Raw genomic sequence first — 230,686 nt, forward strand, 5'->3', positions numbered from 1 at the left:
GGCGGCGGCGGGCGCCGGGCGGGCTGCAACCGGCTTCGCCGCCGGACGCACCAGCGGCTTCGCGCTGGCCTTGGCGGGGGCGGCCGAGGCCGTCGGTGCGAACGTCATGGCCGACGCGCCATGGTCGTCCAGGTTGAACACCGCCACCGCGGCGCGCAGACGGCCCGCCTGATCTTCCAGCGACTGGGCCGCGGCCGCAGCCTCTTCCACCAGCGCCGCATTCTGCTGCGTGACTTCGTCCATCTGCGTGACGGCGCGCGCGACTTGATCGATGCCGCTCGATTGTTCCTGCGAAGCGGCAGCGATCTCGCCCATGATGTCGGTCACGCGCTGCACCGCGCCGATGATCTCCGTCATCGTGCGGCCCGCTTCGTCGACCAGCGCCGAGCCCGCCTGCACGCGCTCGACCGACGTATCGATCAACGCCTTGATTTCCTTGGCCGCCGCCGAGGAACGCTGTGCGAGGCTGCGCACCTCGCCCGCCACCACCGCGAAGCCGCGGCCTTCTTCACCCGCGCGGGCCGCTTCCACGGCCGCGTTGAGCGCCAGGATGTTGGTCTGGAACGCGATGCCTTCGATGATCGTGATGATGTCCGAGATCTTCGCCGAGCTCTGGTTGATGTCGCCCATCGTGCCGACGACCTGGCTCACCACACTGCTGCCCTTGTTGGCGATTTCCGATGCATTGGCCGCAAGCTGGCTCGCCTGACGCGCGTTTTCGGCGTTCTGCTTCACGGTGCCGGTCAGCTCTTCCATGCTCGACGCGGTTTCCTGGAGCGCCGACGCCTGCTCTTCCGTGCGCGAGGACAGGTCGATATTGCCGGCCGCGATCTGGCGCGTGGCCGTGGCGATCGATTCAGCGCCTTCGCGCACCGAGCGAACCGTATCGGTCAGGCTGCGCTGCATGCGCGAGACGCCGCCGAGCAGTTCGCCCATTTCGTCACGCGTACGCACCACAACGGGGCGGCGCAGATCGCCTGCGGCAATCGCCGTGAACGCACCCAGCGCCTCGCCGAGCGGTTCCGAAATCGCGCGGCGCAGGGCGAGGAACGAGAACACCGAAGCGCCGATGCCGATCAGCAGCGCCGCGAATACCGCGATGCGCAGTTCGCTAAATGCCGATTGCGCCGAATCGAAGCCATCCTGCGCCAGCGACGTCTGCAGTTTGTCGAGCGCGAGATCGGCCTTCGAGAGCTGGTCGTAGGCGGCCTGCAGCGCCTTGGCGCCGTCGAGCACCTTGCTCTGGTCGGCTGCCGTGATGATGGCGGCGAAGTTGTCGGCGACCTGATGCAGCGCGTCGCGACGGGCCGCGACGTCCTGCGCAAGACGGTCCTCTTCCTGGCCGCGCGGCAGGTCGCTGTACTTCTTCCAGTAGCCGTCGGAGATGCCGCGCATTTCGCGCGCACGGCCGATCGTGGTGGCCGCGTCGGGCGTGCCGATCTGGAAAGCCGCGCGGTCGAGCGCGAGGCGCTCGCGTGCGGCGTAGATTTCGGCCATGTTCACGGCATGGCTGCTAGGCATCTGGTTGGTGTAGGTATCGCGGTACGCGTCGTTGGAGCGCGTGAGGCCCAGCAGCCCCACCACGCTGATGACGACGATCAACGCCGCCAGAAAACCCATCGTGAGGCCGATGCGCGCCTTGATGCTGATGCCCTTGTTCATGACTCTCCCGTACTTGCCGAAAGCGGTGGCTGCCGCTTCTGAAAAACGAATAACTGCGCTTAACCTGCTCTGAATTCGTTTACGGCAAACGTTTGAGAGACTTGAAATTGTTATATGGTATGACGAAATAATCGAAACGCATGACGCAATAATTACAAATTGCTGTCTGTTACTTTCGAATGATCGATAACGCGGCGAACGCTTAACTGCGCAGATCGGCAAGCGTTGGAATGGAGGGCTGCGCGCCTGCCCGCGTGACGGAAATCGACGCCGCGCGCAACGCAAACGGGATCGCGGTTTCGGACGTGGCGCCTGCGGCCAGTTGCGCGGCCAGCGCGCCCACGAAGGTGTCGCCTGCTGCTGTCGTGTCGATCGCGGCGACTTTGGGCGCGGGCCAATGGCGCGGCGCGTCCGTTTTCCGGTCGAGCAACGCGCACACGCCCTGTGCCCCCAGAGTAATCAACACGTTGCGCGCGCCCGCATCGCGCAGCGCATGCGCGGCGCGCGCGGCTTCGTCGGGTGTCGTCACGGGCAAGCCGGTAAGCGCCGCCGCTTCGAGTTCGTTCGGCACGAGGTAATCGACGAGCGGCAACCACGCTTCGGGCAAGGGCCCGGTTGCCGGTGCGGGATTGAGGATCGTGATCTTGCCCAGCTTGCGCGCCGCGGCGAGCGCGGCATGCACGGCGTCGGGCGGCGTCTCCAGCTGGCAGACGACCACTTGCGCCGCCGCGAATACCGCTTCGTGACGCGCCAGCGAGGCGGGCGTCACGCCGCCATTGCTGCCTGCGACGATGACGATCGCGTTCTGGCTCGCATCGTCTACTACGATCAGTGCTACGCCGGTGGGCGCGGCGGCCGAGGTGTCGAGTGCGTCACAGTCGATGCCTTCGGCTAGCAATCCGGCGCGCAAACGTTCGCCATTGGCATCGTTGCCGACGCAGCCGATCATCGCCACCTGCGCTCCCAGCCGCGCTGCCGCCACGGCCTGGTTGCCGCCCTTGCCACCGGCCACCTGTACGAACGCGCTGCCCGCGAGCGTTTCGCCCGCGCGCGGCAGACGCGGCGCGCGAGCCACCAGATCCATGTTGAGACTGCCGACTACGGCAACGCGAGCAGGCGTCGCCGGGTCTGGGCCATGAACCGGCGCCTGAGCGCCGCCACGCTTTGCCTGATTCGTCGCCACCACGTGATCTCCTCTACGGTGTTGCGTCGACAAGCCGTGCGGCGGGCGCTGGCGTCCTCTGATGTCGGGCCTGAAATCGGGCCCGAGGTCAGGCCTGACTTCAGTCCTGGATTCAGGCCGCTAGCGAGGCAGGCTCGGGTTCGGGTTCCTGCTCGGACTCCGCTTCCGTGTTGCCACTCCACGGCGCAGTCGATTCGCGTTGCAGAAGCTGCGGCGTCATCACACGCCGTTGCACCTTGGCACCGGTGCGCTCGCGTTCCGCCGCGCCGATACGCTCGATCAGCGTAAGCGCCGCCATCTCGCCAAGCGCCCGCGCCGGCTGGCCGACGGTCGAAAGCGCGGGCCACGTGAAGTGACCCAGCTCGATATCGTCGAAACCGATGATCGAAACATCGGCCGGCACGCGCAAGCCGCGTTCGGCAGCGGCACGCAGCGCGCCGATGCCCATCATGTCGTTGCCCGCGAAAATCGCGCTTGGGCGCACGGTGTCGAATAGCTGCGCCGCCGCGCGGTAACCGCCCGCGCCCGAAAAATCCGCTTCGACGATCGCGCCCGGCGCGATCTCGATGCCGCGTTCGGCCATCGCGCGCAGGAAACCGTGCATGCGCATGGCGCTCACCGCCGTCGCGACCGGCCCGGTGATGCAGCCGATATTCGAATGGCCCAGTTCGATCAGGTGGCGCGTCGCGAGCCACGCGCCGCGCTCGTGGTCGATCTGCACGAGATCGGCGTCGAGGCCTTCAATGTTGCGGTCTACCACCACGATCGGCTCGCGCGTGTCGCCCAGCGTCGCGGCCAGCACGGCGTCGTCGCCGGCCGAGGCCACGATCAGCCCGTCGATCCGCTTTTCCTGCAGCACGCGCAGATAGTTGCGCTGCTTGACGGGATCGTCGTCCGAATTGCAGAAGAACACGCAGTAGCCTTTCTGCGCGCAGCCGTCCTCGACGCCGCGCGCGAGTTCGGCGAAATACGGATTCGTGCCATTGGGCACCACCAGCCCGATGGTCGCGGTCGAGCGTGCCTTGAGCGAGCGCGCCACGGCCGAAGGCACGTAGTTGAGGTCGCGGATCGCCTGCTCGACCTTGGCCCTCACCTCCGCGGATACGGGCCGCGAATTGTTCACCACATGCGACACCGTCGTGAATGACACCCCCGCCACGGCGGCCACATCTTTGATCGTCGCCATTTTTCTGTTGCTCCTGCTTCGTCCTGCACGTTTTCTACTGCTGCCGCCGTACACACGGCGATTGCTCTCGGCGTCCACGCTGGTGCTGCTGGTCTGCTCCGCGGACGCGCCCTCGTTACGTTCTTATTGCTGTGATTCCCGCGATGTTCGCGGCGATGTGCGCGCTGCCGGTCCGCAGCCTGCCATCTCCTGCTTCAACGCGTTTGCCGCTTTTTAATGCTCTTTTTCCTGCGCTTTCATCATTTGCTTCGGCGCTTGTTGCGCCGGTTGCTGCGATACGTGTCGAGCACCACCGCCACCACGATCACCGCGCCGGTGATGATGCGTTTGGTCGGCTCGTTCGCGCCGATCTGCGCGAGCCCCGCCGCCAACACCGAAATGATCAACACGCCGAAGAACGTGCTGATCACCGATCCTCTGCCGCCCATCAAACTCGTGCCGCCGATCACCACGGCCGCGATCACCTGCAACTCCAGACCGACGCCCGCGTTCGGATCGGCGGCTTCGAGACGCGACACCTGGAACAGCGCCGCAAGGCCCGACAAGGCGCCCATCAGCGCGAACACCAGAATCTTGTACGGCCGCGGATCGACGCCCGCGAGCCGCACGGCTTCCTCGTTGGTACCGATACCAATCAGGTAGCGGCCGAACACCGTGCGCGTGAGCACCAGCTGCGCGATCACCATGACCGCCACGGCGATCAGGAACGCAGGCGAGATGCCGAACGCGATCGGATTCGAGAGGAAGTCGAACGCATCGCCGATATACGCGGTGCGCGAATTCGTCATCTGGTACGCGAGGCCGCGCGCGGCCTCCAGCACACCAAGCGAAACGATGAACGACGGAATGCGCCAGCCCACCGTCACCGCGCCCGTGAGCGTACCCGTTAGCGCCGCGGCCAGCAGGCCGAGCAGCGCCGAAGGCAGCGGCCCTAGCCCCCACTTGAGCGCGGCCACGCTCACCACCGAAGCACCGAGCGCCAGCACCGATCCCACCGACAGATCGATACCCGCGATGATCAGCACGAACGTCATGCCCACCGACATCACCACGAGATCGGGAATCTGGTTCGCGATCGTGCTGAACGTATCGTAGGTCAGAAAGTGCGAACTCAGCAGCGAAAACAGGACGATCATCGCCACCAGCGCGAGCGCCAGCCCAAGATAATTCGACAGGCCGAAACGCGTGCCGACGGGCTTGCCGCTCGCGACCCGCGCCGCACCTTGCGCTTCGTTGCCCGGCGTTGGCGGCGTTGGTTGTTCGCGCAACGGTTGATTCGTCATGAAGCGCTTCCTCCTGGTCCTGCTTGTGATCCTGCCTGGGGTCCTTGATCGCCCGCCACCGTGGTTTCCGGATCGGGCAGATCGGCGGCATCGGCCAGCAGCGCCTCTTCGGCGCGATAGCCCGCGAACGCCGCACCGAGCAGCTTGTCCTGGGTCCACTCGCCGCGCGCGAATACCGCCGTCATCTTCCCCGCCGACATCACGCCGATGCGGTCGCAGATCAGCATCAGCTCGCGCAGGTCGCTCGACACCACCACCAGCGCGCGGCCTTCGCGTGCGAGCGCGCCCATCAGCGCGTAGATGTCGAACTTCGCCCCCACGTCGATGCCGCGCGTGGGCTCGTCGAACAACAGCACGCGCACGTCGTTCGACTCGCGCCGCGCCAGCCAGCGCCCAATCACCACCTTCTGCTGGTTGCCGCCCGACAGCTCGCCCACCGCTTGCCCGGGACCCGCCGTGCGAATCCGCATCGCATCGATCTGCGCGGAAGCCAGCGCGTTCTCCCGCGTCGAATCCACCACGCCGTAGCGCGACACCGCGCCGATATTACCGAGCGACACATTCGCGGCGATCGGCTGCGGCAGCAGCAAGCCTTCGCCCTTGCGGTCCTCGGTGATCAGCGCAATGCCCAGCCGCACAGCATCCACCGGCGAGCCGATCTGCACCGGCTCCGGCGTTTGACCCGGCGCGCCCGCAAGCGCGACCGTGCCGCGATCCTTCACATCGGCGCCGTAAATCAGGCGCATCAACTCCGTACGTCCCGCGCCAATCAGGCCTGAGACGCCAAAAATCTCGCCCGCGCGCACTTCGAACGACACGTCGCGCACGACATTCGCGCGCCCGAGTCCTTCGACTTTCAGCAGCGGCGCGCCGATGCGCCGTTCGCCCAGGTCGATCTGCTCGCCAAGCTCCCGTCCCACCATCAGCGCGACGATGCGATCGGGCGTGAGGTTCGCCATTGCGTCCTCGCGCACCAGGCGCCCGTCGCGCAGCACGGCCACACGCTGCGAAATCCGCTCCAGCTCTTCGAGCCGGTGCGAGATGTAGACCAGCGCCACGCCGCGCGCCTTGAGTCGGGCGATCTGCTCGAACAGCAGCTCGACTTCGCGGCCCGTGAGCATCGCGGTCGGCTCGTCGAGGATCAGCACGCGCAGCGGCGCGCCCTCAGTGCCGATCAGGTTGCGGGCGATCTCCACCAGTTGCTGATGACCGATGCCAAGCTCCCCGACCGGCGTGTCCGGGTCGATCGCGTCGAGGCCCACCTGCGCCATCGCTGCGCGCGCATCTTCGCGCAGACGCGTGCGATCGATCCAGCCGGTCCAGCCGAGCGCCTTCGCGCGCGGCAGGTGATTCAGATACAGGTTCTCGGCGACCGAAAGCGTAGGCAGGAGGTTGAGCTCCTGCATCACCATGCGCACGCCAAGCGCTTCCGCTTCCTTGCGGCTCGCAGGCGCGTAAGGCCGCCCCATCAGCGTCATGCTGCCGTGCGTGGGCGTCACCAGCCCGCCGACGATCTTCGACAGCGTGCTCTTGCCCGCACCGTTCTCGCCCGTGAGCGCAAGCACTTCCCCCGCGCGCAGCGCGAGGCTGACGTCGGCGAGCACCGGCTGCTCGTAGGTCTTGCCGACGCCCGTCACCGTGAGCACCACGCCTTCGGCGGATGCGGGAGACTGTGCATCGGGGGCAATTGCTTCCATCACGATCCTGTAGTCGCGCTGCCAGGGCCGCCTTCGGCGCTGTTGTACGATCCGCACAAAAAGGGCGCTGCCGGCGCGCGGTACGCGCTGGCCCGCCCTCTCCACAAGCCGGCGCACGCCGTTCGGGCGGTCCGCCGTTGGCGGCGCGATCCTTCAACCTTGCTCACGCAGCCATCACGCTACGAATAACGGCGGCGCATCGCTTTTCTTGAGCGGTTTATTACACAAGTCTCACACGAGACCGGTGCGACTAACCTGCGCAGCCCCGCCCGCAAGGCGCCGGGCCGGGCTGCGCGGTTTAACCATCCAGTGAAAACGAAGGCCGGAAGGCGCGCCGAACGATTCGGCATGCATACTTTGTGCCTTCCCGGCCTTCGCCACGCCCATGAGGCGGCTTACTTCGTGACCAGCACGACCGGCGTTTCGACCACACCGGAGAGATCGGCCTGCTTCTTGTGCTCCTTGAGCGCCTTGAGCGCCGTGTCGATGCCGAACACGGCCTGCTTGGCGGCGTACTGGTCGGCGGTGGCGAGCACGCGGCCGTCCTTGAGCATCGGCTTGATGGCGTCGATGTTGTCGTAGCCGACCACGTAGACCTTGCCCTGCTTGCCCGCCGCGCGCACGGCCGACACGGCGCCGATCGCCATGTTGTCGTTGCCGCACAGCAGCGCCTTCAGGTCAGGGTACTCGTTGAGCATGGCCGAGGCCACGGCATTGCCCTTGTCGATTTCCCATTCGCCCGACTGCGTGGAGACGATCTTCGCGCCAAGCGCGTCCATCGCGTCCTTGAAGCCGGCCGTGCGCTGCTGCGCATTGGTGGTGGTGGACACGCCTTCGACGATGCCGACCTGATCGCCCGACTTCAGCTTCTTCGCCAGGTAATCGCCGACCAGACGCGCGCCTTTCTTGTTGTCCGGGCCGACGAATGGCACGTTCAGGTTCTTCGACTTCAGCACGTCGGGGTCGAGCCGGTTGTCGATATTGACGACGATGATGCCCGCATCCACGGCCTTCTTCACGACCGGCACGAGCGCCTTGGAATCGGCCGGCGCGAGCACGATGGCGTCCACCTTCGAGACGATCATCTGCTCGACGATCTGGATCTGCGCGGCCGTATCGGTTTCGTTCTTGATGCCGTTGGTGATGAGATCGAACTCAGCGGGATTGTGCTTCTGGTAGTCCTTCGCGCCGTTCTCCATGGTGAGGAAGAACTCGTTGGCGAGCGACTTCATGACGAGGGCGACCTTGGGCTTGTGGCCGGCGGCCTGGGCATGCGCCGAAAGCGGCAATGCCGAAACAGCGAGAAATGCAGCAGCGGTACAAAGAAAGCGACGGCGAATGCGGGAGTTCATCTTTGGAGTCTCCAGTTGTCTGGCCCGGCTGGGCCGTATTTCTGCTTATGCGCAAACGTTTGCAGGCGGCCCATTCCCGCCGGGCCGCTGCACGCGGTGTCAATTTACCGCGAGTTGCTGCATCGTGCTCAGCGCGTTGCGTCTGGGAATCGCTTTTGTCGCGCTGCGATGCAGCATGTGAAGCACGTGATGAAGCACCTGCGGAGCCGCAGACTATCAGAGCCAGCCGCCGCGGCGGAACAGGATGTACAGCACGATGTCGATGATCGCCATCACGGCGAGACAGACTTCGTAGCCATACTTGAAATGTAGCTCCGGAATGTGCTCGAAGTTCATCCCGTAGATACCCGCAATCATGGTCGGGACGGCGAACAAAGCCGCGAAGGAGCCGAGCCGCTTGGTCACCTCGTTCTCGGCCAGCGAGATCATGCCGAGGTTGACCTGAATGGCCGTGACAATCATTTCGCGGCGCGCGTCGATCATGTTGGAGATGCGCACCAGGTGGTCGTACACGTCGCGATAGTAGGCCTGCATGCCCAGGCACACTTGCGGGATGCGGCCGCCCACCAGCTTGCCGACTGCATCGACGAGCGGCGTGATGTGGTGCTGCAGGATCACGAGACGGCGCTTGAGGGAGTACAGATCCTCGATGATGGCGCGCGACTGCGCGAGCGTGTGTTTCTCGAAGATGCGGTCTTCCAGCTCTTCGATCTCGCTAGAGAGCGCCTCAAGCACCGGCGCATAGCGGTCGACCACGCTGTCCATCAGCGCGTACAGCACGAAACCGGAGCCTTCCTTGAGCAGATCCGGTTCGCGTTCGCAGCGCGCGCGCACCTCCTGGAAACCCTGCTGCGCGCGATGGCGTACGGAGAGCACGAAATTCGGCCCGGCAAATACATTGACCTGGCCGGTGATGATCTCCCCATCGCCGTCGATCTCGATCGTATGGAACACCGCGAACAGCGTGTCGCCGTATTCCTCGATCTTGGGGCGCTGCCGGCCGTTCATGACGTCTTCGATCGCCAGCGAGTGCAGATCGAATTCTTCCTTCATCGCGGCCATTTCGCCCGCGTCCGGGTCCTTGAGTGCGACCCAGACGAAGCATTCGGGCTTTTGCAGATAGTCGCTGATGGCCTCGATCTGAATATCGGCCAGTTTCTTGCCGCTCTGATACGCGGCGCAATTGATAAGCATGTTCGGATTCGTCCCGGCGGCGCGCGGCAATGCCGGCGCGCCGCCTGTCCTGAGTTGATTCGCTGAAGTTGATTCGCTTAAAGCGGTTGCCAAGTGTAAGCGTTGCATCGACCTTCGCGCGCCGAGGCAGTTCCGCAAGGCGCATAGCAAGCGCAGTGCCGGGACGTCCGGGCACTGCGGCTGAAAGCAAGGTGAAAGTCGCGGGCCCGTGAAACGCCGCTGGCTTGGGGCCGGCAAGCGCTGGCGCTTACTGGGCGACCCGCCGGATGCCGATCCGATGATCCTTGTCGAACGTGACGCTCGCACGATTCGTGTAGCGCGGATCGACGAGGAAACGCAATTCAATCACCGGATCGAACTGCGTCGTCACGCCGATGCGGTGGACGCCCGGCTTCAGGTAAAACGTGACGTGCTCGCCGTCCATGACGTCGGTGACTTCTTCGCCGTCGATGTAAATACGCGCGTCGCGAAATTTAACGATGACGTCGCGGATGCGCTCGCGCCGTACATCCACGGCGACGAGGCCCTCGCCTGGCTCGGTGTAGCCGGGTTTCTGGATGCGGGACTGGGGTACGGGTTTGAACGGCATGGGCGGCGCGCGCTCTTCGGCGCAACCGCCCAGCGCCAATGCCAGCGCCAGGGCGGCGACTGCCGCAACGGGCGCGACGCCCCACGAACGGTGACGCTCTTTGCATACGCGCAGCGGCATGGGCGCTCTCCCCTTTGTCGGCTCTCCGACGGCTTTTGTCTGGATGCGTGGTGCGGCGGACCTGCGAGCGTCCATCATAACCGCACGCGTGCTGCCCGCCGCGCCGGGCGGCGCACATTACGGGCGCGGCGGCGGCGATGGTATATGCTGCCGGAATTGGCGCAGGATCGGGACGCTGTTCCTGAAGCACTTGCGCCGCTTCATCCCGTCAAACCAGGGAGGACGCAAGCGATGTGGTATTTCACGTGGATACTCGGCATCGGCGTGGCGCTGGGCTTCGGCATCATCAACGTGATGTGGCTCGACGCCAACGGCAAGCTCCTCAACGGCGACAACGGCGCTCAACCTCCTGAATAATCCCTGGATCGGCGTACGTGACACGGCTGGTTTTCTTCTGCGGACACGCCGGCACCGGCAAGACTTCGCTTGCCAAACATCTGCTTGGCCCGCTTGCCCGCGCGACGGGCGAGCCGTTCTGCCTGCTCGATAAAGACACGCTCTACGGCCGCACCAGTGCCGCGACGCTCGCCGCGCTCGGTCAGGATCCGCATGATCGCGACAGTCCGCTCTTTCTCCATCATCTGCGCGATCCCGAATATCAAGGCATGCTCGACACCGCACGCGAAAACCTCGCGCTGGGCGTGAGCGTGCTCGCGGTCGGGCCGCTCTCTCGCGAAGTGCGCGAACGGCGTCTGCTGGATCGGGACTGGCTGGGCGTGGGTGAGGATGTGGCGCTCGCCGCCGTGTGGGTGCGAGCCGCCGAGGAGACGGCGCAACAGCGCATCGTCGCACGTGCGCATCCCGGCGACGACTGGAAACTGGCGCATTGGGACGAATATCGGCAACGGCGCTTCGAACCCGCAGGCGCGCAACGGGACGATCTGATCGTGTTCGATACAACCGCGCCCGCGCAAGCCGATTACGACGCGCTGCTGGATCGGCTTGTGCGGACCGGTTGAATCGAAGACTCGCTTTTACGCCACGCTTTTAGACCACGGCTACCGGCGCGAACGAATCGAGCGTGGCGCCTTCGTACACCTGACCGAAGCGGTTGGCAAGAAAGTCCGACAGCGCCACCTGCTCCTGACGCACGAACCCCGCCTGCGGCAGCTTCTTTTCGCGGAACAGGTCGAGCACCGCGCACATCGCGCCCGCCGTGGTGATCTGGATCGCGCTCATCGGTACGCCGCAGACGGTCTTCGCGAAAATCTTGCGCGTGAAGACCTCCTGGACGAGTTGCCCGTTGCGCATACCCGTGACCGTCATGAAGATCAGCACGACGTCCTGCTCCGTCGCGGGAATCGCGCGGCGCATGATCGACTTGAGCACATCGCGGTCGCCAGACAGGCGCAGATCTTCGAGCAGGAACTGCATCAGCGCGCGGTGGCCCGGATAGCGCACCGACTTGTAGTCGAGCGACTCCACACGGCCCGACAGCGTCTCGCACAAGGTGCCCAGACCGCCCGACGTATTGAATGCTTCGTACTCCACGCCATCGAGCGAAAAGTGCTCCAGGCCTTCGAGCGGCTGGACCCACTGCGTGCGACCGTCGCGGATTGCTTCGCAAGGCTGGCAGTATTCGTTGATGAGGCCGTCCACGCTCCACGTGAGGTTGTATTTGAGCGCGTTGGTGGGGAATTGCGGCAGCGCGCCCACGCGCATCTTCACTTCGCGGATCTCCGTGAAGCGGCTCGCGAGCGCATGCGCGGCGAGTCCGATAAAGCCAGGCGCGAGACCGCACTGCGGCATGAAGGCGTGGTCCGCGCCGTCGGCGAGCGCGCGGATCGCGTGCGTGGCGCGCACGTCCTCGGTCAGGTCGAAGTAATGGACGCCCGCGCCCTTCGCCGCCGATGCCACGTTCACCGCGAGGTAATACGGCAGCGCGTTGATGAGCACGTCGTAGCCTTCGAGCGCGCCGCGTAGCGCAGCGGCGTCGCCGGAATCGACGCGCACGGTGGGGATGCCCTGCGCGGCGAGTGCTTCGAGCGCGCGCGCATCACGATCGAGTGCGGCGACTTCGTAGTCCCCGGTTTCGCGCAGCATGTGTGCAATGGTGTGGCCGATCAGGCCGGCGCCTGCGATAGCGACTTTCATCTTGCATCTCCTTGTTGGTGTTCTGTGGTCGGGGGCCATGCCGCGCCCGCTCGGCTACAGTCTAGGGAGGTGCAAAATCAGATCATAGGCGCAAAATGATGCGCTTCGACGTTGCCTTTCGTCATATCGACAAAGGTTTTGGTCGAAATGACGAAAAACTATAAAAATCGTGTTAACGGTGCCGATTTCAAGGCGCGGTTCAGGGTGTCACCGTGCCGCGATCGATCTTGCGCGCCAGCACGATCGAGGTCGTCGTGCGCTCCACGCCCTGCATGCCGCCAATCTGGTCGAGTAGCTCGTTCAGGCGCTCGGGCGAAGCGGCGCGTAACCACGCGACATAGTCATATTCGCCGCTCACCGCGCAGAGCAATTGCACTTCGGGCATCTTGCCCAGCCGCTTCTGTACATCCGGACCGTGGCGCGGCGCGATGATGAGCCCGACCCATGCCTGAAGGCTCGCATCGAGCACATCCTGTCCGAGCCGCACGCCATAGCCAGCGATGACCTGCGATCGTTCGAGCCGCGCGATGCGCGCCAGCACCGTGGTGCGCGCGACGTCCAGCTGGCGCGCGAGATTCGCCACGCTTTCACGCGCGTTTTCCTGCAGCAGCGCAACGAGGCTGCGATCGAGGTCGTCGAGTTGGTCGAGGCGCGGCGGTCTCATCGTTTGGACGGCTCCTGAAGCATCAAGGCATTAAATGTGTGATGCCATTATCGCTCGCTTATCCATCGCCTATGCAGCATGCAAAGCGAGGTGTTTCAGCTTATTTCCGAGCGTTTCGTTTGTAAGCAGTTGTCGCATCGCAGTCGATTTGTCGCGATAACGTGGTACTAATAACGCCTGCAACGCTTTGCACCGACGGGTTCTGCACCTGCTCGATACGAACTAGCCACAAACTCGCTACGAAATGAAGATTCAAGGAGCAACAATGAAGAAAGCTTTCGTCATCCTTGCCGCCACGCTCACGATGAGCGCCGCCTTTGCACAAGGCGCTGTCGCGCAGACCGCAGCTTCGTCCACGCCGGCCGCCGCAGCCGCATCGAGCGCCGATGTGCGCGCCGCGCAGCATCAGCAGCGTGTGGAAGAGCGCATCACGTATCTGCATTCGGCGCTGAAGATCACCGCCGATCAGGAGCCGCAATGGAAGACGTTCGCCGACGTCATGCGCAGCAACGGCCAGACCATGGCCGATCTGTACAAGCAGCGCGTGGAAGGCGAAGCGCAACGTAACGCGCTCGACGACATGAAGCAGTACGCCCAGATCACCCAGGCGCACGCTGACGACATGCAGAAGCTCGTGACGGCCTTCGAGCCGCTGTACACCAGCTTCTCGCCGGAACAGAAGAAGCTGGCCGATACGACCTTCCGTCACCCGGATCACGGTCCGAAGGGCCCGGCGCAACATCCGAAGCACAAGCTGAAGCCGAAGGCCAAGGCTCCGGCCGCCGCAGCCAGCGGCGCCGACGCGGCTAGCGCACCGGCAGCACAGTAAAGCACCGGGAAAATCGCGCGCCGCTCGCGTAGTGCGCGATTTCAAGGTACGCTTGCGGACCGCACGACGGCCGGGCAGATTGCCCGGCCGTCGTGCTTTTTGTCGCGCGTTTATCGCGTCGCTTTGCCTGGTTTCTGGTATCAGCTCGACTTAGAGCCTATATTTCAGGCAGTTTTCCCGCATCGACACGAGTCGATGCACATCAAAGCCTTTTGCGGCAGGTCCGCCACTACCACCATGATCGAACTGACCCAACTCGACCTCGCCGCCGATTCCGCCGCACAACGTGTCGTCAAGGACGAAACCGTCACCGTCGAATTCGCCGCTGCCCCGGGCGAGCTGATGAGCCTCGAAGGCCCGAACCGCTACGCCCCGGGCGACGCCATCATCACCGGCGCCACCGGCGAGCGCTGGGTCGTGTCGCGCGAGCGCTTCGATCCGAAGTATCTGCCTGCCGATGCTGCGCTCGCGCACGGCGCGCCTGGCGCCTATCGCAACCGCCCGAGCGTGGTGCTCGCCAAACGCATGGACGAGCCGTTCACGATCGTGCGCTCGGCGGGCGGCGACCGCCTGCACGGAGAAGCCGGCGACTGGGTCATGCAGTACGCGCCCGGCGATTACGGTGTCGTAAAAGCCGCGCGGTTCGCGAAGGTGTATCGCGTAGCCGATTAACGCCTTACGCGAATTCCTCATCGAGATCGAGCGTGACGTCGCGCGGCGTTTCCTCGCCTTTCGCGTGCTGCTCTTCGAGCGAGCCGATCGTCGCCTCCACATAGGCGTGCAGAACAGCAAAACTGCGCGAGCGCATACGCGCAGGCAAGGCCCGATAACGCGCCAGCGCGGCGGGCGCGATGGCCACCGTCAGCGTCATGCGGCGCGCGGCCGTGCCCATGCGCATCGCCACCCAATGCACGACCAGTTGCGGCGTGCCGTTTTCGGCGGCCTGCTCGGCAAAACGCGTCTGCTCGGGGAAAATATCGGCGATCACGCGCGCGAGCTGCTCGATATCGGCGCTCGCGCATTCAAACAGATAGTCTTCCATCGCTCGCTTGTGCCCGGAATCTGGGCTCTCAGGATAGGGTTTCGAGATAGCGCCGAAGCGTACCCGAGGCGGCGTCGCCGCGCCAGTGCAACGCTGGCGCGGGCGTTGTCTTCAGGCCGCGTGTGCTTCGCTGCGGCGCGGTGCGCAGCTCTTGAACAGCACGATGGCGGCGACGATCGCCAGCGAGACATAGAGCGCATCCACGGCGACGAGCGGCACGAGGCGCGCCTGGAACATCGCGGCGGGCACGTCGATCAGCGCGTGCACGAGAATCGCGATCGGCAGGATGGCTTTGCGGCCCGCCTGCACGCCGCGCCACATCAGCACTGAAAGCCCGATCTGGAACACGAAAGCCGCCGTGCGTTCGAGCGCGAACACACCCGCATGCAGCGGCGAAAGCGTGGCGAGGATCAGGTGCACGCGAAGCACCGAATCCATCGTCAGGTTGGTCAGATGCGTGTCGAGGTCGCCGCGATTGGCGAGCACCGCGAAGAAGATCCACTGCAGTTGCACCAGCACGCCGACAAACCACGCCTCCGCCCCGCCGTGGCCGATGCCGTAGGCAAGGCCCGTGCTGTCCTGCGGCGTGTTCGGAAGCCGCCCGCCGCGCCGCGCCAGCATGCGCATGGCGATGTAGCGCCCGACTTCCTCGCACACGCCCGCAACGAGCGCGCCGTAGGCCACGAAAGCGATGGGATGGGTCAGCAGTTCGGCCGTCTGCGGGTTTTCGTTCAGCAGAAACCCGTTGAGCGCGCGCTCGATCACCGTGGCGAACAGCGCAAAAATGGCGATCCCGGCGATGGTGTCGCGCCAGTCAAACTGGAAGGGCCGGCGCAGCCGGCGATAAAGCGAAATCGGCAAAAAGGCGACGAAAAGCGTCGCGAGCGAAAGGCAGACTAGCGTGACCGGATCTACGTGCATGGGGTTCCTTGTGACGTCCGGCGCGCGCACAAAATCATCCATGTTCATTCATGTCGCACGCCGCAGCCCGCATCATCGCAGAAAATGGGCCGATCGCGCAGCGGCGGCTGCGCGCGGCCCGGCGCTACGTCGATCTCAACCCAGGGTGGAAGCCCGCACGACCAGCTCGCCCGGAAATGCCGCGGCGCGCGCGGCGGGCGCGGCGCCTTCGATGCGCTCGTGCAGGAATTCGACGGCGCGATAGCCGATTTCGCGCGTCGGCTGGCGGATCGTGGTGATGCCGGCCAGCTCGGCCCATTCGGGATCGTCGATGGCGATCAGCGCGACCTGCTGCTGCCACTGCGCGCCCAATTGAGCCTTCAGATGCAGCGCAAGACGCAGCGCCACCGGTGCATTGGCGGCGAACAGCGCACAGCGCGCGCCGCGCCTGGCCGCGTCGGCGAGATAGGTATCGAGCGCGGCAAGCGATGCTTCGATGCCCTCTTCCTCGCGCAGATCGAGCACATGCGTGCGGTGCGCGGCCGCTTCGCCTTGGGTCGAAGCGCGAAACGCCGCTTCGCGCTCGCGGCGCGAACTCACGTGCTCGAACGGCTGGACCACGAACACGAGGTCGTCGTAACCGCGCTCGATCAGATGCCGCACGCCTTGCCGCACGGCCGCCGCGTTGTCGAGACCGACCATATCGGCGTCGAGACCATCGACGGTGCGGTCGACCAGCACGGCGGGAATGCCGCCGCTGCCTACCGGTTTGAGCATCGATTCGCGCACGCCCAGCGCATTGACGATCACGCCTTCCACCCGATACGTGGTGAGCAGTTGCAGATAGCGCCGCTCCATATCGACTTCATTGGCCGCGTGGCAGATCAGCGGCATATAGCCGAGGGCGTGGCAAGCCTCTTCCACGCCTTGCAGCACTTCGACCGAATACGGATTCGCCAGGTCCGCGAGCAGCAGACCGAGCAGCCGGTTGCGCCCGCGCTTGAGGCCGCGCGCCATCTGGTTGGGCCGATAGTCGAGCCGTTGGATGGCCGCTTCGATACGCGCGCGCAGATCCGGCGACAGCACCGACAGTTCGCCGTTCAGATAGCGCGAAATGCTGGTCTTGCCGGTGCCCGCTTCGCGCGCGACATCGCTGATAGTCGCGCGGCGCGGGCCTTCTGCGCTCGGGCTGCTCGACTCCATCGTCATTTCGCCAGCACCTCGCGGTTGACGATGTTGGTGCGCAGCGTGCCCGCGAGCGCCGCCACGAGGTTTTCCGCGGCGTTACGCGCCATCGCGTGACGCGTTTCATGCGTGGCCGAGCCGATATGCGGCAGCGCCACCACGTTCGGCATGCGCAGCAGCGGCGAGGCTGGATCGATCGGTTCCTGCTCGAATACGTCGAGGCCCGCGCCGTGGATCGTGCCCGCTTCCAGCGCGGCGATCAGCGCTTTTTCGTCGACGGTCGCGCCGCGCGAAGCGTTGATGAGGATCGCGCTCTTCTTCATTTTCCCGAATTGCTCCGCGCCGATCATATGACGCGTGGCGTCGGTGAGCGGCACCTGCAGGCAGACGAAATCCGACACCGCGAGCAGTTCGTCGAGTTCGACGCGGCGTGCGCCGTATTCGCGCTCGGCGGTCTCGTTCGGGCTGCGGTTGGTGTAGAGCACCTGCATGTTGAAGCCGAGCGCCGCGCGACGTGCGACCGCGCCGCCGATGCGACCCAGCCCGACGATGCCCAGCGTTTTACCCTGCACATCCACGCCGAAATGCGCCGGGCCGATGCTCGCCTTCCACTCACCGGCCTTGACCCACTCGGCCAGTTCGACCACGCGGCGGGCGCTGGCGAGGATCAGCGAGAACACCGTATCCGCCGTCGATTCCGTGAGCACGTCGGGCGTGTGCGCGAGCACGATGCCGCGCTGCGTGAGATCGGCCACGTCGAACTGGTCGAAGCCCACGGAGATGGTCGAGAGCGCCTTGATGCGCGAGCCGTCGAGCATCGCCGGCGTGACCTTGACGCTTGAGCCGATGGCGCCGTCGGCATCCTTGAGCGCGGCGCTCAGCGCCTGCGCATCGCTTCCGTCGACGAACACGACTTCAGCATGTTCGCGCAGATAGTCCGCGACATCGGCAGGCAAGGTCTTGTAGGCAACGATCTTCTGTTTCATAGGTGCACGTTTTTCCGTGGGTTCGAATGCGTTCTCGTTTGCGTTCGCGCTTGCGTTATTTACCATGCGCAGGCGCGACATAGCCAGGGGCGTCGTCGCGGCGCGGCTTCACGGCGAGCGTGAGGCCTACCGACACAAGCAGCGCCGCGCTCATGAATGCGTAGGATGCCGCAGGCGAGCCGGTTGCGCCATTCAGATAGCCGACCACGTACGAGCCCACGAACGAGCCGAGCGCGCCCATGCTGTTGATCAAGGCCATCGCGCCGCCGGAGACGTTCTTCGGCAGCAGTTCCGGCACGATCGCGAAGAACGGGCCATACGGCGCATACATCGCCGCGCCCGCGATCACCAGCAGCGCGTACGAGGTCCAGAAGTGCGTCGCGCCGAGCGCATACGAACCCGCGAAAGCCATGGCGCCGATCAGCAGGAACGGCCACACGAAAGCGCGGCGATTATTGAGCTTGTCCGACGCCCACGACGCGCCGAGCATCGCGATGGTAGCAGCGAGATACGGCATTGCCGAGAGCCAGCCCGTCTCGACCATGCCCAGCGACGAGCCGTTCTTGACGATCGACGGCAGCCACAGCACGAAGCCATACACGCCGATGCTCCAGCAGAAATACTGCGCGCACAGCAGCACCACGGCGGGCGAGCGGAACGCTTCGGCGTAGTTTTTCACCGGCTTGATGGCGGCCTGTTCGGCGCGCATGGCGGCGTCCAGCGCGCGCTTTTCGTCGTTCGAGAGCCACTGGACCTGCGCCGGTTTGTCGCGCACCAGCAGCCACCAGCACACGGCCCACACCACGGCGGGCACACCCTCGGCGATGAACATATGACGCCAGCCGTAGCTGTGCACGAGATAGCCCGAGACCACCGACATCCACAACACCGTCACCGGATTGCCGAGGATCAGAAAGGTGTTGGCGCGCGAACGCTCGGATTTGGTGAACCAGTTGCTGATGTAGATGAGCATGGCGGGCATCACCGCCGCTTCCACCACGCCCAGCACAAAGCGGATCACCATCAGCGAAGGAATATTGGTGACGACGCCCGTGAGCGACGCGCAGCCGCCCCACAGCAGCAGGCTTACGAACACCAGCTTGCGCACGCTGCGACGTTCCGCGTAGACCGCACCCGGCAACTGGAAGAAAAAGTAACCGAGGAAAAACAGCGCGCCGATCAGCGAAGACAGCCCGGGGCTGATGCCCAGATCGCGATTGATGCCCGCTGCCGAAGCGAAACCGTAGTTCGCGCGGTCGAGATAGGCGAGGCTGTACGTGATGAACACGATCGGCATGATCGCCCACCAGCGGCGTGGGGCAAGCGAGGTTGAGGTCATCGGTGTCTCCTGTCGGCGGCATGTTGGGCGTTTGAGCCTGGTGCCGTTCCTTGCTGCTTGAATAGGGGGCTGCGGCGCGGTCTGCTGCGCGCGATGCGTTATGCGGCGGCGTGCGCGTCGTGCGCCTGGTGGGCTTCGAGCGCATCGAGTTGCGCACGCGTCGGCAAGCCTTCCGAATCGCCGATCACCTGCACCGCAAGCGCGCCGATGCGATTGCCACGCGCGACGGCCTCATGCAGCGCACGGCCTTCGAGCAGCGCGCTCACCACGCCCACCGCGAAGCCATCGCCCGCACCGACCGTATCCACCACCTTCTCCACGCGCTGCGCCTGCACATGGCCGCGCTCGCCGGTGTTCGTCTCGAAGTACGCGCCTTGCGCGCCGAGCTTCACGATCACGCCGCGCGCGCCGCGTTCGAGATAGAAACGCGCGATCAGTTCGGGATCGTCGGAGCCCGTGAGAATGCGGCCTTCGTTGACGCCGGGCAAAACCCAGTCGGCGAAACGGGCGAGTTCATTGAGCGTCGCGACCATTTCCGCTTCGGAGCCCCAGAGTGTCGGGCGCAGGTTCGGATCGAAACTGATCGTGCGGCCCGCTTCGCGCATCTCGCGCGCCAGCATGAAGGCGAGTTCGCGCGAGGTCGCGGAAATCGCCGGCGCGACGCCGCTCAGATGCAGATGACGCGCGCCCAGCACATAGCCGCGCTGGTAATCGCTGATCGACAGATGGCTGGCGGCCGAGCCGCGGCGGAAATATTCGACAGCGGGATCGCTGCCGTCGTCGGTCTTCGACTTGAGCTGGAAGCCGGTGGGATAGCGCGGATCGGTTTCGACGCACTGTGCGTCGATGCCTTCCTGGGCGAGCACGGCGCGCACGAAGCGGCCGAACGAATCGTCGCCTACGCGGCTCATCCAGCCCACCTTGAAGCCCAGTCGCGCGAGGCCGGTCGCCACGTTCAGTTCGGCGCCCGCCGCACGTTTCGTAAATTGTGCGACGTCGTGCAGCGCGCCGGTATCGGCGGCCACGAACATCGCCATGGCCTCGCCGTAGGTGATGACATCGAGTGAGTGCGTCATGGAATGCGTTCCTGCAAAAGATGAATTCGAGTGCGTGCTTATGCCGACGTTATGCCGATGCCAGCCACGTCACGTAGCGCGCGGCGTCTTCCTGCACGCGCTGCTCGTCGAACGGAAATTCGATACCGCGCGGCACGTTCGACGGCAGGCGCGCGAGCGCGGCGCGGCACAGGGGATCGTCGGCGGCGGGCGCGCAGGCGAAGCGTCGCGCGCCCTCGCCTTCGACCGCTTTGCAGTGGATGTATTCGACGTAGGGCGCGAGCGCGACGGCGGCCATCAGCGGCGCTTCGCCCGTCCACTGCCAGTTGCCGATGTCGAAGGTCATGCCGATCAGGCTGGCTTCATCGCCCGCACGCAGCGCGCGGAACAGCGCCGTGAATTGCGCGAGCTTGCCGCCTTGTTCGAGCTGGCCGTTTTCGACGACGACACGCGGCGCGTTTGGTTCGGCCTGTTTCGCGCCTTTCACGCCGATCTCTTCGAGAATTGCCGCGAGCCGCGCAACATGCGCTTCGCCCGCAAAGCTGCCGAGTTGCAATTTGACGAAGCGCGCGCCCAGCGCACGGCCGCATTCGACGGCAAGGCGCAGTTCGGCTTCGTTGAGCGCGCCATCGTCGGCGTACAGCGTGTCGGGCGTCGACCACACGGACCACAGGCCCGCACCCGCAAGCGCTGTGCCGAGCGCCCGCAGCGCTTCGGGTTGCGCATCGGCGTCGTGCATCAGTTCGCGCCGCACCTCGAACGCAAACGCGCCCGCCGCTTTCGTCGCGCCGAACCACGCTGCATGACCGTCACGCCAGATCGATCCCGCGCCGAACGCGCTCGCCACAATTGCTACTTCCGCCATCGTCGTCTTCCTGTTGCTGCCGGTTCCCGTTTCACACAACGCATCCGATCTTGCTTGGAACCGGTTCCAAATCACGGTCGAAAAAAAGCGCCTAAGCGCCTGTTCCGTTCCGTCGGATTGATGGCGGGATGTTGCGCCGACCCGGCAAGCCGCGCCATTGTGGAAATCCCCTAATTTATGGCGGGAACCTTGTGCCGCCTGTTGGGTTGTCGGCGGTGGGGTGCGCGCCGTTGCCGTTTTCGTGCGGCGCGTCCAGCAGGCAGAGTTCGAGAAAGCGCTGGGCGACGCGCGAGGCTGCGCCCGCGTGCGGCACCACAATCGAAAAGCGCCGCGCGAGCGGTTCCGGGCCGATGCGGATCTGCGCGAGCGCGCCGTCCTCGTGCCGCATCGACATCGCCGAGACGAAGCCGATGCCCATGCCCGCGCGCACGGCTTCCTTGACGCCCTCCACGCCCGCGATTTCAAGCGCGACGCGCATCGGCACCGCCGCGCGCGCGAAAGCGCGCTCGACCACCTGACGCACGCCCGAGCCGTCCTCGCGCGTGACCAGCGGCACGTTGCCGAACGCGGCCAGATCGCAGCGCCCGCCCGCCGCCGCAGCCGCTTCGACGAGCGCATGACCGCGCGGGGCGATGGCCACGATCTCGTCCTCGTGCCATGGATGCACGGCGCAATCGGCGGGCAGTTGCGCGCCCACCGGCCCTTCGACCAGCGCGATATCCAGCTCGCCCAGCATGGCGACGACATCGGCGGTATTGCCGCTGGCGGTCTCCAGCTTCACGTCCGGATAGCGCCGATGGAACGCCGCGACCAGATACGGCAAACGGTAGCTCGCGGGCGTCGTACTCGCGCCGATGCGCAGCGTGCCGCGCTCCAGACCGCGCAGCGCATCGCGAAACGCTAGCGCGTCGCGCCAGTTCTCGCGCAGGCGCGCGGCGTAGGCGGCGAGTTGTTCGCCTGTAGGCGTCAGGCGCACGCCGCGCCCATCGCGCAGATAAAGCGGCTCGCCGAATTCTTCCTGCAAGAGCCGTAATTGCCCCGAGACGGCAGGCTGCGACAGATGCAGCGCCAGCGCCGCGCGACTGATGTTGCGGTGCTCGGCGACTGCGGCGAAAGTTATCAGTTGTTCCGGGGTCATCGCGGTGAATTATCGGGTTGACTTATATATTACTTCGTAAATGACGATTTTTCATATCGTTATATGTAATTTAGGATTAGCGCATTCGTAGCGAGATTGCTGCTAACACGGAACAAAAGCGGAATAACCCTGCCATGTCCACATCGTCGACCACACTTTCGCATTCATCGCCGGATTCGGCCCTTTCGACGCGCGGCCAGATCAACGGCGTCCTGTTCGTCGCGCTGTTCGCCTTTGCCGTTACCCGACTCGCGGCCCTGCCCGCTATCGCCAACCTGGGCTTGAGCCCGCTGATCGTCGGCATCGTCGCTGGCGCGGTCTACGGCAATCTGCTGCCCGACGCCATGCCGGCAAGCTGGGCGGCGGGCGTCAACTTTTCGGCGCGCAAGCTGCTGCGCATCGCCGTCGCCTTCTTCGGTCTGCGCGTGAGCCTGCAGGAAATCGCCCAGGTCGGCGTGCCCGGCCTCGTCGAGTCGGTGACGATCGTGGTGAGCACACTCGTAATCGGCACCTGGGCGGGCATGAAGATCATGAAGCTCGACCGCGACACGGCCATTCTCACGGCCGCCGGCAGCGCGATCTGCGGCGCGGCCGCGGTGCTCGCCTTCGAATCGACGCTGCAGTCGAAGCCGCACAAAAGCGCGATGGCCGTAGGCAGCGTGGTGCTGTTCGGCACGCTTTCGATGTTCCTGTATCCGCTGCTCTATCGCGCTGGCTGGCTGCATCTGGATACCGTCGGCGCGGGTCTGTTCTTCGGCGGCACGATTCACGAAGTCGCGCAGGTCGTGGGCGCGGCCAGCAACGTGAGCCCGGAAGCCACGCATATCGCCACCATCGTCAAGATGACCCGCGTGATGCTGCTCGTGCCGGTGCTGCTGGTGCTCGGCGTGTGGCTCAATCGTTCGGCGCGTAAGGCGGTGGGTGCGGATGGCGTGAAGCAAGGTGCGCGCAAGCTGGCGGTGCCCTGGTTTGCGCTCGGCTTCCTCGCGCTGGTGGTGGTGAACTCGCTGCATGTGCTGCCCGAAGCGGCGACCTCGTCGCTCAACCTGCTCGACACTTTTGCGCTGACCATGGCCATGACCGCGCTCGGCATCGAAACGCGCGTCTCGCAGATCCGTCAGGCCGGTCCGCGGGCGCTGACCACGGGTTTCATTCTTTACGTGTGGCTCGTGCTGGGTGGTCTGGCGATCACCTGGGGTGTGGAGAGACTGTTCGGTTGATGACAGCAACCTATTTCGGGCCCCGCCTGAGAGATCGCGCACCGGTTGGTCCGGTCGCTTGCCCCGCCGATGGCGGGGCTTTTTGCGCTTCTGCGTGGGCTTGTACATGCGCTTGTGCACGCATCCGTGCGCCCGGTCATGCCCGCGCGCCACGCAGCGCCCAGGCGCAACAGTTGCGGCCCATACTGTCCCATCCGACGAAGGGGGCGAGCAATGGCATACGAACTGTATTACTGGGACGGCTTGCAAGGGCGCGGCGAATTCGTGCGGCTCGCGCTGGAGGAAGCTGGTGCGCCCTATGTGGACGTCGCGCGCGGCGAGAAAGAGGATGGTCACGGGATCGGCGCGCTAATGGCCGGACTGGAAAGCGACGCGCCGTATCCGCCCTATGCGCCGCCCTTTCTCAAGGACGGCGATCTGATCGTGCCGCACGTGGCGAACATCCTGTTCTATCTCGGGCCCAAGCTCAATCTCGCGCCGCGCGACGAGGGCTTGCGCATCATCGCCAACGGCTTGCAGCTGACGATCGCGGATCTCGTCACCGAGGTGCACGACACCCATCATCCGATTGCCAGCGCCCTCTATTACGAAGACCAGAAGGACGCCGCGAAGGCGCGTTCGAAGGACTTCATTCAGCATCGGATTCCGAAGTTCATGAGCTATTTCGAGCGCGTGCTAACGCAGAATCCGGACGGCCCGCAACATATGGTGGGCAAGGCGCTCAGCTATGTCGATCTGTCGATGTTCCAGATCGTCGAGGGCTTGCGCTACGCATTCCCGAAAGCGACGAAGCATCTCGCCGACCATTATCCGAACGTGATCGCGTTGCACGACGCCGTGGCCGCGCGCCCGAATATCGCCGCTTATGTGCAGTCCGAGCGTCGGCTTGCGTTCAACGAAACGGGCATCTTCCGCCACTATCCGGAACTCGATCGGGCGTTGCGCTAAACGCCCGCGCGCAGATACGCATCCTGATTCACGCGGCCGGCCTGCGCGCCGCCGCTTTTTCTTTGCCGCAGACGTCTCGCCCGACGAGCGTCGCGCTTTTCTCAACCGCCCAACCTGCCCGCCTGCCGTGCTGTCATTCCTGCTGAAACTGCGCACCCGCGCCCGCGACCTCTTTCGTCTCTCCGACGCCCACACGATGCTGATCTGGTCGGTGATCGTCGGCGTGGCCGGGGCGTTCGCCACTGTTCTCTTCCGCGAAGGCATCGCGCATCTGCAGATCCTGTTCACGGGCAGCGAAGGCAGTTTCGTCGAGATGGCGCGGCGGCTGCCTTGGCACACGCGCATCTGGCTGCCTGCGGCAGGTGGTTTTATCGCCGGTTGCCTGCTGCTGATCGCAAAACGCAATGCGCGCGCTGGCACCTCCACGGGCAACAAGCCGATCCACACCGACTATGTCGAAGCGGTGGCCATTGGCGATGGCGTGATGCCGGTGGGCACGAGCCTGTGGCGCAGCGCGTCGTCGCTGTTCACGATTGCCAGCGGCGGCTCGATCGGCCGCGAAGGGCCGATGGTGCAGTTGGCGGCGCTCGCCGCCTCGCTGATCGGGCGCTGGGTGCACTTCGATCCGCAGCGGCTGCGTCTGTTAGTGGCGTGCGGCGCGGCGGCCGGTATCACCTCGGCATATAACGCGCCGATCGCCGGCGCGTTCTTCGTGACGGAGATCGTGCTGGGTGCGATCGTCATGGAGAGTTTCGGTCCGATCGTGGTTGCATCCGTGGTGGCCAACATCACGATGCGCGAATTCGCGGGCTACAAGCCGCCGTACGAGATGCCGGTGTTCCCGCCCGTCACGGGCGTCGAAGTGCTGCTGTTCGTCGCACTCGGCATGCTGTGCGGGGTGCTCGCGCCGCGCTTTCTCGCCATGCTCGACGTGACGAAAGCCGGTTTCGGCCGCCTCAAGCTGCCGCTGCCTGCCAAGCTCGCGCTCGGCGGCTTCGTGTGCGGCGTGCTTTCCGTGTGGACGCCCGAAGTCTGGGGCAACGGCTATAGCGTCGTGAATTCGATCCTGCATTCGCCCTGGACGTGGACGGCGCTCGCGACCGTGCTGGTGTTCAAGCTCGTCGCCACGGCCGCGACGGTGGGTTCGGGCGCGGTCGGCGGCGTGTTCACGCCGACGCTCTTCATGGGCGCGGTGATCGGTTGCCTGTTTGGCCACGGCATGAACGCGCTGTGGCCGCACGGCACGTCGGCGCCCTTCGCTTACGCGATGGTCGGCATGGGCGCGTTCCTCGCGGGCGCCACCCAGGCGCCGCTGATGGCGATCCTGATGATCTTCGAGATGACGCTCAGCTACCAGGTCGTGCTGCCGCTGATGCTCTCGTGCGTAGTGGCGTATTTCGTGGCGCGCGCCACGGGTACGAAGTCGATGTACGAAATCACGCTGCACCGCAACCGCGAGGAAGCCGAACGCCTGCGCCTGCGCGCCACCCAGATGCGCGAACTGGTGCGCCCCGCCGACACCGTCGTACGCGCCGATGCGACCGTGCAGGACATGACGCGCGTGTTCCTCGAATATCCGGTGAAGTACCTCTACGTGACGGACGACACAGGTCGCTTCCTGGGCGCGGTCGCGCTGGCGGACATCACCAACGATCTGCTGCAAAAGCGCGACACCTCGAACAAGCACGCCTGCGATTACCTCAAGGCTTCGTTCGATGTGCTCACGCCCGATATGCCGCTCGCGGTGGCGTTGCAGCACTTTATGTCGTTCCAGGGCGAACGCCTGCCCGTGATCGAAAGCGCGCAACAGCCGCGACTGGCGGGGGTCGTCTATAAGACGTCACTGCTGGATGCCTACCAGCGCATGAATCCGGATCGATAACAATCGAGAACCACCAGTGTTTCAGGATTAAGTCGCTGATTTCATGTGACAAATCAAAAAAGCACACGCGTTCGAGACGTAGCGCATCATTTGCTGCCATTATGGGATTTCCGCTCGCGCGTGTGCACTGACAGACGTTCCTCCGGCGTATCCCGGGTCATCTGTCACCGCTTTCCTCGCACAGCCGGCGGTGTGCCGCGTGGCTCGCGCCGCTTCCATTGCCTTCTTGCGCGCGGCCGCCCTGCCTCGTCCGGTCAGCCTGACCGCCACGGCACGGCACTTGCTGCGACCTTCGGGCCGCATGAGGAAAGGAGGTCGAGCGATGAAAACCTCGACGCTGTTGACTACCGTGCTGCTGTCGGCCTCGTGCTTTGCCGCACCTGTCCGCACGCAGGACGCCCAGATCGACCGAGCCAGCGCCCCTGCGCCAGAGATGCGTTCGCCCATGGCGGACGTCCCGGTCGCGCCGCCTGCGCCTGACGTGCCAAGCGCCACCGGTGTGCAGCACTGGGAGTATCTGAGCCTGCCGAAGTCGCACCGTCTGGACCGTACGCTGAGCCCGGTTCTCCATCAGCAGACCTGAGGCCTGCGCGGGTCCGCTTCGCATCGCTGTGCACCTACAAGGGAAGCAGCGTGGGCTTTGTGTATGCTTGATTGCGCGACGTCACATGCCCCGCCTGCCTTCGTTTCGGGGCGTTTATCTATCCGGTTCGAGCTGATTGACCATGAGCGCGCCCGCCGCGCCGAGGATTTCGCGCATGTCCGCTTCATCCATCCCCGAAGAACCCATCGACCTGCAGTTCTCCGATGTTCTGCGCGAAGTGCGCTGGCCCGCCAACAAGGACGATCTCGTGGAAGCCGCCCGTAACGCCGGCGCGAGCAACGAGGTGCTGGCGATCCTCGACGGGATGCCCGAGCAGGATTATCGCGATGTCGCGTCCGTCACGAGTCTGATCGGCAGCAACTACGGTCCTGGCCTCGGTATTTAAGGTTTTTCGTGCGCGCGGTTCAGGCGTCGCGTCCGTACACCACGCGCGCGAAGAAGCGGCCGAGCACCGCTTCCACCACCGGCGGCGTCACATGCTGCGGATCGGCGGTGGCGAGAAATTGCACGCCGTCGCACAAGCCCATCAGCCCCAGCGCCATCAGATCCGGCGCGATCGGCAACGGCGTGCCGACGCGCGCGGAAAACTCTTCGATATAGGCCGCGAGACGCTCGCGCTTTTCTTTCATGAAGGCGTTGAAACGCGTGCGGAAGCGCGCGTCGCGGGCCGCAAGCAGCTTGGCTTCCACCCACAGCAGGAACATCTTGTTGTCCTGCGGCAGACGACTGTAGAACGTCATCACCCGCGCTTCCATGACTTCGCGCGAGGCATTGGCTTCGAAGATCGCGCGCAGATCGACTTCCATCGCTTCATGATCGCGCCGCAGCAATTCGACCAGCAGTTCAGCCTTGCTGTCGAAATTCGAATAGAACGCGCCGCGCGTATAGCCCGCCTCCTGCGCGATGTCCTCGACGCTCGCGCCGACAAACCCCTTGGTCATGAACAGACTCCGCGCGGCGTCGAGCAGGCACTCGCGCGTCTGGTCGCGGCTCTGTTCGCGGGTGAGTCGGGTGCGCGGAGTGGCTTGGCGCGTCATGGTGTTGGGGTGACTGTCTAGTGGGGGGGAGAACGCCATCGAGGCATGCGCCCGGCATCCCGATGGTAGCGCGAGTCTATCACTGAATCTTTCTTCGGATTCATTTCCGCATTCAGATACAGCGCTGTATTAGAATTCGTAAAATCATCTGAGACCGGACGGTGTGCGACGGAGGAGACATCCATGCGCCCCATCGCCTGTGCGCTGTGCTTGCGCGGGCGAACGGACTCAGCGGCGGCGCGACAGGCCCAGCGTGAGCGACAAGCGCGCATGGGCCGGGCGCGCGTGCGTTCCAGGCATGTCGAGGTCCATGTGAATCGTCGCGGTCGTGGCGCATCGAACAGGATGCGCAGTCAGTGTCAGTCCCAGGCTATCGTCGTCAATCCGTCCGTGCGGTGGACTTCGCATCCCGGTGTGTCGAGGTTATCGCGCTTTGCGAGCGCGTGCGCGTTGAGCGCCCTCGTCAGCCTTGCCGCGTGCGGCAAACATGAAGCAGCCTCGCCCGGACCGCGTCCGGTCGTGTCGATGACCGTGCACGCCGATCAAAGCGCGCCCTCCACCACGTATCCCGGCGGCGTACAGGCGCGCAACAGCACGCCGCTGTCGTTTCGCGTGAATGGCAAGATCATCGAGCGCAGCGTGCGTCTTGGCGATGCGGTCAAGCCCGGCCAGGTGCTCGCGCGACTCGATCCCGCCGATTACGACAAAAACGCCGCAAGCGCCCAGGCGCAGTACGACGCCGCGCAGCACCGTCTGGTTTTCGCAAAGCAGCAGCTCGACCGCGATACCGCCCAGGCGCAAGCCAACCTGATTGCGCGCGCCCAGTTCGAACAGACGCAGGACGCTTATGCGTCGGCCGTGGCGCAGCGCGACCAGGCAAAGCAGCAACTCGCGCTGTCGCAGGATCAGCGCCGCTACACCCAGCTCGTGGCCGATCACGCGGGCGTCATCACCGCCGAAAACGCCGACACCGGCCAGAACGTCCAGGCAGGCCAGGCCGTCTATCAGCTCGCGTGGACCGGCGAAGTGGACGTAGTGAGCGACCTGCCTGAAAACGCCATTGCCGGATTGCACACGGGCGACTCGGCCCAGGTGACGCTGCCCGCCCTGCCGGGCCGTACGTATGCGGCCAAAGTGCGTGAACTGAGCGCGGCCGCCGATCCGCAAAGCCGCACATGGCGCATCAAGCTCACACTGGAACATCCGGATGCGGACGTGCGGCTGGGCATGACCGCCAACATCGCCCTGTCGCCAAACCCGGCCGGCAATGGGCAGCCGCGCTCCTTCACGATTCCCGCCACGGCGCTCTTTCACGATGGCAACGCGCCCGCCCTGTGGATCGTGCAAGGCGCCGACAATGTGCTGCAACTGCGGCGTGTGAGCGTGTCGCGCTATGACGCGCGCACCATCACCGTGACCGACGGCCTCAAGGACGGTGACCGCATCGTCCTGCAAGGCGTCCATACCGTCAGCGTCGGCGAGAAAGTGCACCCGATTGCGCCGCTGCATCCGGAGGACTTCGCGTCATGAGCGAACGCGAAGCGCCGCAAAACATGGAGCCGACGCCCGATCAGGGCCCCGGCCACGATCACGACGAAGGCCGTTTCAATCTTTCCGCCTGGGCGCTGCGCCATCGCTCGCTGGTCACCTTCCTGATCGCGCTGGCGACGATCTTCGGCGCGTTGTCGTACACCCGCCTTTCGCAGTCCGAAGATCCGCCCTTCACGTTTCGCGTGATGGTGATCCAGACCTTCTGGCCTGGCGCGAGCGCGCGCCAGGTCGAGGACGAAGTCACCAGCCGCATCGGCCGCAAGCTGCAGGAAACGCCGTATATCGACTTTCTGCGCAGCTACTCGCGGCCCGGCGAGTCGCTGGTGTTCTTCACGATGAAGGATTCCGCGCCAGTCAGCGAAGTTCGCGAAACCTGGTATCAGGTGCGCAAGAAAGTCGGCGATATTGGGCCGATGCTCCCGCAAGGCGTGCAAGGCCCGTTCTTCAACGACGAGTTCGGCGACGTCTATACCAACATCTACACGCTCGAAGGCGACGGCTTTTCGCCCGCGCAACTGCACGACTACGCCGATAACCTGCGCGAAGAACTGCTGCGCGTGAAGGACGTTGGCAAGGTCGATTACTTTGGCGATCCGAATCAGCGCGTCTATATCGAGATCGCCAATGCGCAACTCACGCGTCTGGGCATCTCGCCGACGCAGATCGGTCAGGCGATCGGTGCGCAGAACAGCGTCGCGGCGTCTGGCACGCTCACCACGCCCGACGATCGCGTATTCGTGCGCCCGAGCGGCCAGTTCACGGATCTGAAGGCGCTCGCGGATACGCTCATCAGCGTGAACGGCCGCAGCTTCCGGCTGGGCGACATCGCCACGATCCGGCGCGGTTACGACGAGCCGCTTGCCACGCAGATGCGCTTCCAGGGCAAGGCGGTGTTGGGCATCGGCATCACCATGCAGCCGGGCGGCGACGTGATTCGTCTGGGCAAGGCGCTCGATGCGCGCGTCGATCAGTTGCGCCGCGAACTGCCCGCGGGCCTCAAGCTCGTGGAAGTGTCGAGCATGCCGGACGCGGTCTCGCATTCGGTCGACGATTTCGTCGAAGCGGTGGCCGAGGCGGTTGGCATCGTGCTGATCGTGAGCCTCGTCTCGCTGGGCGTGCGCACGGGCATGGTGGTCGTCATCACGATTCCGATCGTGCTGGCCGTCACCTCGCTTGTGATGTACCTGTTCGACATTGGCCTGCATAAAGTCTCGCTTGGCACGCTGGTGCTCGCGCTCGGCCTGCTGGTGGACGACGCCATCATCTCGGTCGAAATGATGGCCGTGAAGCTCGCGCAGGGCTGGAATCGCACGCGCGCAGCGGCGTATGCGTACACCAGCACCGCGTTCCCGATGCTCACCGGCACGCTCGTCACGGTCTCCGGTTTCCTGCCGATCGTGCTGGCGAAATCGAGCACGGGCGAATACACGCGCTCGATTTTCCAGGTCTCGGCGATTGCGTTGATCGCTTCATGGTTCGCGGCGGTCGTGCTGATTCCCCTGCTCGGCTATCGCCTGCTGCCCGAACGCAAGCCCGACCCGAACGCCGCGCACACGAATGGCGCGCATCACGAAGAAGACATCTACGACACGCGCTTCTACCATCGCCTGCGGGGCTGGGTGGGCTGGTGCATCGAGCGGCACATCGTCGTGCTGGCGCTCACCATTGTGCTGTTCGTGGTGGCGCTGGCGGGATTCACGCTGATTCCCCAGCAGTTCTTCCCAAGCTCCGACCGCCCTGAACTGCTGGTGGACGTGCGCCTGCCCGAAGGCGCATCGTTCGACGCTACGCTGCGGCAGACGACGCGGCTTGAAGAAGCGCTCAAGGGCCGCCCGGAGATCGATCATTCGATCGATTTCGTCGGCACCGGCGCGCCGCGCTTCTATCTGCCGCTCGACCAGCAGTTGCAGCAGCCGAACTTCGCGCAGTTCGTCATCACGGCGAAATCGGTCGAGGATCGCGAAAAACTTGCGGACTGGCTCGAAACGAAGCTGCGTAACGACTTCCCGGCGATCCGCACGCGTCTCTCGCGGCTCGAAAACGGGCCGCCGGTGGGCTACCCCGTGCAATTCCGCGTGAGCGGCGACGACATCGCCACCGTGCGCGCCATTGCCGATCGCGTGGCAAAGCAGATGCGCGCCGATTCGCGCACCGAGAACGTCAGCTTCGACTGGGACGAACCCGCCGAGCGTTCCCTGCACTTCGCCATTGACCAGCAGAAAGCGCGCGCGCTCAACATTTCGTCGCAGGACGTGGCGAACTTCCTGCAGATGACCTACTCCGGCTACACGGTCACGCAGTACCGCGAGCGCGACAAGCTCATTAGCGTCGATCTGCGCGCGCCCGCCAACGAACGCGTCGATCCCGCTCATATGCTCGCGCTCGCCATGCCGACGTCCAACGGGCCGGTGCCGCTGGGCGCCATCGGCCACCTCGAAAACACGCTTGAATACGGCGTGATCTGGTCGCGCGACCGGCAGCCGACCATCACCGTGCAGGCCGACGTGCGGCGCGGCGCGCAAGGCATCGACGTGACGCATGCGCTGCAGAAGTCGCTCGCCTCGATGCAAGGCACGCTGCCGACCGGTTATCGCATCGCGGTGGGCGGTTCGGTCGAGGAAAGCGCCAAGGGTCAGGCGTCGATCTTCGTGCAATTGCCGGTGCTGATGATCGCCGTCCTGACGCTGCTGATGATCCAGTTGCAGAGCCTCTCGCGCGTGATGATGGTCGTGCTGACCGCGCCGCTCGGCCTGATCGGCGTGGCCGTTGCGCTGCTGCTGTTTCACGAGCCGTTCGGCTTCGTGGCGATGCTCGGCGTGATTGCGATGTTCGGCATCATCATGCGCAATTCGGTGATTCTGGTCGATCAGATCGAGAGCGATATCCGCGACGGACACAAGCGCTTCGACGCCATCGTGGGCGCGACCGTACGGCGCTTCCGGCCGATCATGCTGACCGCTGCCGCCGCCGTGCTCGCGCTGATCCCGCTGGTGCGCTCGAACTTCTTCGGGCCAATGGCCACGGCGCTGATGGGCGGCATCACCAGCGCGACCGTGCTCACGCTGTTCTTCCTGCCCGCGCTCTATGCGGCGGCGTTCCGCGTGCGCAGCAGCGAAAGCGACGCCGCGCGTCCGAATGCGGAGAACGCATCATGAAATGGTCCGCGCCGATGAAAACGTCTGCCTCGCCGCGCCTGCCGGTGCGCGCGAGCGCGGCCGCGCTTGCGGCCTTGTTCGCGAGCGCCTGCTCGTTTGGTCCGAGCGGTACGCCGCCTGAAATTCCCAGCCCTGCGCACTATGGCGTCGATGCGCAAGCTACCCAGACGGTGGCAGCGCAAGGCGTTGCGCAGCAGTTCGTGGTGGGCGCGCAGCCGGTGCCGCAGTGGTGGACGCAGTTCGATTCGCCAGCGCTCGATGCGTTGGTCGAAGAAGGCCTGGCGAACAGCCCGAACCTCGCTTCCGCCGATCACAGCCTGCAAGCGGCGCGCGAGCAATTGCGCGGCCAGATCGGCAGCACGCTATTGCCGACCGTCGATGCGATCGGCACCGCACAGCGCCAGCGCGCGCCAGGCATCCCGCAACTGGGCGTCGACAAGCTCGAATACAACCTGTTTGCGGGCCTCGTCGAGGTGCGCTACTCGTTCGATATTTTTGGCGCGACGCGGCTGAACAACGCCGCCCTCGCCTCGCGTGTGAATTTGCAGGCGTTTCAGTTCGAGGCGGCGCGCCGTGCCTTGACTGCGAATATCGTCGCGAGTGCACTGGGCATTGCCACGCTGCACGCGCAGATCGACACGACGCAGCAACTGATAGCCATCGCCAACGCACAGGCCGACGATCTGCAAAAGCGCTATGCGCTGGGCGCGATTTCGCATACGGATGTGCTCAACGCGCAGCAGAGCGCGGCGGCGCTCGCCACCAATCTGCCGGGGCTGCAGCAACAGGCGGCCGCGATGCGGCATGCGCTGGCCGTGCTGCTCGGACGCACGCCCGATCAGGCGCCGGCCGATCTCGATCTCGCAAGTTTTCATCTGCCGCAGCAAGTGCCGGTGGTGGTGCCGTCGGACCTCTTGAAGACGCGTCCCGATATCGAGGCCGCGGGCGCGGCGCTGATCGCCGCTTCCGCCGATGTGGGCGCGGCGACGGCGCAGATGTTCCCGAGCATCACGCTTTCGGCGGGGATCGGCCAGGGCGGTTTTAGCTGGCCAATGGCGACGTCGGGTGTGGGCGCGCTGTGGGCGATCGGCGCTTCGCTCACGCAGCCGATCTTTCATGGCGGCGCGTTGCTCGCGCAGCGGCGCGCGGCCTTGCAGTCGTATGACGCCGCCAACGCGTCGTACAAACAGACCGTCCTCGCGGCCTTCCAGGACGTGGCCGACCGGCTCGCGGCGCTGGAGCACGATGCGCAGGCGCTCGATTCCGCCGGCACGTCGGCGCAAACGGCGCAAGGCGTCTACGACGATACCCACGCGCGCTACAAGCTGGGCGCAGTGCCCTACTACGCCGTGCGCCAGAGCGAGCAGCAATGGCGCAACGCCAGCCTCGACGCGATCCGCTATCGCGGCGCGCGTCTTTCGGACACCGCAGCGCTTTTCCAGGCGATGGGCAATCCGCCGGTTGACGGCAGCACGAAGGCGGCCCACGCAACGACATCGACGACATCGACGCCTTGAACACGCGTCGCCGTGCGCATGCAAGGTGCGCACGGCTTTTCACCGGACGATCGACGGGGCGCGCGACAGTCTGCGCAAATCCATCGGAGTGCGATACGACGATGCTTTCTGATGCGCGCTGCCTCGCCACTGCTTCACGCTAACAAGCGCTTGCGGATCAGGCAGTTAGCTTCGCTCTCCCAAGGTTACCCACAGGGCTGCCAACAAAAACTGTGGACAACAGAAGATTGAATGCGCATCGGACTTATCAACAGATTCTGTTGAAGGTCCTGTGGAAAAGCCCTGGGCAACCCACCCAAGTGCTTGTCGCAAAAGGAAATCGTCGACGCAAAACAAAACACGGCACATCGTTGCCGATGTGCCGTGTTCAAGATGGCGTTTACCGCATTAGTACGGGCTGCCTGGCAACCCGTACTGTCGATCAAGGCTTGTTCGTTTCGAACAGATCCATGATCTGCTGCTTCTCGCTCGACGTGACGCTCGGCGGCGTCATGCCGCCCGGACCCATGCTGCCGGTCGCGCCGCTGGCGTCGCTCGCTGCGCCCGCGGGCACGCCCGAATCCATGCCGATCGCCGAAACGAAGCCCGCACCCGGCGTCACATCCGAGTAGTAAAGCTCGCCGCCGATCGTGGTGATGCCGGCCGGCATCGGCGGCTCTTCCTGCGGGATGTTGCGCAGCGCCTGGCTCATGTAGTTCACCCAGATCGGCAATGCAAGCTGCGCACCGAACTCGCGGCTACCCAGGCTCTTCGGCTGGTCGTAACCCATCCACGCCACCGCAACCAGATTGCGCTGATAGCCCGCAAACCAGCCGTCGTGCGCATCGTTGGTCGTACCGGTCTTGCCCTGCAGGTCGTCGCGATGCAGCACGTTGGTGCCTGCGCCCGTACCCGCCGTCGCCACCGAATGCAGCAGGCTGTTCATGATGTACGCGTTGCGCGGCGTGAGCGTCTGCGGCGCATTCTGGCCCGCGACCAGCGGCTGTGCGCGCGACACCGGCTGACCGTGCGCATCGTCCACTTCGGCGATGAGGTACGGGTTGATGCGATAGCCGCCGTTGGCGAACACGCTATACGCGCCCGCCGACTGCAGCGGCGTCACCAGACCCGCGCCCAGCGCCATCGGCAGATACGGCGGCGTCTTGTCCGCGTCGAAGCCGAAACGCTGCGTCACGTAGTCCTGTGCGTACTTGGTGCCGATGTACGACAGAATGCGGATCGACACGAGGTTCTTTGACTTCTGCAGCGCGAGGCGCATCGGCATCGGACCGTCGGGCTGGTCGTCGTCCTTCGGCTCCCACGCGTCGCCGCCCGGCGAGCTGGGCGGGAAATACAGCGGCGCATCGTTGATGATGGTCGCCGGTCCCAGACCCTTTTCGAGCGACGCCGAGTAGATGAACGGCTTGAAGCTCGAACCCGGCTGACGCCAGGCCTGCGTGACGTGGTTGAACTTGTTCTTGTTGAAGTCAAAACCGCCGATCAGTGCGCGGATCGCGCCGTCCTGCGGCGTGAGCGACACCAGCGCGCCTTCCACCTGCGGCAACTGCGTGATCTGCCAGTTGTTTTTCTCGTCGGCGATCAGGCGCACGATCGAACCCGGACGGATCTTCAGCGCCTGCGAAGCACGCGTCGACAGACCCGACGCCGCGAAGCGCAGGCCCTCGCCCGTGATGTTGACCGAGGTGCCGTCGAGCAACTGCGCCGTCACGGACTTCGGACCCGCCTCGGTCACCACGGCCGAGACGATGTCGCCGTTGTCGGGGTGATCGGTGAGCGCGTCGTCGATCGCCTGGTCGCGGTCGTCGCCGGCGGCCGGCAGTTGCACGAAGCCTTCCGGACCGCGATAGCCGTGACGGCGCTCGTAGTCCATCACGCCCTTGCGCACGGCCGCGTAGGCGGCGTTCTGATCGGCCGAATCGATGGTCGTGGTGACCGTGAGGCCGCGCGTATAGGTTTCGTCCTTGTACTGCGCGTACATCATCTGACGCACCATTTCCGCGACGTACTCGGCGTGCACGCTGTATTCGGTGCCGGCGGTGCGTGTGCGCAGCGGCTCCTTCACGGCTTCGGCGTACTGGTCCTGGGTGATGTAGCCCAGATCGAGCATGCGCTTGAGGATGTACTGCTGGCGAATCTTCGCGCGCTTCGGATTGACGATCGGGTTATACGCGGACGGCGCTTTCGGCAGGCCCGCGAGCATCGCCGCTTCGGCCAGCGTGATGTCCTTCAGATCCTTGCCGAAGTACACACGCGCCGCCGCCGAAAAGCCGTAGGCGCGCTGACCCAGATAAATCTGGTTCATGTAAAGCTCAAGGATCTGGTCCTTCGTGAGCGCGCGCTCGATCTTGTAGGCGAGCAGCATTTCGTAGATCTTGCGCGTGTAGGTCTTCTCGCTCGAGAGGAAGAAGTTACGCGCGACCTGCATCGTGATCGTACTCGCGCCCTGCGACGCGCCGCCGTGCATCAGGTCGGCCACGCCTGCGCGCAGGATGCCGACGAAATCCACGCCGCCGTGTTCGTAGAAGCGGTAGTCCTCGATGGCGAGGACGGCCTTCTTCTGCACGTCGGGGATATCCTGGAAGCGCACCAGCTGGCGTCGCTCGTCGCCGAACTCGCCGATCATCACGTGATCGGCCGTGTAGATGCGCAGCGGCACCTTCGGCTGATAGTTGGTGAGCGCGTCGAGCGAGGGCAACTGCGGCCCCATCACGACGAGCGCATAGCCGACGATCAGCGCGCCGACCACGGCAAGCGTGGCGAACAGGCCGAAGAAGCCCAGTGCGATCGACGAGAAGATGGAGCGCTTGCGCGGGCGCTCGTTGCGCGAACCGGAACCCGGATTCGAGCGCGGGTCGGAACGTGACTCGTCGCTACGCTGCTGGCGTCCGTTGTTGAAGGAGGGTTCCCGATCGTCGTTCGGGTATTGCGGTGAAGGCGGTCGTTTGATGATAGGCATGACTGGAATGATTGGCGCGTCTCAAGCTGCGCCCCGGCTGCGCGCAATAAAGCACGCATAGATCTGATCATGGCGTCATGGCGCCAATGCGGCGTAGACGACATCGCACCCCGAGTGCAATGCCGCGGCGTGACCGGCAACGCCCCCGTCCGGTCACGCGGCGCGCGGGTAAGACGCGCCGTCGCGTGGTCACTCTTTCAGCAACCTTTCGCGCAAAGCCTCTGAAGAATGCATCCGCGCGAAATGTAACAGCGCATTCTAAATAAATCGCGCGCCGACGGTCGCGCTTTTTTTGTAAGAGTTTCCTGGACTCGGCTCAGAGCGCGCGATGGCTTCGGCTTCGTGACGGCACCTTGCGCCATCTGCGCGGTTCTGCGGAGAAAATATCGAATCGATGCGCGACTCGATATCGTAATGCGCGTTCATTATCCTTATGCGCGATACATTGTTGCGTGCGTTGACGGGCCCGCACGCGCATCTTTGCGTTGCACCGCGCGCGTCTCGTCTTATGATGGAAAGATTGCTGCACGCCTGCCCGTCTGCCATGAGCCGATCATGAACAAGCCCAGCGAACGCATCGTCGTCTTCGTCACGCCCGCCCAGAAACGTGCGATCTCCGCCACGGCCGACGAACTCGGCATCAGCGTCAGCGAACTGATGCGGCGCGCCGTGATCGCCTTCAGCGCAACCAGCGATCAGGTGAAGGCCGCGAGCATCGTCGACCGGCTGAACGCCCCGCGCGAACCGGATGCGCTTGCTCAGGTACTGCGCAAAGCGGCAAAGCCGCTGCGTGTGGGACGCGGCGCGGGATTCCGGCCCTCTGCGCAAGCGCAGCCGCAGGCGCAGGAAGAACCCGCCGCCGACGACGACGCCCCGCAAGAGGCCCCCGCCCAGAATCACGCCGAACGCGAACTGGCCCAGACCGTTGCGCGCCTCGCCGCCGAAGCGCATGCAGCCGAATCCGCGGAATCCGAAGCCGATGTAGAGAATTCACATTCCGATACCGTACATTTGCGTGAAGTCCCACCCGTGCAGTCGCTCAGTAACGCGCCATTCGCGCGCACGCAGCGCGTGCACGACGAGGCAGACGATCCCGACAGCGACGCTGCCCCCGAAGGCGGAAGATTCGCCTGAGTTTCGCAGCCAGACGGGGCTATCGTCATCATGGGCGGCAACAGTCTATGCGGACCTTTAAGTCCCTTTTAAGAGACCCCGTGGTGTAATATCCGCGAGCATTGCGGGCTGGCCAGACGATCGAAACGTTGACGTAAGGTTTTGTCCGCACGGGCAATGCAGCTGATGCAATCGCACACCGTGAGTATTTTTCGATCACGCACCGCTTGTCTCTATTGCAATTGCCCGAAGCGCCCCGATTTTCGCGCTGCATGCGCAGCCCGCACAAAGCGGCGTAAGCTGAATGCGAAATGAATCGCACACGGCAAACGCAGCGCGGCATGTACGCACGTACTGCGGCCTCAATTGAAACTGGCCGATCTCATTACACCGGAGGAATTCCATGTCGCTTTTCGACTCCATCTCCCGCACGGTCAAGGGTCTCCTGAACGACGCGGCCGATTCCGTGCAGGACCCGTCGCGCGACGCGCGCCAGATCGTGCGCGAACTCGACGACAGCATCGGGAAAGCCGAGAACTCGCTCGTCGAGATCCAGGCACAGGTCGCGATGCAGCAAAGCAAGCGCGACGTGGCCGCCGACAAGGCGAAGAAGTACGAGGACGGCGCGAAGCGCGCGCTGCAATCGGGCGACGAAGCACTCGCCCGTGAAGCACTCGGCGCGCAGTCGACCGCCGAAGCCGAACGCGATGCGCTCGCCGCTGAACTCGCCAAGCTCGAACCGTCGGTCGATCAGCTCAAACAGCAGATCGACGACATGCGCTCGCGTCGCAACGACCTGAACGCACGCTCGAACATCCTGCAAGCCAAGCAGCAGATCGCCCAGGCCAAGGACACCGCGGCCACGGCGCTCGGCGGTATCGGCGGCAAGAATCTTGCGCAGGACTTCCAGAAGCTCGAAGACAAGGTGAACCTGTCGAACGCCCGCTCGGACGCCCGCCTGAATTCGGCGGACACCTCCAGCGGCAAGGCGCTCGAAGACAAGCTCGCCGCGCTCAACAAGGGCCCGTCGGTGGATGACCGCCTCGAAGCCCTGAAAAGGCAGCTCAATACGCCGGCGCAGTAACGCGCCGCGCGTGACGGATGCGGCGCGGCGCTTAGGTGTTTCGAGCGCCGTACCGCATCCACGTAACGTATGTCATGGAGACGGGCGACAAGCCGCCCGGCCTGCAACATGAAAAAGTTTCTTGTCGCTGTTTTCGCATCGCTCGCCTTCGTGAGCGGTCTGGCGTTCGCCGTGCCGAGCGTGCAGCAGATCGAATCCGCGATGTCGCAAGGCGACTGGCAGCGCGCGGACTCGGGTCTCACCGAAGTTCTGCAGGCGCACCCGGACAATGCCCGCGCGCACTATCTGTACGCGCAGGTGCTCAATCGTGAGGGCCGCTACGCCGACGCCCTCACGCAGGTCGAGCAGGCGAAATCGCTCGATCCGCAGATCCGCTTTACGCAGCCGCAGCGTTTTGCGCAGGTCGAAGCGAAGATCCGCTCCGACGCTACGCGCGCAGGCGCCACATCGACGAGCCGCACGAGCAATCCGTTCGCGCAGCAATCGGCCGCTCCCGCCGCGATGGCCGCCGCCGCAGCGCCGCAGCATCACGGCCCCGGCATGGGCATGTGGATCGGCATTGCGATTGTCGTGATCGGCATTGCGCTGGTGCTGCGCTGGACGCTGCGCCGCGCGAAGTCGAATGACGACGCCAAGGCCGGCGACGACCGCCGCGACCAGCTCAAGCGCGCCACCGACCTGCTCACCGCCGTGCGCTCGCTCAAGCTCGACGTAAAGCTCTCGACCGCTACCGGTCACGAAGCGCTCGAAAAGGACGTGGAAGCGTTCGAGGCGCAACTGCGCAGCGTGGTCGAAAAGCTGTCGGGCAGCACGAGCCCGGTCGCGCCCTACGAGATCGAAGATCTGGAGCGCCAGTTCGCAAGCCTCAAGGCGCGCGCCGAAGGCCGTCCCGATCCGAACGCACAGGCCGCCGCGCCGGGTTCGTATGGCGGCGATTCGCCCTACGCCCGTGAAGCCGATGCGGCGTTCGGTCGTCAGCCGCAATATCCGCCCCAGTACCCGCCGCAACAGCAACCGCAGGTCATCGTCCAGCAAGGCGGTGGCGGCATGGGTGGCATGGGCGGCCTGCTGACCGGCGTGCTGCTGGGCGAGGCGCTCAATTCGGGCCGCGATCGCGTGGTTGAACGCGACGTGATCGTCGATCGCGACGACGACCGCCGTCGTGGCGGCAACAACGATGGCGGCGTCGACTACGGCCAGGGCTCCAACGACTGGAACGACAACTCGGGTGGCGGCGTCGACATGGGCAGCAACGACTCCTCCGACGACTGGAATTCCTGAGCGTCGCCTGATTGCCGATCTGTCCAGACGGGCTCCTTCGCGGAGCCCGTTTTGTTTGATCGGCGCAGAAAATTTCAAAGCAGAGAGATATGGCCACTCACAGGGGCGCACCGGCAGCCACGCCGCGCATCGCAATCGTCGGCAGCGGCTTTTCCGGCATCGGCATGGCGATCCAGTTGCGGCGCATGGGGATCGAAACGTTCACCGTCTATGAAGCAGCCGCAAGCCTCGGCGGCACCTGGCGCGATAACGCCTATCCCGGCGCGGCCTGCGACGTTCCTTCGCACCTCTATTCATTTTCCTTCGAGCCGAACCCCGACTGGACACGCACCTACGCGCCGCAGCGCGAAATTCTTGCTTATCTGGAAGGTTGCGCGCGCAAGTATGACGTCGAGCGCTTTATCTCGTGGCGTTCGCGCGTGAGCGCCGCGCGCTTCGACGCGGCGCGCGGCGTGTGGAGCATCGAAATCGAGCGTGACGGTGCGATGCAGACTGTCGAGGCCGATCTGTTGATCGCCGCCAACGGACCGCTCTCGCGCCCCGCTCTCCCCGCCATCGCCGGGCTCGAACGCTTCGAGGGCAAGCTGTTTCATTCGGCGCGCTGGGACCATGATTACGCGCTCGAAGGCAAGCGCGTGGCCGTGATCGGCACGGGCGCAAGCGCCATTCAGTTTGTGCCGCGCATTCAGCCGCGCGTGGCGCAGCTCACGGTGTTCCAGCGCACGCCGCCGTGGATCATGCCGCGCCGCGACCGCGCCATCGATGCGCGCCGCCGCTGGATGTATCGGCATGTGCCCTTCGCGCAGCGTCTGGCGCGCGCGGCGATCTACTGTCAACTCGAATCGCGCGCCTTGGGTTTCGTGGTGAATCAGCGCCTGCTCAATGCGCCGATGAAATTCGCGCGCAACTATCTCGCGCACAAGGTCAAGGATGCCGCGCTGCGCGCCAAGCTCGCGCCCGACTACGCGCTGGGCTGCAAGCGCGTCCTGCTGTCGAGCGACTATTTGCCGGCGCTTACGCAGTCGAATGTCGCACTGCTGACCGATCCGATTCGGGAAGTCGTCGCCGATGGCATCGTGACCGCCGACGGCGTTCATCGCGCGTTCGACGCGATCGTCTGCGGCACGGGCTTTCAGGTCAACGATGTGGATGCGCCGTTTCACGTCAGCGGCCTGAATGGCGCGGATCTGGGCGAAGCGTGGCGGCGCGATGGTCCGCAGGCCTATCTGGGCGCCAGCGTCGCGGGCTTCCCGAATCTCTTTTTCGTGATCGGGCCGAACACGGGCCTCGGCCACAACTCGATGATCTACATGATCGAGTCGCAGATCCGCTATATCGCCGATTGCATCCGCGAACTGCAGCGCCGCGGCGCACGCACGATGACTGTGCGTCCGGACGTGCAGCGCGCCTACAACGACGACTTGCAGGCGCAACTGCAACGCACGGTCTGGACCTCGGGTTGCCACAGCTGGTATCAGACGAGCAGCGGCAAGGTCACGTCGCTCTGGCCGGGATTTACCTTTACGTTCCGGCGCAAGACGAAACGCGTGCGCGCGAGCGATTACGAGTTTTCGCGCTAGCGTAGCGGTTTGCCCGCAAACACCCGCGTTTCGTAGGCGAAGTTCACGCGGCCGTCCTGCTGGGTTGCGTCGAACAACTCGCGTAGCGCGGCGAGCATCGGCTCGTGGCGCGGATCGCCGGGCTTGGGCGCGTAGGAAGAAGACGCCAGGCGCCCGCTCAGCCCGTCGAAATCGAGCAACTGCGCGTTCGGGAACACGGTCTTCTGCTCGAAGCCGTCGCCGAACCAGTCGGCCATGGCGTCGTCGGTGGGATAGCTTTCGGCGACGCTCGCGTAGTCTTCGGAAAAGCGCTGAAGCAAGGCCTCATAGCCCTCCAGGAACGCCGATCCTTTGAGCTTGCGGCTATTCCAGAACAGCACGATCTTGCCGCGCGGTTTGAGGATGCGCGCGAATTCGCGGCGCGTTCCCGCCTTGTCGAACCAGTGGAAGGCTTGCGCAGCGGTCACGAGATCCACGCTTGCATCGGGCAAGGTGGTGGCTTCCGCTGTGCCGGCCACGCTGCGGTACGCCGGATAATCCGCGAGGAAGCGGTCAGCCGCTTCGCGCATCGCGGCGTTCGGCTCGACCGCCACGACCGGATGACCCGCGTCCAGAAAGAGCTTCGAGGAAATACCCGTGCCCGCGCCGATGTCCGCGACGCTTGCGGCAGGCGCCACGCCACATTCGACATGCACGAAGGTCGCGACTTCGCGCGGATAGGTGGGACGGTACTTCACGTAGTCTGCGACCCGGTCGGTGAAACGCCGGGTGGAATCGTCGATCATCCTGTGCCCTTGTGTCGTGTCCGCGTGCGCCGCCGCTGTCACTCGAACGCACGCAGTACGTCAAACCGTCGCGGCGCGCCCTCGCGAGCCCACCGCACCCCGTTATCCGCCGCAGGCGCCGTCAGGTGCCGCTCAGCAGCTTGAGCAGTCCTAGCAGGAAGCGGCAGACCATGACGATCAGCTCCCAGAGCTGGATCAGTTGCTGCCAGAGCGTACTAATTGCGCCCTCTTTAAAAATCGTTTCAATCATCGTGTTCCGCTTTGAATCCTGGCCTGACGCGCCAGAGCCGCGAGCCACATTTGTTCACGATCATAGCGCCTCGTCGCCTGGTCACGCTAAAACGCCCTGCCAGCCATCGTGCCCTGAAAGCCGCCGAAAAAAGCAAAACGGCGCGTGGACCGAAGCCCACGCGCCGTTTTCGTACCGCAGCCCAGAGGCCTGAGCGTCAGACCGCCATCGCCATGCGTTTGCGCTCGGCGCGCTGCATGAAGTAGTTGCCAACGATGACGCCCACCGTCACCACGGCGATAAAGAGCGTCGCGAGCGCGTTCATTTCCGGGTTCAGGCCCAGACGCACGCGCGAGAACACCACCAGCGGCAGCGTCGTCGAACCGGGGCCCGAGAGGAACGCCGACAGCACCAGATCGTCGATCGACAGCGTGAACGACAGCAGCCAGCCCGCCGCGAGCGCTTGCGAGATCAGCGGCAGCGTGATCTGGAAGAACACCTTGAACGGCGTCGCGCCCAGATCGAGCGCCGCTTCTTCAAGCGAGGGGTTCAGCTCGCGCACGCGCGACTGCACGATGATGGCGACGTACGAGATACACAGCATCACGTGGCCGATCCAGATCGTGAACACGCCGCGCCCAGCCGGCCAGCCGAGCAGCTTGCCCATTTCCACGAACAGCAGCAGCAGCGAGATGCCCTGGATCACCTCGGGAATCACCAGCGGCGCGTTGATCATCCCCGTGTAGAGCGTGAAGCCGCGGAAATTGCCCATGCGGGCGAGCACGAAACCCGCCCAGGTGCCGATGATCACCGAGGCGAACGCCGTCATCAGCGCGATGCGCAGCGACAGCCACGCGGCGGTGATGAGTTCGTCGTCGGTGGCGAGCGCCTGATACCAGCGCGTCGAGAAGCGCGTCCACACCGTCACCAGTTGCGACTCGTTGAACGAGTAGACGATCAGGCTGATGATCGGGATATAAAGAAACGCAAAGCCGATGCCGAGCGCGATGAATTGCAGTACGCGATTCGGTTTCATTTGCCGCGGCCCTCCAGTTCCTTCGCCTGGAAGTGCTGGAACAGCGCCATCGGCACGAGCAGCAGCAGGACCATCGCGCAGGTGACGGCGGAAGCCATCGGCCAGTCGGCGTTATCGAAGAACTCATTCCACATGACGCGGCCGATCATCAGCGTATTCGCGCCGCCCAGCAGTTCCGGAATCACGTACTCGCCCACCGCCGGGATGAACACCAGCAGACAGCCCGCGATGATGCCGTTCTTCGACAGCGGCAGCGTGATTTCCAGGAATGCGCGCCACGGCTTCGCGCCCAGATCGTAGGCGGCTTCGAGCAGCGTCAGATCCATCTTCACGAGGTGCGCGTAAAGCGGCATCACGAGGAACGGCAGATACGAATAGACCATGCCGATATAAACGGCCGTATTGGTGTGATACAGCTCGATCGGCGAATGGATAATGCCGGTCCACATCAGGAAATTATTCAGCAGTCCGTTGTTCTTCAGAATGCCGATCCATGCGTAGACGCGGATCAGGAACGAGGTCCAGAACGGCAGCATCACGGCCATCATCAGCACGTTGCGCGTGGCCGGATTCGAGCGTGCGATGTAGTACGCCATCGGATAGCCGATCAGCAGACACAGCAGCGTCGAAATCGCCGCCACGACCACCGAATTCACATACGTGGCGAAATACAGGCTGTCCTGGAACAGAAACGCGTAATGCGAGAGGTCGAGCGCGACATGCCAGACGCCCTCGCTGAACGACGTGAGTTCCGTGTAGGGCGGAATGCCAAGCTGCTGGTCGGCGAAGCTGATCTTCACCACCAGGATGAACGGCACGAGGAAGAACAGCAGCAGCCAGAAGAACGGCCCCGCCACCACGGCGGTGCGGCCGGTCAGGTTGAAGCGCTTCGCCGGCCAGTTCAGGATCTTTCTGAACGTGCCGGGGTTGCTGGAGGTGCTGGAAATCGTCGTGCTCATGACGTCAGCACCACGCCGGCCGAGGCGCTCCAGCGCACGTAGACTTCGTCTTCCCAGGTGGGGGAATCGATTTCGGAAAGCGCGAGGCTCGACATGTTCGCGATCACCGTCTTGCCCGAGTCGAGCTTGACGTGATAAAGCGAGTAGCCGCCCATATAGGCGATATTCTTGACCACGCCACGGCCCCAGTTGAAGACGCCTTCGGGCGGTTTGCGCGTGAGCGAAATGCGCTCCGGGCGCACCGAGATCGTCACGGGCATGCCCAACGGCCCGGTGATGCCGTGGTTCACGTAGAGATGCACGGGCAGATCCGGCGATTCCACGTAGACGTGATCCGGCTCGTCTTCCACCACATTGCCTTCGAACAGATTGGTCGAGCCGATGAATTCCGCCGAGAAACGGCTGTTCGGATATTCGTAGACTTCATTGGGCGTGCCGAGCTGGACGATCTGCCCTTCGCTCATGACGGCCAGACGCCCCGCCATCGTCATCGCCTCTTCCTGGTCGTGCGTGACCATGATGCAGGTGACGCCCACCTTGTCGAGAATATTGACCAGTTCGATCTGGGTGCGCTGGCGAATCTGCTTGTCGAGCGCCGACATCGGCTCGTCGAGCAGCAGCAGCTTGGGGCGCTTCACCAGCGAGCGCGCCAGTGCCACGCGCTGCTGCTGGCCGCCAGAGAGCTGATGCGGCTTGCGCTTCGCAAAGCGCGACATCTGCACCAGTTCGAGCGCATTGGCCACGCGCTCCTTAAGTTCGGCCTTCTTCACGCCTTCCTGGCGCAGCCCAAAGCCGACGTTCGATTCCACCGTCATATGCGGAAAGAGCGCATACGACTGGAACATCATGTTGACCGGGCGGCGGTACGGCGGCAACGAAGCGAGGTCTTCGCCATCGATCAGGATCTTGCCCGACGTGATCGTTTCCAGACCGGCGAGCATGCGCAGCAAAGTGGACTTGCCGCAGCCCGAGCTGCCAAGCAGCGCGAACAGCTCGCCCTTCTTCACCGACAGGTTGACGCCCTTGACGGCCGTCGTGTCGCCGAACTTCTTGACGACATCGACGACCTGCACGAAGTTGTCCGCGGCTGGATCGCTCGCGGCGAAGCCCGTAGGCAGCGCGACGGCTGCGGCCGGCACACTCGACTGGTCACTCATGATTCTCTCTGCCCTGCCTTTCTGACTTGATACCTTGACGGGGTTGACGAACAAAGCCCCCGGTAGGTGCCGAGGGCTTGGGGTAAAACGCGAAACGTAGTCGTGGCTACGCGGGCGACCGCGTCAGCGGCCCGACTTGAACTCGGTCCACAGACGCGTCTGCAGGCGCTGGATTTCCGGCGGCAGCGGCTTGAGCAGGAACAGCGTCTTGAGCGTTTCCGGCGACGGATACACCGCCGGATCGTTCGCGATGTCCTTGTTCACGTACTTGCGCGCTTCCGCATTGGCGCTCGGGTAGTACACGGCGTTGGTGATCGCGGCGTGGACCTGCGGCGTCTCGATGTAGTTGATCCACTGGTACGCGGCATCCTTGTGCTGCGCATCCTTCGGGATCGTCATCACGTCAAACCAGATCGGCGCGCCGCCCTTCGGAATGTAGTACTCGATGTGATACGGCTTCTTCGCCTCGATCGCGCGATGCTTGGCGATCACGACGTCGCCCGACCAGCCGTACGCGAAGCAGACATCGCCGCCGACCATATCGTTGATATAGCCCGACGAGTTGAACTGCGTGATGTACGGACGGATCTTCTTCATCATCGCCAGCGCGGCGCGATAGTCTTCCGGATTCGTCGAAAGCGGGTCCTTGCCGATGTAGTGCAGCGCGGCGGCAAAGAACTGGTCCGGCGCGTCGAGCACGGACACGCCGCAGGCCTTCAGCTTCGAGAGGTTCTCGGGCTTGAAGAGGATGTCCCAGTTGTCGAGCGGCACGTTCTTGCCGAGGATCTGCTGCGCCTTTTCGACGTTATAGGCGAGACCCGTCGTGCCGTAGGCCCAGGGCACCGCGAACTTGTTGCCCGGATCCGCGCCGGCGACCAGCGCCATCAGCTGCGGATCGAGATACTTGAGATTGGGGATCTTCGACTTGTCGAGCGGCGAGAAGATGCCGGCGGCGATCTGCTTGCCTGCGTAGTTGGTGGTCGGCACGACGATGTCGTAGCCCGAATTGCCCGCGAGCAGCTTGGCCTGCAGGGTGTCGTCGCTATCGTAGTTGTCGTACTTGACCGTGACGCCGGTCTGCTTCTGGAAGTTCGGAATCGTGTCTTTGGCGATGTAATCGGACCAGTTGTAGACGTTCAGTTGCGTATCTTTCGCGACCGATGCCACCCACGGCGACGCACACAGTGCGAGCACAGCCAGTTTCGCCAAAACCCGTTTCTTCATCCCGTTCTCCGTTCTTAGACCTTTGTTTGCCGCGTACCCGTGCCGGCGCCGCATGTGCGCCGCACAAGGCGGCCCCCAGAATTTACCGAACCTACCATCAATCGCGCCAGGCGACAAAAAAGAACGTCAGCATGTCGCGCAAACGGAACAGGACCCGCGCGGTTGGACTCGCAGGCGCGTGGCAGGCGGTAAATCGCGCGCAATTTTAGCCGTTTGAGCGCCCCTGTCTACAAAAAAAACGTCCGTGCGACATTCGCGCGACGCCGGCTGCCCAGCCCGGCACGCGGCTGATCCGGATTGCATCGGCTGCACCCGGGCGCAGGCTGCGCCCGGGCTTGCGGCCACCCTTCCCGATGGTAAGAAAATCCTTGCCATTTCAACTGGATGGGCAAGAAAAGCCCCTCGCCGCGAATCGGTTAACATAGCGGGGTTTTCCGCACGGCCGGCGCACCATTTTCGCCCCGGCCATCCCGCCCCAAGATATATCGATGGCTTCCAATCTCCACGACCTTCCCGACAGCCCCTGCATCGGCGTGTGCTCCACGCTGTTCGACGACATCTGTAAAGGCTGCGGCCGCACTGCGATCGAAGTCTCCAACTGGGTCTTTCTGAGCGACGAAGAAAAGCGCGCCATCTGGACCCGCATTGAGCGCGAAGGCACCGCCATGCGCTTCCAGCCGAAAAACGCCTGACGCTTCAGCGGCATAAAAAAACGCCGGACTTTGCCGGCGTTCAAGTTCGCTCGCACTAATATGCGCGGGCCTCAGAACTTCATGCCGACGCCGATACCCACGATGATCGGATCGATATAGAGCGTGCCGAGCGACGAGCCGTTGAGCGATGCGCCCGTGCGCATCCAGATCTTCTTGACGTCCGCGTTCACGAACACATTCTTCGCCACCTGATAGTCGACGCCAAATTGCAGCGCCGGCCCGAAGCTATGGTTGTCGATCGAAATGGGTTGACCGCCCGCATGCAGACCGTTGTTGTAGAACAGCGTGTAGTTGATGCCCGCGCCGACGTATGGCCGGAACACACCGGCGTTGTTGAAGTGGTACTGCAGCAGCAGCGTGGGCGGCAGCACGCCGACACCGCCCAGCGCGCCGAGGCTCGACGTGACCTGATGGCGTGAAGTGCCGAGAATCAGCTCTGCGCCGATGTTGTTCGTCACCATATAGGTGAAGTCCAGCTCGGGGACGATGGCGTTGTTGACGTTGGTGTTGAGCGTGGTGAGCGCGCCGCTCGTGCCCACCTGCGGCATGATGCTGATCGCGCGCAGACGCACGAGCCAGTCGCCGGCGTAGATGCCCGTGTCGGGCGTGGCGGCTTGTGCTGCCGAAGCGGCGAAAGCCGCGCCAAGTGCGAGTACGGCAGCGGCCGCGATGGTCTTGATGTGGTTTTTCATGGTGATTGCCCCTGTTGTTCCCGCGGTCATTCGCAAGACACTGCGAATTTTCCGAGGCAGAGGCGATCACATTCTTGATGCGAATCAGTTGAGCGCAAACGCCGCGCGATGTGCGACCGCAGGTCGCGCAGAACCCGTCAAAAGCAGCTCCAAAAGATCCCTCACCGAGCGGATCGCGTTGCCAAAAGGCAACGTTTCGCGCCCGCGGAAAAAGAGTCCGTTCGACACATCGCCACGCAAGGCAGCGGCAAGACGCGTATCGATACAGAAGTGCCCGAACTTCTCGATGCCGTCGCGCAAACCGCACACGGAGAGACATTCGAGCCCCGTTGGGCAAGCATTCTTGACCTGACCGATCTTGGTGCGGATACGCGATTCGTTGCGCAGGTAACGATCGAGCCACGGCGTTTTCACGGCGCGCGCGGGCAGTCCCGTCACGCTCACGAATTCGACGATGTCTTCGGGCTTCGCGTCGACGAGCACACGCTTGAAATTGGGATGCGCATCGCCCTCTTCCGTCACGGCGAACGGCGTGCCCACCTGCACGCCGTTCGCGCCGGCTTGCAGCCAGCGGCGCACGGCTTCATGGCTGTTGATGCCGCCGCCCACGATCAGCGGCACGTCGGCGCGCGTGATGCCGAGCGTCGCGTACACGCCGTCCAGTTCCTCGAAAATGCGCTCGAAGCCGAAGCGCTCGTTGCCCATGTCGGCGAGATCGGTCACGCCAAGATGACCGCCCGCATGCGCCGGATGCTCGATCACCACGGCATCGGGCAGACGGCCCTTCTTCATCCACTTTTTGAGGATGAGCGACACGCCGCGCGCGTCGGACAGGATCGGGATCAACGCGATATCTACGCCTGCGGTGAGGTCGGGCAGATCGAGCGGCAGGCCCGCGCCCATGACGATGGCGTGGGCGCCGTGCTCGCAGGCCGCGCGCACGTAATCGGCGTGCGCGTTGACGGCCTTCATGACGTTCACGGCAATCATGCCGCTGCCCGCGGCGAGCTTGCGCGCGGCTTCAATCTCGCGGCCCAGCGCGACGAGATTGGCTTGCGCGAGCGTTTCGTGGCGCGGATCGGCGCGGCATTGCTCGATGAGATCGGCGTGATGATGGCGCAGGTCGATGCTGGCGATGGTGCCGACCGCACCCTCGCGGGCGACGCTGCCCGCGAGCCGATGCGCGGAAATGCCGACGCCCATGCCACCTTGCACGATGGGCAGCAGTTGACGGCCACGAAGTTGGAGCGGCGCGAATGAATGATCAGGAAACATGATGACCCGCTTAGCGTTGTCGATGACAAAACGCTTATGGTCGCGCGCACCCTTTTGGCAGCATTGATAAAAATCAAAAACAAATGCGGGAGCCACGCATGACTCCCGCATCAATGACTTAAATCAATATGTCGCACCGGGACATTTGCCAGGCGCGACAGTTTGACCGGCTCAGTGACCGTCTCAGTGACCGTCTCAGGCCTTCGGCACCTTGAACTGCATCGACTTGTATTCGAGATATTCCTCGAGGCCATAGACGCCGTTCTCGCGGCCGTGGCCCGACTGCTTGTAGCCGCCGAACGGCGCGGCCATGTTCCAGGCGCCGCCGTTGATGTCGATCTGGCCCGTGCGGATGCGGCGCGCCACGCGCATCGCGCGCTCGTCGCTACCGGCCCAGACTGCGCCGCCCAGACCGTAGAGCGAATCGTTGGCGATCGCCACGGCATCGTCTTCGTCTTTCGCCGTGAGAATCGTCAGCACCGGGCCGAAGATCTCTTCCTGCGCGATGGCGGCGTCGCGCGGCACGCGGCCAAACACCGTCGGCTTGACGAAGAAGCCCTTCGTCAGGCCTTCGGGCATGCCAGCGCCGCCGGTGACGAGTTCCGCGCCATCGGCGATGCCGCGCTCGATAAAGTGCTGCACGCGCTCCTGCTGCACCTTCGAAGCGAGCGGGCCGAGCTTCGCTTTCTCGTCGCGCGGATCGGCGACCGTGTAGGCTTCGGCGGCGGCCTTGGCCAGCTCGCGCGCTTCCTCGTAGCGCGATTCCGGCACGATCATGCGCGTGTGCGCCGAGCAGGTCTGCCCCGAGTTCAGGAAGCACGCGCCCACCGTGCCCTTCACCGCGGCGGCAAAGTCCGCATCGTCGAGCACGACCGAAGCCGATTTGCCGCCCAGTTCCAGCGACACGCGCTTGACGCTCGCCGACGCCACTTCCGAGACGCGCTTGCCCGCACGCGTCGAGCCCGTGAACGAGACCATATCCACTTGCGGATGGCGCGCCATCAGTTCGCCGACGACCGGGCCGTAACCGCTCACGAGATTGAAGACGCCAGCGGGCAAGCCCGCTTCGTGGATCGCCTCGGCCAGCACGAAGGCGTTGAGCGGCGCGATCTCGGAAGGCTTGAGCACGACGGTGCAGCCCGCAGCCAGCGCGGCGGCGACCTTCAGCGTGATCTGGTTGAGCGGATAGTTCCACGGCGTGATGGCCGCGACGACGCCAACCGCCTCGCGCACCACCAGCGAATTGCCGACGCGCTCCTCGTACTGGAATTCGTTCGCAAGCTTCGCGTACGCGGCCCAGTTGTAGACCGGACCGCCCACCTGGATCGCGCGCGCGAGCTTGAGCGGCATGCCGACTTCGCCCGCGATCAATTGCGCGAGTTCGTCGGTGCGGGCCTTGAGGTTGTCGGCGATCTTTTGCAGATACGCGCCGCGTTCGGCGGCGGGCGTCGTGGACCAGGCGTCGAAGGCCGCGCGAGCGGCGGCGATGGCGGCTTCGGCGTCGGCTTCGTTGCCTTCGGGGATGCGGCCCATGACGGCCTCGCTGCCCGAGTCGATCACGTCGATCGTGCCTTTGCCGTGCGGCGCGACCCACTGGCCGTTGATGTAGAGCTGGTCGAACTGTTTCATGCGCGGTGCTCCTGTCTCCGAGTGTGTTCTTGCAGTGTCCTGCATTCTAGCGTGCTTGACGCTTACGGAAGGTAGTGCGCACGTTCAGGCGGCGGTTTTGGTCGCACCCTTATACTGCGCGCTCCTTTACTCGGGTTCGCGCTACATGAAACGCACGCTGCTTTCTCTCGCCATCGGTTTTGCGCCGCTGCTCGCTCACGCGGGCTGCGAAGACAACTTCCAGAAATGGACGTCGCAACTGCATCCGGGCCGCACGCTCGATACTGAACATGCGGTCTGCAAGGTCTGGCCGGCCAACGAGGCGCTGACGATTGCAGCCTTGCCCCTGCCGCAAAAGAACAATAGCGACGACGAAGGCACCGACGATCTGGAGGTACTGGTCGCGGATACGGCTTCGGGAACAGTGATCGCGCATCAGTTCCAGAAAGGCGCGATTTCCTACGATGCGATCCGCTTTTCCGGCCTGACGCTCGATACCGCGCGCTATCAACTCACGCCGCAAAACCGCGCGTTCGGCGTGCGCGTGGTGCATGAGGGCTCGTCGCGCGTGAACCCGTTCTCGCAAACGGCGTTGAGCCTCTATGTCGTCGATGGCCAGAGCCTGCGCACGGTCGTCGACAGACTGCTCGTGGAGGATTCGGGCGGCGAATGGGACGGCAACTGCGCCGGCACCTTCAACAATACGACGCGTACGCTCGATCTCGGCCCGGCGGGCAAGGAAGGCTATGTGACGCTCAAGGTCACGGAAAAGTCATCGGACACGGTCAACGTCGTCAAGAATGGCGAGTGCCAGTACGACGTGTCGAAATCGGCAAAGCGGGCGGCCTTCACGCTCGAATACCGCAACGGCAAGTACGGTGTGCCGAAGAGCATGCAATACAGCGATTGATCCGTAAGCGCGCACAAGAAAAAACGGGCGACGCATGACGCGTCGCCCGTTTTTATTTCAAGCTGCGATCAGCAACAGCAGCCGGATCTCAATGCAGACCCTGGCTCGCCAGGAAGTCCTCATAGTTGCCGCTGTAGTCGTTGATCGTGCCATCGGTTTTCACTTCGATGATGCGATTGGCCAGACCGTTCACGAATTCACGGTCGTGCGAAACGAACACGAGCGTACCGTCGAACTTCTCCAGCGCGATCTGCAGCGACTCGATCGATTCCATGTCCATGTGGTTGGTCGGCTCGTCCATCATCAGCACGTTGTGGCGGCCCAGCATCAGCTTGCCCCAGATCATGCGGCCCTTCTCGCCACCCGACAGCACCTTGACCGACTTGCGGATGTCGTCCGCATTGAACAGCAGACGGCCGAGCGTACCGCGCACGGATTGCTCGTCGTCGCCTTCCTGACGGTACTGGTCGATCCACTCCATCAGCGTGACGTCAGCCGGGAATTCTTCGTACGTGTCCTGCGGCATGTAGCCGATGCTGGCGTTTTCCGCCCACTTCACCGAGCCGTTATCGACCGCGACATTGCCCAGCAGCGAACGCAGCAGCGTGGTCTTGCCCGCGCCGTTTTCGCCGATGATCGCGATGCGCTCGCCCGGCTGCACGCTGATGGTGAACTTGTTGAAGATGCGGCGCTCGTAGGTCTTCGTGATTTCTTCCGCGACCACGACGATGTTGTGCAGCTTCTTCTCGAATTCGAAGCGGATGAACGGGTTCTGACGCGACGACGGCTTGAAGTCCTCGATCTTGATCTTGTCGATCATCTTCAGACGGCTGGTGGCCTGACGCGCCTTCGACTTGTTCGCCGAGAAGCGGCGCACGAAGTCCTGCAGGTCGGCCACGCGTTCCTTGGCCTTCTGGTTGGCGGCCTGCTGACGCTCGCGCGCCTGCGTGGACGCCAGCATGTAGTCGTCGTAGTTGCCCGGCCAGACCTTCAGCGTGCCGTAGTCCATGTCCGCCATGTGCGTGCAGACCTGGTTCAGGAAGTGTCGATCGTGGGAAATGATGATCATGGTCGAGTTGTACTCGTTCAGAACATCTTCCAGCCAACGGATCGAGTTGATGTCGAGGTTGTTGGTCGGTTCGTCGAGCAGGAGCACGTCCGGCTTCGAGAACAGCGCCTGCGCGAGCAGCACGCGCAGCTTCCAGCCCGGCGCCACGCCGCTCATCGGGCCGTTGTGGAATTCCGTGTCGATGCCGATGCCCAGCAGCAGTTCGCCCGCGCGCGCTTCAGCCGTATAGCCGTCGTACTCGGCGAATTTCGCTTCGAGTTCGGCGGCGTGCATGTAGTCGTCGTCGGTGGCTTCGGGGTTCGCGTAGATCGCGTCGCGCTCGCTCATGGCGGCCCACATTTCCGTGTGGCCCATCATGACGACGTCCAGCACGCGTACGTCTTCGTAGGCGAACTGATCCTGGCGCAGCTTGCCCAGGCGCACGTTCGGTTCGAGGATGACGTTGCCCGAGCTTTGCTCGAGGTCGCCGCCCAGGATCTTCATGAACGTGGATTTGCCGCAACCGTTCGCGCCGATCAGGCCATAGCGGTTGCCTTCGCCGAATTTGACCGAGATATTCTCGAACAAGGGCTTCGGCCCGAATTGCATGGTGATGTTGGCGGTAGAGAGCACAGCGCGTCCCGGTAAGTAGATCGACGAAAAACCTGTAATTTTAGCAGGTTATGCCAGTTCGCGCGCGCCTGCCAGTGTGGAGGCCTGGCAGGCGCGCGCTGTCGAAGTTACCGGAAATTCGTGGCAGATTCGTGCAAGGCGCCTGTACGTCAGCCGCGCCGCGGCGTTTGCAGGACGTCGACGAAGCCGGAAAGGTCGGCCTGATCGAGCCCCATCGCCGCTCCCAGCCGCAGGATCTGCTGGACCGTCCCGGCCACCGGCATGGGCGTGCCGGTTTGCTGCGCGGCGGCGGCAACCGTGTCGACGTCCTTCTGAAACGTTTTCAGCGCGCCGATCGGTGCGAGGCCGTCCTGCGTCATGCGCGGCACGAAAGTGCGCAGGAGCGTCGAATCGGCCCAGCCGCCCGAGAGCGCTTCGGGCAGCTTCGCGGCGTCGATGCCGCTGCGGCGCGCAAGGCCCACCGCCTCGGCGATTGCCGCCACCGTGGCCGTGACGATGGCCTGATTGCAGAGCTTGGTGGTCTGCCCCGCGCCCGCTGCGCCCATGTGGGTCACGCGCGCCGAATACGCCGCGAGGATCGGCGCGACGGCTTCGACGTCCCGGGCCTCGCCGCCCGCCATCACCGCGAGCGTGCCCGCCTGCGCCCCACCCACGCCGCCCGACACCGGCGCGTCGACCCAACCGACGCCCAGCGCCGCCGCGCGCGCGGCCAGCGCACGCGTGAGTTCCGGCGGAATGCTCGAATGATCGACGATGCGGCGCACGCGCTTCGCTCCGTTGACTGAGCCGCTCAACAAACCGTTCTCGCCGAACACCGTCTGCTCGACGGCGGCGCCATCGGCGACGCACAACAGCACCACGTCGGCGCATTGCGCCAGCGCTGCGGGCGTATCCACCACCTGCGCGCCATCGGACACAAGCGCATCCGCCTTCGCACGCGAGCGATTCCACACGTGGACGGCTTGACCCGCGCCCAGCAAATGGCGAATCATCGGCGCGCCCATCAAACCCGGCCCGCAAAATCCCAGTTCCTGCTTCTGCATTGTCCTTGTCTCCTGCTACATGCTTCGACGGCATCGTCCGCAGCGCGCCCGCTTACGGGCACGTGCAATGCGAATCGCACTGCACCGCTTGCGCGAGGCGCCATGATACCCGCCGACGCCTTTCGCGCAGCGCACCCACACACGCGCTGGCGCACAACGACCGGTTATCTATACTCGATTGACGTGCCTGTGGAACGTCCTGCGCGCGCCGCCCCCATCGAGGAGACTTTTGTCATGAGCGACCACGTCTACAAACAAATCGAACTCACCGGTTCATCCACGGTTTCGAGCGACGAAGCGATCCGTTGCGCCATCGCGCGCGCATCGAAAACGCTGCGCAATCTGCATTGGTTCGAAGTAATCGAAACACGCGGGCTGATCGAAGGCGACAAGGTCATGCACTGGCAGGTGACGATCAAGGTCGGCCTGCGAATCGACGAATAAGCGACGCGACGAGTAGAAAAGGCTGCGCGCGCCGGGAAGGCATCGCGCAGCCGCATCGTGCTGCATTGATCCTACGAAAGCGCTGCTTACTTCGGCAGCGAACCGTCCACGCCTTCGACGTACCAGTTCAGGCGCTGCAGTTCGGGATCGGTCAGCGTCTTGCCGGCGGGGATCTTCACCGCGCCCGTCTGATCCTTGATCGGGCCGGTGAACACGTCCCACTTGCCGCCCGCGATCGCTTCGCGCTTTGCGGCCACGGCCTTCTGCGCATCGGCGGACAGCGCAGCCGTATTCACGTCGCCGAGATCGACGGCCTTTTGCGGAATGCCCCACCAGACCGGATCGTTCTTCCATTTGCCGTCGAGCACCTGCTGGATCGCGGCCGTGTAATACACGCCCCAGTTCGCTTCAACCGAACCCAGATGCGCGTCCGGGCCAAACTTCTTCATGTTGGAATCCCAGCCGAACGCGTGCACGTGCTTCTCTTCTGCCGTGGCGAGCGTCGCGCTCGAATCGGTGTTCTGCAGCAGTACATCCGCGCCCTGCCCGATCAGCGTTTCGGCGGCCTGCTTTTCCTTGCCCGGATCGAACCAGCTGTTGATCCAGATGACCTTGGTATGCACCTTCGGATTTACCGAACGCGCGCCCAGCGTGTACGCGTTGATGTTGCGCACGACTTCGGGAATCGGCACGGAAGCCACGAAGCCGAGCGTATTCGTCTTCGTCGCATAACCCGCCGCCACGCCCGCGAGATACGCGCCCTGATACATGCGCACGTCATAGGTGCCGAAGTTAGCCGCTTTCTTGTAACCGGTGGCGTGCAGGAACACCGTATCCGGGAAGTCCTTCGCGACCTTTAGTTCGAAATCCTGATAACCGAAGCTCGAACCGAAGATGATCTTGTTGCCCTTGCTGGCGAGATCGCGGAACACACGTTCCGAATCCGCCGATTCCGGCACGTTCTCCACGCGCGTGATCTTGATCTTGTTGCCGAACTTCTGTTCGGCCGCCTTCGAACCCTGATCGTGCGCGTAAGTCCAGCCGGCGTCGCCCGGATTGCCAAGGTAGACGAACGCCACGCCCGGCGCGTCAGCGGCCTGCGCTGCGGGCGCGAGCGCGAGCGCCGCCGCGCCGCAGGTGGCGGCCACGGCGAAAGCGCTCAGGATGGTTTTTTTCATTGTGATCTCCGAGGGGGTTTGAGAACTGCGAGCAACGTGAATCGTCAGAGCGGAATTCAGGCCGCCCCAAAAAACGGCTTGCCGAGCGATGCGGGCGCGTTCAGGCGGATCGTGTTCGGGTTACGCGAAATCAGCACCAGCACGACGACGGTCGCCACGTATGGCAGCATGGCGAGGAACTGCGTCGGCACCGGCACGCCAATCGCCTGCGCGTAGAACTGCGCGCCCGTCACCGCGCCAAACAGCAGCGCGCCGATCAACAGACGGCCCGGCCGCCACGTCGCGAACACCACCAGCGCCAGCGCGATCCAGCCGCGCCCCGCCGTGATCTGTTCCTGCCACAGATGCAGTTGCACGACCGAGTAGTACGCGCCCGCAAGACCCGCCATCGCGCCGCCAAACGCCGTTGCACCGTAACGCACGCCAATCACCGGAAAGCCCACCGAATGCGCAACCTGCGGCGACTCGCCGACTGAACGCAGCACGAGCCCGGCGCGCGTGCGATAGAGAAACCACGCGACCACCGCGAACATGACGAACGCGAGGTAATCGACGGGCGTGAGGTTGAAGAACGCCGGACCCACCACGGGCAGATGCGACAGACCGGGAATCGGCCAGGCGTTGATGGTCGCGGACGTCGCCGCCGAGGTGTACGGCTTGCCCACATAGGCCGATAAACCCACGCCGAAGATCGTCAGCGAAAGCCCCGTGGCGACCTGGTTGGCGAGCATCGTCAGCACGAGAAAGCCGAACAGCAGCGCCATCGCCACGCCCGCCGCCATGCCCGCGGCGAGGCCGAGCCATGGATTGCCGCTGATCGTCGTGACCGCGTAGCCGGTCACCGCGCCCATCAGCATCATTCCTTCGACGCCCAGATTGAGCACGCCCGACTTTTCCGTAACGAGTTCGCCCACGCCCGCGAACATCAGCGGAATCGCGGCGGTGACGGCGCTCGAAGCGAGCGAGCTGGCTTGCTGGATATCCATATCGTGTTGCCTTGTTTCGTATGATCGGTTGACGCGTTCAATGCGCGGCGGCAACGGTGGGACGGCGGCGCACCCGGTAATTCACGAACAGATCGGCGCCCAGCAGGCAGAACAGCAGCAAGCCCTGGAACACGCCCGACAGCGCCTGCGGCAATTGCAGCGAGGTCTGCACCGCTTCGCCGCCCAGATACAGCAGCGCCATCAGGAGACTCGCGAGCACGATGCCGACCGGATGCAGCCGCCCGACGAACACCACGATGATTGCCGTGAAGCCGTAGCCCGGCGACCACGTCGCCTGCAACTGGCCGATCGGCCCGGCGATTTCGCCCATGCCCGCCAGGCCCGCGAGACCGCCCGATAGCAGCAGCGAAGTCCAGATCGTTTTCTTCTCCGAGAAGCCCGCATAGCGCGCGGCGAGCGGCGCGAGACCGCCCACGCTCATGCGATAGCCCGCGAAGCTGCGGCGCATGAACAGCCACACCAGCGGAATCGCCGCGAGCGTGAGGAAGATCGACGCGTTCAGACGCGTGCCGCGCAGCCAGTGAATGCGCCAGTCGCCGCCAAAGGTCGGATAGAGCGCGTCGCCACTGAACATTTCGGAGAGCGGAAAATTCATGCCGTTGGGGTCGCGCCACGGGCCGCTCACCAGCCAGATCAGCAATTGAGTGGCCACATAGGTGAGCATCAGGCTCGTGAGGATTTCATTGGTGTTGAAGCGGCTCTTGAGCCAAGCGGGAATCGCCGCCCACGCCATGCCGCCGAGCACGCCGGCGATCATCATCAGAAACAGGATCCACCAGCCGCTGGCCTGATCGAAATAGATCGCCACACCGCTCGCCGCGATGCCGCCCAGCACCATCTGCCCTTCCGCGCCGATGTTCCAGACGTTGGCGCGATAGCCCGCCGCCAGACCCAGCGCGATCAGACACAAGGGCGACGCCTTGAGCAGCAGCTCCGACCAGCCGTTCACGCTCGACAGCGGTTCGATGAAGAACGCGTGCATGGCCTGCACGGGATCGCGGCCCACGAGGCCGAAGATCAGGAAGCCGATCGCCAGCGTGAGCAGCGCGGCAATCAGCGGCACGGCAACGCGCACCGTGCGGGACGGCGTCGTGCGGGCTTCGAGTCGGTAGGGAAAAATCATGTCGATGAGATCGTTGTCGCGATTTGTCGTTATGTGGTGCTTGCTGCGCTTACGCGTGCGCAGCGGGTGCGGCCGGTTCCGCGGGCGGCGGCCCACCGTTTGCCTGCGAAGCGCGATCGCCGAACAGCCCCGCCATCCAGCGGCCAATTTCCTCGGCATTGGTTTCGCCGGTCAGTCGCGCGGGCGAGAGCCGTCCGCCCGCGAGCACGGCGATGCGGTCGCAGATATCGAATAGTTCTTCGAGTTCTTCGGAGATCACGAGAATCGCCACGCCGCGCGCGGAGAGATCGAGCAACTGCTGACGGATAAACGCCGCCGCGCCCACATCGACGCCCCACGTCGGCTGCGCGACCACGAGCACCTTCGGCGCTTGAAGAATTTCGCGCCCGACGATGTACTTCTGCAGATTGCCGCCCGAGAGGCTTTGCGCAAGCGCATCGGGACCGCCGCAACGCACGTCGAACGCGCCGATGCAACGCTCGGCAAACGCGCGCATCGCGCCGGTCTTGAGCCATCCCGAGCGCACCATGCCTTCGCGATGCGCCGTGAGCAATGCGTTTTCCGCAAGCGACATCGCGGGCACAGCACCGCGCCCGAGCCGCTCTTCCGGCACGAACGCGAAACCCAGCCGCCTGCGCGCGCCCGCCGAAAGCTTTCCGGCGGGCTTGCCGCAGATCGTCACCGAATCGGCCGCGCCGTGACGCCCCGCAGGCGTCTGGCGCGCCTCGCCCGAGAGCGCCGCAAGCAGTTCGGCCTGCCCGTTGCCCGACACACCGGCGATCCCCAGAATCTCGCCCGCGTGCACGCCGAAGCTCACATCGTCGAGCGAGGTGCCGAACGGATCATCGCTGGGCATCGACAGATGCTTCACATCGAGCAGCACATCGCCAGGCGTATGTGCGCGCCGCTCGTATGCGGGCAATTCGCGGCCCACCATGAGACGCGCGAGCGACGCCTGCGTTTCCTCACGCGGCGTCACATTGCCGGTCACCTTGCCGCCACGCAGCACCGTGGCCGTATCGCACAGCTCCTGGATTTCGTCGAGCTTGTGGCTGATGTAGAGAATGCTGCAACCTTCCGAAGCGAGCCGCCGCAAGGTGCCGAACAGCTTGCGCACGGCCTGCGGCGTGAGCACGGAAGTCGGCTCGTCCATGATGAGCAGACGCGGGTTCTGCAACAGGCAGCGCACGATTTCCACGCGCTGGCGCTCGCCCACGGTGAGGCTGTGCACATGACGCTGCGGATCGACATCGAGCCCGTATTGCCCCGAGACCTCGCGAATGCGCGCGGCCAGCGCCTTGAGATCGAATTTTTCGTCGAGCGAAAGCGCGATGTTCTCGCCGACGGTCAGCGTTTCGAACAACGAAAAATGCTGGAACACCATACCAATGCCGAGCTTGCGCGCCGCCGCCGGGCTCGCGATCTCAACCGGCTCGCCTTCCCAGCGGATCTCGCCCGCGTCCGGGCGCACCGCGCCATAGACGATCTTCATGAGCGTGCTCTTGCCCGCGCCGTTCTCGCCGAGCAGCGCATGGATTTCGCCGGGCGCGACGGTGAGCGTGACGTTGTCGTTGGCGCGTACGGCCGGGTACTGCTTCGTGATGCCGGAAAGCGCGAGGCGCGGCACGCGCTGCGCTGAAGAATCGCCCATGAATATTCCGCCGTAGTACGTTATGGCTAGTTCGTTGTCCGTTGTGATGCGCGAGCGCTGAGTGCGCCGCAAGACCGCTTGTTTCCGCTGATTTGGAGGACGCGTCATGCGTCCCCAGACTCACTGACGATACCTTGCCGCCCGTGCCAGCGTCGAGCCGACAAAAATCCTCGTGACACGCCGTTGTGCCGCGCGCAACAGGGACTTGTCAGGATGGCTCAGTAGAACCCACCCTTGACGCATCTTTTTGGACATATTAAAAAACATATATACCCAAAGCCCCTCGATCAGCCAAAACATATAATTCGGAGATTTCATGAGCCAGCAACGCGAGGCGATCGACACGTACCTTTTGCGCGTCTTGCACACCCTCTTGATGGAACGCAGCGTGACGCGCGCGGCCGTCAAGCTCAATCAGTCGCAACCCGCTATCAGCGCGGCGCTACGGCGTCTGCGCGACATCACCGGCGACCCGCTGCTGGTGCGCGGCAAGTCCGGCATGGTGCCGACCGAGTACGGTCTGCGCCTGCTCGAACCCGTGCAGAACGCCCTGCGCGAGATCGAGCGCATCCGCTTCCAGCAGCATAATTTCGATCCGGCGACCTCGATCCGCTGTTACCGCATCGGCTGTCCGGACTATCTGAACGTGCTGTTCGTGCCCACCGTGGTCGAGCGATTCCGCCAGGCCGCGCCCAATGCCACGCTGGAGTTTCATTCGCTCGGTCCCGCGTTCGATTACGAACTCGCGCTCGAAGAAGGCAAGCTCGATATCGTGATCGGCAACTGGCCGGAACCACCGGAACAGCTGCACCTTTCGAATCTGTTCGTTGACCAGATCGTCTGCCTGATGAGCAATACGCACCCGTTCGCCAAGCGCGGCGGGCTCACGCTCGATCAGTACCTCAATGCGCCGCATCTCGCGCCCACGCCGTATTCGGTGGGCCAGCGCGGCGCCATCGACGTGCATCTGGCGCGCGAGCGTCTCAAGCGCCACGTCGTCGTCACGCTGCCGTACTTCAATCTGGCGCCGTACGTGCTCATCAAGTCGGATCTGGTGTTCACGACCACGCGTCTCTTTGCCGATCATTACGCGCGCTTCCTGCCGCTCACGGTCGTGCCCGCGCCGCTCGACTTCCCGCCGATGCAGTACTACCAGTTGTGGCACGAGCGCTGTCACTATTCGGATGAAGTCCGCTGGTTGCGCAGCCTCGTCGCCGAAGCCACCAAGACGTTGATCGACAAACCCTGACGTCACTTCACGCGTCGAAGCCGTTTTGCCGAACGGCCTCGACGTTCCGCCAGTTCCGATAATCGGGCGGCCCGCTTTTGCGCGCCGCCCGTTTTCGTTTTTTTGCCTCTTTTGCGTTCTTTATCGCGCCGCTTGCGCGAGCTGCCCGGCGAGCCGGTTATGGCGCTCGATCACCGGACCGAGATCGACGGTCTGCAGCACGCCCTCCTTCACCACCACGCGCCCGTCGATCACGGAAAGCGAAACCTGCGACGGCGCACAGAACGCCAGCGCCGCGACCGGATCGTGGAGCGCGCCCGCGAACAGGGGCTGACGCAGATCGAAAGCGATAAAGTCGGCGGCCATGCCAGGCGCCAGCGCGCCGATATCGTCGCGTCCCAGCACCTGCGCGCCGCCCAGCGTGGCAATCTCCAGCGCTTCACGCGCGGTCATCGCATCCGGCCCGAAGCCCACGCGCGCAAGCAGCATCGCCTGACGCATTTCGGCCACCATCTGCGCGCCGTCGTTCGAGGCGGAACCATCCACGCCCAGCCCCACCGGCACGCCCGCGAGCCGCATTTTCTTGATCGGCGCAATGCCGGATGCCAGCCGCATGTTCGAGCACGGACAATGCGCGACGCCCGTGCCGGTGCGCCCAAACAGGCCAATGCCGTGTTCGTCGAGCTGTACGCAGTGCGCATGCCAGACGTCGCGGCCAACCCAGCCCAGATCCTCGGCGTATTCGGCGGGCGTCATGCCGAACTTTTCGCGGCTGTAGGCGATGTCGTTGACGTTCTCCGCGAGGTGCGTATGCATCGACACGCCGTAATGGCGCGCCATCGTCGCCGATTCGCGCATCAGATCGCGGCTCACCGAAAACGGCGAGCACGGCGCCACCACCACGCGCAGCATCGCGTAACGGCCTTCGTCGTGATACGTCTCAATCAGGCGCTGGGTATCGGCGAGGATCGCGTCCTCGTTTTCGACCACCGAATCGGGCGGCAAGCCGCCATCCTTTTGCCCCACGCTCATGCTGCCGCGCGCCGCATGAAAACGCATGCCGATGTTTTGCGCCGCGCGGATGCTGTCGTCCAGACGGCTGCCGTTCGGGTAGATGTAGAGGTGATCGCTCGACGTCGTGCAGCCCGAGAGCAACAGCTCGGCCATCGCTGTGAGCGTCGACACTTCGATCATTTCCGGCGTCAGATTCGCCCAGACCTTGTACAGATTCGTGAGCCAGCCGAACAGCTCGGCATCCTGCGCGGCGGGCACGGCGCGCGTGAGGCTCTGGTACATGTGGTGGTGCGTGTTGACGAGGCCAGGCGTAACGATATGGCCGGTCGCGTCGATGATTTCATCGGCGGTCTGCGGCAGCTCTGCCGTCGGGCCGACCGCGACGATGCGGTTGTTCTCGACATAAATGCCGCCGCCGCGAATCTCGCGGCGCGCGCCGTCCATCGTCACCAGCATGTCGGCGTTCTTGAGCAGCAAGGTTTTCGTGCGTTCCATCGTGTCTGTTCGCTCCGTTGTCCGTGTATCGACAATGAATGTCGACGGTGAATGTGAAGCAGACGTCCTTGCCGCCACGCCGATCCACCGGAAACCGGTGCCGACGCATCCTGACGAGGACGCCGCTGGCCCGGTTACCCGGCGCCCAGCGCCGTCTTCGGGTTGCGCGAGCGGCGGTGTCACCGTGCCGCAGCGCGCATGACCGCAACCTTGCGCAACCAAAATTCCGCTGACAATGCGCGCAGCCGGGATACCGGAATTCAGTCCCCGCATATAAAGGTCGATTTTTGGTGCGATTACGATGTGAACATGGGTGAAAACCCGAGGTTTGGAACACCGCAAGAGCCGCATGCAGCAAGGCTCCGCGGTCAGGCTCATGCTGCGGGGATTATCTTTCCTATCGCTCGCGCGATTACGGCCCGAACGTTCTTAAAATGCGTTCACGGCGCTCGCTTCGATCCGCCGACGGGTATGTAGCCACTGACGTGGAGCCTCGATCCGCCGCTGATGCACGCTTGTGCATCACAGGATCGAGACGCCGCCGAAACCTCGCAATGACACCAGGAAAAGACAAGGAAAACTGCGAATGGGCAAGCTGACTACCCACGTGCTCGACACCGCGAACGGCCGTCCGGGCGCGGGCATCAAGGTCGAACTCCATGCGCTCGACGGCGACGCCCGCCGCGCGCTGAAGACCGTCACGACCAACCACGACGGCCGCTGCGACGAACCGCTGCTAGAAGGCGCGGCGCTCACCCCGGGCGAATACGAACTCGTGTTCCATGCGGGCGATTACTTTGCCTCGATCGGTACGAAAGTGCCGGAACCGCGCTTTGTCGATCGCGTCGTGCTGCGCTTTGGCGTGGCCGATGCGGGCGCGCACTATCACGTGCCGCTGCTCGTCTCGCCGTGGTCGTACAGCACGTATCGCGGTAGCTGAGTCTTCAGGCAGCTAGCGCGATTCGCGTTGCGCATCACGCACGCAGACAACAACACAACGAAGAAAAGAGACAGGCGGCGCGCCGGGGCGAACCCGGACGTGTCCCCGCTTTGCGGCGCTGCATTTTTGCCGCACCCGCAGTCCCGCGCGAGACGCCTTAACGTCTTGAATGTCCTGGACGTCCGCGCGCAACGAATCAGGAGTGGAGGAGTTTCATGGAAGGCTTTATTACCGACTGGCTGAACCTCGCATTGCGCTGGTTCCACGTCATCGCGGCGATCGCCTGGATCGGCGAATCGTTCTACTTCGTCGCGCTCGACAACAGCCTCAAACCGCCGACGGATCCGAACCAGAAACGTCGCGGCGTGTTCGGCGAACTGTGGCACGTGCACGGCGGCGGCTTCTACAACATGCAGAAGTACACCGTCGCGCCGCCCGAAATGCCCGACGATCTGCACTGGTCGAAGTGGCCGTCGTACACGACGTGGCTCTCGGGCGCGTCGCTATTCACGGTGCTCTACCTGTTCGCGCCGAACACGTATCTGATCGACAAGAACGTGCTGGATATGGGCCCGGTCGTGGCCGTCGCTTCGGCGCTGGGCTTCCTGGCTGCGGGCTGGATCGTCTATGACTCGCTGTGCCGCCTGCTGGGCACCAAGGACAAGCTGCTGGGCGTGTGCGTGGGCATCTACGTGGTGATCGCCGCTTACCTCGCCTGCCACATTTTCTCGGGCCGCGCCGCGTACCTGATCATGGGCGCGATGCTGGCGACGATCATGTCGGCGAACGTGTTCTTCGTGATCATTCCGGGCCAGCGCAAGATGGTCAACGCGATGCTCAAGGGCGAAGTGCCGAACCCGATCTACGGCAAGCGCGGCAAGCAGCGTTCGGTGCACAACACGTATTTCACGCTGCCGGTGGTGTTCGCGATGCTGTCGAACCACTACGCGATGACCTACGCGCACGAATACAACTGGGCCGTGCTCGTGGTCATCATGCTGGCTGGCGCGCTGATCCGTCAGTTCTTCGTGATGCGCCATCGTGGCCAGCAGCTCTGGTATCTGCCGATCGGCGGTGTGGCGCTGATGTTCGTCGCGCTGGTGTGGACGCTGCCGCGCCCGGTCGTGCCGCAGGCCGAAGCCGCCAACGCACCGACCATCAAGATCGGCGATATCCAGCCGATCCTGCAACAACGTTGCGCAGGCTGCCACTCGGCTCACCCGACGATGATGGGCGCCGCGCCCGCCGGCGTGATGTTCGATACGCCCGATGAAATCTCGCAGAACGCGCAGCGTCTGTATCAACAGGCGGTGACGCTCAAGGCGATGCCGCTGGGGAACGTCACGCATATGACGGACGACGAGCGGATGAAGATTGCCGCCTGGTTCCAGGGTGGTGCGAAGTAACGTTCTTTAGATCGCCCAGCCGATCAAGAACACGTGAAGCCCGGAGCGTAGATGCTCCGGGCTTTTTTAATTAAAAATACAACCAGATTTTGGATTTATTTATCACGACTTTCGAGATAAATTCAAAATACCACCAATTAAAAAGACAAATTCTTCCAAATCAATTTGTAAATCCATTAAATTAAATTAAAAATTTCACACTAATTTACAATGATTTAAGAATTTTCTGATAAAAATAATTGTTCGAATTAATAAAATTGAAAGGATTTTCTGGATTCACCATCCAGAAAAACACCACACATGGATTACTCAATCCATATGTGGCTCCTTACACAATTAAATCGAATAATTATGAAAAAGACCGATCGATCAAGTCAAAAGAAAAAATCCGGGCCAAGAGACGATATTTCGCAGACTGTCATGATGCGCGGAATCCTGAAGGACGCGCGGCGCAACTCATTGACAATAAAGCTTGCACTGGGATTCGGCTCGCTAGCAGCTGCGATGCCGGGCATAACCCAGGCAAGTCAACTGTGTACCACTGATATTAACGGTGGCACGCAAACCGCGGTTAGCGCAGCATCGAAATCGCTCATTAGCGGCTGCATGTATCTGCCCGTTACTGGGCACGATATCGGTATGCTTGAAGCACAACAGAGTATGGTCTATGTCGATGGTACGACAGGCACAGTCAATTTTCGCGCCACGGCAAGCGGACAGACACTCACAATTAATTCGGCTGGAAAACTGTTAAACGTCACGGCCGGCACACTCAGTTCGACCAGTAAAGACGCCGTCAACGGCTCGCAGTTGTACGCAGTCGCGCAGCAAATCACCAATATGGCAGGATCCGTCGATGCCGTGCAGTATGACTCCGCAGCGCACAGCGCTGTCACGCTGGGTGGTCTAAGCGCCAAGAAGGGCGTCGCGTTGCATAACGTGGCCAACGGCACACTAAACGCTGCCAGTCTTGACGCAGTGAACGGTTCACAACTGTTCGCCACGAACCAGACCGTTTCGACGCTCAGCGGCAACGTGACCGACATCTACGGCAAGATCGGCAACGCCGTGCAATACGACTCCTCAGCGCACACTGCGGTCACGCTGGGCGGCTCAGGTACCAAGAAGGGCGTCGCGCTGCTCAATGTGGCCAACGGCACGCTAAGCGCTGCCAGTCTCGACGCAGTGAACGGTTCACAACTGTTTGCCACCAATCAGAACGTTTCGACGCTCAGTGGCAATGTGACCGACATCTACGGCAAGATCGGCAACGCCGTGCAGTACGACTCCTCGGCGCACACTGCTGTCACGCTGGGCGGCTCAGGCACCAAGAAGGGCGTCGCGCTGCTCAATGTGGCCAACGGCACGCTAAGCGCTGCCAGTCTGGACGCAGTGAACGGTTCACAACTGTTTGCCACCAACCAGACCGTTTCGACGCTCAGCGGCAATGTGACCGACATCTACGGCAAGATCGGCAACGCTGTGCAGTACGACTCCTCAGCGCACACTGCGGTCACGCTGGGCGGCTCAGGCACCAAGAAGGGTGTCGCGCTGCTCAATGTGGCCAACGGCACGCTAAACGCGGCCAGTCTGGATGCAGTGAACGGTTCGCAACTGTTTGCCACCAACCAGAACGTTTCGACGCTGACCGGCAACGTAACCGACATCTACGGCAAGCTCGGCGACGCCGTGATGTACGACTCCTCGGCGCACACTGCGGTCACGCTGGGCGGATCAGGCGCCAAGAAAGGCGTCGCGTTGCATAACGTGGCCAACGGCACGCTAGGCGCAGCCAGCCTGGACGCAGTGAACGGCTCACAACTGTTCGCCGCCAACCAGAACATTTCGACGCTCAGTGGCAACGTGACCGACATCTACGGCAAGCTCGGCAACGCCGTGATGTACGACTCAGCAGCGCACAATGCCGTGACGCTTGGTGGCGTAGGGACAACCTCGCCCGTCGCGCTGCACAACGTTGCGGAAGGTTCGGCAGATACCGATGCGGTCAACGTCGCCCAGATGAAGCAGGCGGTGATCAATCCGTATATCGCGGGCTCGGGCACGGGCAATCCCGCGCAATCTTCTGCTCCAGGCGCGGTCGCACTCGGTCTGGATTCCGTCGCGAGCGTCCCCTACACCATCTCGGTCGGTAACGATGCAAGCGGTCTCACTCGTCGCATCACCAATGTCGCCAGCGGGTTCGCGGACACCGACGCGGTCAACGTGAGCCAGTTGAACAGCAAGGTCGGCGCCACGCAGGCAAACATGCTTCAATCCATCGACCAGGTTTCGGCAGACACGAAGACGGCCCTTTCGTCCGTCAACAACACGCTCGCCGCGATCAATACCCAGACTCAGCAGAATGCCCTGAATATTGCGGCGCTCGAAGACGGTCTAAGTAACGCAAGCACCGGCTCCAACGCCACAGCCGCGTCTGGCGCACGCATGGTCGCTGCTACGCGCACGCTGGTCGGTGTAAGCGCCGTGAGCGACGCCGCCACGCCGTCATCCACCAGCACCGACCCCGACGCCCTGCACTACGATTCCGCCGATCATTCGAGCGTCACGCTCAGCAGCACGAGCGGCGCGAACGTGAGCCTGAGCGGTCTGCAAAACGGCGCGCTGTCTGCCAATAGCACTGACGCCGTCACCGGTCAGCAGCTCTACGCCACGAACCAGCAGGTCGCCAGCATCAACCAGGCAGTGCAGAACATCAGCCTGACGGGTTCGACGGCCGTTTCGGCGAATACGACGAGCGGCGTCGCAGCAGCTTCCGGCGCGCAATCGCTCGCGGTTGGCGGCGGCGCGGTCGTAACGGGCGCGAACTCGACAGCGCTGGGCGACAAGGCCAATGCGTCGGCGAACAACGCCGTCGCGATTGGCGCGAACTCCGTCGCCAACCGCGACAATGCCGTGTCGGTCGGCCAGGAAGGCGCGGAGCGTCAGATCGTCAACGTCGCCGCCGGCACCTCGGGCACCGACGCCGTCAACCTGAACCAGTTGAACAACGCGATGGCACAGCAGTCGACGGCATTCGGCCAACAGATCGCCAGTCTGCAAGGCCAGGTCAACACGGTATCGAAGAACGCGTATGCGGGTGTCGCGGCGGCCATGGCAATGCCCAACCTCACGCCATCGGGTCCGGGCCGCACCGTTGTGGCGGCGGGCGGTGGCTACTACATGGGCGGCAGCGCGGGCGCAGTCGGCGTCACCTATCGCTCGACCAATATGCGCTGGCTGGTCAACGGCGCCGTGTCCGTCACGAGCACCGGCACCGCTGCAGTGCGAACCCAGGTGGGCTACGAGTTCTGATCGTTTGAACTAACCGCAAACACACCATGAAAAAAGCCACGGCGCGAGCCGTGGCTTTTCATTTTCAGCATGTGCGAGCGGTTCAACCCTGAGCTTCGCGCATCGCCTCTTCCGTCAGCCAGAGCGATTCCGGCAGATCCTGTTCATTGAGGTTCAGCCCCTCGCCGCCGCGATCGACGACGATGAAATCGCTCACCTCGCCAAGCGCGATCAGCGGATGGTGCCACACCCCCTTCGCGTAATTCACGCCCTGCCAGCCGCTCGACACGAACGCGCGAATCTTCGCTACGTCCAGATCGCCAGCTGGCGCCACCACGACGAGGTACGGCTTGTCGTTGAGCGGCACGAAGGCCTGGCTGCCGAGCGGATGACGTTCGAGCATCTTCACCTCGAACGGCAGCACGCGCGGCTGGCCGCGAAAGAGATTGACGAGCGTGCGCCCGCCCTCTTCCGTGATGTCCACGTTCGCGAGATCGTGATAGCGGATCGTCGTGCCCAGGTTGATCGGAATCTGCTTCGCGCCTTCGAGTTCGATCACATCGCCAAACGGCGCGAACGCCTCGCGCGTGAGCGGTTCGATGGTCAGCGTGGTGCGGGTATCGCTCATGGTTTTCTCGATGCTTGTGCAGCCGCTCAAGCGAGCGTGCCCCACAGACGAATGCGCGACACGCCGCCGTCCGGGAAGATGTTGAAGCGCACGTGCGTGACCGGGCCGAGCGATGCAATCTCGCTTTCGTAGTAGTGCTGCTTGTCCATCTGCAGCTTCTGTTCGCCGAGCAGCACCGGCCAGAACATCGCCTGCGTCACCAGCGAGCTGTCCGTGCCGCCCACCACGCGCGCGGCCTGGAACGAGCAGCGGTCCGGATAGTTACCCTTGAAGTGCGCCGTATCAACTTCGATCTTCTTGATGATGCCCGGCTGTGCCAGCGCGATGATCGCCCAGTCGTTGCCTGGTTCGCGGCGGCGACGCGTTTCCCAGCCGTCGCCCATGTTCACGCCGCGGCCCGGCATCAGCAGCGTGGACGCCACGCCGAAGTGCTGGTTATTCGCGCCGACGAGATACGCGCCGTTTTCCATCGCAGCCAGGTCGAACAGTTCCGTGCGGCTTGCGCCTTGCCAGTCGACTTGCGGCTGACCGTAGACGCGCAGACGCGCGATGCCGCCGTCCGGGTAGATATTCACGCGCAGATGCGTGAAGGGCTTCTCGCTCGTCACTTCGACGTAGTGGTGGCTGTTGCCGTTGAGCGAGGTCGACGGAACGATTTCGGTCCATTGCGTCGAGGCATTGGGCGCGCCTTCGGCCACATACGCGCCTTCAACCGAAGCGGCCGGTGGGAAGTTGCCCGTGAAGTGGCTGGTATCCAGATCGAGGCCCTTGATGACGCCCGGGCGCGCGAGCTTCACGACACACCAGTCGTAGCCGTTGCTACGCTTGCGGCGCGTTTCCCAGCCGTCCATCCACTTGCCGTGGTCGTCGTACTTGCCCGGGATAAAGACGGCCGGCTCCGGATTGAGCATGCGCTCCTTCGGCGCGAAGAAGTCGTCGCTCGCCTCGAGCGCCTGCGCCCCTAGCCGCGGGTCCGCGAGATTGACGAAGCGGCGCGTGAAGTCGGGTGCGTTGGGGTCGAGAGTCGGGAGTGCCATCTTTGTCTTCCTTCGTATCTTTTCTATGGTTAAAACGGCGCTGCGCTCCGCATGCCTGCTGCTGCACGCCGGAGCGCATCGCCACGTCACGCGTCGATCAGCTCATCCAGCCTGAAGCGCGCGATACGGTAAATCTGGTCGAGGCTCGCGCGCATTTCGTCGGCGCGATTGTTGTTCACGCGCGATTCGAAGTTCGCGATGATGCCGTGGCGGTCATAGCCGCGCACCGCAAGAATGAACGGAAAGCCGAACTTCTCGCGATAGGCGCGATTGAGCGCCTGGAGTTTGTCGAATTCTTCCTGCGTGCACTGGTTCAGGCCCGCGCCGCTTTGCTCGCGCGTCGATTCGGCCGTGAGTTCGCCGCGCACTGCCGCCTTGCCCGCAAGCTCCGGGTGGGCGTTGATGAGCGCGAGCTGCTGCGCTTCGCCCGAGTGCTCCACCGCGCCCGACATCGTCGTGTGCAGCGCGTCGATGTTTGCATAGGGCCGCTGTTGGGCAGCCGCCTCAGCAACCCAGGGCGAGTGTTCAAAAATGCCGGAGAGCGCCGCCACGAAGGCGTCGGTCGAAGCCGTATTCAGCTGTTCGAGGGTGTAGTGCATTGCCTTCATGCGGCGGCCCCGCGGTGGTCGTTTTGTTGCGGTTGATAGGGATGGTGCTCGCGCCAGTGGCGCGCGATATCGACACGGCGCGTCACCCAGACGCGGTCATGTTTTTCGATGTGATCGAGAAAGCGCTGCAGCGCGCGCATGCGGCCCGGACGGCCGAGCAGGCGGCAATGCATGCCGATCGAGAGCATCTTGGGCGCTTCGTCGCCTTCTTCGTAGAGCACGTCGAACGCGTCGCGCAGATAGGTGAAGAAGTGGTCCGCCGTGTTGAAGCCTTGCGGCGTGGCGAAGCGCATATCGTTGGTGTCGAGCGTGTACGGCACGATCAGTTGCGGGACCGTCTTGCCGCCCGTCACTTCGACGTCCATCCAGAACGGCAGGTCGTCGCCGTAGTTATCCGAGTCGTACAGGAAGCCGCCGTATTCGGCCACCAGACGATGCGTATTGGGGCTGTCGCGGCCCGTATACCAGCCCAGCGGGCGTTGGCCGGTCACGCGCTCGATCGCTTCCATGCCGAGCTTCATGTGCTCCAGCTCGCGCTCAGGCGTGGCGTCCTGATAGTGAATCCAGCGATAACCGTGGCAGGCGATCTCGTGCCCCAGTTCGACGAACGCGCGGCCCAGATCCGGATGGCGCTCGATCGCCATGCCCACGCCAAAGACCGTGAGCGGCAGGCCGCGCTTTTCGAACTCGCGCAGGATGCGCCAGACGCCGGCGCGCGAGCCGTATTCGTAGATCGACTCCATGCTCATGTGGCGCGCCGGATAAGCCGCAGCGCCGACGATTTCGGAGAGGAACTGCTCGGAGGCCGGATCGCCGTGCAGCACGCAGTTTTCGCCGCCCTCTTCGTAATTGAGTACGAATTGCACCGCTACGCGCGCCTGGCCTGGCCAGTTGGCCTGTACCGGATGGCGGCCGTAGCCGATCAGATCGCGGGGATAATGGGGATCGAGTGGCATGCTGTCGAATCTGTCGAAGGATGATGACGAAACGAAACTACGCGAAACTGGGAAAAGCTACCCGAAGCGATTGACCTTCCGCCGCTTTGAAACCTTGCGCCACAAGGATTTGCAGGAATACGGACATTCTGCTTCGAGGACCGGCCCAGTGTAGCGAAATCGTTCGGGCGCGCCCATACGCGAGGACGGATAGTACGGGTCAAGCGAGGTGTATGTGCCGGGCGCGCGGCGGCCCGGCATCGTTTGACTGGATTGCGTGTTTACCCGCGCTTACCCATAGCGCAGCGGACGCACGGGCGGCGGCGTTTCCGTCGCGCTTGCCGTGCTGGTTGGGCTGAAGTGCGCGAATTCGCCGTCGTAGCGCTTCGCGAGCGGCCGGGCGAAGTCGCCGCGCTTGGCCGTCATCAGGCGCAGCGCGACCAGCGCTTCGACCCATTTCACCGCGGCGGTCACGCCGTCCACCACGGGCACGCCCAGCGCGTCCTCCACCTGCGCGCACAGGCTCGTCATGCCCGCACAGCCGAGCACGATGGCGTCCGCGCCGTCCTCGTCCAGTGCGCGGCGGCACTCCTCGACAATCGCACGGCGCGCAGCCGACCCGGGCTCGTCGAGCTCGAGCACTGCTACGTCGATCGCGCGCACATTGCGGCAGAAACGCGTCATACCGTAGCGCTCCGCCAGGTGCCACGCCATCGCTTTGGTGCGCGAGAGCGTGGTGACGACCGAGAAGCCCGGCGCCAGCACGCTGGCTGCGTGCATGGCCGCCTCCGCGATGCCGATCACCGGTCCGCGAGCCAGCTCGCGCGCGGCATAGAGGCCGGGGTCGCCGAAGCAGGCGATCACATAGCCATCGAAGCCTTCGCGCTCGCCCGCTTCCACCTCGGCGAGCAGTCCGGGCGTGGCGAGCGCCTCGTCGTAATAGCCTTCGATCGAAGGCGGTCCCATCGTCGGACTCACCGCCACCACTTCCGTGCCTGACGCAACGACGGCGCGCGCGCACTGCCCCATCGCCGTCGTCATGCGTTGTGTGGTGTTCGGATTGATCAGTTTGATACGCATGGCCTTTCCTTAGCTCGTAGCTTGCTCGTGTGCGGTAGTTCAGACTTGCGCGCGAGCGCGTTCGCCCATCGTCAAGGCGCGATAGAACAACGCGCCCAGCGCCGCGCCGATGAACCACGAGAAGTTCGCCGCATTGCTCAAAGCCGGCACCATCACGCAAAGAATCGCGATCACGGCGGCGGGCAACAGCGCCGACACCGCACGCCAGTTCACGCCATTGCTGTACCAGTACGCGCCCTTCGGCGACACCGTATAAAGATCGTCCACTGCAAGACGGCCGCGTTTTACGAGGTAAAAGTCAACGATCAGGACACCATACAAAGGACCGATGAAAGCACCCAGCACATCCAGCGTGTAGTGAATCACGGCCGGATTGTTGAAGAGATTCCACGGCGTGATGAAGATCGACGCCACGGCGGCGAGCATGCCGCCCGCACGCCAGCTAATCAGGCGAGGCGCAACGTTGGAGAAGTCGAAAGCCGGCGAAACGAAGTTCGCGACGATATTGATGCCGATGGTCGCAATCGTGAAGGTCAGCGCGCCGAGAATCACGGCAGTCGGATGATCGATACGGCTCACGGTTTCGACCGGATCGGTAATCAGTTGTCCGAACACAGGCAGCGTGGCCGACGTCGTGATGACCGTGACCAGCGAGAACGCCAGGAAGTTGACCGGCAAGCCCCAGAAGTTGCCGCGATGTACGCTGCGCAGCGATTTTCCGTACCGCGAGAAGTCGCCGAAATTGAGCATCGGGCCCGAGAAATACGACACCACCAGCGAAATCGCCGTAATCATCACGGGGATGACTTCCGTGCCGTGATACTTCACGCCGCCAAGATTGAGGCCAATGTTCTGCCAGCCCGCGCGATACACCATATAGCCCGCAAGCGCGAACATCACGACGTACACCGCCGGACCCGCGAAGTCGATGAACTTCTTGATGGTCTCCATGCCGTTCCAGAACACGAAGGCCTGCAGAACCCACAGCGTCATGAAGCCCGCCCAGCCCACGGTCGAAAGACCCAGCATGCCGTGTTTGTGCACATCGGCGTAAGGCATTAATTGCGGCACGAACTTGAGCACGACGATCACCAGTGCGCTCGACGCCAGGAAGGTCTGAATGCCATACCAGGCCACCGCGATCAAACCGCGAATCACGGCCGGAACATTCGCGCCGAGCACGCCGAAGGTACCGCGACACGCCACCGGATACGGCACGCCGTGACGCTGGCTGGGACGCGCGATCAGATTGCACAGCACATTGACGATCGAGATGCCGACGATCAGCGACACCAGCACCTGCCAGCTCGTCAGGCCCAGCGCAAACAGACTGCCCGCGAACACATAGCCGCCGACGCTATGCACGTCGGACATCCAGAACGCGAAGATGTTGTAGGCGCCCCAGGTCTGTTCCTTGAGCGGCGCGAGATCGTGGTTATAGAGGCGTTCGCTGTAGCCGGCGGGAATGCGCATGCCGTCGCCGGATTCACTGCCTGAGTCTGAGTCGAAGGTGGGCACTGCAGGACTGCCATGTGACGCGCTGAACTGAGCCATGATCCGCTCCTTGGGATGGATACGCCGACGGAAAAAAGACGCCTGAACGCCTCGAAACGCACGCTGCGCCGCTAGATTGCGGCTACCGCGATATCTGCGTGGATAGCATCGCGTCTGCACTGCGCACGGTCGCCGATGTGGCGCCCTGCCCGCCGTGCCGCTGCCATCCCAATTCCTTCCCCGCTTGAAGCGCGTGACATGCCGCGCATCACATTAATCAGTTGTCCTTCAGTTCATTCTGGCGGGAACGTCAACGTTCCCTCGGCCGCGCCTCAGCGCGTTGCCAGCGCCGCGTCGCGCGCGCCGAAAACATCCTGTAGATCCACCGAGGCGCCAGTCGGTCGATCGAGCATCTTGAGCTCCACGCCTTGCAGGTGGCGCACCATCAGCGCGGCCGCTTCCTGCGTTTGTCCGGCTTCCAGCGCGACGAGTATCGCTTCGTGATCGTCGAACGAACACGGGCTGCGTCCGGGCGATTCATAGAGCGCCGAAATCAGCGTCGAGCGTGCGACCAGGCCGTTCAGGCAGTCGCACAACACGGTATTGCCCGTTAGCGCGGCCAGTTCGGTATGAAACTCGCCTGAGAGACGGATCCACGCCGGAAAGTCGCGGCCCTCGAAGGCCTTGCGCTCGCGGCGAATCGTTTCGCCGATGCTCTTGAGCCGCCGCGTGCCGTGCTGCGCGCTACACACGCGCTCCACCACCGCCAGTTCGATGATGCGACGCATCTCGAACACCTCGTGCACCTCCTGAAGCGACGGACTCGCGACAAACGCGCCACGATTGGGCTCCAGGTCGACCAGGTGATCCGTGGCGAGCAGCGCGAGCGCCTGGCGAATCGGCCCGCGCTTGACGCTGAAGACTTCGCACAATTGCGCTTCCGTGAGCTTCGCGCCAGGCGGCAGACGATGCTCGAGGATCGCGGCGCGGATGCGCGCGGCAATCGCTTCGGGCTTCGTGCCGGTCGCGTCGGCTTCGGTATCGGCGGTTTGCACGTCTTTGGCCATGTCTGTCACCTTGATGTTGGGTATGCTAGTTTGGACATAAAGATTGTCAACAATTTTATCGGCAAACCTGGGGAATATTCCTGGTCTGACCGGTCAGACAGATGCATTTTTCCGGTGAAAGACGCGTCAATGCTGGGAATCTTGCACTTTCATGGTGACGCAATGCCCGTAATTGGCCCAATTTTTTGTCAACAATCTTGCGCGACGAGGTCTCTGGAACATTCGTTTGAAATGGATTTATCTGGCGGTTAGTTGCGTATTGGCGATTGGAAATAGCGCCCGAAGGCGCTGACGCAAAAGCTCGTCTATCAATCCAGATGCGGGTAGCCGCTCACGTTGAGTTCGAAGCCGTGTGCATTGGCACTCAGTTGCGCATCGCCGCCAAACGGCAGCGTCACCATATCGGCGATATGGCCGAACGGCAGGCCCGTGATCACCGGAATGCCCGCCAGCGCACGCACCTGCTCCACCACCGCATGCAGGTCGTAGCCGTTGTCGTAGTCGAAGGGCTTGCCGCCCGAAAAGTCGCCGAGCACCAGCGCCTTCTGGCGCGCGAGGATCCCGGAAAGATGCAGCTGATACAGCATCCGCTCGACGCGGAACGGCTGTTCGTTGACGTCCTCGACGAACAGAATGCCGCCCTCCACTGGCGGCATGTACGGCGTGCCGATCAGCGATGTCAACACGGCCAGATTGCCGCCCCAGAGCATGCCGGATACGTCCGCATGCTGCGCCTGGGGCGCCTTTACCTTCAGCGTGAATTCCGGCTGCGTGAGCGCCTGCCAGAAATGCTGCATCGTGAAGCTGCTCAACTCGGGCGCACCGAAATCGCTCAGCAGCATCGGGCCGCCGAATGTCGTCAATCCTGCGCGTGCGTAGAGCGCGAGCTGGATCGCCGTGAAGTCGCTGTGCCCGACTAGCGCGATGGGCTGACCCGCGAGACGCTTTTGCAGCCCTTCGTAGTCGAGACCGTGCAGGATACGCACCGCGCCATAACCGCCACGGACCGCCAGCGCGATATCGGGCAAAGCGCGCGAGGGATCGGCGAGCCGGTTCAGCTCGGCGGCGCGCTGTCCGTCGGTACCTGCGAAGCGCTGAAAGCGGCGCTCAGTCGCCTCGATATTCTCGACGCGATGACCCTGCGCGCGCAGACGTGCGATGCCGCGATGAATGGCTTCCGGATCGTGGGGATAGCCCGACGGCGCAATCAGTTCGATGGTGCGATGGGTGGTCATGTTCGATGCGTTCGAATTCCATCAGGGCGCCATCGGGCTGCGGCGGCGCGACGTGGCGGTGTGAGTCAGGTTGGGTCAGCGCCGCCCGCTTCCGCGGCGGCGCGACGTGCTTCGCGGCTGGCGCGGCGGCGCTCGGCGAAAAACGCGCGCAGCGCATCGCCGCATTCGGTCTCAAGCACGCCGCCCTGCACGCTCGTGTGGTGATTGAGCTGGCCGTTCGAGAACGCATCGACGACACTGCCGCACGCGCCCGTCTTCGGGTCGCGCGCGCCATAGACGACGCGCGAGATGCGCGCGTGCATGATCGCGCCCGCGCACATCAGGCACGGTTCCAGGGTCACATAAAGTTCGCAGCCGGGCAAGCGGTAGTTACCCAGTGCCGCGCCGGCCGCGCGCAGCGCCGCCATTTCGGCATGCGCTGAGGGGTCGTGCGTACCAATCGGATGGTTGAAGCCCGTGGCGATGACTTCGTCGCCGCGTACCAGCACCGCGCCAACGGGCACCTCGCCGGCTGCACGCGCTTCTTCGGCTGCGGCCTGCGCGAGCCGCATGAAATGGCGGTCGCGTTCGCTGACGGGATCGGGTTCGGGTGTTTCGGAAACAGCGGGCGTTTCGGCAGAAACCGCCAGCGGCGCTGGCGCTTCGGAGGTCGTGTCGCGCTCGTCGTGGGCGTCGCGCGCATCGCCGGATGGCGTCATGGCGCTCACACTCAAGCGGCACCCGCCGCGAAGCCCTGCGCGCTCGCGGCGCGCTCGGACAGACGTTCGGCGATACGGCGGCGATATTCCTGCGGCACGACCATCGGGCCGCCGCGCAGCGATTCCAGCGCCATATCGAGGGCGAGCAGACGCGCGCGCAGACGGCACTGCGCGGCCTTGTCGCCAACCTTGGCGAGTTCTTCTTCGAGATCGCGCAAGGCGCGAAGCTGTTCGACCGCGGGCGGCACGAAGCCCGCATTCTTCAGAATGCGGTTCGCAACACGCACTTCTTCGGGTACGAAGAGGTCGTCGTCGAGTTCCTGGGGCGCTCCGGCGCCAGGCAATCCATCGAGATCACCGCGCGCAGCTGCGGCGGCAATCCGTTGTTCGACGAGGGCATCAAGCAATTTCATCGGCAATCCACTACGTTGCGGCCACGGCATTCTATCAGGGTAACACCTGGAAGACCGCGCTCGTCTGACATGGACGACGTGGAGGTCTTACACGTTGACAGCGGCAGGAATTGATGCGAGGCGCATGTGCTACGGCGCGCCAAAAAGGCCCTAAAAGCCGGATTCGTCCGATTGGCGCGCCTCTGACGCCGCATTAAGGTCGTTCGACGGGTTTGAATGGCCGCCAGCCAACGCACGGCAAACACCAAAGCCGCCCCTTACCTTCCTTGCGTAGACAACGATGAAATCTTCTTCATTTTTCCGCCTCCCCGCCAGGCGGCAGGCGGTTTGCGGACTGCTGCTCGCCAGTCTTATCGGACTTTCCGGATGCAGCGTCTTCTGCGGCGTGGCGGGCGGCAGTGGCGGCGGCGCATCGGGCGTGTGCGGAATCGGGACGGGAATGCGCTTCTAAAAGAAAACGCCCGGATAACCGGGCGTTGTTGCACATCACGTCATGCAGGCGGAGCTTAGTCCTTCAGCACCTTGCCCACGGCATCGACCACGATGCTCACGTTCTTGTCGTTCAGACCTGCCACGCACATACGGCCCGAACGCAGGATGTACACGCCGAATTCTTCCTTGAGGCGATCGACCTGCTCCGCGCTCAGCCCCGTGTACGTGAACATGCCGCGTTGCTTGATATAGCGCGACAGCGCCTCGCCGCTCACGTGCGCCTTCAGGCCGTCGTGAATCGCCACACGCATGCGCGCGATACGCTCGCACATCGCCGCCAGCTCGCTTTCCCACGATTGACGCAGCGCGGGCGTCGTGAGCACGCGCGTGACCAGCTTCGCGCCGTGCGTCGGCGGATTGCTGTAGTTCGAACGCACCGAGCCCGTCAGTTGGCCCAGCACACGATCGGCCGCGGCCGCGTCTTCGCAGATCACGTGCAGACCGCCGCAACGCTCGCCATACAGCGAGAAGTTCTTCGAGAACGAATTCGCCACCAGCGCCGGGATGCCGCGACGGCCAAGCTCGCGCACCGCGAACGCGTCGGCGTCCAGACCCGCGCCGAAGCCCTGATACGCCATATCGACGAACGGCAGCAGATCGCGCTTTTGCAGCACGTCGATCAACTGCACCCATTGGGCGTCGTCCAGATCGACGCCGGTCGGGTTATGGCAGCACGCGTGCAGCAGCACCACGCTCTTCGCCGGCAGCGCGTCGATCGCCGAGAGCATCGCGTCGAACTTCAGGCCGCCCGTCGCTTCGTCATAGTACGGGTACGTGTTCACCTCGAAACCCGCGCGCTCGAAGATGAAACGATGGTTTTCCCACGTGGGATCGCTCACCCACACCTGGCTTTTCGGGAAATAGCGCTTGATGAAATCCGCGCCTACCTTGAGCGCGCCAGAGCCGCCGAGCGTCTGCACCGTGGCCACGCGCCCTGCGCCGCGCGACGGACATTCCGCGCCGAACACCAGCGTCTGGACTGCATCGCGGTACTGGGCGAAACCGGCCATCGGCAGATAGGGCTTGGCGCCCGGCTCGTTCAGGAGCGCCGCTTCCGCTTCGTGGACAGCCTTCATGACCGGCAGACGGCCTTCGTCGTCGAAATAGATGCCAATGCTCAGATTGACCTTGTTCTGCCGCGGATCTTTCTGGAAGTTCTCGTTGAGCGAGAGGATCGGGTCGCCGGGATAGGCATCGATATGTTCGAACATGGCCTTAGCTTGTCGGTTACGGGAAAGTTGCTGGAATACGGATGATAAGCGCCTGATGCGGGTTCATGGGGCGAGGACGTGTGCGCCCTGCTGCCCCATGCGGATTTAGCGCGTCTGCACGCCGCCGTGCAGCGCCGGGGCCGCGCCGCGACGCCAGAAGCGATACGCGCCGCCCAGCACCACCAGCCACACCGGAATCAGCCACACGGAAATGCGCAGATCCGGAATCAGGTACATCACCACGAGGATACCCGCGAGGAATGCGAGACACAGGTAATTCGTGAACGGATAGCCGAGACTGCGGAACGTCGTCGTCTCATTCAGACGCGCCTTCTCGCGGCGGAACTTGAGGTGAATCAGGCTGATCATCGCCCAGTTGATGATGAGCGCCGACACCACCAACCCCATCAGCAGTTCGAAGGCCTTGCCCGGCATGAAGTAGTTGATGACCACACAGGCCGCCGTCGCCACTGCCGTGACCGCCAGCGCCGTCAGCGGAATGCCGCGGCGGTTCACCTTGAGCAGCGCCTTGGGCGCATTACCCTGCTGTGCCAGACCGTAGAGCATGCGGCTGTTGCAATACACGCCGCTGTTGTAGACGGACAGCGCTGCGGTCAGCACCACCACATTGAGCACGTGCGCCACGAAGTTGCTGTTCATCGCGTGGAAGATCAGCACGAACGGGCTGCCGCCGCTCACGACCTTTTCCCACGGATACAGCGAAAGCAGTACGCCCAGTGCGCCGACGTAGAAAATCAGGATGCGATAGATCACCTGATTGGTGGCGCGCGGGATCGTGTGCGAGGGATCGTCGGCTTCCGCTGCGGTGATGCCGACCAGTTCCAGGCCACCGAACGAGAACATCACCACCGCCATCGACATCACCAGACCCGATACGCCGTGCGGGAAGAAACCGCCGTGCGCCCACAGGTTTGAGATGCCCGCTTCCGGACCCGCATGCCCTGACACCAGCAGCCAGCCGCCAAACGCGATCATGCCGACGATCGCGAGCACCTTGATGATCGCGAACCAGAACTCCAGCTCGCCGTACGACTTCACGCTCGCCAGGTTGATGCCGTTGATGACGACGAAAAAGCCGAGCGCCGAGATCCACGTCGGCAGATTCGGCCACCAGTAGTGCATGTAGATGCCAACCGCCGACAGCTCCGCCATGCTCACGAGCACATAGAGCACCCAGTAGTTCCAGCCGGACAGAAAGCCTGCGAAGGGACCGAAGTACTTATCGGCGAAGTAGCTGAACGAACCGGCGACGGGCTCGTCGACGACCATCTCGCCGAGCTGCCGCATGATGAAGAACGCCACGATGCCCGCGATTGCGTAGCCGAGCAGCACCGAGGGACCGGCCGTCTGGATCGTCTGCGCAATGCCGAGAAACAAACCGGTGCCGATCGCTCCGCCCAGCGCGATCAGCTGGATATGGCGATTCTTGAGGCCGCGCTTGAGATGACCGTTCTGGTCGTCGCGGTTGCCCGGGGACTTGCCTGAGGTAGTGGAAACCATGTCTCTTCCTGTTTCTTTTTTATCGATGCGCCGGCTGGAAAGCGGTTTGGCTCTCCAGCGCGACCGCGCGAAATAATATTGCGCACGCAACTTGATGCGCTGGCGCGCTACCAGAACCGCCGGGTGTGGCCGTCAGCCCTGTCAGGTGCGCCCAGTGTATAGGCGGCGAGGAAAAATATGATTTCATCTGATACGCAGGCAAACCCTGATTGGTACAATTTCATTTCGCATTGAACTCATTCCGAGCAAGAAAAGTGCAAACACTCGCCCTCGACCCCATCGATCTGCGTCTGCTCGCCGCGCTGCAGCAACACGGACGCGCCTCCAATCTCGAACTGGCTGAGGCCGTGAAGCTCTCGCCCGCGCAGACGCTGCGGCGCCATCGGCGGCTGGAGGAGCTAGGCGTCATCAAGCGCTATGAGACGCGCCTCGACCCGCAGGCGCTGGGCTTTGGCGTGGTCGCGTTCATTCAGGTGACGATGGAGCGCGGGCACATGCGCGAACTCGTGAAGTTCAAGGAACTCGTCGCGAAGTTGCCGCAGGTGCAGGAGTGCTATTCCGTGACCGGCGATATCGACTACGTACTGAAAGTGGTGGCGCGCGATCTCAAGGCGCTATCCGAATTCCTGCTCGACACGCTCATGCGCGCGCCAGGCGTCAGCAGCGTGCATTCGATTGTGTGCCTCGATGAACTCAAGGGGACGAGCGCGATGCCGTTGGAGGCGTGAGCGGAGCGTGGTGAAGCGGCTCGCTGGGGATAAGTCCAATGCGGATACGCAATTTTATCTCATTTGAGGCGCGCGTATGAGGGATGATTGCATTTTGGGGCCTCTCACTGCGCCCAAACCGAATGATTGCGACCGATGCGTCATTGCGGCGCGAAGCGCATATCGCAAATAAAAAGGGGCGCATTTCTGCGCCCCGCCCCCATTACCAGATCTGCACGCGCCGGGCGACAGGTAGGTACATTTTGTCCGTCGGTTTGACAGCGAAGGCGCGGTAAAAACCATCGCAATTGAGCGTCGCCCCCAACGCGCGATACGGATCGGGAGAATGCGGATCGATCTTGATCTGCTGCAGCAGCGCTTCGTCGCGTGATTTGTTGCGCCAGATCTGAGCAAAGCCGATAAAGAAACGCTGATCGCCTGTCATGCCACCGATGACCGGCGCTTCCCGGCCATTCAGTGACAAGCGATAAGCCTTATAGGCGACCTGAAGCCCCGCGTTATCGGCGATATTCTCCCCGAGCGTGAGCTGCCCGTTGATATGCAGGCCAGGCAGCGGCATATAAGCCGAGTATTGAGCGACCAGCCGCGCGGTCAACGCGTCGAAGCGTTGGCGGTCTTCCGGCCTCCACCAGTTGTGCAGATTGCCGTTGGCATCGTACTGGCTGCCCTTGTCGTCGAAACCGTGGCTGATCTCATGTCCGATGATCGCGCCGATGCTGCCGTAATTCACGGCGTCGTCGGCCGAGACATCGAAGAACGGCGGCTGCAGGATGGCCGCTGGAAACACGATCTCGTTCCCCGTCGGGCTGTATCCGGCATTCACGTCTTGAGGCGTGAGCTCCCATTCGTCGCGATCGACCGGCTGGTTCAGTTTGGCCAGATCGTGTTCGTAGTTGAACGCCCCGATGCGCGCTACATTGCCGTACAGATCCGCACGCTCGATACGCAAAGCGGAGTAGTCACGCCACTTCAGCGGATAGCCGACCTTGACGCCATAGCGCGCCAGCTTTTCCTGTGCGCGCCGTTTGGTCTCTGGGCTCATCCAGGTCAGCCCGTCGATGCTGCTCGCGTACGCCTTCAGCAGGTTAGACACCAGTTGCTCGATACGCGCCTTGTTTTCTGGCGGGAAATAGTGCGCCACGTACAGTTTGCCCACCGCCTCGCCGAGTCCTTTCTGGGTCAGCGCAACGCCACGCTTCCAGCGCGGCAGATTCTCAGGTGTGCCGCTGAGCGCCTTACCTTCGAACGCGAACTGCGCATCGACAAAGGCTCGGGACAGATACGGCGCCGCATGGTTCAGCAATCGCGCCTTCAGGTATGAACGCCACGTTGCGATGGGCTGCGAGGTCATCAATTGCCCCAACGTTTTGACGTAGCTGGGTTGACTCACGTCCAGCGCCGCAACATTGCCCATTTTCCCCGCACGCAGAAAGTCATCGGCGTCCAGTTGCGGCGCCAGCTTGCCGAGGGCTGCCGGCGTCATCCTGTTATACGTTCTGGCCGGATCGCGGTTCTCGACCTTGCTCCACTGCGCCCTCGCCAATTGCGTTTCCAGCGTCAGCACGTCTCTTGCGATCTGGGCCGGATTGGGCTCGCCCGTGAGCGAAAACAGCTGGGTCAAATAAGCGACGTAGGCGTTTCTCGCATGCTTGAACCGCGCGTCGTCCTGCAGGTAATAATCGCGATCGGGCAGGCCCAGACCGCCTTGCGCACCAATCGCCAGATATCGGGAAGAATCTTTCGCGTCGACGTCCACGCTCAGCCGCAACGGCATGTCGATGCCAAGGCTTTGGGCGCGACCCATGTAGCGCGCCAGGGCCTGCGCGCTGGACACGCTGTCGATCGCCGCCAGCTCCACGCGCAGCGGCGTCACGCCAAGCTTTTCAAGCGCCGGAACGTCCATGAAGCTCTGAAACAGATCGCCGATTTTCCGTGCATCGCTGCCCGGCGGATTTTGTCCGGCGGCTGCCGACTCGATGATGCCGTGGAGGCGTTCGTCGTTCAGATCAATCAGTTCGTCGAATACGCCGTAGCTTTCGCGATCGGATGGAATCGACGCATGTTTCAACCAGGCGCCGTTGGCATACTGGTAGAGATCGTCCTGGGGGCGAACCGAGTTATCGAAATCGGCGGAATGGATTCCGGAATGCGCAGCGGCACAGGCTGCGCTGGCGCTCGCGAGCAGGATGGCTGAAGCTGTGAAAATCGGTAACAGTCTCATCGCTTGTCAATGGAGGATCGAAGGCGGCGGCAGTCTATCTGCATCGGCGCAGATGAACCATCGGCGATCCTGTAGTCATTGACCAAGCTCGTGTTTCTTTCGGGATTTCCTGCGGGCTTCAGAAAAACCTGTCAGCAATACAGCCAAATTTGCTTTGCTCAGTAGTGCGAATGATGCACGTGGGATTTTAACCGTCTCCCCATGCTGTCGCCGCAATGCATCATCGAAAACTTGATGCATCACGACGACATTCAGTCAGATAGCCGCTGAGAAACTCCCTGCCGCTACCCAACGCTGCAGGCAGCCCCCGCAGGGGCCGCCGTTGCGCTTATTCCCACTCAATCGTCAACCTGCAGGTTGGAGCCTTGCGAGGACGGTGTTTCCGCTTGGTCGTGTAGCGACAATACCATCGGCGATGCCGAAAATCGTGACTGGCAGTTGACGGCCGTTGTCGGAACCCACCGGAGAATCTTCGCCCGCTTTGCAAATCGCGAACACAGGGCGTCTCAGGACGATTTGTGAGCGCGATACCGTCGTTGATACCGACAGGCTCGTTCGGACATGGTCCTTGATACCGTCACAACCGCAATGCTGCACCAAGATCGTCGTGCTCGAAGGCACTTGCCATGCGGACGATCTCTGCGCGCTTGCAGCCAACCTCCTCGGCAACTGCTTGCCATGTCTGGGTCACGTCCGCCACCTCACGAATCGTGGCCCGAGCCTGTTTCAGCGACAAGCCGAAAAACTCCGCTGCATTTTCCAGGAGGCCGACCGAACACGTTCCCTCGTCGAGATCGATGTTAGTCGTCAGGATGCGCGCCTTGATGTCGGTTGGCGTGGGATTGAGGTCATAGGCCGGTGATAATACCCAGCCATCGCGGCCGGCCCAGAGGAAACCGTGGTTGCGCAAATGGTCGTCGACGTTGGAAACCAGTACGTTGAAGGTCACGCGGCGATACAACTGCGTAGCATCGGCCCGCGCCTTGGCACCATGTTGTGTCAGTGCATCAACCAGTTCGGGATAGCTGCCTCGTTGGCCGTCCCGCGATCCTGTCATTGACATGGCAGAGAGGAAGGGAATGCGGATACCCTCCGCGCGATCGAAGCGGCGCGACAGCAGCACAGGCTTGCCCGCTATCTGAAGCAGTTCGTGATGCGGGGTGGAAATGCCAGCGCGTTCGGCCAGACGAAGGGCGATTTCCTCCCAGGTCTCGACGCTGTATTCATCGGTCTCCTTCGGGAATTTGGCAATCGACAAATGGCCGTACTGGTCGATGACCGATGCCTTGGGACGTGCGCCGCCGAGTGACGACCCAGGCGCGAAGATCAGTTGCAGATCCTCATCAGTTTCCTCGTCCCGCAAGATGCGCTCAGTGATTTGAAGCAGCCGCCCCAACTCGATCAGCGCGGGAACACCAGCGGGCACAGGCGCCTGGAATTCGTCCTCTCCGCTCCAGCGGAATCGCAGCGCGCCCAAGCGCGTTTCATCCGCTACGCCAAGCAGATAATCCAATTCGCCGAGCGTGCGGACGCGCCGTCCTTCATGTTCGGCTTGTCGACGCTCCGCGCGCCGCATGAGGCGGCGCCCCCAGGTATCCGGGGCCGAATCGCCGATCGAACCAAAGATGGGCTGATCAGGCGGCGGCGGGAAAATACCCCGCGTCAACGCCAGCGCCGGTTCAATCGAGAAGCGCTCGTCGTCGGCGAGCCAAGTCTCGTCATATTCGAATGTGACCGTTTCTTCCCTACGCGACGCATGGCGCCTGAGCAGCCCTACCGGTTGCGACGTGCCGTCGAGATCGATGTATACCTCGACGTCAGCCATGGTCACCCTTCCCTCCTACACGACGCAACCGGACGCGATGAGGCAACGCCGCAGTTGCAATTGACTGTCCCACTGTATCCCGGGCAGCGTCGGCAACCTCCAGTAGTCCGTCCAGAAGCCCAAGCGCCTGCAGCACGGCCGCATAGATGCCGATACTCACGCCCGGATCGCCCGCTTCGACGCGCTGCAGAGTCGCTCTTGACGTAAAGGCCCGTTCGGCAATCACCGCCATGGTCAACCGTCGGCGGCGACGCGCGTCGTGAATATCGGCGCCTAATTTGCGCAGGGTCCGCCGGACGCCGGCGGAGGGAGTATGAGGGGTCGGCATTTTGCTATCTTGGTGAGTCTCTATACATGATTAATGTATCACGAAGATAGCATTTATAGCTTTCTCAGCAGGATTGGCCAAGCGGCTCGAGCGCAAGCCACCGCCCGTGCCAATCGGGGCCAAACCAAAGCTGGTCTGGATTTCGTCAGCGACGGGCTAGCCTATCGTCGGCGCTTTCGCTGTCTGAACGTGGTTGACGATTACACGCATAAACGCCTGCTATCAAGGTCGACAATTCTTGCCGGATCTGCGGGTTAAGCAGGTGCTTGAACGGTTACGCGAGATGCGCGGCTTCCCGCTTCCAGCACGCCGGACAATGGCCCGGGGTTCGCTGATAAGGTGCTGGATGCATGAACTTGGGAAGTGGGCGTTCGCGTTACGCCGTCGTTCATCCGGCCCGCAACTCTGTGGAACACACCTCACCGACAGCTTCAACGAGCGATTCCGAGACAAATGTCTGGACGAGCGCGAGTTCGTTTCTATGCACCACGTCAACCCAGCGCGTCTTCCGCGGAATCGAACGTAGGCGTATCTTCCTTTTGTTCATACATTTATTAAATGTTTTCAGGAGGAAGCCGTGCCGCACCAGGAGGCGCCATCGTTGGACTCAGAACAGGACCTTGCGTCGCGCAAGATAGTTCCGACGGAGCCTCGGCCGCAGGCATCCGCAAAGGACAGCGTGCGATTGTATGACGGCTCCACAGACCTGCTTGACCTATCGCGCCAGCAGCGCAACCTGCTACTCCTGAGGCCCATCTTCCAGCTCGAGCGCTACAAGACGATGCTTGGTGACGAAGGCGGAGCGGACAGGACACTGTTCCACGGCATCGACACTCACTACCTCGCGTTATCCGCCCTTGACCTGATGATGGAAGCGACGACGGTCTCCAGCGGTAGCACCTCAGTCGAAGTTGTGCTTCACCTGGGGTACGTTGCCGGTCGCATGAAGCCTGCCCTTACGTCATCTCAAGCGCGCCGCATCGCGGAAGTTGTCCTCGACGCGCTCGACAACAAGGCCAACAACCACAAGGAGTTCACAGCAGAGTTCTTCGACGCGCCCACATGCACGACCAAGTCGATCCGATACCGACTGGTGCGTTTCGAACCGGACGCTGATGACGTCTACCGCTACCGCCCCACCGCCGAAGGCTACCTCGTCTACCTGGGGATGCTCGACCTCGCGCCGGAGGACTCGCAAGAGTTGATGGAGAAGATGCTCGACCTGCTCGTGCGCCGCGGCCGGTTCGAAGCAGCCGTCGAGATTGCCCGGCGCGCCCGGAAGTATTCCATCGAGTACCGGCAACTGATTCGTGACCGGCTCTATCAAACCTATCGCGCGCCAGGCAGCGTCAACTGGAGCCGCGACGTGGCCGGGCAGCTCGACGCAGCGCGGATGCACGTTCGTCAGCGTCAAATCGAAGACGCCCGGATGGAGGAAGCAGTTGGAGAGGCCTTGCTTGGCGCCGATGAGCTGAGGACGCGCGAGAGTCTCGTGCTGTTAAAGGAAACCATCCGTAGCGCGAGCCTCATTCGACTACAGCTTGTCACCGATATCAACGTAGCGCCCGAGCGTTTCATCGAAGCGCAGCGCGCGGTCTTCCGTGCACGCAAACCCACCGGTCTACCGGACCTTGAGCCGCAACTCCTTCCGCAGCTTGTCAACCTTCCGACCGGGGTACTCTCGGCAGAGGCAGATGTCTTCATCAGTGCACTATACCCACCGGTCTGGCCGCGAGTATACGACCTGAACTCCGTGTTCGCTCTGCTACTGGAGCAGCGTGGGGAAGATACAGAGGTCGAGACCGATCCAGGCTCGATTGAGAAACTCGAACCGTTGCCCGACCAGTTTTCGAAGGAACTCGTGCAGCGCGCCAATGACTGGCTGGCTGGCAAGTTCTTCACCGGCCAACGGCTGCGCATCGACCAATTGCTGGATGCCGCCGAGGACGAAGGCCTGGACCGGACGACGCGACGGTGCCTCGTTCTTATTCTGTTCCGCTCATTCGCGCAATCTGAGAGCGAGTTCAGGAACGTAAGCGTCGAGCTCACGGGGGGCACCTTCCATCTCGACATCGCTCAGGGCAGCACTCTCGAGTTCGTTCCCCAAGGAGAGTCAGAATGAATACAGAACCTACCGTGCGAAACGCCGCGCGCCTGACCTACAAGGCGCTGCACACGACGTTATCGCCCATCAATGACTCGGAGTACCGCGAACTGCTTGCCCTGTGCAGGGCGGACCCGACATTCAGACGGTATGTCGAGGATGTCGCGGCCGGCATGGAACTGCAGATTCTAGACTTGAGCGAGCAGCGTGGGCTCATCGTGGTTCCGGCCAGCAAGGAGAGCCGCTTCGCAGTGCGGCTCATGGATATCCGCAGCGGCATGACTCCAGAGCAAAAAGCTGCGCTCGTGCTTGCGCACATCGCCATCTCCGCGGTCTTCTTCCCAACGACTGATGGGCTGGACGACGACAACTACTCTCCGCCCCCGGCATCGGTGGCCGCCTGCCGTGACACGCTCTATGCGCTGGCGCTGCGTCTGAAGGAGACATCTGACATTCCTCCCGACGTGCCACCTGAACTCGCTCCTGGCTGGGAGGCGATTTCAGCACTACCAGTAGCAATCCCGACCGGTCAGCGCGCGTCGCATGCCTCAGTCGTCGGCGTCATCAAGATTGCGCTGAACCAGATGGCGCAGAACGGGCTTGTCCGGCTTGACCGCGACGCGGAAGACGAAGCGGCTGCGACTTATACGCCCACCTTTCGGCTGCGTGTGCAGTTGCGAGAACTGGCGTTACGGCGGCTCTATGAGATGGCGCAACTGGCGATAACCGGGCGCAAGGCGGTGTAACCATGCAGAAGATTTCCCGCATCCACCTCGGCAACTGCGGCTTCCGCACCGCATGGTACGACGGAAATACCTTTGATCTAACCGACCCGGACAGCGGTCAACCCACCGACACGCTCATCAACCTGGAGAACGGCGGCGGCAAAACCACGCTCATCGGGCTTGTGTTCTCATGCTTCGAGACAGCTCAAGAAAGATTCCTCAAGCACATCCAGAGCAAACACAACACGTTCTCTCAGTACTTCACCCACGATGGCGCGCCGGGTTTCATCATCGTTGAATGGCTCATGCCGTCCAGAATGGCAGGAGGCAAGCCCTACCGCCTGGTGACCGGTCAGGCGGTGGCGGTCAGGTCGCACACCGAGCCACCGGAGGTCGACCGCATGTTCTTCTCATTCGAGGAACACGCGGACCTGGGCCTCGGGGACATTCCCGCCCCTGGTCTGGCACAGCCCGCACCGCCCTCCATGCAAGAGTTTTCTCGCTGGCTACATGCGCAGCAGAAAAAATACCCGGGTGACGTTTTCATCAGCCACAACCGCCAGGCGGAGTGGCAGCGGCATCTGAAAGACGAGCGTCTCATTGACCTGGACATGCTGCGCATGCAGGTCAACTTCTCGGCCCAAGAAGGCGGATTCGACACGGGCTTCCTCGACTTCAAGACGGAAGGCGAATTCCTGCGCAAGTTCCTGCACCTGACCAGCGACACCGCGAAGGCCGACGAGGCACGCAAGCTGGTGGTTGTGGTATGCGAGAAGCATCGCCGCAAGCCTCAGTTCCAGAAGCGTCGTGATGAGCTGACCAAGTTTCGGGCATCGCTGAACGCTTTCGCCGAGGCTGGTCACCTGTACCTTGAGACGCTTGCCGCGCAGCGCTCGATGCTGATTCGGGGCGCTCAGATGGTCCAGGCCTTGCAGGCCCGGGCCGCCTCCTTGTTCCTTGACCGCGACCGGGAAGTGGAGTTCGAGCAGACCCAGCGAGGACTGGCCTCACTTGCACTTGCAGACTCGAGCGCGTATGCGAAGGAGCAGGCCGCGGTTACCTGGGCCTGGCACCAGAAGCGCGGCGCATTGGCGAAGGCATACAAGGAGGCGACCGATGGCCAGGTGAAGCGGTTGGAGCGGAACGAACAGCTCATTCGAGCGGCACGACTGCAAAAGGAAATCGTCGGCATCGACGACGAGCTCAAAGAGCTTGACGCACTAGCCGAAGCCGAGCGCGAGAATCTCAAGCCGACCAAGGACCACGTCGAGATTCAAGGGGCACTGCTGCGCCGGGCGCTGTTCAACGAAGAACAGAGACTGAAGGGGGCGCTCCAGGTGCTCGATGAGCGAGCTACCGCGCGGGAGGCAGAACGAACGACCCTTCGCAAGCAACGGGATCAAGCCGAAGCTGACGAGCTTCGCCAGGTAGGAGAACACTCGAAGCTCCAGGCGGCCCAGGACTCCTATACACGTCGCAGGCAAGCGCTTGAAGTGGATGGGACTTTTCTCGGACCCGATGAGAAAACTCCGGAGGCACTTGAACGACTGGACGCAGAAGCTGCAACTGCGGCGGCCGAGCGTGATCTGCAGCGAGCATCGCAGCAACGCTGCACCAGAGAGGCGCGAGAGCATCGACAGGCCGCCGCGGCGGAGAAGGTCCGCGCAGCCGGGTTGGCCGGCAAGGCAGAGGCACTCGGCGAGTTCATCGCACGAGGGGAAGCCGGGGTCGAGCGCCTGGCGCAGCTACCTGCTCTTCTGAATGCCGTCGAATCGGACCGCGTCGACCCGTTGTCCGCGGCCTTGCCTGCCCGCCTGCGCGAGGTCGTCTCTGAGTCAGCAAGACAAGTGTCCCTGGGAGACGTTCGCCTGGCGGAGCTGCGCGCCACCAGGCAGGCTATTGCTGAAACCGGGGTTGCCGGCTACAGCATCGACGTTGCACTCGTCGTCGAGACACTTCTGCAGGCAGGAGTTCGCTCGGCCAAAGCCTATAACGAGTACATCTCACACGCCCTGCCGGATGCCTCCAATGCGCGAGCGCTCGTCGCCAGCGACCCCGCCCGCTTCCTCGGAGTCTGCGTGGCGTCCACGGAACTCGAAAAAGCCAGGGCCGTCGCCTGGGAGGCGCGCAAGCCTACACGCCCTGTCGTGGTATCAGCGGCAACCCTTGAGCCCGCGGAGCAACTGGAGGAGCGTGTGGTCGTCCAGGCTGAGGATGATTCGGCCTTTAACATTGAGGCTGCCGCCAGGCTGGGCCTGAATTTCGAACTGCGTATCGCCGAAGAAGATGAACGGCGGTCAGCATATCAGGAGCGCTACGACCAGACACTGAAGGCAGTCCACGAGCTCGATACCTATACGAAGGAATTCGGCGACGGCAAACTCGGACAGGCGCGAGCCGACAAGGCAGCCCTCGAGGAAGACGAGGCCACGGCGACAGCACGCGCGGAATCTCTCGAATCGCTGGGGCTTGAGCTGGATGAGGAAGTTCAACGGTTGGAGCTTCGAGCTCAGGCAGCCGATGAGAAACGCCAGGCAGCACTTCTATCTTCCACAGCAGTCCGCACGTTTCAGAGCGAACACGAAGCCGGCCACGCGGAGCGCGTTCTTCGACTGGCGGACTTGGCGCAAGGTATCACCACGGAACAGGGGAGAAAGTCCGCAGCCAACAGTGGCCTTGAGCAGTTGCAGGCTGAGCACGACCGCGATCAGGGCTCGCGTGTAAGCACGGACCATGAACTCAAGGTTGCTGGCGAAGAGCGGGCGGGCATCGCTCACTACAACAAGGACTATCCGGCTCACGAACAACTGCTGCAGAACCCGCGGCCGGTGGAGTCTCTGCGTCGCATCTACCGCGATGCAGAAGCGACCTACTTAGCTACGGAAAAGGAGCGATTGGGGCTCCTCGCACACAAGCTGGACGATGCGCGCAGGCGCCGGGAGGACAAAGCCAGGGAGTTCACCCGTGAGTTCAAGGGTTTACGGACGGCAGAACTTGCTCCTTTCCTGGATGTGAACCATGAAGAGGCATTGGCTGACGTCGCCACCGCGCTGGAGACGGCCAGACCAGAGCAAGTAACCGCCACTTCGCACCTGCAGGTCGTCAGCAACGAGTCGAAAAAGTGGTTCGACCAAAACAAGACGAACCTGGGGCCGACAGTACCCGCTCATGAGCCTTTGGACCTGGATGCCCTGGCCGTTCTCATGGTGGAAACCGAGAGCCAAGTGGCTGCGGCGCTCGAACGGATGCGTGTGGCCAACGAAGCCGCGAACCAGGCAGCGGAACGCGCGAATCGGAAGCGCGCTGCAGCCGAGGACGACGGGAAAATTGAGGCGCTGTTGCGCAGCAGCATGGGGTTTGAAGACAAGCCCGACCCAGTTCTCGTTGCAGCAGAAATCGGCGCCCAAGTGGGAATGTCCCTGGAGGTGCCGGACCCCGACAGCCTGATTCTCGAAACCGACGCTAGCAGCCAAGTCAACGCGCTGCTAAAGGACTACATGGGAAAGGACCAACGCGTCAGCAACCTGCAGAGCAAGGCCCGCGTGGCCTTCGACCTCGTCAAGGCAGCTGCAATGGAGCCGTCGTTCAGGGAGGTCGACCCCGATGTTGCGCAGCAGATGGTCACCAACGAATTCGGTGCCGCGTGTACGGACGCGAAACGGCTCCTGGAGCATCTGGACGATCGTATCGCGACGACCGAGGCAACGCTGCGGTCGATGCAGACTGACTTCGATGCCTGCGTCGACGAGGTGCACGCTGTAGTCCGCTCAGCCATCACAACGCTCAATCGCGCGACGAGCAAGGACAAGTCAGTGCCGGTGGGCGCCCCGTACGTCGGTGGCAAGCAAGTCCTGAAGATGCGGGCAAACTTCGGCTCGGTGCCCGTTGAAACACGACGCCAGACCCTCGGCGCCTACCTCGACACGTTGGTTGATACGAACGTGTTCCCTCCGCGCGGTACGGACCTCATCGCCGACGCTGTGGCACGCGTTTATGGGCGTCCACTGGGACTGCAAGTCCTGAAGATGTCCATCGAAGAGACGGAACAGTATGTCCCGGTTGAGCGGGTTTCGAACTCCGGTGGCGAAGGCGTCGTCATGGCGATGTTCCTGTACCTGGTCATCAACCAGTTGCGGGCTGAGAACCATGCGCAGGTACATCGCATCGCCGGTGGGCCGCTCATCCTCGATAACCCGTTCGCGAAGGCCACCAGTCCCGCCATGTGGCGTGCCCAACGGCTGCTGGCCGGGGCCATGAACGTTCAGTTGATATTCGCAACGGCGCTTCAGGACTTCAACGCGCTCGGCGAGTTCCAGCGATTCATCCGCTTGCGCCGCGCCGGGCAGAACAACAAAACTAGACGCTGGCACCTCGAGTTCGCGAACCTGAAGCTCAACAACGTACCCAAGGAGTTGGCAGATTGAGCGAATTCCTTGAAGCGCTACTGTCATCGCCGCGCAAGCGTGTGCCACTCGACGAACTGCGCCAACGCTACTTCTCGCTGTACCCAGATGTCCAGAACAGCCCAGATCGTGGTTTGATACTGCTAAGGGCACTGAAGGAGCTGGAAGCTGACGGCGCCCTCTCGCTGCCAGCTAGAGGAAGTTGGGAACAGGCGGGCTCGCCTGCTCTTCCACTGTGGATCACGTTGAAGCATTCACCACGCTCTGGGGTTTCTGTGAACCATGCTGACGTGACCTGGGCGCCAGAGCTCGGGTTCTGGCCGGAGTTGAGGCCATCGCAGTTGTCAGCGCTACGGCCCATCAATGACTTCCTGCTCCGACGCCGCGGGGCATTCTCCCCGGTTCCAATCAAGGAGCGTTCCCTGGAAATCTTCGGCGACGAGAAGCGGCTCGACAACATGTGCGCCGGGGACTTCCTCTTTAGCGGGCGACTTCCGCTCTCCGTCATCGGTTGCTTCCGGGTGCCGCAGCCGCTTCCGTATCGCAAGGTTGATACGCCGGGCAAGCCCGTACTCGTTGTCGAAAACCACAACACGTACTGGAGCTTCGCGGAATGGAACGAGACCACGCGCCGATACACGGCGGTCATCTATGGCGGAGGCGAAAACTTCAGGCTTACTGGGCGAGCGTTGCGCCAGGCGATGCATGAAGCTGGAGCGTCTTCAGCGGAGTACTTTGGCGACCTTGACCCGAGGGGCTTGTCAATTCCCCTAGACTTCAACCGTTCCGTTGAGCAAGGCTATCCGACCGTTTCTGCGGCGCTCCCGTTGTACCGCTGGTTGCTTGCGAACGGGGTCCAGCGTGAAAAGCCCGAGTGTGCAAAGTATGCAGCTGGACTGGCGGCTGCCTGGCTCGGCATAGAACTGGCCGCAGATCTAGAAGCAGTTTGGTCTGCGGGCATGTGGCTGCCTCAGGAGGCACTGGGCACTGAGCGTCTCCATGCTGGTGCCATTGACATCAAGGCTGCATCCTTCGGCGGCCTGGACGACTAAACGTCAAGCACATGGCTTTAAGAGATGCCGGACGGCGCAAGCGACGTCGCCGCATGTGCCAAATTTCCAATGGAGACAGGACCCGGTGCTTCGGCACAAACGTGGAGATCGACGCGACACCAACCATCTTCAGGGCCGGCGACCTGCCTTCACGGACAACACGACGTGCGTCCAGCAGATTTTCCCGCACCTACGCCAGCGAGATGCCCCATCGACCGTAACGGCCAATGGTCAGCATTTCTCGCCGCTCTAACGAACGAGATGGATACCGTCCGTTTTGCCGTCATCTTGTGACGCAGACGTGCTTGGCCGTCTCTGGAATCGCCGAAAAACGCATTATATTCAAAGACTTGAAATCCACGCTCGAGCAAGCAAGGATTTCGCGCGCAATTTCAAGTCATTGATTTCTTTATGATTTTTTAACGCTTATTCCCACTCAATCGTCGCAGGCGGCTTGCCCGAGATGTCATAGACAACACGGTTAATGCCACGCACTTCATTGATGATGCGATTCGACACATGGCCGAGCAGTTCATGCGGCAGATGCGCCCAGTGCGCCGTCATGAAGTCCAGCGTCTGCACTGCGCGCAGTGCAACCACGTACTCATACGTGCGGCCATCGCCCATCACGCCCACGCTCTTGACCGGCAGGAACACCGCGAACGCCTGGCTCGTCAGCTCGTACCACGACTTGCCCGTTTCCTTGTCGATGGTGTTACGCAGCGTCTCGATAAAGATCGCATCGGCGCGGCGCAGCAGATCCGCGAAATCGCGCTTCACTTCGCCAAGGATACGCACGCCCAGACCCGGGCCCGGGAACGGATGGCGATACACCATCTCATGCGGCAGACCGAGCTTCACGCCCAGTTCGCGCACTTCGTCCTTGAACAGTTCGCGCAGCGGTTCGAGCAGCTTGAGGTTCAGCGTTTCCGGCAGGCCGCCCACGTTGTGGTGGCTCTTGATCGTATGCGCGCCCTTCTTGCCCTTGCCCGCCGATTCGATCACGTCTGGATAGATCGTGCCCTGTGCGAGCCACTTCGCGTCCGTCAGCTTGCCCGCTTCCGTCTGGAACACTTCGACGAATTCCGCGCCGATGATCTTGCGCTTCGCTTCCGGATCGGTCACGCCCGCCAGCTTCGACATGAACGCTTCGCTCGCATCGACGTGAATCACCTTCACGCCGAGGTTGTCCGCGAACATCGACATCACTTGCTCTGCTTCGTTCAGACGCAGCAGGCCGTGGTCGACGAACACGCAGGTCAGTTGGTCGCCGATCGCGCGATGCAGCAGCGCCGCCGCCACCGACGAATCCACGCCGCCCGACAGACCCAGGATGACGTGCTCATTGCCCACCTGCTTGCGGATCGCTTCGACGGCTTCGTCGATGTAGTGACCCATTTCCCAGTCGGCCTTGGCGTTACAGATGCCCAGCACGAAGCGTTCGAGCATCGCGCGGCCCTGCACCGTGTGCGTGACTTCCGGGTGCCATTGCAGGCCGTAGAAGTGGCGCGCTTCGTCGGCCATGGCGGCGATCGGGCACGATTCCGTCGATGCCATCAGCTGGAAGCCGGCCGGCATTTCGATGACCTTGTCGCCGTGGCTCATCCACACCTTGAGCATGCCGTGGCCTTCGGCCGTACGGAAGTCTTCGATGCCGTCGAGGAAGCTCGTATGGTTGCGCGCGCGCACTTCGGCGTAACCGAATTCGCGCAGGTGGCCGCCGTCGACCTTGCCGCCGAGCTGTTCAGCCATCGTCTGCATGCCGTAGCAGATGCCGAGCACGGGCACGCCCAGTTCGAACACGGCTTGCGGTGCGCGCGGCGTATCGGTTTCTGTCACCGAGCTCGGGCCGCCCGAAAGGATGATGCCCTTCGGTGCGAATTCGCGGATGAACGCGTCGTCGACGTCGTACGGATGGATTTCGGAGTAGACGTTGGCTTCGCGCACGCGGCGCGCGATCAGCTGGGTGACTTGCGAACCGAAGTCGAGAATCAGGATTTTGTCGTGCATGGCAGCGGACGAGACCTAAAAAAGAACGGATACAGAAAGCCGCGCACTGGCTGGAAGCCTTGCGCGCGGCATGAATTCATTGGCGCCCTGGGCGCCTGCGCTATAGCTCGAAACCGGGTGGTCCGGTGCAGCGTGGTTCGGGCGCAATCTGGCGGATGTCGCGTCTGACGGTTGGCGTCGACGCGCTCCCCACCTCAACCTCGCAGCGGTGGCCGCTGCGCGTCGGCCGCTTCGTCGCGGGCGGCCTCGCGCGCTTGCCCGGCCTGCGCCTGCTGCACTGTCGTGCGCGGCGCGACCACGGGCGTGACGGGTTCCACAGCGGGCTGCACAGCGGGTTCCACAACGGATTCCGCGGGCACCGCGACGGGCTCGGTCTTCACATGCGAGAAAAACGGCTTCGCATAGACCACGGGCTCGTCGCGTTTAGCCTTGGCCGCGAGGCGAGCTTCGCGCTCCTGCGCAGCGGCCTCGACCGCCAGCGCCCTGTCGCGCAGCTTCACACGACCAGCGAGACGCGCGCCGCCCAATCCGATGATGATCAGGCAGGCAGCCACCGCACCGGCCACCAGCTGGCCGAACCCGGTGAGCTGCGGCTTGTGCAGCCCGATCAGCCAGACCAGCATCAACACGCCGGCGATCCAGTTGACGTGTCCCGCAGTACGGCCGACCGTGGCAGTCAGCGCGCCGTCGAAGGCCGCGCGCAGCGCGAGCCAGGCAAAGCCTAGCAGCACCACACCGAACGCCTGTCCGATGAGCGCCGGCTGCGCCTGCACCAGTTGCAGCGCGTCGTAGAGCAAGGTCCAGGGCGTGAGGACAAACAGCACGCCGAACCCCAGCAATATCAACGCATCGACAATCAGCACTACGCGCAGCAGCGGCTTCATCGAGGCTTAGTCCACGTGGTAGTTGGGCGCTTCCTTGGTGATCTGCACGTCGTGGACGTGCGATTCGTTCAGACCCGCGCCCGTGATCTGCACGAACTCTGCCTTCGCATGCAGTTCGTCGATCGTGCGGCAACCGCAGTAGCCCATCGAGGCGCGCACGCCGCCGATCATCTGGAACAGGATCGCGTTGATCGGGCCCTTGTAGGCGACGCGGCCTTCGATGCCTTCCGGCACGAGCTTGTCGATGTTGGCCGAGTTGTCCTGGAAGTAGCGATCCGCCGCGCCGTCCTTCATCGCACCGACCGAACCCATGCCGCGGTACGACTTGTACTGACGGCCCTGGAACAGGAACACGTCGCCCGGCGATTCTTCCGTGCCGGCGAACATGCTGCCCATCATCACTGCGTTCGCGCCGGCTGCCAGCGCCTTCGAGACGTCGCCCGAGTAGCGCACGCCGCCGTCGGCGATGCACGGCACGCCGGTGCCCTTGAGCGCTTCGGCGACATTCGAGATTGCCGTGATCTGCGGCACGCCCACACCTGCGACGATACGCGTCGTGCAGATCGAGCCCGGGCCGATACCAACCTTCACGCCATCCGCGCCGTATTCGACCAGCGCTCGTGCGGCATCCGCCGTAGCGATATTGCCGCCGATGACTTCGACGTGCGGGAAGTTCTGCTTGACCCAGCGAACGCGTTCGAGCACGCCCTTGCTGTGGCCGTGCGCCGTATCGACGACGATCACGTCGACGCCGGCCTGCACCAGCAGTTCAACGCGCTCTTCGTTGTCCGGACCGACGCCGACTGCCGCGCCAGCGCGCAGCTTGCCGTGTTCGTCCTTACAGGCGGCCGGGTGTTCGGTCTGCTTGGTGATGTCCTTGACGGTCATCAGGCCGCGCAGTTCGAACGCGTCGTTCACCACCAGCACGCGCTCGAGGCGGTGGCTGTGCATGAGCGACTTGGCTTCGGCCAGCGGCGTGCCTTCCTTGACGGTGACGAGGCGCTCGCGCGGCGTCATGATCGAGCGCACCGGCTCGTCCAGACGGGTTTCGAAGCGCAGGTCGCGGTTCGTGACGATACCGACGAGTTGCGCGCCTTCGACGACCGGGAAGCCCGAAATGCCATGCTGCTGCGACAGCGCAATGACGTCCGCGACTTTCATCTGCGGCGGCACGGTGATCGGATCGCGCACGACGCCCGATTCGAAACGCTTCACCTTCGCGACTTCACGCGCCTGTTCGGCCGGCGTGAGGTTCTTGTGGACGATACCGACGCCGCCTTGCTGCGCCATGGCGATAGCAAGACGCCCTTCCGTGACGGTGTCCATCGCGGCCGAGACGAGCGGAATGTTCAGGGAGATGTTGCGGGTCAGCCGGGTCTTCAGGCTGGTGTCGCGCGGGAGAACGTCGGAAAAGGCGGGAACGAGGAGCACGTCATCGAACGTGAGTGCTTTCTGGATCAGACGCATGGCAAATCCTATAGGCGCAAAAGCAGATTATACGCGATAGCGCCCTGGAAATCATCAGCGCGTACAGTAGCTTAGCGCCGATTTTGGGATTTTTTTGAAGTTTGGACGCCATCGGGAACGCTTGTCTAACCGCTGTTTCCGACCCGAATTTCAATCCATTTCGCATGAATCGCGCATGCCCAATAAAAGTGCGCCGTGCAGAATTGAACAAGACGCCTCCCGCTTGTCGCAGTTAAGCTGCTCGCCACTGAACAGGTATCACCGATTTACGGAGGCAATGGAAATGCAGCGTGGTGTGTTGTACGGCGTGCTCGCCGGAGCGTTATGGGGAACGGTATTCGTGGTGCCCCGGCAACTGGCGGACTTCTCGCCCCTGCTCCTGAGCGCCGGACGCTACGTGATGTACGGACTGGTGTCGCTGGCCGCCCTGTTGCCGATGCTCAAGCGCGTCTGGCCACGCCTCACGCGCGAAGACCTCGTCGCGCTCGTGAAGCTGGCGCTGATGGGCAACCTGCTCTACTACCTCTTTCTGGCGAGCGCGATCCACCTCGTGGGCATCGCGCCGGCGTCGCTGATCGTCGGCGTGCTGCCGGTGACGGTCACGCTGCTCGGGCGCGCCGATCATGGCGCGGTGCCGCTCTCGAAGCTGGCCTGGCCGCTCGCCTTGATCGCGGCGGGCATCGTCTGCATCAACGTCGATGTATTTACGGCGACCGCCAGCGCCGGCGACCACGCGGGCACGCTCACGAAGATCGCGGGGATTGGCTGCGCAGTGGGCGCGCTGATCTGCTGGACGTGGTTTGCGGTGGAAAACTCGCGCTATTTGCAGCGTAATGCGCACTTCAGCGGCAACGAATGGTCGGTGTTGTGGGGCGTGGTGACGGGCGCGCTGGGCGGCCTGCTGTGGCTCGTGATTCTCGTGCTGCCGTCCGGCGTCGCGCAGGAAACGGTCGCCGGCGGGCGCTGGACCACCTTCTGGCAGCTCAACCTCGTGCTGGCAATTGGCGCGTCGTGGCTCGGCAACGGGCTGTGGAACGCCGCCGCCAAGCGCCTGCCGCTGACCCTGTCAGGTCAGATGATCGTTTTCGAGACGCTGTTCGCCCTGCTGTACGGCTTCGTGTACGACCATCGCCTGCCGCGCGGGCTGGAGATCGCGGCGATCGTCCTGCTGGTGGTCGGGGTGAGCTGGTCGGTGCGCCAGCATGCGGGCGGTCCGGAGGACACGATGCACGGCGACGGCATCGTGCCGGAAGGCGATCTGCCCGGAATCGGGCATGCAGAGGAAAACGCGAAGAACCGTGGCAAGAACGGCACCGAACGGCGCCGTGTAGCCAGCTGAACCCTCTGAAGAACGTGGCCTAGCGGGAATCCTTGTTCTGCCACTTGCGCCCTTCGATCGAACCCGCCTTGCGGGTTTTGTCGACGCGGCGCTGGCGCGCGAGCTTGGGATCCACGACCAGCGGCCGGTAGATCTCCACGCGGTCGTGATCCGCGAGTTCGGCGTCGAGCGGCTTGAGTTTGCCGTACACGCCCACTTTCAGCGTCGTCAGATCGATCTCGGGATGGCGCGTCAATATGCCGCTGGCATCAATGGCCTGCTGCACCGTCGAACCGGCCGGCAACTGCACGCCGATGACAGTCTGGGCGTCGGCCAGCGCGTAGCAGACGTCGACGGACAGGCTGCCGGAAGAGGGATTCGCGCTCATGGTCAGGCCTTGCCGTAGCGCTGGTCGGCGCGCTTCACGAAGGAATCCACAAACGTGTTCGCGATGTGATGGAACACCGGCCCGATGATCTTTTCGAGAATGATGTTAGAAAACTCGTAGTGCAGCGCGAACTCGATCTTGCAGGCGTCCGCGCGCAGCGGCGTGAAGCGCCACGAGCCCGTGAACTTCTTGAAAGGGCCGTCGGTGAACTCCATATCGATGTATTCCGGGCGCTTCTGCACGTTTCGCGTCGCGAAGTGCTGCTTGATGCCCTTGAAGTTGATATCGATCTTCGCCTCCATGCCGCTCTCGTCCTTGCGGCGAACCTCGACGCCGCCGCACCACGGCAGGAAGTTAGGATAGTCGTCGACGTCGGTTACGAGGTCGAACATCTGTTCCGCCGAATGGCGAATCAACACGGTTTTCTGGACATCCGCCATAAATTGCGCAATGCGATGCAAGGGTGAAGGCGCAGCGGGCTTTCGCTGGCCCGCTTTGCTAAAATCGTAATTTTAAACGAGTTGGGCGTTTCCCATTTTCCTATGAGCATCATCGACAACAGAAAAGCCTTCTTCGATTACTTCATCGAAGAGCGCCACGAGGCGGGGCTCGTGCTCGAAGGATGGGAGGTCAAGGCCATGCGCGCCGGGCGAGCCAACATCAAGGAAGCCTACGTCATCATCAAGGACGGTGAGCTGTTCCTGATCGGCACGCACATCAGCCCGCTGCCGGAAGCCTCGACGCACATCCATCCGGACGCCACGCGCACCCGCAAGCTGCTGCTGCACCGCGAGGAAATCGACAAGCTGATCGGCAAGGTCGAGCAGCGCGGTTTCACGCTCGTGCCGCTGAACTTCCACTACAAGGGCGGCCGTGTGAAGTGCGAGATCGGTCTCGCCAAGGGCAAGAAGCTGCACGACAAGCGCGAAACCGAGAAGCAGCGCGACTGGCAGCGCGAAAAGGCGCGCCTGATGCGCACGCCTACCTGAGCGCGCGCGAGACTGCGCACAAATGACGAAGGGCGGCCCAGGCCGCCCTTTTGTCGTTCTGAAGTACCGGATGCCGCGCTCAGACGCCCTTGGAGGTGTCGCGGGTCATCTGCGTTTCCTTCATACCGGTGCGATTCACGATCGTCAGCGCCGAAGCGATCATCGAACTCAGATCGCTCATATTGCCCGGCACGATCAGCGTATTGCCCTGTTTCGCCAGATTGCCGAAGGCCGTCACGTATTGCTCGGCGACCTTGAGGTTCACCGCGTCCATGCCGCCCTGCGCCTGGATCGAGTTGCCGATCTTCTGGATCGCCGTCGCGTTGGCTTCAGCCACCGCCAGAATCGCCGCCGCCTGGCCCTGCGCCTGGTTGATCGCGGCCTGCTTTTCGCCTTCCGACTTCTGGATCGCCGCCTCGCGCGCGCCCGCTGCCAGATTGATCTGCTCCTGCTTGCGCCCTTCCGACGCCGCGATCAGCGCGCGCTTCTCGCGCTCGGCGGTGATCTGCGCCTGCATCGCATGAAGAATTTCCTTCGGCGGCGTGAGGTCCTTGATCTCGTAGCGCAGCACCTTCACGCCCCAGTTCGACGCGGCTTCGTCGAGCGACGACACCACGCTATGGTTGATGAAATCGCGCTCCTCGAAAGTCTTGTCGAGTTCGAGCTTGCCGATCACCGAGCGCAGCGTGGTCTGCGAGAGCTGCGTGATCGCGAAGACGAAATTGCTCGACCCATACGACGCTTTCATCGGATCGGTCACCTGAAAATACAGCACGCCGTCCACCTGCAACTGCGTGTTGTCGCGCGTGATACAGATCTGGCTGGGCACGTCGAGCGGGATTTCCTTGAGCACGTGCTTGTAGGCCACACGGTCGATGAACGGCAGCACGATTGTGAGACCCGGCGTGAGCGTGCCGTGATAGCGGCCCAGGCGCTCCAGCACCCATGCGTGCTGCTGCGGCACGATCTTGACGGTCTTGGAAATCAGAACGATGACGATCACGAGCAGAATCAGCCCGACGACTGGTACTTGCATGCGCTTCCCCTTTGCTTCGAGTTCGATTCGAGTTTTGCTTCGCGTTTCAGGCGTGGCCCGCGGCCACGATCAGACAGCTGCCGCGCACCGCCTTGATCCGATAGAGATGGGCGTCTTCGGGCTCGCCAGGTGCGAGTTCGACATCCCATTCCGCGCCGCGATACATGGTGCGCGCGCGGCCTTCATGCCACGCAGCGACAGTCAGCGTCGAGCCGATGTCGAGATTCACGGCCGGATCGCTCGACGCATCGACCATGCGGCGCTTGCGGCCAAAGCGCGAGCGGCGCAGCGTAATCACGGCCGCCAGCCCCACTAGCGCGGCCACCGCAAACTGCACGTCGAGCGGCGCGCCCAGTTCGAACGCCAGCACGCCAGCCAGAAAGCCCAGCGCGATCATCAGCAGATAGAAGGTGCCGGTCATCAGCTCGGCCACGATCAGCACGCCCGCGCCGATCCACCAGAACAAACCATGCGGACCCACAGCGACCTCCCAAAGTAAAACACCCCGGATAGACCGGGGTGTTATAGCACGAAGCTGACACTCATTTCCGCTGCGTGCGGACGCCGAATGCAAGCCGCATCAAGCCTCGCGCGCGGCGGGACGGCGTGCGCCGTCCGCTTCGCTCAAACTGCGCTTACTTCGTTTGCGCCTTTGCGAGCGCCTGCCACGTCTCGACAACCGTGTCCGGGTTCAGCGAGATCGAAGCGATGCCTTCTTCCGCAAGCCACTGGGCGAAGTCCGGATGGTCGGACGGACCCTGGCCGCAGATGCCGACGTACTTGTTCAGGCGCAGGCAGGTTTCGATCGCGCGCTTGAGCAGGAACTTGACGGCCGGGTCGCGTTCGTCGAAGTCGGCAGCCAGCAGTTCCATGCCCGAATCCCGGTCGAGGCCGAGCGTGAGCTGCGTGAGGTCGTTCGAGCCGATCGAGAAACCGTCGAAGTACTGCAGGAACTCTTCGGCCAGAATCGCGTTGGTCGGCACTTCGCACATCATGATCAGGCGCAGGCCGTTTTCGCCGCGCTTGAGGCCGTACTTTGCCAGCAGCGCAACGACGCGCTCTGCCTGCTTGAGCGTACGCACGAACGGCACCATGATCTCGACGTTCGTGAGACCCATCTCTTCACGCACGCGCTTGAGCGCCAGGCACTCCATTTCGAACGCCTGCGCAAAGTCGTCGGCGATGTAACGCGACGCGCCGCGGAAACCCAGCATCGGGTTTTCTTCGTCCGGCTCGTAACGCGAACCGCCGATCAGCTTCTTGTACTCGTTCGACTTGAAGTCCGACATACGCACGATGACGGGCTTCGGATAGAACGCCGCGCCGATCGTGGCGATACCTTCCGTGAGCTTGTCGACGTAGAACGCACGCGGCGACGCATGACCGCGCGCCACGCTTTCGACCGCCTTCTTCAGGTCGGCGTCGATGTTCGGGTATTCGAGGATCGCCTTCGGGTGAACGCCGATGTTGTTGTTGATGATGAACTCAAGACGCGCGAGACCCACACCTGCGTTCGGCAGTTGCGAGAAGTCGAACGCGAGTTGCGGATTGCCGACGTTCATCATGATCTTGACCGGAATGGCCGGCAGCTCGCCACGCTGGACTTCGCTGACTTCCGTTTCCAGAAGACCGTCATAGATGCGGCCTTCGTCGCCTTCCGCGCACGACACCGTCACCAGCGCGCCGTCCTTCAGCACGTCGGTGGCGTCGCCGCAACCGACGACTGCCGGCACGCCCAGCTCACGCGCGATGATCGCCGCGTGGCAGGTACGGCCGCCACGGTTCGTGACGATGGCCGCTGCGCGCTTCATCACCGGCTCCCAGTTCGGGTCGGTCATGTCGGCGACCAGCACGTCGCCGGGCTGCACGCGTTCCATTTCGGACGGATCGTGAATCACCTTCACGCGGCCCGCGCCGATCTTCTGGCCGATTGCGCGGCCCGTTGCCAGAACCTGCGACTGGCCCTTGAGCTTGAAGCGTTGCTCCGCCTTGCCCGCGGCCTGGCTCTTCACCGTCTCCGGACGTGCCTGGAGAATGAAGATCTTGCCGTCGAGGCCGTCCTTGCCCCACTCGATGTCCATCGGACGCTGGTAGTGCTTTTCGATGATGACGGCGTACTTCGCCAGCTCGATCACGTCTTCGTCGGTGATCGAGAAGCGGTTGCGCTGTTCGTGCGAGACGTCGACCGTCTTCACGCGGCCCGGCTCGCCCGGCTGCGTGAATTCCATCTTGATGAGCTTCGAGCCGATCGAGCGGCGGATGATCGGCGCCTTGCCTTGTGCGAGCGTGGTCTTGAAGACGTAGAACTCGTCCGGATTCACGGCGCCCTGCACCACGGTTTCACCGAGACCGTAGCTCGACGTGACGAAAACGGCGTCCTTGAAGCCCGATTCCGTGTCCAGCGTGAACATGACGCCCGCTGCGCCGCGGTCCGAACGGACCATGCGCTGCACGCCAGCCGACAGCGCGACTTCAGCGTGGGTGAAGCCCTTGTGGACGCGATAGGAAATGGCGCGGTCGTTGTAGAGCGACGCGAACACGTGCTTGAGGCGGTCGAGCACGTCTTCGACGCCCACCACGTTCAGGTAGCTTTCCTGTTGACCGGCGAACGACGCGTCAGGCAGATCTTCTGCCGTCGCCGACGAGCGCACGGCAAACGACAGCTCGGACGGCGAGCTGGCTTGCAGCGTGTCGAAACCGGCGCGGATGTCCGCTTCCAGTTGCGGCTGCAGCGGCGCGTCGATGATCCACTGACGGATTTCCTTGCCGGCTTCAGCCAGCGCCTTGACATCGTCGACGTCGAGCGTTTCCAGACGAGCGGCGATCCGTTCAGTCAGGTTGTTGTGCTTCAGGAAGTCGCGGAAGGCGAGCGCAGTCGTCGCGAAGCCCGTGGGCACACGCACGCCAGCCTCAGCCAACTGGCTGATCATTTCGCCGAGCGAGGCGTTCTTGCCGCCCACGATCTCAACGTCGGTCATCCGCAACTGCTCGAAAGGCACTACATAAGCCTGATCCTTGGCAACGGTGTTAGTCATACAAGCCCCTAAGTGTGAAAAAAATTCACGGCTGCGCAAGTGGGCTCGAACGCGAGTCACCCATTGGGGGCGATTTCGCGTCTTGCGCAACCTGTTGGAGAAGCAATCGCCGTGGCTCCGAAGGGCGGGAGCAGGCTTGAGGAAAAGCAGGGAGATGCGCGCGATTGCAGGAAGTTATGCAAAATCGCTGCAAGTTGACGCCAAAATGAGCCAAGATGGACTCCGCTTTGGCGCGGTTGCACTGCAATTGCTTATCCAACAGGTTGCCGCTATTCTACCGTGCCGACTACGGAAAATGTGTCAGTCGGCGAGAAACGCGCCTCGGAATCGTCCCACAGCGGTCCGCCCAGCGCCTACCGGGCTTTCCAGCCCGTCACGAGCGCACCAGCAGCTCACGTACCCAGCCTCAACCGATGCCGCCTACCGTATTCATCGTCTCCGACGGTACCGGGATCACTGCCGAAACGTTCGCGCATTCGATCCTGTCGCAGTTCGACCAGAAATTCCGCCTCGTGCGCGTGCCCTTCGTCGATTCTTCGGACAAGGCTTATGCCACTGCCGAAAAGATCAACGAAGCCGCGGTGCAGGAAGGCCGTCGTCCGATCGTCTTCACGACGCTGGTGGACAGCAGCTCGAACGAGATCGTCAAACGCGCGAACGCGCTCGTGCTTGACATGTTCCAGACCTTCGTGGAACCGCTGGAGCAGGAGCTGGAGCTGAAGTCGAGCCACGCGATGGGCCGTGGCCACCAGAACGCGGACACCGACGAGTACAAGAACCGTATCGAGGCGATCAACTTCTCGCTCGCGCATGACGATGGTCAATCCGACCGCAATCTCGCCGACGCCGATGTGATCCTCGTGGGCGTATCGCGTAGCGGCAAAACGCCAACCAGCCTGTATCTGGCGATGCAGTACGGCGTCAAGGCCGCGAACTATCCGCTGATTCCCGACGACTTCGAGCGCGGCAAGATGCCGAATTCGCTGCTGCCGCACCGCTCGAAGATTTTCGGGCTATCGATCGATCCGCAGCGTCTGACGGAAATCCGTAACGAGCGACGTCCGGGCAGCAAGTACGCGGCGCTGGAAAACTGTCGCTACGAGGTGAACGAAGCCGAAGCCATGATGCGCCGCGAAGGCATCAAGTGGCTCTCGTCGACGCACAAGTCGATCGAGGAAATCGCCACCACGATCCTGCAAGAGATCCGCATCGACAAGCCGGCGTACTGATTCGCCGCCTGCAATGAAAAAGCCCGCTTTCGCGGGCTTTTTTCTTGTGAGGACGGCTCAGCGTCAACGCGCGCGGCGTTGTTGTCGGCATTGCTCGAACACGCACACCGCAGCGGCTGCCGCCACATTAAGCGACTCCATCCCGCCCGGCTGTGGAATGGTCACACGCAGCGCCGCCGCATCGCGCCATACCTGCGACACGCCCGCGCCCTCGTTGCCGAATACCCAGGCGACCTGCCCTGTCAGATCTGCTTCGTCGATGGCCTTCGCGCCGTGCGAATCGGTGATCACGACCGGCACGCCGAGCATATCGATCAGCGTCTGCGGTTCGACGTTTTCGTAGACCTGAAGCAGGAAATGCGCGCCCATCGCCGAGCGCAGCACCTTGGACGACCACGCGTAAGCCGTGCCCGGCGTGCAGAACACATGGTCGATGCCCGCCGCCGCCGCGCTGCGCAGGATCGAGCCGACGTTGCCCGCGTCCTGCAGACCGTCGAGCACGAGACAGGTGGAATCGACGCGCTGCGGCAGGGTTGCCTCGGGCATATCGACGAGCAACAACATGCCCGCGCCATGGACGACGTTGGACAGCTGGCCGAACAACGCATCGGGCAACGTGATGACGCGGCGCTCGTCGACGCGGGCGACGATGTCGTGCGCTTCTTCATGCGCGAGCGCGCCTTCGGTGACGACGCAATATTCGGGCTGCGCGCCGCCATCGAGCCAGGCGCTCGCAAGGTGGAACCCTTCGAGCAGGGCCTGATGGGCGCGCCGCTGTTGATGCGTCGAGCCGGCCAGCGCCTTCAGGCGCTTGTAGAGCGGATTGTCGCGCGAGGTAATGGCTTTCACGGGCAGGCCTGGCGAATCGAAAATGGATCAGTCAAAAGGAAAACGGCGCCGCACGAGGCGGCGCCGGATACGTTCGGCAGGCGCATCGTCGATGCTCAGGCGGAAACGATCACGCTATGAATCACGCCGTGCAGCTCATACGCTTCGCGCACCGGTGCAAACGAGCGCCGATGATGCGCGCACGGGCCATGCGCGCGCAACGCCGCCAGATGCTGCGGCGTGCCGTAACCGGCATGCGCATCGAAACCGTAGGCGGGAAACGCCGAGTGCAGCTCCAGCAGCATTCGGTCGCGCGTGACCTTCGCAATGATCGACGCAGCTGAAATCGCCGGCACCAGCGCATCGCCGCCAATCACGGCTTCGCTGCGCACCGGCAGCACCGGGCAGCGGTTGCCGTCGATCTTCGCAAGCGTTGGCGTGACGCTCAGGCCTTCAACGGCGCGGCGCATCGCCAGCATTGTCGCGTGCAGGATATTGAGCGTGTCGATTTCCTCGACGCTCGCTTCCGCGACGCACCACGCGAGCGAGCGCTCGACGATCAGGTCGTAGAGCGCGTCGCGCGATTTCGCGGTGAGCGCCTTCGAGTCGTCCAGACCGGCGATCGGGCGAGCCGGATCGAGAATCACCGCCGCCGCGACCACCGGGCCGGCGAGCGGGCCGCGTCCTGCTTCGTCCACGCCGCAGATGATGTCTTCAGGCGATTCGAACAGCAGGCCCGCCTGCTCCGCAAGCTGCAGGCGGATGGCGCGCTTTTGCGCGGCCTGCGAAGGCGCTTTCGGCTTTGCGGCCTTCGTACGCTTCGTCATCCCCTCGCTCATGCCCGCCCCTTGCGGCTTTCCACCACGCGCGCGACCACTTCCGCGGCGCGCTCCTGGGTGTTCTGGCGCAACGCGTGATGCATCTGCGTGAACACTTCCGTGAGCGTGCGCCGGTTCGCTTCGTCGTGCAACTGCGTCAGCGTAGCGTCGGCGAGCGCCTCCGGCGTAGCGAAGTGCTGGAGGATTTCCGGCACCACAAAGCGCCCTGCAAGAATATTCGGCAGCCCAACGTACGGCAGATAGGCCTGACGACGCATGATCTGCCCCGTGAGCCAGGGCACCTTGTACGAGATCACCATCGGCTTCTTGAGCAGCGCCGCTTCCAGCGTGACCGTGCCGCTTTTCACGAGAATCGCGTCGGCGGCCGTCATGGCGACTTGCGACTGGCCATCGACGATCGTCAGCGCGAGCCCTTGATGCTGGCTCGCCAGCTCCTGCAACTGCGCGTGGATCGCAGGCGTGGCCGCCGGCATCACGAAGCGCAGTCCCGGTTCGCGCTGCTGCATGATCTGCATCGCGTCGAAGAAGGTCGGGCCGATCAGGTTAATCTCGGAACGGCGGCTGCCGGGCAGTACCGCGATGATCGGGCCGCTATCGGGCAGACCGAGCGCACGACGCGCGGCAGGCACGTCCGGTTCGAGCGGAATGTCATCGGCGAGCGGATGGCCCACGTAAGACGCCGCCACACCGGCTTTTTCCAGGATCGCTGTCTCGAACGGGAACACGCAGAGCATGTGATCCACAGACTTCTGGATCTTCTTGATGCGGCCGCCCCGCCACGCCCAGATCGACGGGCAGACGAAATGGATCGTAGGAATACCGGCTTCGCGCAACGAATGTTCGAGGCCGAAGTTGAAGTCCGGCGCGTCGACGCCGATGAAAACATCGGGCTGCTCAGCGAGCAGTTGATGCTTCAACTCGCGGCGAATGCGCAGGATTTCGGGAATATGCCTGAGCGCCTCGACATAGCCGCGCACCGTCAGCTTGTCCATTGGCCAGTGCGCGTCGAAACCGACGGCCTGCATGCGCGGGCCGCCGATTCCGTAGTACTGCGCAGTATCCGGCAGCTTTCCGGTCAGCCCCTTGAGCAGCGACGATGCGAGCAGATCGCCGGACGGTTCGCCGGCGACCATCGCGAGGCGCAACGGATGGGTTTGCAACGCCATCGTTTAGCGGATGATGCCGCGCTGCGACTGCTCGACGAAGCTGAGCAGCGCTTTCACGTGCACGTCGCCGTCACCGCCCGCCTGGGCGAGTTCGGCGAGCTGCACCTTCGCTTCTTCGAGCGACAGGCTGTTCTTGTACAGCGTGCGGTAAGCCGCGCGCAGCGCCGAGATCGCGTCGGGCGAGAAACCGCGGCGGCGCAGACCTTCGACGTTGATACCGTGCGGCACCGCCTTGTTGCCGGCCGCGATCACGAACGGCGGCACGTCCTGCACGAGCGCCGAAGCGCCGCCCACCATCGCATGCGCGCCGATGCGCACGAACTGGTGCACGCCCGTCATGCCGCCGATGATCGCGTGATCGTCAACGATCACGTGACCCGCGAGCTGCGCATTGCTCGACATGATGATGTTGTTGCCGATGCGGCAATCGTGACCGACGTGCACGTACGCCATGATCCAGCAGTCATCGCCGATCGACGTGATGCCGGTGTCTTGCACCGTGCCCGTGTGCAGCGTCGTGAATTCGCGGATCGTGTTGCGGTTGCCGATCACGAGCTTCGTGGGCTCGCCCTTGTACTTCATGTCCTGCGGGCGGCCGCCGATCGAGGCGTAATGACCGATCGAATTGTCTTCGCCGATCGTCGTGTGGCCTTCCAGCACGCTATGCGAGCCGACCTGGGACCGTGCGCCGATGGTGACGTTCGCACCGATCACCGCATAAGGGCCGATCTCGACCGATTCGTCAACTTGCGCGCCCGGCTCGACGATCGCAGTGGGATGGATCCTGCTCATTCGTCATGCTCTCCGATTCTGTTGTCGTGCCGAGGCGCCTGCAGGCGCGCTGCGGCACGCGAGGCGCAATTTACTGCGCCGCGTCCATTTTCTTGACGGTGCACATGAGTTCCGCCTCGCAGGCGACCACGCCGTCCACGTCGGCTTGCGCCTTGAACTTCCAGATGCCGCGCATGTAGCGCTCGAACGTCACGTTCAGGATCAGCTGGTCGCCCGGCTCGACCACGCGCTTGAAGCGCGCGCCGTCGATACCGACGAAGTAGTACAGCGTGTTCTCGTGATCCTGCTCTTCTTCCGAGAACGTCAGCAGCGCGGCGGTCTGTGCCAGTGCTTCAAGGATCATCACGCCCGGCATCACCGGACGCTGCGGGAAGTGGCCCGTGAAAAAGGGCTCGTTGATCGTCACATTCTTCAACGCCTTGATGCTCTTGTGCGGCTCGAGTTCGAGAACCCGGTCCACCATCAGGAACGGATAACGGTGCGGGAGCAGCGTGAGGATCTTGTGGATGTCGAAGTTGAGTTTTTCGATGTTCATGGTGTTTCTGCTCACGCAGGAATTGCGTGTCACTTTCGATTGCGTTGCCCGAAGCGGCGGCCCTTGCGCGGCGGTAGCCATGCCGGTCTGCCGTACCCCTGTGGTTCGCGCGTGAGGCGCAGTATGCGCCACGCACGCGACTTCGTGCATGCGGATTGCCCCGGGCATGCGGGCCGGGCGCACAGCCCGGAACGCATCGCGCGAGGTTCGGTCCGGCGCACGGCGTGAAAGCCGCGACACCGGACCCGTTTTCTTATGCGTCGCCCTGCGGTTTTTGAGCGACGGCGGCTTCGAGCGCACGGATGCGGTCGCGCAGCTTGTCGATATTGCGCAGCAGCGCGGCGCTCTTGTTCCAGTCGCCGTGTTCGACGGCCGGGAACGCGCTGGTGTAGATGCCAGCCTTCGGCAGCGACTTCGACACGCCCGACTTCGCCGTGACGATCACGTAGTCGCCCAGCGTCACGTGCCCGGCGATGCCGACCGCGCCGCCGATCATGCAATGCTTGCCGACCGTGGTGCTGCCCGCGATGCCGGCGCAGCCTGCGATCACGGTGTACGCACCGATCCGGCAGTTGTGGCCGATCTGCACCTGGTTGTCGATCTTCACGCACTCTTCGATGATCGTGTCGGCCATTGCGCCGCGATCGATCGTGGTGTTCGCGCCAATTTCGACATCCGGCCCAATGGTCACGCCGCCCACCTGCGGGATCTTGACCCAGCTACCCGTGCGCGCATCGCCTTCGCCCGTGAAATCAGGGGCGAAACCGAAACCGTCCGAGCCGATCACCGCACCCGCGTGCACGATGGCGCGCGCGCCGATCTTGCAGCCGTAGTAGACGGTCACGCCCGGATAGAGATGCGAGCCCTCGCCCACCTGGGTGCCGCGGCCGATCACGACGTTGGCGTCCAGACGCACGTTCTCGCCGATCACCGCGCCCGCTTCCACCGTCACGTTCGGACCGATCACGGCGCTGGCCGCGATCTTCGCCGTTGCGTCGACGTGGGCGCTGGCGTGCACGCCCGGCTGCACCTTCGGCGCGGCGAGGTCGATGAACGCCTGCGCGACGCGCGCGAAGTAAGCATACGGATTGGGTGTGACGATGAAGTTGCGGCCTTCGCGCGACGCGAGTTTCGCCAGATCGTCCGGACTGATGAGGACCGCGCCCGCGCGGGTCGTTTCGACCTGCGAGAGATACTTCGGATTGGCAAGGAAAGCCAGTTGCTGCGGACCCGCCTGGTCGAGCGGCGCGAGCGAGCCGACGCGTTGCGTCGCATCGCCCACCACTTCGCCGCCGAACTGGGCGGCGATTGCCTCAAGCGTAAATGCCATGCGCGTGCTGCTCCTGCCTTAGTTGCTGTTGCTGCCGGTGGCGCCGTTGGCGAGCGCCTTCAGCACCTGGTCGGTGATGTCGATACGCGGACTCACGTAGACCGCTTCCTGCACGATCAGATCGTAGTGCTGCTGCTCGGCGATCTGCTTGATCACCTTGTTCGCGCGATCCAGCACCGCCGCGAGTTCTTCGTTGCGGCGCTGGTTCAGATCTTCGCGGAATTCACGCTGCTTGCGCTGGAAGTCGCTGTCGAGCTGCGACAGATCGCGCTGCTTCTGTGCGCGATCCGCCACCGACAGGCTGGGCCCGCTCTTGTCGAGCGCGTCCGACATCGTCTTCAGACGCTGCGCCATGTCCTGCAGATCCTTGTCGCGCTTCGCAAACTCGGCTTCGAGCTTGGTCTGCGCAGCCTTCGCGGGGGCGGATTCGCGCAGGATGCGGTCGGAGTTGACCGCCGCGATTTTCGCTTCCTGCGCATGGGCCGCGCCCGTGCCGAAAGCGAGCATCGCCAGCGACAGCGTCATGGCCCCGATCGTCCGCCTGGAAAACATACCCGTTAGCAAAGTTATCCTCTCGTTTCTGTAAATACCTGTTCCTGCGCGTCCGTCAGAATGCCGTACCGATCTGGAACTGGAACTTCTGGTACTGGTCGCCTTCGTGCTTCGTGACCGGGAAGCCCAGGCTCAGCTTGAGCGGGCCGATCGGCGAAATCCACGCGAGACCCACACCGTAGGCGTAACGCAGACCGTTCGAGCCGATGCTGGTGCCTTCGTCGCCCCAGACGTTACCACCGTCGAGGAAGGTGAAGACGCGCAGCGTGCGGTCATAGCCCGTGCCCGGCAGCGGGAAGGTCACTTCGATGTTGCCGACCACCATCTTCGAGCCGCCGATCGGGTCGTTCGTCGTCTTGTCGCGCGGACCCAGCGAGCTCGGCTCATAACCGCGCACCGACCCGATACCACCGGCGTAGTAGTTCTTGAAGATCGGGTACGGCTTGCCGCCGAGACCGTTGCCGTAGCCGGCCTGGAAGTTCAGACCCAGCACGAAGCCGCGCGCAAACGAGTAATAGTACTGCGCCTGCACATCGGTCTTGTAATACTGCGTCGAGCCGATGGGCGTGCCGTATTCGGCGTTGGCCTGCAGGAAATAACCGCGGCTCGGGATCAGCGCGCTGTCACGCGCGTCGCGCGACCAGCCGATCGTCAGCGGAATGTTGTTCGACACGCGGCCGAACTGGTTCACGTAGTCGATGTAGCTTTGCGGCGTGGCCGAGTCGACATCCAGACGATCCTGCTCGAAGCCCACGCCGAAGAACACGGTATCGACTTCCGAGAACGGAATGCCGAACTTCAGGTCGCCGCCGGCGGTGATGATCTTGAAACTCGAATCGGTCGAGTAGTACAGCGGCTGGTACGTGCGGTAGTAGACGTCCGTGATGCGCTTGATGCCGTCCACGGTGAAGTACGGGTCGACCTGCGTGACAGCCAGCGTACGGTACGACTTCGCCGTATTGACGTTCACCGACAGCGACGTGCCCGAACCGAACACGTTGTCCTGCGAAACGCCCGCCGAGAGCACCACCTTGTCGGTCGACGAGAAGCCCGCGCCCAGGGTAATCGCGCCGGTCGGCTTTTCCGTGACCTTCACGTCCACGTCCACCTGGTCGGCCGTGCCTTCCACGGGGACCGTGGTGACGTCGACGTCGGTGAAGTAGCCCAGACGGTTGATACGGTCCTTCGAGAGCGCGAGGCGGCTCGAATCGAACCACGAGCTTTCGAGCTGGCGCATTTCGCGGCGCACGACTTCATCACGCGTGCGGGTGTTACCCACCACGTTGATGCGGCGCACGTAGACGCGGCGGCTCGGATCGACCTGCAGCGTGAGGTCGACGGTGTGATTCGCCTGGTTGATCTGCGGCAGCGCGTTGACGGTCGCGAACGCGTAACCGTATTCGCCAAGCTTGTCGACGATGGCCTTGGTGGCCGCCTGCAGCTTTTCAGCCGAGAAGCGGTCGCCTGCCTTGATCTTGACCAGCTTGTTGAGTTCCGCCTCGCGGTCGAGCAGATTGCCCGCGAGATGGACGCCCGAAATCTTGTACGGCTCGCCCTCGTGAATCCCGATGGTGAGGTACATGTCCTTCTTGTCGGGCGAGATCGAGACCTGCGTCGAGTCGATGTTGAACTCGAGATAGCCGTGATTCAGGTAGTACGAACGCACGTTCTCAAGGTCGCCCGTGAGCTTTTCCTTCGAGTACAGGTCGTTCTTCGTGTACCACGAGAACCAGTTCGGCGTGGACAGCTGCATTTCGTCCAGCAACGTGCCGCTGCTGTACGTCTTGTTGCCGATAAAGTTGATCTGGCGGATCTTCGCGCTCGGGCCTTCGACGACCGAGAACAGCAGACCGACGCGGTTGCGGTCGATCGGCGTGACGGTGGTCGTGACTTCGGCGGCGTAGAAGCCGCGCGTGAGGTACTGGCGCTTGAGCTCCTGCTCGGCCTTGTCGACCAGCGCCTTGTCGTAGTAGCGGCCTTGCGAGAGGCCGACTGCGCGCAGCGCCTTGGTCAGGTTGTCCTTGTCGAACTCGTGAATGCCGGCGAAATCGATGGTGCCGATCGCGGGACGCTCCTGCACCTGCACAACGACCACGCCGCCTTCAGTGGCGATGCGCACGTCGTTGAAGAAGCCGGTTGCATACAAGGCGCGAATCGCTTCGGAGGCCTTGTCGTCGCTGAACGTATCGCCCTGCTTGATAGGCAGGTACGCGAACACCGTGCCCGGCTCTACGCGTTGCAGTCCTTCGATGCGGATGTCCTGTACCACGAACGGCGTCGTTGCGGCGTGGGCCACGAGCCCCTGTGCGGCAAGTGCCGCGGCTGCAACCGTTTTTGGAACCAAGCGATGAGGTCTAAACAACGTGCTTCCCCAGTGTGTATAGCTGCATCAGATCAGGCGGCCCGCCCTCGGACGCCGCCAGACATCTTTAAAAATGGATTAACCGAGCCAGGTCATTGAACAACGCGATCGCCGACAGCGCGACGATGCAGGCAAGTCCCGCACGCTGTAGCACCATCTGCCAGCGATCCGAGACGGTTTTGCCCGTTACGGCTTCAACCGCATAATATAACAGATGCCCCCCGTCCAATACCGGAATTGGGAGCAGGTTGAGTACGCCAAGGCTAATACTGACAAGGGCGAGAAAGGAAAGGAAAGCCGACGGCCCGAGTCTTGCACTCTTGCCGGCATAGTCAGCAATCGTCACCGGACCCGAAAGATTCTTCAGCGAAGCCTCGCCCGTGAGCATGCGGCCGAACATCCGCAGCGAATACACGCCGATGTCCCACGTGCGGTTCGCCCCCATCCTCGCGCTTTCGAGCGGCCCGTAGCGCACCTCCACCGAAGGCCCCTGCGCGGAAAGCGCAGCGCCGATACGGCCGACCTGCTGGCCGGTTTCTTCATCGCGCTGGATGGCGGGCGTAACGGTGATCGTCAGCGTCTGCGGCGTCGATGCCGTTGCCGTTCCCGTGCTGGACGCGGCGCTCTGTGCATCGCCTTGTTCGTCGGCCAGCGCGCTGTCCTTGCCTGCGTCCGGCAGCGGGCCGCCGCGCAGGATCTGCAACTGCACCGGCTTGCCCGCATGCGCCTTCACGTACGTGATGAAACTGCTTGCGCTATCAACGGGATGTCCGTCGATCGCACTCAGACGATCGCCTTTTTGCAGCCCCGCCTGCTGCGCCGCGCTGCCCGCTTCCACACCCGCAATGCGCAGCGTGCCGCCGCCCGGTTCGAAACCGATCCGCGACATGAAATCGTCGTCGAGGTCTTTGCTCTGGAGATGCGAAAGATCAAGCGAATAGTCGGAACTCGCCGAGCCCGCGTTACCCGCATTTCCAGTGTGACCATCACGCGCCGACAGCACCACATGACGATGATCGAACGCCGCCGAAAGCAGCTTCCAGCGCAGATCGGCCCACGAGCGCACCGGCTCCATGCCGTTGCCATTGGCCGCGCTCACGGCCAGCACGGTCTCGCCGCCCTGAAAACCCGCTTGCGCAGCGACTGACTGCGCCGGCGGCGCGGCCACGACCGCGGCAGGCTCGCTCACACCGCTCGCATAAACGACCGCGAGCAGCACGATGGCAAGAATGAAATTGGCGATGGGACCCGCGGCGACGATGGCGATGCGCTTGCCGACCGATTGACGGTTGAAGGCATGCGGGAGATCGTCGGGGGAAATTGAGTTCGGCCGGTCGGCGAACTCGCGTTCGTCGAGCATCTTGACGTAGCCGCCGAGCGGCAACGCCGAGATCGTCCATTCCGTGCCGCTCTTCTTGCTGACCCACTGCAAAAGCGGACGACCGAAACCGATGGAAAATCGCAGAACCTTGACGCCGCACAAGCGCGCGACACTGTAGTGCCCATATTCGTGAACGACGACGAGTACGCCAATCGCCACGACGAAAGCCACCAGTTCGGTGAGCAGATTCATATGCGCCTCCTATGCTGGAAGCAGCACGCCAGTGCGGGGAGCGGCCTGGCCTGCAGGCCGAACCTCATGAGCCGCCGGGACGCCAGCCGTAGCTGCGCGGGTGTCCCGGGCGGGGCCTGAAAGGCTTAACGCCTCAGGCCGGCACCGGCAGGCTGTCGATGATCTTGTTTGCCGCGCGGCGCGCGGCGGCGTCGGCTTCGAGCACGACGTCGAGGCTTGTCGCGCTGCGGTTCTGCAGCGCGTTCAGCACGGCGTCGACCGTCTGCGCGATCGCCATGAAGCCGATACGGCGATTCAGGAACGCTTCCACCGCGACTTCGTTCGCCGCGTTGAGCGTCGCGCTCGCCACGCCGCCCTCGGCCAGCGCTTTCATTGCCAGCGCGAGACACGGGAAACGCTCGTAATCGGGCTTCTCGAAGTTGAGCGTTGCGACCTGCGCGAGATCGAGTTGCGCGACGCCCGAATCGATCCGGTCCGGGTAAGCCATCGCGTGCGCGATCGGCGTACGCATGTCGGGGTTGCCGAGCTGCGCCAGCACGGAACCGTCCGCATACGACACCATCGAGTGGATCACGCTTTGCGGGTGGATCAGCACGTCGATGCGATCGCCCGGCAAATCGAACAGGTAATGCGCCTCGATCACTTCGAGGCCCTTGTTCATCATCGTGGCCGAGTCGACCGAAATCTTGCGGCCCATCGACCAGTTCGGGTGCTTGCAGGCCTGTTCCGGCGTCACGTCCACGAGCGTCGACGGCTCGCGCGTGCGGAACGGGCCGCCCGACGCGGTCAGAATGATCTTCGTCACGCCGCCGTGTGCGCCGTCATGCGGCATGCACTGGAACACCGCGTTGTGTTCGCTGTCGAGCGGCAGCAGCACCGCCCCGCTGTCGCGAACCGTGTCCATGAAGATGTCACCCGACATCACGAGCGCTTCCTTGTTGGCCAGCAGGATGCGCTTGCCGGCCTTGGCCGCCGCGAGCGAAGGCTCCAGACCCGCCGCACCGACGATGGCCGCAACCACCGTATCGCAACCGTCGCTTTTCGACACGTCGATGAGCGCCTGCGGGCCATGGGTCACGATCGTCTTCGAGCCCGCCGCGCGCAGCTTTTGCTCGACGGCCTGGGCCGTTGCGGCGTCGCCGACCACGGCCACTTCGGGCGCGAAACGCAGACATTGATCGACGAGCTTGTCGCCGTTGCGGTGCGCCGTGAGCGCGTAGACGGAGAAGCGATCCGGATGACGTGCGACGACGTCAAGCGTGCTGTCTCCGATCGAGCCCGTGGAACCGAGCAGGGTGAGTCGTTTTTGCATTTTCATTTCTCTAACCGGACGCGTTTGGCGTTAGCCGAGCAGCAGCATGGCCAGCGGCAGGACCGGCAACAGCGCGTCGATGCGGTCGAGGACTCCGCCATGACCAGGCAGGAGGCCGCTCGAATCCTTCACGCCAGCCTGGCGCTTGAGCATCGACTCGAACAGATCGCCGACCACGCTGAACGCGACCAGCACCGTAAGCACGAAGAGCGCACGGCCAACGCCCAGCTGGGCAGCCAGCGCCGAATACAAGGTGGGCTCGAAAGCATGCAGCACGAGCGCGGCAACCGACACGACCATCACCGCGACCCAGCCGCCCACCGCACCTTCCCAGGTCTTGCCCGGGCTGATCGAGGGGGCCAGTTTATGCTTTCCGAATGCCTTGCCCGAGAAGTATGCGCCGATATCGGCCAGCCACACCACGAGCAAAAGCGAGAGTACGAAGCCTACGCCAAGCGCACGCGCGCCAACCAGCGCGTGCCAGCAGGCGGCGAAGAGGACAAAACCGGCTGCCAGCAGGAAAGCGCGCCAGGCGCCCGCGGCCAGCACCGGCTTGCGCACCAGCACATAGGGACCGGCGACGAGCCAAAAAATGCCCGCAGCCTGATAGAGCGGCCGCGCGGATTCAAGGCGCGTGCTGGCGAAGACGAGGACGGCGGCGATAGCCGCGTAGACGATCGAACCGACTTTGCCGGCCTTGAGCAGGCGCGCCCATTCCCACGCGGCAAACACCACCACGAGGCCGATCAGCGCGCCAAAGGCGGCCACCGGCGCGAACAGCGTAACCGGCAGGAAGACGGCCAGCAGGACGATCGCCGTGATGACACGGGTCTTTAGCATGAAAGCGAGTCGGCGTTCTGGTTTTGAGTGACGAGCTGGGCGCTCGTACGGCCGAAGCGGCGTTCACGATCGGCGTAGGACGCGATGGCGCGATTGAGCGCGTCTGCATCGAAATCCGGCCAATACGTGTCGGTGAAATAGAATTCTGCGTAGGCGAGCTGCCAGAGCAAGAAATTGCTCACGCGCTGCTCTCCGCCAGTACGGATAAAGAGATCCGGCTCCGGCGCGTAGTTCATGGCCAGATACTGGCTGACCGTGTCTTCGGTCACCGGCACCGCCTCGCCTGCCGCCACCGAAGCCTCAACCAGCTTGCGGGTGGCCTGCATGATGTCCCAACGGCCGCCGTAGTTGGCGGCGATGGTCAGCGTGAGGCGGGTATTGCGCGCGGTTTTGGTTTCCGCGCGGCGAATCAGGTCCTGGATGCGTTCGTTGAACATCGACAGGTCGCCCACCACGCGCAGGCGAATGCCGTTCGCGTGCAGGCGCGCCACTTCGCGCTCGAGCGCGGTGACGAACAGACGCATCAGGAAGGAGACTTCGTCAGTGGGACGCCGCCAGTTCTCGGAACTGAAAGCGAACAGCGTGACGAATTCGACGCCTTGTGCGACGCATGCCTCGACCACCGAACGCACGGCGTCCACGCCGCGCGTATGGCCTGCGACGCGCGGCAGACGGCGCTGCGTTGCCCAACGGCCGTTGCCGTCCATGATGATCGCGATGTGGCGCGGTACGGCGGCCACATCGGGCACGTGAACGGTTGAGCTGGTATAGGTCATGGCCGTCGGACTAAGACTGCGAAAAAGAAAGGGAAACCCTGGCGGGACTGGAAGCCTTGCGGCCTCAGACCGTCATGATTTCGGCTTCCTTCGTCTGAACGAGCTTGTCGATCTCGGTCACGAAGCGGTCCGTCAGCTTCTGGACTTCGTCGCTGCCGCGGCGCTCGTCGTCTTCCGAGATTTCCTTGTCCTTGACGAGCTTCTTGAGTTGCTCGTTGGCGTCGCGCCGCAGGTTACGCACGGCAACCTTCGCCGTTTCGCCTTCGTTCTTGACGACCTTGGTGAGTTCCTTGCGGCGCTCTTCGGTCAGTGCGGGCATCGGCACGCGAATGAGATCGCCGTGCGTTGCCGGGTTCAGGCCGAGTTCCGAGTCGCGGATCGCTTTTTCGATGACCGGGACCATCTTCTTTTCCCACGCCGTCACGCCGATCGTGCGGGCGTCGACGAGCGTCATGTTCGCGACCTGCGAAATGGGCACCGGCGAACCGTAGTAGTCGACCTGGATGTGGTCGAGCAGACCGGTGTGGGCGCGGCCCGTACGGATCTTCGCCAGGTCGCCCTTGAACGAATCGATCGAGCGCTGCATTTTCTGCTCAGCGCCCTTCTTGATGTCAGCCACAGCCATTTTGATACCTCCGAACCTTCATTACGGTACGGGCCCGCCAGCGCGCATGTGGGCGGCGCGGCCCGAGATCGATCTCGCGTGAGACGAGAGTTTACACGTGGACGAGCGTGCCTTCGTCTTCGCCCTGAATGATGCGCTTGAGCGCGCCCGGCTTGACGATCGAAAAAACCCGGATGGGCAGCTTCTGGTCGCGGCACAGCGCAAAGGCCGTGGCGTCCATCACCTGCAGATTGCGGCCGATTGCCTCGTCGAAGCTGATCGTCGAGTAACGCGTGGCCGTCGGGTCCTTCTTGGGGTCGGCCGAGTAGACGCCGTCCACCTTGGTCGCCTTGAGCACCACTTCCGCACCCACTTCCGCGCCACGCAGCGCAGCGGCGGTGTCGGTGGTGAAGAACGGGTTGCCCGTGCCGGCCGCGAAAATCACGACCTTGCCCTCTTCGAGCTGACGGATTGCGCGGGGGCGGATGTACGGCTCGACCACCTGGTCCATACGCAGCGCGGATTGGACGCGCGCTTCGATGCCGGCGTGACGCATGGCGTCCTGCAGCGCGAGCGCGTTCATCATGGTCGCGAGCATACCCATGTAGTCGGCCGTGGCGCGGTCCATACCGGCCGCGCCGCCCGCGACGCCGCGGAAGATATTGCCGCCGCCGATCACGACGGCGAGCTGGGTGCCCAGGCGCACGACCTCGGCCACGTCCGCCACCATCCGTTCGATCGTGGCTCGGTTGATGCCGAAAGCATCATCGCCCATGAGGGCTTCACCGGAAAGTTTGAGCAGGACGCGTTTATAGGCGGGTGTGGGCATGGAGGTATCCAGGATCGCGCGCAAAAGGCACTAACAGGGCAATAACTTGAAACTGTAGGGGTGAAATACGGCTTGGGGCAAGCGCCACCAGAAATAGCGAAGATTTGCGCCACGAGGCACGGCGGATGACCGCCATGCCCGGCGTCGCTATTCGGGCGTCGCTACGCTGCCCACCGCGGCTGTGAAACACCGCCGCGGCTTGCTACGGTACTGCGGTACGGCTTTTACTGCTTTGAAGCTTGCTGCTCCAAGGCTTGCGCGGCCTTATTGCTGCTTTGCAGCAGCGACTTGCGCGGCCACTTCGGCTGCGAAGTCGTCTTGACGCTTCTCGATGCCTTCGCCAACGACGAACAGCGCGAACTTCTGCACCGAGCTGTTAGCAGCCTTCAGCATCTGTTCGATCGTCTGCTTGTCGTTCTTAACGAACGGCTGGTTCAGCAGCGAGACTTCCTTCAGGTACTTCTGGACCGAACCGTCAACCATCTTGGCGACGATTTCAGCCGGCTTGCCCGATTCAGCAGCCTTCTGCTCAGCGATGCTGCGCTCCTTGGCGATCAGCTCGGCCGGCACGTCGTCCGACGACAGCGAAACCGGCTTCATTGCAGCGATGTGCATCGCCACGTCCTTGCCGACCTGCTCTTCTGCGCCCGTGTAGTCGACCAGCACGCCGATACGCGTGCCGTGGAGGTACGCAGCCAGCTTGTTGGCGGTTTCGAAGCGCGCGAAACGGCGGATCGAAACGTTTTCGCCGATCTTGCCGACCAGTGCGAGGCGCACTGCGTCGACCGTCGAGCCTTCCAGCGGCAGAGCCGACAGGGCAGCGACGTCAGCCGGGTTTTGCGTAGCGACCAGTTCGGCCACCGTGTTTGCGAATGCGAGGAAGTCGTCGTTCTTGGCAACGAAGTCGGTTTCGCAGTTCAGTTCGACCACGGCGCCAGCATTGCCGCCGATGAACGAAGCGATCACGCCTTCAGCCGTGACGCGCGATGCAGCCTTGCTCGCCTTGTTGCCGAGCTTGACGCGCAGGAGTTCTTCAGCGCGTGCCAGGTCGCCGTCGGCTTCCGTCAGCGCCTTCTTGCATTCCATCATCGGCGCATCGGTCTTCGCGCGCAGTTCTGCCACCATGCTTGCGGTAATTGCCGCCATCATTCGCTCCTTGAGTCTGTCTGGTACGCGCCAGCCGCATGCTTCGATGCGGCCAGCAGGAATTCGTTTCCGTTTATGCCCGTGCTGAAACGCTTTTTTACAGCTGCTTCTACAGGACTACGGTGCCGCCCATATGACGCGGCGTCGAATGCCACGGCTTAAAAAAAAGGGGCCTATGGAAAGCCCCCTTTTCTTGCCGGACACGGGGGCAGCTTACGCCTCCGAGTTGACCTCGACGAACTCGTCGTCGCCGTCGTTGCCGCGTGCAGCTGCGACCACTTCGTTCACCGAGTTCGCACGGCCTTCGAGGATCGCGTCTGCCACGCCTTGCGTGTACAGGGCGACTGCCTTGCTGGCGTCGTCGTTACCCGGGATGACGTAGTCGATGCCTTCCGGCGAGTGGTTCGTGTCGACCACGGCGATGACGGGGATGCCCAGCTTGTTGGCTTCCGTCACAGCGATCTTGTGGTAGCCGACGTCAACCACGAAGATTGCGTCCGGAATGCCGCCCATGTCCTTCACGCCGCCGATCGACTTTTGCAGCTTGGCGATTTCGCGTTCGAACAGGAGCGCTTCCTTCTTGCTCATCTTTTCGAGTTCGCCTGCCTCAACTGCTGCTTCCATGTCCTTCAGGCGCTTGATCGAAACCTTCAGCGTCTTGAAGTTGGTCAGCATACCGCCGAGCCAGCGTGCGTTCACGAACGGCATACCAGCGCGGTTTGCTTCTTCAGCGATCGTGTCACGCGATTGACGCTTCGTGCCGACGAACAGAATCGTGCCACGGTTCGATGCCAGCTGACGCACGTACTTCAGTGCGTCGTTGTACATCGGCAGCGTCTTTTCGAGGTTGATGATGTGAATCTTGTTGCGATGGCCGAAAATGAAGGGGGCCATCTTCGGGTTCCAGAAGCGCGTCTGGTGACCGAAGTGGACACCTGCTTCCAGCATTTGGCGCATGGTAACTGCCATGTTTGATTCTCCGCTAGGGTTGGTTTCTTAAGCCGGCTGCCGTATCAGATGCGCCGCCCTGCCTTATATAGATTCAGGACTGGCGCGCCCGACACCCTGGGTGCGCCGGCTCGCGATTTCACGATTTGCTTGCTTCTTGCTTGCTACTTACCAAGCCACTGCCCGGTTCCAGTTCTCATGAACGGGACGGGAGCGACTTAGCCGAAGAGTATAGCACGCAAAATGTGCATGTCTCAAGACGGCTAATACCCTCGGGCACTGGTCGCCGGCCGCGCAGCGCATTTTCAAAAGCCAGCGACCGGGGGGATAAGGTGCGATAATTCGATATTCGACTGCATTTTCGGGCGCACACCATGGCCATTTCGATCAAGACCGAACACGACATCGCGCAAATGCGCGTCGCCTGCCGACTGGCGAGCGAGGTGCTCGACTACATTACGCCCTTCGTTGTGGCAGGCGTCACCACCGGCGAAATCGACCGCCTCTGTCATGAATACATGACCAACGTCCAGGGCACCGTGCCCGCGCCGCTGAACTACCAGCCGCCCGGCTACCCGCCCTACCCCAAGGCCATCTGCACGTCGGTCAACGATGTGATCTGTCACGGTATTCCGGGCGACAAGGCGCTGAAGAACGGCGACACGCTCAATATCGACGTGACGGTCATCAAGGACGGCTACTTCGGCGACACCAGCCGCATGTTCATCGTCGGCGAAGGCTCGATTCTCGCTAAGCGTCTTGTGCAGACCACCTATGAATGTATGTGGCTCGGCATCGACCAGGTGCGTCCTGGCGGCAAACTGGGCGACATCGGCCACGCCATCCAGCGTTACGCGGAAGCCCAGGGCTATAGCGTGGTGCGCGAATACTGCGGCCACGGCATCGGCACCGTGTTCCACGACGAGCCGCAAGTGCTCCATTACGGCCGCCCCGGCACCGGCGTGGAACTGCTGCCCGGCATGATCTTCACGATCGAGCCGATGATCAATGCGGGCCGCCGCGACATCCGCACGATGCCGGATCAATGGACGGTCAAGACCAAGGATCGCAGCCTGTCGGCGCAGTGGGAGCATACGGTGCTCGTCACGGAAACCGGCTACGAGGTGTTGACGGTATCGGCCGGCACGCCCGCGAAGCCGGCGATCGTCGCGCAAGCAGCGGCAGGCGCGACGGCTTAAGGTTGTATCGGCTTCCCGCCCGAGGCGGGAAGCCTGCGAACGCACTACGCAGTAAGCCGCACTAAACGGTATTGAACGGTATTGAACGGTATTGAACGGTATCAAACGGTATTAAACGGCAACGGCCCGAGGCCGCCCCGTAAAACACGGCCTGCCAGTCTGGCCCGCGCCCTCCCAACCGCGCCATCACCACTCCGACCCCATGAGCGTTCTCGCCGTCGCCGCACCCGATACGTCGTCGCTGAAGTCCGACTACAAGGCCGCCAAGGCCGAGCTGCTCGAACGCTTCAAGAGCGCGTCCAACGTCGATTCGCTGATGCGCGCCCTCGCCCGCACCACCGACGAAACCCTGCGCAGCGCATGGAATCTGTGCGAACTGCCGGCATCGCTGGCGCTCGTGGCCGTGGGCGGTTTCGGTCGCGGCGAACTCGCGCCCTTTTCCGACGTCGACATCCTCGTGCTGTTGCCCGACGATGAAGCGCTCGCGCCGCTCGAAGCACGCATCGAACGCTTCATTGGCCTCGCCTGGGATCTCGGGCTGGAAATCGGCAGCAGCGTGCGCAGCGTTTCGCAGTGCCTCGAAGAAGCCGCCAACGACGTAACGGTGCGGACCTCGCTGCTCGAAGCGCGCCGCATCACCGGCAGCACGACGCTGTTCGGCGACTTCGCCCAGCGCTATCGCGACGCCATGGACCCGCGCGCCTTCTTCCAGGCCAAAGTGCTGGAAATGCGCCAGCGCCATGCGCGCTTCCAGGACACGCCGTACGCGCTGGAACCGAACGTCAAGGAAAGCCCCGGCGGCCTGCGCGACCTGCAACTGATCCTGTGGATCACCGAAGCCGCGGCATTCGGCAGCAGCTGGAAGGAACTCGACCAGCGCGGCCTGATCACCACGCGCGAAGCCCGCGAACTGCGCCGTAACGAAGCGTTCCTCAAAGCGCTACGCGCGCGCCTGCACGTGATCGCCGGACGCCGCCAGGACATTCTGGTTTTCGACCTGCAAACGCCCGTGGCCGAAAGCTTTGGCTTCAAGGCCAGCAGCGCGCGGCGCGCCAGCGAGCAGCTGATGCGGCGCTATTACTGGGCTGCCAAGGCCGTCACGCAGCTTGCCAGCATCCTGATCCAGAACATCGAGGCCCAGCTCTTCCCGAGCACCAGCGGCATCACGCGCACCCTGTCGGACCATTTCGTCGAAAAACAGGGCATGATCGAAATCGTGGCAGACGATGTGTTCGAGCGCGAACCGCATACGATTCTCGAAGCCTTTCTGCTCTACGAGCAGGTTCCCGGCGTAAAGGGGCTCTCGGCGCGCACCATGCGCGCGCTCTACAACGCGCGCGAAAAGATGGATCTGCATTGGCGGCGCGACCCGGAAAACCGCCGCCTCTTCATGGAAATTCTGAAGCAGCCGGCGGGCATCACGCACGCCATGCGGCTGATGAACCAGACCAGCGTGCTCGGGCGCTATCTGCTGAACTTCCGGCGCATCGTCGGACAGATGCAGCACGACCTCTATCACGTCTACACGGTTGATCAGCACATCCTGATGGTGCTGCGTAACATCCGCCGCTTTGCCGTGGCGGAGCACGCGCACGAATACCCGTTCTGCAGCCAGTTGATCGCCAATTTCGAGCGACCCTGGGTGCTCTACGTGGCGGCGCTCTTTCATGACATCGCCAAGGGGCGCGGCGGCGATCACTCGGAACTCGGCATGGCCGACGCGCGGCGCTTTTGCCGCGAACACGGCATCGACAGCGAGGACGCCGATCTGATCGTGTGGCTGGTCCAGCAGCATCTGACCATGAGCCAGGTTGCGCAGAAGCAGGACACGAGCGATCCCGAAGTCGTCAAGCGGTTCGCCGATCTGGTGGGCACGGAGCGCCGTCTGTCGGCGCTCTATCTGCTGACGGTGGCCGACATTCGCGGCACCAGCCCGAAGGTCTGGAACAACTGGAAGGGCAAGCTGCTCGAAGACCTCTACCGGGCGACGCTGGCCGTGCTCGGCGGCGCGCGGCCCGATACGCATTCCGAACTGAAGACGCGCCAGGAGCTGGCGCTTGCGCTGCTGCGGCTGGAAACCGTGCCAGAGCACGCGCACCGCGCGCTGTGGGACAAGCTCGACGTCGGCTATTTCCTGCGCCACGACGCCGCCGATATCGCGTGGCAGACGCGCGTGCTCTACCGTCACGTCGAAACGGTCGCGCCCGTGGTGCGCGCGCGGCCCTCGCCGATCGGCGAAGCCTTGCAGGTGCTGGTCTACGCGAAGGATCGTCCTGATCTCTTTGCGACCATGTGCGCGTACTTCGACCGCAGCGGCCTGTCCGTGCTCGACGCACGCGTGAGCACCACGCGCCACGGCTACGCGCTCGACAATTTCATCGTCGCCCATACCGAGGGCGACGTGCATTACCGCGACATCGCGAACCTGGTCGAACAGGAACTCGCCGAACGCCTCGCGGCCGAAAGCCATGTGCTGCCGGAACCGTCGAAGGGACGGCTCTCGCGACTGTCGCGCACCTTCCCGGTGACGCCGCGCGTCGACCTGCGGGCCGACGAGCGCGGCCAGTACTACATCCTGTCCGTGTCGGCCAACGACCGGCCGGGCCTTCTTTATTCGATCGCGCGCGTGCTGGCCGAGCACCGGGTCGGCGTCCATGCGGCGCGGATCAACACACTCGGCGAGCGCGTCGAAGACGTTTTTCTGCTGGACGGCTCGGGACTTTCCGACAACCGCCTGCAGATCCGTGTCGAAACCGAACTGCTGCGCGCGATAGCAGTGTGAAAGTCAAAGCGAATTACCTGAATCATGCGAGCCAAACTCACAGCCAAACACCCGCGCCCGGCCACGCCGGAGCGCTCCCCCGTCCGACGCGGCAGCACGACCGCCCGCAAACCGGTGCGGCCGGCTGAAGCGCGGCCCGCTGACGCACGGCCGGCTTTCGCAAAACCTGCGGGCAACAAGCCTGCGCGCCCCGGCAAGCCGATGTCGCGCGAGGATGGTGGCGAACGCCGCTTCCCGCGTCGCGATGATGGCGAGCGCCGTTCGTTCGGTCCGCGTGAAGATGGCGGTGAGCGTCGCTTCCCGCGCCGTGACGAAGGTGGCGGTGATCGCCGTCCGCCGCGTCGCGATGACGGCGAGCGCCGTTCGTTTGGTCCGCGTGAAGATGGTGGTGAGCGTCGTCCGTTCCGCGCCCGCGAAGACGGCGGTGACCGTCGTCCGCCGCGTCGCGATGATGGCGAGCGTCGTTCGTTTGGTCCGCGTGAAGATGGTGGTGAGCGTCGTTTCCCGCGCCGTGACGAAGGCGGCGGTGATCGTCGCCCTCCGCGTCGCGATGATGGCGAGCGTCGTTCGTTCGGACCGCGTGAAGATGGTGAGCGTCGTTTCCCGCGCCGTGACGAAGGTGGCGGTGATCGTCGTCCTCCGCGTCGCGATGACGGCGAGCGTCGTTCGTTTGGCCCGCGCGAAGATGGTGGTGAGCGTCGTCCGTTCCGCGCCCGCGAAGACGGCGGTGACCGTCGTCCGCCGCGTCGCGATGACGGCGAGCGCCGTTCGTTTGGTCCGCGTGAAGATGGTGGTGAGCGTCGTCCGTTCCGTGCACGCGAAGATGGCGGCGATCGTCGCCCGCCGCGCCGCGATGATGGCGAACGCCGTTCGTTTGGCCCGCGCGAAGATAGTGGTGAACGTCGTCCGTTCCGTGCACGTGAAGACGGTGGTGATCGTCGCCCGCCGCGTCGCGATGACGGCGAGCGTCGTTCGTTCGGCCCGCGTGAAGATGGTGGTGAGCGCCGTTTCGCGCGCCGCGAAGACGGCGGTGACCGCCGCCCGCCGCGCCGCGATGATGGCGAACGCCGTTCGTTCGGTCCGCGCGACGATTCGAGCGAACGCCGCTTTGCCCGCCCGGTAAAGTCGTCGTACGGCAATGACCGCGACGGCGCAGCACCGCGCAAGTTCGGCGACAAACCCGCTGGCAAGTCCTTCGACAAAGCCCCCCGCCGCGAATCCGCGCCGCAACGCGAAGAAGTCGACGGCGACAACGCACTGCGTCTGTCCAAGCGCATGTCGGAGCTGGGCCTGTGCTCGCGCCGCGAAGCCGATGAGTGGATCGAGAAGGGTTGGGTTTTCGTCGACGGCGTCGTGGTCGATACGCTCGGCGCCAAGGTCACGCCCGAGCAACGCATCGAAATCGATCCCGCCGCGCTCGCCGCCCAGGCTCGCCAGGTGACGATCCTGCTGCACAAGCCGATTGGCTACGTGTCCGGCCAGGCCGAAGACGGCTACGAACCCGCCGTCACGTTGGTCAACGGCGAGAACCACTGGGAAGGCGATCGCTCGGGCATCCGCTTCTCGACGCAACACCTGCGCACGCTCGCGCCGGCCGGCCGCCTCGACATCGATTCGACCGGCCTGCTGGTGCTCACGCAAGACGGCCGCGTGGCGAAGCAACTGATCGGCGAAAGCTCGGACATCGACAAGGAATACCTCGTGCGCGTCACCTATGGCGACATCGAGACCGAAGTCGATCAACACTTCCCGGCCGAGCTGCTGTCGAAACTGCGCCACGGCCTCGCGCTCGACGACGTACCGCTCAAGCCCGCACAAGTGAGCTGGCAGAACGGCGAGCAGCTGCGTTTCGTGCTGCGCGAAGGCAAGAAGCGCCAGATCCGTCGTATGTGCGAGCTGGTCGGTCTGCACGTCGTCGGTCTGAAGCGCGTGCGCATGGGCCAGGTCCTGCTGGGCGCGCTGCCGCAAGGTCAATGGCGCTACCTGTCGGCGGACGAAGGCTTCTGAATCTGTTTCTGAGCCTGACTGAAGCGGCGCAACTTCGCGCCGAACCATAAAAAATGGGAGCCGCTGGCTCCCATTTTTGTTGCGCGTCGCATTGGTCGATCGACGCGACTTCCGCCGCCAGATCAGTCGTCGCTATTCGGATCGAGATCCGGGAACAGCACTTCCGTAAAGCCGAACTTCGAAAAATCCGTAATCCGCATCGGATACAGCTTGCCGATCAGATGGTCGCACTCGTGCTGCACCACCCGCGCGTGGAAACCTTCGGCGACGCGCTCGATCGGCTTGCCGTACTGGTCGTAGCCGTTGTAGCGGATCATCGAATAGCGGCTCACCGCGCCGCGCATGCCCGGCACCGACAGGCACCCTTCCCAGCCCTCTTCCATATCGTGCGAAAGCGGGTGGATGACGGGGTTGATCAGCACCGTTTGCGGCACAGCCGGCGCTTCCGGATAGCGCTCGTTCTGCTCGAAACCAAAGATCACTACCTGCAGGTCCACGCCGATCTGCGGCGCGGCGAGGCCCGCGCCATTGGCCGCGTGCATCGTGTCGAACATGTCGGCGATCAGCTCGTGCAGTTCCGGCGTGTCGAAATGATCGACGGGTCTGGCGATGCCGAGCAGGCGCGGATCGCCCATCCTGAGAATTTCGCGAATCATGTTGAATGCCCCTCCAGGAGCTTGTGCAACCCTTCTTCGTCGAGCACCGGCACGCCGAGTTCCTCGGCTTTCGCAAGCTTGCTGCCCGCGTCGGCGCCCGCCACCACGTAGTCCGTCTTCTTCGACACCGATCCGGCCACCTTCGCGCCGGCCGCTTCCAGCATTTCCTTCGCCGCGTCGCGCGTAAGCGTGGGCAGCGTGCCCGTGAGCACGACCGTCTTGCCCGCGAGCACACCCACCGGCGCCTTGGGCGCGGGCGGACCTTCGACCCATGTGACCTTGCCGGGCGCGCGCAGTTGCTCGATCACGGTGCGGTTATGTTCTTCCGCAAAGAACTGGTGGATCGACTCCGCCACGATCGGCCCCACGTCCTTCACTTCGAGCAGTTGTTCAATGCTCGCGTCCATGATCGGGTCGAGCGAGCCGAAGTATTTGGCCAGATCTTTCGCGGTGGACTCGCCCACCTGACGAATGCCCAACGCGTATATGAAACGCGCCAGCGTGGTGGACTTGGCTTTTTCCAGCGAATCGAGCAGGTTTTGCGCCGATTTATCAGCCATGCGGTCAAGCTCGGCGAGCGTGGCAAAACCGAGATTAAAAAGATCCGCGGGCGTGCGCACGAGGTTCTGCTCGACCAACTGGTCGATGATCTTTTCGCCCAGGCCGTCGATATCGAGCGCGCGGCGCTGCGCGAAATGCCAGAGCGCCTGCTTGCGTTGCGCCGGGCAGAACAGGCCGCCCGTGCAGCGCGCGATGGCCTCGTCGGGCAGCCGCTCGATGCGGGAGCCGCATACCGGGCATTCCGTGGGCATGACGAATTCCCGCGCGTCTTCCGGGCGCCGCTCCAGCAGCGCGCTCACCACTTCGGGGATCACGTCGCCCGCGCGGCGGACGATCACCGTATCGCCGATGCGGATGTCCTTGCGGCGCACTTCGTCTTCGTTGTGCAGCGTGGCATTCGTGACGGTCGCGCCGCCCACGAACACCGGTTCGAGCCGCGCGACCGGCGTGATCGCGCCCGTGCGCCCCACCTGCACGTCGATGGCGAGCAGCTTCGTGAGCGTTTCCTGAGCCGGAAACTTGTGCGCCAGCGCGAAGCGCGGCGCGCGCGAGACGAAGCCGAGCACGTCCTGTTCGTCGCGGCGATTGACCTTGTAGACCACACCGTCGATGTCGTACGGCAGGCTCTCACGCTTCTCGCCCACGGCGCGAAAGAAGTCGAGCACGCCTTGCGCGCCCTTCACGACCGCGCGCTCGCTGTTCACCGGCAGACCCATTTCGGCGTACCAGTCGAGCATCTCGCTGTGCGTGGCGGGCATCGGCTCGCCTTCGAGCACGCCGATACCGTAAGCAAAGAACGACAGCGGACGCTGCGCGGTGATCTTCGAGTCGAGCTGGCGCAGGCTGCCCGCCGCCGCATTGCGCGGATTGGCGAACTCCTTCTGGCCGGCTTCGCGCTGACGCTCGTTCATGCGCGCGAAATCGCGGCGGAACATCAGCACTTCGCCGCGCACGTCGAGCACCTTCGGCACGCGTTTGCCTTTCAGGCGCAACGGCAGCGAGCGGATCGTGCGCACGTTTTCGGTGACGTTCTCGCCGGTCGTGCCATCGCCGCGCGTGGAGGCCTGCACGAACACGCCGTCCACATAGCGCAGCGAAATGGCCAGGCCATCGAACTTCAGTTCGCAGGCGTAATCGACTTCCTCGCCTTCGCCCTTGCCGAGCGTGTCGTGCACGCGCTTGTCGAACGCGGCGATGTCTTCGTCGGCGAAACCGTTGTTGAGCGAGAGCATCGGCACGTCGTGGACGACCGGCTCGAAGCCTGCCGACGCCTCGCCGCCCACGCGCTGGGTGGGCGAATCGGGCGTGATCAGATCGGGATGTTCGGATTCGATCGCCTGCAGTTCGCGGAACAGCTTGTCGTATTCCGCGTCGGGCAGCTCCGGCTGGTCGAGCACGTAGTACGCGTGGTTGGCGCGCTCGAGTTCGGCGCGCAGCCACGCCGCGCGCTCGGTCGCGGAGGATGCTTCGGGAGGACGGGCGGGATGACGGACCATGCTGGTTGCGGCTTCTGACGAGTGATTTAGGAGACAGATTATCTCAGGAAGCCGCGCCTGTCGCATCGGCCGAACGGCTAACTTCGTGCGCCGCCGAACGGGTCGCGCCAATGTCCTGGCCGGATGGCTAACGTAGGGCGCAAGGCATTGACCGGCCGCCGCCCGGATGCGACTGTGAACGCACCGTCACCCGCATGCAGCAACTCTCGTCGATGCCAAATGAATACGCCGATCACCCCGCTCGCGCCCCACGCGGGAAACTGGACGCCCATAAGAAAAAGGCGCGGCGCCCTGATGGCGCCGCGCCTTTCGCGCGATCTGAACTGCGGCCAGCCTTATTGGCTGAATTACTGGCTGAACAACCGCCGCGTCGCCGCCGAACCCGCCGGAATGCCGGCCTGTTCGAGTTTCGCGTAGAGCGTCATCAGCTGCTTGTCGATGTTCTGCAGCACCGATTCCGGCAGCGGACGGCGTTGGTCGTCCACCACGCGCCCGCCAATGCGCTCCGCGAGCGAACGCGCGTAATCGCACATCAGGCGGAACGGCAGGATGTCCTCGTCGGCCACCGGCACGTCGAGGATCAGCGTGATCATCTGGCCGCCCTTGTAGGTGAGGTCGTCGCGCAGGAAATTGGTGTCGCCGAACTGCAGCATGAACACCGGGCTCTGCTTGGCGTCGAGCTTCACGAAACGCGTGCCATCGCGCGAAAGCAGCAGCCCGTCCTGCGCCGACACCGCCTGCACGTAGTTGGCGGACCACGGCGCGCCGTCCGACAGCACGTTGATCGAGAGTTGCGCGTCGCATTGCGCCGCGAAACCGTCGAGTTCGCGCGCCATCGCAACCGTCTCGGTCATATCCGGGAATTCGGGCAGGCCGTCGAGCGCATCGGCAAGCTGATGCACACCCGCGACGAATTCCGAAAACTCCAGTTCGTTGAGCGGACCGTTGCGGTTCGCGAGCTGCGCTGCGGCGCGCAGTTCTTCGTAGCGCACGCCGTTTTGCAGCAGCTCCCAGTTGTCGCCGCCTTCGGGCTTGCCCTCGATATGCACGGGCTTGCTGCCCGCCCGGCGCAGGCGTTGCGCGAGCGGAATCACGCGCTCGCCGGGCATCACGGCGCCCAGACGGATCGGCACGATGCAGTCGATGCGGCGGTCCACGATCGCGGGCGGAGCCGAGGAGATCGTCGTCGCAGCCGGCAGTACCGGTTCGACGCGTTCGTCTTCGCCAGCCGAAGCCTGGGTGTGCGTTTGCGCCGGTTCGGCAGACTCGCCCTCGCCCTGCGCGGCGTGCTCGGCTGCTGCGACTACAGGCGCCTCACCTTCGGCGTGCGCCGCTTCGGCTTCGGCGAAACCGTTCGGCGAAGTGTTTTCGGCCTGGATATCGACGGGCGTGTCAGCAGGCGCGGCCGTACCGAAGCCCGGTTCCACGCGCTCGACCGCCTCTTCTGCGCCGGCGGCGGCCAGCGAAGGCTCGCGCCGCGACGGTGCGCGCGCCGGTTCGATAAACGGGCTGGGCTCCTGCAGGTCGTCGCGTTGCGTCGATTCGACCGCTTCCTCGGGCATCGGGCGCGGCATGCGACGGCGCACCCTGGCGCCCTGCCACGCGTTGTATACCACCACGCCCCCGACGACTACGGCGCCAGCGCCGATCAACCCGAGAGTCAACTGATCCATGCATGCTCCATCTGCAATTCTTTTCCGGCGGCGCGCACCGGCCTGTGCCAATGCGCCTTCCGCAAGCGTGGCGTCGCGGGCCTGTGCGCCGGCCGCCTGCTTGAGGCGCTGCCGGACGCGCACCGCGCGCCGTCCCTTAGTTCTATAAAAGCTCTAAATCGTTCAGCCGATATTCTGTGCGAAACCCGCGGCCGTTTCCATGTCCACGGCCACGATGCGCGACACGCCCTGCTCCTGCATGGTCACGCCGATCAGCTGCTGCGCCATCTCCATCGCGATCTTGTTGTGCGAGATAAAGAGGAACTGCGTCTTGTCGGACATCGCGCGCACGAGGTTCGCGAAGCGCTCCGTGTTGGCGTCGTCGAGCGGTGCATCCACTTCGTCCAGCAGACAGAACGGCGCCGGATTGAGCTGGAACATCGCGAACACCAGCGCCGTTGCCGTAAGCGCTTTCTCGCCGCCCGACAGCAAATGAATGGTCGAATTCTTTTTGCCCGGCGGCTGCGCCATCACCTGCACGCCCGCGTCGAGAATTTCGTCGCCGGTCATGATGAGCTTCGCCTGACCGCCACCGAACAGGCGCGGGAACAGCTCGCCAAAGTGGTGATTCACCTGGTCGAACGTGCCTTGCAGCAGCGTGCGCGTTTCCTGGTCGATCTTGCGGATCGCGTCCTCAAGCGTTTCAATTGCGCTCGTCAGGTCGGCCGACTGCGCGTCGAGGAAGGTCTTGCGCTCCTTCGCGGCGGCCAGTTCGTCGAGCGCGGCCATATTGACCGGCCCAAGCGCCGTGATCGCGTTGTTGATACGCGTGACTTCGCCTTGCAGATACGGCGCCTTGAGGTCCGGCGTGAGCTTTTCCTGCAGCGCGATTTCGTCCACGCCAGCGGCCTGAAGCTGTTCGACGAACTGCTCGCCGTTCAGGCGCGCGGCCTGTTCCTTCAGCTGCAATTCGGTGATGCGGTCGCGCAGCGGTTGCAGCGCGCGCTCGGCGTTCAGGCGCGTTTCGTCGGCGGCGCGCAGTTTCGCGCTCAGATCGTCGAGTTCGACGCGCGCGTTGCGCAGCGCTTCTTCCTTCTCGGCGCGAATTTCCAGCGCGTCGTGCAGACCCGTGTGCGCGGTCTGCTCGTTGATGGTTTCCAGCTCGGCGCGTGCATCTTCGAGCGATGCGGCCACGCGCTCGCTCTGGTCGTGCGCGACCTGAACGTTGCGCTTGAGCTCTTCGATGCGGTTGGCCATATTGCGCGCCGCGAAACGCGCATCACCGGCCGCGCGTTCGAGATCGCGCGCCTGATTGCGCGCCGAACCGAGTTCTTCGTCAAGAGCTTCGAACGCGAGCTGGTTGTCTTCGAAGCGTGCCTGCAACTCGGCGAGTTCGGTGTCGTGGCGCTCGAAATTCGCTTCCGACTCCGCACGCAACGCGCGTTGCTCCTCGATCTGCGCGCGAATCTCTTCGCGCTCTTCGCGGATCTGGGTGCTGCGCGCCGTGTAACGCTCGTGCGCCTGAGTCAGCTTGAGCACGTCCATTTGCAGCGCGTGCACACGCTGCGTGGCGCGTTCGGCCTGCTGGCGCAATTCGGCGAGCTGCTGGGCTGCCTGGGTGTGTGCGGCTTCGGCGCGAACGACCGCCGTACGCGCTTCGTCGGCCAGCAACGCCTGGGCGCGCAATTGCAGCGTGAGATTTTCGATTTCCTGCTGGCGCGCCAGCATGCCGGCCTGTTCCGAATCGGCGGCATAAAGCTGCACGCCGACACGCGTAACCATATGGCCCGCCTTGACGACGAACACGCCGCCTTCGGGCAGTTGCGCGCGCTTCGCGAGGCCTTCAGCGAGGTCGGTCGCAACGAAGGTCGTGCCGAGCCATTCGTTCAGCACCGCACGCAGGCCCGCATCGTCGATACGCACGAGCGAGAGCAGCGGCGTGAAACCAGCAGGCGCAGCGGGCGTGGCAGCCGCGAGCGGCGGCGCATAGAACGCGAGTTTGGCCGGCGGCGCGTCGCTGGCGAACGCCTTGACCCAGTCGAGATTCGACACTTCGAGCGCGGCCAGGCGCTCGCGCAGCACTGCTTCGAGCGCGGTTTCCCAACCGGCTTCCACGTGCAGCTTCTTCCACAGACGCGGCAGCGCGCCCAGTTCGTGACGTTCGAGCCACGGCTGGATCTTGCCTTCGGTCTGGACGTTTTCCTGCAGCTGCTTGAGCGCCGCGAGGCGCGCTTCGAGCTGGTGCGTCTGCGCGCTTTCCGCGTTGACGCGTTCGTGTGCGGCGCGGCGCTCGGCGTCCAGACGCGGCACGGTTTCCTGCGCATCGGACAGACGATCCTGCGCGTCGCGCTGGATCTCTTCCTGCTCCGCCAGCTGCATGCGCAACTCTTCGAGCTGCACTTCGTCCGGCGCGTCGAGTCCGCTCGCTTCGGACTTCAGGCGCTCTTCGCGCTGCTGAAGCTGCTGGAGCATCTGGTCGGCGTTGCGCTGATGCGCGGCTTCGAGCTTGATCGCCTGTTCGGTGCGCGCGATGCCTGCGCGCTCCTCGTTCAGTTGCGACTGCGCATCGCGCCAGCGGTTTTCGAGCGCGGGCAAGGCTTCCTGCTTCGCGGCCGCGTCTTCTTCGGCGACGGCAGCCTTTTCCTCGCCCATCGCCAGTTGCTCTTCGGCGTCTTCGATGTCGTCCTGGGCCTTTTGCGCCTGCACCTGCCATTGCTCACGCTGCGCGGTGAGCGCGGCGATCTGCGCCTGCACGCGGTTGCGCGACTCGACGATGAACTTGATCTCGGCTTCGAGACGGCTGACTTCGGCGTTCGCCTCGTAGAGCGAACCCTGCGCGCCCTGCATGGCGTCGCTGGCCGAATAGTGCGCGACGCGCAGCGTTTCGAGCTGCGCTTCGACTTCGCGCAACTGCGCCGTGTGGCGTTCGAGGTCGATCTGCGCCTGTTCGATCGCGCGCTGCTGACGTTGTTGTTCGGCGGCCGCTTCGTTCTTGCGCAACAGCCACAGCAGACGCTGCTTTTCTTCGCCATCGGCCTGCAGTTCGCGGTAACGCGTGGCCACCACCGCCTGGCCTTCGAGCTTGTCGAGATTCGTCGAGAGCTCGCGCACGATGTCTTCCACGCGCGTCAGATTTTCGCGCGTGTCGTGCAGGCGGTTTTCCGTTTCGCGGCGGCGTTCCTTGTACTTCGACACGCCCGCGGCTTCTTCGAGAAACACGCGCAGCTCTTCAGGCTTGGCTTCGATGATGCGCGCGATCATGCCCTGCCCGATGATCGCGTAAGCGCGCGGGCCCAGACCCGTGCCGAGGAAGATGTCCTGGATGTCGCGGCGACGTGCCGGCAGATTGTTGATGTAATAGCTGGAGGTGCCGTCGCGCGTGAGCACGCGCTTGACGGCGATCTCCGCATACTGGCCCCACTGGCCGGCGGCGCGGCCGTCCGCGTTGTCGAACACGAGTTCGACGCTGGCGCGGCTACCGGGCTTGCGTGCCGTGGAACCGTTGAAGATGACGTCCTGCATCGACTCGCCGCGCAGCTCGGAGGCGCGGGATTCGCCGAGCACCCAGCGCACGGCGTCGATGATGTTCGATTTGCCACAGCCATTCGGCCCGACCACGCCAACGAGTTGGCCCGGGACCTGGAAATGCGTGGGATCGACGAATGATTTGAAGCCAGCGAGTTTAATCGAGGTCAGACGCACGGCGATATCGCTGTTGGAATAGGGATAGTGAACGGGACCGCCCGCGCCGCTGGTCGCAGGCCACGCGCCGCCGACCTTCGAACCGGTCGCACGACGGCGCGGCGCGCCGCATCAGGCATACATCAAGCATCTCGGGCAGCCGCCACGGCTCGCCGCACCACGCGCTTCATACACAGCATGCGCAAACGGGCCAGCGAGGATCAGCGGCAATCATACCATCGCACGTGAGCCATTCTGACCGCTACGCCGACTGGCATCGGGTGCAGCGCTGTCTTTCGCGTCGCTTTCGGACTGATCGGCGGCTTCTTCGGGGTTGGCGGCCGTGGTTTCAGCATCGCGGCCTTCGTCGATACGGCTCGTCTGGGCGTGCGCGATCGCGCTGGCGTCGGCGCTTTCGTGCGTGGGCGGTGCGTTATGCCGATTGAGCCGTTTCGCATCCTGCGCGCGATGCACCCAGCTCGACAGTAGCGAAGCCAGCACGATGCACGCGCCGCCCGCCCATTCGCGCGGCCCCGGCGTCTCCCCGGCGAGCAGCCAGGACGACAGCGCCGTCACGACGATTTCGAACAGCATGATGATCGACGCGCGGTTCGCGGGCACGCGCGCCAGGCCGTACTGCACGAGCATATTGTTCGAGCTGAGCAGCAGCCCGAGAACCAGCACCAGCAAGACGATCTGCGCGACCGGCTCGCCCGCGTGAATCACCGGCAACGGCTCGAAGCACGAAGCCAGCGCGCCGAAAATCGCCGCGCCGCCGAAGATCACGGCCGTGCGCATTTCGGGTTTCATCTGCGGCAGCACGCGGCTCGTCTTGACCACCAGCACGTTGCTCATCGCGAAGCCCATCCCCGCCACCAGCCCGGCCCATTCCGCCGCGCTGCCCGGCAAGGGCACGCCGAGTTTCGGCGACCACAGCATCATCACCGCACCGAGCAGCGATAGCCCCGCCAGCGCCGCGCCCGACCACGAGAGGCGTTCGTGCAGGATGAAGTGCGCAAAGATCGCGGTCCATGCGGGTGTGAGGTAGAACAACAGCAGCACGCGCATCACTTCGCCGTGGATCGCGCCCCACACAAAGCCGATATTCGTCACGCCCGCCGCGAGGCCCAACATCGGCAGCAGCCAGTGCCAGCGCACCGTGGCGATCGAGCGGCGGCGCAGCAGCAGCACGAACAGGCAGCCCGCCGCGCTGGTGGCGGCCCCTGCCGCCGTGCCGGTCAGTCCAAAGCTCGCCAGCGTGCGCAGCGGATACCAGATCACGCCCCATACCGAAGCGCCGATCAGGATGGCGAGCGTGGGCCAGCCGGCCTTCAGGCTCGCGCTCATTGCGCTGGCCGCGCGATGGGCCGCGTCCACTTCGTTGATTGCATGCCTTGCATCCGTCCTTACCTTAATGTCGTCTTGATATCGTCTATCAGCGCGCGGTTCGCGCCTCCCGGCCCAAACGTCCGCACCACACCCAGTTATAATTCACGCTTTTCCAGACGCATCAGCCACCGACGCCAGCGACCGTTTCCGGTTCTGCCCCGCGCCGGGCGCGCTGCCATGCCGTCCTCGCCCAATCCGCCCGCCAAGCCAGTGAATCCGCTACTCGACACCCTCCAGTCCTATCCCTTCGAAAAGCTGCGCGTGCTCTTCAAGGACGTCACGCCGAATGCCGGCCTGCGCCACATCAGCTTCGGGATCGGCGAGCCGAAACATCCAACGCCCGCGCTGATCCGCGACGCCATTGTCGCTTCGCTCGACGGTCTGTCGGTGTATCCGGCCACGGGTGGCACGCCCGCGCTGCGCGAGGCGATTGCGAAATGGGTGACTGAGCGCTACAGCCTGCCCGCAGTCGACGCCGCCACCCAGGTGCTGCCGGTGTCGGGCTCGCGCGAGGCGCTGTTCGCGCTCGCGCAGGCGGTGGTGGATCCCACGGCGGGCGCGAAAGACCCGGCGAAGCGGCCGATCGTACTCTGCCCGAACCCGTTCTACCAGATCTACGAAGGCGCCGCCCTGCTCGCGGGCGCGCAACCGTACTTCGTGAACAGCGATCCGGCCCGCAACTTCGCCTGCGATTATTCGCAGGTGCCGGAAGACGTCTGGGCGCGCACCCAGCTGCTGTTCGTCTGCTCGCCGGGCAACCCGACCGGCGCGGTGCTCACGCTCGACGACTGGCGCGAACTGTTCGCGCTGTCGGACAAGTACGGCTTCGTGATTGCGTCCGACGAATGCTATTCGGAGATCTACTTCGACGAATCGAAGCCGCCGCTCGGCGGTCTGGAAGCCGCGCACCAGTTGGGCCGCGGTTTCGAGCGCCTCGTCATGCTGTCGAGCCTGTCCAAGCGCTCGAATGCGCCGGGCATGCGCTCGGGCTTCGTCGCGGGCGATGCGGCCATCCTCAAGCAATTCCTGCTGTATCGCACCTATCACGGCTCGGCGATGTCGCCGGTCTGGCAGTCCGCCAGCATCGCCGCGTGGGGCGACGAGCAGCACGTGCGCGAGAACCGAGCGCAGTACGTCAAGAAGTTCTCGACCGTCACGCCCCTGCTCGCCGACGTGCTCGACGTGAAGCTGCCCGACGCGGCCTTCTACCTCTGGGCCAACGTCGCGCGCACCGGCCTCACGGACGACGCGTTCGCCCAGCGCCTCTACGCCGACTATAATGTGACCGTTCTGCCGGGCTCGTATCTCGCGCGCGAAGCGCACGGCACGAATCCCGGCGCCGGTTTTGTACGCCTCGCGCTCGTCGCCGACGTCGAGGAGTGCATCAAGGGCGCAAAGCGCATCGTCGACTTCTGCCGCTCGCTCGAAGCCTGACGACGGCCGCGGCGAAAGCCCCGACAGCAGCCACAAGCCGCTCGAACGGCTAAAACGCTGCAACCGCTCTCCCGCACGCGCGCCCTGCCGCGCGTGCCACGCTTTGCCGATCAAGTCATTGCGGTGCGCTTTTTCACCGCGATTTTTTACCGAACTCTCACGAAATCACCACCATGTCGCAACAACTTCAGCAGATCATCGACACCGCCTGGGAAAACCGCGCCGACTTCTCGCCCAAGTCCGCGCCGAACGACGTGCGTGAAGCCGTCGCCCACGTCATCGCCGAGCTGGACAAAGGCGCGCTGCGCTGCGCCGAGAAGAAGGACGGCGACTGGGTCGTCAACCAGTGGGTGAAGAAGGCCGTGCTGCTGTCGTTCCGCCTGGAAGACAACGCGCCGATGGGCGCCGGCGGCTTCACGCAATTCTTCGACAAGGTGCCCTCGAAGTTCGCCAACTACACGGCTGAAGACTTCGCCGCAGGCGGCTTCCGCGTCGTGCCGCCGGCCATCGCGCGCCGCGGCTCGTTCATCGGCAAGAACGTCGTGCTGATGCCGTCGTACACCAACATCGGCGCTTACGTTGACGAAGGCACCATGGTCGACACGTGGGCAACGGTCGGTTCGTGCGCCCAGATCGGCAAGAACGTGCACCTCTCGGGCGGCGTCGGCATTGGCGGCGTGCTTGAGCCGCTGCAGGCCAACCCGGTCATCATCGAAGACAACTGCTTCATCGGCGCGCGTTCGGAAGTCGTGGAAGGCGTGATCGTGGAAGAAAACTCGGTCATCTCGATGGGCGTGTACCTCGGCCAGTCGACCAAGATCTATGACCGCGAAACCGGCGAAATCAGCTACGGCCGCATCCCGGCTGGCTCGGTCGTGGTCGCGGGCAACCTGCCCTCGAAGGACGGTTCGCACAGCCTGTACTGCGCCGTGATCGTCAAGAAGGTCGACGCCAAGACCCGCGCCAAGGTCGGCCTGAACGAGCTGCTGCGAGGCGACTGATGGCGAAGGCCGCAAAGACTGTCGTCGTCTACGGCATTCCGAACTGCGATTCCGTGAAGAAGGCCCGTGTGTGGCTGGAAGAGCATGGTATCGAGTTCGAGTTTTACGACTTCAAGAAAGCCGGCGTGTCGAACGCGCTGGTGCAGGACTGGCTCAAGGACGTGTCGCTCGATCAACTGATCAACAAGCGCGGCACGACCTGGCGCGGCCTGTCCGAGGTGCACAAGGCCGAAGCCGACTCCACCGCCGGCGCGATTGCGCTGATGAGCCACAAGCCGTCGATCATCAAGCGTCCGGTGATCGCGGTGAATGGCCGCGTGAAGGCGCTCGGTTTCGCCGCCGAGCAGCTCGAAGCGATTTTTGCCTGAAGCTCAGGGCTAAGGCTTGAGTCCGATGAGCGCCCGACACCCAGCGCGCACATCGGACCTCAACGCCGTCACATGCTGTTGCCGGCCCCTGATTCGTCAGCGGCGCCGGCATTTTCATTTGCAACCGGTCCCTCCATGTCCGCCACACTCGCCCTTACCGAAGCCCTGATCGCGCGCGCGTCCGTGACGCCCGACGACCAGCACTGCCAGCGCATCATGACCGAACGCCTCAGCGCGCTCGGCTTCGCGTGCGAAACGATCGAATCCAACGGCGTGACCAATCTGTGGGCCGTCAAACGCGGCGCGGCCGGCACCGACGGCCCGCTGCTCGCCTTCGCGGGTCACACCGACGTCGTGCCGACCGGCCCGCTCGAACAATGGAGCTCGCCACCGTTCGAACCCCATCATCGCGACGGCATCCTCTACGGCCGCGGCGCCGCCGACATGAAGACCTCGCTGGCCGCCTTCGTGGTGGCAAGCGAAGAGTTCGTCGCCGCGCATCCGCAACATCGCGGCGCGATTGCGTTCCTCATCACCAGCGACGAGGAAGGCCCCGCCACCGACGGCACCGTGAAGGTCGTCGAAGCGCTGCAGGCGCGTGGCGAAAAGATGGATTACTGCATCGTCGGCGAACCGACGTCGTCGGCCACGCTCGGCGACTGCGTGAAGAATGGCCGCCGCGGTTCGATGTCGGGCAAGCTCGTCGTCAAGGGCGTGCAAGGCCACATCGCCTATCCGCATCTGGCGAAGAATCCCGTGCATCTGCTGGCGCCGGCGCTGGCCGAACTCGTCGCCGAAAAATGGGACGACGGCAACGAATACTTCCCGCCCACCACCTGGCAGGTTTCGAACATGCACAGCGGCACGGGCGCGAGCAACGTGATCCCCGGCCACGCCGAAGTGCTGTTCAACTTCCGCTTCTCCACCGCGAGCACCGTGGAAGGCCTGCAACAGCGCGTGCATGCGATCCTCGACAAGCATGGCCTTGAATACGATCTGCACTGGAGCGTGAGCGGCCTGCCCTTCCTCACGCCGCGCGGCGACCTGTCGAACGCGCTGGAAAAGGCGATCCTCGACGAAACGGGCGTGACCACCGAGCTTTCCACCACGGGCGGCACGTCCGACGGCCGCTTCATCGCGCGCATGTGCTCGCAGGTGGTGGAATTCGGCCCGCCCAATGGCAGCATCCACAAGATCGATGAACATATCGAAGTCAAGTTCATCGACCCGCTCAAGAACGTGTACCGCCGCGTGCTCGAACAACTGATCGCGTAAGCGCCACACGCGCTCACGCTGGAGTTCACCCTATGACCCATCCGCTTTCCACGACGTTTAACACCGTGCGCGATCTGCTGCGCTACGGCGTCTCGCGCTTCTCCGCCGCGCAGCTCGCTTTCGGCCACGGTTCGAGCAACGCTTACGACGAAGCCGCTTACCTGATCCTGCACTCGCTGCATCTGCCGCTCGACCTGCTCGATCCGTTCCTCGACGCGCGTCTCGCGCCCGAGGAAATCGACAAGGTGCTCGCCGTGATCGAGCGCCGCGCCACCGAGCGCGTGCCCGCCGCGTACATCACGCAGGAAGCGTGGATGCACGGCCTGCGCTTTTACGTGGACGAGCGCGTGATCGTGCCGCGTTCGTTTATCGGCGAACTGCTGGCCGACGGCCTGCAGCCGTATGTCGAAGACCCGGAACAGGTCACCGCCGTGCTCGAACTCTGCACCGGTTCGGCCAGCCTCGCGATTCTCGCGGCGCACGCGTTCCCGAATGCCGATATCGACGCCGTCGATCTCTCCGCGCCCGCGCTGGAAGTGGCAAAGCGCAACGTGCACGAGCATGAACTCGACGAGCGCATTGCGCTGTTCGAAGGCGATCTGTACGCGCCGCTGCCCGAGCGCCGCTACGACGTCATCATCACGAATCCGCCGTATGTGAATGCGGCTTCGATGGATGCACTGCCGCCCGAATATCGTCACGAGCCGGAAATGGCGCTCGCGGGCGGCTCGGACGGCATGGACATCGTGCGCCGCATCGTCAAGGAAGCGCGCAACTGGCTCACGGACAACGGCGTGCTGGTGGTCGAGATCGGCAACGAGCGTGAAAATGTTGAAGCCGCGTTTGGCGGCCTCGATCTCGTCTGGCTCTCGACGAGCGCGGGCGACGATCAGGTGTTCCTGATCCAGGCTTGCGACCTGCCGGTCTAAGCCAGCGGTCTCACCCCTCACTCGCGCGCCGCCATGTGGCGCGCGAGTTTGACACGGGCATCCAGTCTGCCCGGCTGCCGGGATAGCCCTCATTGCGCGGGCTTCGGTAAGATGAACGTTTCCCGGCCCTATAAGCTCAAGGCTTCAGGAGCGTCCCGCGTCTTTATGCGATTCGACTGGTCAACCCTCGGCACCGTGCTCGCCATCGTCCACCTGCTCGGACTGATCGCAGCGTGTCACGCCATCCTCGTCACCCGCACCTCGCAAGGCGCGATCGCGTGGGCAGTCTCGCTCGCGACGATGCCCTATCTCACGCTCATCCCCTATCTGTTCCTTGGCCGCAGCAAGTTCGCCGGTTACGCGGACGCCCGGCGGCTGCGCAACGAAACACTGCGCTCCCGCGCACACGCGCCCGATCTGGGACAGCCTGGCAGCGCGTCCGGCGACCGGCTGGCCGCCAGGACGCCCGGCTCAGGCGACAGCCCCGACGCCCTCAACCCACGCGTGATCCGCACGCTCTCGCACCTGGGCGGCATGCCGCTCGTGCCTGGCAATGCGGTGCGCACGCTCGTGAACGGCGAGGCCACGTTCTCGGCGATTTTCGACGCCATCGAGCAAGCCCGTCATTATGTGATCGTGCAGTTCTTTATCGTGCGCGCTGACGCCCTCGGCGACATGCTCAAAGACCTGCTGCTTGCCTGCACCGCGCGCGGCGTGCGCGTGCATTTCCTTTACGACAGCATCGGCAGTTTCGATCTGCCCGCGAGCTATGTGCAGGCCTTGCGCGCGGGCGGCGTGGAAGTGCATCCGTTTTCGACCCGGCGACGCTTCGTCAATCGCTTCCAGCTCAACTTCCGCAATCACCGCAAGATCGTCGTGGTGGACGGCGAACGCGCGTTTGTCGGCGGTCATAACGTGGGCGTCGAATACCTGGGCGCCAAACCGCCGCTTTCGCCGTGGCGCGATACGCATATTGAGGTGCGCGGCCCGGTGGTGGCCAACATCCAGTTCGCCTTCACCGAAGACTGGTACTGGGTCACCCAGGAACTGCCGGGCAGCGAGCCGCCGCCGCTCAAAGCGCTCGACGGCGACGACATGGACTGTCTCGTGATGCCCACCGGCCCCGCCGATCGTCAGGAAACCTGCTCGCTCTTTTTCGTGGAGGCGATCAACGCGGCGAACTCGCGCATCTGGATCACCACGCCTTATCTGGTGCCCGATTCCGCCGTGCTCGCCGCCCTGCGTCTGGCCGCGCTGCGCGGCGTGGACGTGCGCATCCTGATCCCCAGCCGCCGCGACCACTACGTGGTGTTCGAAGCCTCCACGCTTTACGCCTATGACGCGGTGCGCGCGGGCATCCGCATCTTCCGCTACCAGCCGGGCTTCCTGCACCAGAAGGTCGTGCTGATCGACGATACGGCGGCCGCCATTGGCAGCGCGAACCTGGATAACCGCTCGTTCCGCCTGAACTTCGAGATCATGGTGCTCACGGTTCACGCGGGCTTCGCATCGGAAGTCGAGGCAATGCTGCTGCGCGACTTCGAAGCGAGCCTGGAAATCGATCGCAGCGAGTATCGCGATGCGCCCGCCTGGCGCAAGATCGCGATGCATGTTGCCCGCCTGTTCGCGCCGATTCTCTGAGCGCAGGCGCTTTCGCTGCGCGTCTTAGAGCAGCTTTTCGATATCGGCGGCGATGGCGTCCGGCTTCGTGACGGGCGCGTAGCGCTTCACGACCTTGCCGCTACGGTCGACGAGAAACTTCGTGAAATTCCACTTGATGCGCTCAAGCCCGAGCAGCCCTGGCGCCTCGCCCGTCAGCCAGTGGTAGAGCGGATGCGCGTTCGCACCGTTCACGTCGATCTTCTCGAACATCGGAAAGGTCACGCCGAAGTTCTTTTCGCAGAACGCGCCGATCTGCGTGGCGTCACCCGGCTCCTGCTTGCCGAACTGGTTGCACGGAAAGCCGAGCACGGCGAGGCCGCGCGTCGCGTACTGGTCATAAAGCTTTTGCAGACCCGCGTACTGCGGCGTGAAACCGCATTCACTTGCGGTGTTGACGATCAGCAGGACCTTGCCCGCGTATTGTTCGAGGCTCACGGGTGCCGCGCCGCCAAGCGGTTGCGCCGTGAACGAATAGACCGTGGTCATCGGGTTCCTCCCCAAAGGAAAGCGCCAGTCTACGTGAGAAAGCCTGCGGCCCGCACCCTGGCCAGATGGCCAATGGCCGAGCGCCCATGTCGGGCGAATGTTCGGCGACTTTTTTGCAAAAACACCGCAATGGCGCACTAGCCGTCCGGACGATGCCGGGCGAAGCGCGAGCCAGTTTAAAATGGCGCTTTACGTTTTGTCTGCGCTGGCACCCCCGTGATCCGCTTCAATCAATTCAGTCTTGCCCGCGGCACCAAGCCGCTCTTCGATCAGACCTCGTTCACCCTCAATCCAGGCGAAAAAGTCGGTCTCATCGGTGCGAACGGCGCGGGCAAATCCACGCTGTTCGCCGTGCTGCGCGGCCAGCTGCACGCGGACGCGGGCGACTTCTCCATGCCGCCTTCGTGGTCGATTGCCCACGTCGCGCAGGAAACCCCGGCCGTCGACAAGAACGCGCTCGACTACACGCTGGACGGCGACGCTCCGTTGCGCGAGATCGAGGCGCGCATTGCCGCGGCTTCGGCCGCCCACGACGGTGCGGCCGAAGCCGAAGCGCACGCCGCCTTTGCCGACGCCGACGGTTACACCGCCCCGGCGCGCGCCGAAGCGCTGCTGCTCGGTCTGGGTTTCACGATGGACCAGACCCGCCAGCCGGTCGCCAGCTTCTCGGGCGGCTGGCGCATGCGCCTGAACCTGGCCCAGGCGCTGATGTGCCGCTCCGACCTGCTGCTGCTCGACGAACCCACGAACCACCTGGACCTGGACGCCATCGTCTGGCTCGAAGACTGGCTGCATCGCTATCCCGGCACGCTCATCGTGATCTCGCACGACCGCGAATTCCTCGATTCGGTCTGCAATGTCACGCTGCATCTGGAAAACCAGCAGATCAAGCGCTACGGCGGCAATTACTCGCAGTTCGAGATCCTGCGCGCGCAACAGATCGCGCTCCAGCAGAGCGCGTTCGAGAAGCAGCAGCGCACCGTCGCTCACCTGCAAAGCTTCATCGACCGTTTCAAGGCGCAGGCCACCAAGGCACGCCAGGCGCAAAGCCGCGTCAAGGCGCTGGAGAAGATGGAGCTGATCGCGCCCGCGCACGCCACCTCGCCGTTCACGTTCGAATTCCGCACGCCCGATTCCGCGCCCAATCCCATGCTGGTGATGGACCGCGTGCGCTGCGGCTATCGCGCTGAAGACGGCAGCGAAACGCCCATCGTCGAAGGCGTCGCGCTGTCGATCCAGAATGGTCAGCGCATTGGCCTGCTCGGGGCGAATGGCCAGGGCAAGTCGACGCTCATCAAGACCCTCGCCGCCACGCTCGCGCCGCTTTCGGGCGAATTGCGCACCGGCAAGGGCCTGCAGATTGGCTATTTCGCGCAGCATCAGCTTGAAACGCTGCGTCCGGCCGACACGCCGCTCCAGCATCTCGCGCGCCTCGCGCCCGACACGCGCGAACAGGAACTGCGCGACTTCCTCGGCGGCTTCAATTTCCCCGGCGAGATGGCGACCGCGCCCATCGCCCCGTTCTCGGGTGGCGAAAAGGCGCGCCTGGCGCTGGCGCTCATCATCTGGCAAAAGCCCAATCTGCTGCTGCTCGACGAACCGACCAATCACCTGGACCTCGAAACGCGCCACGCGCTCACGATGGCGCTCGCGCAGTTCGAAGGCACGCTGATTCTGGTCTCGCACGACCGGCATCTGCTGCGCGCCACCACGGACCAGTTCATGCTGGTCGCAAAGCACCGCCTGCAGCCGTTCGACGGCGACCTGGACGATTACCGCGACTGGCTGCTCCAGCACGCCGCGGAACAACGCGCGGCACTCAAGGCGGCGGCCGTCGGCACGGCGAATGCGGCTGCGGGTGTCGATGACGGCGTGAACCGCAAGGAGCAGCGCCGTCAGGAAGCGGAAACGCGCCAGCGTCTCGGACACCTGAAAAAGCCCTTGCAGCAAAAGATCGCCAAAATCGAAAAAGAGATGGACGCGCTCAACACGGAAAAGAGCACACTGGACGCGTTTGTCGCCGATCCAGCCAGCTACGAGGCCGCGCAAAAGAGCAAGCTGACCGAATCGATCCGGCGTCAGGCCGAAGTTCAGTCGCGCCTCGAAGCGCTCGAAGCCGACTGGCTCGAAGCCCACGAGGAACTTGAGCAGATCGGCTGATCGTCCGGTCGCCTTTTTGCTGCCTCTCGCAACTTTCGCCAGCGCATCGTCAGGAGCCAACCGAGTGTCGACACCCGCCGCATTGCAGGGCCTACGCGTTCTCGATCTGACCCGGCTTTTACCCGGGCCCGTAGCCACGTTGCGCCTTGCGGAAATGGGCGCGGACGTGCTCAAGATCGAGCCGCCCGGCGCTGGCGATGCGTCGCGCACCATGATGCAGAACACGGCCGATGAACTCGCGGGGCGTCCCGGCGCGTTCTACCGGCTGGTGAATCGCGGCAAGCGCGAGACGCGGCTCGACCTGAAATCCGAAAGCGGCCGCGCCGTGCTGCTGGCGCTCGCACGCGACGCCGACGTGCTGGTCGAGAGCTTCCGGCCCGGTGTGATGGACCGGCTCGGCGTGGGTTACGAGACACTGCGCGCGGCCAACCCCAAGCTCGTCTATTGTGCGATCACGGGTTACGGCACGAACAGCCCGTTCTCGGAGCGCGCGGGCCACGACATCAACTACATCGCCTATGCGGGCGTGCTCGATCAGATCGCCGGGCGCGACGGCGCGCCAGTGCTGCCGAATTTCCAGATCGCCGATCTGCTCGGCGGCGCGCTGTCCGCCGTCACGCAAATCCTCGCGGCGCTCTGGCAGGTGTCGCGCGGCGGCGAAGGCCGTTTCGTCGATATCTCGATGGCGCGCGAATCGCATGTCAACAACGTGGTCGCGCAAGTGGCGCTCGCCAACGACGACGCAGCGGCGCTGCAGCCCGGCGGCGGTTTGCTGAACGGCGGCGTGCCTTGCTACAACCTGTATCGCACCCAGGACGACCGCTGGCTCGCGGTTGGCGCGCTCGAACTCAAGTTCTGGCAGGCGCTGTGCACCGCGCTCGGTCGCGAAGACTGGGCGCAGCGCCACTGGAGTCTGGGCCAGGCGATCGGCGGATCGGACGCGGCCTCGCTCACACGCGAACTGGGCGCGCTGATCGCCTCCGAAACGCTGCAAACCTGGATCGACCGGCTGGAAGTGATCGACTGTTGCGTGTCGCCGGTGCTCAAACCCGGCGAGGCCGCCAATCATCCGCTCTTCAACGCCGAGGTGTTGCAGGCCTTGCTCGACGATATCGAGGCACAGCGCCAGGCCACCGCTCAGCCACCGGCAAGCGTGGCGCGTTTGCCCATGGGAAATACGTCGGCCGCTCCCGCCGTTTCGCCGACCAGCGCGCATCCGCAGGCAGGCCAGGGCGGCAAGAAGCCGTTCAACTATGGCCCGTGGGGCTGAGTCGGACTAAGTCAGTCTGAATCGCGCTGAGAAGCCAGGCAGAAAATCCGCCGACAAAAACAGCAATGGGCGCATCGTGCGCCCATTGTCTTGTCAGCTTCTGGAAAACCGCGCGCCTAGCGTCGCGGCAAGGTCTGGCGCGGTGCGCGCTCGTCGTCATAAAGCACGTGCTTGCGGCCTTCGATATGGTGGGAGATGGTGCTGCGCACCTGCGCGGCGGTCACATTGCCGGCGACCACCTGACGCGAGATGCGGCCGTCGCCGTCGATCCATTCGACGATGCGGCAACTGCTGCCCCAAGGCTGCATGAGCGGCTCGGAGACCCGGCAGCCGCGCACGACGATCGAACTGCCGCCAATGGACGTTTCTGTCTGTTTCAAAGTCGCTATCCTTTCCGCTGAATGCGGGGTTGCTCATTCGGGCAAGGATAGGGAAATCGCAAAACTTTCTGGTTACAGCGCGCGCCAGGGTTGTTACTAATCATTACGCGCCAGACCGCGCCTGCGCAAGGCATTTCCGGCGCCCGGACAACGCTTACTCGAACTCGCGCACGCGATCGATCGCCTCTTCAATCCGCTCGACGGCGATCACATTCAAACCTTCGATTGGCTGTTTCGGCGCGTTGGCGCGGGGAATCAGCGCACAGGTAAAACCAAGCTTCGCGGCTTCCTTCAGACGATCCTGGCCGCGCGGCGAGGGTCGGATCTCACCCGCCAGCCCGACTTCACCGAAAACGATCAGACCCTTTGGCAACGCCTTGTTACGCATCGAGGAATGAATGGACAGCAGCACGGCCAGATCCGCCGCCGGTTCGGTGATCTTCACGCCGCCCACCGCGTTGAGGAACACGTCCTGATCGAAGCAGGCGATGCCCGCGTGACGGTGCAACACCGCTAGCAGCAGCGCGAGGCGGTTCTGCTCAAGACCCACGGCCAGGCGGCGCGGGTTAGGCACCTGCGCCGTATCGACCAGCGCCTGCACTTCCACCAGCAGCGGCCGCGAGCCTTCCTGCGTCACCATCACGCAGGAACCCGGCACGCTCTGTTCGTGCTGCGACAGAAACAGAGCGGAAGGATTCGCCACACCGCGTAAGCCTTTTTCCGTCATCGCGAACACGCCGAGTTCGTTGACCGCGCCAAAGCGGTTCTTGAACGCGCGCACCAGACGGAACGACGAATGCGTGTCGCCCTCGAAGTACAGCACCGTATCGACGATATGTTCCAGCACGCGCGGCCCGGCGAGGTTGCCCTCCTTTGTGACGTGCCCGACCATGATGATCGACGTGCCCGACTGCTTGGCAATGCGCGTGAGTTGCGCCGCGCATTCACGCACTTGCGCGACCGAGCCAGGCGCGGACGTCAGCGCTTCGGAATAGATGGTCTGGATCGAGTCGATCACGGCGACGTCGGGCTTCTCGGCTTCGATGGTCGCCTGGATTTTTTCGAGCTGGATTTCGGCGAGGAGCTGAAGATCGTTCATCTTCGAGCCTTGCTCCAGCAGCCCAAGCCGTTGCGCGCGCAACGCAATCTGCGCGGCGGATTCCTCGCCGCTCACATAGAGCGAGCGACGGTCGGCGGCAATTTCCGCGAGCGATTGCAGCAGCAGCGTCGACTTGCCGATGCCCGGATCGCCGCCGATCAACACTACGCCGCCCGCAACGAGACCGCCGCCCAGCACGCGATCGAATTCGCCGATGCCCGAGGTGAAGCGCGGCACATCCGAGGCTTCGATATCGGCTAGGCGACGCACCGGCGCGCTCTTGGCGAGCGCCTGAAAACGATGGTTGCCGGCCGGCTCCGCGACGCTTTCCACCAGTGTGTTCCATGCGTTGCACGCGGGACATTGCCCTTGCCACTTGTGCACCTGCCCGCCGCATTCGGTGCAGATATAGACCGTCTTCGCCTTCGCCATGCCTGTTTTGTACCGCTCGCTGATGCGTTTATATAGAGATCAATCGGGAAAAAAGAGGCGCTTATTCCGCGCGCACCGGCACACGCGGTGCAACCGCGCACATCAACTCGTAGCCGATGGTGCCGCAGGACGCCGCCACGTCATCGATCGGCAGATTTGCGCCCCACAGTTCGACGCGCGTGCCCATGCCCGCTTGCGGAACCGGCGTGAGATCGACGGTAATCATGTCCATCGAGACGCGTCCGACGATGCGCGTGCGCACGCCATCGACGATCACGGGCGTGCCTTCGGGCGCGATGCGCGGATAGCCGTCCGCGTAACCGCAGGCGACCACGCCGATGCGCATGGTCTTGCGCGCCGTGAAGGTCGAACCGTAGCCGACGGTCTGGCCTTCCGCCACGGTCTGCGTGCCGATGATTTCCGAGGCGAGCGTCATGGCCGGCTGCAGGCCGGTGCCATCGAGCGCCGTTGCCACGCCCGAAGGCGACGCACCATACAGAATGATGCCGGGACGCACCCAGTCGAAATGCGACGTCGGATGCCAGAGCGTGGCCGCCGAATTCGCGAGGCTGCGCGTGCCCGCGATGCCTTGCGCGCCGCGCTCGAATGCTTCCATTTGCTCGGCGATGCCGCGCGGGGCGTCGGCGTCCGAAAAGTGCGTCATCAGCGTGATCTGGCCAATGCCGGGACAGGCGCGCGCGCGCTCCCAGGCGGCGCGGTATTTCTCAGGCGAATAACCTAGCCGGTTCATGCCGCTATTCATCTTGAGCTGCACGTTGACCGGCTTCGAAAGGCGCGCCATTTCCAGCATGCGCATCTGCTCGTCGCAATGCACGACCGTCGTGAGGCTGTAGCGATCGATCACGTCGATGTCGGTCGGCCGGAAAAAGCCTTCGAGCAGCAGGATCGGACCGGCCCAGCCGAGTTCACGCAGTTTCACCGCTTCTTCGAGATCGAGCAGACCGAAACCGTCGGTTGCGCGCAGACCCGGAAAAGCGCGCGCGAGCCCGTGGCCGTAGGCGTTGGCCTTGACGACGGCCCAGATTTTCGACTTTGGCGCGTATTTCCGGACGACGGAGAGATTATTGGCGAGGGCGGCGGTATGGATCGTGGCTGAGAGGGGGCGCGGCATGGGAGTTTTTTCGCAAAGACGCTTTCGAATCAGGAGCTTACAGGGTGTTTTCAGCGCCCGGCAGGCCCGCCAGGTGGGCGGTCAAGGAATGTGCTAGTCCGAATACAGCTATTTTCGTGATATAAAGCCCTGCGCACAACCCATTTCGAACGTAATAAGCCCGGATGCCTCCACCCGTCCGGGGCGGACGGACCGCAGCGAGGACAGCATCGCATCAGATGAAAAAAGGCTTTTACACCATCATGGCCGCGCAGTTTTTTTCGTCGTTGGCCGACAATGCGCTCCTCATCGCTGCGATTGCACTGCTGAAAGACCTCCACGCTCCGAACTGGATGACGCCGCTGCTCAAGCTGTTCTTCGTCCTGTCCTACGTCGTTCTTGCCGCCTTCGTCGGCGCCTTCGCTGATTCGCGCCCCAAAGGGCGCGTCATGTTCATCACCAATACCATTAAGGTTGTCGGCTGCGCCATGATGCTGGCCGGCACGCATCCGCTATTGGCCTATGGCGTGGTGGGTTTTGGCGCGGCGGCCTATTCGCCGGCCAAGTACGGCATTCTCACCGAACTACTCCCGCCTGAGCGCCTCGTCGCCGCCAATGGCTGGATCGAGGGCACCACGGTCGGTTCGATCATTCTCGGCACGGTATTGGGCGGCGCGCTGATCAGCCCGCACATCGCCGCGCACGTAATCCGCCACACGCCCGCCTCGATCAACACCCCCGCCGAAGCCGCGATGCTCGTGATCATGGGCATCTATGTGATCGCCGCTCTCTTCAATCTGCGTATTCCCGATACCGGCGCGCGCTATCCGCGCCAGGAACACGGGGTATTCCGCCTCATCACCGATTTCGCCGACTGTTTCAACACGCTCTGGCACGACAAGCTCGGGCAGATTTCGCTTGCCGTGACGACGCTGTTCTGGGGCGCGGGCGCGACGCTGCAATTCATCGTGCTCAAATGGGCCGAAGTGTCGCTGGGCATGTCGCTGTCCGAAGGGGCGGTGTTGCAGGCCGTGGTGGCCGTGGGCGTGGCCGCGGGCGCAATGATCGCCGCCGCACGCATTCCACTGAAGAAATCGCTCTCCGTGCTGCCGGTCGGCATCATGATGGGTATCGCCGTGATGATCATGGCGTTCTACACGCGCAATCTGTTTCCGCCGCATTGGGGTCTGCATATCGGCCATATGCGCGTGCCGGGTTATCTGCTGCTCGCGTATCTGTTCCTGATGGTGGTGGGCGCGCTCTCTGGTTTCTTCGTCGTGCCGATGAACGCCCTGCTCCAGCATCGCGGCCACGTGCTGCTTTCCGCCGGTCATTCGATCGCCGTGCAGAATTTCAACGAGAACCTCTCGGTGCTCGTGATGCTGTGCCTCTACGCCGTGCTGGTCTGGCTCGACGTGCCGGTCGCCATCGTGATCGTGCTGTTCGGCACCTTCGTCTGCCTCATGATGTGGCTCGTGATGCGCCGTCATCAGGCCAATCAACGCGCGTTCGACTCCGTCGCGCTGATCGGCGAAAATCACCGGCATTGATGGCGGCGGCGCGCACCGCAATGCCGCGCGCGCCGTCATTCACCGCTCATTCGCCAACCCGACTCTTTCCAGCGCCAGCGCAAACGCGGCCTCGACACCGAAGCCCCGCGCGCGGCGCGTTCGCGACGCTGACATGACCACTCCGATCTCCAACGTCCTCACCATCGCCGGTTCCGACTCCGGCGGCGGCGCGGGCATCCAGGCCGACCTCAAGGCGTTCTCCGCGCTCGGCGCCTATGGCGCGAGCGTCATCACCGCGCTCACGGCGCAGAACACGCGTGGCGTCACCGCGATCCACGCGCCCGATCCCGCTTTCGTGACCGCGCAACTCGACGCCGTATTCGACGATATCCGCATCGACGCCGTGAAGATCGGCATGCTCGCCAATGCGCCAATCGTGCGCGCGGTCGCCGATGCGCTGCGCCGCCACAAGCCGACGCGCATCGTGCTCGATACGGTGATGATTTCGAAGAGCAATCACGCGCTGCTCGCGCCCGAGGCCGTGGCCGCGCTGCGCGAGGAATTGCTGCCGCTCGCGGGCATCGTCACGCCGAATCTGCCGGAAGCGGCGGCGCTGCTGGGCGTGGAGCCCGCCACCGACGAAGCCGCGATGGTCGAGCAAGGCGAGGCGCTGCGCGCGCTCGGTGCGCAGGCGGTGTTGATGAAAGGCGGCCACTTGGGCAGCGCCGACAGCCCCGACTGGCTGATCGAAGCCGCCGGCACCTTGCGGCTGGGCGGCCCGCGCATTCCGGTGACGAACACTCATGGCACCGGCTGCACCCTGTCTTCGGCGATTGCCGCGCTGTGGCCGCAGCAGCCGACGCTCGCGGATGCCGTCGCGCAGGCCAAGACGTATCTGACGGGCGCGCTCGAAGCGAGCGACAGGCTCGACGTGGGTCACGGCGTCGGCCCCGTGCATCACTTCTGGCGGTGGTGGTAAGCCGTTTGCCTTACTGGCGCGCGTAGGCCCGCGCTCGCTCCGGCCAGTCGTCCGGGACGATGAAGCCGCGCGAGCGCTCCACGTAACCGCCCGTCCCATCGGCGGCAAAAGCAGCGACCATCGCCGGCTCATGGGGGCGCGCGAGATTCGCGAAAAGCGCGCCGGGATCGGATGGTCCATCCACCTCTGTGAGCGACGCCTTGGCGGCTGCATCGCGGCCGCTTTCCTGAGGCTCGCTGACTTGGCTGTTAGTTGCGATAGAAGGCCGACACGGAAGATGACGCGGTGCGAGCCATGTCAGCCTCGGCAGCACGCTCCAGCCATCGACGTTCGAACGCTGCGCGAAAGCCATCCAGTCGGCGTGCGTCACCCACCAGCCGCGGCCGTGCGCCTGCGTCAATTCCGGCGCATCCACCGAGTGCCCATCGGCGCGATAGAACAGCCATCCTTTGATGAACATCTGCGCGTGCCACGGCCCCGCAAAGCCCAGCGATGCAAACTCGGGCCGCTCGCTCAATCGCAATTGATGGTCGCGCAGATGCGCAAATTTCAGATCGAGGCGGTCACGCAGATTCGGCCCGACGTAATCCGCGAGCCGTGAGACTTCTCCCTCGGGCGCGCCTGCATGCAGAAAGCACTTCACCGCGAGCTCCCAGTGCAGGCGCTCGCCCGCATCGGTCTCAAGCAGGAAATCGCACTCGCCTATCGTCCTGCCCTCGCCGCGCAGCGCGACGTTCGCGGCAATCAGGCGCGCATGCGGCGCGTTCTCCAGATACCAGGCGAGCAAGGTTTCGGCGTAGCGGCCAAGACGCGTGATGCGCGCACCGGCTAACACTTCATGCAGGCAGGAAGGTTCGCGATCGAGTTGCGCAAGCCACGCGATGACGCGCTCCATGCCCGCGTCGCTCGACCACGTTTGGGCGACCGGCATGTGCGGCTGGGCGCGCAACAGATCGGCGCTGAATAGCAACCATGCGAGGTCGCGCACGGCGGGATCGGCATAACGGTCAACCACCGATTCCGCGAGCGGCCCGCCTTGATCGTCTCGCACGGGCCGCGCGGTGCTCATTGGCCGCCGCCCGCCGCGCGCCAGGTATCGCGCGCGAGGCACAGATCGGTCCAGGCCTTCGACTTGTCCTGCAAGCTGCGCAGCAGATACGCCGGGTGATACGTGACGATTACCGGCACGCCTTCGTACTCGTGCACGCGCCCGCGCAACGACGCGATGCTGTTACCGGTCTTGAGCAGGCTTTGCGCGGCGAAGCGCCCCATCGCGACGATGATCTTCGGCTTCACCAGCGCGACCTGGCGTTGCAGATACGGCTCGCAGCGCGCCACTTCGTCCGGCTCCGGATTGCGGTTGCCCGGCGGCCGGCACTTGATCACGTTGGCGATATAGACGTTCTCGCCGCGCGCCAGCGTGAGCGAGCGCAGCATGTTGTCGAGCAGTTTGCCCGCCTGGCCAACGAAGGGCTCGCCCTGGCGATCTTCATTCTCACCCGGCGCTTCGCCGATCAGCATCCATTCGGCTTCGCGGTCACCCACGCCGAACACGGTATTGGTGCGCTTCTCGCACAGGCGGCAACGCGTGCACGACGCGACGCGCTCGGCGAGCGATTCCCAGTCGAGCGTGGCGACGTCGTCGCGCGGCGCGCGGACCGGTTCGACGTCATGCGGCAGCACCGGTTCGGCGACAGAGTCGAACCAGGCGAAATCGTCTTCGGTGAACGGCGGCGGTTCGTCGGATGCGGCCGGTGCGGGCTTCGCGGGCGCCACACGTTGCGGCTGGACGCGCGGCGCTTCTTCCGGCGCGAAAGCGTCTTCGGCGCGGGCCTTCGGCGGCGCGGCGCGCTCGATAACCGGCGCGGGCGTGGCGGCGGCTGGGCGGGCGACCGCGGGCTGCGCGGCGACCGTAACCTCAACCTCGGCTTCGGCCTCGGCGGCCACGCTCGCAACCGCCGCTTCCGGCGCAACCACCGTCACGCCCTTGCGCACCCAGCGCGGCGCGAGCCCCAATTCTTCCAGCGCGATCTCATCGAGCGGCATCCGCGCCCTCCAGTGCAAAAGAAAAACGCATCACGATCGCGTCTTCGCGGCTGTGATGGCGGGCCGGATAGTAATTCTTGCGGCGTCCGATGGTGACAAAACCAAACTGTTCGTACAGGCGGATGGCCCGATGATTGGACGGACGCACTTCGAGCAGCAGCCCTTCGAGCCCCTGCACCCGTGCAATGCGCACGCCTTCGCGCAACAGCGCGAGGCCGGCGCCCACGCCCTGCGCCTGCGGCGCGACGCACAGGTTGAGCAGATGCATCTCGTCGACCACCGGCATCAGCACGCTATAGCCGATCAGCGTGCCCGTCACGTGACGCATGCAGATGCCGTAGTAACCGTTGCGCAGCGAGTCTTCGAAGTTGCCACGCGACCACGGGAATTCATAGGCGGACTTCTCAATGACGACGACCTCGTCGAGATCGCTCTCCGTCATCTGCGAGAGATAGCGGTCGGTCATCAGCACGCCGCTCATCGGCCGCCCTCTTGAGCGTCGCTGCGTGCGTCTTTTTCCGCCTTGGCCGCCATGCGTTCGGCGGTGGTCTGCGCGACCTTGTTGCGCACGTATTCGGGCGCGGCCTGATCGGCGGGCAGCGTGCGGCCCGCACGGAAGGCGCGCAGCGCGGCATGGGCGAGCGGCACGGCGTGCGGCAGCGCTTCGGCGTCGATCGTGCGAGCGGCTGCAGAAGCCGCCAGCCGCGCGCCGAAGGCCGCTGCGGCGTTACCGGCCAGCGTGAACGGCTGATCGGGTGCGACGATCGCTTCGGGCGCGTCGAGCGAAGCGCCCTGGAGCGTGCGCCAGTCGCCAGCCACGCCTGCCGAGGCATCCCACACGTAATCGGCCCAATAGGCTTCGTCCATACGCGCATCGAGCGCCGACAGCACGCGAGTCGCCGCAGGATCGCGCAGGCGCGCGCTTTCCGCGCACACGAGCAGCGTGCTCACCGGCACCACGGGAATATCGAGCCCAAACGCCAGGCCTTGCGCGACGCCCGTCGCGGTCCGCAAGCCGGTGAAGGAACCGGGGCCGGAACCGAACGCAATCGCGTCGCAGTCGGCGAGCGTGAGTCCCGCTTCGGCGAGCAGTTCGCCGATGGCGGGCAGCAGGCGCGTGCTGGAAACCGCGCCGGTAGCTTCGTGGCGCACCCAGACCTGCGGCTCTGGCAGTGCGGGTGACGTGAGCGCGGATTGGGCGTCTTGGGGCGCTTCGGCGCGAAGCAGCGCGACCGAGCAGTATTCGGTCGAAGTATCGAGGGCAAGCAGGACGATTTCAGTCATGACCGCTATTGTAATGCGCCGTTCCCGCGCAGTCGCCGCCTGGGCATGTCTCGTGCACCCGCGGCGCGTGCCCGGCTAGAGTGGAGGAATCGTTCCAGCCCTGGGCGGGATCATTACCATCGTGCACTGGTAGGATCGTTATGCTGAATTCGATACCCCAGTGGAGAAAATAATCATGAGCGATGTCAACGCCCAATTTGCGCAAGCCCAGGAAGACGTCCAGCAACTCACGGAGCGACCGGGCAACCTGACGCTGCTGCGTCTGTACGCCCTGTTCAAGCAGGCCACCGAAGGCGATGTTCACGGCGACAAGCCGGGCTTCACCGACATTGTCGGCAAATACAAGTACGACGCCTGGGCCGCGCTGCAAGGCACCGCCGAAGACACGGCGAAGACGCAGTATGTCGAGCTGGTCGAATCGCTCAAGAGCGGCGCGACGACCTGACGATCGCTCCCTTTTTTATCGCAGCAACCGATCAGCAGCGCCGCACCCACCGGCCATCTGCCTGATCCCTCCCTCGTGCCTTGCGTCAGGCTGTCGCAGGGTACGAGGGATTACATTAGCTGGCGCAGCGCAACAAAACGAGATACAATGCCTGCTGCGTTGCGCTCCGGTCGCCTGTGCGATCAGCAATACGCCTCGTAGCGTTAAGCTCCAATCCAGTTTAGAACCTGTCCCCCCCTGCCGTGGCCCTGCTTCCGGGCCGTCAAGATTCAGGCTGGCGACTGGCCAATCCCGGCTAGAGTCGCACCCAAAACAGCTTCTAACGAAAAAATCCGCCCTTTCGTGGTGCGGATTGCCCCCGTTTTTCGATTTGTTCGCAAAATCAGACGACTTGGGTATGCCGATTGGCGCCGACGTTCTATTTCCTGTGTACCAAGGATTTTCATGACTTCGAGCAATACCCAAAGCCCCCTCGACGCGATCGCTAACGACGCCCTCGGTCTCGACGCTGCTGCCGCCGCTTCCACGGAAGCCCCCGCGCAAGCCGCCGACGCACCCGCAGGTCCGACGTTCGAATCGCTCGGTCTGTCGCCGGAGATCGTCTCCGCGCTGATCGCAGCGGGCTATAAGGCTCCGACGCCCGTGCAGGAACGCGCCATTCCTGCCGGCATCGCGGGCCGCGACCTGCTGGTCTCCAGCCCGACCGGTTCGGGCAAGACCGCAGCCTTCATGCTGCCGGCGATCGAGCGCTTCGCGCAGATCCAGAAGGCACAAGCCGCACAACCGCGTGAGCCGCGTCCGCAAGGCGAAGGCCAGCAAGGCCGCTCGCGCCGTCCGCAACAACCGGTTGCCCGTCCGGGCCTGCTCGTGCTCACGCCGACGCGTGAACTCGCCATGCAGGTGACGACGGCTGCCGCAACCTACGGCAAGCATCTGCGCCGTCTGCGCACCGTCAGCATTCTGGGCGGCGTGGCGTACGGTCAACAGCTGATGCTGCTCGCGAAGAACCCCGAGATTCTCGTGGCGACGCCGGGCCGTCTGCTCGACCACCTCGAACGCGGCCGTATCGATCTGTCCGAACTCAAGATGCTCGTGCTCGACGAAGCCGACCGCATGCTGGACATGGGCTTCATCGACGACATCGACACGATCGTCGCCGCAACGCCGGAAACGCGTCAAACGATGCTGTTCTCGGCTACGCTCGACGGCAAGATCGCCGCTGTGACGGGCCGTCTGCTGAAGGATCCGGAGCGTATCGAGATCGTCCGCAAGGTCGAAGCCGCTTCGAACATCGCGCAAACCGTGCACTACGTGGACGACCGCGATCACAAGGATCGTCTGCTCGACCACCTGCTGCGCGACGAAAAGCTCGACCAGGCAGTCGTGTTCACGGCCACCAAGATGGACGCCGACCAACTCGCCGGCAAGCTGGCCGACGCAGGCTTCGAAACCGCCGCCCTGCACGGCGACCTGCCGCAAGGCGCGCGTAACCGCACGATCCGTGCGCTGCGCGAGCGTCGCGTGCGCGTGCTGGTGGCAACGGACGTCGCCGCTCGCGGTATCGACATCCCGGGCATCACGCACGTGTTCAACTACGACCTGCCGAAGTTCGCGGAAGACTACGTCCACCGTATCGGCCGTACCGGTCGTGCTGGCCGTTCGGGCACCGCAGTGAGCCTCGTGCATCACGCCGAGCAAGGCGCGCTCAAGCGCATCGAGCGCTTCGTGCGCGGCACGCTGCCGGTCAACGTCGTCGAAGGTTTCGAGCCGCGCAAGGCGCCGCCCGCAAACCGTGGCTTTGGCGGCCGTGGCCGTCCGGGCGGCGGCAACGGCGGTGGCCGTCGCTTCGGCAACGGCGGCGGCAAGCCGGGTGGCTACGGCAACAACCGTGGCGGCGAGCGCAGCTTCGGCGATCGCAGCAACAACGGCGGCAATGGTGGCGAGCGCAGCTACGGCGACCGTAACAACAACGGCGGCGACCGCAACGGCAACAGCTGGGGCAACCGCTCGGAAAACTCGCGCGGCGGCTACGGCCAGCGTGAAGGCGGCTACGGCGCACAGCGTCGCGAAGGCGGCGATCGTGGCGGCTACGGCCAGCCGCGTGGCGAAGGCTTCGGCAATCGTTCGCGTGAAGGCTTCGGCGGCGGCGCACGTCGCAACGACGGCCCGCGCGTTCGTCGCGACAGCTAAGCCCTGCAATGGCTCGACGATGCAGGCGGAATGAAGATTCCGCCTGTCTCACCCGAGTCACGATCGGCAGATAGAAAGACCGGTGCCCAGGCACCGGTTTTTTTTCGTCTGCGCGCCGCGTTTCACGATGCGGGAAATTTTTTTGCGTGGTAAAAAATCGTGCTGCGTGGCACAAACCTGCCTGTTGCAAGATGAAAAATGCCGTTTCCCAATGCGAAACGCATCAATTAAATACTTGAATTTATTGAATTAAAAAACAAACAATTGACCCATTGCCGGTCTGTTGCAGAGCGATCGATTTGCCTAGACTCTTATATAAGAGTTCGCGAACCGAAACGCTCCGAGCACCACACCGCGCCACACGCTTCGCGAAGTTCATCAGTCCAGCAGTTCCGATCAGCGGTTCACCTATCCGGTAATCAGCACATAGAAGGAGCTCACCATGTCGACCCGTCAACAGCAAGCACAGCAGCTTCAGCAGCAATGGGACACCGATCCGCGCTGGAAAGGCATCAAGCGTAATTACACGGCTGAAGACGTGGTCCGTCTGCGCGGCTCGATCCAGCCTGAACATACGCTGGCGAAGCAAGGCGCAGACAAGCTCTGGCATGGCGTGAATAACGAACCCTTCATCAACGCGCTGGGCGCCCTCACCGGCAACCAGGCGATGCAGCAGGTGAAGGCCGGCCTCAAGGCGATCTATCTGTCGGGCTGGCAGGTCGCGGGCGATGCGAACCTGGCGGGCGAAATGTATCCCGACCAGTCGCTCTACCCCGCCAATTCGGTGCCGCAGGTGGTCAAGCGCATCAACAACACGCTCACGCGCGCCGACCAGATCCAGTGGTCCGAAGGCAAGAATCCGGGCGACGAAGGCTACGTCGACTATTTCCAGCCGATCGTGGCCGATGCCGAAGCGGGCTTTGGTGGCGTGCTCAACGCGTTCGAGCTGATGAAGGCGATGATCGAAGCGGGCGCGGCCGGCGTGCATTTCGAAGACCAGCTGGCTTCGGTCAAGAAGTGCGGCCACATGGGTGGCAAGGTGCTGGTGCCGACGCGCGAAAACGTCGCCAAGCTGACCGCCGCGCGCCTGGCCGCCGACGTCTGCGGCGTGCCGACCGTCCTGCTCGCCCGCACCGACGCCGAAGCCGCCGACCTCGTGACGTCCGACATCGACGACAACGATCGCCCGTTCCTCACCGGCGAGCGCACGGTCGAAGGCTTTTTCCGCACGCGCAACGGGCTCGAACAGTCGATCTCGCGCGGCCTCGCCTACGCGCCGTACGCCGACATGATCTGGTGCGAAACCGGCAAGCCGGATCTGGAGTTCGCGAGGCAGTTCGCGGAAGCGATCCACAAGGAATTCCCGGGCAAGCTGCTGTCGTACAACTGCTCGCCGTCGTTCAACTGGAAGAAGAATCTCGACGACGCGACCATCGCCAAATTTCAGCGCGAACTGGGCGCAATGGGCTACAAGTTCCAGTTCATCACGCTGGCCGGCTTCCACTCGCTGAATTACTCGATGTTCAACCTCGCGCACGGCTATGCGCGTCAGAACATGAGCGCTTTCGTCGAGTTGCAACAGGCTGAGTTCGCCGCCGCGGAAAAGGGTTTCACCGCCGTGAAGCATCAGCGCGAAGTGGGCACGGGTTATTTCGACGCCGTGACGCAGACGGTCGAGCGTAATGCGTCGACCACCGCGCTGCACGGTTCGACCGAAGACGAGCAGTTCTTCGACCAGAAAGACGAGCCGAACCAGAAGGTGGCGTAAGCGCAGGACAGCGCTAGCTTAGGGGCGCGCTGTCCCTGTGCGGGCTCAAAGGTGTTGTTGTTTCAACGTGGCAGGCGGCAACGGTGGCCGGCGTGCGGTCCTTGGCGGGACGCGACGGCTGCTGTTGCCGTTGTAGTTGCCCGAGTCTGGATCAGCGATACACGATCACCGGAATCTTCGTATGGGTGAGCACGCGCTGCGTTTCGCTGCCGATCAGCAGGCTGCCCAGTCCGCGCCGCCCATGCGAGGCCATGAAGATGACATCGCAGGCGCAGTTTTCGGCGGCTTCGATGATGCCGAGGTAAGGCGAGGGATGCACGCTGACGCAACTATCGCACTCCACGCCAGCACTGCGCGCGGCCTCCTCCACCTCGTCCAGATGCGCGCGCGCTTCGCGCTCGCTGCGCGTCTGGAAATCGCCGGGCAATTCGATCACGACATCGGCGTAAGGCGAGTACGGATATTGCGGCAAGCAGGCGTAGGCCGTGATGCGCGCGCCCACCGTGCGCGCCAGATCGATCGCGCCGTCGATGGCCTTTTTCGACAGATCCGAGCCGTCGGTCGGAACGAGGATGTGCTTGAACATGGCGCCCTCCGTGTTCGTCAGGGGCTGTGGGCTTGCCTCATTTCGATTGTAGTGCGCGAAGAAGCGCCAAAAGACGGGCCTACGGGCTTCTCCGCATAGTGAAAACGCGCGGTTCGGCGAGGTTCAGCGCGCCGAACAATTCAGTCCTGCCCCCAGTAACCCGGTTGGCCGTAGGTATGCTTGAGATAGTCCAGAAAGAGGCGCACCCGCAGCGGCAGATGACGGCGCTGCGGAAACACGGCATGGATGCCGATGGGCGGCGCGGCGTAGGCGTCGAGCACGCTCGCGAGCCGGCCCGCAGCAATATCGTCGCCGACTTCCCACCACGAGCGCCACGCCAGACCGTGACCGTCGAGACACCACTCGTGCAGCACCGCGCCGTCCGAGCACTCCATCGTGCCGGACACGCGGATCTGCACGACTTTGCCCTCTTCCTGGAAGGTCCAGCCGCGCTGCTGGTTCAGGCTCGCGCCGAACGCGAGACAGTTATGGCGCGCGAGATCGGCGGGCGTATCGGGCGCACCGCGACGCGACAGATAGGCGGGCGACGCCACCACCACGCGCCGGTTTTCGCCGAGCTTGAGCGAGACCAGCGACGAGTCGGGCAATTCGCCCAGCCGCACCGCGCAATCGAAGCCTTCGTTGACCAGATCGACGAGACGGTCGGACAGATCGAGCGTGATCGTCACATCCGGATGCGCGGTGGTGAAATCGGGCACGAGCGGCGCGACGTGACGACGCCCGAAACCCGCCGGTGCGGACACGCGCAGGTGCCCGCTCGCCTTCACGCCACCCGCCGAAACGCTGGCCTCCGCATTCTGCAGTTCGTGGATGATGCGCTGGCAATCCTCAAGGAACGCCGAGCCTTCGAAGGTGAGCGTGAGGCGGCGCGTGGTGCGCACCAGCAGCTTCACGCCCAGGCGCTCTTCCAGCGCGTCGATACGCCTGCCGATGATCGCGGGCGCGACGCCCTCGGCCTGGGCGGCGGCGGAAAGGCTGCCTTTCGCCGCAACGGTGGCGAAGGTTTCGATCTGTTTGAAGCGGTCCATGAGCGCGCCTTCGGCATAAAACACGAGTTCGGCGCACAGATTAGGTGGGTAAAAGTAAAAGATCAAGTGATCGTTGCCGACTTTTTCCACCATTGCACTCATGAATACAATACTCCTCGACCTCTGATGATGGAGTGCAAGGCTATGTCGGCCACAACGACAATCCACAATCCCAAGGCAGTGATCTTCGACGCGTACGGCACGCTGTTCGACGTGCATTCGGTCGTCGCGGCCGCCGAACAGATGTTCCCCGCTCACGGCGAGGCGCTGTCGCAGCTTTGGCGTCTCAAGCAGATCGAGTACACGCATTTGCGTACGCTCTCAGATGCGGCAGGCGCGCGCTACAAGCCGTTCTGGGACATCACGCTCGACGCGCTTCGTTACGCTGCGCGCCGTCTGAACCTGCCGCTCACGGGCGCGGGCGAAAAGCGTTTGATGGACGAATACGCCTGCCTTTCCGCCTTCCCCGACGTGCTGCCCGTGTTGCGCCGCCTGCGCGAGCCGCGTCAGGACGGCACGCGCCTGGGGCTCGCGATTCTCTCCAACGGCAATCCGCAGATGCTCGACATCGCCGTGAAGAGCGCGGGCATGAACGGTCTGTTCGATCACGTTCTGTCAGTCGATGCCGTGCGCGCCTACAAGCCAGCGGCAGCGGCCTACACGCTCGGCACTAACGCATTCGATGCCGCGCCGCGCGACATCGTGTTCGTGTCGTCGAATGGCTGGGACGCCGCGGGCGCCGGCTGGTTCGGCTACACCACCTTCTGGATCAATCGCCAGCGACTGCCCGCCGAAGAACTCGGCGTGACGCCGCATGGCACCGGCGGCGGCATGGCAGAGCTTGCCAGCTTCATCGCCACTGTTTCTGCTTCACCCTCCGACACCGCAGCAACCGCCGAACGAAGCCGCCCCCGCCCCAGCCCGGGCCCATGACGACTGCGTTCAGCCAGCACGGTAATAACAACACCCAAGCATTTCAATCTGACCGACCAAGGAGTTAGCAAATGGCGAACACGTTGCAACTGCCGCAAGGCATGCAGATCACGGCCGAAATTCAACCCGGCTTCGAACAGATCCTCACGCCCGAGGCGCTCGAACTCGTCGCGAAGCTGCACCGCGCATTCGAGCCGCGTCGGCAGGAATTGCTCAAGGCGCGCGTCGAGCGTACGAAGCGCCTCGATGCGGGCGAGCGTCCGGACTTCCTCGCAGAAACGAAGTCGATCCGCGAAGGCGACTGGAAGATCGCAGCGCTGCCGAAGGATCTCGAATGCCGCCGCGTGGAAATCACCGGCCCGGTCGAGCGCAAGATGATCATCAACGCGCTGAATTCGGGCGCGGATTCCTACATGACCGACTTCGAGGATTCGAACGCGCCGAACTGGGATAACCAGATCGTCGGTCAGATCAACCTCAAGGACGCGGTGCGCCGCACGATTTCGCTGGAACAGAACGGCAAGACGTATCAGCTCAACGACAAGATCGCCACGCTGATCGTGCGTCCGCGCGGCTGGCATCTGGACGAAAAGCACGTCACGGTGGACGGCCAGCGCGTGTCGGGCGGCATTTTCGACTTCGCGCTCTACCTGTTCCACAACGCGAAAGAACTGATCTCGCGCGGCAGCGGCCCGTATTTCTATCTGCCGAAGATGGAAAGCCACCTCGAAGCGCGTCTGTGGAACGACATCTTCGTCGCGGCGCAGGAAGGCGTGGGCATCCCGCGCGGCACGATCCGCGCGACGGTGCTGGTCGAGACGATTCTCGCCGCGTTCGAGATGGACGAAATCCTCTATGAACTGCGCGAACACAGCTCGGGCCTGAATGCCGGCCGTTGGGACTACATCTTCTCGGCGATCAAGAAGTTCAAGAAGGACGCGGACTTCTGCCTCGCCGACCGTTCGCAGATCACCATGACCGTGCCGTTCATGCGCGCTTACGCGCTCGAACTGCTCAAGACCTGCCACAAGCGCAATGCACCGGCGATCGGCGGCATGAGCGCGCTGATCCCGATCAAGAACGACGCGGCTGCCAACGACAAGGCGATGGGCGGCGTGCGTTCGGACAAGGCGCGCGATGCGGGCGACGGTTACGACGGCGGCTGGGTCGCGCACCCGGGTCTCGTGCCCATCGCGATGGAAGAGTTCGTCAAGGTGCTCGGCGACAAGCCCAACCAGATCGGCAAGCAGCGCCCCGACGTCAACGTGACGGGCAAGGATCTGATGGACTTCCGCCCGGAAGCGCCGATCACCGAAGCCGGCCTGCGCAACAACATCAACGTCGGCATCCACTACCTGGGTTCGTGGCTCGCGGGCAATGGCTGCGTGCCGATCCACAACCTGATGGAAGACGCCGCGACCGCTGAAATTTCGCGCTCGCAGGTGTGGCAGTGGATCCGCTCGCCCAAGGGCAAGCTCGAAGACGGCCGCAAGGTCACGGCGGAACTCGTGCGCGATCTGATCGCGCAGGAACTGGACAAGGTGAAGGCGTCGGTCGGCGGCGATACGCAGCCCTACGACCGCGCAGCGCAGATCTTCGAAGAGATGTCGACGTCGGAAAACTTCGTCGAATTCCTGACGCTGCCGCTGTACGAGGAAATCTGATCGTCCATTGCTAGCCTAAAGCGATAGGACGTAAAAAAGCCCGGCGGATTGCAGTTCCGTCGGGCTTTTGTTTTGGCGCGTGGCTTTTTCGGTGCCGCGTCAGCGCGCGAGCCGGTGCGCGATCCAGTCGCCGCCGTCGATCTGCGGCAGGCCTTCGGCCGCGCGATGCGTGATCGGATAGTAAAGACACTCGATCTGCGCGCCCTGCACGTCCACGCTCACCTGGCGCGACACGAACTGGCCTTCGACGCCGGGATAGACCTCTTCGATTTCGTCCAGCACGGGCACCAGCGCTTCATCGATTTCGTAGACATCGCCGAGCACCGGCGCAGCCTGCGTATCGGCGATCATGCCGGGATAACGTCCAAAATCGAACAGCCGCCCCGCCACGCTCGACTGACCGACGAGGCGCGGCTGCCGGATCGCATGGCGCGCCGCTGCGAGATTGATGTCGTTGATCTCGCCAGCGCGCAGCGTGCCGTAGACGAATACGTATTTCATGCCTTGCGTTCCCTCGCAGCCGGTATCGGAAAATAACCGGCAGCATTATGCGCCGTGTGCTCACGCAGCGGGCGCATTCCTACAGCGCTGTCCGCGTCGCGCCACACCCGCCTAAAATGATGCCGACATCATCGTCCGGACTCGTCATGCCTTCCGCTTCGTTCCCTTCGCTGCCCGATCCTTCGCCACCGGCTGAACTCGCCGACATTCCGCGCGAGTTCGAGCCGACCAGCGAGCATCCGATCCGCGTGCGCTCGCGGCCCATGGCGGCGGGCGTGCGCATCGCCAGGCACACGCACGCCTGGGCGCAACTTGCCTACGCGTCGCGCGGGGTGCTGCGCATGGCGACGCCCGGCACGACCTGGATGGTGCCGCCCTCTCGCGCGATCTGGGTGCCTCCGCATGTGACGCACGAGGTTTCCATCGTCGAGGATGCGTTTTTGCGCACGTTATACGTCGATGCGTCCGTGATTCCGCCGGGACTCGATGCGTGTCGCGTGGTCGAGGTGTCGGGGCTGCTACGCGAAGCGATTGCCGCTTTCGACGAACGCGCGATCGGGCCCGCGCGCGAGCGCCTGCTCGGCGCGGTGGCGCTGGACGAGATCACGCGTTCCGCGCCCTTGCCGCTCGCCGTGCCGATGCCCGAGGAAAAGCGCTTGCGCTCGCTCTGCGAAGCCTTGATCGCCGATCCGACCGGGCCGGGTTCGCTCGAACATTGGGCCGCGCAGGTGGGCGCGAGCACGCGCACGATCGCGCGGCTCTTTCGTCAGGAGCTGGGGGTGAGTTTTTCGCAATGGCGTCAGCAGGCGATTCTCGCGCGGGCGATTCCGCTACTGAATCAGGGCAAGCCGATGTCGGTGGTCGCGCAGGAATTGGGCTATCAAAGCCAGAGCGCGTTTTCGGCGATGTTCCGGCGCGCGTTTGGCGAAAGCCCGCGTGCGTTCATTGCGCGCGGCACGGGCGAACGCGAGGACGATCAGCGGGAAGAAGAGGCGACCAACGACGAGCCGATCGTCGCGCCGCCTCTTTAAACCGGGCGCGTCATGTGCCGGATCGAACCCAGCCGCGCGAGTCGCGGCCCAGCCACCCGGTAACCCATGCGCAGATACAGCCGCGCCGCCGGGTTATCGACGAAAACACGCAACTGCAGTTCGCGCAGGCCGCGCTCGCGCGCCCAGCGATGCGAAATGTCGAGCAGGAATGTGCCCGCGCCGTTGCCGCGGTAGCCTTCGGCGATCTGCACGTCGCGGATATGCAGCGAATCGTTCTCCTGCGTCACGCGCAGCACGCCGATGGCCTCGCCATCGAGTTCGAGAATGAAATTTTCCGATTCGCGGTAGCTGGCGAGAAAAAGATCGCCGCGCCAGATCAGATGATGCCGCTGATAGTAACCGCCCATGTTGCGGCGCGTGAGCGCCTCGGCGAACTCGAAGTCGTCCATGGAGGCGTGGCGCAGCTGGAAGCGCGATGGAATGTCGTTCGGTGCGAACATGGCGGTCAGGCAGCGTAAATTCGAGGTTTCGACAACGCTACGATATCGCGCGGGCGCAGGCAATGGCCGTTTGTCCGTACAGCGACGGGACGAAGGCCAGTGAAAAGCGGAAGGAAATGAGGCGGAGAAATAGAAAAAGCCCGCTGGTTTGACCCAGCGGGCTTTGATCTGGCGGAGCGGACGGGACTCGAACCCGCGACCCCCGGCGTGACAGGCCGGTATTCTAACCAACTGAACTACCGCTCCAGCTTACTGCATCACCGACGGGCGTTGGTTAGACCCGCTGGCGGCGTCGCCTTTGCTACTTGTGGCGCCACATGAATTTGGCGTCCCCTAGGGGATTCGAACCCCTGTACTCACCGTGAAAGGGTGATGTCCTAGGCCTCTAGACGAAGGGGACAACACAGGCTTGCGCCTTGAACTACATGCTACCCGAAACAACCGGATAACTAAATCTGGCGGAGCGGACGGGACTCGAACCCGCGACCCCCGGCGTGACAGGCCGGTATTCTAACCAACTGAACTACCGCTCCAGACTGCTTGACTGCCAGCGTCGCCCTACTGCTTTGGCGCCGCATTAATTTGGCGTCCCCTAGGGGATTCGAACCCCTGTACTCACCGTGAAAGGGTGATGTCCTAGGCCTCTAGACGAAGGGGACAACACAGGCTTACGCCTTAAACTTTTACTGCTACAACTAAAAAGCCCACTCACGCTTTCTGAGCGGGCTTCTATCTGGCGGAGCGGACGGGACTCGAACCCGCGACCCCCGGCGTGACAGGCCGGTATTCTAACCAACTGAACTACCGCTCCAACTTCTGACATGACAGATGGGTGTCAGTTAATCCCATCTGCTGCTGCGTCAACCACGTTGACGACGCCTATGTCTGGCGTCCCCTAGGGGATTCGAACCCCTGTACTCACCGTGAAAGGGTGATGTCCTAGGCCTCTAGACGAAGGGGACATGATCTTTTCAGATAATGCCTTACTACACTTTACTGCTAAACACGCTGTTTTGTTGGTGGAGGTAAGCGGGATCGAACCGCTGACCTCTTGCATGCCATGCAAGCGCTCTCCCAGCTGAGCTATACCCCCTTGCAAAACAGAAGCGAAATTTTAAACTGCATTTTTTCGCTTGTCAAGCACTTTCGAATCATTTTTTTACTACGCTTTGAAGTTTTGGCGAAACTTCGTTGCTTGATTCGAGGTACTTTCCGCAAGATCTGCTGCTTTTCTTGCGTTCCCCGTTCAGAGGAGACCGAATACTACAGGACTTCTTGCTCTGGCGCTAGTGCCAGAGCAAGAAAAACTTCAGTTTTTTTACAAAACCGCAGAAATACCCTTTTCGATGCGGTTCACGACCACATCACGGCCGAACAATTCGAGCACCGCGTCGATGGCCGGCGTGTGCGTCGTGCCCGCCACGAAGAGACGCACCGGCATGGCCAGTTGCGGCATTTTCAGCTTGTGCGTGGCGAGCGTCGCCTTGAATGCCGCCGAGATCGCGGCCTTCTCCCACTCCGCGGCCTTGAGCGCCGTCAGCAGATCGGCGAGCGCCGGGCGCACCGCGTCGGTAACGTGCTGGGCGATGGCGTCCGCTTCCGGCTGCGGCTCGCGATAGAACATCGCGGCGCTTTCGGCGACTTCCTTGATGGTGTTGGCGCGATCCTTGAACAGTGCGACCACGCCTGCGAGCGGCGCGCCCTTCGCGAGCGCGGCGTCGTCGATGCCGATTTCCGCGAGGAACGGCTTGGCGAGATCGGCCAGACGCGCGTTATCGACGCTCTTCAGGTAGTGGTTGTTCAGCCAGTTGAGCTTGTTGTGGTCGTACTGCGCCGGCGACTTGCCGAGGTGGTCCAGATCGAACCAGTCGACGAACTGCTCGCAGGTGAACACTTCCGCGTCGCCGTGCGACCAGCCCAGGCGCGCCAGATAGTTCAGCACCGCTTCCGGCAGATAGCCGGCGTCGCGGTAACCCATCACGCTCATGGCGCCGTGGCGCTTGCTCATCTTTTCGCCCTGCTCATTGAGCACGGTCGGCAAGTGAGCGTAGACCGGCGGTTCGCCGCCCAGCGCGCGCAGGATGTTGATCTGGCGCGGCGTGTTATTGACGTGGTCGTCGCCGCGGATCACGTGCGTGATCTTCATGTCGAGGTCGTCCACCACCACGCAGAAGTTGTAGGTGGGCGTGCCGTCCGGGCGCGCGATCACGAGGTCGTCGAGTTCTTCGTTGGAGATTTCGACGCGACCTTTCACGGCGTCGTCCCACGCGACCACACCCGTCAGCGGATTGCGGAAACGCAGGACCGGCTGTACGCCTTCGGGCGGCGTGGGCAGCACCTTGCCCTCTTCCGGACGCCACGTACCGTCATAGCGCGGCTTCTCGCCGGCTTCGCGCTGGCGTTCGCGCAGCGCGTCGAGCTCTTCGGTCGACATGTAGCACGGGTACACGAGGCCCTGCTGCTGCATCTGTGCGAGCACTTCGCGGTAACGGTCCATGCGCTGCATCTGGTAGAACGGGCCTTCGTCGAAATCGAGGCCCAGCCACGCCATGCCTTCGATGATCGCGTCCACGGCTTCGGTGCTCGAACGCTCGACGTCGGTATCCTCGATGCGCAGCACGAAGACGCCCTTGTTGTGGCGGGCGAAGGCCCACGGATAAAGCGCGGAGCGGATGTTGCCGAGGTGGATGAAGCCGGTCGGGCTCGGCGCGAAACGGGTACGGACGGGAGTCGTGGTCATGGGCGAATACTCGAGGACGGTGCAGTCGCGCGGCTGATTCGCATCGCCTCGTGCGTGACGAGGGGCACAGATGCGGGCGGCGACGGACTGCGTAGGTTCGCGGCGCAGAGCGTGTGTGTGCTTGCAGCAGGCACAGCGCGGCGCCGAAAGCGAACGAAAAACCGGGAAAATTAGAGACGGGATTATACCCGCCGCACGACGCTTCGGCCGCCCCTGGGCACGGGGGACAAAGGCGCGGCCTGCGACACGCGCAAAGGCCGCCGCGATTCGCGCCGCATACGGTGTTTCGGCGCGAAATTCATCCGGCATCGTGCGTCACATGGCGTTACACGCACAAGCCGTGCACGCGTGGTGCTTTGCCTTATGATGTCGGCGCGCTGGCGCCCTCGCCGGCCTGAACCGGCCCGCCAAAGCGGGCCACCAGAACAAACGCGGCGCGACCGCTACACGCTCAGCGCACTGACGCCTGTCCGCACGCCGCCTGGAGAAATTGCTTGAAGCCCAGTTCGAAGTCCGCCTTGCCGTCCAATCTTCCGCAGTCCGATTCCGATTCCGATTCGTCCGCTGCTTCTTCGTCGTTTTCGCTGCGCCGCCGCCATTTTTCGCTCGCGGCCGCGTCCGGCGTTCTAGCCGCCTGCACCACCGGCGCGCAATCGCCCGATAACAAGCCGCAGATCGCTCCGCCGCCCGTCGCCCGTACGCAGCGCCCGATCCGCGTGGGTCTGGCGCTCGGCGGCGGCGCTGCGCGCGGTTTCGCGCACATCGGCGTCATCAAGGCGCTGGAAGCCCGCAATATCCAGGTCGACCTGGTCACGGGTACGAGCGCCGGCTCGGTGGTCGCGGCGCTCTACGCCTCGGGCATGAACGGTTTCGCGCTCAACAAGCTGGCACTGACGATGGACGAAGCCTCGATCAGCGACTGGGCCATGCCGTTTCGCACGCGCGGCATCCTGCAAGGCGTGGCGCTGCAGAACTTCCTCAACACCACCCTGCACGATCGCCCGATCGAGAAGATGAACAAGCCGCTCGGCGTCGTCTCTACCGATCTGCAAAGCGGTCAGCCGATCCTGTTCCAGCGCGGCAATACCGGCATCGCCGTGCGCGCGTCGTGCAGCATTCCGTCGATTTTCGAACCGGTGAAGATTGGCGGCCACGAATACGTCGACGGCGGCCTGGTGAGCCCGGTGCCCGCTTCGTTCGCGAAGAAGATGGGCGCGGATTTCGTGATTGCAGTGGATATTTCGTCGCGCCCGGAATCGGCATCGACGCTGAGCCAGTTCGACGTCCTGATGCAGACGTTCACGATCATGGGCCAGTCGATCAAGACCTACGAGCTCGACAAATACGCTGACGTGGTGATCCGCCCAAGCCTGAATGCGATGTCGAGCAGCGACTTCACGCAGCGTAACGCCGCCATTCTCGCGGGCGAGGAAGCCGGTGCACGCGCCGCCGCTGAAATCGAGCGCAAGCTGGCCGCAGCACGTAGCGCACAAGCCTGAGCATTTCCAGCGCGCGCTTAGCGCTCCAGACGCAAAAAAGCCTGCTTCGATGAAGCAGGCTTTTTCTTGGGCACAGGCTTTGCAACTAGCGAATCATGAATCCCAGATCAGTTGCCGCCGGTGGTATCAAACTGCGCGCTCACGCGCTGCTTGAGGCTTTGCTGCTGGTCCGGCGTGAACGAGGTCTCGATACGGCGAGCGCCCGTGAAACGCTTTTCCCAGTAGCCGTCGTCCAGATCGTCGACGCGGATCGTGCTGCCGGTGGACGGCGAGTGCACGAACTTGTTGTCGCCGATGTAGATGCCGACGTGCGAGAACGTGCGGCGCATCGTGTTGAAGAACACGAGGTCGCCCGGCTTCAGGTTGCTCATGCTCACCTTTTCGCCGACGCGGCTCATTTCTTCAGCGCGACGCGGCAGGTTCATGCCGAGCGTGTCCTGGAACACGTAGCGCACGAAGCCGCTGCAATCGAGACCCGAATCCGGCGTGTTGCCGCCCCAGCGGTAACGCACGCCGATCATATTCAGGGCGCCAACAACGACGTCGCCTGCTTTACCGGCCATGCCGGAAAGGAATGCGCGTGCGCCGCCGCCATCGGTCGGAGCCGGTGCGGATTGCGTGCCTGCGGGTGCGGAAGGAGCGTTCTGAACGGCCGCCTGGGCCGAGGGAAGCGACTGCGAATTCGCCTGGCTGGAGGGGGCGAATGAGACATTCTGGTTAAAGCTGCTAGCTTCGTCGGCAAATGCGCCGTTAGCTGCTGCCATCAGTACGCCGATGAACATGCCGGCGACGACTCGCGTGCAAGCCTGGGTCAGGTATCGGTGCTGCATGGGTCGGTAGAAATTGCCCGTAAATCAGGGAGTTAGAAGAAAAGTTTGGACGATACTAGCCAGATAGTATTTGTGTGTCAAAACAAATAGAAAAATTCAATCGCGACGCGCACCTCATTGGTGAATTTCACCAAAAATCCCCCTAAAGTTCTCAGGACGTTCAGCGATCGAAGGCAGCTTTCAGCAACTTTCGCGTGTAAGCGTGACTGGGGTCGTCAAAGATTTTTGTTACATCTCCGGCTTCGACGATTTCGCCGTTCTGCATCACGGCCACGCGATGCGCCATCGCCCCGATCACCGCCAGGTCATGGCTGATGAATACGTAGCCCAGGTTGTATTTGCGTTGCAGGTCCGTCAACAATCGCAGCACCTGCTGCTGGATCGAGACGTCGAGCGCGCTGGTCGGTTCATCGAGCACAATCACGCGCGGCTCCAGCACCAGCGTGCGCGCGATGGCGATACGCTGACGCTGGCCGCCGGAAAACTCGTGCGGATAGCGTTGCAGCGCCGTGCGGTCGAGTCCCACTTCGCGCAGCACCGCGACGATGCGTTTGCGGCGCTCGTCGGCGGATAGATCGGGGCGATGCAGCGCCAGCCCCTCCCCCACGATGCGCTCGATGGTCTGACGCGGTGAAAGCGAACTAAAAGGATCTTGAAAGACCACCTGCAGATGCGAGCGCAGACCAAGCCGCTCGCGCCCCTGATAGCTCGCGATCGGTCGCCCCTGGAACTCGACGCCGCCGCCTGCAGTTCGTTGCAGACCCAACAAGGCCATCGCCAGCGTCGACTTTCCCGACCCCGATTCGCCGACGATGCCCAGCGTCTCGCCCTGCCTCACCGACACGCTCGCATCGTAGACCGCGCGAAAGCGCCCGCGACGCCACCAGCCCTTGAAGCCCGGCAGCTTCGTCGCGAAATCGACGCTCACATCCTTCGCTTCCAGCAATACGGGCGCAATCGGCAGCACGGGCAGCACGTTGCGTTCGGGTCGGCTGGCAATGAGCCGTTGCGTATAGGGATGCTGCGGCGACGCGAAAATCTGCTCGACCGCGCCGGTTTCCACCAGCCTGCCCTTCTCCATCACCGCCACGCGCTGCGCGAAGCGGCGCACGAGGTTCAGGTCGTGCGTAATCAGCAGCACGGACATGCCGCGCCGCGCCGCCTCCTCACGCTGCAGTTCGAGCAGCAGATCGACGATCTGGCCGCGGATCGTCACGTCGAGCGCCGTGGTGGGCTCGTCCGCCAGCAAGAGGCGCGGACGGCACGCCAGCGCCATCGCGATCATCACGCGCTGGCGCTGCCCGCCCGACAGCTGATGCGGATAGCTGAACAGCCGGCGGCGCGGCTCGGGAATGCCGGTGCGCTCCAGCAGCCCCACCGCGCGCTCGTACGCCTCCTTCTTCGACACGCCATCGTGCAGCACGATGGTTTCGGCGATCTGCACGCCGATCGTGTAGAGCGGATTGAGCGCCGTCATCGGCTCCTGGAAAATCATGGCGATGTCGTTGCCGCGCAGGCCGCGCATCGCGCGTTCGTTCTTCGCGAGCAGATCGTCGCCGTCCAGACGGATCGCGCCTTCGATGCGCGCGTCGCGCAGCAGGCGAAGGATCGCCAGCGCGGTCACCGTCTTGCCGGAACCGGATTCGCCCACCAGCGCCACGCGCTCGCCGCGCCCGATTGCGAGCGCGATATCGTCCACAGCCAGCGTGTCGCCGAAACGCACGCTCAAATGCTCGATCGACAGCAACGGTGCGCCGTTGATCGAACCGATCGTTTCAGGCAACGCGCTCATTGATTGCCTCCGGCCTTCATGGCGTCGGAGATGCGTGTGTCGAGCGCGTTGCGCAGCGCGTCGCCCATGAAAGTGAGCAGCAGCAGCGTGACTACGAGTACGCCGAACGTCGACATCGAAATCCACCAGGCGTCCAGATTGCCCTTGCCCTGCGCGAGCAGCTCACCAAGACTCGGCGTAGGCGGCGGCACGCCCAGCCCCAGAAAATCGAGGCTCGTCAGCGCGAGAATCGACCCGCTCATGCGAAACGGCAGGAATGTGATGACCGGCGTGAGGCTGTTCGGCAGCACATGACGCCAGATGATCTGCCAGTTCGACAAGCCCATCGCACGCGCCGCGATCACGTAATCCTGATTGCGGTTGCGCAGAAATTCGGCGCGCACGTAATCCGACAAGCCGATCCAGCCGAACAGCGACAGCAGCACGATCAACAAGATGAAGCCCGGTTCGAAGATCGACGCGAAGATGATGAGCAGATACAACTCCGGCAGTGCGCTCCATATCTCGATCAGGCGCTGCCCGACGATATCGATACGCCCGCCGAAATAGCCCTGAAACGCGCCCGCCAGCACGCCCAGCACGGTGCCAATGGCCGTGAGCACCAGCCCGAACTCCACCGATACCTTGAAGCCGTACAGCAGCCGAGCGAACAGATCGCGCCCGCTCGCATCGGTGCCGAGCCAGTTCTGGCGCGAAGGCGGCGCGGGATTGGGCACTTTCGAAAAATAGTTGAGCGTGTCGTAGTAATACGGGTTCGGCGGATAGAGCGCGAAGTTGCCGGGCGCGTCGAAGCGATGGCGGATATACGGATCGAGATAGTCGGCGGGCGTCGGGAAGTCGCCGCCGAAGGCCGTTTCCGGATAGTCCTTGATGAGCGGGAAATACAGATGGCCGTCGTAGCGCACGACGATCGGCTTGTCGTTGCACCAGAGCGGGCCCGCGAGGCTCGCCACGAAAGCAACGATAAAGATAATCAGGCTCCAGTAGCCCAGCCGTTGCTGCTTGAAGCGCAGCCAGACGCGGCGTGCAGGCGTGGGCGACTTGAAGGCGCGCACGCTCTCGGTGCGCAGTTCGGGTTCGGCGCCGGTGCGGACTCGGTTCAACTCAGCGCTCCAGTTGTTCGAATTGGATGCGGGGATCGACCCACACGTAGCAAAGATCGGAGATCAGCTTGGTCAACAGGCCGATCAGCGTGAAGAGATACAGCGTGCCCAGCACGACCGGATAGTCCCGCCGCACCACGGATTCATACGAGAGCAGACCCAGCCCGTCGAGCGAGAACAGCGTCTCGATCAGCAGGCTGCCCGTGAAAAACGCGCCGATAAAGGCTGCGGGAAAACCCACCACGAGCGGCAGCAGCGCATTGCGGAATACGTGCTTCCAGAGCACGGTGCGCTCGGACAAGCCCTTCGCGCGCGCCGTCAGCACGTACTGACGGCGAATCTCTTCGAGGAACGCGTTCTTGGTGAGCATGGTCGTCACCGCGAAGCTGCCCACCACCGACGCCGTCACCGGCAGCGTAATGTGCCAGAGGTAATCGACGATCTTGCCGCCGAGCGACAGCGTGTCCCAATCATCCGAGGTGAGATTGCGCAGCGGGAACAATTGCAGGAAGCTGCCGCCGCCGAACAGCACGAGAAGCAGCACGCCCAGCACGAAACCCGGAATCGCATAGCCGATCAGCACGATCAGACTCGTGACCAGATCGAAGCGCGAGCCGTTGCGCACCGCCTTGGCGATGCCCAACGGCACCGATATCAGATACGTGAGAAAGAACGTCCACAAGCCGATGCTGATCGACACCGGCAATTTGGAGATGACCAGCGACCACACGCTCTGATGATGAAAATAGCTCTGCCCCAGATCGAAGCGCGCAAAGCGGCTGAGCATCATGAAGTAGCGTTGTAACGGAGGTTTATCGAAGCCGTAGAGTTGCTTGAGTTGCTCGATCTGCTGCTTGTCCACGCCCGAATGCGCGCGCATGCCGAACGGCATGCCCTGCTCCGCGCCGCGCCGCAAATCGCGCACGGCCTGTTCGACGGGACCGCCCGGCACGAACTGGATTACGGCGAAGGTCAGCGTGAGCACGCCAAGCAGCGTCGGGATCATCAGCAGCAGGCGTTTGACGATGTAGCTCCACATGATTCTGTGCTCGCTTCGAAGATGATCAGTGCTGCGGTTGCTGTAACGTCTGCGCTGGCGCTGAATTTGGCGACTTCAGCCACCACGTCGAGATGATCCAGTCGATCGCGCCATAGTACAGCGGCAGCTTCGCCGGATACGCGAGCGTGTTTTTATACGCCACGCGATGCGTCGCGCTGTACCACTGCGGCACCACATAGTAGCCGTGCATCAACACCCGGTCGAGCGCGTGAGTCGCATCGAGCAGTTGCTCGCGGGTCTGCGCCTGCATCAGCGCCTTGATGATGGCATCCACCGCCGGCGACTTCAGGCCGATCAGATTGCCCGAACCGGATTCGCCCGCCGCCTTGCTGCCAAAGCGGTCGAGCTCTTCCGCGCCCGGCACCTGCACGTCGGGGAATTTGATGGTGGTGAGATCGAAGTCGAAATCGTCCAGACGCTTCTGGTAGAGCGCAAAATCCACCGACCGATAGTTCACGCCGATCCCCAGACGCGCGAGCGCCTTGGTGTACTGCGCCATGATCGGCGCCCATTGCGCGGACGCCGCCGTATCGTCGAGCACTTCGATCACGAACGGATCGCCCTTCGCATTGCGCAGCGCGCCGTCTCGATACGTCCAGCCCGCATCGGCCAGCAGCGCGCGCGCCTTGAGCAGGTTTGCGCGCAGGGAACCCGGCGGGTTGGTATCCGGCTGCGCGGGCGGCGGCCCGAACACGGCCGGATCCAGTTGCGAGCGCAACGGTTCGAGCAAGGCCATTTCGCCCGGCGACGGCGGCCCCTTGGCCTGCAGATCGGTATTGACGAACCAGCTGTCGATGCGCCGATACTGGCTATAGAACAGCATGCGGTTGAGCCACTGGAAGTCGAGCGCGAGATCGAGCGCCTGGCGCACGCGCACGTCCTGAAACATCGGCTTGCGCATGTTGATCACATAGCCCTGCATGCCGGTGCCGTTGTGCTGCGGGAATTCGCGCTTCACCAGTTCGCCGCTGTCGAACTTCTTGCCGATATCGCGCCGCACCCAGTTGCGCGCGACGTATTCGACCAGCGCGTCGTATTCACCGGCCTTGAACGCTTCGAGCCGCGCGACGTCGTCCGAATAGAGCTTGTAGACGATGCGATCGAAATTGTTCTGCCCCACGCGCACGGGCAGATCGCGGCCCCAATAGTGATCGTCGCGCTTGTAGGTGATGGTGCGGCCATTCGAGTAACGCTCGATCACATACGGACCGCTGCCGATGGGCTGCTCGAACGCCAGCTGGTCGAACGCGATGCGCGTGCCGTCGGCGCGCAAACCCCACTTATGCGAAAACACCGGCAGGCCGCCCGCGATCAATGGCAATTCGCGGTTGTTGTTGCGGAACTCGAAGCGGATCGTGGCCGGATCGACCACCACGGCGCGCAGGATATCGCTGTAGTACGCCTGCATCGAAGGCGCAGCCTGACGGCTCTTGAGCGTGTCGAGCGAGAACTTCACGTCTGCGGCGGTGACGGGATCGCCGTTCGAAAAGCGCGCGTGCGGATTCAGATGAAACGTCACAGAAAGACGATCGGGCGCGATGTTGATATCGTCGGCGAGCAGTCCGTAGGCCGAGGCCACCTCGTCCATGCTGCCCGTCGTCAGGCTCTCGAACAGCATGCCGATCCCCGGCGCCACGTTGCCGCGCAGCGTGAACGGGTTGAACTTGTCGAAGCTCGTCGAGCGGTCCGGATTCGCGAGCACCAGCGTGCCGCCGTGAGGGGCGTCCGGATTGACGTAGTCGAAGTGCTTGAAATCAGCGGGGTATTTGGGCTCGCCGTACTGCGCGATCGCGTAGACCGCGTGGGCGGCGGGCATCGTGATCCACATCAGCGCAAAGGCGGCGGTGATGGCCGCGAAGGCTCGCTCGACGTAACCGGCGCGTCCAGCATGTCGGGCATGTCCTTCGCGTCTTGCGGTTAGCCACACTGTGCTGCCTCGCGTTCCTGTCGTCATAGATCGGGGTGTCCGGTGTGCCTGGTCTGGTGTGAGAGAATTCTACCCAAACCGCGTCACGACGCGCGCGGCATCGGCTGCGCTGAATCTGCATTGAACCTGTTTGGGAGCAATCATGGGATTTCTCGCTGGCAAACGCATTCTGCTCACCGGCCTGCTGTCGAACCGCTCGATTGCTTATGGCATCGCGCAGGCATGCAGGCGCGAAGGGGCCGAGCTCGCCTTCACGTACGTGGGCGAGCGCTTCAAGGAGCGCATCTCCGAGTTCGCGCAGGAGTTCGGCACTGACCTCGTATTCCCCTGCGACGTAGCCGACGATGCCCAGATCGACGCACTCTTCGTCGATCTCAAACAGCATTGGGACACACTCGACGGTCTGGTGCATTCGATTGGCTTCGCGCCGCGCGAAGCCATCGCGGGCGATTTTCTCGACGGCATGACGCGCGAGAATTTCCGCATTGCACACGATATCTCGGCCTATAGTTTCCCGGCGCTCGCCAAGGCCGCTCAGCCGATGCTGTCCGCCAACGCGGCGCTGCTCACCCTCACCTATCTCGGCGCAGAGCGTGCGATTCCGAACTACAACACCATGGGCCTGGCGAAGGCGTCGCTCGAAGCAAGTGTGCGTTATCTCGCCGTGTCGCTCGGCGCGAAGGGCGTGCGCGTGAATGGCATCTCGGCCGGCCCGATCAAGACGCTCGCGGCAAGCGGCATCAAGGGCTTCGGCAAGATCCTGGAGTTCGTTGAACACAATGCGCCATTGCAGCGCAATGTCACGATTGAACAGGTCGGCAACACGGCCGCGTTTCTGCTTTCGGATCTGGCAGGCGGTGTGACGGCAGAGATCGTGCATGTCGATGCGGGCTTCAATGCCGTTGTCGGCGGCATGGCGCATCTGGGCGAGTGACGCTCCAGCCTTGAGTTTCGTTGCGCGTACAACAGTGTCAAGCGACAAAAAAAGCCGCCCAAGGGCGGCTTTTTCTTGCCAGTGCGATGCGTGCTCAGCGACGGGAGACACGCACGACGCCGGATAAACGGGCTTAGTGCCAATGTCCCGGAGGACCACCGCGGTCCCAACCCGGGCCACGACCGTAGCCGCCGCCATGATGGCGATACCAGTCATCGCGGCCCCAGTAACGGCGGCCATCCCAGTAACGGTCGCCATGCCAGCCGATCACGATCGCCGGCGCTGCATAGTACGGCGCGGGCTGATAAACGACGGGCGGCGGAGGCGGCGGAGCATAGACCGGCGCGGGCGCGACATAAACCGGGGCCGGAATACCGATGTTGACACCGACGCTCACGCCAGCGAAGGCCGCGCTCGACGCACCGATAGCCAAGCCCCCGAGCAGCATTGCAACAACACGAGCGAACTTCATGGACTCACCTTTTGGGGTTGATGTTTTGTTGAAGCCAATATAGCGCAGGCTCCCCAGCCCGCGTATTTCAACTTTGTAAGAACTGATGCACAAAAGCACGCCATGCAGGGCTGCGTAACGTCCAGTTACATCAGACGGGCAGCCGCAACGAATACGCCTGAAAAAGCGCGCTTCGGGCAATCCTCCGGGCGTGATTGCCGCGTAGGAAGCAACCGTTTGCGTACGGCGAAAACGTCGCCCTGAATACAGCGACCCGGAGGATATCACCGCTTTGCATCAAGCGTGAGCGCCAGCACAGGCTGTTTTCGAATACGCATCTTCAATACGCGGCGCTACCCTACGGCAGCATGCGATATGCCTGCCGAATCGCTTACAACCGTCCTTCCAATCTATTTCGCCGCTGCTAAGTCGCGCAGCATTTGATCCGGACTACGTATCAATATCGAGCTTATCGATAGTCGGTCAGCACGGTCACGAACGCAGCATGGGCTCCCCGACCGTCCGACGTGGGCACGAAGGTCATGACACCGCCTGAAGCCCCCACGCGATAGCTGCCGGTTGCGTCACGTTCGAGCCGATGACCCGCGCCATCGACGAACATCGACGAACATCGGCGCGTAGCATCGCGTTGGATGCGCTGGTGATGTTGACGGTCGTGGCAAAATCTTGATTGCTAGCTGGAAGACGCGAATGCATCGCGCCACTTCTGTCAGAACATCTTGAAATTAAGCGGAAATCGAGAAATGTCGTAGTCCTATCGGACTGCGTTGACTGACTCACCGCGAGTGCGGCAGGTCCACATTGAACCGCGCAGCGAAAAACGCCGCGGAAAAAGAAAAACCCCGCAAGCCGAGACTTGCGGGGTTTCCACCGCCATTTTACTGGCGGAGACGGAGGGATTCGAACCCTCGATCCAGGTTTTGGCCCAGATGCTCCCTTAGCAGGGGAGTGCCTTCGACCTCTCGGCCACGTCTCCCGAAAACCTCGTTGGCGCCAGGGAGGCAGCGCAACGAAGCCAAGATAATAGCGGGTTAAATCCGATCGGTCAATTCATAAGACGCTTTTTTTGCTAACTTTTTTCAGCAAGCATTCTGAAGCATCCAGAACGCAGCATCTCAAGACCGAAAGACCGTCACACCGCCGTCATCATCAGCAAGGCATCAAGCCTGTTCGAGTTCGAACGCCTTGTGCAGCGCGCGCACGGCGAGCTCCATGTACTTCTCGTCGATCAGCACCGAGATCTTGATTTCCGAGGTCGAGATCATCTGGATGTTGATGCCCTCTTCCGACAGCGTGCGGAACATCTTGCTCGCCACGCCCACGTGCGAGCGCATACCCACGCCGACCACGGAGACCTTCGAGACCTTCGCGTCGCCGAGCACCTTCTCCGCGCTCACGTGACCTTGCACCGTGTTCGTGAGAACGTCGACAGCGCGTTGATAGTCGCCGCGCGGCACCGTGAACGTGAAGTCGGTCTTGCCGTCCACGCTCTGGTTCTGGATGATCATGTCGACGTCGATGTTCGCGTCCGCCACCGGGCCGAGGATCTGATACGCGATGCCGGGCTTGTCGGGGACGCCCGCCACGATGATGCGGGCCTCGTCGCGCTGGAACGCGATACCCGAGATGACTGCTTTTTCCATGGTCTCGTCTTCTTCAAAAGTGATCAGGGTGCCCGACTTCATTTCCGCGTCGAGGTCCATCATCGGGTCGGTCAGGCTGGAGAGCACGCGCGTCTTCACCTGATACTTGCCCGCGAATTCGACCGAGCGGATCTGCAGCACCTTCGAGCCGAGGCTGGCCATTTCCAGCATCTCTTCGAAGGTGATGCGGTCGAGGCGCCGTGCGTCGTCCACCACGCGCGGGTCGGTCGTGTACACGCCGTCCACGTCGGTGTAGATGAGGCATTCGTCGGCCTTGAGCGCGGCTGCGACTGCAACCGCCGAGGTGTCCGAGCCGCCGCGGCCGAGCGTGGTGATGTGGCCTTCGGGGTCGATGCCCTGGAAGCCCGTGATCACGACTACCTTGCCGGCGTCGAGATCGGCCATCACGCGTTCGCCGTCGATGTCGTTGATGCGCGCCTTCGTGAAGGCGCTATCCGTTTTGACCGGCACTTGCCAGCCGGTGTAGCTGATGGCGTCCACGCCCGCTTCCTGCAGCGCGATCGAGAGCAGACCGACGCTCACCTGTTCGCCGGTCGACGCAATCATGTCGAGCTCGCGCGGGTTCGGCTGCGGCGAAATCTCTTTCGCGAGACCGAGCAGACGATTGGTTTCGCCGGACATCGCCGAGGGCACGACGACCATCTTGTGGCCGGCCTTGTGCCATTTGGCAACGCGCTTGGCAACGTTCTTGATGCGCTCGACCGAGCCCATCGAGGTGCCGCCGTATTTGTGTACGATGAGTGCCATTGTCGTTCTGAACTGGAGATGTTACCGCGCTGGCGCGCCGTAGCTGGCGCTGCCTGAGAGGACGGTGAGGCCGGGTTGCATACGCGGATTGGCATACAAGACGACCAGGGACCGGACCGCGGCAGCGGCTTGGCGCGTGCAGCACACGCGGAATTTGCCCCGGAACCGCGAAGCCAGGGTGGTTCACGAATTCCGCCCGCACACCGCTACGACGTCCTTGCAATCGTCGGATACCGCTGGAAGGAAAAATCGCGCCTTCAACGGGAAGCGCCGCTTTTGACGGCGTCCGTGAACGCGAAAAAGCGGGCTGGACAAACAACTTACCCTACCCGATCAAGGTCGAAATTACAAGACCAAAGTAGCCGCGAGGTCGCCAAAAAGGCTTGTGCGGCAAGGATTTGCGGCTTTCGCGTCACGCTTTACGCGCGTGAGCCAGATGCGCCGACGGCGCGTTCAACGCTGTTCGGCAAAAATGACCTGAGCACGTTGTTCACGCAATCTGCAGGTCTTCACGCCATTCGATGCGCCGCCAGGGTCCGGGGCGTGCTGCTTCCTCGTCGCCCAGCGCCGAACGGTTCACGCCGATGCGGGGCACGAACAGCAGCGTCTCGCCGCTATAAAGCAGCGGCACGTCGCGCTCCCACGCCGGTATGCCGCGCGACTGGAACAGGTTCTTGAGCGTGCGGCTCAGATTCGCCGCCTCATCGCGCAGACGCTCGCCGCCCGCGCGCTCACGCGCCACCAGCGGCGCGCGCTGCAGCACCGATTCAGGCACCGCGTCGGGATCGCTCTCGTCGGCGGCCGCGAAAACATAGGTGCCGCGCCAGCCCGGCAGGCGCCAGATTTCCTCGCCGCGCCAGCTCAATTGCACCGGCTCACGCAGCGCGCCCTCACCCGTTCGTGGCAGATCGGCGGCGGATGTCGCCGTGTCCCAGCAGACTTCGCCGCGATAACAGCGCAGCGTGCGGCCAGCATGATCGACGCGCAGTGCGTGGTCGTCGCCATCGCGCGCGATCTCGCGCAACTGGCGCAGGGCGTCGGCGAGCCGCGCGGTGGAAGCCGCGGGCATGCCGAGTGAGCGCATCCAGTAGCGCAACAGATTCAGCGCACGCGCATCGTCGAGAGCAACGAGCGCGGTATGTGAGATGGCGTCGGGTGTCGTCGCGCAAGCCGCCAGCAGATCGCCTCGCGCAAGCTCGTCGAGTAGACCTTGCGCCGATGCGGCATGCGCCGCCGTGCGCGCAAGCGCCTCGCGAAAGCCCGGGAAATGCGCGGATAGCGCGGGCATCACGTCATGGCGCAGCGCGTTGCGCGCGTAGCGCGTATCGGCGTTCGATTCGTCTTCGATCCAGCGCAGGTCGTGCGCGTGCGCGTAGCGTTCCAGTTGCACGCGCAACAAACCCAGCAAGGGCCGCACGCGCGTCACGCCGCCCGCCACTTCGCGTGCGGGCGCCATGGCGGCGAGTCCCGCGAGACCCGCGCCGCGCAGCAATTGCAGCAGCACGGTTTCGGCCTGATCGTCGGCGTGCTGGGCGAGCCACAGCGAGTGCACCGCATGCGCGGCGCACATCGCGTCGAGCGCACGATAACGCGCGTCGCGCGCCGCCGCCTCCACGCCTGCGCCATCGTCGGGCGCGACGTCTACGCGGCGTGCGTCGAAGCTCACGCCATACGCCCGCGCCGTCGCATCGCAATGCGCCAGCCAGGCATCGGCATTCGGACTCAGCCCGTGATGGACATGGAACGCGTACAGCCGGTCCGCGCCCACCGCGCGCACGGCTGCATCGAGCAGCACGGAAGAATCGAGGCCGCCGCTATAAGCGATCGCAATACGCGCGTCGCCTGGCAGCGCAGAAAGCACAACGCCGAGAGCATCGCGAAGGATGCGCCCGGCGTCGGGGCCGGCGCTGTGGCCGGAATCGGAATGGGCAGTCACGTTTTGACGGCGCTTTCGCGCCGGCTGGCAGTGATGACGTCGTGCGCCTTACGCGCCCGGCGTCGTTTCCTTGTACTTGCCGTAAGCCATCAGGCGCTCGAAACGACGCTCCTTGAGTTCGGCGATGCTCATGCCCTGGAACTGGCGCAGCGAATCGGACAGCGCACGGCGCAGCAGCGCGGCCATGCCCTTCGGATCGCGATGCGCGCCGCCGAGCGGCTCGTTGACGATCTTGTCGATCAGGTTCAGCGCCTTCAGACGATGCGCCGTGAGGCCCAGCGCTTCAGCGGCGTCCGGCGCCTTCGCGGCGCTCTTCCACAGAATCGACGCGCAGCCTTCCGGCGAAATCACCGAGTACGTCGAGAACTGCAGCATCATGACCGTGTCGGCCACGGCGATCGCGAGCGCGCCACCCGAGCCGCCTTCGCCGATGATCGTCGTGATGATCGGCGTCTTGAGCTCAGCCATCACGTAGAGATTGTGGCCGATCGCTTCCGACTGGCCGCGCTCTTCCGCGCCGATGCCCGGGTAGGCGCCCGGCGTGTCGACGAAGGTGAAGATCGGCAGGCCGAACTTCTCGGCCAGACGCATCAGGCGCTCGGCCTTGCGATAGCCTTCCGGACGCGGCATGCCGAAGTTACGCGCAGCGCGCTCCTTCGTGTCGCGGCCCTTCTGGTGGCCGATGATCATGCAGGGCTGACCGTTGAAACGCGCCATACCGCCCACCACGGAAAGGTCGTCCGCGTACGAGCGGTCGCCATGCAGTTCGTGGAAGTCGGTGAACAGCTCGTTCACGTAGTCGAGCGTGTACGGGCGTTGCGGATGACGTGCGATCTGCGAAACCTGCCACGGGCTCAGGTTCGCGTAGAGGTCCTTCGTGAGCTGTTGGCTCTTCTTCGACAGGCGATCGATCTCTTCCGAAATATCGACGGCCGAGTCGTCCTGAACGAAGCGCAGTTCTTCGATCTTCGCTTCGAGTTCAGCGATCGGCTGTTCGAAATCCAGAAACGTGGTTTTCATGTGTTGGAATCCTTGCACTTTGCGGCAGCGCGTATTCTAACCGCGCCGGCCGAAGTCGAAATCGGAGCGGAACTATCGAATACAGGTAACGATAGGAAGATTCTTATCAAACTGAAAGACTCTTGAGAAGAAGGGCCGGAGCGCCGCGCCCGCCACTTCGCGCGGAGCACGCCGGCGCCCTCTTTTCCCTTTTACTCAAGCGTGTTCGAGGCTGCGCCACATATACCATGTTGCGACGGTTCGCCACGGCTCCCAGTTGGCCGCGACTTCACGCGCTTCGCTGCGCGTGACGGGTTCGCCGCTGAAGTAATTGACGCTGATCGCCTGGATGAGACCCAGGTCGTCGAGCGGCAGCACGTTCGGGCGCGCGAGATTGAAGATCAGGAACATCTCGGCGGTCCAGCGACCGATGCCGCGGATGGCCGTGAGTTCGGCGATCACGTCCTCGTCGTCCATCGTGGTCCATTTGCCCACGTGAAGCGCGCCCGAGACGAAATGCTGGGCGAGGTCGAGGATGTATTCCGTCTTGCGTTTCGACAGCCCACATGCCGCGAGCTTTTCGTGGCCGAGCTTGATGAACTGCTGCGGCACGAGCTTCGGGCACGCGGCTTCAACGCGCTTCCACAATGCCTGCGCCGCCGCCGTCGAAATCTGCTGGCCAACCACGGAACGCGCGAGCGTGACGAAGGGATCGTCGCTGCTCATCAGATGAACAGGGCCGAACTTCGGAATCAGCTTCTTGAGAATGCGGTCGCGCTTGACGAGATCCGCACAGGCGCGATCCCAGTAATCGGGGCGCACGACTTCATGTTCCGCGCCGCTCAACGGTGCGGCTGCGGCTTGCGCGGCGTCGCCCTGCGCGGCCTCAGGCTGCGCCGCGGGCATGATGCCCGTCCCGTCGATGGTGGCGCCATTGACCTTCGCGCGCGACTTTGCCGCGCCATTGAGCGCGTGCGCGTCGTCATCCGCTTGCGTCTGCTGCTGCGTTTTCGCGCCGCGTGCGGAGCCCGTCTTCGCCGTGCCCTTCTTCGCGCCGGCCGCCTTGGCGGCTTCGGCTTCCTGTTGCGCCGTGAGCGCGCCACCGCGCGCCGCACGTCGTGCGGCCGGGCTCGTTTCGTCGCCCGCCGCGCCCGTTAGCGACACAGACCGCCTGGCCTGCGTCTTCGTGGCCGTTGCCATCCTGCCTCCTGCCTCGCGAATCGATCAGTGGAAACTGGACAGCCCGCTTAAACGCGGCGCCACTCGGTCAATCCGCCCGGTTTGTCTTCGAGCGCGACACCGGCATCGAGCAGTTCGGCCCGGATCCGGTCCGCCTCCGCGTACTGCTTCGCCTGCTTCGCGGCCGTGCGTGCGGCGATCTTCGCTTCGATCGCGGCGCTGTCGAGCGCACCCGCCGCATCGAGCGCGCCTGCGCCTTGCTGCAGGAACGCACGCGGCTCGCGCACCAGCACGCCGAGCACGCGCGCCAGGCGCTGCAACTGGCGCGCCAGCACGGCGTCGCCCGTGCGATTCACTTCGGTTGCCAGTTCGAACAGCACCGAGATGGCGACCGGCGTGTTGAAGTCATCGTTCATCGCCGCGCTAAAACGCTGCGCATGCGCTTCGTTCCAGTCGAGCTCACCCGCATCCGGCGTCACATCCTTGAGCGCCGTGTACAGCCGCGTGAGCGCGCCGCGCGCGTCGTCGAGATGCACGTCGCTGTAGTTCAGCGGCGAACGGTAATGCGCGCGCGCCATGAAAAAGCGCACCACTTCGGCGTCGTACTTCGCCAGCACTTCGCGGATCGTAAAGAAGTTGCCGAGCGACTTCGACATCTTCTCGTTGTCGATATTGACGAACCCGTTGTGCATCCAGTAATTGACGAACTTCTCACCCGTCGCGCCTTCGCTCTGCGCGATTTCGTTCTCATGGTGCGGGAACTGCAGATCCTGGCCGCCGCCATGAATGTCGAAATGATCGCCGAGCAGCGTGCAACCCATCGCCGAACATTCGATGTGCCAGCCCGGACGACCGCGACCGTACTTCGAGTCCCAGCTGGTATCGGCCGGCTCTTCCGGTTTTGCCTGTTTCCACAGTACGAAGTCAAGCGGATCCTGCTTGGCATCGTTCGCGGCCACACGTTCGCCCGAACGCAGGTCTTCGAGCGACTTGCCCGAGAGCGCGCCGTAATGCGCGAACTTGCGCACCGCGTAATTCACGTCGCCGTCCGAACCCTGATAGGCGTAGCCGTTCTTTTCCAGCATGCCGATCATATCGAGCATCTGCGGAATGAATTCAGTCGCGCGCGGCTCGTGATCGGGACGCTCGACGCCGAGCGCATCCGCGTCTTCATGCAGCGCCGCGATATAGCGGTCGGTGAGCGCCTTGATGGTTTCGCCGTTCTCTACCGCGCGACGAATGATCTTGTCGTCGATGTCGGTGATGTTGCGCACATAGGTCACCTGGTAACCGAGCGTGCGCAGCCAGCGCTGCACAATATCGAACACCACCATCACACGCGCGTGGCCAACGTGACAATAGTCGTACACCGTCATGCCACAGACGTACATGCGTACGACGCCGGGCTCGAGTGGCACGAAATTTTGCTTGTCACGCGCGAGCGTGTTGTAGATGCGCAGTGATTCCATAAAGACGGTGGATACGTGGGTCGAAAGAAATCCGCAGCAGCGCCGACAGCAGCCCGTGGGTGCAAGGCACCGCATTGCTCGAGGCTGCATACAGTCGCGCTCAATCAGTCATCAGGGCGGAGACGACCACGAGTGGCGAAAGAAAGCCGGGCATTTCGCGGGAGCCGACCGTCCGGAATCGGGACTGCAACGAACCGGAACAGGCGCTCAACCTGCGCGCAGCCAAAGCGCGCGACGAAACGCACAGACCTTTTGTTAGAATGGCTCGGAGTATAACACCGCGACCTCACCCTATGAAATCTTCCAGCGGCCGCGCGCCTCGCGCTGCGACCTTTGCCATGGCGGCTCTCGCGAGCGTTGCGATCGTTCTTTGCGGCGCTCGCGCAGCCCATGCGGCGCCCCCCGCGACGGCCGACGGCACGCCCGGCGCAGACAGTGCAATTGCCCAGCACAACTGGGCCGCGGCGCTCACGGAACTCGACGCGCGCATCAAGTCGAACCCGCGCGACGTGCAGGCGAAATTCAAGCGCGCGACCATCCTCGCGCGCCTGGGCCGCGACGACGACGCCATCCAGGCGTTCACCGAACTCACGCAGACGTACCCCGAATTGCCCGAGCCGTACAACAACCTGGCGGCGCTCTACGCGAAGCACGGTCACTACGACGAAGCGCGCATTGCGCTGGAGACGGCTACCAAGGCCAATCCGTCGTACACGCTCGCATGGGAGAATCTCGGCGACCTGTATCTGCGTCTGGCTTCGGCTTCGTATCACCGCGCGAGCTCGCTCGGTCACACGAGCGGCGCGACCCAGCAACGCCTCGCCGACATCGACAAGATCGTGAACCCGCCGGCCGCGACCAAGGCCGCACGCGCGGCTGCCGCAGCCGGCGCGAGCGCCACGCGCGTGGGCCCGATGCTCGACAATCCGGTGTACCAGTTCGGTGGCCCGACCGGGTCGCTGGCGATGCCGCCCTTCATGGCGCCGTCGAACTAAGTTTCGTCGCTATAAGCCGTCGAACCAGGCCGGCGCGCGCCAGAACAGCAAGCCACTCAGCAAACCGCGCGCGTCGACATGTTTTTCCCGTACTTCCGAGGATACAAATGAAATGGTTGATGTTGGCGCTCGGCAGCGCCGCCCTGATCGCGAACGCGCCCGCTTTCGCGCAGTCGGCTCCGCAAGGCCAGGCCGCGCATCCGCAGGTGCTGCTCAAGACCAGTGAAGGCGACATTCGCGTCGAGCTCTACCCCGAGAAAGCGCCGAAGACCGTCGACAATTTCCTCCAGTACGTGAAGTCCGGCCAGTACAACGGCACGATCTTCCATCGCGTGATTCGCGGCTTTATGATCCAGGGCGGCGGCTACACCACGAGCTTCGTCGAGAAGCCCACACGTGCGCCGATTCCGCTGGAAAGCAAGAACGGCCTGAAGAATCAGGCCGGCGCGCTGGCGATGGCGCGCACGAGCGACCCGAATTCCGCAACCGCGCAGTTTTTCATCAACACGGTGGATAACGCCAACCTCGACTATCCGAATCCGGATGGCAACGGTTACGCGGTGTTCGGCAAGGTCACGCAGGGCATGGACGTCGTGAAGAAGATCGAAGCGGCGCCCACCACCTCGCGCGGCCCGATGTCCGATGTGCCGCAAAAGGAAATCGTGATCCAGTCGGCCACGCTGGTCGGCAAGTAATCAGCGCCCTATAACTCCCTCATTCTCCGCGCGGCGCGGCACCGGTACACGCGAAGGCATACGTCCCGCCTCGTACCGGCACTGCGCCGCCCCACTCCCCCAGCCACAGGCAAAGGATTCCATCATGGTCGAACTGCATACGAACCACGGCGTCATCAAGCTCGAACTCGACGCCGAAAAAGCGCCGAAGACGGTCGCCAACTTCCTCGAGTACGTCAAGAGCGGCCACTACGACGGCACGGTGTTCCACCGCGTCATCGACGGCTTCATGATCCAGGGCGGCGGTTTCGAAGCCGGCATGAAGCAAAAGCCGACGAACGCAACGATCGAAAACGAAGCCAACAACGGCCTGAAGAACGTGCGCGGCTCGATCGCCATGGCACGCACGAATGACCCGCACTCGGCATCGGCACAGTTCTTCATCAACGTCGCCGACAACGACTTCCTGAACCACTCGTCGCCGACGCCGCAAGGCTGGGGCTACGCGGTGTTCGGCAAGGTCGTCGACGGTCTGGACGTGGTCGAGAAGATCAAGTCGGTCAAGACGGGCTCGAAGGGCTTCCATCAGGACGTGCCGGTTGACGACGTCGTGATCGAAAAGGCTGTCGTCGTCGAGTAATCGCGGCACACGCTTGAATCAACAGCTTGAATTAACGTAACGGCGCACGCTTCATCGATGCTGCAGGAAAAGACACGGGGATTGGGGATGGCCGCCGCGGGCGTGCCCGGCGAGGGCAAACGTCCGCACGCGGCGCGTCCCTTCCTGTTCATTTCCGACCTGCATTTGAGCGAAGCGATTCCGCGCACGGTCGCCGCGTTCGAACACTTCATCCGGGTCACGGCCGATCAGGCCGACTCGGTGTTCATACTCGGCGACCTCTTCGAATACTGGATCGGCGACGACATGCTCGTCGAACCGTTTGTCGCGCGCATGGCCGCGCTGATGCATACGCTTTCCGAGCGCGGCATCGCGCTCTACATCATGCACGGCAACCGCGACTTCCTGATGGGCAAGCGCTTCATGAAAGCCGCGGGTGCAATCTGGCTGCCCGACCCCATCGCCATCACCGCATTCGGTACGCGCATTGCGCTCGCGCACGGCGACGCGCTGTGCACCGACGATCGCGGCTATCAACTATTTCGCAAGCTCGCGCGCAACCGGCTCGCGCAAATGCTGTTTCTGGCGTGGCCGTTTCGCTGGCGCCGGGCGCTGGCCGAGCGCATGCGCCGCAAGAGCGAAGCCGGGCGCGAACGTCCCGTTTCGCCTCACGACGCGAAATACGACGTCACGGCCAAAGGCGTCGCTGCGCTCTTCAAACGCGCGCGCGCAAACATGATCATTCACGGGCACACGCACCGGCCTGCGCGTCACGCGGAACCCGGCGGCACGCGATGGGTGCTGCCAGACTGGGAACTGGACCACGGATCACCGCCGCGCGGAGGTTATCTGCGCGTGGATGCGGAAGGGTTCAGGATGTTGCCGCTCGATTGAGCAAGGGTTCTGGCACTCTTGAAATGAAAACAGCCGCTTTAAGCGGCTGTTATTTCTTGATTGCAGTGCATATCAGACTTGCGCTGAAGTGGGCTCCTCCGCCTTCACCGCTTCCTGCGCCACCGCCCCGCCCTCCAGCCCCGCCGACAACCGGCGCAACTCCACGAGCGCGGCATCCGCGCCATGCAGCGCTTCGAGGCGCGCGCCCAGACGTTCGAGCGCGGCGACAACCGAATCCACGCGCTGCGTCTGCGTCGCGGCGTGATCGATCAGGCCATGAATCGCGAGAGAAACGGGATCGTCTGCGTTCGGCGTGATGCCATACGCGCAAAAGCCTTCGCGCGCGGACGCCGGCTTCGCCTGCGCCGGTTCGCTCTTCGCCGGTGCAATGATCCGCGCCGGATTGCCGACAGCCGTGCCGCCAGCCGGAACCGGCTTGACCACCACGGCGTTCGAGCCGATCTTCGCCTGCGCGCCCACCGTGAATCCGCCCAGCACCTTCGCGCCCGCACCGACGATCACGCCCGGCCCGAGTGTCGGGTGCCGCTTCGCGCCGCGCGTCAGCGAGGTGCCGCCGAGTGTCACGCCTTGATAGATGGTGCAATCGTCGCCGACTTCAGCCGTCTCGCCGATCACCACGCCCATGCCGTGGTCGATAAACACACGCCGGCCGATGGTCGCGCCAGGATGGATTTCGATACCGGTCAGAAAGCGCGCAAGCTGCGAGATGTAGCGCGCAAGCCAGCGGCGTTTGGCCCGCCAGCAGGCGTGCGCGAAGCGATGCAGGACGAGCGCATGCAGACCCGGATAACAGGTCAGGACTTCCCAGGCGCTGCGAGCGGCGGGATCGCGCTCACGGATCGTGGCGATGTCTTCGCGAAGTCTCTTGAACATGGCTGTCACACGCTGGACGTGGGGAACATGGGGATGGCACGGCCGCGCGTCGCGGAGGCTAGTCCGACGCGCGGCGCGGCTTCGTACACGGCCTTAGCAGCCATGCCGATTTGCTTATGATGTGCAACCGATTGTAGGCGAAAGGCGTGCGGCGGCCGGGAAGCCCCCGCCGACAGCAAGGTTGGACGCCGCGTGGCGTCGGTGCGCCCTATTTGCCGCTATCCGTGCCCTTGAGCATCAGGATGTGTTTGGCGATGCCGCGCACGATATTGACCTCTTCGCGCTCAAGCCCCGAGCGCGCGAAGAGCCGCCGCAGTCGAGACATCAGCTTCTTCGGATTGGCCGGATCGAGAAAATCGAGCGCGATCAGCGCGTTTTCGAGGTGCACGTACATGCGCTCGATATCGTCGCTGGTGGCGAGCGGCGTGCCCGTGCCGGGCGCGCCAGATACGGCAGACCCGGCGGCGGGCAGAGCCGTACCGGCGCCGCTCCCGTCCAGATACGCCATGCGCAACTCGTACGCGAGCACCTGCACCGCCTGGGCGAGATTGAGCGAGCTATAGGCCGGATTGGCCGGAATATGCGCGAGCGCGCTGCAACGCTCGACATCCTCGTTCGAGAGACCCGTGCGCTCGTTGCCGAATACCAGCGCGATTTCGCCGTGAGCCGCGACCTGGCGGCAGGCGTCCTGCACCGCATGGCGCGGCGCGGCGGGCGGCGGCCCGTATTCGCGCGTGCGCGCCGTGAGCGCCAGCGACCATTGCGTGCCTGCCAGCGCGTCGGCGAGGGTTGGGACGATGTGGACGGCGGCGAGCACGTCGTCGGCGCCGCTGGCCATGGCGATCGCTTCGGGATCGAGTTGGACCTGCGGCACGCGCGGCGCGACCAGCACCAGCCGCGAGAAACCCATGGTCTTGATCGCGCGCGCCGCCGCGCCGACGTTGCCGGGATGGCTCGGCTCGACCAGCACGAAGCGCGTGGAAGTGAAACCGCCGCGCAGCGGTTCGTGGGCGTCCGAGGAATGATCGGCGTGGGCGGCGTGGGAGGGATCGGAATCGGGGAGCTGCACCAAGATGAATCTCGAAGAACGGCGGATAGAAAGGCGTATGTTATCGCGCCTTGCATCCAAGGCCTATCCGGTCCGCCGGCAAGGCCGCGGCGACTGGCTTGCCCGCTTTCCCGATCGCCGTCAGCCCAGAAGCCCAAGACTCGGGTAAAATGCGAGGTTCGCGCGCGTTTTGTCGTCCCGTTTTGGGCCGATATCTGGCCAATATGGCCGCCGCGCCCCGCTCTTATCCAATTCGTCTCCGTTGGCGGGACAGGACCGCTTAGGCCGCGTAGCTCAAACGCGCGGCTTGCGCCCTGTCCAATCGTTAGACGCTTTTATCTTCGGCACCCCCGTGCGCCGCGCCGTCCGCGCGCGCCGGACAACAAGGATCCAGGCTCATGCATCCCATGCTCAACATCGCTGTCAAGGCCGCACGCCGCGCCGGACAGATCATCAACCGCGCGTCGCTCGATCTCGACCTCGTGCAGGTCGCGAAGAAGCAGCACAACGATTTCGTCACGGAGGTCGACAAGGCCGCCGAAGCCGCCATCATCGAGACGCTCAAGACCGCTTACCCGGATCACGCGATCCTCGCCGAAGAATCCGGCGAATCGGACAACGAGTCGGAATACCAGTGGATCATCGATCCGCTCGACGGCACCACCAACTTCATCCACGGCTTCCAGTACTACTGCGTGTCGATCGCGCTGGTGCACAAGGGCGTCATCACGCAGGCCGTCGTCTATGACCCGACCCGCAACGACCTGTTCACCGCCTCGCGCGGCCGTGGCGCGTTCCTGAACGACCGCCGTATCCGCGTCGGCCGCCGCGACCGTCTGGCCGACGGCCTGATCGGCACGGGCTTCCCGTTCCGCGAAAAGGACGGTCTGGACAGCTACTGCGAACTGTTCGCCGACATGACCAACGCCTGCGCCGGCCTGCGCCGCCCGGGCGCTGCCGCACTCGATCTGGCGAACGTCGCCGCGGGCCGCATGGACGGTTTCTTCGAACAGGGCCTCAACCCGTGGGACGTCGCCGCAGGCGCACTGCTCATCACGGAAGCCGGTGGTCTGGTCGGTAACTACACGGGCGATTCGGACTTCCTGCACATGGGCGAAGTGGTCGCCGGCAACCCGAAGATCTACGCGCAGATGGTGCCGATCCTCTCGAAGTACACGCGCGTGAAGAAGGAAACGAAGGAAGCCTGAGTTCAGGCCCGCGTTCAGACCTGACAAGGCGGCCCCGCTGCAGCGCGCGGCCGCCCATGTCACAATCGCCGGGAGCGTGGCGGATGTCGCAGCCCGCCCCGATGCGTCAAGCGGCTTCGGCCGCTTTTTTGTTTCGCGCGCCGATTTCACCGCTTGCTCCCGTCGCGCGACTTGCCCGATCCACCCCTCGGTCCATCCGCGATGAAAAAAGGCTTTTATACGATCATCGCCGCGCAGTTCGTTTCGTCGCTCGCCGACAACGCGCTCCTGATTGCGGCAATCGCGCTGCTCACGGTGATTTCTTCACCGGCCTGGGTCACGCCGCTGCTGCAGATCTTCTTCACGGTTTCCTACGTACTGCTCGCACCCTTCGTCGGCGCCTTCGCGGACGCGCTGCAAAAGCGCCACGTCATGTTCGTCTCGAACGCGCTCAAGGCCATCGGCTGCCTGATGATGATCGCGGGCGTACATCCGATGCTGGCCTATGGTGTAGTGGGTTTCGGCGCGGCGGCCTATTCGCCGGCAAAGTACGGAATCCTCACTGAATTGCTACCCGCCGAAAAACTCGTGGCCGCCAATGCGTGGCTCGAATCGGCGACGGTGCTCTCCACGATCGTCGGCACGATGATGGGCGGCGCGCTCGTCTCGACCTACGCCGAGCGCTTCGTCACGCATCATCCGATGCCGCTGATCCATTCGGCCGCCGACCTCGCGATGCTCGCCACGATGATCACCTATGCCATCGCCGCGCTCATCAACATCGGCATTCCGGATACGGGCGCGCGCTACGAAAACCGCCTCAAGCAACCGGGCCGGCTGGTCTCCGATTTCACGCATTGCTTCAACGTGCTGTGGGCCGACAAGCTCGCGCAGATCGCGCTTTGGGTCACGACGCTGATGTGGGGCGCGGCGGTGACGCTGCAATTGCTGGTGCTCAAATGGGCCGACGCGAATCTCGGCCTCTCGCTTTCGAAGGCGGCCGTGATGCAAGGCGTGACGGGACTGGGCATTGCGCTGGGCGCGGCGGGCGCCGCCGCGTGGGTGTCGCTACGCGCTTCGCTGCGCGTGTTGCCGGTGGGCGTGCTGTGCGGCGTGGTGTCCGTGGCGATGGCGTTCTACAGCAAGAACCTCTTTCCGGCGGGCGAAGGCGTGCGATTCGGCACCTTCATCATGCCCTTCTATCTGCTGTTCGCGTACCCGTTGATGATTCTGCTCGGCACACTCGCGGGCTTTTTCATCGTGCCGATGAACGCCTTGCTTCAGCATCGTGGCGCGACCCTGCTTTCGGCGGGACACTCGATCGCCGTACAGAACTTCAACCAGAACCTCGCCGTGCTGCTGATGCTTGGCGCCTATGCGCTGCTGCTGACCGCGAAAATGCCGGTGCAATGGATCATCGTCGTGTTCGGGATTTTCGTTTCCGGAATGATCTGGCTCGCCATGCGGCGCAGTGCGGCAAACGCCCGCACGGTCGATCTGCAGGCGCTGGTCGACGAGTAAGCCTCGCGCGCCTGCTCCACTCCAGCCTCCTGGCCGCAATCTCCGTCAATCTGGCGCGCATTCCTATGCTATCCGGCAAGGATTTGCGCGCTGCCTGGCCATCCGGCCAGGTTCACGCGCCCCCGGCGCGGGTTACACTCACGCCCTGAACCTTAGCAAGACTCCGAGGATGGCTACACACACCGCCAGCGCCGGCGACATCGCGCAACACACCCCCATGATGCAGCAATACCTGCGCATCAAAGCCGAGCATCCGGACACCCTCGTGTTCTACCGGATGGGCGACTTCTATGAACTGTTTTTCGGCGATGCCGAGAAAGCTGCGCGCCTGCTCGATCTGACACTCACGCAACGCGGCGCATCGGCCGGCACCCCGATCAAGATGGCGGGCATTCCCCATCACGCGTGCGAAGGCTATCTCGCCAAGCTCGTCAAGCTGGGCGAATCGGTGGCGATCTGCGAACAGATCGGCGATCCGGCCACTTCGAAAGGCCCGGTCGAGCGCAAGGTCGTGCGCGTGGTCACACCCGGCACGCTTACCGACGCCGCCCTGCTGTCGGACAAGAACGACGTCTACCTCATGGCGGTCTGCCCCGGTCACAACCGGCGCGGCGTGACCGTCAACGTGGGCCTCGCCTGGCTCAATCTGGCGAGCGGCGCGCTGCGTCTGGCCGAAGTCGCGCCCGAACAGGTCGCCACGGCTTTCGAGCGCATCCGTCCCGCTGAAGTGCTGGTCGCGGACATGCCCTCGGAATCGTCCGGCTGGGCGCCGCCTGCGGGCGTGGGTGCGCTCACGCGCGTGCCCGCCTGGCACTTCGATCTCGCTTCGGGCAAGCAGCGCCTGTGCGATCAGATGGATGTCGCGAGTCTCGACGGTTTCGGCGCGCAAACGCTGACGAGCGCATGCGGCGCTGCCGGCGCGCTGCTGCTGTATGCGGCGGCCACGCAAGGCCAGCAGTTGCGCCACGTGCGCAGCCTGAAGGTGGAGGCGGAAACCGAATACATCGGCCTCGACCCCGCCACGCGCCGCAATCTCGAACTCACCGAAACGCTGCGCGGCACTGAATCGCCCACGCTCTGCTCGCTGCTCGATACCTGCAGCACGACCATGGGCAGCCGCCTGCTGCGTCACTGGCTGCATCATCCGCCGCGCGACGCGGGCATCGCGCAGACGCGTCAGCAGGCCATCGGCGCGCTGCTCGATGCACCGCCGCCGGCAAGCGTCGATGCACTGCGCGGCGCGCTGCGTCAGATCGCCGACGTCGAGCGCATTACCGGCCGTCTCGCGCTGCTGTCGGCGCGTCCGCGCGATCTGTCGAGCCTGCGCGATACCTTTGCAGCACTGCCCGCACTGCGCGAGCAGGTGGCGGCAGCGGGTGGCGCATCGGCGTCGCTGGCGCGCATCGTCGATGCACTGGAGCCGCCCGCCGGATGCGCGGATCTGTTGCAACGCGCGGTCGCGCCCGAACCCGCCGCGATGATCCGCGACGGCGGCGTGATCGCACGCGGCTATGACGCGGAGCTCGACGAACTGCGCGACATGTCGGAAAACTGCGGCCAGTTCCTGATCGATCTGGAAGCACGCGAACGCGCGCGTACCGGCATCGGCAATCTGCGCGTCGAATACAACAAGGTGCATGGCTTCTATATCGAAGTCACGCGCGGCCAGACCGACAAGGTGCCCGACGACTATCGTCGCCGTCAGACGCTCAAGAACGCGGAACGCTACATCACGCCCGAGCTGAAGGCCTTCGAGGACAAGGCGCTCTCCGCGCAGGAACGTGCGCTCGCGCGCGAGAAGGGTCTCTACGACGCGCTGCTTCAGGCGCTCCTGCCGTTCATCGCCGATTGCCAGCGCGTGGCCGCGGCGCTCGCGGAACTCGATCTGCTCGCTGCCTTCGCCGAACGTGCGCGCGCGCTCGACTGGAACGCGCCGGAGTTTTCCGAAGCGCCGGGCATCGAGATCGAACAGGGCCGTCATCCGGTGGTCGAGGCGCAGGTCGAGCAGTTCATCGCCAATGACTGCGCCCTTCACGCCGACCGCAAATTGCTGTTGATCACCGGCCCGAACATGGGCGGTAAATCGACCTTCATGCGCCAGACCGCGCTGATCGCCCTGCTCGCTTACGTGGGCAGCTACGTGCCCGCGCGACGTGCGCGCTTCGGCCCGATCGACCGCATCTTCACGCGTATCGGTGCAGCCGACGATCTTGCGGGCGGTCGCTCGACCTTCATGGTCGAAATGACGGAAGCCGCCGCGATTCTCAACGACGCTACGCCGCAAAGCCTCGTGTTGATGGACGAAATCGGGCGCGGCACCTCGACGTTCGACGGTCTCGCGCTGGCCTGGGCAATCGCGCGCCATCTGCTGTCGAGCAACGGCTGCCATACGCTGTTCGCGACGCACTATTTCGAGCTCACGCAACTGCCGGCGGAATTCGCGCAGGCGGCCAACGTGCATCTTTCGGCGGTCGAACATGGGCACGGCATCGTGTTCCTGCATTCGGTCAGCGAAGGCCCGGCGAACCAGAGCTACGGTCTGCAGGTTGCCCTACTCGCGGGCGTGCCGAATGCGGTGATTCGCGCGGCGCGCAAGCATCTGGTGCATCTGGAACAGCTCTCGGCCGGTCAGCCCACACCGCAACTCGATCTGTTCGCCGCGCCGGTGGTGTCGATCGACGAGATGGAAGATCGCGATACGCAGCCCTACGCGGAAGACGCGCCTTCGACGCCCGAAGACGAAGCCGCCGCCCGGGTGGCCGAACGCCTGCGTGCGCTCGACCCGAATGAGCTACGCCCGCGCGAAGCGCTCGACCTCCTGTACGAACTGCATGAGCTGGCCACTGCGCCGGACGCCAAACGCTAAGCGTCGCCTCGCGACGCCGCCGCGGCCATCAACGCATGGCCGCGGCGGCTTTGCTTTGCGCACGTCATTGACTGCGGTTTTGCGCGTGCTCGCGTCGCTGGTTGCGCTGTGCGCGATGGCGACGTCCAGCGTCGCTTTCGCAGCGTCGGCAAAAGCCGCGCAGCCCGCGCAAACACCCGCCTGGCGCTATGCATTCGCCGTCGTGGCCAACGTCGTCACCGAACCCGGCGACGAAACGACGCTGCAACGTCTGATCGACGCCATCGGGCGCGATCCGCAAATCTCCTTCCTCGTCTACGACGGCAACCTCAAAGGCCCGCGCGAGTCGTGCGTCGACCATCTCTACGAGCGTCGTCGCGATCTGCTCGAAGCTTCGCGTGCGCCGGTCGTGTACGTGCCGGGTCAGCGCGACTGGGTCACTTGCGGCACCAGCGGCACGGGCGGCTACGATCCGGTCGAACGTCTCGATTTTCTGCGCCAGAACTTCTACAGCGACGCCAACGCGCTCGGCGAAACGCCGCTCGCCCTCACGCGCGAAAGCGAAGTGTCGCGCTTTCGCCCGTATCGTGAAAACGTGCGCTGGCAGGTGGGCGATACGGTTTTCGTCACGCTCAACGTGCCCAACGGCAACAATCATTTCCTGAACGCGGGCGGACGTAACGGCGAGTTCGAGGACCGCGTGATCGCCAACGGCTTCTGGCTCGAACACGCCGCCGAATTCGCGCGCCGGCGCAACGCGCGCGCCATCGTCATCTTTATGCAGGCCGATGCCCTGCTTGATCGCGACGATCGCTCCGACCGCTTTGCGTGGCTGCGCTTTCATCGCGCACCGCGCGATGGCTATGCGGAATTACGCCGCAGCCTCGTGAAGCTCGCGGACAGTTTTCGCGGCCCGATCATCGTCGTGCATCCGGACGAGGCCAGACTCCCTCGCGGCTTTACGATCGACCAGCCTTTGCGTAATGAAAAAGGAATCAGGATTGCTAACGTAACGCGCGTGGCATTTTCGCTACGCGATCCGCTCACGCAATGGCTGCAGATCGACGCCGACATGGCGCGCGATACGCCGCTGCGTGTGAGCGTGCACGATGTGCCAAAGCACCTGCCGCTACTGCCGCCGCAACAACAGCCCGTGATGCCGGAAATGCCGGAGATTTCGTCGATGCCCGATGTGACGGAGATTCCGGGCATGCAACAGGCGCCCGATCTGAACGCCGCGAGTGCGGCCAGTGGAAGTGGTGAGGGGATGGGAGGAACGGCGGTGCCACCGGCTACGGGTGGCTCGGGTGCATCGCAAACGGTTGCGCCGCCGCGACCGCTAATGCCGCCGCCGTGGATCCAGCAGCAGTTTCAGCAACAAGCGCCTGCTGCACCTTCGAATTGACGGCTAGATAAAGCCTGGGGCCCAGAAAAGAACCCGCTGAAATGAAATGCGCCGGCACCGGGAATCCCGGGCCGGCGCATCGTGTTACTTAGTGCAGGGTCGGCTTCGAATCGGCTTCTTCGCCGTCTTCGTCATCGTCCTCGTCGACGATTTCGAGGCCGTCCGCGCCATGCGCGTGCTCATGCTCGATTTCGTCTTCGGTCGCCTGACGCACTTCCTTGACGGTCAGGTTGAAGCGCAACGCCATACCGGCCAGCGGATGGTTGCCATCGAGCACGACCTTGTCTTCGGCCACGTCCGTCACGGTGTAGATGAGCGAGTCGAGATCCTCGTCGCCCTCTTCCGGCGTGCCTTCGAACTGCATGCCGACTTCGAGCGGTTCCGGGAAACGGCCGCGCGGTTCGATCTTCACGAGTTCCGGATCGTATTCGCCGAAAGCGTCCGTCGGCTCAAGCTGGATCTGGGTCTCGAAGCCCGGCTCCTTGCCGTCCAGCACTTCCTCGATCTTGGGGAACGTGCCATCATAGCCGCCGTGCAGATAGACCATCGGCTCGTCGCTTTCCTCAATCAGATTGCCCTGCGCATCCGATAGCTTGTAAGCGACCGACACGACGGTGTCCTTTGCGATTTTCATTCGATTCTCCAGATTACAGACCACATTATACGATGCCCAAGCGGTCCCCTGACCACCCGGAGGACGCCCGCAAGCAGCGCGCCTCCCCTTCCCTGGCATGCCCTTCGCCCGATACGCCCACGCCGCTGCTTGGCGGCCTGAGTCCGGCGCAGTTCATGAAGAAATACTGGCAGAAAAAGCCATTATTGATCCGCCAGGCGATACCCGGCATCGAAGCGCCGCTCTCGCGCGACGAACTCTTCGCGCTGGCCGATAGCGACGATGTCGAGTCGCGTCTCATCACGCATTTCCGCAAACGCTGGGCGCTCGAACACGGCCCCTTCGCCGCCGACGAACTGCCGACGCCGAAAACGCGCCAGTGGACCCTGCTCGTGCAAGGCGCCGACCTTCACGACGATCGCGCCCGCGCGCTGCTCGACCGCTTCCGCTTCGCACCCGACGCGCGTCTGGACGATCTGATGATCTCCTACGCGAGTGACGGAGGCGGCGTAGGGCCGCATTTCGACTCCTACGACGTGTTTCTACTTCAGGTGCACGGCAAGCGGCGCTGGCGCATCGGTGCGCAGCGCGATCTGTCCTTGCGGGAAGGATTGCCGCTCAAGGTGCTTGCGAACTTCGAGCCGGAAGAAGAATGGGTGCTGGAGCCGGGCGACATGCTGTACCTGCCGCCGCATATTGCGCACGACGGCGTGGCCGAAGGCGAGTGCATGACGTGTTCGATCGGCTTTCGTTCGCCTTCCACCGACGAACTCACGAGCCAGTTTCTCTACTGGCTCGCCGAGCGTGGCGCGGACAACACACCGTCGGCCAACCCGACGCTCTACCGCGACCCCGATCAGCCCGCCGTGACTCATCCTGCGCAACTGCCCCCGGCACTTGTGGAGCGCGTCTCGTCAGTGCTTGCTAAAGTGCGCTGGAACGATGCGGATGTATCGTCTTTCGTGGGTTCCTGGCTTTCAGAACCGAAATCCAATGTGGTGTTCGACGCCCCCGAAAAGCCCCTCGACGAGGCCCGTTTTGTTGCGCGCGCCGCGAAAAGCGGGATAAGACTCGACCGCAGGACAATCCTGCTTTACGATGCGCGGTCGTATTACCTGAATGGGGAACAGTACTTGCTCAAAGAGGCAAGGAAGTGGTTGCCGGAACTTGCCGATAACCGCTTGCTGGATGGGAAACGCTTTGTAACACTCTCACACGATTCGAGTGTGACAGTGTCGCTACACGAGTGGTATTGTGCGGGCTGGTTACGACTTGGGGCGCTTGCCTAAGCGCTTCGGGCTGTTATACCGTACTAATATAGTGCTTGTATGAGAAAGACAACGTATTGTCCCCGGATTTGTCGACGGTCGATACGAAAGTGCCTATAATTTCCGCCCAGGCCGTAGGGAAGATTCACGCTCTTGCAGTGCATCTCCACCAGCGGCTCAAGGTCGGTGTTGGGGCACATTACCGGTATTATTTTGCGCTGTTGCTTACCTTTAACCATAAAAGGACGTGATCATGAAGAAATCCCTCCTCGTAGCATCCCTGCTGGCAGCTGTTGCACTGGCTGCATGCAACAAGAGCAGCGACCAAGCTGCTGCGCCGGCTAGCGATGCGACCGCTGCTTCGGCACCGGCTGCTGCTGCTTCGGATTCCGCAGCTGCTGCTTCGGGCGCTGCTGCTGCTGCGAGCGACGCTGCTGCTTCGGCTACGGCTGCTGCTTCGGACGCAACCGCTGCTGCTTCGGACGCTGCTGCTTCGGCTGCTGCTCCGGCATCGGGCGCAAGCCAGTAAGCTGCATTCGCGCCGTGTCCGCGCAGAGCTTCGGCTTTGGTGGGCATCGAAGCGAAACGCCGTGCAGCCTGACGTCATCGTCAGTCGCACGGCGAGCAAGCAAAAAAGCCACGAACGCAAGTTCGTGGCTTTTTTGTTTTCTGCATCGGCACCGCGTTGAGCAAGCGGATGAGTTCATGCGCAGCGCATGTAACCCATCCTTCTCAACTGCAAGCGTGTATTACGCGTCTTCTTGCGCCTCTTGCTCCCCTTCGTTGCCGGAGAAGAAAGCCTGCACCACTTCGATCTCGCGCGTACGTTTGAACGGCGGCAGACTCTGCCAGATGCGTCGGCCATAGGGCTTATCGACAAGACGCGTATCGCAGATCATCAGCACGCCGCGATCGGTTTCCGCGCGAATCAATCGCCCTGCGCCCTGCTTGAGCGTGATGACGGCCTGCGGCAATTGATGAACCGCAAACGGGCTCAAGCCTTTCTTCGTCAGCGCATCGAGTCGCGCGGCCAGCACAGGGTCGTCAGGCGGCGCAAATGGCAGCTTGTCGATCACGACGAGCGACAAGGCGTCACCGCGCACGTCCACGCCCTCCCAGAAGCTCTGGCTGCCCACCAGAATCGCGTTGCCGTAGGCACGGAAGCGCTCCAGCAGTTCAGTGCGGCTCGCGTCGCCCTGCACCAGCAGCGGCGTATTCCAGCCGCGCGATTCGATCGTGTCGCGCAGCCGGTCGGCGATCTTGTTGACCGCACGCAGCGTCGTGCACAGCATGAAGACGCCACCGCCCGATGCCTCGATGGCCGGCAAGGCGGCGTCGAATACGGCATCGGTGAATTGCGGCGACGACGGCTGCGGCATATTGCGCGGCACGTACAGCAGACCTTGTTGCGGATAATCAAACGGACTCGGCAACGTCATCGAGCGGCGCGAACTCAGGCCCATCTGCGCCGCATAGTGCGTGAAATCGCCCTTTACCGAGAGCGTCGCCGACGTGAAGATCCACGTGCGCGGCACACCGGCGCGCTGCTTGGCGAAAATCGGCGCAACCGACAATGGCGTCTCGTGCAACTGCACCGTATGCGAGAAGACCTCGACCCAGCGGACCTTTTCGTCGTCGCCGTATTCGCGGGTTTCTTCGCCCTGCGCATCGCGCTTGCCGTCTGTGGCCTTGACGTCAGTCGCCGGACCCTGCACCGTCCAGCCGTTGAGCACGCCCTGCAGTTCACGCGCGCGACGCAGGCATGCGCCCAGCGATTCCGCCCGCTCAGCCTGACCGGCCAGCGCATTGGCCAGCGTGCCGAGTTCCGTTTGCAGGGTATCGAGCGAATCGAACAGCGGGTGATCTTCGGGCAACTGCGTGATCGACACGCGCAGCGAGTCTTCCTTGAACGCCAGACGCACGTCGCGCGCCGCACGTTCAAGCCCGGCGGCGAGCTTGACCCACTCGACCGCATCGCGCGCGTGGCTCAAACCCTCGGCGACGCTATCGCGCGCGAGTTCGAGGAACTGCGTGGTCGACAGCGTCTCGCCGAAGAACAGCGTGGCCGTTTCGGGCAACTGGTGCGCTTCGTCGAAGATGATGGTGTTGGCGCTCGGCAGCAATTCGGCCATGCCGGTATCGCGCAACATGATGTCGGCGAAGAACAGATGGTGGTTCACCACCACGATGTCGGCCTGCTGCGCTTCGCGGCGCGCCTGCATCACGAAGCAGTCCTTGTAATTGGGACACTCCTGGCCCAGGCAGTTGTCGCGCGTGGAAGTGACCATCGACCACACCGCAGCCGTTTCCGGCACGCTCGCAAGCTCGGCCTTGTCGCCCGAGCGCGTGATCTTCGCAAAGCGGATGATTTCCTGCAGATACGACGTTTCTTGGCGCGACGGCAAGCGCCCGTTATCGGCCGTGCGTTGCAGGTAGTAGTGGCACAGATAGTTCGAGCGCCCCTTGAGCATCGCGATGCTCACCGGCACGGCGAGCGCATCGCGCACCGTAGGAATGTCACGCGCGAAGAGCTGATCCTGGAGGTGCTTGGTGCCCGTGGAGACGATCACCTTCCCGCCCCACAGCATGGCCGGCACAAGGTACGCATAGGTCTTGCCGGTGCCCGTACCCGCTTCGACGATCAGCGTGTTGTCGCCGGATTCGGCGGCAGCGTGAGCGGCTTCTTCGGCCTGCGGCGCGACGGGAACGGGCGCACCGCGCTCGACACGGCGCGCAGGACGCGACTGCAACTCGAACGCGGCCGGTTCGGGCTGGGCCTGGGCGGCGGCTTCCATGGCGGCCGCCACGGCGCGCGCCATTTCGATCTGCGCCGCGCGCGGACGATAGCCATCGATCTCGCGTGCGAGCAGGCCATCGGCGGCAAAGAGGTTTTCGAGTTCGGCGCTGCGGCGCGTGCTCAGGGCGGACGCCGACGCCGCTTGCGCAGGGCGCGCGTCACCGCTGCGCGCGCCATCGTCGCGTGCAGATCCGGATCGGGAAACGGTCGTTGAATTCAAGGCAAGCGGTTCCTGCTCGGTCCTCGGGGCGCGGCCCGATTGCTGCCGCGCCCCGGCGCCTGCCGGGACCGGGAATCAGGCGTGCCCGTTCGAGGTCTTCGGTAAATCGGGGTCCAGCTGCAATTGCAGCAAGAGAATGTTGTCTTTCAGCTTGAGCTTGCGCCTCTTCAGCTTCTGCAGCTCGAGATCGTCGAAGTCCGACGTCTCGCACATCCGCTCGATCACACGGTCGAGATCGCCGTGTTCCGATTCCAGTTGCAGAATGCGGTCACGAAGGACCTCGCTCTTGACTTCACGTTGCTCGCGCATGCTCGCCTCCTCGTCATGAACGGCGTGCGCCTTGCGAAGGGTCGCACGCCTGAGGTTGCTATCTGGCTGAAAAAGCGTGGTGTTACGTGATGTTGCCGGGTACTACTGGCCCTGCTGTTGCTGCTTGAGCTGCTGTTGTTGCTGCTCCTGCTGCTGCTTTTGCTGTTCTTGCTGCTGCTGTGCCTTCTCGGCCGCCTGCTTCTGACGCGCTGCGACGTCAGATGCGTGTTTTGCTGCGTCGGCCTGCTTCTGCTCGAACTTCTGGGCCTTGTCGGCGCGTTCCTGCGCCTTCTGCTGGCCTTCGCGTCGAGCCTGCTCCAGCTGGCTCTGGTAGTCCGACTGCTTCTTGTCGTACTGCGCCTGGTTGGCGTCGCGTTGCGACTGCGCCGCCGCGCCCTGGCGTTGAGCCTGATCAAGCGCGTGCTGCTGCTGCTTCTGCTGGAACGCCTGCTCGTTCGCGGCACGTTGCGGCGCTTCCGCCTGACGCTGCGCCTGATCGAGCGCGTGCTGCTGTTGCTTCTGCTGGAACGCCTGCGCGCTTGCGGCCTCGTTGGCGGCGCGCTGCGGGGCATCCGCCTGGTCGCGCGCGCGCTGCAATGCGGCCTGCTCGTCGCGGCGTCGTGCGTTATCGGCACGCTGCTCTTCGTCGAGCGCCAGTTGCTGGTGGCGGATATCCGCCTGCACCACGCGCATCGCATCGCGCGCCTTGCCCAGACAGTGATTCACGAAAAACGTGTCGTAGCAGTTATGCTGCGCCACGCCGTACTGATAGTTGTTTTCCGCCGTGCGACGATCAAGCACCTTCTGGCGTGCGGCAAAGTCGTTCTGGATCGCCGCGTTGCCTTGAGCATCGGACGCACCGAGCGGCACGAGCGCACCCGATGCCGGGCGCGCACCTTGCGCGCCACCTGCCGTCGCATCGACGCCGGAAACCATCCCAGGGGCTGCTGCCTCCTGCGCAAGGGCCGGAACACTCGCCGTGGCCAGCAAGGCGACGGCACAAGCCGCCGCGCGGGCGGTGGTCCGCCATGCCGCGTCTGCACGCGCATGGGACCTGACAGATACAAAGCGGGATGGGTTCAACGTCTTCTGAGGGCAGCGGAACATGCCGCAAATTCTAACACCCCGCGGGTTGAGCGCCCCGCCATTTATGGCAAAATGCCCCGCTCCACTGGCCGGCGGGCGCGCTCTCGCAGCCCTGTCCCGCCGGTTGCCGCGCTGCCTGCCGTGCCGATGTCGTACACATTTCCGGCACGCCAGGCCGCACCGCAAACCGATCCTCGCAGGAATATCCAGACCCTATGACGGAAACCGTAGCACTCAAGATCGTCCAGCGTATCGCCAGCGAACTGACCGTTCAGCCGCGTCAGGTGGCGGCCGCCGTCCAGCTTCTCGACGAAGGAGCGACCGTTCCGTTCATCGCCCGATACCGCAAGGAAGTCACGGGCAATCTCGACGATACGCAACTGCGCACGCTCGAGGAGCGGCTGATCTATCTGCGCGAGCTCGAAGACCGCCGCGCCGCGATCCTTGCGAGCATCGACGAGCAAGGCAAGCTCACCGACGAGCTGCGCACCGCCATCGAGACCGCCGATAGCAAGCAGGTTCTCGAAGACCTCTATCTGCCGTACAAGCCCAAGCGCCGCACGCGCGCGCAGATCGCGCGCGAAGCCGGTCTGCAGCCGCTCGCCGACGCCCTGCTCGCGAACCCGCTGCTCGACCCGCAAACCGAAGCCGCGCAATACGTGGACGCCGAAAAGGGTGTCGCCGACATCAAGGCCGCGCTCGACGGCGCGCGCGACATTCTCTCGGAACAGTTCGGCGAAACCGCGGAGCTGCTGGGCAAACTGCGCGACTGGCTGCACAACCAGGGCGTGGTGATGTCGAGCGTGGTGGAAGGCAAGGAAAACGAGGAAGGCGAGAAGTTCCGCGACTACTACGACTACTCCGAAACCATCAAGACCGTGCCGTCGCACCGCGCGCTCGCGCTCTTCCGCGGTCGTAACGCGGGCGTGCTGATGGTGAAGCTGGGTCTCGGCGGCGAACTCGATACGCAGACGCCGCATCCGGGCGAAGCGCATATCGCGCGTCACTTCAACATCGCCAATCAGGGCCGTCCGGGCGACAAGTGGCTCTCGGACGTGTGCCGCTGGTGCTGGCGCGTCAAGGTGCAGCCGCATCTCGAAAACGAACTGCTGACCAACCTGCGCGAGCAGGCCGAAAACGAGGCAATCCGCGTGTTCGCGCGCAACCTCAAGGATCTGCTGCTGGCCGCGCCCGCCGGTCCCAAGGCCGTGATCGGTCTTGACCCGGGTCTGCGCACGGGCGTAAAGGTGGCCGTGGTCGATCGCACCGGCAAGGTGCTGGCGACCGACACGATTTACCCGCACGAACCGCGCCGCGACTGGGACGGCTCGCTCGCCAAGCTCGCGCGCATCGCCGCGCAAACCCAGGCGGAACTTATCAGCATCGGCAACGGCACGGCCTCGCGCGAAACCGACAAGCTCGCCAGCGAACTGATCTCGAAGCATCCGGAACTGAAGCTGCAAAAGATCGTGGTGTCCGAAGCGGGCGCATCGGTTTATTCGGCATCCGAACTGGCCGCGAAGGAATTCCCGGACATGGACGTCTCGCTGCGTGGTGCGGTGTCGATCGCGCGCCGCCTGCAAGACCCGCTCGCCGAACTCGTGAAAATCGAGCCGAAGGCGATTGGCGTCGGCCAGTATCAGCACGACGTGAACCAACGCGAACTCGCGCGCTCGCTCGATGCGGTGGTCGAGGATTGCGTGAACGCCGTGGGCGTGGACGCGAATACGGCATCCGTGGCGCTGCTGGCGCGCGTCTCGGGTCTGAACTCGACGCTCGCCCGCAATATCGTCGATTACCGTGACGCCAACGGTCCCTTCCCTTCGCGCGAGCATCTGAAGAAGGTGCCGCGCCTGGGCGACAAGACCTTCGAGCAGGCTGCGGGCTTCCTGCGCATCAACAGCGGCGAGAATCCGCTCGATCGCTCGTCGGTCCACCCGGAAGCGTATCCGGTCGTCGAGCGCATGCTGGCGAAGATCAAGCGCGCCATCGGCGATGTGCTGGGCAATCGCGAAGCGCTGTCGGGTCTGGCGCCCACGGAATTCGTCGATGAGCGTTTCGGTCTGCCGACCGTGCGCGACATTCTCAGCGAACTCGAAAAGCCGGGCCGCGATCCGCGTCCCGAGTTCAAGACGGCGACCTTCCGCGACGGCGTGGAGAAAGTCTCGGATCTGGTGCCGGGCATGGTGCTCGAAGGCGTCGTGACCAACGTGGCCGCGTTCGGCGCATTCGTCGACGTGGGCGTGCATCAGGACGGTCTGGTGCACGTTTCGGCGTTGTCGACGAAGTTCATCAAGGACCCGCACGAAGTCGTGAAGGCCGGCCAGGTAGTGAAGGTGAAGGTGCTCGACGTCGACGTGAAGCGTCAGCGTATCGCCCTCACCATGCGCATGGACGACGATCCGGCGAGCGCCGCGCAGCGCAGCGGCGGCGGCGCGGGTGCGGGTGGCAGTCGTGATCGCAATGATCGCGGCGATCGTGGTAACAGCGCGAATCGCGGCGGTCAGCGGTCGCGTGACGCAGAACCGGCTGGCGCGATGGCGGCGGCGTTCGCCAAGCTCAAGCGGTAATCGTTGCTCGCACAACAAAAAAGGCGCCTCGCGGCGCCTTTTTTTTCGTCTGGCTCCGGCGTGAGCCGGAGCACAAACCCATCCTTAGATCTCGATCTTCGTTCCCAGCTCCACCACGCGATTGGCGGGAATGCTGAAGAAGTCGGTCGGCTTGGCGGCGTTCTGATGCATCCACGCGAAAATGCGCTCGCGGAAGATCGACATGCCCGGCAGCTGCGTCGGCACCACGGTTTCGCGCGCGATGAAGAACGACGTGTCCATCATCTCGAACAACAGCCCTTGCGTGCGCCCAACCTCTTCGAGCACGGCCTTCACGTCCGGCGTCTCGTTGAAACCGTAATCGGCCTTCACGAGGAACAGACCGCCGCCGATGTCGCGCACGTTCAGACGCTCGGCATTCGGCACGTACGGAACGTCGCGGATCTTGAACGTGAGGAAAATCGTGCGCTCGTGCAGCACCTTGTTGTGCTTGAGGTTGTGCAGCAGGCTCACTGGCACGAGCGTGTCGCTGCCCGTGAGATAGATCGCGGTGCCCGACACACGATGCGGCGGATGCGCCAGCAGCCCCTGCAGGAAGGGCATCAGCGGAATACCGTCGGCGGCCGTGCGCTCCTTGACGATCATGCGCCCCTTGAACCAGGTCATCAGCAGGAAGAACAGCAGCGCGCCGATACCGAGCGGCAGCCAGCCACCCTCTTCGACCTTCAGCAGATTCGCGCCAAAGAAGCCCAGATCGACGGCCAGCAGCACCGCGATGATGCACGCGACCAGCCCGCGGTTCCACTTCCACACCTTCGTCATGACGACGGCCACGAGCACAGTGGTAATTACCATCGTCGCGGTCACGGCGATACCGTAGGCGGCCGCCAGATTGTCCGAACTCTTGAAGGCCACCACGATGCACAGGATGATGAAGAGCAGCATCCAGTTCACGACCGGCACGTAGATCTGGCCAATCGCGAGATCAGACGTGTGCAGTACCTTCATGCGCGGCACGTAGCCCAGCAGGATGGCCTGGCTCGTGAGCGAATAAGCGCCCGAAATCACGGCCTGCGAAGCGATCACCGTCGCCACCGTCGAGAGCACGACGAGCGGCAGCAGCGCCCAGTCCGGCGCGAGCAGGAAGAACGGATTTTCAATCGCGTGGTGGTCCTGCATCAGCAGCGCGCCCTGACCGAAATAGTTGAGCACGAGCGAAGGCATGACCAGCGCGTACCAGGCGCAGCGGATCGGCTTCGCGCCGAAGTGGCCCATGTCGGCGTAGAGCGCTTCCGCGCCGGTCAGCACCAGCACGACCGAGCCGAGCACCACGTAAGCCTGCAGCAGGTGCGCACCCATGAACGTGACGGCGTAGTACGGATTGAGCGCGGCGATCACGCCCGGCTGCTCGACGATGCGCGAAACGCCGAGCACGGCGATCGTCACGAACCACAGCACCATGATCGGGCCGAACAGGCGGCCGACCAGCGAGGTGCCATGGCGCTGGATCCAGAACAGCGCGATCAGGATCACCATCGTGATCGGCAGCACCAGATGCGTGAGCTTGGGCGCGGCGAGTTCCAGCCCTTCAACCGCCGACATCACCGAGATCGCCGGCGTAATCACCGCGTCGCCGTAAAACATGCAGGCGCCGAAGATGCCGAGCGCCGTGAGCACCACCGCCGCCTTGCTCCTGCGATCGAACGAGCGCAGCGCCAGCGCCATCAGCGCGAGCACGCCGCCTTCGCCGGCATTGTCGGCGCGCATCACGATGAGCACGTATTTGACGCTGACGACGATCATGATCGCCCAGAACAGCAGCGAAATGACGCCAAGGATGGACGTGTCGTTGAGGGGAATGCCGTGGGCGGGGCTGAACGCTTCTTTGAGCGAGTACAGCGGACTCGTGCCGATGTCGCCGAACACCACGCCGATGGCCGCTACGGCGAGCGAGGGTAGCGGCTGTTTTGCCACGTGCGTGCTAGTTGTCATATACGCGGAGATCCGTTTGAGGCGGAAAAAACGAGCGCTATTCTAAACCGGCTTGGGGGCGGAACCCAGAGGCAAAGCTGGATGTTCGTTGTGGCCCCGTCACGTTTCCAGTCCCGCGCAGTTTAGCATTCGCCTTTGACACCGTCTGTCCACATGGTGCGACAGCGGTGCGATTGCCCCGCAAACGCCGGTGCGTAAAGGCTTCGCGCATAAAAAAACGGAGCCTCGTAAGGCTCCGTTCGATTCGCTGGACAGCGCGATTACTTCTGCGGATCCTGCTGGGCCTGCTGGAGGCCACGCTTGATCCATGCGCCCAGGTTGTGCGGACGCACCGTGTCCCATTCCTCGAAAGGCTGATGGATCCACGGGTTGGTCGGCAGATGCTGGACGAAATAGTCCGGCGTCACCTTCGAGCAGCCCTTGTACCAGAGCACTGCGGAACGCACGCCGGTCACCGCCGGGTAGCGCAGCTTCAGGTGTTCCTGCACGCGAGCGAGCGTGACGCCCGAATCGACCAGATCGTCGACCAGCAGCACGTTGCCCGAGAGTTCGCCGCGCGTCATCGTGATGTACTGCGCGATGTCGAGTTCGCCCTGCTCCGTGCCCGCAGCTTCGCGGTACGAGCTGGTTGCGAGGATCGCCAGCGGCAGATCGTAGATGCGCGAGAGCTGGTCGCCCACGCGCAGACCGCCGCGAGCGAGACACAGGATCTGGTCGAACTTCCAGCGCGACTCGTGAACCTTGAGCGCGAGCAGTTCGATCAGCCGGTGATACTCGTCCCAGCCTACCCACAGATGCTTATCGTCGTTGCGCGGGTCCGTCATTTGAATCATCTTTTGCTTCTACCTTCTTACAACTTAGACCTTGAACGGGTGACGCAGCAGGATCGTTTCGTCGCGATCCGGGCCGGTCGAAACCATGTCGATCGGCACACCGGCGACTTCCTGCACGCGCGTGAGGTAAGCCTGGGCGCTCTTGGGCAGTGCGTCGAACTGCGTGACGCCGATCGTGCTTTCCTTCCAGCCTTCGAACGTTTCGTAGACCGGCTCGCACGCTGCAACCTGCGATGCGCCACGCGGGAGAATATCCACGTCCTTGCCATCGACCTTGTAGCCGACGCACAGCTTGACTTCTTCGAGACCGTCGAGCACGTCGAGCTTGGTGATGCACAGGCCCGTCACGCCGTTGATCTGGATCGAGCGGCGCAGCGCGGCGGCGTCGAGCCAGCCGGTGCGACGCGGGCGGCCCGTGACCGAACCGAATTCCTTGCCAACCTTCGCGAGCGTGAGGCCCACTTCTTCCTGGCGATCGGCGTTGTCGGCGTCGTACAGTTCGCTCGGGAACGGGCCCGAACCGACGCGCGTGCAGTACGCCTTGGTGATGCCCAGAACGTAGTTCAGCTTTTGCGGACCAACGCCCGCGCCTGCCGACGCCGCGCCTGCAACGCAGTTGCTCGACGTGACGAACGGATACGTGCCGTGGTCGATGTCGAGCAGCGTGCCTTGCGCGCCTTCGAACAGCAGGTTGCCGCCTTCGTTGTTCACGTCATAAAGACGACGCGAAACGTCCGTTACCATCGGCTTGAGACGGTCGGCGTACGAGAGCATCGTGTCGAGCGTCTGCTGATAGTCGACTGCCGGCGCGCCCAGATACTGCGTGAGCACGAAGTTGTGGTAGTCGAGGTTTTCGCGCAGACGCGCAGCGAAGGTTTCCGGCTCGAACAGGTCCTGCACGCGCAGACCGCGGCGCGCCACCTTGTCTTCGTAGGCCGGGCCGATGCCGCGACCGGTCGTACCGATCTTCGCCGCGCCGCGCTTGGCTTCGCGAGCCTGGTCGATGGCGATGTGGTACGGCAGGATCAGGGTGGTGGCTTCGGAGATGAAGAGGCGCTTCTGGACGTCGATGCCCGCTTCTTCGAGTTCGCCGATTTCCTTGAACAGGGCTTCGGGCGAGAGCACCACGCCGTTGCCGATGTAGCAGGCGACGCCGGCGCGCATGATGCCCGACGGGATCAGTCGGAGAATGGTCTTCTTGCCGCCGATGATGAGAGTGTGGCCGGCGTTATGACCGCCCTGGAAACGCACCACGCCTTGCGCGTGGTCCGTCAGCCAGTCGACGATCTTGCCCTTGCCTTCATCGCCCCATTGGGTGCCCACGACGACGACGTTGCGTCCCGGGGTTACATTCACTGCGCTGGCAGACATGGTGTTTCGTTAGCTGGTTAAAAACGTATTCTACCTGGGTTCAGCGGCGAGGCCGCCATTTTTTCCCGAAATTCGCGGAATTTCCGTTTGCGCTCAACGGCATGCAGTTGGGCGGCGTGCATCATCTGCCGCCTTCCCGCACCGTTTTTGCACTATTCAGCGGACATTTCAGGCGCTGTGCGCTTCCACGACCCAGGCGCCATCGCGCTCGACCAGCACGCGGTCGCAGGCGAATTCGTCCATATCGTGTTCGTGACCCGGCAGCGCCTGGATCACCACTTCGCCCGCGTTGCGCAGGGCCACAACTGCGGCGCGCAGCGCTTCGTCGTGACGCCACGGCGCGAGGATCGCGCTGCTGCGCGCTTCCACCGGCGAAATACGCGCCACTTCGCGCAGATCGAGCGAGAAGCCCGTCGCCGCGCGGGCGCGGCCGTAAGCCTCACCCACCTTGTCGTAACGGCCGCCGCGCGCGACCGCGTTCGGCACGCCGTCGACATACGCCGAGAACATCACGCCGCTGTGGTACGCATAGCCGCCCAGATCCGCGAGATCGAGCATCAGTTCGGCGCCTTCGATTTCGCCCATCAGGAAGGCCAGGTCGTCGAGCGCGCGGGCGATGCCCGGCAGCGCCGGCAGACGCTTACGCGCTTCGTCGATCACGCTGGCATCGCCATAAAGCGACGGCAGCGCGCGCAGTGCATCGCGCGACACCGGCTGCAGATTGGCCGTGAGTTCGGCCAGGCGCGGCACGTCCTTTCCTGCGAGCGCTTCATACAGTGCATCGCCGAGAGCGGCCGCTGCCGGATCGGCTTCGAAGATCGCCGCGAGCACGCCCGCATGCGACAGGTCCAGACGCACCTTCGTGAGACCCGCAAGACGCAGCGCGTCGAGCAGCAATTGCTGGATTTCGAGGTCGGCTTCGAGACCGGCATGGCCGTAGATTTCAGCGCCGATCTGGATTTGCTCGCGCGTGGCGTGCAGGCCGCGCGGACGCGTGTGCAGCACATTGCCCGCATAGCACAGGCGCGTCACGCCCTGACGGTTCAACAGATGCGCGTCAATACGCGCCACCTGCGGCGTCATGTCGGCGCGCAGGCCGAGCGTGCGGCCCGACAGCTGATCGACCAGCTTGAAGGTGCGCAGATCGAGGTCGCGCCCGCTGCCGACCAGCAGCGACTCGATGTATTCGAGCAGCGGCGGCATGACCATTTCGTAGCCGTAGGCGCGGAAACGGTCCAGCAGGCGGCGGCGCAGCTCTTCGATCTTGCGCGCCTCGGACGGCAGCACGTCGGCGATATTCTCGGGAAGTAACCAGGTCGACATCGGGGAAATCCTACGACGATAAGGGCCGCGCGTAAGCCGAAACGTTAAAACGCAACGCTAAAACGCAACGACAGCGCACGCGAACGCACGCGCTGCGCGGACCGGACGATAGAAACGGCGAACGCCTCGCGGCGCGCGCCTTGAATTCAGGTGGCGAGCATCAGCAGCACGAGACCGAGTCCCATCACGATCAGCCCGCCGATCCGGATGTGATGCGGCGGCCTTTCCGCAATTCTACGGAAAGTGTCGCGCCACGCCGTCGGGAAGACGAACGGGAACATGCCCTCGATAATCAGCATCAATGCGATCGCGAGCAACAGGGAGCCGGCTATGTCCATGCGATGAAGATGCGCCGCGCACGCGCGCGACGCCAATGTCTCGTTTAGTGTTTGCGCGGTGCGGCGGGAGCCGACGGCGCGTCTCCATTGGGACTACGCATGAAGCGGAAGAAGTCGCTCGACGAATCGACCACGACGACGTCACCCGGCTTGAAGCTCTCGCGGTACGCCTGCATGCTTTGATAGAAGCGATAGAAGTCCGGATCGCGACCATACGCCTGCGCGGCGATCGAGGCAGCCTTGCCATCGCCTTCGCCCTTGATGGCCTGCGCCTGGCTGTATGCATCCGCGACCGCGCCCTGCTGCTTGCGCTCCGCATCGTCCTTGATCTGCTGGGCTTCGGCCGCGCCCTTCGCGCGCTCGTCGGCGGCAGCCTGCTCGCGCGCGGCGCTCATGCGCTTGTAGACCACATCGGCGAGTTCGGCCGGATAGTCGATGCGCGTGAGTTCGATATCGATCACGTCGATGCCGAGCGGCGCGGCGGCCGTTTTCAACTCGTCGCGTGCTCGGCTGGCGATGGCTTCCTGCTGCGCAAGCGCGTCGGAAAGCGTGACCTTCGAGAACGCATCGGACAGCGCGTCGCGCGAGAGCGAAGCGAGGCGGTCCGCGAGCGTCTGCGGATCGCCCTTGGTGGCCGCGAACAGCTTGAGCGGTTCGCCGATGCGATAGCGCACCACCGGGTTCACCAGCAGTTCGGTCTTGTCCGAGGTCGTGTAACGATCGGCATCCGGCGCGTCGAACGCCTGGATTCGGGTGTCGAGCAAAGTCGCGGTCTGGAACGGCGGCGGCAGCTTCACGTGCAAGCCCGGCTCGGCCAGCGAGGCTTTCGAGCCGCCCGACGACGACACCACCGCCACATGGCGCGGATCGACGACGAACACCGACGACGATGCCACCAGCACCACCACCACGAAGGCAACGACGAACGCAATGATCTTGTTCATGTCGGCGCCCCTTATTGCACGTCGTCTTCGCGGCCGCGCGAACGCAGCGCGTCGCGCGAACGGAAGGCGTCGCTCGCGGCCTGCGCAGCGTCGCTGGCCGAGGTTGCGGGTGCTGCGCTTTGCTGTTGCGTGCCTTGTTGCGCGCCTTGCGGTGCGCTCTGCGGCTGGGCGTTCTGCTGCGAATCGGTGTTCGAGCTATTGACGGCGGGTGCGGACGCCGCGTTGCCGTTCGCGTCGCTTGCGCCGTTCGTTGCGGGCGCACTGGCCGTCGCTGCGTTCGAGGCCGCCACTGCTGCAGCCGCGCGCTGACGCGTCGCGTCGACGATCTTGTCGAGCGGCAGATAGATGACGTTGTTGCCCGACTTGCTGTCGACGAACACCTTCGTCGTATTCGAGTAGATATGCTGCATCGTATCCAGGTACATGCGCTCGCGAATCACGGCCGGAGCCTTCGCGTACTGCTCGTAGACGCTGTTGAAGCGCTGGGCGTCGCCCTGCGCCTGCTCGACCACGCGGTCGCTATAAGCCTTGGCGTCGTCGATCAGCTTGGCGCCGTCAGCCTGCGCGCGCGGCAGCAGTTGATCGGCGTAAGCCTGGGCGTCACGCTTCGAACGTTCGCGGTCCTGATGAGCCTTGGCTTCGTCGTCGAAAGCGGCCTGCACGCGGTCAGGCGCAGCCACGCTCTGGATCGTCACGCCCACCACGCCCAGCCCCGTCTTGTACTGATCGAGCGCGTGCTGGATCGTATCGGCGAGTTGCGCGCGGATCGGTTCGCGGTCCGCGTAAAGCAGATCGTTGGTGCTATGCGCGCCCACGACCGAGCGCACGGCTGCCTGCGCGGCCTGGCTCACGGTGAGATCGGGATCGACGCTGCGGAACAGGTAATCGGTGGGCTGCTTGACCTGATACTGGACGATCAGACGCACATCGAGAATATCGCCGTCATGCGTGATGACCGAGGCGTCCTTCACGCCCGTCGGACGCACCGGATTATTGCGGCCGATCTCGACACTGCGGATCTGGCCGACGTTCACGATGTCATGCGCCTGGAACGGGAACGGCATGCGCCAATGCACGCCGGGACCGACGGTATGGCGATACTGGCCGAACTGCAACACCACGCCGGCCTGGCCGTCCTGCACGATGAACACGCCGCTACCCACGTAAATGGCGATCAGCACGCCCAGCACGATGCCCACGCCAATGCGTGCGCCGTGACCGTTATCGGGACGCGGACCGAGGCCGCCAGGCCCCTTGCCCTTCTTGCCGAAGAACGACGACAGGCGGCGATTGAACTCGCGCCACATTTCGTCGAGGTCGGGCGGGCCATCGCCCTGCCCGCCGCCATTGTTGCCGTTATTACCTGAGGGACGCCGTGTGTCGTCATTGCGCTGGCCATTGCCCTCGCCGCGGCCCCATCGCGGGTCGTTCAGCGAGAAAATGGCACGCGCGCGCCAGCCAGTCCGCTTGTTGTAATCGTTCACCTGTGTTCGTTCACCAGAGTAGACAGCGGGTCATGTGCGTGGAAGTGCGCCCGCGCGCCCCGAGGGCGACGCCGGGCGCTGCCGGTTTGGGTTCAGCGGCCGTGCTCGGGTTCCCTGCTGGGCTCGTGCGACAGCGGACTCCAGTCGGCGGCGGCCTGCGGCTGCGACGGCTCGACGAGTGGTTCGGCAGTCGCGATTTCGGCGATGGCGGCGCGCAGCGCATCCAGTCCGACGCCCGTGCGCGCGCTCAAAAAGACGCGCGAAATATTACCATACTCGTCCCGCTCGACCGTCCCGCCTCGGGCCGCCAGTTCGGGCACGGCGTCGATCTTGTTGAACACCAGCACCTGGCGGATGGTATCGGCGCCAATCTCGTGCAGCACGTCGTTGACCTGATCGATCTGGTCCAGACGCACCGCGCTCGACGCATCGACCACATGCAGCAGCAGATCGGCCTGCACGGTTTCCTGCAGCGTCGCGCGGAAAGCGGCCACCAGTTGGTGAGGCAGTTCGCGGATGAAACCCACGGTATCCGACAGCACGATCTGGCCGACTTCATCGCCGAGCCACACGCGCCGCGAGGTCGTATCGAGCGTGGCGAACAGCTGGTCGGCGGCGTAGGCCTGCGCCTTGGTGAGCGCATTGAACAGCGTGGACTTGCCCGCGTTCGTATAGCCGACGAGCGACACGCTCATGGTGCGCGTGCGTTCGCGCTGACGGCGCTGCGTGCCGTGCTGACGACGCAGCTTGGCGAGCTTGCCCTGCAGCATCTTGATGCGCTCGCCGATCAGTCGACGGTCGGTTTCGAGCTGCGTTTCGCCAGGGCCGCGCAGACCGATACCGCCCTTCTGGCGCTCAAGGTGGGTCCAGGCGCGCACGAGGCGCGTGGCGAGGTATTGCAGCTGGGCGAGTTCGACCTGCAGCTTGCCTTCGTGGCTACGCGCGCGTTGCGCGAAGATGTCGAGGATCAGGCTCGTGCGGTCCACCACGCGGCGTCCGAGTGCGCGCTCCAGATTACGTTGCTGGGCGGGCGACAGCGCGTGATTGAAAATGACGATTTCGATGTCGTTCGCTTCACAGGCGAGACGCAGTTCCTCGGCCTTGCCGCTGCCGATAAACATGGCAGCGTCCGGGCTCGAGCGGCGTCCGGTGAGCGTGACAGCGGGAGAGGCGCCCGCGCTTTTGGCGAGCAGGCTGAGTTCTTCGAGACTGGCTTCGAAGTCGGTCTTACCGAAGTCGATGCCGACAAGTGCGGCGTTGATCAAATTAGCTGGTATCAAAATGGAAACGGCCGGTCTCGAAGCGCCTGCGAGGCGCCCCGGACCGGCCGCGTCATGGGTCAGGACGCTTCCGAATCCGGGTGGAAATTCACCGGACGGGCCGGGACCACCGTGGAAATGGCGTGCTTGTAAACCATTTGCGTAACCGTATTACGGAGCAACACGACGTACTGGTCGAACGATTCAATGTTCCCCTGAAGCTTGATGCCGTTGACCAGGTAGATCGAAACAGGCACGTGCTCCTTGCGCAGCGCGTTCAGAAACGGGTCTTGTAACAGTTGCCCTTTGTTGCTCATAGCAAACTCCGTATTTTTTTGCAGGTTTAACTTATATTGGGGTGAAGAAAAAGAAATCCACCACCAATCGCTACACTATAGCTGATTCTCGTTACCCCGCGACGCTAGCGGCGGCCCGGCCAGACGGCCTGACCGCGCGGTTGCATACGTTAATGCGCGGTAGCGAACACAGCTCAGTTCTTTTCGGTGTAGGGGTTCGTCGAAGAACGAAACTCTATGCGCAATGGAGTGCCCTTCAGCGAGAAAGTTTCCCGGAAGCGGTTCTCCAGATAGCGTTTGTAGGTTTCCGTGACCGCATCCAGCGCATTGCCGTGGACCACGATAATCGGCGGGTTCTGTCCCCCCTGGTGCGCATAGCGCAGCTTCGGGCGGACCGGGCCACGGCGGCGCGGCTGCTGGAATTCCACGGCTTCGATCAGCGCGCGCGTGAGCTTCGGCGTCGGCAGCTTGGCCATGGCGGCGGCGTAGGCATCGTCAACCGAGCGCATCAGCGGGCCGATACCGAACTTTTCCGTCGCCGAGATAAAGCGCATTTCCGCGAAGTCGAGGAACTTGAGCTTGCGTTGCAGGTGGTGCTTGGTGCGCTCACGTGCGTGATCGTCCATGCCGTCCCACTTGTTCACGCCCACCACCAGCGCACGGCCCTGCTCGACCACGAAGCCCGCGATATGCGCGTCCTGGTCGGAAATTTCCTGGTGCGCGTCGAGCAGCAGGATCACCACGTTGGCGTCGGCGATCGACTGCAGCGTCTTCACGACCGAGAACTTCTCGATTGCTTCGAACACCTTGCCGCGACGGCGCAGGCCGGCCGTATCGATCAGCGTGTACTTCTTGCCGTTGCGCTCGAAGTCCACGTAAATCGAATCGCGCGTCGTGCCCGGCATGTCGAACGCGATCACGCGATCTTCGCCGATCAGCGTATTGACGAGCGTGGACTTGCCCACGTTGGGACGGCCAACGATGGCGATCTTGACGCCGTGCTTGCCGGCGTCGTCCTCTTCCAGTTCCGGACGATCGGCGTAGGCCTGTTCGAGCGCCTCGTTGATCATCTCCGTCACGCCATCGCCGTGCGCCGCGGAAATCGCGCGCGGGTCGCCCAGGCCGAGTTCGTAGAAGTCGGCGGCGACGGCGCTGTACTTCATGCCTTCGGCCTTGTTGACGACCAGGAAGATCGGACGGCCAGTTTTGCGCAGGTAGTCGGCGATGTGCTTGTCCTGCGGCGCGAGACCGTTACGACCGTCGCAGATAAACACGACGATGTCGGCTTCCTCGACTGCCTGGCGCGTCTGGCGTGCCATTTCGTGCAGGATGCCATCCTTGGCGACCGGCTCGAAACCACCGGTGTCGACCACCAGATAGGCGCGATCGCCGGTACGCCCTTCGCCATAGTGGCGGTCGCGCGTGAGACCGGGCAAGTCAGCAACCAGCGCATCGCGCGAGCGCGTGAGCCGGTTGAAGAGCGTGGATTTCCCCACATTGGGGCGCCCGACGAGGGCGATTACGGGTTTCATCTGATCTTTTCTACAGTAAGGCGCGGCGCCGGGAAGTCCGGCGCGCTGCGCGGCAAGCGTCTGCTATGACTGCTCACAGATGCTGCAATAGTTGCAAATTATCACGAATCGGGCCGGGTACCCGATTGCTGGCCCCAGTGCAATCGCTTATTTCGCACCGGCCAGCCCGAAGCGGCCTATGCGCTTCGGCGTTCGACTGGAGCACCGGGTGTAGCCGCCCCGGTCATCCGTCGTCTCATAAAGTTCGCGGGCGGCATGCAGCAAGACCACACCGATGCACGCCGGAAAAACACAAGAGGCCGCCGCCCGCGGGCGCGGCCCCTCGAAGCGACACCCGGCGGCTGGCCGCCCGGTGCCGAAGTTCGATCAACGCGGACGCAGACCGTAGAGGTCGCCGTCCTTCGTCTGCACGACCAGCGTGTTGCCGGCCAGCACCGGCGCTGCCGTGATCGGGCTGCCGTCCGTCTTCACGCGCGAGACGAAGCTGCCGTCGTCGAGCGAGAGGAAGTGCACGTAGCCCTGGTAGTCGCCCACCGCCACTGCGTGACCCAGCATCGCCGGCACGCTGACGTCGCGGTTCTTGAGCTTGTCGGTGCTCCAGGTCTGCGCGCCGGTTGCGACGTTGTAGGCCTTCACGACCGACCAGTCGTCGCCGCCGACCACCGTGTTGTCGTCCTGGGCGATGCCGCTCGTGCTCGAGAACGGCTTTTCCCACATCGGACGACCCGAGTTGGCGTCGAAGCAACCCAGCTGGCCCTGGAACGTGACCGCGCAAGTGGTTGCGCCGATCAGCGTGGGCGGACCGCTCACGTCATTGATACGCTCGACTTCCGTCACGCCCTTCGGATAAGACACGGGCGTTTCCCAGAAAGCGTCGCCGGTCTGCAGGTTGATCGCCGAGAACGCGCCGCCCGGGAAGCCCGCGAGCACCGCCTGGTCACCCGCGAAGGTCATGCCGGCCGACACGCGCAGGTTCAGCGGCACCGCGCGGTTGCGATAGGCCCACTTCTGCTCGCCCGTCTGCGCGTTGAACGCGACAACCTGGCCGTCGATCGTGCGCACGACCACGAGGCCGTTGCCGACCAGCGGCGGCGAGATGATTTCGCCCGGCGCCCTGGCTTGCCACGAGAGCTTGCCGTTCGAATCGAGCACGTACACATCGCCCTTCAGGCCGCCAACGGCCGTCAGGTTGCCGTCGCTGCCCACGCCCGCCGACAGATCGTCCTTGAGCTTGACGCTCCAGACTTCCTTGCCCGTTTGCGCGTCGAACTTCGCGACCGAGCCATTGGCGCCGGCGGCGTAGACGTTGTCGCCCACGGCGACCGGCGAGAACAGATAGCGGCCGGCCTTGCCGACGCTAGCCTTCCACACCTGCTGGACGTCCAGCACCGGCTTGAACTCGGTCAGCGGCACTGGCACGCGGCGCTCGTCTTTGGTCGACGAGCAAGCCGCCAGTGCGAGAACGGTCATCGCGCAAGCGACAGGCACAACGGTTCGTTTCAGCAGATTCATCGGTGAACGAAGCATGAATGGAGTTGATTGAATGATGTTGCGTTCAACGGCGGCAGCGCGTTAGCCGCCCAGCGCGTCGAGCTTGAACTGGACCAGTTGACGCTCGGACGCGTCGGTCTTCGGCAGGCTGTCGAGCGCGAGCTTGTAGGCCGTGCGCGCGTCGTCGCGCTTGCCGGCTGCCGCGAGCAGGTCGCCGCGGCCGTCGGCCACGACGCCCTTGAACGGACCCGAATCGGGCTGCGGAATCAACGCGAGACCCTGATCATAGGCCTTCTCGTCGAGCAGAACCGAAGCAAGACGCAGCTTGGCGATCTGGCGGAATTCCTCGTCCTTGGCGTGGTCTGCGGCCCATTGCAGCTGCGCCTTCGCGCCTGCCGCGTCGCCCGCCATGTACAAGGATTTGGCGACCGTGAGCGCGGTCATCTGCGCGTACGCCGTGCCGCCAAAGCGGTCTTCCATGTCGCTGGCGACGCGCGTGAGCAGCGCCTTGTCACCGCCCGTGGAAGCCTGCTGGACCTGGTCGTACAGCACAGCCGCTTCGGCTGCCTGACGGCGTTGCCAGAAGTTCCAGCCATTCCACGCAGCGAGCGCGAGCAGAACGATCAGCACGAGCCACGTGGTCGCGTTGCCCCACTGCGTCCACCAGGCCTTGAAACTCTCGATCGATTCCTGTTCGTCGTGATAACTCATCGCGTAGCGATTCCTCGTTTATTTTGAAGCCTGTTTTCGGGCGCGCCACGCCGGTCAATGCAGGACAATGCGGACGAAGCGGCGCGCCACCAACGTGATCAACTACGCCGGATCAGTCCTCGCCGTCTTCGGCGGATGCAACCATCGCATTGATCAGATATTCGGTCAAGTCCTCAAAGGCTACCGTTTGTTGCTCGCTGCGAGCCTCTGCGGCAGTACCGCGCAGCGCCTTCACACCGGCCACGCCCTGCGCCACTTCGTCGTCGCCGAGCACCACGGCGAACGCCGCGCCGCTGGCATCCGCGCGCTTCATCTGCGACTTGAAGCTGGCCGACTGGCCGTCCGCGCTGCAATGGAGGATGACGTCGAGACCCGTATCGCGCAGACGCTCGGAGACGATGAACGCCTGTTCGCGCGCGGCTTCGCCCTGATGCACGACGTACACGTCGCAGCCTTCGGCTTCCGGCACGAGGTTCTCTTCCTTGAGCAGTTCGAGAATGCGCTCGATGCCCATCGCCCAGCCGCAAGCGGCCGTGGGCTTGCCGCCCAGTTGCTCGATCAGCGGGTCGTAACGGCCGCCGGCCGCCACCGTCCCTTGAGCGCCGAGCTTGTCGGTCACCCACTCGAACACGGTCAGATTGTAATAATCGAGACCGCGCACGAGACGCGGATTGATCTTGAACGGAATGTTGTTCGACTTCAGGATGCGTTGCAGGCCTTCGAAGTGCGCCTTCGATTCTTCACCCAGGAAGTCGATCAGTTTCGGCGCCTTGTCGGCGATGTCCTGCAGCGCGGGATTCTTGGTGTCGAGCACGCGCAGCGGGTTGGTGTAGAGGCGGCGCTTGCCGTCTTCATCGAGCAGATCGACGTGTTGTTCGAGGTACTTGATGAGTTCGACGCGGTGCGCCGCGCGCTCTTCCGCCACGCCGAGCGAGTTGATCTCGAGCTTGATGCCGGTAAGGCCGAGATCGTCCCAGAGGCGCTGGCACATCAGGATGATTTCCGCGTCCGCATCAGGACCGGCGAAGCCGAGCGCTTCCACGCCCACCTGATGGAACTGGCGATAGCGGCCGCGCTGCGGACGCTCGTGACGGAACATCGGGCCGATGTACCACAGGCGCTTCGGGCCGTCGTAGAGCATGTTGTGCTCGATCGACGCGCGCACGGCAGCCGCCGTGCCTTCCGGGCGCAGCGTGAGATGCTCGCCGTTGAGCGCGTCGGTGAAGCTGTACATCTCTTTTTCGACGATATCGGTCACTTCACCGATGCCGCGCGTGAAGAGCTGGGTGTGCTCGACGATCGGCGTGCGGATGTTCTGGTATCCGTACGAACGGAGCATGGACTTCACGGTCGTTTCGAAGAAGTCCCACAGCCCTGCGTCCTGCGGCAGGATGTCGTTCATGCCCTTCACGCCGGTGAGCTTTTCGGGCTTTCTTTTCTGTTCAGTCATTGCGATGCGATTTGTGCGAATGTCGATGTTCGGTTGTCCGTATCAAGCGCGCGCGTTGCTGCGCGGCGCCTGATACGCGGCGGGCGCTCAGGCCGAGGCTTCTGCCTTGCCGTACTTGCGCGCGACGTAGTCGCTCACGATCTGCTGGAACTCTTCGGCGATGCGTTCGCCGCGCAGCGTCTTGACCTTTTCGCCGTCGATAAAGACCGGCGCGGCGGGGTTCTCGCCCGAGCCCGGCAGGCTGATGCCGATGTTCGCGTGCTTCGATTCGCCCGGACCGTTGACGATACAGCCCATCACCGCGACGTTCATGGTTTCGACGCCCGGATACGACTCGCGCCACACCGGCATCTGCGCGCGCAGATAGCCCTGGATATCCGAAGCCAGTTCCTGGAACAGCGTGCTGGTCGTGCGGCCGCAACCCGGGCAGGCGATGACCATCGGCGTGAACGAGCGCAGGCCCATGGTCTGCAGGATTTCCTGGCCGACCACCACTTCGCCCGTACGCGGACCACCCGGTTCGGGCGTAAGCGAGATACGGATGGTGTCGCCGATACCTTGTTGCAGCAGCACCGACAGCGCCGCCGTCGAAGCGACGATGCCCTTCGAGCCCATGCCGGCCTCCGTGAGGCCCAGATGCAGCGCGAAATCGCAACGCTTCGCCAGTTGCTGGTACACGGCGATCAGATCCTGTACGCCGCTGACCTTGCACGACAGAATGATCTTGTCGCGGCCCAGACCGAGTTCAACCGCGCGTTCCGCCGAGCCGATGGCCGACTGGATCAGCGCTTCGTACATCACGCTCTGCGCTTCCCACGGCACGCTGCGCGCCGCGTTTTCGTCCATCATGCGCGCGAGCAGGTCCTGATCCAGGCTGCCCCAGTTCACGCCGATACGCACCGGCTTGTCGTACTTGATGGCCGCTTCGATCATCTGCGCGTACTGCGTATCGCGCTTGGCGCCCTGGCCCACGTTGCCCGGATTGATACGGTATTTCGAGAGCGCTTCCGCACACGCGGGGTGATCGCGCAGCAGCAGGTGACCGTTGTAGTGGAAGTCGCCGACGAGCGGCACCATCACGCCCATGCGGTCGAGCTGGTCGCGCACGTGCGGCACGGCCGCTGCGGCTTCCGGCGTGTTGACCGTGATACGCACGAGTTCCGAGCCGGCCTGCGCGAGTTCCTTGATCTGGATCGCGGTACCGATCGCGTCGGCGGTATCGGTATTGGTCATCGACTGCACGCGCACCGGCGCGTCGCCGCCGATGGTCACCAGTTGACCGCCCCAGCGCACGTGCACGGCGTGCGACTTGCGGCGCAGCGCGTGGCCGCCGAGGATCGGTTCATTGGACACGATCTGACTATTGCTGGTCGGGGATTGCGTTTCGCTTTGCATCGAAAAACCCATTTACACCTCGCGCGCGCCACCGCTCACAACGAACGGCTACGCTGCGCGAATTGAAAAAGCGTCGCGGCCGGCAAACTCATCTTCGCCGGCCGCAACGCATGCCATGTCTCTATCTGGGCAACATCAGGGCAGCACGAAGCGCGCGACATTACCGCGCGCCGACGCGTACTTCGCCGCGTCAACCGGCTGACCGTCGAGGGTCATCGACTCGATGCCGGCCTTGTTGCCCACCGTTACCTTCAGCGGTCCCACTCCGGTGATTTCACGGGCGTCGCTGCCGTGAACCAGTCCGGAGAAAACCTCCTTACCGTCCTTCTGGCGCACGCTGACCCAGGTGTCCTGCGTCACGCGAATCGCGAACGTCGAGGTATCGCCTGCCGCCGCCACGGGTGCCGAAGCGCCCTGCGCAACCGCTGCTGGCGCGCTGGCAGGCTGCGCCTGCGCCACGACTGCGCTGGCTGCCTTCGGCGCTGCGCTGGCTGCTACCGCAGGCGCAGCCGGTGCGGCCGATGCCGCCTGAGCCGTCGTCTGCGCCGTTTGTGTCGTCTGCGCCGCGCTGGCCGCGCCTTCGACGCCGGCCTGATCGTTAGCCGCCGCCGCTTGTGTCGTTGCCTGCTCTTCCGCGTCCGACGCGCCGGCCACCGCACCGGCGGTCTGGCCTTCAGTCACCGTCGCCGACGAAGCGCCGCTCGCCGTGCTGCTGCCAACGCCATTGGCCATCGACTTGATGCGCGCGAACCACGCCGACGAATCGCCGCTATTGGTGTGCCACATGCCAATCGCAATCACCGCGATGACGACGATCGCCACACCCCAGAGCCACGATGCACGACGACGCGGCGCACGCACGCCGCCACCACCGCCAAGCGAGAGCGACACACGGCCGCGCGGCAGATCGGCGCCCGCCGAGGCCGGCATCGACAGATCCTGCGGCGTCTCGCCGCGCTCACGGCGCAGCGCCTGCGTGAACGGCGCCGGATCGGCACCCAGCAGCTTCGCGTAGGCACGCACCACGCCCATCGCGAACGTGGCGTCGGGCAGATGGCTGATATCGCCAGCTTCGAGTTCGCGCAGCTTCGGCACCGCTACCTTCAGGCGCGCCGAGACATCCTCAACCGACCAGCCCTTCGCCTGGCGCAGCTGCGCGAGGCGCGCGCCCACTGCGCCGAGCGTCTCAGGCACGGCCTGCACCGGCGACGGCGCACTCTCGTGTGCCGAACGGCCTGCGTTGGTCTCTGTCCCGTCTGTCCCGAAAGGGTGCTGCGGCTCGCTCATCCCAAAGTCCTTGCGTCGATTCTTTTCTAACCTGCGACCGGCGGGCGCAGCGCGCCCCGTCCCGAATCGCAGACCGTTTATAACAAAATGCGCGGCCTCTGTGCCGCATCCGATCGCTTCTGCAACGTTTCTTGTCAAGCTGCCGTCAGCGCTGCGTACCCCCGCGCAGTCGCTACGGCCGGGCGCTGTCCAAACCTTCAGCGCCCTTCAGTGTCCGTCCGCCTTCCCGCTCAATGCTGGACCGGCCGCACTTCGATGACCTTCTGGCCCGCGCGCTGGGTACGCTCGGCCAGACGCGTGCGGTCCTTCACCTCGCCGGCGAGCTGGCCGCAGGCCGCGTCGATATCGTCGCCGCGCGTCTTGCGGATGGTCGTGACCACGCCCGCATCCATCAGAATCTGCGAGAAACGCTTGATCTGCTCGTTCTTCGAACGCAGCAGACCCGATTCCGGGAACGGATTGAACGGGATCAGGTTGAACTTGCACGGCACGTCGCGCGTGACGGCGAGCAGCTGGCGCGCGTGCTCTTCCGTGTCGTTGACGCCGTCGAGCATGCAGTACTCGAAGGTGATGAAGTCGCGCGGCGCCACCTTGAGATAGCGCTGGCACGCCGCCATCAACTCACGCAGCGGATACTTGCGGTTGAGCGGCACGAGTTCGTCGCGCAGCGCGTCATTGGGCGCGTGCAGCGAGACAGCGAGCGCCACCGGAAGATCTGCGCCGAGGCGGTCCATCATCGGCACCACGCCCGAGGTCGACAGCGTGACGCGACGGCGCGACAGGCCGTAGGCGTTGTCGTCGAGCATCAGGCGCATTGCGGGTACGACCGCGTCGTAATTGAGCAGCGGCTCGCCCATGCCCATCATCACGACGTTCGTGATGACGCGCTCGCCCTTGCCTTCACCGCCGTTGGCGCGGCCGCCGGCCTCGCCCAGCAAGGCGCGCTGGGCGAATTCCGCCATGCGCAGCTGGCCGATGATTTCGGCGGTGGTGAGATTGCGGGAAAAACCCTGCTTGCCGGTGGAACAGAACCGGCAATTGACTGCGCATCCCGCCTGCGACGACACGCACAACGTGCCGCGCGATTCTTCGGGGATGAACACGGTTTCGACCGCGTTGCCGTTACCAACGTCCACGAGCCATTTGCGCGTGCCGTCGGAGGAAACGTTGTCGGAAATGATATCGGGCATGCCGATCGTGGCGCGCCCTTTGAGCTTCTCGCGCAGCGATTTGGCCAGATCCGTCATGCCGTCGAAGTCGGCGGCATTGTATTGGTGAATCCAGCGCTGAAGCTGTTTGGCGCGAAACGGCTTCTCGCCCAGGCTTTCGCAATATGCGACGAGCCCTTGGGCGTCGAGATCGAGAAGGTTGACGGTGGAGCTGCTCGTCATGTCGAATCCTGCCATTTCAGTGCGAGAGCGCGCTCACCGCCGGTTTTGGAAATGCCCTGAGGCACAACCTCTGCCGGGCGGTAAGCGTGATCGCCGTTCGCGACCTTATGCTACTGTGAACTGCCGCTTACCGCGCGTTGATTAACGCGAGTAAACGTTGACTTCCGGGAAGAAGAACGCGATTTCAACGCGTGCCGTTTCCGCTGCGTCCGAACCGTGGACTGCGTTTGCATCGATGCTGTCTGCGAAGTCAGCGCGGATCGTGCCCTTTTCCGCCTTCTTCGGGTCCGTTGCGCCCATCAGATCACGGTGCTTCAGGATGGCGTTTTCGCCTTCCAGCGCCTGGATCACGACCGGACCCGAGATCATGAATTCAACGAGGTCCTTGAAGAACGGACGCTCTGCGTGAACAGCATAGAACTTCTCTGCGTCAGCGCGCGAGAGTTGGACCATGCGCGAGGCAACGATCTTCAGGCCAGCGTTTTCGAAGCGGCTGTAGATCTGACCGATCACGTTCTTTGCCACTGCGTCCGGCTTGATAATCGACAGGGTGCGTTCGATCGCCATAAAAACTCCAGAAAATTAAGAGGTTACAGGTCCAAATGAATCCGCAATTGTAGCATGTTCCCATGTATGATTGCGATTGAACCCTGTTAGGCCGGATAACCGGCCCGCATCGCGCGCAAAACGGCGCAAAAGCCGCGCCGCCGGGGCTTTCAGCGGAGTTTAAGAATCCCGGCATACGCTCTGTCACGATAGCTCAAAGCGTGTGGCAACCCGTTGAAACTCTGGAGCGCCGCGCATATCTTACGAGGAGCGGTACGCGCATGAGCCGCGCGCCGCGAACCACGCGTCTCACGCAAGGAGAAAGCATGAACGAGTAT

Annotated in this window: 191 protein-coding genes, 8 tRNA genes and 2 pseudogenes (1 of these 201 cut by a window edge); 64 read left to right on the forward strand and 137 right to left on the reverse strand. The window is 63.7% G+C overall.

All coding sequences use genetic code 11. The features are described 5' to 3' along the window. The 8 genes from F3J17_RS07505 to F3J17_RS07540 all read right to left on the reverse strand — a co-directional run. A partial coding sequence (locus F3J17_RS07505; RefSeq protein WP_167055603.1) for a methyl-accepting chemotaxis protein occupies window positions 1-1,662 on the reverse strand: 1,662 nt, incomplete at its 3' end. Between the two features lie 202 nt (window positions 1,663-1,864). After that, complete coding sequence (gene rbsK / locus F3J17_RS07510; protein ID WP_345891149.1) at window positions 1,865-2,845, reverse strand: ribokinase; 981 nt, start codon at window positions 2,843-2,845, stop codon at window positions 1,865-1,867. A 112-nt stretch (window positions 2,846-2,957) separates the two neighbouring features. Next, a complete protein-coding gene (locus F3J17_RS07515; protein ID WP_167055606.1) occupies window positions 2,958-4,031 on the reverse strand; it encodes a LacI family DNA-binding transcriptional regulator in 1,074 nt (357 codons plus the stop codon). 239 nt (window positions 4,032-4,270) lie between these two features. Further along, window positions 4,271-5,314: an ABC transporter permease gene (locus tag F3J17_RS07520; RefSeq protein ID WP_167055609.1), complete on the reverse strand. Its 1,044-nt coding sequence runs from the start codon at window positions 5,312-5,314 to the stop codon at window positions 4,271-4,273. Next, window positions 5,311-7,011: a sugar ABC transporter ATP-binding protein gene (locus F3J17_RS07525; protein ID WP_167055612.1), complete on the reverse strand. Its 1,701-nt coding sequence runs from the start codon at window positions 7,009-7,011 to the stop codon at window positions 5,311-5,313. The genes F3J17_RS07520 and F3J17_RS07525 overlap by 4 nt, the downstream gene beginning before the upstream one ends. Before the next feature lie 395 nt (window positions 7,012-7,406). Next, window positions 7,407-8,363, reverse strand: a complete 957-nt coding sequence (locus tag F3J17_RS07530; protein ID WP_167055615.1) for a sugar ABC transporter substrate-binding protein — start codon at window positions 8,361-8,363, stop codon at window positions 7,407-7,409. Window positions 8,364-8,579: 216 nt separating this feature from the next. Continuing rightward, window positions 8,580-9,557: a magnesium/cobalt transporter CorA gene (gene corA, locus F3J17_RS07535; RefSeq protein WP_167055618.1), complete on the reverse strand. Its 978-nt coding sequence runs from the start codon at window positions 9,555-9,557 to the stop codon at window positions 8,580-8,582. 247 nt (window positions 9,558-9,804) lie between these two features. Next, window positions 9,805-10,344 (reverse strand): hypothetical protein, encoded by a 540-nt coding sequence (locus F3J17_RS07540; protein ID WP_240160860.1) that lies wholly within the window; start codon window positions 10,342-10,344, stop codon window positions 9,805-9,807. 153 nt (window positions 10,345-10,497) lie between these two features. On the opposite strand from F3J17_RS07540, the pseudogene cydX reads away from it, so the two are divergent. Together cydX and F3J17_RS07550 are read left to right on the forward strand one after the other, a co-directional pair. After that, window positions 10,498-10,587: pseudogene (gene cydX / locus F3J17_RS07545) on the forward strand (cytochrome bd-I oxidase subunit CydX); the annotation flags it as partial. A gap of 53 nt (window positions 10,588-10,640) precedes the next feature. Continuing rightward, window positions 10,641-11,225 carry an ATP-binding protein gene (locus F3J17_RS07550; RefSeq protein WP_167055627.1) on the forward strand — a complete coding sequence of 195 codons (585 nt, stop codon included), beginning with the start codon at window positions 10,641-10,643 and terminating at the stop codon, window positions 11,223-11,225. A 28-nt stretch (window positions 11,226-11,253) separates the two neighbouring features. Here the strand turns inward: F3J17_RS07550 and F3J17_RS07555 are convergent, their stop codons facing one another. Further along, window positions 11,254-12,360 carry a saccharopine dehydrogenase C-terminal domain-containing protein gene (locus F3J17_RS07555; protein ID WP_167055630.1) on the reverse strand — a complete coding sequence of 369 codons (1,107 nt, stop codon included), beginning with the start codon at window positions 12,358-12,360 and terminating at the stop codon, window positions 11,254-11,256. A gap of 199 nt (window positions 12,361-12,559) precedes the next feature. After that, window positions 12,560-13,024 carry an Lrp/AsnC family transcriptional regulator gene (locus F3J17_RS07560; RefSeq protein WP_167055633.1) on the reverse strand — a complete coding sequence of 155 codons (465 nt, stop codon included), beginning with the start codon at window positions 13,022-13,024 and terminating at the stop codon, window positions 12,560-12,562. A gap of 265 nt (window positions 13,025-13,289) precedes the next feature. On the opposite strand from F3J17_RS07560, the gene F3J17_RS07565 reads away from it, so the two are divergent. After that, a complete protein-coding gene (locus F3J17_RS07565) occupies window positions 13,290-13,853 on the forward strand; it encodes a Spy/CpxP family protein refolding chaperone (protein ID WP_167055636.1) in 564 nt (187 codons plus the stop codon). 237 nt (window positions 13,854-14,090) lie between these two features. Next, window positions 14,091-14,525 carry a PGDYG domain-containing protein gene (locus F3J17_RS07570; RefSeq protein WP_167055639.1) on the forward strand — a complete coding sequence of 145 codons (435 nt, stop codon included), beginning with the start codon at window positions 14,091-14,093 and terminating at the stop codon, window positions 14,523-14,525. A gap of 4 nt (window positions 14,526-14,529) precedes the next feature. Here the strand turns inward: F3J17_RS07570 and F3J17_RS07575 are convergent, their stop codons facing one another. From F3J17_RS07575 to F3J17_RS07610, 8 genes are all read right to left on the reverse strand, one after another. Next, the gene (locus F3J17_RS07575) at window positions 14,530-14,895 is read right to left on the reverse strand and encodes a DUF3022 domain-containing protein (RefSeq protein ID WP_167055642.1); all 366 of its coding nucleotides are present in this window, start codon (window positions 14,893-14,895) and stop codon (window positions 14,530-14,532) included. A gap of 111 nt (window positions 14,896-15,006) precedes the next feature. Then, on the reverse strand, window positions 15,007-15,816 hold the full coding sequence (locus F3J17_RS07580; protein ID WP_167055644.1) for a YhfC family intramembrane metalloprotease: 810 nt from the start codon (window positions 15,814-15,816) through the stop codon (window positions 15,007-15,009). A gap of 135 nt (window positions 15,817-15,951) precedes the next feature. Beyond that, a complete protein-coding gene (locus F3J17_RS07585) occupies window positions 15,952-17,004 on the reverse strand; it encodes a substrate-binding domain-containing protein (protein WP_167055647.1) in 1,053 nt (350 codons plus the stop codon). Further along, window positions 17,001-17,966, reverse strand: coding sequence for a D-glycerate dehydrogenase (locus tag F3J17_RS07590; protein ID WP_167055650.1), 966 nt, complete (start codon window positions 17,964-17,966; stop codon window positions 17,001-17,003). Before F3J17_RS07590 ends, F3J17_RS07585 begins: the two co-directional genes overlap by 4 nt. 55 nt (window positions 17,967-18,021) lie before the next feature. After that, the gene (locus tag F3J17_RS07595; RefSeq protein ID WP_167055653.1) at window positions 18,022-19,305 is read right to left on the reverse strand and encodes an MFS transporter; all 1,284 of its coding nucleotides are present in this window, start codon (window positions 19,303-19,305) and stop codon (window positions 18,022-18,024) included. Window positions 19,306-19,403: 98 nt separating this feature from the next. Further along, window positions 19,404-20,381, reverse strand: a complete 978-nt coding sequence (locus F3J17_RS07600) for a sugar kinase (RefSeq protein ID WP_167055656.1) — start codon at window positions 20,379-20,381, stop codon at window positions 19,404-19,406. A gap of 49 nt (window positions 20,382-20,430) precedes the next feature. Beyond that, window positions 20,431-21,225, reverse strand: a complete 795-nt coding sequence (locus F3J17_RS07605; RefSeq protein ID WP_167055659.1) for a TIM barrel protein — start codon at window positions 21,223-21,225, stop codon at window positions 20,431-20,433. Window positions 21,226-21,400: 175 nt separating this feature from the next. Further along, entirely contained in the window at window positions 21,401-22,363 is a 963-nt protein-coding gene (locus F3J17_RS07610; protein ID WP_167055662.1) for a LysR family transcriptional regulator, read from the reverse strand. 134 nt (window positions 22,364-22,497) lie between these two features. Here F3J17_RS07610 and F3J17_RS07615 point away from each other — a divergent pair, with 134 nt between their 5' ends. From F3J17_RS07615 to F3J17_RS07635, 5 genes are all read left to right on the forward strand, one after another. Continuing rightward, the gene (locus F3J17_RS07615) at window positions 22,498-23,583 is read left to right on the forward strand and encodes a YeiH family protein (RefSeq protein WP_167055665.1); all 1,086 of its coding nucleotides are present in this window, start codon (window positions 22,498-22,500) and stop codon (window positions 23,581-23,583) included. A gap of 213 nt (window positions 23,584-23,796) precedes the next feature. Next, on the forward strand, window positions 23,797-24,531 hold the full coding sequence (locus F3J17_RS07620) for a glutathione S-transferase (RefSeq protein ID WP_167055668.1): 735 nt from the start codon (window positions 23,797-23,799) through the stop codon (window positions 24,529-24,531). Between the two features lie 127 nt (window positions 24,532-24,658). Beyond that, a complete protein-coding gene (locus F3J17_RS07625) occupies window positions 24,659-26,413 on the forward strand; it encodes a ClcB-like voltage-gated chloride channel protein (RefSeq protein ID WP_167055671.1) in 1,755 nt (584 codons plus the stop codon). A 322-nt stretch (window positions 26,414-26,735) separates the two neighbouring features. Beyond that, window positions 26,736-26,996, forward strand: coding sequence for a hypothetical protein (locus tag F3J17_RS07630; RefSeq protein WP_167055673.1), 261 nt, complete (start codon window positions 26,736-26,738; stop codon window positions 26,994-26,996). 175 nt (window positions 26,997-27,171) lie between these two features. Next, a complete protein-coding gene (locus F3J17_RS07635; protein WP_167055676.1) occupies window positions 27,172-27,402 on the forward strand; it encodes a DUF2795 domain-containing protein in 231 nt (76 codons plus the stop codon). A gap of 19 nt (window positions 27,403-27,421) precedes the next feature. Here F3J17_RS07635 and F3J17_RS07640 read toward each other — a convergent pair whose 3' ends face one another. Beyond that, on the reverse strand, window positions 27,422-28,054 hold the full coding sequence (locus F3J17_RS07640) for a TetR/AcrR family transcriptional regulator (protein WP_167055679.1): 633 nt from the start codon (window positions 28,052-28,054) through the stop codon (window positions 27,422-27,424). A gap of 450 nt (window positions 28,055-28,504) precedes the next feature. Here F3J17_RS07640 and F3J17_RS07645 point away from each other — a divergent pair, with 450 nt between their 5' ends. The 3 genes from F3J17_RS07645 to F3J17_RS07655 are packed head-to-tail and all read left to right on the forward strand — an operon-like array spanning window position 28,505 to window position 34,277. Next, entirely contained in the window at window positions 28,505-29,584 is a 1,080-nt protein-coding gene (locus F3J17_RS07645; RefSeq protein WP_240160861.1) for an efflux RND transporter periplasmic adaptor subunit, read from the forward strand. Window positions 29,585-29,607: 23 nt separating this feature from the next. Then, window positions 29,608-32,760, forward strand: coding sequence for an efflux RND transporter permease subunit (locus F3J17_RS07650; RefSeq protein ID WP_167056623.1), 3,153 nt, complete (start codon window positions 29,608-29,610; stop codon window positions 32,758-32,760). Continuing rightward, window positions 32,757-34,277, forward strand: a complete 1,521-nt coding sequence (locus tag F3J17_RS07655; protein WP_167055684.1) for an efflux transporter outer membrane subunit — start codon at window positions 32,757-32,759, stop codon at window positions 34,275-34,277. The genes F3J17_RS07650 and F3J17_RS07655 overlap by 4 nt, the downstream gene beginning before the upstream one ends. Before the next feature lie 421 nt (window positions 34,278-34,698). On the opposite strand, the gene F3J17_RS07660 is transcribed toward F3J17_RS07655, so the two are convergent. Next, window positions 34,699-37,233: a penicillin-binding protein 1A gene (locus F3J17_RS07660; RefSeq protein WP_167055686.1), complete on the reverse strand. Its 2,535-nt coding sequence runs from the start codon at window positions 37,231-37,233 to the stop codon at window positions 34,699-34,701. Window positions 37,234-37,788: 555 nt separating this feature from the next. Here F3J17_RS07660 and F3J17_RS07665 point away from each other — a divergent pair. The 4 genes from F3J17_RS07665 (at window position 37,789) to F3J17_RS07680 (ending at window position 42,291) form a co-directional block, all read left to right on the forward strand. Then, window positions 37,789-38,367 carry a hypothetical protein gene (locus tag F3J17_RS07665; RefSeq protein WP_167055689.1) on the forward strand — a complete coding sequence of 193 codons (579 nt, stop codon included), beginning with the start codon at window positions 37,789-37,791 and terminating at the stop codon, window positions 38,365-38,367. Window positions 38,368-38,749: 382 nt separating this feature from the next. Then, window positions 38,750-39,430, forward strand: coding sequence for a PspA/IM30 family protein (locus F3J17_RS07670; protein WP_167055692.1), 681 nt, complete (start codon window positions 38,750-38,752; stop codon window positions 39,428-39,430). 108 nt (window positions 39,431-39,538) lie between these two features. Next, entirely contained in the window at window positions 39,539-40,711 is a 1,173-nt protein-coding gene (locus tag F3J17_RS07675) for a tetratricopeptide repeat protein (protein ID WP_167055695.1), read from the forward strand. 89 nt (window positions 40,712-40,800) lie between these two features. Continuing rightward, the gene (locus F3J17_RS07680) at window positions 40,801-42,291 is read left to right on the forward strand and encodes an NAD(P)/FAD-dependent oxidoreductase (protein WP_167055698.1); all 1,491 of its coding nucleotides are present in this window, start codon (window positions 40,801-40,803) and stop codon (window positions 42,289-42,291) included. On the opposite strand, the gene F3J17_RS07685 is transcribed toward F3J17_RS07680, so the two are convergent. The 6 genes from F3J17_RS07685 to F3J17_RS07705 all read right to left on the reverse strand — a co-directional run bounded on the left by F3J17_RS07685 (window position 42,288) and on the right by F3J17_RS07705 (window position 47,660). Beyond that, on the reverse strand, window positions 42,288-43,055 hold the full coding sequence (locus F3J17_RS07685; RefSeq protein WP_167055701.1) for a class I SAM-dependent methyltransferase: 768 nt from the start codon (window positions 43,053-43,055) through the stop codon (window positions 42,288-42,290). The two genes, F3J17_RS07680 and F3J17_RS07685, sit on opposite strands and share 4 nt — an antisense overlap. Window positions 43,056-43,176: 121 nt before the next feature. Continuing rightward, the gene (locus tag F3J17_RS36455; RefSeq protein WP_275692896.1) at window positions 43,177-43,305 is read right to left on the reverse strand and encodes a hypothetical protein; all 129 of its coding nucleotides are present in this window, start codon (window positions 43,303-43,305) and stop codon (window positions 43,177-43,179) included. Window positions 43,306-43,501: 196 nt separating this feature from the next. After that, entirely contained in the window at window positions 43,502-44,320 is an 819-nt protein-coding gene (locus F3J17_RS07690) for an ABC transporter permease subunit (protein ID WP_167055703.1), read from the reverse strand. Continuing rightward, window positions 44,317-45,279: an ABC transporter permease subunit gene (locus F3J17_RS07695; RefSeq protein ID WP_167055706.1), complete on the reverse strand. Its 963-nt coding sequence runs from the start codon at window positions 45,277-45,279 to the stop codon at window positions 44,317-44,319. The genes F3J17_RS07690 and F3J17_RS07695 overlap by 4 nt, the downstream gene beginning before the upstream one ends. After that, the gene (gene potA / locus F3J17_RS07700; RefSeq protein ID WP_345891154.1) at window positions 45,276-46,439 is read right to left on the reverse strand and encodes a polyamine ABC transporter ATP-binding protein; all 1,164 of its coding nucleotides are present in this window, start codon (window positions 46,437-46,439) and stop codon (window positions 45,276-45,278) included. Before potA ends, F3J17_RS07695 begins: the two co-directional genes overlap by 4 nt. A gap of 120 nt (window positions 46,440-46,559) precedes the next feature. Then, window positions 46,560-47,660 (reverse strand): polyamine ABC transporter substrate-binding protein, encoded by a 1,101-nt coding sequence (locus F3J17_RS07705; protein WP_167055712.1) that lies wholly within the window; start codon window positions 47,658-47,660, stop codon window positions 46,560-46,562. A 488-nt stretch (window positions 47,661-48,148) separates the two neighbouring features. Between F3J17_RS07705 and F3J17_RS07710 the strand changes: the two genes are divergently transcribed. Continuing rightward, complete coding sequence (locus F3J17_RS07710) at window positions 48,149-48,352, forward strand: DUF1289 domain-containing protein (RefSeq protein ID WP_167055714.1); 204 nt, start codon at window positions 48,149-48,151, stop codon at window positions 48,350-48,352. 71 nt (window positions 48,353-48,423) lie between these two features. Here F3J17_RS07710 and F3J17_RS07715 read toward each other — a convergent pair whose 3' ends face one another. From F3J17_RS07715 to F3J17_RS07725, 3 genes are all read right to left on the reverse strand, one after another. Then, a complete protein-coding gene (locus F3J17_RS07715; protein ID WP_167055716.1) occupies window positions 48,424-49,065 on the reverse strand; it encodes an OmpW family outer membrane protein in 642 nt (213 codons plus the stop codon). Between the two features lie 84 nt (window positions 49,066-49,149). Further along, the gene (locus F3J17_RS07720; protein WP_167055719.1) at window positions 49,150-50,340 is read right to left on the reverse strand and encodes a nitronate monooxygenase family protein; all 1,191 of its coding nucleotides are present in this window, start codon (window positions 50,338-50,340) and stop codon (window positions 49,150-49,152) included. 195 nt (window positions 50,341-50,535) lie between these two features. Then, window positions 50,536-51,969, reverse strand: a complete 1,434-nt coding sequence (locus F3J17_RS07725) for an aldehyde dehydrogenase family protein (RefSeq protein WP_167055721.1) — start codon at window positions 51,967-51,969, stop codon at window positions 50,536-50,538. Window positions 51,970-52,114: 145 nt separating this feature from the next. Here F3J17_RS07725 and F3J17_RS07730 point away from each other — a divergent pair, with 145 nt between their 5' ends. Next, a complete protein-coding gene (locus tag F3J17_RS07730; protein WP_167055724.1) occupies window positions 52,115-52,858 on the forward strand; it encodes a hypothetical protein in 744 nt (247 codons plus the stop codon). A gap of 88 nt (window positions 52,859-52,946) precedes the next feature. Here the strand turns inward: F3J17_RS07730 and F3J17_RS07735 are convergent, their stop codons facing one another. Together F3J17_RS07735 and F3J17_RS07740 are read right to left on the reverse strand one after the other, a co-directional pair. Further along, entirely contained in the window at window positions 52,947-54,539 is a 1,593-nt protein-coding gene (locus F3J17_RS07735; protein ID WP_167055727.1) for an ABC-F family ATPase, read from the reverse strand. A gap of 149 nt (window positions 54,540-54,688) precedes the next feature. After that, a complete protein-coding gene (locus F3J17_RS07740) occupies window positions 54,689-55,582 on the reverse strand; it encodes an NAD(P)-dependent oxidoreductase (RefSeq protein ID WP_167055730.1) in 894 nt (297 codons plus the stop codon). Window positions 55,583-55,816: 234 nt separating this feature from the next. On the opposite strand from F3J17_RS07740, the gene F3J17_RS07745 reads away from it, so the two are divergent. Beyond that, window positions 55,817-56,026: a dodecin gene (locus F3J17_RS07745; protein WP_167055733.1), complete on the forward strand. Its 210-nt coding sequence runs from the start codon at window positions 55,817-55,819 to the stop codon at window positions 56,024-56,026. Between the two features lie 86 nt (window positions 56,027-56,112). On the opposite strand, the gene F3J17_RS07750 is transcribed toward F3J17_RS07745, so the two are convergent. The 4 genes from F3J17_RS07750 to F3J17_RS07765 are packed head-to-tail and all read right to left on the reverse strand — an operon-like array spanning window position 56,113 to window position 60,985. Beyond that, window positions 56,113-57,204 carry a BMP family ABC transporter substrate-binding protein gene (locus F3J17_RS07750; protein ID WP_167055736.1) on the reverse strand — a complete coding sequence of 364 codons (1,092 nt, stop codon included), beginning with the start codon at window positions 57,202-57,204 and terminating at the stop codon, window positions 56,113-56,115. A gap of 56 nt (window positions 57,205-57,260) precedes the next feature. Beyond that, on the reverse strand, window positions 57,261-58,190 hold the full coding sequence (locus F3J17_RS07755) for an ABC transporter permease (protein WP_167055738.1): 930 nt from the start codon (window positions 58,188-58,190) through the stop codon (window positions 57,261-57,263). A gap of 37 nt (window positions 58,191-58,227) precedes the next feature. Further along, window positions 58,228-59,334, reverse strand: coding sequence for an ABC transporter permease (locus tag F3J17_RS07760; protein ID WP_167055741.1), 1,107 nt, complete (start codon window positions 59,332-59,334; stop codon window positions 58,228-58,230). 49 nt (window positions 59,335-59,383) lie between these two features. Then, window positions 59,384-60,985, reverse strand: a complete 1,602-nt coding sequence (locus tag F3J17_RS07765) for an ABC transporter ATP-binding protein (protein WP_167055744.1) — start codon at window positions 60,983-60,985, stop codon at window positions 59,384-59,386. A gap of 316 nt (window positions 60,986-61,301) precedes the next feature. Here F3J17_RS07765 and F3J17_RS07770 point away from each other — a divergent pair, with 316 nt between their 5' ends. Beyond that, window positions 61,302-62,234, forward strand: a complete 933-nt coding sequence (locus F3J17_RS07770) for a LysR substrate-binding domain-containing protein (RefSeq protein WP_103703842.1) — start codon at window positions 61,302-61,304, stop codon at window positions 62,232-62,234. A gap of 120 nt (window positions 62,235-62,354) precedes the next feature. Here the strand turns inward: F3J17_RS07770 and F3J17_RS07775 are convergent, their stop codons facing one another. Further along, a complete protein-coding gene (locus F3J17_RS07775; protein WP_167055747.1) occupies window positions 62,355-63,722 on the reverse strand; it encodes an 8-oxoguanine deaminase in 1,368 nt (455 codons plus the stop codon). Between the two features lie 586 nt (window positions 63,723-64,308). On the opposite strand from F3J17_RS07775, the gene uraH reads away from it, so the two are divergent. The 3 genes from uraH (at window position 64,309) to F3J17_RS07790 (ending at window position 69,380) form a co-directional block, all read left to right on the forward strand. Next, window positions 64,309-64,662: a hydroxyisourate hydrolase gene (uraH, locus tag F3J17_RS07780; protein ID WP_103703844.1), complete on the forward strand. Its 354-nt coding sequence runs from the start codon at window positions 64,309-64,311 to the stop codon at window positions 64,660-64,662. Between the two features lie 215 nt (window positions 64,663-64,877). Then, window positions 64,878-66,068 (forward strand): urate hydroxylase PuuD, encoded by a 1,191-nt coding sequence (locus F3J17_RS07785; RefSeq protein ID WP_167055750.1) that lies wholly within the window; start codon window positions 64,878-64,880, stop codon window positions 66,066-66,068. 660 nt (window positions 66,069-66,728) lie between these two features. Next, entirely contained in the window at window positions 66,729-69,380 is a 2,652-nt protein-coding gene (locus F3J17_RS07790) for a YadA-like family protein (protein WP_275692898.1), read from the forward strand. An 82-nt stretch (window positions 69,381-69,462) separates the two neighbouring features. Here F3J17_RS07790 and F3J17_RS07795 read toward each other — a convergent pair whose 3' ends face one another. The 12 genes from F3J17_RS07795 to F3J17_RS07850 form a co-directional block, all read right to left on the reverse strand. Beyond that, a complete protein-coding gene (locus F3J17_RS07795) occupies window positions 69,463-69,987 on the reverse strand; it encodes an ureidoglycolate lyase (protein ID WP_167055756.1) in 525 nt (174 codons plus the stop codon). A gap of 26 nt (window positions 69,988-70,013) precedes the next feature. Next, window positions 70,014-71,024, reverse strand: a complete 1,011-nt coding sequence (gene alc / locus F3J17_RS07800) for an allantoicase (protein ID WP_167055759.1) — start codon at window positions 71,022-71,024, stop codon at window positions 70,014-70,016. An 86-nt stretch (window positions 71,025-71,110) separates the two neighbouring features. Continuing rightward, entirely contained in the window at window positions 71,111-71,632 is a 522-nt protein-coding gene (gene uraD / locus F3J17_RS07805; protein WP_167055762.1) for a 2-oxo-4-hydroxy-4-carboxy-5-ureidoimidazoline decarboxylase, read from the reverse strand. Further along, window positions 71,629-72,588: an allantoinase PuuE gene (gene puuE / locus F3J17_RS07810; protein ID WP_167055765.1), complete on the reverse strand. Its 960-nt coding sequence runs from the start codon at window positions 72,586-72,588 to the stop codon at window positions 71,629-71,631. The genes uraD and puuE overlap by 4 nt, the downstream gene beginning before the upstream one ends. A gap of 270 nt (window positions 72,589-72,858) precedes the next feature. Further along, a complete protein-coding gene (locus tag F3J17_RS07815) occupies window positions 72,859-73,647 on the reverse strand; it encodes an aspartate/glutamate racemase family protein (protein ID WP_167055769.1) in 789 nt (262 codons plus the stop codon). A gap of 39 nt (window positions 73,648-73,686) precedes the next feature. Beyond that, window positions 73,687-75,201: an NCS1 family nucleobase:cation symporter-1 gene (locus F3J17_RS07820; protein ID WP_167055772.1), complete on the reverse strand. Its 1,515-nt coding sequence runs from the start codon at window positions 75,199-75,201 to the stop codon at window positions 73,687-73,689. Window positions 75,202-75,473: 272 nt separating this feature from the next. Continuing rightward, a complete protein-coding gene (locus F3J17_RS07825) occupies window positions 75,474-76,208 on the reverse strand; it encodes a GntR family transcriptional regulator (protein ID WP_167055775.1) in 735 nt (244 codons plus the stop codon). 308 nt (window positions 76,209-76,516) lie between these two features. Further along, window positions 76,517-77,443 carry a muramoyltetrapeptide carboxypeptidase gene (ldcA, locus tag F3J17_RS07830; RefSeq protein ID WP_167055778.1) on the reverse strand — a complete coding sequence of 309 codons (927 nt, stop codon included), beginning with the start codon at window positions 77,441-77,443 and terminating at the stop codon, window positions 76,517-76,519. A 65-nt stretch (window positions 77,444-77,508) separates the two neighbouring features. Continuing rightward, window positions 77,509-78,141, reverse strand: a complete 633-nt coding sequence (gene tadA / locus F3J17_RS07835) for a tRNA adenosine(34) deaminase TadA (RefSeq protein ID WP_167055781.1) — start codon at window positions 78,139-78,141, stop codon at window positions 77,509-77,511. 11 nt (window positions 78,142-78,152) lie between these two features. Next, window positions 78,153-78,554, reverse strand: a complete 402-nt coding sequence (locus tag F3J17_RS07840) for a DnaJ family domain-containing protein (protein ID WP_167055784.1) — start codon at window positions 78,552-78,554, stop codon at window positions 78,153-78,155. A gap of 506 nt (window positions 78,555-79,060) precedes the next feature. Then, window positions 79,061-80,257: an amino acid aminotransferase gene (locus F3J17_RS07845; protein WP_167055787.1), complete on the reverse strand. Its 1,197-nt coding sequence runs from the start codon at window positions 80,255-80,257 to the stop codon at window positions 79,061-79,063. A gap of 105 nt (window positions 80,258-80,362) precedes the next feature. Further along, on the reverse strand, window positions 80,363-81,778 hold the full coding sequence (locus F3J17_RS07850) for an amino acid permease (protein WP_167055790.1): 1,416 nt from the start codon (window positions 81,776-81,778) through the stop codon (window positions 80,363-80,365). 254 nt (window positions 81,779-82,032) lie between these two features. On the opposite strand from F3J17_RS07850, the gene F3J17_RS07855 reads away from it, so the two are divergent. Next, window positions 82,033-82,506 (forward strand): Lrp/AsnC family transcriptional regulator, encoded by a 474-nt coding sequence (locus tag F3J17_RS07855; protein WP_167055793.1) that lies wholly within the window; start codon window positions 82,033-82,035, stop codon window positions 82,504-82,506. A gap of 202 nt (window positions 82,507-82,708) precedes the next feature. Here F3J17_RS07855 and F3J17_RS07860 read toward each other — a convergent pair whose 3' ends face one another. The 3 genes from F3J17_RS07860 to F3J17_RS07870 form a co-directional block, all read right to left on the reverse strand. Next, a complete protein-coding gene (locus F3J17_RS07860) occupies window positions 82,709-84,727 on the reverse strand; it encodes a M13 family metallopeptidase (RefSeq protein ID WP_167055796.1) in 2,019 nt (672 codons plus the stop codon). Between the two features lie 577 nt (window positions 84,728-85,304). Continuing rightward, window positions 85,305-86,552, reverse strand: coding sequence for a type II toxin-antitoxin system HipA family toxin (locus tag F3J17_RS07865; protein WP_167055799.1), 1,248 nt, complete (start codon window positions 86,550-86,552; stop codon window positions 85,305-85,307). After that, window positions 86,545-86,880 (reverse strand): helix-turn-helix transcriptional regulator, encoded by a 336-nt coding sequence (locus F3J17_RS07870; protein WP_167055802.1) that lies wholly within the window; start codon window positions 86,878-86,880, stop codon window positions 86,545-86,547. Before F3J17_RS07870 ends, F3J17_RS07865 begins: the two co-directional genes overlap by 8 nt. 601 nt (window positions 86,881-87,481) lie before the next feature. Here F3J17_RS07870 and F3J17_RS07875 point away from each other — a divergent pair. The 4 genes from F3J17_RS07875 to F3J17_RS07890 are packed head-to-tail and all read left to right on the forward strand — an operon-like array spanning window position 87,482 to window position 95,164. Beyond that, the gene (locus tag F3J17_RS07875) at window positions 87,482-89,002 is read left to right on the forward strand and encodes a hypothetical protein (protein WP_240160863.1); all 1,521 of its coding nucleotides are present in this window, start codon (window positions 87,482-87,484) and stop codon (window positions 89,000-89,002) included. Continuing rightward, window positions 88,999-89,730, forward strand: coding sequence for a hypothetical protein (locus F3J17_RS07880; RefSeq protein ID WP_167055805.1), 732 nt, complete (start codon window positions 88,999-89,001; stop codon window positions 89,728-89,730). Before F3J17_RS07875 ends, F3J17_RS07880 begins: the two co-directional genes overlap by 4 nt. A gap of 2 nt (window positions 89,731-89,732) precedes the next feature. Next, window positions 89,733-94,133, forward strand: a complete 4,401-nt coding sequence (locus tag F3J17_RS07885) for a hypothetical protein (protein WP_167055808.1) — start codon at window positions 89,733-89,735, stop codon at window positions 94,131-94,133. Continuing rightward, window positions 94,130-95,164 (forward strand): Wadjet anti-phage system protein JetD domain-containing protein, encoded by a 1,035-nt coding sequence (locus F3J17_RS07890; protein ID WP_167055811.1) that lies wholly within the window; start codon window positions 94,130-94,132, stop codon window positions 95,162-95,164. The genes F3J17_RS07885 and F3J17_RS07890 overlap by 4 nt, the downstream gene beginning before the upstream one ends. A gap of 426 nt (window positions 95,165-95,590) precedes the next feature. Here F3J17_RS07890 and guaA read toward each other — a convergent pair whose 3' ends face one another. The 3 genes from guaA to guaB form a co-directional block, all read right to left on the reverse strand. Continuing rightward, window positions 95,591-97,174 (reverse strand): glutamine-hydrolyzing GMP synthase, encoded by a 1,584-nt coding sequence (guaA, locus tag F3J17_RS07895; RefSeq protein WP_167055814.1) that lies wholly within the window; start codon window positions 97,172-97,174, stop codon window positions 95,591-95,593. A gap of 194 nt (window positions 97,175-97,368) precedes the next feature. Continuing rightward, on the reverse strand, window positions 97,369-98,058 hold the full coding sequence (locus F3J17_RS07900) for a hypothetical protein (RefSeq protein ID WP_167055817.1): 690 nt from the start codon (window positions 98,056-98,058) through the stop codon (window positions 97,369-97,371). Between the two features lie 6 nt (window positions 98,059-98,064). Beyond that, window positions 98,065-99,525, reverse strand: a complete 1,461-nt coding sequence (guaB, locus tag F3J17_RS07905; protein WP_027814806.1) for an IMP dehydrogenase — start codon at window positions 99,523-99,525, stop codon at window positions 98,065-98,067. A 283-nt stretch (window positions 99,526-99,808) separates the two neighbouring features. On the opposite strand from guaB, the gene F3J17_RS07910 reads away from it, so the two are divergent. Further along, complete coding sequence (locus F3J17_RS07910) at window positions 99,809-100,864, forward strand: DMT family transporter (protein WP_167056629.1); 1,056 nt, start codon at window positions 99,809-99,811, stop codon at window positions 100,862-100,864. Between the two features lie 19 nt (window positions 100,865-100,883). On the opposite strand, the gene F3J17_RS07915 is transcribed toward F3J17_RS07910, so the two are convergent. After that, the gene (locus tag F3J17_RS07915) at window positions 100,884-101,231 is read right to left on the reverse strand and encodes an RnfH family protein (RefSeq protein WP_167055820.1); all 348 of its coding nucleotides are present in this window, start codon (window positions 101,229-101,231) and stop codon (window positions 100,884-100,886) included. A 2-nt stretch (window positions 101,232-101,233) separates the two neighbouring features. Continuing rightward, complete coding sequence (locus tag F3J17_RS07920; protein ID WP_167055823.1) at window positions 101,234-101,671, reverse strand: type II toxin-antitoxin system RatA family toxin; 438 nt, start codon at window positions 101,669-101,671, stop codon at window positions 101,234-101,236. Window positions 101,672-101,773: 102 nt separating this feature from the next. On the opposite strand from F3J17_RS07920, the gene smpB reads away from it, so the two are divergent. Beyond that, a complete protein-coding gene (smpB, locus tag F3J17_RS07925; protein WP_167055826.1) occupies window positions 101,774-102,220 on the forward strand; it encodes an SsrA-binding protein SmpB in 447 nt (148 codons plus the stop codon). Between the two features lie 79 nt (window positions 102,221-102,299). Here smpB and F3J17_RS07930 read toward each other — a convergent pair whose 3' ends face one another. From F3J17_RS07930 to ppsA, 3 genes are all read right to left on the reverse strand, one after another. Next, window positions 102,300-103,256 (reverse strand): stomatin-like protein, encoded by a 957-nt coding sequence (locus F3J17_RS07930; RefSeq protein WP_167055829.1) that lies wholly within the window; start codon window positions 103,254-103,256, stop codon window positions 102,300-102,302. A gap of 46 nt (window positions 103,257-103,302) precedes the next feature. After that, on the reverse strand, window positions 103,303-103,737 hold the full coding sequence (locus tag F3J17_RS07935; protein WP_167055832.1) for an NfeD family protein: 435 nt from the start codon (window positions 103,735-103,737) through the stop codon (window positions 103,303-103,305). A 154-nt stretch (window positions 103,738-103,891) separates the two neighbouring features. Further along, entirely contained in the window at window positions 103,892-106,291 is a 2,400-nt protein-coding gene (gene ppsA, locus F3J17_RS07940) for a phosphoenolpyruvate synthase (RefSeq protein WP_167055834.1), read from the reverse strand. Between the two features lie 413 nt (window positions 106,292-106,704). Between ppsA and F3J17_RS07945 the strand changes: the two genes are divergently transcribed. Next, window positions 106,705-107,520, forward strand: coding sequence for a pyruvate, water dikinase regulatory protein (locus F3J17_RS07945; RefSeq protein WP_027814812.1), 816 nt, complete (start codon window positions 106,705-106,707; stop codon window positions 107,518-107,520). 63 nt (window positions 107,521-107,583) lie between these two features. Here F3J17_RS07945 and F3J17_RS07950 read toward each other — a convergent pair whose 3' ends face one another. The 16 genes from F3J17_RS07950 to rpsB form a co-directional block, all read right to left on the reverse strand. Then, entirely contained in the window at window positions 107,584-108,369 is a 786-nt protein-coding gene (locus tag F3J17_RS07950) for an RNA methyltransferase (RefSeq protein WP_167055837.1), read from the reverse strand. 95 nt (window positions 108,370-108,464) lie between these two features. Then, the gene (rnhB, locus tag F3J17_RS07955) at window positions 108,465-109,175 is read right to left on the reverse strand and encodes a ribonuclease HII (RefSeq protein ID WP_240160864.1); all 711 of its coding nucleotides are present in this window, start codon (window positions 109,173-109,175) and stop codon (window positions 108,465-108,467) included. Between the two features lie 8 nt (window positions 109,176-109,183). After that, complete coding sequence (gene lpxB, locus F3J17_RS07960) at window positions 109,184-110,353, reverse strand: lipid-A-disaccharide synthase (protein WP_167055843.1); 1,170 nt, start codon at window positions 110,351-110,353, stop codon at window positions 109,184-109,186. A 3-nt stretch (window positions 110,354-110,356) separates the two neighbouring features. Continuing rightward, window positions 110,357-111,145, reverse strand: a complete 789-nt coding sequence (gene lpxA / locus F3J17_RS07965; RefSeq protein WP_167055846.1) for an acyl-ACP--UDP-N-acetylglucosamine O-acyltransferase — start codon at window positions 111,143-111,145, stop codon at window positions 110,357-110,359. Between the two features lie 70 nt (window positions 111,146-111,215). Next, window positions 111,216-111,680 (reverse strand): 3-hydroxyacyl-ACP dehydratase FabZ, encoded by a 465-nt coding sequence (fabZ, locus tag F3J17_RS07970; protein ID WP_167055848.1) that lies wholly within the window; start codon window positions 111,678-111,680, stop codon window positions 111,216-111,218. A 253-nt stretch (window positions 111,681-111,933) separates the two neighbouring features. Next, window positions 111,934-113,010 carry a UDP-3-O-(3-hydroxymyristoyl)glucosamine N-acyltransferase gene (lpxD, locus tag F3J17_RS07975; RefSeq protein WP_167055851.1) on the reverse strand — a complete coding sequence of 359 codons (1,077 nt, stop codon included), beginning with the start codon at window positions 113,008-113,010 and terminating at the stop codon, window positions 111,934-111,936. Window positions 113,011-113,028: 18 nt separating this feature from the next. Then, complete coding sequence (locus F3J17_RS07980) at window positions 113,029-113,574, reverse strand: OmpH family outer membrane protein (RefSeq protein WP_205194685.1); 546 nt, start codon at window positions 113,572-113,574, stop codon at window positions 113,029-113,031. A 43-nt stretch (window positions 113,575-113,617) separates the two neighbouring features. After that, window positions 113,618-115,924, reverse strand: coding sequence for an outer membrane protein assembly factor BamA (gene bamA, locus F3J17_RS07985; RefSeq protein ID WP_167055857.1), 2,307 nt, complete (start codon window positions 115,922-115,924; stop codon window positions 113,618-113,620). Window positions 115,925-115,991: 67 nt separating this feature from the next. Continuing rightward, the gene (rseP, locus tag F3J17_RS07990) at window positions 115,992-117,497 is read right to left on the reverse strand and encodes an RIP metalloprotease RseP (protein WP_167055860.1); all 1,506 of its coding nucleotides are present in this window, start codon (window positions 117,495-117,497) and stop codon (window positions 115,992-115,994) included. A 133-nt stretch (window positions 117,498-117,630) separates the two neighbouring features. Further along, a complete protein-coding gene (locus F3J17_RS07995; protein WP_167055862.1) occupies window positions 117,631-118,809 on the reverse strand; it encodes a 1-deoxy-D-xylulose-5-phosphate reductoisomerase in 1,179 nt (392 codons plus the stop codon). A gap of 30 nt (window positions 118,810-118,839) precedes the next feature. Further along, on the reverse strand, window positions 118,840-119,649 hold the full coding sequence (locus F3J17_RS08000; RefSeq protein WP_167055864.1) for a phosphatidate cytidylyltransferase: 810 nt from the start codon (window positions 119,647-119,649) through the stop codon (window positions 118,840-118,842). Next, a complete protein-coding gene (gene uppS / locus F3J17_RS08005; protein WP_167055867.1) occupies window positions 119,643-120,425 on the reverse strand; it encodes a polyprenyl diphosphate synthase in 783 nt (260 codons plus the stop codon). Before uppS ends, F3J17_RS08000 begins: the two co-directional genes overlap by 7 nt. 64 nt (window positions 120,426-120,489) lie before the next feature. Beyond that, window positions 120,490-121,050, reverse strand: a complete 561-nt coding sequence (frr, locus tag F3J17_RS08010) for a ribosome recycling factor (RefSeq protein ID WP_167055869.1) — start codon at window positions 121,048-121,050, stop codon at window positions 120,490-120,492. A gap of 91 nt (window positions 121,051-121,141) precedes the next feature. Further along, entirely contained in the window at window positions 121,142-121,858 is a 717-nt protein-coding gene (gene pyrH / locus F3J17_RS08015) for a UMP kinase (RefSeq protein WP_027814826.1), read from the reverse strand. Window positions 121,859-122,122: 264 nt separating this feature from the next. Continuing rightward, a complete protein-coding gene (gene tsf / locus F3J17_RS08020) occupies window positions 122,123-123,004 on the reverse strand; it encodes a translation elongation factor Ts (protein ID WP_167055872.1) in 882 nt (293 codons plus the stop codon). A gap of 213 nt (window positions 123,005-123,217) precedes the next feature. Beyond that, window positions 123,218-123,973, reverse strand: coding sequence for a 30S ribosomal protein S2 (rpsB, locus tag F3J17_RS08025; RefSeq protein ID WP_167055875.1), 756 nt, complete (start codon window positions 123,971-123,973; stop codon window positions 123,218-123,220). A 353-nt stretch (window positions 123,974-124,326) separates the two neighbouring features. Here rpsB and map point away from each other — a divergent pair, with 353 nt between their 5' ends. Both map and F3J17_RS08035 read left to right on the forward strand, forming a co-directional pair. Then, on the forward strand, window positions 124,327-125,151 hold the full coding sequence (map, locus tag F3J17_RS08030) for a type I methionyl aminopeptidase (protein WP_167055878.1): 825 nt from the start codon (window positions 124,327-124,329) through the stop codon (window positions 125,149-125,151). 202 nt (window positions 125,152-125,353) lie between these two features. Next, entirely contained in the window at window positions 125,354-127,933 is a 2,580-nt protein-coding gene (locus tag F3J17_RS08035) for a [protein-PII] uridylyltransferase (RefSeq protein ID WP_167055881.1), read from the forward strand. A gap of 3 nt (window positions 127,934-127,936) precedes the next feature. Here F3J17_RS08035 and F3J17_RS36560 read toward each other — a convergent pair whose 3' ends face one another. Next, window positions 127,937-129,325, reverse strand: coding sequence for a hypothetical protein (locus F3J17_RS36560; protein ID WP_345891156.1), 1,389 nt, complete (start codon window positions 129,323-129,325; stop codon window positions 127,937-127,939). Between F3J17_RS36560 and F3J17_RS36565 the strand changes: the two genes are divergently transcribed. After that, window positions 129,209-129,940: a pseudouridine synthase gene (locus F3J17_RS36565; RefSeq protein WP_345891150.1), complete on the forward strand. Its 732-nt coding sequence runs from the start codon at window positions 129,209-129,211 to the stop codon at window positions 129,938-129,940. The two genes, F3J17_RS36560 and F3J17_RS36565, sit on opposite strands and share 117 nt — an antisense overlap. Before the next feature lie 122 nt (window positions 129,941-130,062). On the opposite strand, the gene def is transcribed toward F3J17_RS36565, so the two are convergent. From def to F3J17_RS08065, 5 genes are all read right to left on the reverse strand, one after another. Next, the gene (gene def / locus F3J17_RS08045) at window positions 130,063-130,596 is read right to left on the reverse strand and encodes a peptide deformylase (RefSeq protein WP_027814833.1); all 534 of its coding nucleotides are present in this window, start codon (window positions 130,594-130,596) and stop codon (window positions 130,063-130,065) included. Beyond that, window positions 130,593-132,653, reverse strand: a complete 2,061-nt coding sequence (gene ligA / locus F3J17_RS08050; RefSeq protein ID WP_167055887.1) for an NAD-dependent DNA ligase LigA — start codon at window positions 132,651-132,653, stop codon at window positions 130,593-130,595. The genes def and ligA overlap by 4 nt, the downstream gene beginning before the upstream one ends. Window positions 132,654-133,000: 347 nt before the next feature. Beyond that, window positions 133,001-134,326 (reverse strand): cell division protein ZipA C-terminal FtsZ-binding domain-containing protein, encoded by a 1,326-nt coding sequence (locus tag F3J17_RS08055; protein WP_167055890.1) that lies wholly within the window; start codon window positions 134,324-134,326, stop codon window positions 133,001-133,003. A gap of 162 nt (window positions 134,327-134,488) precedes the next feature. After that, on the reverse strand, window positions 134,489-138,007 hold the full coding sequence (gene smc / locus F3J17_RS08060) for a chromosome segregation protein SMC (RefSeq protein WP_167055892.1): 3,519 nt from the start codon (window positions 138,005-138,007) through the stop codon (window positions 134,489-134,491). 210 nt (window positions 138,008-138,217) lie between these two features. Beyond that, window positions 138,218-139,333, reverse strand: a complete 1,116-nt coding sequence (locus F3J17_RS08065) for a DMT family transporter (RefSeq protein WP_167055895.1) — start codon at window positions 139,331-139,333, stop codon at window positions 138,218-138,220. A 219-nt stretch (window positions 139,334-139,552) separates the two neighbouring features. Here F3J17_RS08065 and dapC point away from each other — a divergent pair, with 219 nt between their 5' ends. From dapC to cls, 6 genes are all read left to right on the forward strand, one after another. Next, the gene (dapC, locus tag F3J17_RS08070; protein ID WP_205194686.1) at window positions 139,553-140,809 is read left to right on the forward strand and encodes a succinyldiaminopimelate transaminase; all 1,257 of its coding nucleotides are present in this window, start codon (window positions 139,553-139,555) and stop codon (window positions 140,807-140,809) included. Window positions 140,810-140,982: 173 nt separating this feature from the next. After that, window positions 140,983-141,810, forward strand: coding sequence for a 2,3,4,5-tetrahydropyridine-2,6-dicarboxylate N-succinyltransferase (gene dapD / locus F3J17_RS08075; protein ID WP_167055897.1), 828 nt, complete (start codon window positions 140,983-140,985; stop codon window positions 141,808-141,810). Then, complete coding sequence (locus F3J17_RS08080; RefSeq protein WP_167055900.1) at window positions 141,810-142,178, forward strand: arsenate reductase; 369 nt, start codon at window positions 141,810-141,812, stop codon at window positions 142,176-142,178. The genes dapD and F3J17_RS08080 overlap by 1 nt, the downstream gene beginning before the upstream one ends. Before the next feature lie 135 nt (window positions 142,179-142,313). Beyond that, the gene (gene dapE, locus F3J17_RS08085; RefSeq protein WP_167055903.1) at window positions 142,314-143,453 is read left to right on the forward strand and encodes a succinyl-diaminopimelate desuccinylase; all 1,140 of its coding nucleotides are present in this window, start codon (window positions 142,314-142,316) and stop codon (window positions 143,451-143,453) included. Between the two features lie 32 nt (window positions 143,454-143,485). Next, entirely contained in the window at window positions 143,486-144,382 is an 897-nt protein-coding gene (prmB, locus tag F3J17_RS08090; protein WP_167055906.1) for a 50S ribosomal protein L3 N(5)-glutamine methyltransferase, read from the forward strand. A 165-nt stretch (window positions 144,383-144,547) separates the two neighbouring features. Then, window positions 144,548-146,023, forward strand: a complete 1,476-nt coding sequence (gene cls, locus F3J17_RS08095; protein ID WP_167055909.1) for a cardiolipin synthase — start codon at window positions 144,548-144,550, stop codon at window positions 146,021-146,023. A 24-nt stretch (window positions 146,024-146,047) separates the two neighbouring features. Here the strand turns inward: cls and F3J17_RS08100 are convergent, their stop codons facing one another. Then, window positions 146,048-146,530 (reverse strand): glutathione peroxidase, encoded by a 483-nt coding sequence (locus tag F3J17_RS08100; RefSeq protein ID WP_167055912.1) that lies wholly within the window; start codon window positions 146,528-146,530, stop codon window positions 146,048-146,050. 216 nt (window positions 146,531-146,746) lie between these two features. Between F3J17_RS08100 and F3J17_RS08105 the strand changes: the two genes are divergently transcribed. Continuing rightward, window positions 146,747-148,690 (forward strand): ATP-binding cassette domain-containing protein, encoded by a 1,944-nt coding sequence (locus F3J17_RS08105; protein WP_167055914.1) that lies wholly within the window; start codon window positions 146,747-146,749, stop codon window positions 148,688-148,690. 82 nt (window positions 148,691-148,772) lie between these two features. Beyond that, on the forward strand, window positions 148,773-149,960 hold the full coding sequence (locus tag F3J17_RS08110; protein WP_167056634.1) for a CaiB/BaiF CoA-transferase family protein: 1,188 nt from the start codon (window positions 148,773-148,775) through the stop codon (window positions 149,958-149,960). A gap of 116 nt (window positions 149,961-150,076) precedes the next feature. Here the strand turns inward: F3J17_RS08110 and F3J17_RS08115 are convergent, their stop codons facing one another. The 3 genes from F3J17_RS08115 to alr all read right to left on the reverse strand — a co-directional run bounded on the left by F3J17_RS08115 (window position 150,077) and on the right by alr (window position 153,003). Next, complete coding sequence (locus F3J17_RS08115; RefSeq protein WP_167055917.1) at window positions 150,077-150,340, reverse strand: DUF2866 domain-containing protein; 264 nt, start codon at window positions 150,338-150,340, stop codon at window positions 150,077-150,079. 154 nt (window positions 150,341-150,494) lie between these two features. Further along, the gene (gene radA, locus F3J17_RS08120; protein ID WP_167055919.1) at window positions 150,495-151,871 is read right to left on the reverse strand and encodes a DNA repair protein RadA; all 1,377 of its coding nucleotides are present in this window, start codon (window positions 151,869-151,871) and stop codon (window positions 150,495-150,497) included. A gap of 61 nt (window positions 151,872-151,932) precedes the next feature. Further along, entirely contained in the window at window positions 151,933-153,003 is a 1,071-nt protein-coding gene (gene alr, locus F3J17_RS08125) for an alanine racemase (protein WP_167055922.1), read from the reverse strand. Window positions 153,004-153,221: 218 nt separating this feature from the next. On the opposite strand from alr, the gene lplT (F3J17_RS08130) reads away from it, so the two are divergent. Together lplT (F3J17_RS08130) and thiD are read left to right on the forward strand one after the other, a co-directional pair. Then, on the forward strand, window positions 153,222-154,532 hold the full coding sequence (gene lplT / locus F3J17_RS08130) for a lysophospholipid transporter LplT (protein ID WP_167055925.1): 1,311 nt from the start codon (window positions 153,222-153,224) through the stop codon (window positions 154,530-154,532). Between the two features lie 133 nt (window positions 154,533-154,665). Continuing rightward, window positions 154,666-155,472 (forward strand): bifunctional hydroxymethylpyrimidine kinase/phosphomethylpyrimidine kinase, encoded by an 807-nt coding sequence (gene thiD / locus F3J17_RS08135; protein WP_167055928.1) that lies wholly within the window; start codon window positions 154,666-154,668, stop codon window positions 155,470-155,472. 10 nt (window positions 155,473-155,482) lie between these two features. Here the strand turns inward: thiD and F3J17_RS08140 are convergent, their stop codons facing one another. From F3J17_RS08140 to tsaB, 4 genes are read right to left on the reverse strand one after another with little or no spacing between them, the layout of a single operon-like run. Continuing rightward, window positions 155,483-156,523 carry a DUF1853 family protein gene (locus tag F3J17_RS08140; RefSeq protein WP_345891151.1) on the reverse strand — a complete coding sequence of 347 codons (1,041 nt, stop codon included), beginning with the start codon at window positions 156,521-156,523 and terminating at the stop codon, window positions 155,483-155,485. 14 nt (window positions 156,524-156,537) lie between these two features. Beyond that, the gene (locus tag F3J17_RS08145; RefSeq protein ID WP_167055934.1) at window positions 156,538-157,518 is read right to left on the reverse strand and encodes a uracil-DNA glycosylase; all 981 of its coding nucleotides are present in this window, start codon (window positions 157,516-157,518) and stop codon (window positions 156,538-156,540) included. After that, on the reverse strand, window positions 157,505-157,999 hold the full coding sequence (gene rimI, locus F3J17_RS08150) for a ribosomal protein S18-alanine N-acetyltransferase (protein ID WP_167055936.1): 495 nt from the start codon (window positions 157,997-157,999) through the stop codon (window positions 157,505-157,507). Before rimI ends, F3J17_RS08145 begins: the two co-directional genes overlap by 14 nt. Further along, window positions 157,996-158,802, reverse strand: a complete 807-nt coding sequence (gene tsaB / locus F3J17_RS08155) for a tRNA (adenosine(37)-N6)-threonylcarbamoyltransferase complex dimerization subunit type 1 TsaB (protein ID WP_167055939.1) — start codon at window positions 158,800-158,802, stop codon at window positions 157,996-157,998. The genes rimI and tsaB overlap by 4 nt, the downstream gene beginning before the upstream one ends. Before the next feature lie 175 nt (window positions 158,803-158,977). On the opposite strand from tsaB, the gene F3J17_RS08160 reads away from it, so the two are divergent. The 3 genes from F3J17_RS08160 to aceA all read left to right on the forward strand — a co-directional run bounded on the left by F3J17_RS08160 (window position 158,978) and on the right by aceA (window position 163,205). Continuing rightward, window positions 158,978-159,247, forward strand: a complete 270-nt coding sequence (locus tag F3J17_RS08160) for an acyl-CoA-binding protein (RefSeq protein WP_167055942.1) — start codon at window positions 158,978-158,980, stop codon at window positions 159,245-159,247. A 444-nt stretch (window positions 159,248-159,691) separates the two neighbouring features. After that, the gene (locus F3J17_RS08165) at window positions 159,692-161,437 is read left to right on the forward strand and encodes a DEAD/DEAH box helicase (RefSeq protein WP_167055945.1); all 1,746 of its coding nucleotides are present in this window, start codon (window positions 159,692-159,694) and stop codon (window positions 161,435-161,437) included. 442 nt (window positions 161,438-161,879) lie between these two features. Then, window positions 161,880-163,205 (forward strand): isocitrate lyase, encoded by a 1,326-nt coding sequence (gene aceA / locus F3J17_RS08170; RefSeq protein ID WP_167055947.1) that lies wholly within the window; start codon window positions 161,880-161,882, stop codon window positions 163,203-163,205. Window positions 163,206-163,356: 151 nt separating this feature from the next. Here aceA and F3J17_RS08175 read toward each other — a convergent pair whose 3' ends face one another. Further along, window positions 163,357-163,791, reverse strand: coding sequence for a universal stress protein (locus tag F3J17_RS08175; protein WP_167055950.1), 435 nt, complete (start codon window positions 163,789-163,791; stop codon window positions 163,357-163,359). 140 nt (window positions 163,792-163,931) lie between these two features. Further along, window positions 163,932-164,840: a LysR family transcriptional regulator gene (locus F3J17_RS08180; RefSeq protein WP_167056637.1), complete on the reverse strand. Its 909-nt coding sequence runs from the start codon at window positions 164,838-164,840 to the stop codon at window positions 163,932-163,934. Window positions 164,841-164,984: 144 nt separating this feature from the next. Here F3J17_RS08180 and F3J17_RS08185 point away from each other — a divergent pair, with 144 nt between their 5' ends. Both F3J17_RS08185 and aceB read left to right on the forward strand, forming a co-directional pair. Further along, window positions 164,985-165,773 carry a haloacid dehalogenase type II gene (locus tag F3J17_RS08185; RefSeq protein ID WP_167055953.1) on the forward strand — a complete coding sequence of 263 codons (789 nt, stop codon included), beginning with the start codon at window positions 164,985-164,987 and terminating at the stop codon, window positions 165,771-165,773. 71 nt (window positions 165,774-165,844) lie between these two features. Continuing rightward, window positions 165,845-167,437, forward strand: a complete 1,593-nt coding sequence (gene aceB, locus F3J17_RS08190; RefSeq protein WP_167055956.1) for a malate synthase A — start codon at window positions 165,845-165,847, stop codon at window positions 167,435-167,437. Between the two features lie 99 nt (window positions 167,438-167,536). Here the strand turns inward: aceB and F3J17_RS08195 are convergent, their stop codons facing one another. Beyond that, window positions 167,537-167,938: a gamma-glutamylcyclotransferase family protein gene (locus tag F3J17_RS08195; RefSeq protein ID WP_167055959.1), complete on the reverse strand. Its 402-nt coding sequence runs from the start codon at window positions 167,936-167,938 to the stop codon at window positions 167,537-167,539. Between the two features lie 146 nt (window positions 167,939-168,084). Here F3J17_RS08195 and F3J17_RS08200 point away from each other — a divergent pair, with 146 nt between their 5' ends. Then, window positions 168,085-168,969 (forward strand): helix-turn-helix transcriptional regulator, encoded by an 885-nt coding sequence (locus F3J17_RS08200; protein ID WP_167055961.1) that lies wholly within the window; start codon window positions 168,085-168,087, stop codon window positions 168,967-168,969. Here F3J17_RS08200 and F3J17_RS08205 read toward each other — a convergent pair. From F3J17_RS08205 to gltX, 9 genes are all read right to left on the reverse strand, one after another. Continuing rightward, complete coding sequence (locus F3J17_RS08205) at window positions 168,966-169,430, reverse strand: GNAT family N-acetyltransferase (RefSeq protein ID WP_167055964.1); 465 nt, start codon at window positions 169,428-169,430, stop codon at window positions 168,966-168,968. The genes F3J17_RS08200 and F3J17_RS08205 overlap by 4 nt on opposite strands. Before the next feature lie 169 nt (window positions 169,431-169,599). Then, a tRNA-Asp gene (locus F3J17_RS08210) sits at window positions 169,600-169,676 on the reverse strand. A 78-nt stretch (window positions 169,677-169,754) separates the two neighbouring features. Next, window positions 169,755-169,830 (reverse strand) — tRNA-Glu (locus F3J17_RS08215). Window positions 169,831-169,886: 56 nt separating this feature from the next. After that, a tRNA-Asp gene (locus F3J17_RS08220) sits at window positions 169,887-169,963 on the reverse strand. Window positions 169,964-170,013: 50 nt separating this feature from the next. Next, window positions 170,014-170,089: transfer RNA gene (locus F3J17_RS08225), tRNA-Glu, on the reverse strand. Between the two features lie 75 nt (window positions 170,090-170,164). Continuing rightward, window positions 170,165-170,241, reverse strand: a tRNA-Asp gene (locus F3J17_RS08230). Window positions 170,242-170,316: 75 nt separating this feature from the next. Beyond that, a tRNA-Glu gene (locus F3J17_RS08235) sits at window positions 170,317-170,392 on the reverse strand. Window positions 170,393-170,447: 55 nt separating this feature from the next. Beyond that, window positions 170,448-170,523, reverse strand: a tRNA-Ala gene (locus F3J17_RS08240). A 225-nt stretch (window positions 170,524-170,748) separates the two neighbouring features. Continuing rightward, the gene (gene gltX / locus F3J17_RS08245; protein WP_167055966.1) at window positions 170,749-172,170 is read right to left on the reverse strand and encodes a glutamate--tRNA ligase; all 1,422 of its coding nucleotides are present in this window, start codon (window positions 172,168-172,170) and stop codon (window positions 170,749-170,751) included. A gap of 584 nt (window positions 172,171-172,754) precedes the next feature. Between gltX and F3J17_RS08250 the strand changes: the two genes are divergently transcribed. Next, window positions 172,755-173,669 carry a patatin-like phospholipase family protein gene (locus F3J17_RS08250; protein WP_240160874.1) on the forward strand — a complete coding sequence of 305 codons (915 nt, stop codon included), beginning with the start codon at window positions 172,755-172,757 and terminating at the stop codon, window positions 173,667-173,669. Between the two features lie 107 nt (window positions 173,670-173,776). Here F3J17_RS08250 and F3J17_RS08255 read toward each other — a convergent pair whose 3' ends face one another. The 5 genes from F3J17_RS08255 to F3J17_RS08275 form a co-directional block, all read right to left on the reverse strand. Beyond that, entirely contained in the window at window positions 173,777-174,499 is a 723-nt protein-coding gene (locus tag F3J17_RS08255; protein ID WP_167055972.1) for a C40 family peptidase, read from the reverse strand. Between the two features lie 160 nt (window positions 174,500-174,659). Further along, on the reverse strand, window positions 174,660-176,291 hold the full coding sequence (locus F3J17_RS08260) for an ABC transporter ATP-binding protein (RefSeq protein WP_167055975.1): 1,632 nt from the start codon (window positions 176,289-176,291) through the stop codon (window positions 174,660-174,662). Beyond that, window positions 176,288-177,394 (reverse strand): ABC transporter permease, encoded by a 1,107-nt coding sequence (locus F3J17_RS08265; protein WP_167055978.1) that lies wholly within the window; start codon window positions 177,392-177,394, stop codon window positions 176,288-176,290. Before F3J17_RS08265 ends, F3J17_RS08260 begins: the two co-directional genes overlap by 4 nt. A 1-nt stretch (window position 177,395) precedes the next feature. Further along, on the reverse strand, window positions 177,396-178,433 hold the full coding sequence (locus F3J17_RS08270; protein WP_167055981.1) for an ABC transporter permease subunit: 1,038 nt from the start codon (window positions 178,431-178,433) through the stop codon (window positions 177,396-177,398). A gap of 25 nt (window positions 178,434-178,458) precedes the next feature. Continuing rightward, a complete protein-coding gene (locus F3J17_RS08275) occupies window positions 178,459-180,282 on the reverse strand; it encodes an extracellular solute-binding protein (RefSeq protein WP_240160875.1) in 1,824 nt (607 codons plus the stop codon). Window positions 180,283-180,523: 241 nt separating this feature from the next. Between F3J17_RS08275 and fabI the strand changes: the two genes are divergently transcribed. Further along, window positions 180,524-181,315 carry an enoyl-ACP reductase FabI gene (fabI, locus tag F3J17_RS08280; protein ID WP_167055987.1) on the forward strand — a complete coding sequence of 264 codons (792 nt, stop codon included), beginning with the start codon at window positions 180,524-180,526 and terminating at the stop codon, window positions 181,313-181,315. 133 nt (window positions 181,316-181,448) lie between these two features. Here the strand turns inward: fabI and F3J17_RS08285 are convergent, their stop codons facing one another. The 8 genes from F3J17_RS08285 to cysS form a co-directional block, all read right to left on the reverse strand. Continuing rightward, window positions 181,449-181,787 (reverse strand): hypothetical protein, encoded by a 339-nt coding sequence (locus F3J17_RS08285; RefSeq protein ID WP_167055989.1) that lies wholly within the window; start codon window positions 181,785-181,787, stop codon window positions 181,449-181,451. 448 nt (window positions 181,788-182,235) lie between these two features. Beyond that, a complete protein-coding gene (locus F3J17_RS08290) occupies window positions 182,236-182,388 on the reverse strand; it encodes a hypothetical protein (RefSeq protein WP_167055992.1) in 153 nt (50 codons plus the stop codon). 281 nt (window positions 182,389-182,669) lie between these two features. After that, window positions 182,670-182,763: transfer RNA gene (locus tag F3J17_RS08295), tRNA-Ser, on the reverse strand. Window positions 182,764-182,947: 184 nt separating this feature from the next. Beyond that, entirely contained in the window at window positions 182,948-184,198 is a 1,251-nt protein-coding gene (locus tag F3J17_RS08300) for an aspartate kinase (RefSeq protein ID WP_167055995.1), read from the reverse strand. Between the two features lie 490 nt (window positions 184,199-184,688). After that, window positions 184,689-186,134, reverse strand: coding sequence for a tRNA lysidine(34) synthetase TilS (gene tilS / locus F3J17_RS08305; RefSeq protein WP_167055998.1), 1,446 nt, complete (start codon window positions 186,132-186,134; stop codon window positions 184,689-184,691). Window positions 186,135-186,182: 48 nt separating this feature from the next. Further along, entirely contained in the window at window positions 186,183-187,154 is a 972-nt protein-coding gene (locus F3J17_RS08310; protein WP_167056001.1) for an acetyl-CoA carboxylase carboxyltransferase subunit alpha, read from the reverse strand. A gap of 195 nt (window positions 187,155-187,349) precedes the next feature. Further along, the gene (locus F3J17_RS08315) at window positions 187,350-188,333 is read right to left on the reverse strand and encodes a DNA-3-methyladenine glycosylase (RefSeq protein ID WP_167056004.1); all 984 of its coding nucleotides are present in this window, start codon (window positions 188,331-188,333) and stop codon (window positions 187,350-187,352) included. A gap of 47 nt (window positions 188,334-188,380) precedes the next feature. Then, complete coding sequence (gene cysS / locus F3J17_RS08320; RefSeq protein ID WP_167056007.1) at window positions 188,381-189,781, reverse strand: cysteine--tRNA ligase; 1,401 nt, start codon at window positions 189,779-189,781, stop codon at window positions 188,381-188,383. Window positions 189,782-190,074: 293 nt separating this feature from the next. Between cysS and F3J17_RS08325 the strand changes: the two genes are divergently transcribed. The 4 genes from F3J17_RS08325 (at window position 190,075) to F3J17_RS08340 (ending at window position 192,963) form a co-directional block, all read left to right on the forward strand. Beyond that, complete coding sequence (locus F3J17_RS08325; protein WP_167056010.1) at window positions 190,075-190,776, forward strand: tetratricopeptide repeat protein; 702 nt, start codon at window positions 190,075-190,077, stop codon at window positions 190,774-190,776. 107 nt (window positions 190,777-190,883) lie between these two features. Beyond that, window positions 190,884-191,471 (forward strand): peptidylprolyl isomerase, encoded by a 588-nt coding sequence (locus F3J17_RS08330; RefSeq protein ID WP_167056011.1) that lies wholly within the window; start codon window positions 190,884-190,886, stop codon window positions 191,469-191,471. 124 nt (window positions 191,472-191,595) lie between these two features. Further along, window positions 191,596-192,090, forward strand: coding sequence for a peptidylprolyl isomerase (locus F3J17_RS08335; RefSeq protein WP_167056014.1), 495 nt, complete (start codon window positions 191,596-191,598; stop codon window positions 192,088-192,090). Between the two features lie 87 nt (window positions 192,091-192,177). Further along, complete coding sequence (locus tag F3J17_RS08340) at window positions 192,178-192,963, forward strand: UDP-2,3-diacylglucosamine diphosphatase (protein ID WP_167056641.1); 786 nt, start codon at window positions 192,178-192,180, stop codon at window positions 192,961-192,963. Window positions 192,964-193,035: 72 nt separating this feature from the next. On the opposite strand, the gene cysE is transcribed toward F3J17_RS08340, so the two are convergent. Both cysE and F3J17_RS08350 read right to left on the reverse strand, forming a co-directional pair. Next, a complete protein-coding gene (cysE, locus tag F3J17_RS08345) occupies window positions 193,036-193,857 on the reverse strand; it encodes a serine O-acetyltransferase (protein WP_167056016.1) in 822 nt (273 codons plus the stop codon). Window positions 193,858-194,065: 208 nt separating this feature from the next. Beyond that, window positions 194,066-194,857 (reverse strand): RNA methyltransferase, encoded by a 792-nt coding sequence (locus tag F3J17_RS08350; protein WP_240160876.1) that lies wholly within the window; start codon window positions 194,855-194,857, stop codon window positions 194,066-194,068. 446 nt (window positions 194,858-195,303) lie between these two features. Between F3J17_RS08350 and F3J17_RS08355 the strand changes: the two genes are divergently transcribed. The 4 genes from F3J17_RS08355 (at window position 195,304) to F3J17_RS08370 (ending at window position 201,863) form a co-directional block, all read left to right on the forward strand. Continuing rightward, the gene (locus tag F3J17_RS08355; RefSeq protein WP_167056022.1) at window positions 195,304-196,113 is read left to right on the forward strand and encodes an inositol monophosphatase family protein; all 810 of its coding nucleotides are present in this window, start codon (window positions 195,304-195,306) and stop codon (window positions 196,111-196,113) included. 201 nt (window positions 196,114-196,314) lie between these two features. After that, a complete protein-coding gene (gene lplT, locus F3J17_RS08360) occupies window positions 196,315-197,613 on the forward strand; it encodes a lysophospholipid transporter LplT (RefSeq protein WP_167056025.1) in 1,299 nt (432 codons plus the stop codon). A 169-nt stretch (window positions 197,614-197,782) separates the two neighbouring features. Further along, window positions 197,783-200,479, forward strand: coding sequence for a DNA mismatch repair protein MutS (gene mutS, locus F3J17_RS08365; protein ID WP_167056028.1), 2,697 nt, complete (start codon window positions 197,783-197,785; stop codon window positions 200,477-200,479). A gap of 67 nt (window positions 200,480-200,546) precedes the next feature. Next, the gene (locus tag F3J17_RS08370; protein ID WP_167056031.1) at window positions 200,547-201,863 is read left to right on the forward strand and encodes a hypothetical protein; all 1,317 of its coding nucleotides are present in this window, start codon (window positions 200,547-200,549) and stop codon (window positions 201,861-201,863) included. 88 nt (window positions 201,864-201,951) lie between these two features. On the opposite strand, the gene F3J17_RS08375 is transcribed toward F3J17_RS08370, so the two are convergent. Then, the gene (locus F3J17_RS08375; RefSeq protein WP_167056033.1) at window positions 201,952-202,497 is read right to left on the reverse strand and encodes a peptidylprolyl isomerase; all 546 of its coding nucleotides are present in this window, start codon (window positions 202,495-202,497) and stop codon (window positions 201,952-201,954) included. Window positions 202,498-202,529: 32 nt separating this feature from the next. Between F3J17_RS08375 and F3J17_RS08380 the strand changes: the two genes are divergently transcribed. Both F3J17_RS08380 and F3J17_RS08385 read left to right on the forward strand, forming a co-directional pair. Next, on the forward strand, window positions 202,530-203,765 hold the full coding sequence (locus F3J17_RS08380; protein ID WP_167056644.1) for a cupin domain-containing protein: 1,236 nt from the start codon (window positions 202,530-202,532) through the stop codon (window positions 203,763-203,765). A gap of 232 nt (window positions 203,766-203,997) precedes the next feature. Further along, complete coding sequence (locus F3J17_RS08385; protein ID WP_084161696.1) at window positions 203,998-204,273, forward strand: hypothetical protein; 276 nt, start codon at window positions 203,998-204,000, stop codon at window positions 204,271-204,273. A gap of 220 nt (window positions 204,274-204,493) precedes the next feature. On the opposite strand, the gene F3J17_RS08390 is transcribed toward F3J17_RS08385, so the two are convergent. From F3J17_RS08390 to F3J17_RS08400, 3 genes are all read right to left on the reverse strand, one after another. Continuing rightward, window positions 204,494-206,761 carry an ATP-dependent DNA helicase gene (locus tag F3J17_RS08390; protein ID WP_167056035.1) on the reverse strand — a complete coding sequence of 756 codons (2,268 nt, stop codon included), beginning with the start codon at window positions 206,759-206,761 and terminating at the stop codon, window positions 204,494-204,496. A gap of 75 nt (window positions 206,762-206,836) precedes the next feature. Then, a complete protein-coding gene (locus tag F3J17_RS08395) occupies window positions 206,837-207,070 on the reverse strand; it encodes a DUF465 domain-containing protein (protein ID WP_027814891.1) in 234 nt (77 codons plus the stop codon). 102 nt (window positions 207,071-207,172) lie between these two features. Further along, window positions 207,173-208,006, reverse strand: a complete 834-nt coding sequence (locus F3J17_RS08400) for a colicin transporter (RefSeq protein WP_345891152.1) — start codon at window positions 208,004-208,006, stop codon at window positions 207,173-207,175. A gap of 365 nt (window positions 208,007-208,371) precedes the next feature. Between F3J17_RS08400 and F3J17_RS08405 the strand changes: the two genes are divergently transcribed. After that, on the forward strand, window positions 208,372-210,726 hold the full coding sequence (locus F3J17_RS08405; protein WP_167056038.1) for a Tex family protein: 2,355 nt from the start codon (window positions 208,372-208,374) through the stop codon (window positions 210,724-210,726). An 84-nt stretch (window positions 210,727-210,810) separates the two neighbouring features. Here F3J17_RS08405 and F3J17_RS08410 read toward each other — a convergent pair whose 3' ends face one another. The 17 genes and pseudogenes from F3J17_RS08410 to ndk form a co-directional block, all read right to left on the reverse strand. Beyond that, window positions 210,811-212,697, reverse strand: coding sequence for a potassium transporter Kup (locus F3J17_RS08410; protein WP_167056040.1), 1,887 nt, complete (start codon window positions 212,695-212,697; stop codon window positions 210,811-210,813). A 260-nt stretch (window positions 212,698-212,957) separates the two neighbouring features. Next, window positions 212,958-213,530: a phosphoribosyltransferase gene (locus F3J17_RS08415; protein ID WP_167056042.1), complete on the reverse strand. Its 573-nt coding sequence runs from the start codon at window positions 213,528-213,530 to the stop codon at window positions 212,958-212,960. Window positions 213,531-213,554: 24 nt separating this feature from the next. Further along, complete coding sequence (locus tag F3J17_RS08420; protein WP_167056044.1) at window positions 213,555-214,901, reverse strand: adenylosuccinate synthase; 1,347 nt, start codon at window positions 214,899-214,901, stop codon at window positions 213,555-213,557. Between the two features lie 168 nt (window positions 214,902-215,069). Beyond that, window positions 215,070-216,224 (reverse strand): ATP phosphoribosyltransferase regulatory subunit, encoded by a 1,155-nt coding sequence (locus F3J17_RS08425; RefSeq protein ID WP_167056046.1) that lies wholly within the window; start codon window positions 216,222-216,224, stop codon window positions 215,070-215,072. 146 nt (window positions 216,225-216,370) lie between these two features. Beyond that, window positions 216,371-216,562 (reverse strand): DUF2065 domain-containing protein, encoded by a 192-nt coding sequence (locus tag F3J17_RS08430; protein WP_103703968.1) that lies wholly within the window; start codon window positions 216,560-216,562, stop codon window positions 216,371-216,373. A 44-nt stretch (window positions 216,563-216,606) separates the two neighbouring features. Beyond that, window positions 216,607-217,506, reverse strand: coding sequence for a protease modulator HflC (locus tag F3J17_RS08435; RefSeq protein WP_167056048.1), 900 nt, complete (start codon window positions 217,504-217,506; stop codon window positions 216,607-216,609). 11 nt (window positions 217,507-217,517) lie between these two features. Then, a complete protein-coding gene (gene hflK / locus F3J17_RS08440) occupies window positions 217,518-218,990 on the reverse strand; it encodes an FtsH protease activity modulator HflK (RefSeq protein WP_167056050.1) in 1,473 nt (490 codons plus the stop codon). 173 nt (window positions 218,991-219,163) lie between these two features. Next, window positions 219,164-220,255: pseudogene (gene hflX, locus F3J17_RS08445) on the reverse strand (GTPase HflX); the annotation flags it as partial. Between the two features lie 74 nt (window positions 220,256-220,329). Further along, on the reverse strand, window positions 220,330-220,566 hold the full coding sequence (gene hfq / locus F3J17_RS08450; RefSeq protein WP_027814901.1) for an RNA chaperone Hfq: 237 nt from the start codon (window positions 220,564-220,566) through the stop codon (window positions 220,330-220,332). A 173-nt stretch (window positions 220,567-220,739) separates the two neighbouring features. Further along, window positions 220,740-222,077, reverse strand: a complete 1,338-nt coding sequence (der, locus tag F3J17_RS08455) for a ribosome biogenesis GTPase Der (protein WP_167056053.1) — start codon at window positions 222,075-222,077, stop codon at window positions 220,740-220,742. 366 nt (window positions 222,078-222,443) lie between these two features. Then, entirely contained in the window at window positions 222,444-223,589 is a 1,146-nt protein-coding gene (bamB, locus tag F3J17_RS08460; RefSeq protein WP_167056055.1) for an outer membrane protein assembly factor BamB, read from the reverse strand. 60 nt (window positions 223,590-223,649) lie between these two features. Continuing rightward, a complete protein-coding gene (locus tag F3J17_RS08465; protein ID WP_167056058.1) occupies window positions 223,650-224,279 on the reverse strand; it encodes a tetratricopeptide repeat protein in 630 nt (209 codons plus the stop codon). Window positions 224,280-224,391: 112 nt separating this feature from the next. Then, window positions 224,392-225,729, reverse strand: a complete 1,338-nt coding sequence (hisS, locus tag F3J17_RS08470; RefSeq protein ID WP_167056060.1) for a histidine--tRNA ligase — start codon at window positions 225,727-225,729, stop codon at window positions 224,392-224,394. 87 nt (window positions 225,730-225,816) lie between these two features. Then, entirely contained in the window at window positions 225,817-227,136 is a 1,320-nt protein-coding gene (gene ispG / locus F3J17_RS08475; protein WP_167056063.1) for a flavodoxin-dependent (E)-4-hydroxy-3-methylbut-2-enyl-diphosphate synthase, read from the reverse strand. Window positions 227,137-227,259: 123 nt separating this feature from the next. Beyond that, window positions 227,260-228,411: a helix-turn-helix domain-containing protein gene (locus tag F3J17_RS08480; RefSeq protein WP_167056066.1), complete on the reverse strand. Its 1,152-nt coding sequence runs from the start codon at window positions 228,409-228,411 to the stop codon at window positions 227,260-227,262. Window positions 228,412-228,641: 230 nt separating this feature from the next. Then, window positions 228,642-229,802 (reverse strand): 23S rRNA (adenine(2503)-C(2))-methyltransferase RlmN, encoded by a 1,161-nt coding sequence (rlmN, locus tag F3J17_RS08485; protein ID WP_167056069.1) that lies wholly within the window; start codon window positions 229,800-229,802, stop codon window positions 228,642-228,644. Between the two features lie 141 nt (window positions 229,803-229,943). Next, a complete protein-coding gene (gene ndk / locus F3J17_RS08490; protein WP_027814909.1) occupies window positions 229,944-230,369 on the reverse strand; it encodes a nucleoside-diphosphate kinase in 426 nt (141 codons plus the stop codon). 305 nt (window positions 230,370-230,674) lie between these two features. On the opposite strand from ndk, the gene F3J17_RS08495 reads away from it, so the two are divergent. Further along, window positions 230,675-230,686, forward strand: the 5' portion of a protein-coding gene (locus F3J17_RS08495) for a Bax inhibitor-1/YccA family protein (protein WP_027814910.1). 687 nt of this gene lie beyond the right edge of the window; only the first 12 of its 699 coding nucleotides appear in the window; its start codon is at window positions 230,675-230,677; its stop codon lies off the right edge, out of view.

Source organism: Burkholderia sp. Ax-1719 (assembly GCF_011753055.1).
Classification (GTDB): Bacteria; Pseudomonadota; Gammaproteobacteria; order Burkholderiales; family Burkholderiaceae; genus Paraburkholderia.

What these genes read in the sequence shown, in the direction of transcription:
- F3J17_RS07515 (WP_167055606.1), bottom strand. Translation starts at nt 4,031, where the DNA reads ATGGCGACGATCAAAGATGTGGCCGCCGTGGCGGGGGTGTCATTCACG.
- F3J17_RS07520 (WP_167055609.1), bottom strand. Translation starts at nt 5,314, where the DNA reads ATGACGAATCAACCGTTGCGCGAACAACCAACGCCGCCAACGCCGGGC.
- F3J17_RS07525 (WP_167055612.1), bottom strand. Translation starts at nt 7,011, where the DNA reads ATGGAAGCAATTGCCCCCGATGCACAGTCTCCCGCATCCGCCGAAGGC.
- F3J17_RS07530 (WP_167055615.1), bottom strand. Translation starts at nt 8,363, where the DNA reads ATGAACTCCCGCATTCGCCGTCGCTTTCTTTGTACCGCTGCTGCATTT.
- corA (WP_167055618.1), bottom strand. Translation starts at nt 9,557, where the DNA reads ATGCTTATCAATTGCGCCGCGTATCAGAGCGGCAAGAAACTGGCCGAT.
- F3J17_RS07540 (WP_240160860.1), bottom strand. Translation starts at nt 10,344, where the DNA reads ATGATGGACGCTCGCAGGTCCGCCGCACCACGCATCCAGACAAAAGCC.
- F3J17_RS07555 (WP_167055630.1), bottom strand. Translation starts at nt 12,360, where the DNA reads ATGAAAGTCGCTATCGCAGGCGCCGGCCTGATCGGCCACACCATTGCA.
- F3J17_RS07560 (WP_167055633.1), bottom strand. Translation starts at nt 13,024, where the DNA reads ATGAGACCGCCGCGCCTCGACCAACTCGACGACCTCGATCGCAGCCTC.
- F3J17_RS07565 (WP_167055636.1), top strand. Translation starts at nt 13,290, where the DNA reads ATGAAGAAAGCTTTCGTCATCCTTGCCGCCACGCTCACGATGAGCGCC.
- F3J17_RS07570 (WP_167055639.1), top strand. Translation starts at nt 14,091, where the DNA reads ATGATCGAACTGACCCAACTCGACCTCGCCGCCGATTCCGCCGCACAA.
- F3J17_RS07575 (WP_167055642.1), bottom strand. Translation starts at nt 14,895, where the DNA reads ATGGAAGACTATCTGTTTGAATGCGCGAGCGCCGATATCGAGCAGCTC.
- F3J17_RS07580 (WP_167055644.1), bottom strand. Translation starts at nt 15,816, where the DNA reads ATGCACGTAGATCCGGTCACGCTAGTCTGCCTTTCGCTCGCGACGCTT.
- F3J17_RS07585 (WP_167055647.1), bottom strand. Translation starts at nt 17,004, where the DNA reads ATGACGATGGAGTCGAGCAGCCCGAGCGCAGAAGGCCCGCGCCGCGCG.
- F3J17_RS07590 (WP_167055650.1), bottom strand. Translation starts at nt 17,966, where the DNA reads ATGAAACAGAAGATCGTTGCCTACAAGACCTTGCCTGCCGATGTCGCG.
- F3J17_RS07595 (WP_167055653.1), bottom strand. Translation starts at nt 19,305, where the DNA reads ATGACCTCAACCTCGCTTGCCCCACGCCGCTGGTGGGCGATCATGCCG.
- F3J17_RS07600 (WP_167055656.1), bottom strand. Translation starts at nt 20,381, where the DNA reads ATGACGCACTCACTCGATGTCATCACCTACGGCGAGGCCATGGCGATG.
- F3J17_RS07605 (WP_167055659.1), bottom strand. Translation starts at nt 21,225, where the DNA reads ATGGCGGAAGTAGCAATTGTGGCGAGCGCGTTCGGCGCGGGATCGATC.
- F3J17_RS07610 (WP_167055662.1), bottom strand. Translation starts at nt 22,363, where the DNA reads ATGACCCCGGAACAACTGATAACTTTCGCCGCAGTCGCCGAGCACCGC.
- F3J17_RS07615 (WP_167055665.1), top strand. Translation starts at nt 22,498, where the DNA reads ATGTCCACATCGTCGACCACACTTTCGCATTCATCGCCGGATTCGGCC.
- F3J17_RS07620 (WP_167055668.1), top strand. Translation starts at nt 23,797, where the DNA reads ATGGCATACGAACTGTATTACTGGGACGGCTTGCAAGGGCGCGGCGAA.
- F3J17_RS07630 (WP_167055673.1), top strand. Translation starts at nt 26,736, where the DNA reads ATGAAAACCTCGACGCTGTTGACTACCGTGCTGCTGTCGGCCTCGTGC.
- F3J17_RS07635 (WP_167055676.1), top strand. Translation starts at nt 27,172, where the DNA reads ATGTCCGCTTCATCCATCCCCGAAGAACCCATCGACCTGCAGTTCTCC.
- F3J17_RS07640 (WP_167055679.1), bottom strand. Translation starts at nt 28,054, where the DNA reads ATGACGCGCCAAGCCACTCCGCGCACCCGACTCACCCGCGAACAGAGC.
- F3J17_RS07650 (WP_167056623.1), top strand. Translation starts at nt 29,608, where the DNA reads ATGGAGCCGACGCCCGATCAGGGCCCCGGCCACGATCACGACGAAGGC.
- F3J17_RS07655 (WP_167055684.1), top strand. Translation starts at nt 32,757, where the DNA reads ATGAAATGGTCCGCGCCGATGAAAACGTCTGCCTCGCCGCGCCTGCCG.
- F3J17_RS07660 (WP_167055686.1), bottom strand. Translation starts at nt 37,233, where the DNA reads ATGCCTATCATCAAACGACCGCCTTCACCGCAATACCCGAACGACGAT.
- F3J17_RS07665 (WP_167055689.1), top strand. Translation starts at nt 37,789, where the DNA reads ATGAACAAGCCCAGCGAACGCATCGTCGTCTTCGTCACGCCCGCCCAG.
- F3J17_RS07670 (WP_167055692.1), top strand. Translation starts at nt 38,750, where the DNA reads ATGTCGCTTTTCGACTCCATCTCCCGCACGGTCAAGGGTCTCCTGAAC.
- F3J17_RS07675 (WP_167055695.1), top strand. Translation starts at nt 39,539, where the DNA reads ATGAAAAAGTTTCTTGTCGCTGTTTTCGCATCGCTCGCCTTCGTGAGC.
- F3J17_RS07680 (WP_167055698.1), top strand. Translation starts at nt 40,801, where the DNA reads ATGGCCACTCACAGGGGCGCACCGGCAGCCACGCCGCGCATCGCAATC.
- F3J17_RS07685 (WP_167055701.1), bottom strand. Translation starts at nt 43,055, where the DNA reads ATGATCGACGATTCCACCCGGCGTTTCACCGACCGGGTCGCAGACTAC.
- F3J17_RS36455 (WP_275692896.1), bottom strand. Translation starts at nt 43,305, where the DNA reads ATGATTGAAACGATTTTTAAAGAGGGCGCAATTAGTACGCTCTGGCAG.
- F3J17_RS07690 (WP_167055703.1), bottom strand. Translation starts at nt 44,320, where the DNA reads ATGAAACCGAATCGCGTACTGCAATTCATCGCGCTCGGCATCGGCTTT.
- F3J17_RS07695 (WP_167055706.1), bottom strand. Translation starts at nt 45,279, where the DNA reads ATGAGCACGACGATTTCCAGCACCTCCAGCAACCCCGGCACGTTCAGA.
- F3J17_RS07705 (WP_167055712.1), bottom strand. Translation starts at nt 47,660, where the DNA reads ATGAAGAAACGGGTTTTGGCGAAACTGGCTGTGCTCGCACTGTGTGCG.
- F3J17_RS07710 (WP_167055714.1), top strand. Translation starts at nt 48,149, where the DNA reads ATGGCTTCCAATCTCCACGACCTTCCCGACAGCCCCTGCATCGGCGTG.
- F3J17_RS07715 (WP_167055716.1), bottom strand. Translation starts at nt 49,065, where the DNA reads ATGAAAAACCACATCAAGACCATCGCGGCCGCTGCCGTACTCGCACTT.
- F3J17_RS07720 (WP_167055719.1), bottom strand. Translation starts at nt 50,340, where the DNA reads ATGTTTCCTGATCATTCATTCGCGCCGCTCCAACTTCGTGGCCGTCAA.
- F3J17_RS07725 (WP_167055721.1), bottom strand. Translation starts at nt 51,969, where the DNA reads ATGAAACAGTTCGACCAGCTCTACATCAACGGCCAGTGGGTCGCGCCG.
- F3J17_RS07730 (WP_167055724.1), top strand. Translation starts at nt 52,115, where the DNA reads ATGAAACGCACGCTGCTTTCTCTCGCCATCGGTTTTGCGCCGCTGCTC.
- F3J17_RS07740 (WP_167055730.1), bottom strand. Translation starts at nt 55,582, where the DNA reads ATGCAGAAGCAGGAACTGGGATTTTGCGGGCCGGGTTTGATGGGCGCG.
- F3J17_RS07745 (WP_167055733.1), top strand. Translation starts at nt 55,817, where the DNA reads ATGAGCGACCACGTCTACAAACAAATCGAACTCACCGGTTCATCCACG.
- F3J17_RS07750 (WP_167055736.1), bottom strand. Translation starts at nt 57,204, where the DNA reads ATGAAAAAAACCATCCTGAGCGCTTTCGCCGTGGCCGCCACCTGCGGC.
- F3J17_RS07755 (WP_167055738.1), bottom strand. Translation starts at nt 58,190, where the DNA reads ATGGATATCCAGCAAGCCAGCTCGCTCGCTTCGAGCGCCGTCACCGCC.
- F3J17_RS07760 (WP_167055741.1), bottom strand. Translation starts at nt 59,334, where the DNA reads ATGATTTTTCCCTACCGACTCGAAGCCCGCACGACGCCGTCCCGCACG.
- F3J17_RS07765 (WP_167055744.1), bottom strand. Translation starts at nt 60,985, where the DNA reads ATGGGCGATTCTTCAGCGCAGCGCGTGCCGCGCCTCGCGCTTTCCGGC.
- F3J17_RS07770 (WP_103703842.1), top strand. Translation starts at nt 61,302, where the DNA reads ATGAGCCAGCAACGCGAGGCGATCGACACGTACCTTTTGCGCGTCTTG.
- F3J17_RS07775 (WP_167055747.1), bottom strand. Translation starts at nt 63,722, where the DNA reads ATGGAACGCACGAAAACCTTGCTGCTCAAGAACGCCGACATGCTGGTG.
- uraH (WP_103703844.1), top strand. Translation starts at nt 64,309, where the DNA reads ATGGGCAAGCTGACTACCCACGTGCTCGACACCGCGAACGGCCGTCCG.
- F3J17_RS07785 (WP_167055750.1), top strand. Translation starts at nt 64,878, where the DNA reads ATGGAAGGCTTTATTACCGACTGGCTGAACCTCGCATTGCGCTGGTTC.
- F3J17_RS07790 (WP_275692898.1), top strand. Translation starts at nt 66,729, where the DNA reads ATGGTCTATGTCGATGGTACGACAGGCACAGTCAATTTTCGCGCCACG.
- F3J17_RS07795 (WP_167055756.1), bottom strand. Translation starts at nt 69,987, where the DNA reads ATGAGCGATACCCGCACCACGCTGACCATCGAACCGCTCACGCGCGAG.
- alc (WP_167055759.1), bottom strand. Translation starts at nt 71,024, where the DNA reads ATGGCACTCCCGACTCTCGACCCCAACGCACCCGACTTCACGCGCCGC.
- uraD (WP_167055762.1), bottom strand. Translation starts at nt 71,632, where the DNA reads ATGAAGGCAATGCACTACACCCTCGAACAGCTGAATACGGCTTCGACC.
- puuE (WP_167055765.1), bottom strand. Translation starts at nt 72,588, where the DNA reads ATGCCACTCGATCCCCATTATCCCCGCGATCTGATCGGCTACGGCCGC.
- F3J17_RS07815 (WP_167055769.1), bottom strand. Translation starts at nt 73,647, where the DNA reads ATGCGTATCAAACTGATCAATCCGAACACCACACAACGCATGACGACG.
- F3J17_RS07820 (WP_167055772.1), bottom strand. Translation starts at nt 75,201, where the DNA reads ATGGCTCAGTTCAGCGCGTCACATGGCAGTCCTGCAGTGCCCACCTTC.
- F3J17_RS07825 (WP_167055775.1), bottom strand. Translation starts at nt 76,208, where the DNA reads ATGGCCAAAGACGTGCAAACCGCCGATACCGAAGCCGACGCGACCGGC.
- ldcA (WP_167055778.1), bottom strand. Translation starts at nt 77,443, where the DNA reads ATGACCACCCATCGCACCATCGAACTGATTGCGCCGTCGGGCTATCCC.
- tadA (WP_167055781.1), bottom strand. Translation starts at nt 78,141, where the DNA reads ATGACGCCATCCGGCGATGCGCGCGACGCCCACGACGAGCGCGACACG.
- F3J17_RS07840 (WP_167055784.1), bottom strand. Translation starts at nt 78,554, where the DNA reads ATGAAATTGCTTGATGCCCTCGTCGAACAACGGATTGCCGCCGCAGCT.
- F3J17_RS07845 (WP_167055787.1), bottom strand. Translation starts at nt 80,257, where the DNA reads ATGTTCGAACATATCGATGCCTATCCCGGCGACCCGATCCTCTCGCTC.
- F3J17_RS07850 (WP_167055790.1), bottom strand. Translation starts at nt 81,778, where the DNA reads ATGGTTTCCACTACCTCAGGCAAGTCCCCGGGCAACCGCGACGACCAG.
- F3J17_RS07860 (WP_167055796.1), bottom strand. Translation starts at nt 84,727, where the DNA reads ATGAGACTGTTACCGATTTTCACAGCTTCAGCCATCCTGCTCGCGAGC.
- F3J17_RS07865 (WP_167055799.1), bottom strand. Translation starts at nt 86,552, where the DNA reads ATGGCTGACGTCGAGGTATACATCGATCTCGACGGCACGTCGCAACCG.
- F3J17_RS07870 (WP_167055802.1), bottom strand. Translation starts at nt 86,880, where the DNA reads ATGCCGACCCCTCATACTCCCTCCGCCGGCGTCCGGCGGACCCTGCGC.
- F3J17_RS07880 (WP_167055805.1), top strand. Translation starts at nt 88,999, where the DNA reads ATGAATACAGAACCTACCGTGCGAAACGCCGCGCGCCTGACCTACAAG.
- F3J17_RS07885 (WP_167055808.1), top strand. Translation starts at nt 89,733, where the DNA reads ATGCAGAAGATTTCCCGCATCCACCTCGGCAACTGCGGCTTCCGCACC.
- guaA (WP_167055814.1), bottom strand. Translation starts at nt 97,174, where the DNA reads ATGCACGACAAAATCCTGATTCTCGACTTCGGTTCGCAAGTCACCCAG.
- F3J17_RS07900 (WP_167055817.1), bottom strand. Translation starts at nt 98,058, where the DNA reads ATGAAGCCGCTGCTGCGCGTAGTGCTGATTGTCGATGCGTTGATATTG.
- guaB (WP_027814806.1), bottom strand. Translation starts at nt 99,525, where the DNA reads ATGCGTCTGATCCAGAAAGCACTCACGTTCGATGACGTGCTCCTCGTT.
- F3J17_RS07910 (WP_167056629.1), top strand. Translation starts at nt 99,809, where the DNA reads ATGCAGCGTGGTGTGTTGTACGGCGTGCTCGCCGGAGCGTTATGGGGA.
- F3J17_RS07915 (WP_167055820.1), bottom strand. Translation starts at nt 101,231, where the DNA reads ATGAGCGCGAATCCCTCTTCCGGCAGCCTGTCCGTCGACGTCTGCTAC.
- F3J17_RS07920 (WP_167055823.1), bottom strand. Translation starts at nt 101,671, where the DNA reads ATGGCGGATGTCCAGAAAACCGTGTTGATTCGCCATTCGGCGGAACAG.
- smpB (WP_167055826.1), top strand. Translation starts at nt 101,774, where the DNA reads ATGAGCATCATCGACAACAGAAAAGCCTTCTTCGATTACTTCATCGAA.
- F3J17_RS07930 (WP_167055829.1), bottom strand. Translation starts at nt 103,256, where the DNA reads ATGCAAGTACCAGTCGTCGGGCTGATTCTGCTCGTGATCGTCATCGTT.
- ppsA (WP_167055834.1), bottom strand. Translation starts at nt 106,291, where the DNA reads ATGACTAACACCGTTGCCAAGGATCAGGCTTATGTAGTGCCTTTCGAG.
- F3J17_RS07945 (WP_027814812.1), top strand. Translation starts at nt 106,705, where the DNA reads ATGCCGCCTACCGTATTCATCGTCTCCGACGGTACCGGGATCACTGCC.
- rnhB (WP_240160864.1), bottom strand. Translation starts at nt 109,175, where the DNA reads ATGACGAAGCGTACGAAGGCCGCAAAGCCGAAAGCGCCTTCGCAGGCC.
- lpxB (WP_167055843.1), bottom strand. Translation starts at nt 110,353, where the DNA reads ATGGCGTTGCAAACCCATCCGTTGCGCCTCGCGATGGTCGCCGGCGAA.
- lpxA (WP_167055846.1), bottom strand. Translation starts at nt 111,145, where the DNA reads ATGAGCAGGATCCATCCCACTGCGATCGTCGAGCCGGGCGCGCAAGTT.
- fabZ (WP_167055848.1), bottom strand. Translation starts at nt 111,680, where the DNA reads ATGAACATCGAAAAACTCAACTTCGACATCCACAAGATCCTCACGCTG.
- lpxD (WP_167055851.1), bottom strand. Translation starts at nt 113,010, where the DNA reads ATGGCATTTACGCTTGAGGCAATCGCCGCCCAGTTCGGCGGCGAAGTG.
- rseP (WP_167055860.1), bottom strand. Translation starts at nt 117,497, where the DNA reads ATGAATCTGCTCACCGAACTGGTGGCTTTCGTCGTGGCGATTGGCGTA.
- F3J17_RS07995 (WP_167055862.1), bottom strand. Translation starts at nt 118,809, where the DNA reads ATGCAAAAACGACTCACCCTGCTCGGTTCCACGGGCTCGATCGGAGAC.
- F3J17_RS08000 (WP_167055864.1), bottom strand. Translation starts at nt 119,649, where the DNA reads ATGCTAAAGACCCGTGTCATCACGGCGATCGTCCTGCTGGCCGTCTTC.
- uppS (WP_167055867.1), bottom strand. Translation starts at nt 120,425, where the DNA reads ATGACCTATACCAGCTCAACCGTTCACGTGCCCGATGTGGCCGCCGTA.
- frr (WP_167055869.1), bottom strand. Translation starts at nt 121,050, where the DNA reads ATGGCTGTGGCTGACATCAAGAAGGGCGCTGAGCAGAAAATGCAGCGC.
- pyrH (WP_027814826.1), bottom strand. Translation starts at nt 121,858, where the DNA reads ATGCCCACACCCGCCTATAAACGCGTCCTGCTCAAACTTTCCGGTGAA.
- tsf (WP_167055872.1), bottom strand. Translation starts at nt 123,004, where the DNA reads ATGGCGGCAATTACCGCAAGCATGGTGGCAGAACTGCGCGCGAAGACC.
- rpsB (WP_167055875.1), bottom strand. Translation starts at nt 123,973, where the DNA reads ATGGCAGTTACCATGCGCCAAATGCTGGAAGCAGGTGTCCACTTCGGT.
- map (WP_167055878.1), top strand. Translation starts at nt 124,327, where the DNA reads ATGGCCATTTCGATCAAGACCGAACACGACATCGCGCAAATGCGCGTC.
- F3J17_RS08035 (WP_167055881.1), top strand. Translation starts at nt 125,354, where the DNA reads ATGAGCGTTCTCGCCGTCGCCGCACCCGATACGTCGTCGCTGAAGTCC.
- F3J17_RS36565 (WP_345891150.1), top strand. Translation starts at nt 129,209, where the DNA reads ATGTCGGAGCTGGGCCTGTGCTCGCGCCGCGAAGCCGATGAGTGGATC.
- def (WP_027814833.1), bottom strand. Translation starts at nt 130,596, where the DNA reads ATGATTCGCGAAATTCTCAGGATGGGCGATCCGCGCCTGCTCGGCATC.
- ligA (WP_167055887.1), bottom strand. Translation starts at nt 132,653, where the DNA reads ATGGTCCGTCATCCCGCCCGTCCTCCCGAAGCATCCTCCGCGACCGAG.
- F3J17_RS08055 (WP_167055890.1), bottom strand. Translation starts at nt 134,326, where the DNA reads ATGGATCAGTTGACTCTCGGGTTGATCGGCGCTGGCGCCGTAGTCGTC.
- F3J17_RS08065 (WP_167055895.1), bottom strand. Translation starts at nt 139,333, where the DNA reads ATGAGCGCGAGCCTGAAGGCCGGCTGGCCCACGCTCGCCATCCTGATC.
- dapC (WP_205194686.1), top strand. Translation starts at nt 139,553, where the DNA reads ATGCCGTCCTCGCCCAATCCGCCCGCCAAGCCAGTGAATCCGCTACTC.
- dapD (WP_167055897.1), top strand. Translation starts at nt 140,983, where the DNA reads ATGTCGCAACAACTTCAGCAGATCATCGACACCGCCTGGGAAAACCGC.
- F3J17_RS08080 (WP_167055900.1), top strand. Translation starts at nt 141,810, where the DNA reads ATGGCGAAGGCCGCAAAGACTGTCGTCGTCTACGGCATTCCGAACTGC.
- dapE (WP_167055903.1), top strand. Translation starts at nt 142,314, where the DNA reads ATGTCCGCCACACTCGCCCTTACCGAAGCCCTGATCGCGCGCGCGTCC.
- prmB (WP_167055906.1), top strand. Translation starts at nt 143,486, where the DNA reads ATGACCCATCCGCTTTCCACGACGTTTAACACCGTGCGCGATCTGCTG.
- cls (WP_167055909.1), top strand. Translation starts at nt 144,548, where the DNA reads ATGCGATTCGACTGGTCAACCCTCGGCACCGTGCTCGCCATCGTCCAC.
- F3J17_RS08100 (WP_167055912.1), bottom strand. Translation starts at nt 146,530, where the DNA reads ATGACCACGGTCTATTCGTTCACGGCGCAACCGCTTGGCGGCGCGGCA.
- radA (WP_167055919.1), bottom strand. Translation starts at nt 151,871, where the DNA reads ATGGCGAAGGCGAAGACGGTCTATATCTGCACCGAATGCGGCGGGCAG.
- alr (WP_167055922.1), bottom strand. Translation starts at nt 153,003, where the DNA reads ATGCCGCGCCCCCTCTCAGCCACGATCCATACCGCCGCCCTCGCCAAT.
- lplT (WP_167055925.1), top strand. Translation starts at nt 153,222, where the DNA reads ATGAAAAAAGGCTTTTACACCATCATGGCCGCGCAGTTTTTTTCGTCG.
- thiD (WP_167055928.1), top strand. Translation starts at nt 154,666, where the DNA reads ATGACCACTCCGATCTCCAACGTCCTCACCATCGCCGGTTCCGACTCC.
- F3J17_RS08145 (WP_167055934.1), bottom strand. Translation starts at nt 157,518, where the DNA reads ATGCCGCTCGATGAGATCGCGCTGGAAGAATTGGGGCTCGCGCCGCGC.
- rimI (WP_167055936.1), bottom strand. Translation starts at nt 157,999, where the DNA reads ATGAGCGGCGTGCTGATGACCGACCGCTATCTCTCGCAGATGACGGAG.
- tsaB (WP_167055939.1), bottom strand. Translation starts at nt 158,802, where the DNA reads ATGACTGAAATCGTCCTGCTTGCCCTCGATACTTCGACCGAATACTGC.
- F3J17_RS08160 (WP_167055942.1), top strand. Translation starts at nt 158,978, where the DNA reads ATGAGCGATGTCAACGCCCAATTTGCGCAAGCCCAGGAAGACGTCCAG.
- F3J17_RS08165 (WP_167055945.1), top strand. Translation starts at nt 159,692, where the DNA reads ATGACTTCGAGCAATACCCAAAGCCCCCTCGACGCGATCGCTAACGAC.
- aceA (WP_167055947.1), top strand. Translation starts at nt 161,880, where the DNA reads ATGTCGACCCGTCAACAGCAAGCACAGCAGCTTCAGCAGCAATGGGAC.
- F3J17_RS08175 (WP_167055950.1), bottom strand. Translation starts at nt 163,791, where the DNA reads ATGTTCAAGCACATCCTCGTTCCGACCGACGGCTCGGATCTGTCGAAA.
- F3J17_RS08180 (WP_167056637.1), bottom strand. Translation starts at nt 164,840, where the DNA reads ATGGACCGCTTCAAACAGATCGAAACCTTCGCCACCGTTGCGGCGAAA.
- F3J17_RS08185 (WP_167055953.1), top strand. Translation starts at nt 164,985, where the DNA reads ATGTCGGCCACAACGACAATCCACAATCCCAAGGCAGTGATCTTCGAC.
- aceB (WP_167055956.1), top strand. Translation starts at nt 165,845, where the DNA reads ATGGCGAACACGTTGCAACTGCCGCAAGGCATGCAGATCACGGCCGAA.
- F3J17_RS08195 (WP_167055959.1), bottom strand. Translation starts at nt 167,938, where the DNA reads ATGAAATACGTATTCGTCTACGGCACGCTGCGCGCTGGCGAGATCAAC.
- F3J17_RS08200 (WP_167055961.1), top strand. Translation starts at nt 168,085, where the DNA reads ATGCCTTCCGCTTCGTTCCCTTCGCTGCCCGATCCTTCGCCACCGGCT.
- F3J17_RS08205 (WP_167055964.1), bottom strand. Translation starts at nt 169,430, where the DNA reads ATGTTCGCACCGAACGACATTCCATCGCGCTTCCAGCTGCGCCACGCC.
- gltX (WP_167055966.1), bottom strand. Translation starts at nt 172,170, where the DNA reads ATGACCACGACTCCCGTCCGTACCCGTTTCGCGCCGAGCCCGACCGGC.
- F3J17_RS08255 (WP_167055972.1), bottom strand. Translation starts at nt 174,499, where the DNA reads ATGCAGCACCGATACCTGACCCAGGCTTGCACGCGAGTCGTCGCCGGC.
- F3J17_RS08260 (WP_167055975.1), bottom strand. Translation starts at nt 176,291, where the DNA reads ATGAGCGCGTTGCCTGAAACGATCGGTTCGATCAACGGCGCACCGTTG.
- F3J17_RS08270 (WP_167055981.1), bottom strand. Translation starts at nt 178,433, where the DNA reads ATGTGGAGCTACATCGTCAAACGCCTGCTGCTGATGATCCCGACGCTG.
- F3J17_RS08275 (WP_240160875.1), bottom strand. Translation starts at nt 180,282, where the DNA reads ATGTGGATCACGATGCCCGCCGCCCACGCGGTCTACGCGATCGCGCAG.
- fabI (WP_167055987.1), top strand. Translation starts at nt 180,524, where the DNA reads ATGGGATTTCTCGCTGGCAAACGCATTCTGCTCACCGGCCTGCTGTCG.
- F3J17_RS08285 (WP_167055989.1), bottom strand. Translation starts at nt 181,787, where the DNA reads ATGAAGTTCGCTCGTGTTGTTGCAATGCTGCTCGGGGGCTTGGCTATC.
- F3J17_RS08290 (WP_167055992.1), bottom strand. Translation starts at nt 182,388, where the DNA reads ATGTTCGTCGATGGCGCGGGTCATCGGCTCGAACGTGACGCAACCGGC.
- F3J17_RS08300 (WP_167055995.1), bottom strand. Translation starts at nt 184,198, where the DNA reads ATGGCACTCATCGTACACAAATACGGCGGCACCTCGATGGGCTCGGTC.
- F3J17_RS08310 (WP_167056001.1), bottom strand. Translation starts at nt 187,154, where the DNA reads ATGAAAACCACGTTTCTGGATTTCGAACAGCCGATCGCTGAACTCGAA.
- F3J17_RS08315 (WP_167056004.1), bottom strand. Translation starts at nt 188,333, where the DNA reads ATGGCAACGGCCACGAAGACGCAGGCCAGGCGGTCTGTGTCGCTAACG.
- cysS (WP_167056007.1), bottom strand. Translation starts at nt 189,781, where the DNA reads ATGGAATCACTGCGCATCTACAACACGCTCGCGCGTGACAAGCAAAAT.
- F3J17_RS08325 (WP_167056010.1), top strand. Translation starts at nt 190,075, where the DNA reads ATGAAATCTTCCAGCGGCCGCGCGCCTCGCGCTGCGACCTTTGCCATG.
- F3J17_RS08330 (WP_167056011.1), top strand. Translation starts at nt 190,884, where the DNA reads ATGAAATGGTTGATGTTGGCGCTCGGCAGCGCCGCCCTGATCGCGAAC.
- F3J17_RS08335 (WP_167056014.1), top strand. Translation starts at nt 191,596, where the DNA reads ATGGTCGAACTGCATACGAACCACGGCGTCATCAAGCTCGAACTCGAC.
- F3J17_RS08340 (WP_167056641.1), top strand. Translation starts at nt 192,178, where the DNA reads ATGGCCGCCGCGGGCGTGCCCGGCGAGGGCAAACGTCCGCACGCGGCG.
- cysE (WP_167056016.1), bottom strand. Translation starts at nt 193,857, where the DNA reads ATGTTCAAGAGACTTCGCGAAGACATCGCCACGATCCGTGAGCGCGAT.
- F3J17_RS08355 (WP_167056022.1), top strand. Translation starts at nt 195,304, where the DNA reads ATGCATCCCATGCTCAACATCGCTGTCAAGGCCGCACGCCGCGCCGGA.
- lplT (WP_167056025.1), top strand. Translation starts at nt 196,315, where the DNA reads ATGAAAAAAGGCTTTTATACGATCATCGCCGCGCAGTTCGTTTCGTCG.
- mutS (WP_167056028.1), top strand. Translation starts at nt 197,783, where the DNA reads ATGGCTACACACACCGCCAGCGCCGGCGACATCGCGCAACACACCCCC.
- F3J17_RS08375 (WP_167056033.1), bottom strand. Translation starts at nt 202,497, where the DNA reads ATGAAAATCGCAAAGGACACCGTCGTGTCGGTCGCTTACAAGCTATCG.
- F3J17_RS08380 (WP_167056644.1), top strand. Translation starts at nt 202,530, where the DNA reads ATGCCCAAGCGGTCCCCTGACCACCCGGAGGACGCCCGCAAGCAGCGC.
- F3J17_RS08385 (WP_084161696.1), top strand. Translation starts at nt 203,998, where the DNA reads ATGAAGAAATCCCTCCTCGTAGCATCCCTGCTGGCAGCTGTTGCACTG.
- F3J17_RS08395 (WP_027814891.1), bottom strand. Translation starts at nt 207,070, where the DNA reads ATGCGCGAGCAACGTGAAGTCAAGAGCGAGGTCCTTCGTGACCGCATT.
- F3J17_RS08400 (WP_345891152.1), bottom strand. Translation starts at nt 208,006, where the DNA reads ATGGTTTCCGGCGTCGATGCGACGGCAGGTGGCGCGCAAGGTGCGCGC.
- F3J17_RS08405 (WP_167056038.1), top strand. Translation starts at nt 208,372, where the DNA reads ATGACGGAAACCGTAGCACTCAAGATCGTCCAGCGTATCGCCAGCGAA.
- F3J17_RS08410 (WP_167056040.1), bottom strand. Translation starts at nt 212,697, where the DNA reads ATGACAACTAGCACGCACGTGGCAAAACAGCCGCTACCCTCGCTCGCC.
- F3J17_RS08415 (WP_167056042.1), bottom strand. Translation starts at nt 213,530, where the DNA reads ATGATTCAAATGACGGACCCGCGCAACGACGATAAGCATCTGTGGGTA.
- F3J17_RS08420 (WP_167056044.1), bottom strand. Translation starts at nt 214,901, where the DNA reads ATGTCTGCCAGCGCAGTGAATGTAACCCCGGGACGCAACGTCGTCGTC.
- F3J17_RS08425 (WP_167056046.1), bottom strand. Translation starts at nt 216,224, where the DNA reads ATGTCGACCTGGTTACTTCCCGAGAATATCGCCGACGTGCTGCCGTCC.
- F3J17_RS08430 (WP_103703968.1), bottom strand. Translation starts at nt 216,562, where the DNA reads ATGGACATAGCCGGCTCCCTGTTGCTCGCGATCGCATTGATGCTGATT.
- F3J17_RS08435 (WP_167056048.1), bottom strand. Translation starts at nt 217,506, where the DNA reads ATGAACAAGATCATTGCGTTCGTCGTTGCCTTCGTGGTGGTGGTGCTG.
- hfq (WP_027814901.1), bottom strand. Translation starts at nt 220,566, where the DNA reads ATGAGCAACAAAGGGCAACTGTTACAAGACCCGTTTCTGAACGCGCTG.
- der (WP_167056053.1), bottom strand. Translation starts at nt 222,077, where the DNA reads ATGAAACCCGTAATCGCCCTCGTCGGGCGCCCCAATGTGGGGAAATCC.
- bamB (WP_167056055.1), bottom strand. Translation starts at nt 223,589, where the DNA reads ATGAATCTGCTGAAACGAACCGTTGTGCCTGTCGCTTGCGCGATGACC.
- F3J17_RS08465 (WP_167056058.1), bottom strand. Translation starts at nt 224,279, where the DNA reads ATGAGTTATCACGACGAACAGGAATCGATCGAGAGTTTCAAGGCCTGG.
- hisS (WP_167056060.1), bottom strand. Translation starts at nt 225,729, where the DNA reads ATGACTGAACAGAAAAGAAAGCCCGAAAAGCTCACCGGCGTGAAGGGC.
- ispG (WP_167056063.1), bottom strand. Translation starts at nt 227,136, where the DNA reads ATGGGTTTTTCGATGCAAAGCGAAACGCAATCCCCGACCAGCAATAGT.
- F3J17_RS08480 (WP_167056066.1), bottom strand. Translation starts at nt 228,411, where the DNA reads ATGAGCGAGCCGCAGCACCCTTTCGGGACAGACGGGACAGAGACCAAC.
- rlmN (WP_167056069.1), bottom strand. Translation starts at nt 229,802, where the DNA reads ATGACGAGCAGCTCCACCGTCAACCTTCTCGATCTCGACGCCCAAGGG.
- ndk (WP_027814909.1), bottom strand. Translation starts at nt 230,369, where the DNA reads ATGGCGATCGAACGCACCCTGTCGATTATCAAGCCGGACGCAGTGGCA.